This is a genomic window from Deinococcus ficus (assembly GCF_003444775.1).
GTDB classification, from domain to species: Bacteria; Deinococcota; Deinococci; order Deinococcales; family Deinococcaceae; genus Deinococcus; species Deinococcus ficus.
The window spans coordinates 230687-458716 of sequence record NZ_CP021082.1 but is presented as its reverse complement, the minus strand read 5'-3'; the positions used below and the strand labels follow the sequence as shown (position 1 = coordinate 458716).

Below are 228030 nucleotides of genomic sequence, written 5' to 3'. Positions count from 1 at the left end.
ATGGGCCTGAGCACGGCGATGTGGGCGCTGTCGCCCCGGCTGTCCCGGTTGAGGACGATCGGCGATGGGCGGGAGGACCACCGGGCGATCGGCCAGTCGGCCCAGGGGCGCCAGACGCTCAGCACGCATTCCGGCGCGCCGTCCCCGGTGACGTCCGCGTACGCGCTGGACCGCACGTCCCACCCGGTGGGCAGCTTCAGGGTCCGGCATGGACCAGCGTTGGCCTCGCGGCTCCCACCGCCGGCCAGGGCGCCTCCCATCAGCAGCACGGCGCCCATGGCCGTTCCGGTAGACATCCAGCGACGAGAACGGCTCACGACGCAGCCCTCCCGGCCGGGCAGGCCGGCATCCCCAGGCGCGCCAATGCCCGGCCGACCTCCGGGCCGCGCGCGTACTGCACCCGCCCGGCCCGCGTCAGGGTCGGCACGGCGCAGGCCTGCACCTGTTGGCCCTGCACCTGCACGCGCACCACCGCGCCCAGCCAGGCGTCCGGGTACGGCTGGTCGAACAGCAGGTTGCCCAGGCTGTACAGCACCAGTGCCGGCCCGAGGCGTTCGCTGCCCTGCAGGACGTGCGGGCCACTTCCGACGATCAGGGTGGCCCCCGCCTGAACAAGCAGCCGTGCCTGCTGGCGCTGCCGGGCGGTCGTGGACCCGTACTCCGCGCCCCAGTGCGGCATCACGACGACCACCGGCGCCTCCCGCCGGGCGGCCCGCACCTGCGCCAGAGGAAGCGGTGACCCGTCGTCCAGGTACGCCAGCAGCGCCACCCGCACGCCGCGGACCGACCGGTACAGGGGCGCGCGGGTGACCGGGGTGACGCCCTGCTCGCGCAGGAGCCGGCGGTTCTCTGCCTGGCCCGCGGGGCCGCCGTCCAGCGCGTGGTTGTTCTCCACGCTCAGGTGCGTGAACGGCGTCAGCGCACGGACCGCTGCAGGCGAGGCCCGCAGGTCGATGCCGCCGGTCAGCCTGGGCTGGCCGGTCAGGGGCGACTCGAGGTTGGCGAGCACCACGTCGCCCCGCAGGGCCGCCTGCACCTCGGTGAACGCGCCGGCCCAGGCCGGACCGTGCACCTGCTGCGCGCCGCGGGCCAGGTTGAGGTCCCCGGCCAGGGCGAACGTGAGCACCGGCGTGTCCCGGCCGCCGGAGGTCAGGCCCACAAGCAGCAGTCCGGCGACCAGAACGCGGGCCCTCACTTCACCACGATGCCGTCGAGCCAGGGGTGCGCGGGCGGCAACTGATTGCGGCTGAGCTGCGCGCGCCACGCCTCGTCGGTCAGGCGGCCGCTGCTCGGGACCGTGAACTCGTACTGGCTGTACACCCCGCCGTGCGCGACCTGAAGCCGGCCGTTCCAGTCCGGCACCACCGCGTACAGGTCGTGAATGAACCCGGTGCCTTCCTGCAGTGCGGTGTTCTCGGCCGTGGCGACGTCGGCCACGACAGCCGCCATGGCGTTCTCGTCGAATTCGGGGCTGCCGCCTTCCGGGCCGTCAGCGTCGGCGCTGGACATCTTCATCTGCTCCAGCCAGCCGCCGTAGAAGTGCAGCCGGTCGTTCTCGTCGCGGGAGAGCAGCTTGCCTGACAGCTGCGCGCCGGTCGCCTTGCTGAGCAGGGCCAGCATGTCGCGCAGTTCGTCCAGTCGGTACGCGGTGCCCTCGGTCAGCAGCCGCTGCTCGGTCAGAACGCGGCGGGTCAGGCGCTCCAGGTTCGTCAGCCTGGACCACACGGCCGGGTTCGGTTCCACGTACGCGCGCGGGTACTTCGGGGGGTCGCCGCCGGCGCCCATCTCGGCCATGACCTGCTTGGCGTACAGCAGCGTGTCGTGCTTCAGTTCCGTCCAGGAGCCCAGGGCCGTGAGGAGTTCCTTGCGGGTCCAGGCGGGCGTGCGCATGAAGGCGGGGTAGCGGTCGTCGCGCGGGTCGGGTTTGGCGAGGCCCTGCAGGGTGTAGATCCAGCCGCTGTACACGCTGGTGTTCCAGTCGGCGGGCTTGAGGGCGGCGAAGGCGGCGCGGACCAGTTTCATCTGCGCGTCGTAGTTCACGTACCGCGTCTCCCCCTGGGCGCGCAGGATGTTCAGGGCGGCGTCGCTGCCCAGTCCGGCCAGCAGGTCCAGGCCCCGCGGGAACAGCCGCGGCTGGCCGTCGGTGCCCACCTCGCGGTACACCAGGCGCTGCAGGGCCGCGCCGTCCAGCGTGAACCGCTGGCCCATCATGCGGAACCCCAGGGTCTCGCGGTCGCGGACGTCACGGCCCTCGCCGGGCCGGGCCTGCACGAACACGCTGTTCACCTGCGGCGGGGGCAGTTTGGCCAGGGCTGCCTGCAGGGCCTGCAGGGTGACCGGCTCGGCGAGCCGGCGGATCTGCCCGCCCGTCGCCTGGGTGAGTGCGGCGGCGTAATGGCGGTAGTCGAGGTCGTCGCTGCGGCCCACCAGCAGCGCGGTCGGGTCGTACAGCCGCGCCCAGAGCGTGCGCACCTCGGCGTTGTTCGTGATCAGGTGCGTGAGCAGCGCCGCGGTGCGGGTCTCCCCGGCGTTCTGCACGCGCAGGTTCACGCGGCCCAGCCACATCATGCTGCGGAAGTACCGTTTGAAGAGGTCGCTGCGGGTGTAATGTCCGCGGGGCACGTACTGGGAGTAGTCCTCGGTCATCTGGCTGGTGCTGAACACGCTCGACGGGCCCAGACCGGCGTGCGCGTCGATGCTGCGGAGCTCCGCGGCGACCGGGGCCTGCACGGCGGCGGGCACCCGGGCGGCCGGGTCGATGAGCTTCTGCGCGACCGCGAGGTACGCCAGGGTTGTGAGGGCGTCCCGTTCCAGCGGATGGCCTTTGAGGTTGGTGTGAAGCTTCACGGCGTCCGCCATCAGCAGCGCGGTCATCCGCCGCAGGGCCGGCGCGAGCGACTCGCGTTCCAGGTCACGGAGCAGTTTGTCGAACACCAGGTGGTACATGTGCAGCATGCTGTCGGTCGTGACGAACACCGGCTGGTCGGCGTAGCGGTACGCCTCGTACGCCGCGTCGAACTGCCGCCAGGTGGCGGGCGTGATCACGAACCCGTTGCGGCTCAGGGCGGCGCGCTGCGCGGCGTTCAGGCCGGGCCGCTCCAGCGCCTTGTCGGCCTGCAGAATGCCCGGGTTGCTGACGCTGCCCAGGTTGACCGGCAGCGTGTAGGACGCCGCCCCGCCGGTCGTGCAGAGCGCCAGGATCGTCGCCGGAACCAGTCTGTGCATGGTTCATTGATACCACCGGGCGTGCCCGGACCGGGCCGCAGGTGCCGCCTCCGGGGCTACACTCCAGGACACCCCGCCTGACCTGCCCCGTTTCACTGCCTGGAGGACCCCTTGTGAGATCCCTGCTCGTGCTGCTCTCCCTGACCGCGCCGATGCTCGCCGCGCCCCCGCTGGCCGCGGCCCAGACCACGGCGCGCGACGCCCGCTCGGGTGAGGCGCTGCGCGCCGCGATTCTCGACGCGGAACGCCGCTGGCTGGCCACAAACCCCGACCGGTCGTTCCTGAGTGTCGGGAGTGACCTGGGGTACGCGCTGGGCTGGCTGAAGGAAGGCAAGTACACGGAGGCCATGACACCCCTGGGCTTGATCGGGGAGAAGGGAGCTGCCGATCCGTTCGTGCACCTCTTCACCGCCCTCGCGCTGGCCGGGCAGGGCCAGGCCAGCGCCGCGGCAGAGGCCCTGGCCCGTGCCGAGCGGCTGACCCCGGGCCTGCGGGACTTCCGCGCGGTGATCACGGCACCGGCCGCAGCCGCGGCGCCCCGCACGCCCACCTCGCCTCCGGCGCCGGTCAACCCTGCGGTGCCCGCCTCAGGCGGGGCGGCCCTGCGCCTGCCGGCGGCGGCCCGCGTGACCAGCATGACGGCCGCGCTGAACGAAGCGCAGCGCCTCTGGAAGGCCACGCAGCCGGCCACCACGATGTTCAGCGCGAACTGGCACGTCGAGCAGATCCTGTACTCGCTGCGCAGCACCAACGCTGAGGGTGCGCGAGTCCAGCTGAGCGCCGCCCGCGCGGCCCTGCCGAAGACTGGCGCCCGGGCCGTGGACGCGGCGTTCCTCGACCTGCTCGACGGATTCGTGGCGGCGCAACTGGGTCAACGCGCCGCGCTCGACAGGAGCCTGGGCGCCCTGAGGCGCGGGCCATACGCGGCGCCGCTGAGCACCCTGACGGCATTCCTGAGCACGTACCAGCCGCCGAAGGCCGCCGCGCCCCCCGCCCCGGCCCCGGCCACCAGACCCGGGGGGCCGCTGGTGCCCGGCGACTACTCGTGCTGGCTCGAGCGCCCCGGCCTGAACGGCGCGCGCAACGACGTGCCCAGAGGCACCCTGAGCCTGAAGGCGAACGGCACGTACTCGTACATGGGAAAGGCTGGCACGTACCGCTACAACGCCCAGTCGGGCGTGCTCACGTTCACGGGGGGGCCGTTCACCAATCCCACTCCGGAACGCACGACCTTCCTCAAGCACAAAACGACCGCGCAGATCGACCTGCACTGGGCGTATGCGAACGACTGGTCGTGCGGGAAGAATCTGTAAGGATGCCCTCGGCGTCCCTCACGGGGCGGGCGCGACTGCAGGCCGGTGATCGGGTGCCGGTGAAGCGGTGATCCGGAGGGTGCTCAGGACAGCCTCAGCCGCCTCAAACACAGGGGCGTGGAGGGTGTAGACCGTCCATTTCCCGCGTCGCGTGGCATTGACCAGACCCGCCTGGACGAGCAGGCGCATGTGATGGCTGACCGTGGGCTGGGACAGGCCCAGGTGGGTGGTGATGTCGCAGGCGCAGACGCTGCCGGGCGCCGCGCAGGCATTCACGGGCGGGTGGGCGAGGAGGTGCAGCACCCGCAGGCGCTGGGGGTCTCCCAGGGCCTTGAAGATGGCGGCGCTGGTCTCGAGGTCCATGCGCCCATCTTGCCGCTCAGATCGAAGAAGGTCAATGTGTCCGACGCAATCCGGACCACAACGTCAGAAATGCCCAGGCGCCCAGCCCCGTCATCACGGCGAGGGAAGGGACGTAGTTGGCCCCGGCGGCCATGAACACCCACCCGGCCGCCAGCGGTGTCGCGGCCTGAGCGAGATTCACCACGCGGGACAACCGCCCGTTCACCGTGCCGAACACCTCAGGAGGGTAATGCCGCACCAGCAGTTCTGCCCGAATCAGCGTCAGCGCGCCGTTGGTCATGCCCAGCACGGTGAGGGCCGCGGCCACCACCCCCGGGCCGCGCGAGACCAGCAGCAGGGCGGTGCCCAGCGCGAGCAGCCCCACCACCCACAACGAGACCGCCCGCGTCCCGAGCCAGGCGAGCAGGGGCACGCACAGCGCCCGCCCCGGCAACGAACTGAGCCCCAGCAGGCCGGCGTAGCCGGCGGCCACGGCCGGAGGGTACCCGGCCCACAGCAGCAGCGGCACCAGTTGCATCCCCACACCCACCATCACGATGCGCGTGAGCGTGAACACCAGGGTCAGGACACGAAAGGTGCCGTCTGCCGTGAAGGGACTCAGCGGGTACGCCGACCCCTGCGGTGCGCGCGGCGGCACATAACGCCACAGGAGCGCGGCGCAGCCTCCCATCAGGCTGCCCAGCAGGAGCAGGGTGGGCCTCAGTCCGGGGCCCTCCAGGAGCGCGGTTGTCAGCGGCACGAAAATCGTGCTCGCCAGACCGGCCAGCAGCGTGATGGTCAAGGTGGCCTGCGTGCGGGCGGAGCCCCACACCTGCTGCCCCAGCACGGTGAAGGTCGCCTCGTAGAAGGTGAGGGCCATGGCCAGGCCGGCCAGCAGCCACGCCAGGGTGAAGGTGATCACGCTGCTTGACCAGGCCAGCGTGAACAGGGCCGCCGCACCCAGCCCCGCCCCGAGTGACAGCGGACCCCGGCCACCCCGGAGGTCCAGCCGACGGCCGACGACCGGCGCCGCGAAGGCGGTCACGAGCAGGGCCAGCGTGAAGGCCAGGGACGTCTGTGTGCGCGTCCAGCCGTGCGTGCGTTCAAACGTGACGGCCAGGAGCGGCTGGGCGTAGTACAGGGCGCCGTAGGCCACGGTGTTGAGCAGGGCCAGCGTCCACACCAGGGAACGCTGGCCCCGCGCACCTGCCGTCATCAGGCGAGCGGTAGAGGTTCGGCCGACGCTGGGAGCACCCCCAGGGCAACGCCCCTGGGTTCACTGGGGCCGCAGCACTCGCCGGCGCTGCTGGAGGCGCCTGAGGCCTTGCACATCACCCCGGGGCGACGCAGATCGACGATCACGCGCTCCGCCTGCACGTTCACGGCGTTCACGTGAAACTGAAGGGCAGGGGTGCGCACGTTGCCGTACTCGACGCGCACCTCCGCGCCGGCGTGAACGGGCACGCGGGCCGCCACGCGGTCGTAGATGCCCAGGAACTTCTGCGTGGTCATGAAGCCGCGCTCGGCCTCGGCCGCTGTGCCGTCCATCAATTGAATGACCGTTTCACGCCAGGCGTTCGCTCGCCCGCCGCAGTCCATGGACTCGATGCTCACGGCCTTGACCTCGGTCACGTGGTACCCGGCCGGGACGAGCGGCTCCCCGTCCAGACGAAACTCCAGGGGCAGGGCGGGCAGGTCCCGGAGGGCGGCAAGAAAGGGTCCGGTGCGGTGAAGCTCAGGCTGGGCCGTCTGGGTCATGGGAGTCTCCAGGGACAGGTGCATCAGGATGGCCGAAGCAGGACAGGCACCCTGCAGTTCTTCGGAAGCGTGCAGGGCGGCCGGGGCGGCCGAGCGGGGTACGGCGACGAATCCGAAACGCGGAAAGTAGGACTGCGCGGTGGTGGTCAGCAGGTAGAGGTCGGTGAGGTGAAACTGCCGCGCATACCCGATGGCCTGCGTGACGAGTTGCGCGGCGAGGCCACGGGACCGGTAGCGGGGATCGACGGCCACCGAGCGCAGCAGGCCCACGCTCCCGTGCACTTCCAGCCCCGCGAGGCCGATCAGGATGCCGGCGTCCCTGACGAGCAGGTAACCGCTGCGGGATGCGGCGTGCAGTCCTGCGGTGGGCAGGTGCAGGGCCTGCAGGAAGGCCTGCATGGCCGGAAGATCGCGGGGCTCGGCCAGGTGGGTGGAGAGGGTCGTCATGTGGGCTCCTCAGCAGGTGGGGCAGGGCGTGGGGGCGGGGGCGGCCGGGGCGCGCCGCCAGGGCGAACCGGTCAGGCGCTCGGGCTGGGGACGGGTGGCGTGGGCCAGGCGGGCGGCGTCGGCGGCGCGGAGCAGGGCGGCGTGGCGGTCAAGGCCGGTGAAGTGAAGCTGGTGCAGGTTCATGGGGTTCTCCTGTGGTTACTGCGGGGCGCTCGGGGCGGGGGTGCAGCACGTCTCGGTCTGCAGTTCGGCGTCCAGCGCGGCGCGCAGGTGTTCGAGCAGCCGGACGGTCTGGGCGCGGTCCCTGGCGGGCAGGCGGTCCAGAACGCGCTGCGCCTGGGCGTTGAGCTGGGTGTCGAGGGCGTGGGCGGCCTGGGTGCCGGCGTCGGTGAGGTGCAGCAGCAGCGCGCGCCGATCGTTGGGGTGAGGCGCCTTGACGAGCAGGCCGTCCTCGGCCATCTGGTCGGTGGTGCGGCTGAGCCAGGCCTTGTCGAGGTTCAGGCGGCGGGTCAGCGCGGTGAGGGTCTGGTCGCCTTCGCGGGAGAGGGTGGTGAGGATGGTGCACTGCGTGGCGGACTGGACGTCACAGCAGGCGAAGCTGAGCGTCTGGAGTTCGGTGAACAGGCGGGTGATGGTCCGCAGCAGATCGCCGGTCTGAAGCGGCGCGCCGATTTCGTTGTCTTGAGCAACGTTCATGGCAAGAGCGTACAGCGACGCCATATGGTTGTCAATACCAACCATTGTCTCGAGCAACGGTTCGTCTTGGCCTGGCTCAGGGTGACATCGGCACAGAGGGACCTTCCGGACATACATTGCACGCGTGTATCAGGTCTGTTGATCGTCCCCGCCTCCCCCGCACGGAACTTCCGCTTGACTTCTGAGGGAAGGACCGGGCCCTACAGCGGCCGACGGATTGACAGATTAAGATGTATCTATATGATCTGGGCATGCCTGCCCCTCATCCGACCCGGGTCCTGATCCTGTGCACGCACAACAGCGCCCGATCCCAGATGGCCGAAGCCCTTCTCCGCGACGCCGCCCGGCGGCTCGACCTCAAACTCGACGTCCACTCCGCCGGCACCGAAGCCACCCAGGTCAAGGACGGTGCCAGAACCGTCATCGCCGAACTGGGCCTGAACCTCGACCACCACACCAGCAAGACCCTTTGGGACGTCCCGGACGCCCAGAACTTCGACTACGTCATCACCGTCTGCGACAGCGCCGCCGAAGCCTGCCCGGTCTACCCCGGCAGGACGGAACGGCGACACTACCCGTTCCTGGATCCCTCGGGCGGCAGCCTCGACCGCTGGCGCCAGGTCCGTGACCAGCTGCGCGGACAGTTCGACGCCTTCGCGCTGGCCCTCAAAGAAGGCCGCCCCGTGCCCCCCACCTACGAAGACAGCCCCGCGGTCACGGCCCAGTAAATGCTCCTTGCCGCACTGATCTTCCTGCTCACCCTGACCCTGGTCGTCTGGCAACCCAAGCTGAAGTGGCAGCCCGAGGGCCTCGGGATCGGCTGGAGTGCCAGCCTGGGCGCCCTGCTGGCCCTGCTGACCGGTGTGGTGAGCCTCGCGGACGTGCCCGTCGTGTGGGACATCGTCTGGAACGCCACCGTCACCTTCGTCGCCCTGATCATCATCTCCCTGCTGCTCGACGAGGCCGGGTTCTTCCGCTGGGCGGCGCTGCACGTGGCCCGCTGGGGCGATGGGAGCGGCCACCGGCTGTTCGCGCTGGTGGTGCTGCTCGGCGCGGCCGTCAGCGCCCTGTTCGCCAATGACGGCGGGGCGCTGATTCTCACCCCGATCGTTCTGGCGATGCTCGTGGCTCTGGGCTTCTCCCCCGCGACCACGCTGGCGTTCATCATGGCCACCGGGTTCATCGCGGACAGTTCCAGCCTGCCGCTGGTGATCAGCAACCTGGTGAACATCGTCACGGCGGACTTCTTCGACCTGAGCTTCGGAGAGTACGCCAGCGTCATGGTCCCCGTGGACCTCGCGGCCATCCTGGCCAGTTTGGGCGTGCTGTATCTGTACTTCCGCCGGGACCTGCCGCGCGTGTACGAGCAGGCCAGACTGGACGCGCCGGACACCGTCATTCGGGACCGGCGGGTGTTTCAGACCGGCTGGGTGGTCCTCGCGCTGCTGCTGGTCGGTTACTTCGCCGCCGGACCTCTGGGCGTGCCCGTCAGCGCGGTCGCGGTCCTCGGTGCCGCGCTGCTGTATGCCGTCGCTGCCCGCGGGCACGTGATCAGCACCCGCAAGGTGCTGCGCGGCGCGCCGTGGCAGATCGTGATCTTCTCGCTGGGCATGTACCTGGTCGTGTACGGCCTGCGCAACGCCGGGCTGACCGATCTGCTCGCCGGCCTGCTGGACCGCCTCGCCCAGGGCGGCCTGTGGGCGGCGACGCTCGGCACCGGCTTCATCATGGCCCTGATCTCCAGCGTGATGAATAACCTGCCCAGCGTCCTGATCGGCAACATCGCCATCCACGACAGCGCCGCCACCGGTCTGGTGAAGCAGGGCATGATCTACGCCAACGTCGTCGGCAACGATCTGGGGCCGAAGATCACGCCCATCGGCAGTCTGGCCACGCTGCTGTGGCTGCACGTGCTCAGCCTCAAAGGCATCCGGATCGGGTGGGGCCAGTACTTCAAGGTCGGGATCGCGCTGACCCTGCCCGTGCTGCTGGTCACTCTCGCCGCCCTGGCCCTGCGCCTCTCGCTGTAAGCGCGGGAGGTCGCGCCCAGATCCCGGACGGTGAGGAAACACCACCGGGCGCTGGCGTGGCCGGGCATGTCGGCACCGGATCTGCCACAATGGGCGGGTCCATGCCGCTCAGCACCGAGGAGAAGATTCAGGACTGGCTCCGGTTCGTCCAGCGCCTCGGTCAGACGGACCGGCCGCAGGACGTCGCGCACGCCGTCATCCATGAGGGCATCCGGGCCATTGGTGCCGACGGGGGCTTCATGTCCCTGCTCTCCCCGTCCCGCACGGAGCTCACCTTCGCCGGGTCGTATGCCTACGCACCGGAAGCCGTCGCCTTCCTGAAATCCGTGCCCCTCACCGCCCAGTTTCCCTTCGTGATCGCGTTTACCCGCCGGGAGGCGCTGTTCCTCGAAAGCCTGGAGCAGGCCCGCCAGGACTACCCGGACCTCGTGCCGCACATCCAGAACTTTCACGGCAGCGTCGTGGACCTGCCCCTGGTGGTGGGGGACGAGGCGCTGGGCGTGCTGGTCCTGTCGTTCGCGCAGGCCCGCTCGTTCACGGCGTATGAACGCGTGTTCCTGCGGGTGCTGGCCGCGCAGTGCGCGCAGGCCCTGCAGCGCAGCGGGGCGCTGCACCAGGAACGTCGGGCCCGCGAGCAGGCCGAAGCGCTGCAGGAGCAGTTCGCCTTTCTCGCCGCCGCGACCCAGACGCTGACCACCTCACTGGACCTGCAGGCCACCCTGGACGCCCTGACGCGGCTGGCCGTACCCCGACTGGCGGACTGGTGCGCCGTGTTCCTTCCCCGGGGGACGCAGCTGGTGCCGGTGGCCGTGGCGCACGAGGACCCGGCCCGCGTGCCGCTGGTCCGGCAGTTCACGGACCACTACCCGGTCGTGATCGAGGCCTCAGGCGGCCTGGGCGAGGTCTACCGCAGCGGCACGCCGCAACTCGTTCCGGCCGTGACCGAGGAGCTGCTGCGTGCCGCGGGCGCGGACGAAGCGTACCTCCGTTCGGTCCGGGCGCTGCAGATTCACTCCATGCTGCACGTTCCCCTGACCGCCCACGGCCGCACCGCCGGGGTGCTGAGCCTGGCGACCAGCGACGCCACCCGCACGTTCAGCGAGGCGGACCTCGCGGTGGTGCAGGACGTGGCGCGCCGTGCGGCGCTGGCCGTGGAAAACGCCCACCTCTACGCCACCCTGCAGGACGAACTCGCGGAGCGAAGGCGGGCGCAGCAGGCCGTCACGGACCTCAATGCCCAGCTCGAACGCCGCGTCGAGGAGCGCACCCAGGCCCTGGCGATGGCCAACGCCAACATGGAGGCCTTCACGTACACGGCGTCCCATGACCTGCGCACCCCGGTCCGGCATGTGCGCAGCTTCGCCGATCTGCTGCAGCGCCGCCTGGGGGATGCCGATCCCCGCGCCCTGCAGCTGCTCCAGCAGATCCAGGAGGCAGCCAGCCGCATGGACGAGCTGACCCAGGGCCTCCTGGATCTCGCACGGGTCACCAGCATGGACCTGGATTTCCGGCCCGTGGACCTGGGCCCCCTGATGCAGAAGGTGATTGAGGGCCAGGCGCCGGACATCGGGCCGCGGCAGGTACAGTGGATGGTCGGGGCGCTCCCGGTCGTTCAGGGCGACGAACGCCTGATCCGGCAGGTGTTCGAGAACCTGGTCGGAAACGCCGTGAAGTACACCCGGGACCGCGCCGAGGCCCGCATCGAAGTGCAGGCTGAGCAGACCTCCACCGAGGTCGTCGTGAAAGTCGCCGACAACGGCGTGGGCTTCGATCCCCGCTGGGCCGGCAAGCTCTTCGGGGTGTTCCAGCGGCTCAACCCGGCCGACGGGTTCGAGGGCACCGGGGTGGGGCTGGCCACCGTGCAGCGGATCATGCACCGCCACGGCGGCCGGGTCTGGGCCGACGGGGTGCCGGGCGGCGGCGCCACGTTCTGCGTCGCGTTCCCGCGCACGCCGGTCACGGCCGACCCGGCGCCCTGACCAGCCCGCACAGGGCATCGCCGGGGGCCCTCCGCCGAAAGGCGGACGCGGTTGTGACCAGCAGGCTCTACCATGTGCTCACCCCACAACACAGGCTGCCCGAGTGAAGGCGGCCGGGCAGCCCCACCTCAGCCGTGGGGCTTTGAACTGCACTGCGCCCTAGCGCAGCAGCGCCAGCACGCCGCCGTACAGAGCGATGAACTGCTGGTCGTTCAGGGCCCTGGCGTCATTCCAGGTGGCGCTCACGCAGTACGTGCGTCCCGCGCGGGTGGTGACCTGCGTGGTCAGGTTCAGCACGCCGGGTTCACTGCCGCCTTTGTAACTCACCGCCTGGAAGTCCGCGGGGTTCGCCACGCCCGGGTTGATCTGCGTGGCGGGCAGGCCGGCCACCTCCTGCATCAGGCGGCACAGGTTCGAGGCGCTCTCGAACCACTCCACGTCCCGGGCCACCGGCCCGCGCGTGAACAGGGCCGCGCCCGGCAGTGGCGCCGTGGCCGCCCGCGCGAGCACCGCACGGCGGGCCGCGCCGTCCAGGCCGGCGCTGCGGTAGGCGCGCAGCAGGTCCACGTTCGCGGGATTTTTCAGCGCGAACGCCTCGCGGGTACTCGGCATGACGGCCTGTCCCAGCCGGGCCTCCACGCGGGCGCGTCCCACCACCCGCAAGAGCAGGTCCGTGGCGGTGTTGTCGCTGTCCCGGATCATGCGGGTCGCGAGGTCCTGCAGGGCGTAGCGGCTGCCGGCCGGGGCGTCTTGCAGCGTGCCGCTGGGCAGGCTCCGGTCCGCGTCGGTCAGGGTGACCTCGTCGGTCCAGGCGCGCTCGCCCCGGCCGACCTGCGCGCCGAGCTCCGCGAGAATGGCGAGCTTGAACGTCGAGCCGACTGCCAGGAAGCGCTCGGGGCGCAGCGCCGCCACAGCCTGACCGGTGCGGACATCCTGCACCAGCACGCTGACCTGGCCCCGCAGGGCCCCGAAGGCGGTCATGGCCTCGTCCAGGCTCCCGAACGTCACGTCCGGGGCAGCCGGGGCCACCTGCAAGGCGGTGATACGGCCCTGCTCGTCGAGTTGCAGCGCCCCGACGGTGAGCGCGCCGCGCTCGAACACCACCTGGGGCCGCGTGCCGGTCAGGTCGACCCGGACGAACCCACCGAACTGAGCGCGCATCGCGGCCACGTCCGCCTGCAGTTGCGCGGCAGGGACAGCCGCCAGGAAGGAGGGCGCGAAGAGGGCAGCGTCCACCGTGGCCGGCTGGAACACCCGCGTGAGGACCTGCGTGACGGCCTCCACCTCGGCGGCTGGCGCGGCCGGGCCGGTCGCCTGCGGGGCCGGGCCGGGCACCGCGCCGAACGTCGTGAGACGCCCCTGATCATCCACGGCCGCGGTCGTGACGATCAGCGTGCCGCGCTCGTACACCGCCAGCGGGCGGCCCTGCAGGGCGTCCAGCCGGAGGAAAGCGCCGTACGCCTGCCGGATGCCCGTCAGCTGAGCGGCCACCAGGTCGAGGGGCGCCTGCGCGAGGAATTCGGGCGCGAACCACTCCGCGCGGGGTGCGGCGGCCGAGAGCAGACGCGTCAGGGCGGCTTCCGGGGTAAGCGTCTCGGCGGGCTGAGCCACGGCGGCGGAGAGAAGCAGGAGAGGAAGGGCCGTCGTCCAGGGGCGCATACCTGACCCTACCAGGGGGCCCGGCCGCCGCGGGGCGCAGATCGTCCTGGCCTGAGGCAAGGCGGCCGCGGGACCGCCCATCAGGTGAAGGCGGTCCCGCGCAACCCGGAGGGGCCGGCTACTTCACGCTGCTGACATCGAAGACCACGCCGTGCCCGCCCTGCTCCCGCACGGTCAGTTTTCCGAGGCCCACGCCGTCGGGGGCGACGAACACGAGGCGCACGTTGTACTCCTCGCCGGGTTTCACGGCGCGGTTGATGGCCTCCTCAGGGCGGCTGCCCTTGGCGAGCACCCAGAACTCGACCGGTTCGCCGTCCGCGTCCACCAGTTCGGTCCCGAAGGTGTAGTGCGAGGGGCTGTCGGCGTCAAGGCCGGCGTTTTTCATGGTGACGTCCACCAGGACGTAGCGTTTGCCGGCCGGGGCAGCGCGCCCGAGCATCTCGTCCTTGGAGAAGGTGACAGCCTTGAAGGTCATGTCGTACCGGCCCATGGCGTAGGTGCTGCCGAGCTTCGCGGGGGCGTCTGCCAGTGCGGTGGCGCCACTGGCGTCGCGGGGATCGGCGAAGGGCGCCGGGACGGCCTTGGCGACGCCGCGCAGGTCGTAGCGCAGGACCGGACCGTCGCCGCGCTGCACGATGAGTTTGGGAATGACGCCGCTGGCAGGCACCCGGACGACGGACACGATCTCCACCTTCTGCGCGGGCTTCAGGTTCGCCCGGTACTCCTCGGTCGTGCCGGCACGCACGAACGCGCTATAGCTGACGTGGTTGACGTCCTTGGCGTCCACGGCCGTGAGGGTCAGGCCGGACAGGTTGATGTCCTGCTTTGTGGGGTTGTGGGCGGTGAAGCGCAGGACGAGGAGTTTCTCCTCGGCTTTCGGCGTGAGCAGCGTCGTGCCGATCAACACCCGGCCCGTGCTGTAGGAGGCGCTGAGCAGAGTGAAGTTCAGCGGGCTCTGCTTGCCGACGGTGAGGGCCTGCCCGAGCTTGGCGGTCTGCCCGGCCAGCTGGGTGGTGCCCATCACGACGGGCTGGGCGGGCTTGGTGGCCGCGGGACCAGCGAGGGCGGCGGTGGACAGGGCGAGGGTCAGGGCGGACAGGATCACTTGGGTTCGCATGATGGTTCCTCCAGGGGCCAGTTCGGTGCCGGCCTTGATGCCAGAACGGTAGGGGCGGCCGGTGGCTGGAGGATGTTGCCGATCCGCCCCTCACCCCAGAACGCGGGCCAGCGCGCCGGAGCCCCGGCGCTCCTCGCCTGCCCCGGGCGCACCACCTCCAGTCCCGGGGCGCTCCTGGCCGCACCGGCGGGACCGCGGGGGGCCGCGTCATGCTGCGACCATCCTGCTCCGCCTACCCTGCCGGCATGACCTTGAGCGCCCCGCGGAACACCCCCTGCCCTCCCCCCTTCTCCGGCCGCCAGACCGGACCGCAGCCAGACCGGCCGGCCGGTCACGCGCCGGGGGCGGAGTTTCCTTCGCCTGTCCGCAAGTCCGGGGGCGGCTCGGGCCCCTGGCCGCAGGGGCCGGTCCCGTGCGTGTGGCTGCCATGACCGCGCGGCGCCTGGGCCTGACCCTGACGCTGCTGGCAGCCAGTTCGGCCGCCCTGGCCGCCCCGGGCGCCTTCGCGTACCTGAAAGGCGGCGCGGCCTGGGTGGTGCGGCCGCCCGGGTTCACTGCGCGCCCGGTACCGAACGCCCAGGGCGCGGCGCTGCTCAGCTTCTCCCCGGGAGGCACACTGGCGTTCCTGACCGGGCCGGCCGGCGTGAAACTCCACGCGCCGAGCGTGCCCGTTCTGCGGCCCTGGCTGAGTCGGGCGCCCTACACCCGGAGTGAGCCGCTGTCGGCGCTGGTACCCGGCAAAGCCGCCACGGGCCTGCGGGCGCGCTGGCTGCGCTGGAGCGGCGGGCAGACGCTGATCGCAGGCGGTGACGACGGCACCGTGGGCTGGAACCTGGCCACGCGCAGCACCTTCAGCCCCGGCGTGGCCGCCGGGTTTCAGAGCAGTTCCGCGGACGGGGACGTCACCGCGGCCCTGGGGTCCATCCGCTCACCGGACGACGTGGGCGTGCTGCTGTACGGCCCCGGCGCGCGGCCCGGCACCGAGGTGTTCAGCCGCCGCCTCCCGGACAACCTGATACGCGCGCTCAAGGCCGCGCCCCAACCGGAGATCCGCGCCTTCGTGCGGGACCTCGACCCACGCCAGCAGGCCGAAGGCCGGAACTGGACCGTCACCACCCCGCAGGTCACGCGCGGCGGCCAGCGGGGGTTCTTCGCCTCGAACGCCGGGTACGGCGTCGGCAGCGCCGGCCGGACCAGCGCGGTGATCTTCCAGGTGGACGTGGACGAGGTCCGCCTGCAGGCCCTGGGCTGGCTGGGCGTGTTCAGCGGCAGCGTGCAGGAGGTCCTGCCCTCCCCCGACGGGCGGCGGCTGCTGATCCTTCTGCATCGAGGGGAGAGCAGTGCCCGGGTCAGCGTGTCGGTGATGGTGGCAGACCTGGACCGCAAGACCCGGCGGGAGCTCGTCGCCACTGGCGCCCCGACGGGCACCCTCCCCGTGCTTGACAGCGCCTGCTGGCTGGCGGACTCGCGGCACGTCGCCCTGAGCGTGGCGTACCCCCGCCCGGCTGACCTGGGTCCGCAGAACAGCTTCACGCCGCCCGCCGCCGCCCACACCCTGCTGGTGAAGGACGCCACGTCGGGCGCGGCCGTCCACCGCGTACCGGGGGCCACGGGCGTGGCGTGCGGGCCCGCATGACGCCGGGGGCCACCCCATGGGCGCGGCGCGCCCTGACCATGGGCCTGCGCCGGCTGGGGCTGGCCCTCCTCACCGCCGTCCTGATGGCCCTGGGCACGGCCACTCTGCTGGTCGCCGCGTGGCTGGTCCTGGACCGCGCCCAGGCCTGGACGGACGCCCCGTACGCCTGGACGGGCGTGTTCATGGTCACGCTGGCGTTCGGGTCACCGGGCGCCGTGCTGTTCGGGCTTCTGGTCGCGCCCCTGGCCGCCTGGGCGGGCACCGTCCGGCCCGGCCTGCAGTGGCTGGTCGGCGCGCTCGGCGGGGGGGCCCTGGTCTGGAGCACCACGAACCTGCCGTGGTCGGTGCTGGGCGTCCTGGGCGGGCTGCTGTACGTGGCCCTGGAGGCCCGGTTCGCCCGCCGCGCCGCGCGTGCCCCAGAGCTGGGTTGAGCCGGCCTCCAGCCGCCGCCCACGCCCCACAGACATCACCTCACCCCCGCCTCCAGTGCTGAGGCGGGGGTTGGCTTCTCGCGTGCTGGCCCGGTCAGGGCTGCCGGGTCATGGTCAGGGTGCCGCGCCCGAGGTCCTCCCCTTCGTAGTTCGTCCAGCGGACGGTGCCCTGGTAGCGGTCCCCGTCGAAGCGGCCCTGCACCTTGAGCTCCATGGTGTCCCCTCCCAGATCCAGGCCGACGTCCAGGGCGCCGGTCTGGCTGTTGCCGTTGGCGTACTCCACCGGGTCGTCCCCGTACCCCAGGATGCGGGGCGAGTCGTCCTGCAGGTTCAGGCGCACCTGGATGGTCCGGCCGTTCACGGTGATCACCGCGTCCCAGCGTCCCGTCGCCGTCCAGCGGGCAGGGGCCGCGGGCATCACCGGACTGGCGGTGGGCGCGCCAGGACTGCCCGAGGCGGGCGGGGGCGGCGTCACCACGCCGCCGCGGGGCGTCACGGCGCCCTCGGGCTTGCTGCCCAGGGGGCGGTTGAACAGTGTCTGTGCGCCGCTACGGCTGAGGCTGAGCACGCGCTGCCCGTTCGGTTCGGTGCGCACCTGGTACTGCTCGCTGTACGGTTTGACGTGGTTTTTCGCGGTGGACATCTTGCTGGGGCTGCAGGTGTAGCCGGTGGCGGCACTGCTGGACGGGGTGAAGGTCAGGGTGTTGCCGTTCTGGGCGACCTTGCCCTTTTCCTGCACCAGCAGCTTGGACGTGCAGCCGTACGTGGTGACGACCATCAGCCCGGTGCGTTCGTACGTGAAGTTCGGCCCGAACTTCAGGATGACGCTCGTGCCGCTCGCCTCGGCCCATTTGCCCGTGGCAGTGTTGTAGTACTCGATCGGGGAGATGCGGCCGCTGTGCCACTCTCCGCCGAGTTCCGGCGACACCGTGGACGCGGCGGGCGCGGGGGGCGAGGCCGGGGTGCGGCGCACGTAGAGGGCGGCGTCCTTGCCGGCCTTGACCGTGAGTTTCCCGGAGGCAACCGACCAGACGAGGGTGTCGGCGCCGCTTCCGGCCTTGGAGGACCGGGTTCCGGCGTTGCGCTTGCAGCCGTTGTTCAGCCGGTCCGGGGAGTAGGCGCCGACGCGGTCGACCTTGGCTGCCTTGAACGTGATATTGCCGCCCTGCACCGTGAACGTTCCGCGCTCCACGGTGACGTCCATCATCTGACAGGTGATCGGGTACCCGGTCGTGCCGAAAGAGCTGGGGTACTGCGTGGATTCGAATTCGGTGTACACGTACGTGCCGTCCTTGTTCAGCAGCAGGCGGCGGGCGTCGGCGTTCGCCGCGCCGAACTCGGTGGTGTACACGGCCGCGGCGTACTGCGGGCCGCTGAACCACTCGCCGGAGAGGCTGGCCGGTACGGCGGCGGACGCGGGAGCGGACGGGAGGGTCAGCAGCAGGGCGGGCAGCAGGAAACGGGCAGGGTGCGTCATGGTTCAGGTCCTTCCCGGACGCGCGAAACAGGGGCGCGTCCAGTTCCCGGCCACTGTGCCGGAACCAGGATGGCTGGAGAATGGTACGCGGGCCGCCAGGCTCCCCCCGGTCCAGTCAGCTGCCGGGCAGCCGCGCCACGAAGGCGTGCAGCAGGTCGGGGTCCCGCAGGGGCGGGCCGTGCCCGAACAGGACCGTGAGGGGATCCAGGGCCGCGAGGCGCCGGATGGACGTGCGGTTGCGTTCGGGGTCCGCGGTGAACATCCGCGGCGGTTCGCCCAGCGCGGTCAGGGGCGTCGGCAGGCGCACGTTCACGAGCACATCCCCGGCGATCAGCAGCCGGTCCCGCTCCCGCCAGAAGCACAGGTGCCCGGGCGCGTGGCCAGGGGTTTCGAGCACCTCGAAGCCGTACACGTCGTCTCCTTCACGCAGGTGCCGCGCGACCGGGTGCGCGGGGCCGGTCAGCACCTGGTCCTCGGCGGCGACCACCGCGTTGCGGGGCATGGCGCGCCGCAGCGTGCCAGCTTCCATGGCGCCGGCTTCCGCGGCGCTGGTCCACAGCGGCACCTGCCGCGCGGTACACACGGCGTGCGAGGCGCCCTGGTGGTCCGGGTGGGCGTGCGTGAGGGCGTGCGCCGACAGGTGGTGTCCGCGCAGCATGCGCTGGAGCGGCCCTGCGGACTGCCGGATGCCGGCGTCGATGAGCACGTCGCCGATCAGGTAGGCGTTCACCATGGTGCCCAGCAGCGGCAGGAGCGTGACGTCGTTCGTGATCTGAAGCATGCCGTTATCGTGGCGGGCGTGACGCGTGAACCGCCAGCCGCCGATTCACCCTTTGTGCTGCAGGACCCGGCGCAGGCGGCCGTGCTGCTCGACGCCCGGCAGCGCCGCAGTTTCCTGCCGTTCGTGGGGCAGGACGCCGCCGTGACGCAGGCCGCGCGGGCGGCCGGGGAGGACCCGAACACAACGCTGCGCCGGGTGCAGCGCTGGCAGGCGCTGGGCCTGCTGCAGGTCACGGGAGCGCAACGGCACGTGCGCGGCACGCGGGTCCTGTACCGCGCGGTCGCGGACGCCTTTTTCATGCCCCATCACGCGGCCCGCCCGGAGGACCTGCTGGCGCTGGTCGAAGCGGTTCACGCGCCTGACATGGCCCGCCTGCGCCGCGCGTACGCGCAGACCGGGGAGACCCTGGGCGGCGAGTGGGGCATTCACTTCGGCGTGCGTGACGGGCAGTTCGAGCTCACGCCCGCCCGCAGCGCCACCTACCACTGCACCCCTGGCGACGCGGACGCCCCGGTGGGGCTGCTGCACGGCGGGGTGCTGCACCTGGACGAACGCGACGCCCGCGCCCTGCAGGCGGAACTGGCCGCGGTGCTGGACCGGTACCGCGCCCGGCCGGGCCGTCATGCCTACCGCGTCATGGTGGGCCTGGCCGGCGACCCGCACGCGCCGGACCCTCCGGCGGACCCGCGCCCTCAGCGCGGGGGGCGCCTCAGCAATTCCCCGTAGAGATGCTCGATGCAGGCGTCCACGCTCGCGAACGACCGCCGCGCACCGTGGCTGCCCTCGCGCACGGTGGCGTGCCAGGACGCCTCGTCCTCCCGGGTGTCATGCCACACGCGCAGCACGTACACGCGCCCCTCGTCCGGCACCGGCCTGTTGTCGTCCTGTTCCATCCCTTCCCCCTTCACCACGGCTCGGTGGTGCCTGAGGTTAGGTCCGGCACAGTGATTGGGGCATGACGGGTCTTCAGGAGGCCGGAACGGTCCGGGCGGCGAGGTCCTGCAGCGCCTGCGGGCAGGTGGCGGCCATGGCCGCCTCGCCGGTCTGCGTGCAGGCGGCCTCGGCACGGACGTAGAGCTCGCGCGCCTCGGTCAGGCGCAGGCTGTCCGCCGCGGCCTGTGCGGCCCTCAGCAGCCACGGGGCGGCCTGGCGCTGGTCTTCGCCGTCTTCCCAGTGAGCGGCCACGCGGGCCGGGTGGGCGCCGGCCGACGCGAGGACGCGGGCGGCGCTGCGGTGCAGGGCCCGGCGGATGGTGGGGGGCGTTCCGGCCAGGACCGTTTCCAGCACCAGGTCGTGGCTGAACGCCTCGCCGGCGACGACCTGCGCCGCTTCCAGTTCCTCCCAGGCGGTGACGGTGTCCAGCAGGCCGGTGCCGAGGGTCTGCGTGACGAGTTCAAGGGTGAAGTCGCGCCTGAGAACCGCGGCGGCCCGAGCGGCCTGCAGGGCGCCCGGGGAGAGCCGGGGGAGGCGCTCCCCGATCATCTCGGCAATGCCGGATTTCGCCCCGGCGGGTGGCTGGACGTCACCGCCGCGCTCGTACATGGCCTTGACCGTCTCGAGCACGAACTGCACGTTGCCCTGCGTGGCCCGGGCCACCTGACTCACGACCCCGTCGCCGCCCTGCAGGCCGAGTTCCGCGAGCAGCTCGCGCACGGCCGGTTCCTCCAGCGGGGGCAGATGAATGGGCACGACCACCCCGGCCGCGTACATGGAGTCGAGCAGCGCCGCCGAGTAGGGCGGCAGGGCGCCGGTGCGGTGGCAGTACAGGCAGCGCAGCATGGTGTTCGTGTCCCCCCAGAACCGAGATCCCACGTACGCGCCCGCCTCGATGCTCGGTTCGTCCATGAACTGCACGTCGTCCGTGCAGATGATCACCGGGCCGCGCTCCGCCACGAGCCGCACCACCTCGTACTTCGCCTCGTAAAACCGGCGTTTGTCCGCCTCGGTCGTCATGGGCGGCGGCGCCTCGCCGAGTTCGGGCAGCATGCGCGCAAGTTCACGCACCACCCACGCCGGCAGCGGGAGGTCCGGGTTGGCGGCGAGCGTCTGGCGGTAGTTGCGGGCGTGGGTGGCGTACGGCACGTCGGCGTCCCCCGGGCGGCCCTGGAAGTAGAGGATCTGGTGATCGCCCCGGGAGCGCAGGAAGTCCTGCGCCAGGCGCGACTTGCCGGAGCCCGGGTCCCCCTCGATCATGATGCCCAGCCCCTGCGCCCAGGCGTCTTCCATCTGCGCCCACACGGCCGCGCGGCCCACCAGCGTCGGGGGGCGCAGCACGCTCAGGGGAATTCGCGCCTGCGGCCGGGCGGCCGTGCGCTCCAGGGTGCCCTGGTCAATGGCCCGGGCGAGCTGCTGGGTGTCGGGCGAGGGGTCGGCGCCGAGCTCCTGATGCAGGACCTGTTTGCAGCGGTGGTAGGCCCGCAAGGCCGCGGCCCACCATCCGCACGAGCGTGGGAGGCACTCCACGTGTCACGGGCCAGCCACCGCCCGCCTCCTACGCTCCGGACACGCCTCAAGGCACCGGAGACCACCATGAACACCACGATCCGAACCGTGACCGCGCTGATCAGCCTGAACCTCACCCTCGTGGCCCTGGCCGCCCCCGCCGCGCCCCGCACCATCAGCGGAACGGTGACCGCCACAGGCGGGCACTCGCTGAAAGGCACCGTCGTCATCGCCTGCCCCAAAGGCGACTGCGACTCCGACGACGTCCGCGGCGTCGTGATCAGCAGCACCAAATCCAAAGCGGACTTCACCATCAAGGACCTCGGCACCGTTCCCTACGCCATCTACGCCATTCAGGACAACGACGGCGACGAGGACATCAGCCCCGGAGACTGGGTGGACCGCGCCCTCCTGGCCGACCAACCCACCACCTCGGTCAAGGTCGGCACCACCAACGTCAAACTCGAACTCGTGGAGGTCAAGAAGCCCGCCTCCGCGTCCACACCTCCGGCCAAGACCACCAGTTCCGCCCCAGCCAAGCCCAGCACCCCCCCTGCCCCGGCGAAACCGTCCACGTCCGCCACCGCGCAGCGTGGGTACATCACGGGGCGGGTGGTGAACGAGCAGGGCGTGCCGCTCCCCGGCGTCGAGGTCGTCGCCGACAACACCGCCGCCTACGACAGCAACCTCATCACCCACACCGACGCCCAGGGCAACTACCGCATCGACGTGCGCAACGCTCCCGTCACCTTCAACGTCACCGCCACCCTCCCGCTGCGCTACGACGGCTCCACCATCAACGTCTCCCTCCTTCCCGAGGACCCGCAGGTCGTGCCGGGCGGGGTGGGCGGCGTGCGGAACTTCGTCTTCAAACCCAAACCCGTCAGCCGGCAGGATCCGTACGGCAGTCTGGGCTGCGTGTTCGTGGAGCGCGAGGCCGGGAACTTCGACGTGGATCCCGCGCAGGTGGAACTGACCCTGACGCCCGTCGGGAAGCTGGCGGACGGCACGACCGGCTCGGTGATCAAGACGCGCCTGGTGATGAGCGGGTCGGGGTGGGTGGCGGCGAACGTGATGTGGGGGACGTACACCGTGACGGCCAGCATGAACGGTCAGCCGGTGGAGTTGCGCCGGCGGATCGGGGGCATGGAGACGTACGAGTGGGGCATGAGTTACACCGGGGGCTTCACCTGGGATTACCAGGCGGTGCGGCCCAACATGTACCTCGAACTTCGCCTCCCCAAAAACCGCTAGGCCGCGTACTGGGGCGGAATCCGCGCGCTGAACGCTGCGTGCCTTCCCACTGCGCAGTTCATTTCGGCCCGCATCCGATCGGATGCGGGCCCTGGTGTCTGCCACCGGCGTGAGGCGCGCGTGGGCGTTCCTGGTTGAGCGTGCCCGTTACCCTGAGTCAGGAGGCCCCATGAAACTGCTGCTCACATCCGGAGGCGTCACCAATGCCCGCATTCACACGGCCCTGACCGAGCTGCTCGGCAAGCCCATCTCGGAAGCCAGGGCGCTGTGCATTCCTACGGCGGAGTACGGGCACCCGTGGTGCACGCCGGAATCCGCGTGGCGGTTCGTGGCCGGGCAGTCGCCCGCGCCGATGTGTGACCTGGGCTGGGCGTCGCTGGGCCTGCTGGAACTCACGGCGCTACCCAGCATGGACCGGGCGCGGTGGGTGCCGTGGGTGCAGGCGGCGGACGCCCTGCTGGTGGACGGTGGGGACGCCATGTTCCTCGCCCACTGGATGCGGGAGTCGGGGCTGACCGAACTCCTGCCGTCACTGGTGGATACGGTGTGGGTGGGCGTCAGCGCCGGCAGCATGGTGATGACCCCTCGCATCGGCCGTGAGTTCGTATCCTGGCCGGCGTCCGGTGGAGATGACCGCACCCTGGGCCTGGTGGACTTCTCGGTCTTTCCCCATCTGAATCACCCGATGATGCCGGAGAACACCCTGCCGGCCGCGCAGCGGTGGGCCGCGAACCTGACCGGGCCGTGTTACGCCATGGACGACCAGACGGCCATTCGCGTCGAGGGCGGGACGGTCGAGGTCGTGTCCGATGGCGAGTGGGTGCAGCTGACGCCCCCTTGAAGCCGCCGGGGGGCCTCACGTCACGTGCCGTGGGCCGGGTGGTCCTCCTCGCTGCCGCTCATTCAGGAGCGCGATCAGGCCCTTGACCGGAGCGCGCCCAGCACCTGCCTGAGCTCCAGGGCTGCCTCCTGCGGCGACTCTGGCTGCTGTCCAGCCGCCTGGCGCAGGCCAGCCTGGCAGCGACGGGCGCGGGTCCTGAGCCAAGCGGTGGTGTCCGGCCCGTGGAGGACGCGCCCGATCAGGAGGCCAGCCTCCTCGGCCTGTCCTGCCTGCGCGAGCAAAGAGATGAGGACCGGCAGGGCCAGCTGCACCACCATGCCGTTGTGCGTGTCACACGCACGTCCGAGGCCCGCCCAGACGCGCTGCAGGCCAAGACGCAGGTCGCCCCGCCAGGCCTCCAGGCGTCCTTGCAGGACGAGCAGAAGGGCCTGTGCGAACTGCTCCCCGGACGCTTCGGTCACCGGCAGAAACGCCCGACACAGTGCGTCGGCCTGGGACGCGGCTTCCGGTCGAGGAGCTCCATTCAGGCCATCGTCGATCATCACGAGGGCTTTGAGGGCCTGCACAACGGGGATCAGGCCGGGGGTGTTCACGGCCTGCGCCGCACCGATGGCCGCGTTCCATGCACCCAGGGCCTCACCGGGCTGCTCGCGCAACATGGCCAGCAGCCCGTGGTGCGTGTGCAGCCAGACGATGTCCAGTCCAAGGGGCACCTGACCCGTGGTGTGCAGGGTCCGCGCTTCAGCGTGCACGTCCTCTGCCTGGTGGGGCTGGTCGGTCAGGGCCAAAGCGAGCGCGTAATCGTTCAGGGTCCGCAGCAACCGCACCGGGTCGTTCAGGGTCCGGGCCAGCTGCACCGCCCTCGCCAGGGGTTCGACCGCCAGGCCGAACTGCCCGGCCCGGTAGTGCGCCTGGCCGAGACCGTCCAGCGCCCGGTTCAGTTGCAGGGGGTCTCCCTCAGCGGTGTCCACCGCCGCCGTCAGGAGCTCCACGGCACGGTCCAGGTGCCCGATGAACAGGCACAGCAGGCCGTGACTCGCCAGGAACGCCCGGCGGGCCTGCTGCCCCTGTGGATCTCCCACAGGCAGTTCCTGTACCAGGTGCTCAAAGGTGCGCAGCCCCTCTGGCATCCGGCCGTGCAGCGGGTAGAACCACATCAGCGGTTCGGCCAGCGACACGAGTTTCCCAAATTCACCCTGATGCATCAAAAACGCCACCAGGGCGCGCAGGTTGCTCTCCTCGTCACAGACGAACTCGAGGAGGTCCGGGGACGCGGCCCCGCTCGCCGCGGTGTTGCGGGCGTGAATGTGCGCCAGGTAATACCGGGCGTGCGCTCGGCAGGTGGCGTCCGGCTCGCCGGGCACCGCCCTGAGCTTGGCGCGGAGGTACTCGTGCAGCAGGGGATGCAGCCGGTACCGCCCGGCCCGGGGCCCTTCGAGCAGGGACCGGGCCACGAACCGCTGCAGCAGGGCCGGGCCGGCATGCGTGACCGCCAGTGCGGCTTCCGGCGTGAAGCCCCCTTCGAAGACCGACAGGCGCGCGAGCTTGCCCCGGTCCTCGGTATCGAGGTGGAGCCAGGAGTGTTCGAAGGCTGCCTGCACGGACCGGTGGCGGGCCCGCACGTCCTGCCACGGGCTCTCCAGCGTCAAGGCAGCGTGGTGAAGACGAGTGCCGAACCCAGGCAAACCGTGCTGACCGGCGAGACTGGCGAGCAGTTCCACGGCCAGAGGCAGGCCGCCTGTGGACGTGCATACGTGCTGAACGTGTTGGAGATCCAGGTCGTCCTCGGCAATGCGTCCTGCTTGCCTGGCGCGGTCCAGGAACAGCCGGGCCGCTTCGGGCAGGGCGTCTCCGTGGGTGCGCAGGCCGGTGAGGGTGACGAGGTGCTCGGCCTTGAGCTGCAGCGCCTCCCGGGACGTGACCAGCAGGGTCAGGTGCGGGCAGGCCAGCAGCAGCCTCGAGAACAGCGCGGCGCTGCCCACGAACTGCTCGCAGTTGTCGAGAATCAGCAGCCACTTGTTCCTCCCGATGCCCGCTGCGAGGTCCGCCAGCGGGTCGCCCGTACTGTTCAGGGGGAGGCCCGTGACCTGCGCGATCCTGACCGGGATGCGGGCGGGGTCCATGAGATCGTCCAGCGGGACGAAGAACGAGGCGTCGAAGCGGTCAGCGGCGTCCCGGGCGACTTCCAGGGCGAGGCGGGTCTTGCCGACCCCGCCCAGCCCGTGCAGGGTGATCAGGCGCCGGCCGGGCTGGCCGAGCAGGGCGAGGAGGTGCGCCCGCTCCCGCTTCCGACCGACGAAGCTGGTCAGCACCTGAGGCAAATGGTCTTGCCCGGCCGGCGGATCGGCAGGAATGGCGACTGGAGACCACCGCAGATCTGGAGCATCGCCCAGTTCACTTTGATACCGGCGGGTGAAGGCTGTCTCGACCTGACGTGCGAGGTCCGTGCGTCCCGTCTCACGGTGGGCGTACACGAGCAGGGCTGCGGCCTGTTCGGCCAGGGGATCGAGCTTCAGAATGAACTGGGCCAGTCGCTCCGTGAGTGGGAGGTTCCCGCCCGCCAGGGCCTCCCCGGCGAGGGTCAGGGCCCGGTCGGTCGACCCCACCACCAGTTGTGCCTCCCATTGGCTGCCCCATTCCTCGAAAGGCGGGCTGTCACGCACTTGCAAGCCCTGCAGAAAGGATCCGCGCCAGAGATGGCAGAGCTCCCCTGGAGAGCAGACGGAGAGAGCGTGTGCGTCCAACGTGAACGACCCTTCGCGCAGCCATACGGCGTGCCGGTCTGCCTCGAGGACCTGGGCGGCGTCCCCGAGGTCGTGGCGCAGGGCGAGCAGGGCGTTGCGCACGTTGTGCAGTGCCTGGCGCTGCTGGCGTTGCCACAGCAGTGTGGCGAGCGTGCTGCGCAGGGTCGGCCCGTCCAGGGCCAGGACGCACATCAGTGCCAGGGCCTTCTGGGACCGGACCGTAAGCGCCTGGCCGTTCAGGTGCAGGGTGGGCGGTCCCAGCACACGGATTTCGAGGGTCGTCATGCCTTCCCCATGGTTGGCTCCTGATGCTGTGCGCAGTTGATGCACGGCGGGGAACGGCCGTTCCCCTCACCTTGGACGGTGGTTTGACGCTGTTGAGTCTAGTGTGGCCTGGCTTACCGGGTTGACCTCGTAATAATGAGTAAGTGTCATTCAACCCAGGAAACCGTGACGCGTGAGGGAACCCAAATCGCGGCGCCGCCAGATGTCCAGCTGCGGTAGAAGCGCCAGCCATGTGTCCTGAACCGGCATCAAGTCGTACGTTTGTCCCCAATCAGCGACCGAGCAGGGGCCAGCTCTTCCAGGAGTGTGGACACCTGCAAGGGGGCCGGAGGCGACCTCGGGCAGGGACGTCCATCGACTGCCCTGAGCCGGCGTTTCCCCATTGGTGGCAGACAGCGACTGGCAGGAAGGGCGGCTGTCCAAAGGTGACTTCCTCCAGGTCTTGCAGCTGACCGAGCCGTACCTGTACCGCCGGAGCATCTGCGGTATCGATTCGCAAGGGTTGAACAAGCGCTTCCCGGACGTGCCGCGGCGCCTCGACCCATCCATTACGTCGAGAGCGTTCAGGATGCGCTCGACAACCTGAGGACGGACCTGCACTTTTCTCCTCACCTGGAATTGCGGGAGGGGCTGGCCCACCGCGACCTGGACCAGGTCAAGCGCCTCACTGGGTTCATGCTCCTGAAACTGGAAAACCCACCAGAAGGAGCGGATTTCCCTCGGCGGGCTCACCAGCGAGCAGATCCCGCCTCAGACCGGGAACCTTCACTCGGACTGGCTGGCCATGCTGCTGGGTAACATGGGGCCATGACCTCTGTGCTGCCCACGTCCAGCGACGTCGTGACGGTCACCTCGTTGGACGTGGCGCGCTGTTTGGGACAGCTGGAACAGGTGCAGTTGCTTCGCCTGTTCATGAGTCCGGAGGGCAATACCGTCGCGGCCGCCGCACGCCAGCTCAACCTGCCCCTTCAGACCGTCTACCGCCGCGTGAAGGGGCTGCTTCGCCTGCAGCTGCTCTTACCCCTGCGCGAAGTGCGTCGTCCAGGCCGCAGCGTGCAAGTCTACAGGTGTCCGGCGCGGCGCTTTTTCATTCCCCGAACCCTGGTGCCACTTGACGCCTATCTCTGGGAAGGGCTGGAGCCGTTCATGCAGACCTTCCGGACCGAATTCCAGTACGCCCTGGAACATGATCCGCAGCCTGTGGCCGGCATGCTGACGGGAGACCTGCCGGACGGGTTTCTGTTCACCTTCGCCGACCAGAACCGGGAACCCTGGCCCGCCCCGGACCAGCCATTCCCGGCTGTCGTCAGCCTCTTTCAGACCGTGCGGATGGACTACACCCAGGCGCGCGCCTTCAATCAGGAGCTGCAGGCCCTGGTCGAGCGTCACCATCAGGCGGGCGGCGCGGGCACCTACCTGCTGGGGCTTTTCCTGACCCCGACCAGGAGTACTGGTGGCCTGCTGGGCTGATCAGGTTTTGCTCAGCCGCTTCCACAGCAGCGCCGTCATGGGGTTGAACGTCCATCCCTGAACCTCGCTGCGGTAAAAGGCGTAGCCCACCGGCGCCGGCAGAATGATTGAAGGCGCCTGCTCGTAGGCCCGCCGGCCCACCAGGCTGTAGAGCCGGTTGCGCTCGGCGGTGTTCACCGTGGCGCGCGCCGCCTTGAGCCAAAGGTCGATCTGATCATCTTTAAAGTGACTGCTGGGGCTGTAAAAGCCATCACTGGCATAGAAGGTGTACAGGAAGTTGTCGGCGTCCGCGTAGTCGGGAGCCCAACCAATCAGCACCATGGCTTCCTCGCCCCGGGTGGACGTGGCAAACAGTTCGCTCCAGGGCTTGGGCAGAAGGTTGACCCGGAACTTGGGATTCAGCGCTTCCACGTTCTTCTTCAGGAGTTCCATGGCGGCCTGAGCGGCCGGGGTGTCGGCACGGTAATTGGCGGTCAAGGTGAAGCCGTTGTTCCAGACCTGGCCGCCCCAAGCTTTCTTGAAGAAGGCTGTCGCCGCTGCCGCGTCATAGCGGTATTGGCCCACGCCGGCGTCATACCCCGGGAACGATTCTGGAAGCAGCATGGTGCGGTCTATACCCTTGCCGTCCTGCACGTCCCGGATGAACTGCTGGGCATTGAAGGCCGCGTTGAACGCACGGCGGACGTTGACATCACTGAAGAAGTTCGCGGGAATGCCCTTGCCGTCCAGCTTCCCACTGCCCAGCAGGTTCCGGTTTGCAATGTTCTGGTTCATGACGATGGCGGCGGCCCCCACATTGGACAGGTTATCCACCCAGGCCACGCCCGGCTTGCCTTTGACCTGCGCCTCATCCACGCTGCGCCCAGCACCCTCAATGAAGTCCGCGTCGCCCCGGAGGAACGCCTGCTGGCGGGTCGCCAGTTCGGGTACCCTCTGGCGAATCACATGCTGGATGGCAGGCGCCTGGCCCCAGTACTTGCTCCATGCCTCAAACAGGTGGACATTGGCGTCAGCCCGCACCAGCCGGTACGGACCGGTGCCGTTGGGCTTCTTGCTGAGAGTGCTGCCGGTCAGGTCTTTCCCCACCCAGGCTTTCCAGTCCCGCTCGGTGCCGCTCCATTCCCCCAGGCCGGCCGTGTACTTCTTCTCAACGATGGCCTGACCGGAGTAGGCCAGCTTCGCCAGAAAGGCGGGATCGACCTTGGGCAGCGTGAAGATCAGTTGGCCCTTGGCGTTGCATTCAACAGAGCGGTCAATCCTGGCCCAGGTGACGCTTTTGTCGTCATGGGCATTGGCGGCGCCCCCCAGCAGCGCCTCCGACAGGAACCAGTTGCCTGAGGCGCCGCTGTTGGTCACCAGATTGCGTTCGAAGGTGTACTCGGCGTCGGCACAGGTCATGGTGGCGCCGCTGTGGAATATGACGTTCCTGCGCAGGTCGAAGGTGTAGGTCTTGCCGCCGTTACTGACGGCCCACCCGGTCGCCAGCAGGGGCTCCAGGTCCTTGATGCTGGTCCCTCGGTAGGTCAGCAGCGTTTCGTACATCTGGTCGACCAGACCCGAAGAGAACACGTCGTAGGTCGCGCCAGGGTCCAGGGTCGAAATGTCGCCAGCGGACATGAACACCAGGGTGTCCTTCGGAATGGAAGCACTGGCCACAGAAGCAAGAAAAGCACCAAGGACAACAAGTTTTTTCATAGAGGCAGTCTCCTGTCGGCGTCGGCTGAGGGCAGCGTCCGGACGCCGACCCCGCGATGGTGCCGGGCAAGCTACTGACAGAACCAGGGGGGCTCGAAAGTAGGCGTCACAGCGGCCCCAGCACTGCATCTCGCGGGCTTGAATGTGTGAGTCCGGCAGGTCAGGCCCCAATGCCGGCGGCCGCTCCCGCATGACTTCGGCATGGAAGCCCCTGCAGACACCGATGTGGTGCTCAAGCACATCCTTGCCGGTGACGCCGATGAACCCTAACGTCTTCCTTCAAGCCGTCGCCCTCAAGGTTTAGAGTGCCTAACAAAACCGTTGGTGCTGCTTGAACGTGATGAGGCAGCAGGCCAACTGCGTGAACGCCAGGTGGATGTCCGCCCGCACCTCGTACCGCACCCGAAGCCGACGGAAGCGGCTGAACCATGCCAGTGTCCGCTCCACCACCCAGCGGTGCCGTCCCAACCGCTCACTCGACTCTCGACCCCGGCGTGCAATTCGCACTTTGATCCCACGTTTGTGGCATGCCCGGCGGCACCGGGGAATGTCGTACGCCTTGTCCGCATGAAGCCTCTCTGGGCGGGTGCGAGGATGCCCACGCCGCCCATTGTGGATGGGCGGCACCGCGTCCAGCAGCGCTTCGAACAGCATGCTGTCATGCCGATTCGCTGGCGAGATCAGCACCGCCAGCGGCGTCCCGCGGCCATCGACGATCACATGACGTTTGCTGCCTGGCCGGCCGCGATCCGTGGGGTTCGGGCCGGTCTGGGCCCCCCCCGGGCGGCGGGGATGCTCGTGCTGTCCACACACGCCCGTGACCAGTCGAGGTGATCCGCCTGCGCCATCCGGTCAAGGAGCACCTGGTGCAGGCGGGTGAAGACACCCGCCGCGTGCCAGTCCCGCAGCCGTCGCCAGCAGGTCATGCCGCTGCCATACCCGAGCTCACGGGGGAGGTGTTCCCAGCCGATGCCGGTCTTGAGCAAGTAGAGGATGCCTTCCAGTGCGGCTCGGTCAGGCACCCGGGGTCGGCCGCCTCTGGGTCTGGGTGTTTCGGGTGGGAGCAGTGGCTGAATCAGCTGCCACAACTCGTCGCTGACCAGGGAGGTGGCCATGCCTCACCTTGCGCCCCCAACCTGAGGTTTTGATAGGCGCTCTTAATCATCGAACTGCACTTCGAGGAATGCTCGCCAGGACGACGCTGGCGAGCATCTGCGCTGCTGGCTTCAACGCCCGCGATAGGCCGGCCACGTCCCCGTGGAGGCTCGTGGCGCGGTGGTGCACGTGTCGCCTGGCTTTGACGCGCTCGGTGGAACGAGACCGACTGACACGGTTTCGACTGGACCGCTCTATTTCAAGGCGCGGATCGATGGCGGGTCGGTGCACTTTGTTGATAGCACTGTGACGTGGGCGTATCTGCGTCTCCGGCACAGCGGTCCGATTGTTATCTTAAGCACAATGAAGCCCAGACATCTCCCGCTGGCCGGCTTGCTGTTCGGCCTCGCCCTCGCCGCGCCCGTCGCCCACAGTGGCAAGGTGACCGGGTGGACACACGGGACTCAATTGATCGGCCTCGTCACCAGCAATGACGACGTGTTGATCAGCGGGCAGATCACCGCCACAGGGACGTTCACCCTTCAATTAACCGACCAGTCCGCGATGATGCGCCCTTATCTGAAAACCACTGACCGGCTCTATTTCGTAGGAGCCTCGTGCAGCGCCGATCAGTGCGGCGTCAAGATCAGCGACCCGGACGCCCGGTGGAATGTCATCAAAGCGCTGCACGTGCAGGGCAACCCGGAGCTCCGAGGAATCAGCCTCATCAGTGGAGACGACATGGACGCCGAGCTCGACGTTCTGGATCCCGACCCCTGGCGGCCACGCCAGGGCCGGTACTTTGCCTATGCGGAGCGGCCGGTCACGGTGATCGGCAGCGTCATCACGAAGGAGACCCGCGACACCGTGGCCTCTGAACAGCGCTACAACCTGAAGCTCCCGGCAGGCTGGTCGATGGTTGAGAGGTTCGAGGAGTACGTGTTCAACCCCGACCAGAGCATGAAACTCCACCTCATGGGCATGCGCAGTGTGCCGATGACCCCCCAGACGTGGGCTGTGAAGAAGTAGAGCGCTCCAGCATGGGCACCGGTCCCCACTCAGGTCCGGTGGGCGGGCTATTCCGAGTGAGAGGCCGGTCCGGCGGATTTCAAGAATTGCAGCCGCCCCGCCTGAGCAGGCGGACGGCGTTCTTTCCCTGGAGGGCCCGGTCACCCGCAGCATGAACAGACGGCGGCACCTCCAATTCGGACGCCCGCAGGGCACCTTGATCTCACACCTTGGGCGCCGCAGTGGAAAACACCAGACTGAGGAGGCGTCCAGTGATTCATGCTCTTAGAAGCAACGAAGTCACGCTGCAGCTTCCAAAGTCTTCTCGTGCGTTCGCCGGCACAGCCACGGTGTCAGGACCAGGGCCACCCCCAACAGCACCACGACCACCAGCCAGGCCAGGCGCAGCGATGACCCCTGCGCCGCCACCCCGAGGAGGGGTGGACCCGCCACGAACCCGGCGTAAAAGACCCCACCCACCACCGCCATCGCCGCGGGATTCCCAGCGGACCAGTGCCCCGCGGCGCTGAAGGTCAGCGGCGCCAGGACCGACAGACCCAGACCGAACAGCATGAACCCCGCCGTCGAGGCCGCCAGGACCGGCACGCCCACCGCCAGCCCGAGTCCCCCGAGCGCGATGGTCACCCCTCCGGCGCCCACGGGGCCAGGACCAAACCGGGTTGCCAGGCCGTCGCCGGCCAGGCGGCCCAGCAGCATCGTCAGGGAGAATCCGGCGAACGCCAGGGCGGCCACACCGGGAGGGCTGCCGACCGTTTCACGCAGGTACACCCCCGCCCAGTCGCCCACTGCCCCCTCGGCGACCGCGGCCGCGAACGCCAGCAGGCCCAGCATGGCCAGGGGGACGGTGAGTCCACCCCGCCAGGCCGGGGCGGGAGACGCGTCACCGGCGTCGTAGTCGGTCACGGCCGACAATCCCCGGGAACACCCCGCGGCCGCGATCAGGCCCAGCACGCTCAGGGCCGTCAGGTGCTGTGGCCGGTCCCAGCCCCGCGTGATGAGCAGCGCCCCCAGTAGCGCGCCCAGCAGGGCGCCCAGGCTGTACATCCCATGCAGGCGGGAGAGCAGCGACCGGTGCAGCTGCGCTTCCAACCGCACCCCCACCACGTTGAGGGCGACGTCCATCAGGCCGAAGCCGGCTCCGAACGCGACCAGTGAGGCAACCAGCAGCGGCCAGGACGACGCGAAGCCTGTGAGTGCCAGACCGGCGGCCATCACGGCCCCACTGAGGAACGTCACGCCCCCCGGGCGCAGGCGCCGGAGCAACCTAGTGGTGAACGGCAGGCTCAGGACACTGCCCAAAGTCACGCCGGCCAGGGCCACCCCGAGCCTGGCGTCCGACAGGTCCAGCTCTGAACGCACGACCGGGACCTCCGCCACCCAGCTCGCCAGGAGTGCGCCATTGACACCGAACAGGGCCGCCGTTGCTGGAAGCGCAGCCGGGACGACCGACTGGCGCCCGCGTGTCCCGGAGATCCTGAGGTCGTCATACATGTTGCCCTCCGTTGCAGATCCTGTTGGTGAGGTGACTGGCTTCTGTGGGGGCCAGTCAGCCTTCTGGAACGGGAGAAGTCGTCCAGGCTGGTGATGGGGACGACTCCGGCCAGGAGCGGAAAGGCAGATGATTCCCGGCGCCTCCTGGCGGAGAGACCAGGAGGCACGTGAAGGATGACCTTCCCGAAGCGTAGGTGGACGACCGTCTTTCCAGCGTCCACCGAGGCTGAAGCACGCCGACCTGGTCTCCACCAGGGCCGTGATGCGCGAGGAGACGATGTGGATCCGGGCAGACCCTGGTCGTGCCGAATCTCCGGGACAATCCGGTAAAAATCCGCGCCAGGACGGCAAAAAGGGCAAGTGTCCCGGGGACACATAACCCGAGGATTATGCTTACACTGGCCCCAAGTCAGAAGTTGCCCACGCGCAACCACTCGACGTCGACAGGACGACAGGTCAGTCGCGGCCCCCCAGATTCAGCCGCCCGCACAGGTCCTCCTGCCCCCCAAGGAGCACCTCATGAACAAGACCACCAGCCTGATCGCCAGCCTCATCCTCTTCGTCGTGGGGATCGTTCTCGCCATCGCCGGGAACTTCGCGCACGGGTACGTCACCTCGCAGCTCAACCAGGAACGCATCAAGATGCCGGTCGCCGAAGCGACCGCCAGTCTCCCGCAGGCCTCCCAGGATGCGCTGAAGCCCTACCTGGGCACGGACCTGGACACCGGCCCCAAAGCGCAGGTGTATGCGAACAACTACATCTGGGAACACATGATGGCCTCCAGTCAGGGCAAGACGTACACCGAGGTCAGCGGCGCGTTCATGAAAGCGAGCAAGGACCCCACGGCCGACAAGGCGGAAGTCGCCAAGCTGGGTGAACTGCGGCAGACGCTGTTCATGGGCGACAGCCTGCGCAGCATCCTCCTGACCGCCTACGCCTTCTGGCTCATGGGCAGCATCGCCCTCTACGCCGGCTACGCCGTGATCGCCGCCGCCGCCCTGATCGCCGCCCTGAGCTTCCTGCGCCGCCCCATGACGAGCACCATCGTCACGCCTGCCACCTTCGGCACACCCCGTCACGCCTGAACCGGTTATCTGAAAGGGGCGCCCATCCGGGCGCCTCTTCTGCGTGGTCCACTCGAGGCGAGAGACGTACTGACCCCTCACCGGGACCGTGAGGGCAAGGCAATGCGCGATCTCGACGGGCTTTGCCTTACGGTTGAGAACCTGACACCTGGGACGTCACCGAGCCAGCCTTACCCCGTCGGTTGCCAGTGGGACCCGTCGAGCCCAGGTGCCTGGCGAGAGGAGGGTCGCGGCGGTTCTCCTGACCCAGTCGAACCCAAAGGGATCTCCGCACCCAGAGGGTCAAAACCGAATCGAAAGGCCGTAGGTAATCAAGGACGCCCTGGATCCCTCGGGTTGTTTCAGCTGTCACCCATCAGCCTGGAGGACAGAGGTGCCCTTCAGGCCGCCTGCATAACCCATCCATCCTCAGACCGGCGTGGTTTCCCGGACGCCTACACGTGAGCGGGGCCTGACCGTCCACATCCACCCGGCCAGCAGCGTGTTGATGACCACGTTGAAGACCGCGCTCTGCAAGGCGTAGTGACCGACCGCCCACCAGTACAGATTGATGACCACGTTCAGCATCAGCCCGGCGGCGATCACGCCCATCGCCGGCGCGTACCGCTCCGCGTCCGTGGAGAACAGCCAGTACAGCGCGCCGACCCCCAGGAGCACGCCCCCGTACTCGGACGCGATCCCCCAGTTGGTCAGATCCAGCCCGAACACCTGATTCCCGACGGTGGGAAAGAGCAGCAGCACGCCGGCCAGCAGCAGCCAGACGGACGTGACCTTGAACGCCAGACTTCTCGATTTCATCGCAGGCCTCCCCAGCAGCATCGCCTTCGAAAGGGGTGTCCCGGACCCAGCCTGCCGTAGTGGGGTCAGGCCAGGTCCAGTGCGCTCAGTAGACCGTGATGCTTACCGTCGTGACACTGACGTCGAACGTCACCTCCTGCCCGTAGGCGTCCTGCACCTTGATCGTCGTCAGGCCGGCCCGCACCGGCGTCACCGTTAGCGTGCCGCCACTCAGGGAGGCTGTCACGTTGGTATTGCTCGCCTGCACGGTGAACGCCCCGGCGTAGCCCTGCTCACTGACCGCGAAGGTCTTCGGTGCCGCACTCGTGAAGTCGTACTGCGCGACCACCGGATTCACGCCGTCCCGGACGAGCAGCGCGTACGGCGTCACGGCCAGGTTGCCGGTGCCGACCACGCTGCTGCCGACCTTGGCCGTGAAGACCACCGTCGCCGGGGTGGCCGGCGCGGTCACCGGGAAGGTGAAGATGTTGCCGCTCGCCGTCGGCGTGCCGATGACGGCGCCGTCCGTGGCGCTCAGGGTGGGCGTGGTGGTCACCGGGTTGCCGTTGGCGTCCTTCAGGGTCACCGTGACCGCGCTGGTCTGGCCGACCTTCACCGCGTCGGGGCTGACCACGACCGTGGAGGTGGTGTCGTCGGCGGTGCCGGCGGTGGTCGTGAAGCTGGCGTTGGCGGTGACCCCGTCGCTGGACGCCGTGACTGTGCCGGTCGTCACCGAGGCCGGCGCGATCAGGTTCACGGACGCCTGCCCGGTGGCGTCCGTCGTGGCGCTCGCCGCACTCATGCTGCCCGCACTCGTGCTGAAGGCGACGGTCCGGCCAGCAATGTTCAGCACGTTGTCCAGCGCCGTGCGCAGCTGCGCGCTCGTCACCGCACTCGACCCTGCCACCACACTGGCCGGCACGCTCAGCGCCAGGTGGAAGGCCGGCACGGAGACGTTCACGCTCGCCAGGGGGCCCGCCGTCGTCGCGCAGTTCCCGTCGGCCGGGACGTACAGCGTGGCCGACTGCGTCGTCCCGGTGGGCTCCGGCGCCGTCAGCGTCGGCGTCTCGGTCGTCGGATTGGTCAGGCTGAAGCCCGCGTTGCTGCTGCACACCTTGAAGGCCGGCAGGCCCGGGTTGATGATCGTCTGCCCGCTGGCGTCCCGCAGGGCGACCGACAGGCTGAACGCGCCGCCGCGGTCCAGGGTCAGGTTCCCGGCTGGGCCGGTGACCTCATCGGGGCGGCTGGTCACGCCCAGACTGCCCGCCCCGGCCGCTGGTACGCCGGTGAGCAGCACGTTGAAGGCGTTGTTCTGCCCCTTGACGACCGTGACCGACTGCGAAGCGGTGGAGAGCACGTGATTGGCGGCGTCCAGGGCATCCAGGCGGAGGGTCTGCTCGCCCGCCGGGACCGTCAGGGTGAACGTGCAGGTCACACCTCCGGTCACGGCCTCGCAGCCTGCCTGCCCGGCGCCCACCGGGAACGTCTGGTCGAAGGTGCCCAGCCGGACGCGCAGGCCGGTGGTCGTGCCGGGCAGGTACTGCGGCCGCAGGCCCTGCGGGGCCACGTTCGGAATGAAGACGCGGACGGTGGCGGTCCCCGTGGGGTTCTCCGTGACCGGGCTGGCACTGGGGGTGTCACTGGGAAGGCTGGCCTGCTGGGAGCAGGAGGCGAGGAGCAGGGCCGTGAGGAGCAGGGCAGCGTTCGTGCGAGTCATGGCATACCTTCCTTGATGGGTGAAGAGCGAAGAGCTAAGTTCGGCTCCTGACGAGCTAAGGCGAAGGGATGGCTGCGGGAGAACTGGTTGTAATTCCAAGGACTGTGACGGGCGTCAGCCGGTTGGTGCCACTGGTTCCGTCTCCCAGCTGACCGATACTGTTGGCTCCCCAGCCGCGCACAGTGCCGTCCGCCATCAAGGCCAGACTGTAGCCGCCGCCGCCTGCCACCCCGACGACATTGGTGAGGCCGCTGACCTGGACCGGTACTAGCCTTTGATTGCTCGTACCGTCTCCCAACTGGCCGCTGCCGTTATTTCCCCAGGCGCGCACGGTACCATCCGCTCTCAGCGCCAGGCTGTGACTGCCGCCGCCGGCCACCCCGACGACATCGGTGAGCCCGCTGACAGTGACGGGTGTCAGCCGGTCGGTGCCACTGGTTCCGTCTCCCAGCTGACCGATAAGGTTGCTTCCCCAAGCGCGCACGGTGCCATCCACCATCAGGGCCAGGCTGTGGCTGTGGCCGCCTGACACCCCGACGACATTGGTGAGGCCGCTGACCTGGACCGGTATTAGCCTTTGATTGCTCGTACCGTCACCCAACTGGCCGTCGCGGTTGTCGCCCCAGCTGCGGACCGTCCCGCCCGCCATCAGAGCCAGGCTATGAAGGTCACCACCGGCAATTCCTGCACTGCTGACCGTTTTCACTTCCTGAGTCGCTATAACACTCCCTGTACCACAGCTGGAGCCTGTTTTGGCCGTCAGCGTATGGGTACCCGGGAAGGTCAGCATCACTCGGTAGCGGTTGGGGTAGTTCGCATCACTGATGTTCGTAATCGTTACCCACGTATCACCACACAGGATGCTGGGAATGGGGTCGCCGACAGCGTCTTTTGCAAGGATGTCGTAGTACGCGACCAGGCTGCGACCGTTCGCGTAGGGGAAGCGCGTGTAATTCCCGATAACTTTGGTGGCAGGGTCAACCTGCTGCACGGCAGAGCGCAGGACAGGGGAGGTGATCACCGGGTCGAGGGCCAGCTCCAGGGCGTTGTTCTGCCCGAGGATCACGTTCAGACTGCGCGTGCCCTGCGAGATCAGCACACTCGAGGCGCTGTAGGACTTCACGGTGAATGTGTGCGTGCCGGCGGAGACGTAGAGGTTCACGGGGCAGCCGGCGGACGTGCAGGTGAGGTCGGCGAGGTTCAGCGTGGTGAGGGGTCCGTTGTCGACCTGTACGGTCAGCGACGCCGTCTTGGTGGGGTTCAGGTACTGGCCTTGCAGAGGCTTGAGGTGGGGCAGCATCAGCCGGACCACGGCCTCCCCCTGACCGGGGCTGCCGATCTCCGCGGCGTCGGGGGTGATGGGGGAGGGGCTGTTGCACGCGCCCAGCAGGAGCGCGGCGATCAACAGGGACCGTTTCATGGGACGCTCCTTTCAGTAGGGGGTCACGCTGGTCGTGGTGACGGTGATGGGGACGCTGGCCTGCACGACGCCGGACGCGAAGGTCAGGCTGCAACTGCCGGGGCCGTCGGGGCGCACGGTGTAGCTGCTGGTGGTGGACGTGCTGCCCCCCGCGGTCACCGTGGCGACCCCCGCGCAGGTGCCTGTCAGGGTGGGGACGCCCAGGTCCGCGCTGCGGGTGAGGGTCAGCGTCTGCGCGCTGCCGGGCAGGGCGTCCATGAAGTCCAGCCGGTCGGGGGAGGCGCTCAGGGTGCTGGGGACGGTGATCGTCCGGGTGGAGACGAGGAAGAGCCCGTTGAAGGTGCCCGCGTTGGCGACCGCGGCGACCGTGGTCTTGCCGAGGGTACTGGCCTGCACCTGCAAGGCGAGGTAGTCCCCTTTCCTGACGGTGCTGCCGGTGGCGGGCACGGGAACGCCGTTCACGATGGGGGTGCCGCCCAGGACCGTGAGGGGGGTCACGCCGGACAGCCCGGTGAGGCGCACGGCCTGGCTGGTGACGCTGCTGCCGGGGGTCACGTCGGTCACTGGCGGGTAGAGATACGTCGAGGGGGCGGCACTGGTCTTGCACACGAGCACGGCGGGAATCAGGGCCCGCTGCGTGATGTTGGTGGCGTCGACCGTGACGGTGCCCAGGAAGTTCTGCGGCTGGGCCGGGCAGGTGAAGGTGGCTTTCAGCGAGGCGAGGCCTTTCTTGAGGGGGCCGCTGGTGGGGGTAAGCGAGAGCCAGGGGGAAGCCGTCAGGCTGTACGCAGTGCTGCCCGGCGCGTCGAGCACCACGCCGACGGTGGTCGTCTGGCCCGGTTTGCCCGTCAGGACGAAGGACCTCAGGTCCGACAGGCCCTGGGAGGTGACGCTGTCCTCCAGGTGAAGCTGGATCAGGCCTTCCGGCAGCACCTCTGCGGGGCTGGCCGGAGGGGGAGCGGAGCAGGCGGTGAGCAGCAGGCCGAACAGGGCGATGTGGGGTCGGTTCATGAGGGGTCCTCGCGGTGCCCGGGGGGCCGGAGCGTGGCCTGCGGTCGCCCCTTCATTCGGGCGCATTCCGCACACTGAGGGCTTCGGGCCGCCTGTGCCTGACGCCTTTGTCCTGGCGCCACACGACAGTGAACGTGCCCTGTCCGGGCGATGTGCCCCCGTTCGAAGGTCCCCGCTTCAAGGCTCAGACGCTCGCCCGGACTCGGTCCGCGTGGGAGACGCCCTTGTCGTGCCCCGTCTGACAGGCGCCGTGGGCGGGCTTCCTCCCGTGAAGCGTGGGACGCCCCGGGACAACGGGACCATTCCTGGTTCGGGTGAAGACCGATTGCGCAGTTGGGATGCGAGTTGATCGGGGGAGGCGCTGCCTCCCCCGATCTGTGGTCTGGTGATTCAGGCGAACTGTGGTGCGCGGCTCATGGTGCGGAGATTGACCAGGCCGGCCACACAGCCCCAGAACAGGCCGTGTCGCCGGGTGTCGTTTCGGTAGAACTCCCGGCAAACGTGGAACTTCTTCAGCTTACACACGACGTTCTCCACCGTGATCCGCACCTTGGACATCTGATGGTTGAGCTCCCGCTCCTCCGGACTCAGCGTGCCGCCTTTGGGGCGCATCCGGGGAACGATCACCTCGTGGTCGGGGCACAGCTTGTCCAGGCCCGTGTACCCCCGGTCGCCCCACACGCGACTCCCCCGGGGGAGTCGGGGCAACAGTCGCGATTGTTTCAGGACCTTCATGTCATGGGTGCGCCCGCCGGCGGGCGCACTGAGGTGCACGACGAGTCCATCCGGGGTCACCGCCACCTGCGTTTTCAGCGTATGGGTGCCCTTCTTGACGCTGAAATACTTCTTCTGGTCCTTGGGCCGCCCGACGGCCTTCTTTCCGGGACTGCTGCCTTTCTTCTGCTTGGGTTGTCCTCGGGGCTGCTCCGTGCCGTCGATGATGATGTCGGCGATCTCCGGGAAGGCTTCGAGGACGTCTTCGAGCGTGCGCAGCCGACGACGCGGGGCGTCGTCGGGCGTGACCTTGCGGCTGTCCAGCGTCCGGGCGCGGAGGGGAGCAGGCAGCGCCTGCTCCAGGATCGGCAGGAGCGCATGAACGTTCCGACAGACGTTGGCGGCATCCATCTCGAACAGCACGCCCAACAGATGCATCGGGAGATAGTGTCGCAAGTAGATCAGCGTCAGCAGCAGACGGTGGGGAACATCGAGTTTGAACTGCCGGCCGGCCCCGATACGGCGTTGCCGTCCCTCCCGCAGGAGGGACGTCCGGTGCGCCCGAATCCACAGGGGCTCGAGCTGTTCAGCGAGGAGGGTGAATTCGCTGGGGTTCAGGCCACACAGCGACTCGAAGGACCGGGGACGCTGGGCCAGGCGCGGCACCTGAAGCATGCCGTCACTCTGCCCAATTCACCTCAACTGCGCAACGGGTCTTGAAGGTCAGGGGATGGGCGGCTCCCTGAACGGACGCCGTGGAAAGCCGCGCCTGTCCGGTCGGGGTGAGGGCCTGCGGGGGAAGGCGATCGCGTCATGACACCTCCTCTCTGGGTGAGGGCTGGGACGGCACGGGTGCCAGGCACGCGTGCATCACTGGACTTGGGTGAGGGTGCTGTCAGGACGGTAGGGAACCGGGTGTCAAAAAATCGTCCATCCTGAATTTCACCGTCTTCATCGTTGAGGAAACGGGCACAACCGACGCGATCGGTCTGCCATCAGAACTCCCCTGACCTTCGTCTTGCCTGGCTCCTGCTCGTGCATGCCACCGGTCGTCCTGTCGGGGCCCGTTTCTGCAACGCCCGTGGGCTCCCCGTGTCCTGGTCCCGTCGCTGCAAGGGGGGGAGATCAGGGCCTGGGCTTCAGGAAGCAGTGAGCGCAGTGTGCAGGGATCCCGGCCCGGAAAGATGACCGGGTCCTGGTTCGCCGCCGGGTTCAGCGCTTCCTGACGCTCATTTCGTTGAGGGAACCGGTGGTTGCCCTCGTGATCCAGGCCCTGACGCGGGACCGAGGCCCACACCGCCGGCCTCCATGACCCGCGGTGCCATGATCCGCGGAGCTCCTTATGGGAGAGACGCCCCTACGGGCGTCTGTGGTGTGGGCGTGCGGGTTCATGCGCGGGTGAGGGTGCGCCCGGGGCCAGCCGTGTCAGGACGGCTGAAGCTGTCCCAGGTGCCGCTGGTAATGCACCATCGCCAGTTGCATGGTCTCCCTCGCCGTCAACGGCCCGAAGTACTGATGCGGCACGCAGACCTCATCCAAGCGGCCGGCTTGCCGGTACTGCTGCATGGCCTCCTCCAGTGCCGCCGCGGACGCCCGCAACTCTGTGATCAGACTTTCCCGTTCCTTGCCGGGCGTCGGTTCCATCCCGGCGTGAGCCACGACCCGGCCGTCCGGGAAGACCGCGCCGTAGCCCACGTCAGCGAGCGGCTGATCGTCTTGGTGCTCCTGAAGTCGGCGCGTGAACAGCCAGTTGCCTTTGGCGAGGTGGTCGGCGAACTCGGCCGGGCTCCATTTTCCCGGCGCGACCGGCACATGGAATCTCTCAGGCGGGACCTGATCCAGCCACACCAGGAACGTGGCCAGGCCTTCCCGGGCGCCGTCCTGATCCTCCTCGAAGGTTCGGGTGGCGGTGTAGAAGATCTCCTTGGGCAAGTACGACGTCAGGCGGGTGGGTTGTTCCTGCATCATGTCTTTCCTCCCTCCACAGAACGTGCCGTCGGTTCAGATGTGGGCCTCCTCACGGGCGGGACGGTTCGCGGACTTGTCGCGCCCTCCCGACCGAGGTCCGACCAGAGGGCCATGGCTTCGTCCCCGCGGTCCAGGCTCCACTCGCACAGGGCCGACCACCTTGCCGTCAGCTCGGCGGGGCTCGTGCCGAACAGAGTCACGGCCCGCGCCTGCCGCTCCTCACTCGTCCAGAACTCCACCAACCTCGGGGCGACCACCCCGAAGTGCAGTGGCATCCAGGCGGCGTACCCGAGCCGGGCGAGGCGCGCGTCCCCCGGCCAACCGGCCTGACGCAGCCCGGCGACGTACGCTCCGAACACCGCCGAGTCCAGCGCCCCGATCTGCCGGACGTCCCACTCGCCAAACATGCAGGTCGAGCCGATCAGCGCGACGAGGTCGCCCCCCACCGGACCGAGGCCGCACCACGCCCAGTCCAGGGCAATCACGTCGTCCCCCTGCCTCAGCAGGTTCCGGCGGTGGAAGTCGAAGTGGGAGAACACCTGAGGCAGGCGCCGCAACATGTCCAGGAACACCTCCCGTCCCTCCCAGGCACGCTCGATTCGTGCGCTCAGGTCGGGACGGAAGACAGAGCCTTGCGCGGACGGCTTGCCAGAGGCCAGGCCGAACATCGTGGACCACTGGCGTGCCAGGTCCCGCAACAACCAGGGGGCTTCCGGGAGCGGCCGTCCCGTCAGGTAGCCGCCGTTCCACACGCCCAGTTGCTGTGCCGCGTGCGTGTACCCGCCCAGTGTCCACACCCGCCCGGCTGTTTCCTGAACGTGTTCCAGCCACAGCCACACCTGGTCTCCCTGCTCGGTGACAGCGTAGACTCGCGGCGCCCGCAGGTGTGCGGCCAGCGGGGTCAGCAGCCCGGAGCGGTAGGCTTCGACCTCCCGGTGCAGAAACAACAGGTCACTGGGATCCGCATGCGCCTCCGGTCTGGAAAAGCTCTTGACGACCAGGGCCCACGGCTCGCGGGTCTTGCCCGTCCGGGCATGGCCCTGCACCAGAAAGAGGCTGTCCTGGCTGGTGACGCCCTGCTCGCTCAGGACGGCGACCGTGAAGTCGGTGACCTGGAGGGTTCCCTGCCCGGTAGCCTCGCGGACGACCTCTTGGAGTTGATGGGGTTCGAACTGTCGAAGCGTGTGTAGGTTCGTGGAAGGCATGTCGTCCTCGCTGAAGGTCACGAGTGGGCTGCTGCCGCCGGTCGAGGTCAGTGTGCCAGGCCTACAGGCGGAAAGGGGGTGACGCTGACCGGGCCGCAACAGTCAGCGATACGCCCCCAGGCACGTCCGCAGCTCTCCTCCATCGGCTGCCCAGGAAAGCAAGGCCAGGGCAGGGTCAAGGGCGGCTCAGGGCGCAGGGGTTGAGCGGTGAAACCGTTTGGCCAACGCACCAGGGTCGCGGGTTCGGAGTCAGAATCAGCCGGACCGATGGGAACGGCCCCAGGCGTGCGCCGCTGGCTTCCGTCAGGCATAGGAACCTCCGCCTCGTTGTCCAGCGGGAATGAAGGCCAGTCCGTGAAAGGAGCCCGTCAACCATGGAGCGGTTACCTGACGGGTCGTCCGACTCGTCCTTCCGGATCGGGCCGCTCACGTCGCCGGTTCTGCGTCCTGGACCGGAGACGGACTGGAGTTGAAGATGTCGCGGTGAACGCGCCAGTGTCCATTCTCGTGCCGCCAGATGAGCATGTAATGCCCTTCATCAAGCACGGCGCTGTGCGGTCCATGCAGCGTGAACCAGCCGACTTCGAAGGCGTCCGTTCCCATGGCCTGAACTTCGCGCGTGGCCAGGTCGATGCCCGTGACGCCCTGGTTCAGCGCGGTCTGCCAGAACGCCTCGACGGCGTGGCGTCCGCGCACTTCGGGCTGGCCGGCCGGGAGGACGGCGCTGTCCTCGGTGTACAGGGATGCCGCTGTCGGAACGTCGCCGCGGGCAAGGGCGGCCATGAACTGCTGGTTGACGGCCTGAATGGCGGTGTGGATGTCGGCTGACATGGTCTGCGGCATAACGGCCTCCTGGGAAAGGTGAAGAACTCGGGAAAGGGGTTCGGTGAATGCGTCTCGGGATGGGTCGCGGGATCCCTGGCGGCCGGGCGGTGCAGGTCAGGCCCCGCAACGGACCGCGGGTCCGCCCGGCCAGTCCACGATCTGGCCGGTCAGGGCGCCGCGCACGGGCACCGCCAGGGGCGACGTGGAGAAGAGGGCCCGCACCAAGCCTGCACGTCTGCGCTTCATGGTCAGACCTCCGGAAAGCGGTTCAGGCCGCGGATGGGCTGGTTGAAGGGGTTGGTGAGGAGAAGGAGTTCGCTCTGGAGCGGTTCGATTGTGCGGCACCGGCCCGTCCATCGCCTCGAGCTGCCGTGCAGGAACCTGCGGACCGCGGAGTGGGGCTCGTCCTGCCCGGCCGCCGGGGGCGCGCGGCGCTTCGCTTCGGGCAGGACGCCGGCCCACTTGGGTTCAGGCTCGAGCTGGGTGCCATCGCCGAAGACGTAACGAGGGGCGCGCTGGATGTCCTGACTGGCTTCCGTGCGAGGCATGGCGGCCTCCTGGGGCGGGTCTGACTGCGGTCCTTCCGAGGGTGGAAGCGGTCTCGATATTTTGCAGACGAGGCGATTGAGCCGGGGCGCCGACTGGAAGGGAAGTTGGAACAAAGTCGGTCGAGGAAGTGCGTGAAGTGTAATCGAGTGACCGTCTATCCAGCGTCATCTGGGAGCGTCAATCTTCCCCTCCTGAGCGCTTGGTGGACACCGCCGGAAGGCAGGGGTGTCATGCGGGCCGGTTCCCCACTGGTGTTCGGTCCTGGCAACACCAGAAGAAAACCTCGTGGACGACTCTTGGACGGAATCTGGACCTGAAGGTCCGCACACTCACATCACCCTGACGGGAAGGGACGTTTCCACCCTCCGTCCCTTTCCTGAAGGGTAGAGGGAGGACTTCTATGAACATGGCACGCCGTCCCATCCTGACCCTGGGCCTCCTGCTCGCCGCCTGCAGCCCCACCGCCCTGCCCGGCACGCCCGTCACCAGCCTGGCCGACTCCGGGCCGGGCAGTCTCCGGGACACCCTCGCTGGCGCCCGGGACGGGGACACCCTGCGGTTCACCACGACCGGGACCGTCACCCTCACCTCTCCCCTGATGATCGACAAGGACGTGACCGTGATCCTGGACGGTGTGGTGCTGGATGCCGGAGGCACGTCACGCGTCCTCGAGGTCGCCGCGGATGCCGACGCCACCCTTCAGGGCGGCACGCTGACCGGCGGGCAGGGCCGGTTGATCACGTTGGGGACTGGAGCGGGCGTTCACGAACAGGCCACCAGCCTGGCCACGTACGGCGGCGTGATCCTGACGGCCGGCAGCCTCACCCTGACCGGGACCACCGTGACCGGCGGCACGGCGGACAACGGCGGCGGCATCGCCGTCCTCAGCACCGGCAAACTGACCTTGCTCGACGACGCTCTGGTGACCGCCAACACCGCCCCAGGCATCACGGTCACCCAGCCAGGGGAGTACACCGGCACTGGGGGTGGGGTGTTCAACATGGGCCAGTTGATCATCGACGGCGGGCACGTCGATGCCAACGAGGCCCGGCAGTCTGGCGGCGGCATCCAGAGCACCCTCAATACGGTCGTGACCCTGAAGTCCGGCAGCGTGAGCAGCAACGAGGCCACCGAACCACTGTCAGGGGTGACGGGGAATGCCACAGGCAGTGCAGGCGGCGGGATCTACACGACCGGCGCGCTCGACGTGCAGGGCGGGACGATCAGCAACAACACCGCCTCGTACTTCGGAGGGGGTGTTGTGTCCCAAGCCCACTGCGCCGACACTGCGTGCGCCACGACCATCTACCCGACCTTTGCCATGTCGGGCGGGACCGTGGAGGGCAACAAGACCACAGGCAGCTTGGAAACCGGCGGCGGCGGCCTGTGGTTGCGGGCGCAGTCGACCATCACCGGCGGGGTCATCCAGGGCAACAGCAGCATGTACGGCGGCGGCGTGAACACCTGGGGTGCCCTGGACGTGACGGGAGGCACCATTCAGAACAACACGGCCACCCAGAACGGTGGGGGCGTGAGCGTCAACATTCCCCAGGGCGCCGGCTTCAAGCTCACGTTCGGTGGCGCTGCCACCATCAAAAACAACACCGCAGCGAACGCCGGTGGAGGTCTTGTCCTGTCCCGCAACACGACCGCGGACATCACTGGGGGAAGCATCACAGGGAATTCCACCACTGGCCCGACGGATGGAGGGGGCGGCATTCGGGTACTCGCGGGCGCGGTGTTGAATCTGGCTGGTGGAGACATCAGTGGCAACACGTCCACCCGCACCGGGGGCGGCTTGACGGTGAACGGCACCGTCAACATGACGGGCGGCACCATCAGTGGCAACACCGTTCTTCCATCAGCCGCCCAGCAGGGAGGGGGCGGCGTCCGCCTGTACGCAGGATCGAAGATGACCGCCTCTGGCGGCGTTATCCGCGACAACAGGGCGCCGTGGGGCGCGGGCGTGCAGATCGCCGGTGCCTTCCAGGCCAACCCGGCGGCGACGTTCACTCTGTCCGGAGCGACCGTCAGTGGGAACGTCGTCACCGATCCGAGCAACAACGGGGGCGGCTTCTTCAACGATGGCAGCCTGACGATCACCTCCGGCACCGTCACACAGAACACCGCCACTCTGCACGGTGGCGGGATCTTTAACCTCAAGACAGCGTCCTACGCCCAGGCGGGGGGATCAGTCAACGGGAACACGCCGGATAACGTCTACACCGTGCCGTAAGTCCGCCTGCACCGTTCGCTGAATGGAGACACCAAAGGGAGGCCCGGCAAGATGTGCCGGGCCGTTTGCTCATGGCCTGTCTTCGGCCCACGGGCGCGATTGCAGAACCCGGAGCACCTGGGTGATGATGGGCGGCTCACCTGGCGGGTAGACCCTGCCGTCCCCGCTCTCTCCATCAGACAAGGTCTCCTGGGTCCGCCAGGCACGAGTCCTGAGCCAAGCGGTGGTGTCCAGGCCGTGGAGGGCATACCCAATCAGAAGCCCGGCATCCTCGGTGCGGCCGGCCTCGGCAAGCAGCGCCATCAGGAGGGGGAGGGCCAGCTGCACGACCATGCCGTTCTGCGTGTCGAACGCCTGCTTGACGCCCTGCCACCCGCGCCTCAGTCCGGCCTGCACGTCGCCGCGCCAGGCGGCCAGGCGGCCTTGCAGGGTGACGAGGAGGGTGTACGCGAACTGCTCGCCGGACGCCTCGGTCACGGGCAGGGTCGCCGCGCACAGGGCCTCAGAGTCACGTACGTTCTTGTCGTTCCCTTCGTGGACTCCGCGCTCCATCAGCACGAGGGTTTTGAGGGCCTGCACGACGGGGATCAGGCCAGGCGTGTTCACAGCCTGCGCCGCACCGATGGCCTTGTCCCAGGCGCGCAGGGACTCCACGGACTGCTCGCGCAACATGGCCAGGACGCACAGCAAGGCCAGGGCCTTGTGGGACCGGACCGTGCACACCTGGCCGTTCAGGTGCAGGGTGGGCGGTCCCAGCACGCGGATTTCGAGGGTCGTCATGCCTTGCCCATGGTCGGCTCCTGGGGCTGTGCCGGGGTCGGACACAGGGGGAGCAGGGGGCTCTCCTCAGCTTGGACGCTGCTTTGACGCTCCTGATTTTAAGGTGGTGGGGTTCGTCCGCCATTCACCAGCCCCTTAGTCCAGCCTGGTTTCTGACCGTCGGCAGGTCACCCCACGGAGGCCATCGTGCGGCACACCTTGAAATTCGGTGCGTATATCATGGGCTTTCTCGTCTGGTCGGAATACTGGGTGATGGCCTCACGCCTGACTGGCCTGCGGCAGCGGTGGACGGCGCGGTTGCACGGCCCAACGCGCTCCAGGCTCAGCGGCGCGGGCCGCCCCGCGGCGCACGGCTGAGTTCCGCGGTCACGCCCGGGGGGTTGCCGGGACACGTGCGGGGCCAGCCGGATGGACCGGCGCGCAGCTCACGCACAGTGGAGGACGCTGCGGTCATGAGCATCAGAACATCAGGGGCAGTGGTCTCGCCGTGACCACCCACAAGGGCACCGGCGGGCTTCCTGCCCGCCCGAACACCCTGGTGGGCCGCGACGAGGCCCTGCAGGTGGCGTGCCGCCTGCTGGGTGACCGCCGGATCCGGTTGTTGACCCTGCGCGGTCCGGGCGGTGTCGGGAAGACGCGCCTGGCGCTTGACCTCGCGTACCGGCTGGGGCCGACGTTCGACCTGGGGGCCGCGTGGGTGAAGCTCGCGGACCTCCGGTCACCGGCGGAGGTGCTGCCCGCCATCGCCCGGGCGTTGCGGGTGCCAGGGCTCGACCAGGCGGGGCTCGTGGAGCACCTGCAACTCCGCAGCCTGCTCCTCGTGCTCGACAACTTCGAGCACCTCACGCCGGCCGCGGCGGAGGTGGCGGCCCTCGCCGCGGACGCGCCTCGTCTCCGGCTTCTGGTGACGAGCCGCACGGCGCTGCATGTGCGGGGCGAACATGAGCTGCCCCTCCGTCCGCTGGCCCTGCCAGGGCCGTCGGCTGACGGGCGGACGAGTCCGGCGGTGCAGCTGTTCGTCGAGTGTGCCCGCCGGGTGGACCCGGCGTTCGAGCTGACTCCGGCCGCGGAACGGGCCGTGGTCCGCATCTGCGAGCTCCTGGACGGCCTGCCCCTGGCGCTCGAGCTGGCTGCGGCCCGCCTGCGGGCGGTGAGCCCGGAGGGCCTCCTCGCCTGGCTGAGCAGTCCGCTGGAGGTGCTCAGCGGCGGCCCCCGGGACGGACCGCATCATGGGCACTCGCTGCGCAGCACGGTCGGATGGAGCGTCGACCTGCTCACGCCGGAGGAGCGGGAGGTGTTCGCGGCATGCGGCGTGTTCGTCGGCGGGCTGACCCTGCCGGCCCTCGAAACGGTGACCGGGAGCGCGCAGGCCCGCGCCGCGCTGATCGGGCTGGCCGAGCACAGCCTGGTGCATCCGGCAGGGGGGGCCGAACCGCGCTGGACGATGCTGGAACCGGTGCGGGAGTTCGCCGCGGAAGTGCTCGGCGGCCGGTCAGACGCGGAGAAGATCCGCGAGCGGCACGCGCGGTACTACCTGACGCTGGCGGAGCAGGCCCAGCCCCGCGTTCAGGAGGATGAGGAGGAGCGGGCGCGCCTGCGGGCGGACGACGCGAACCTGACAGCCGCGCTGGCCTGGCTGGTGCAGACCGAGCGGACCCCGCTGGCGCTGCGGCTGATGCAGGCCCTGGAGGGCGTATGGGAGCATGACGTCACCCCGAAGCACCATGAGTGGCTGCGCCGGGTGGTCGCGCTGCCCGGCGCGGAGCGCGAGCCGGCGCTGCTCGCCGAGGCCCTGCTTGCCCTGGGGGTCACGAGCCGCAATCTGCAGCGCCTGGATCAGGCGCTGGATGCGCTTCAGGCCGCTGGGGCGCTGTACCGGCAACTGGGTGACGCGGCGGGAGAAGCGGACGTGCTGCTGCTGCTCGCGTCCGCGTACTCCTCTCGGGGCGAGCATGAGCGGGCGCTGCCTCTGTTCCGGCGAGCGCAGGCGTCGTATGAGGCCAGAAACGACCTCCGGCGCATGAACGACGTGGCCAACAACCTGGGCGTGGCCTACCTGCGTGCCGGACAGCCCTGGGACGCGCAGCGCTGCTTCGCGCGGACCGAGGAGCTCAGCGTGGCCCTGGGCAGCGAGCAGGGCCTCGCCTTCGCCCGTGCACTGTTGAGCTGGTCGGCGTACCTGCTGGGCCAGCTGGACACCGCGCGCGCCCTGGCTCCGCTGGCCTGGCAGCACCTGCGGCGGGTGCCGAACCTGCTGCTGCGCTACACGGTGCTCTACCACATGGCCTTCCACGCCCGGGACGCTGGGCAGGTGCGCCTGGCGGCCCGGCTGATCGGATGCAGCGAGACCATGCGGGCCGGCACCGGTGAACCCTGGGACAGCTGCTTCCGGGCGCACGCCGCGGGCCTGGACGCTGAGTTGCGCGCTGCCTGGGGCGCACCGTACCTGGAGTGGCGGGCCGAGGGATGCGCCCTGAGCCTGGACGAGCTCGCGCCGGACGTCGAGGCCCTGCTCGACCACCTGGCGGCGCCCGCGTCGCCCGCCGGCCTGGCACCGCTCACCGCCCGGGAGCGGGACGTGCTGCGGCTGCTGGCGCAGGGCATCCCGGACAAGAAGATCGCCCTGCACCTGCAGATCAGCGCGACCACGGTGAGCAAGCACGTGTCCAGCATGCTGGCCAAGCTGGAGGTCCACAACCGCGTCGAGCTGGCCCGCTGGGCGCTCGGGCAGGGCCTCGTGGAGGGCGGAGAGGACTTCAGACCCGGCTCCTGACGCCTGTGACAGCGCGGCGGCCCTCGTACATGCACGTTCCGTGCATCGCCCCCCAGTTTCTACCGGGTGCCGTTCCAGGACCCCCCAGATTCTGCCGATGCGGGCGACGTGACCGGTCCTCTACCGTGAGGTGTCGGTCGCAGAGGAACCTTGAGGGACGAGTGACACACACCACCGTCCACAGGGAGCGTCTTCCGCTGGGAGTGGCGGTCATGGCGACCGTGCCTTCTTCCTGGTCCTGTCGGGCGTTCGCACGCGATTCGTTAAAGGGGGTTCGCCAACCTGGACCCCCACGCAGGCTCATCCTGCCCCGGAGGAGGAACATGACCACCCGCTACTCCACCCGCCTGATGCTCTTCGGCGCACTTCTGCTCAGCAGCGTGCTCGCCCAGGGCGACGCTTCCCTGAGTGCCCGCATCGCCGCCATGGCCGGCCACCATCTCACCTTCGCCCAGACCCAGGAACGCCTGCAGACCCTCGGCACCATGCTGGACGGCGCGGGCTACGGCCCGGTGCGCACCAGAAACGTGGGAGACGGCACCACCGTCTCCCGCTGGTACCACGCCGGCGGCCGGCACACGGCGCTGGCCTTCGCCGGTCAGGCTGCCGAGGACAACGATGTGGAGGTCGCCGAGCTGGACGGCTTTGTCAGCATGAACGAAATGATCCCCACGCCCTGACCCGCCTGTGCCCTACCAGGGCAGCAGTCAGCGGACCTCGTCTCAGCCAGGACCGGCGTGAGTGGTCCGCTGACCCACGAGGACAACGGATGACAGCGCCTGCACGCACCGCGCTGTCATCCATGTCCGCCACCCAGGGAGGTTCCCGTGAAACTCGTCGTTGGCGCCACCGGCCTGCTCGGCCGTCAGATCACCACGCTGCTCACCCGCGTCTCCACCCCCGTCCGGGCCGTGGTGCGGCCCACCTCGGATCCGGCCGTCGTCCAGGCTCTCCGGGACGCCGGGGCCGAGCTGGTGCAGGCCGACCTCAAGGACCCCGCGTCCCTGCGGCGGGCGTGCGCCGGGGTGGACACGGTCATCTCGACGGCGACCACCACGCTGCGCGACCAGCAGCTCGATCCCCTCGAGGCCGTCGATCACGCCGGGCAGCTCGACCTCGTGGCCGCCGCGCGGGCGGCCGGCGTGCGGCAGTTCGCGTACGTGTCCTACCCGCGCTCCCTGGACGGCCCGCGCCCCTCTCCCCTGTCGGCCGCCAAACGGGCGGTCGAGTCGGCGCTTCAGCGCAGCGGCATGACGGCCACGGTCCTGCACGCGGGCGTGTTCATGGAAGTGTGGCTGAGCCCGGCCCTCGGCTTTGACCCGGTGGCCGGGCGAGCCCGGGTGCTGGGCAGCGGGGAGGCCCCGATCGGATGGGTCAGTGCGGCGGACGTCGCCCGGGCGGTGGTGGCCAGCCTGGACGGCGAGGCGAGTACGGTGCTGCCTTTGGTGGGTGAGCACCTGAGCATGAAGGACGTGATCGGCACGTTCGAGGCCGTGCAGGGCCGCCCGTTCGAGGTGGAGCAGGTGCCCGAGGCGGCCCTGGTCGCGCAGCAGGAGTCGGCGGGCTCGCCGCTGGAGCAGAGCTTCGCGGCCCTGATGCTGAGCCTGGCCCGCGGAGCGCCGGTGCCCACCGACCCGCGGGTGGCGGAGCTGGGCTTCCCGCTGACCACGGTGCGCGACTATGCCCGGCGCGTGTCGGCCCTGCCGGTCGGCGCCGGTTAGGCACACCGGCCCGGGCTCCTCCCCAGGGCGCTGCATTCAAGGTCCATGAGGGCAGCTGCGGGGGCGGGGCTCCTATCCTGCCGGGATCATGACTGGCTTTCCTGGGGATACTGAAAGCGGCTTCGTGCAGGTGCGCGGCGCCCGCGAGCACAACCTGAAGGACGTGTCGGTCCGGATTCCGCGGGACGCGCTGGTGGTGTTCACGGGCGTGTCCGGGTCGGGCAAGTCCTCCCTGGCGTTCGGCACGCTGTACGCCGAGGCGCAGCGCCGGTACCTGGAGTCGGTCTCCCCGTACGCCCGGCGGCTTTTTCATCAGGTGGGCGTGCCGGACGTGGACGCCATCGAGGGTCTACCGCCCGCCGTGGCCCTGCAGCAGCAGCGCGGCACGCCCACGGCGCGCTCGTCGGTGGGCAGCGTCACGACCCTGTCGAACCTGCTGCGCATGCTGTACTCGCGCGCCGGGGACTACCCGGCGGGGCAGGGCATCGTGTACGCCGACGGGTTTTCCCCGAACACCCCGGAGGGCGCCTGCCCGGAGTGTCACGGGCTGGGGCGGGTGTACACGGTGACGGAAGCGTCCATGGTCCCGGATCCGTCCCTGACCATCCGGGAGCGGGCGATCGCGGCGTGGCCGGCGGCATGGGGCGGGCAGAACCAGCGGGACATCCTGGTGACGCTGGGCATCGATGTGGACGTGCCGTGGCGGGATCTGCCGCAGGAAACGCGCGACTGGATTCTCTTCACGGATGAGCAGCCCGTCGTGCCGGTCTACCCGGGCTTCACCCCCGCGGAGACGCGGCGCGCGGTGAAGCGCAAACTGGAACCCGGGTACATGGGTACCTTCAGCAGCGCGCGCCGGCACGTGCTGCACACCTTCGCGAACAGCGAGAGCGCGTCGATGAAACGGCGCGTGCAGGCCTACATGATCGCCGAGGACTGCCCGCTGTGCCACGGCAAGAGGTTGCGCCAGGAGGCCCTCGCCGTGACGTTCACCGGGCTGGACATCACGGAGTTCTCGCGGCTGCCCCTGCGTCAGGTGATGGAGCGGCTGCGCCCGTACGCCGAGGGAAGCGACCCGGGGCACGCCGAGCGGGCGGCGCACCGGCCCGAGCAGGCCATCGCGCTGCAGCGCATGAGCGAGGACCTTGCCCGCCGGCTGGAGGTGCTGCTTGACCTGGGCCTGGGGTACCTGCAGTTGGAGCGGGCCACGCCCACGCTCTCGCCGGGGGAGTTGCAGCGCCTGCGGCTCGCCACGCAGCTGTACTCGAACCTGTTCGGCGTGGTGTACGTGCTGGACGAACCCTCCGCGGGCCTGCATCCGGCGGACACCGAGGCGCTGCTCGCCGCCCTCACCGGCCTGAAACGCGGCGGCAACTCCCTGTTCGTGGTGGAACACGACCTGGACGTCATCCGCCGCGCCGACTGGCTGGTGGACGTGGGGCCCGGTGCCGGGGAGCGGGGCGGGGAGATCGTGTACAGCGGCCCGCCGGAAGGGCTGCGGGCCGTCCATGCCTCAAGCACGGCCCGGTACCTGTTCGCGCAGCCTGGCCCGGAGCAGCAGGCGCCGCGTGACCCTGTCGGGTGGCTGGAACTCAATCACGTTCACCGCAACAACCTGCAAGGCCTCAGCGTGCGCTTCCCGCTGGGCGTGCTGACCAGCGTGACCGGCATTTCCGGGTCCGGCAAGTCCACCCTGGTGAGTCAGGCGCTCGTCGAAGCGCTGGCTGACCACTTCGGGCATCCCGCTCAGCCGGCCGGAGAGGAGGATGAGGACGCCGCGCCCGGCGGCACCGCGCAGCTCGGCGGGGACCTCGCACAGCTGTCCCGGCTGGTGTGGGTGGACCAGAAACCGATTGGCCGCACGCCACGCAGCAACCTGGCGACGTACACGGGCCTGTTCGATCACGTCCGCCGGCTGTTCGCGGGCACGCCTCTGGCCAGGCAGCGCGGGTACAGCGCCGGACGGTTTTCCTTCAACGTGAAGGGGGGACGCTGCGAGCACTGCCAGGGCGAGGGGTGGGTGATGGTGGAACTGCTGTTCCTGCCGAGCGTCTACGCTCCCTGCCCCGTCTGCCATGGGGCGCGCTACAACGCCGAGACGCTCGAGGTGCAGTACCGGGGCCGCAACGTCGCCGAGGTGCTGGGCATGACGGTGGACGCCGCGCACGCGTTCTTCGAGGGGGAGGGGCCGGTGGCCCGCGCGCTGGACACCCTGCAGGAGGTGGGGCTCGGGTACCTGCGGCTGGGTCAGCCGGCCACGGAACTGTCGGGCGGGGAGGCGCAGCGCATCAAGCTCGCCACGGAACTTGGCCGGAGCCTGCGGGGCGGGACGGTCTACGTGCTCGACGAACCCACGACCGGGCTGCACCCCGCGGACGTGGACCGCCTGCAGCGGCAGCTGGCCCGCCTGGTGGACGCCGGGAACACCGTGATCGTGGTGGAGCACCGCATGCAGGTCGTCGCGGCGAGCGACTGGCTGATCGACATGGGCCCCGGCGCCGGTGACGAAGGCGGGCAGGCGGTGGCGCAGGGCCGGCCAGCGGACGTGGCCCGGGTGCCCGGCAGCCGCACGGCGCCCTACCTGCGCCTGGCGCTCGGGCACCCGCCCGTTGAGGGGTAGTCCGCGGCCTGCCCTGCCCTGTCGGGCGTTACTCAGCCTGCAGGGGGCCTCCCGTGCGCGCTTCGTCGGCGGTCAGGCCGCAGGCGTGCTCGATGGCGCTGACCGTCCGCTCCAGTTCCCGGAACAGTGCCCTCAGGCCGGGCCGGGCCTGACCGGCCGGAGCGGCCATGAACGCGTCGGCGAGCAGGCGGTAGTACTGCACGGTCCCGGCCTGTCCCTGACTGAAGCGTTCAAAGAAGGCCGCCCGCTGCGATTCCGGGTGGGTGAGGACCTCGGTGAGGATGGTGCGGGCGTTGTGGAGTTTGTCCGACGCGCTGACCAGCAGCATGGACGTGTCCGCTGCTCGCAGGTGTCTCAGGTAGGCGGCCTTGCGGTCCTGCCAGGGGGCTTTGGCCTGCCCGGCGTCCGGGGCGTCGTCGGTCGCGCCGTCCACCAGCTGCGCCACCCGCTCTCCGAATCTCCGCACGATCTCCAGCCGCAGGTCGCTCGCGTTCCGGCCGGTGTATTCGGGGCCGTCTTCCAGCGCGTCGTGGAGCAGCGCGGCGATGGCCTCGTCCTCGTCCGCCCCGAATTCAAGCGCGACGGACGCGACGCCCAGCAGGTGGGAGATGTAGGGCACCTCCCCTCCCTTGCGCCGCTGGGTGGCGTGCCACGCGTGGGCGAGGTTCAGGGCGTCCGGGAAGCGGTCCGTGAGCAGTGGCAGGGTCATGCCGCACGCTACGCCATGCCGGATCGTCCGCGGCGCCCTTTTCCCCTGCCGGAGGACCGGGGAACGGACCTTGTCTCGGGGGCGTGGGGTCCGCCAGATCACAGCGCCAACCAGGAACATGGACGTCTCTGGCTCCTGAGGCGCTCCCCTGTTTCGTCACAGCGTCGAGGCCCTATCTTCACAGCAGCCCGTGAATGACCTGCATCTCGCCCTGCTGGGCTCCCTCCTTCGGGCCGCGGACCGGCGGCGGCTGCCGCTGTGGATCGGTGGTGGCTGGGCCATCGATGCGCGGCTCGGGCGGATCACCCGGCCCCATGACGACCTTGACCTGACGTTCCCTGGAGAGCGCCGGGCCGAGTTCGAGGAGATGATCACGGAGCTGGGCGGTCAGGTCGGCGAGGAGACGGACTACGGCTTCCTCGCGGAGGTGCGGGGCGTGCTGCTGGACTGCGAACCGGCGTGGTGGACGGGCCACGCGTATGAGGTGACCGGAGCGCCGCGCGGCGCCTGCCCGGAGCAGGCCGAGGGGCAGCTGGGAGACCTGAGGTTGCGGTGCAGCAGCTGGGAGGCGGTCGCCTGGGACTACCTTTACTACGGGGATGAGGTGCCGGTCTCGCAGTGGCCTGCGAAGCACCACCACTCGTATGCCCTGGTGCGCGCCGCGCTGGGGGATGAGGCGATGGAGCGCCTGAGGGTGGCCTTCAGTGCCCACCGTACGCCCTGACTCAAGAAGTCCAGCTTGACAATCGGAATGGATATTGACAATCCAGATTGTCAGAATTAGTGTGGGTCATGTCCGTGCTCACCCTTCGCAGGGATTGGACCGGCACCCTCGACGACCTCGTCGACGCTGCCAACCAGTTCCTCCCCGACATCCTGCCCACCGGCAAGGCCGGCAGAACCAAAGACGACGTCAACGCCCGCCTCGTTCGCCACTACACCACCGAGCGCCTCCTGGACGAGCCCCTGAAACAGGGCCGGGAAGCCCGTTACACCCGCCGTCACCTGCTGCAACTGCTCACCCTGCGGCGCCTGATGGCCGACGGATTCAGCGCCTCCACCCTTCAGGACACCCTGCAGTCCCGCACGGACGACGACCTCGAGGCCCTGCTCGCCGGGCAGACCCAGCTGGCCGTCCAGCCCGGCAATCCCGCCCTGGACTACCTCGCACAGCTGCGCCGCCCCGCCGCAGCCGCTCCAGCACCCGCCGCACCATCCCCGGCACCGGCCGCCTCTACCCCGGTGCAGTACACCCGCCTGCCTCTTGCTCCTGGCCTGGACGTGCACGTCCGGACCGACTTCCGGCTCCCCAGAAGCCGGCTTGAGCAAGAACGCCTTGCCCAGCTGTTCCTCGACGCCCTCGACCACCTCAGGAGGCCCAGATGACCACCCCCCGCATCGAGTTCCGTCCCCTTCGTCCCGCCCTGCTCGCCGGGCACACCACCACCCTGACCCTGCTGATCCGCGTTCACCCGGCGCCCACGTCCGGGCAGACCACCCGGCGTCCACCCCTGAACCTCGCCTTCGTGATCGACCGCAGCGGCTCGATGAGCGGCACGCCGCTCCAGATGGCCCGCCAGGCTGCAGTCGCCGCCGTGCGGCAGATGCGCCCGGACGACCGGGTCAGCGTGGTCGCCTTCGACCAGCAGGTGGACGTCATCGTGCCCAGTCAGCCGGTCACGGACCGGGAGGCGATCATCCGCGCCATCGACGGGATCGACGACCGCGGCTCCACCGACCTGCACAGCGGCTGGCTGGAAGGCGCCACGCAGGTCGCGCAGCACCTCACGCCGGGCGCCCTGAACCGCGTGATTATCCTCAGCGACGGGCAGGCCAACGCCGGTGTCACGGACCGCGGCGAGATTGCGCGGGACGTGCGCGGCCTCACCGAACGGGGCATCAGCACGACCGCCATCGGCCTCGGCGCGCACTACGACGAGGAACTGCTGCTGGCCATCGCCGACGCTGGCGACGGAAATTTCGAGCACGTCGAGGACCCCGCGCGGCTCCCGACCTTCTTCGAGGAGGAGCTTCAGGGCCTGACCCGCACCACCGGCCGGATGGTCAGCCTGGGCCTCGAGCCCAACCCGGAATTCGGCGTCCAGGTCCAGGATGTCCTGACCGCCCTGACCAGGAACACCTACGGCCGGCTGCAACTGCCGAACCTGGTGGACGGACGGGCGGTGGAGGTGGTGGTCACCCTCACGGTGCCCGCGCCGGCGCAACCGGCCGGCAGGACGCTGGGCGTCACCCGGGTGCGCCTGGCGTGGACGGGCACGGACGGGAAACGCCAGACGCGCCGCGCACAGCTGGACCTGCCGCTTCTCGACGCCGCCGCGTACGAGGCCCTCCCGGAAGACCCGGCCGTCCTGGAAGCGCAGGCGCTGCAGCAGGCCGCCCGCCTCAAGCGGGAAGCGGTCTCGGCCATGGACCGAGGGGACCTCTTCGCTGCGCAGGAGCACCTGCGGTCCGTGCAGGGTCTGATCGCGTCGGCCCCCATGTCCGCGGAGGTTCTGCATCATGAACTGCAGGACCTGCAGGCGGTGGCCGGTGCGATGGCCTCCGGGGACGCCGCGCTGTCCCGCAAGCGGGCCCTGAGTCAGGTTGACGCCCGCACGCGCAGCAAACGCCGGCAGTAAGCCGGACTGCCCGGGAGAGCACGCCCTTCGCATGCTCTTCCTGTTTCACGCTGAGTGCTCCCCTTCCTCGCCGCTCATCCGGAGGCCACGTTGAATACCCTCGACCGCCAGAAATTGATTCGCGACGCCCATGACACGGTCGCTGCCCTGCAGGCCCAGGCGTACGACGGCCCGTCCGGCCGGGTGAATCTCGCCCCTCACCTCGCGCGGACGGCCGCCGGCACCCGCCTCCTCACGCCTGCCCAGCTGCTGGTCACCGAGGCCTTCACTCAGCCGGGGACGCAGGACACCCGGATCACGGTCACCCGCGAAACCACCCTGACTGCGGCCCGGCGTCTCCTCTCCGAGGATTCCTCTCCGGTGTCCGTGCTGAACTTCGCGTCGGCCACCTCGCTGGGCGGCGGGTTCCTGACCGGGTCGGCCGCGCAGGAGGAAAGTCTGTGCCGCGCCAGCGCCCTGCCGGCCGCCCTGGGCCTGCACCCGGAGTACTACGAAATGCACCAGCGTAAGGCCGACCGGCTGTACACGGACCACCTGATGTTCGCGCGGAACGTGGCGGTCTTTCGCGACGAGGACGGCCAGTGGCTGTCGCAGCCGCATCACCTCGACGTCCTCACTGCGGCCGCCCCCAACCTGCGGGGGCTTGGGCAGGAGGCATTCACCCGGCTTCTTCCTGAGGCCCAGGCCATCATCGAGCGGCGGGCGTCCCTCCTGCTTTCCCTGTTCCGGGAGGAGCGGTGCAACCGCCTGGTACTGGGAGCGTGGGGGTGTGGGGCGTTCCGCAACGACCCCTTGCATGTCGCGCGAACCTTCCGGTCGCTGCTGACCACCGGGCGCCACCGGGGAGCATTCCAGGAGGTCGTCTTCGCCGTGTTCGCCATGCCGTGGGAGGAAACCAACCTCCGCGCTTTCCAGGACACCTTCCGGTAAGCCCCTTGCCGTGAAAGAAAGACGGCTCTGTCGCCGTTTCCGGTATTCCTGATCCCGCTCCCCGGTGATGCCTGCCCCGATAAGTCCGACTCAACGTGTGCTCCGCCTCCATGCGGAGCACGCGTTCTTTGACCAAATAACGTACAGCTGAGGTCTGCCATCCTTCGCGGTCCACTGTTCAGGTGCCGCTCTGTGGCGGCATGGGCAGCATTCGCGCGCCACCGCTGCCCACCCGAAGGACGCCGTGATCTGCGGCTGAAACGATCAGAAAGCCAGACCTCTCCGGCAGCAGGTCCCAGCAACTGACCGAGATGTCCGAACAGCGGTGGAACTGCAGCCCTCTAGCAGGCCTACGTTGGTCAGAACTGACCGAGATGTCCGAACAGCTGGGGAAGTCAGAGGTCATGACCCGCCCGTTCACCCTGGTTCTAGTCGGAACTGACCGAGATGTCCGACCTTTGATGAAGATGCCAGCACCAGGGGAGCGAAACGAGCATGAGACAGCTGGAGGTTCGGACATCTCGGTCAGTCTTGTTCGGACATCTTGGAGAGTTCATCTGTCACTGTGAATTTTCGCCCAGCAGGACGCCTTTCCCTGTGTAGGGGGAGTTTCTGCCACTGGCCGAGATGTCCGAACAGCAACCAGCAGAAATTTGGCCAAAGTTCGGACATCTCGGTCAGATCTGCTCACGCAAAGCTCGCGGCAGTTCGGACATCTTGGCCAGCACACCCGCGCAGGCACGGACATCTCGGCCAGCACACCCTCGGACATCTCGGCCAATCAAGAGGGGTGACTTCGGACATCTCGGCCAGTTTTGAGAATTGGGTTCGGACATCTCGGTCAGTTCTTGGGTCGGAAGTTCGGACATCTCGGTCAGTTCGGCCGTCCAACAGTCGGCCAGGACGGAGATTTTGCCATTTGTCTGATGATGATCATTCTTTTTATTCATCACTACTCTTTTTTCAATCACATGACTTCAACATCAGCGTTGCCGTGACCTATAGTGGAACCACCGTGAAAGCGAAGCCGTCCGGTTCCACTGCTCCGACCCCGGCCGCTGTGCGAAACCCTCCCCTGCCGGAGCGGCCGGACCGCATCGACGAACTGAACATCGGGCGCCTCGCCCTGATCAGCGTTCAGGAACGAATCCCGGACGATTACACCAGCTGGGAGGTGGCCTTCGAGGTGGACGGTCAGCCGGCCCTCCTCTCCTGTGTCGCCCCCAGTGAATTTGGCGGAGTGCCGCACGGGCTCGATGGCGACATCATGAACGGGCTGCTCACGATCTTCGTGGAGCAGGGCGCGCCGGAAAGCGGAGAAGTGGTCGCCACCCCGCACCAGATCCTGCAGTGTGCCGGTCTGGACACTGGAGGCCGGTACTACCAGATCCTGCGCTCCAGCCTTCACCGGCTCAACAGCGCGAAATTCCTCACCCAGAATGCCTGGCGTGCGCACACCCAGCGCCGCTGGACCACCCAGACCTTCTCGCTGATCGAGGGCCTGGCCTACGACAGCGTGGATCAGATGCTCGGAAAGGGCAGCGTGATCCACGTGCGCCTCCCCAAGGCCCTGGTGCAGAGCGTCCGGGCCCAGTACATCAAACCGCTTGATCCGGTGCTCCTGAACCAGCTGGTGCGTCCACTGGCCCGCAGCGTGTACCGGTTGCTCGACGCCAAACGGTACGACCCCACGGACCCTCAGATCGTCACCATGGAACTCCGGATGACCCTGGCGGACTGGGGCCAAGAATGCAAGCTCAAGGACCTGGTGCCCAGCCGCATCAAACGCACCCTCGAGAAGGCCCACGATGACCTGAAGGCCTGCGGTTACCTCGCGGACGTCGAGTACGAGGGCTCGGGAAGCCGGCAGGAGATCATCTACCGCTTCGGTGACGGTCCGTCCTTCGGCCTGGACCTCGTCACCCGGATTCTGCGGCACGGGATCGGTGAGGCCGTCGCCAACGGCATCGTGCAGAGCGTGCCCCGCGAGGAACTGCTGCACCGCCTCGCCAAGGCCGAATTCCTGCTGCAGAGGGACCGTACGCGCATCAAGAACCGCTCAGGGTACGTCGTGACGATCCTCAAAGATGACGGGTCCCGGTTCCCTGACCCGGAAGGGTTCGTCTCCCCCACAGCGGTCACGCCAGCGACAACCCGGACGATGGTGGTCCCCCCCGTAGAGGATGACGTTGAGACGGTGCGCCGCGCACGTGAGGAGGCGCTGCGGTCGCTGCCCCGTGCGGAACAGGCCGACGCCATTCTCGCCCGGCTCCGCCTCCTGGGTGGTGTTCACGTGGTGAAGCTGGGTGCTGCCCGCTTGAGTGGTGTGCATCAGGCGATCCTGGAGGGCGTGCTGGACGCGTCGGTCGTGGAACGCGAGATGATGGCAGCCGTGTTCGAGGGACGCACCGAGCCCTTCCTGAAAGCCCTGGTCAAGGACGCGGGTGAGCGGCGCCGTCAGGGTCAGGAAGCCCTGCTCGGCGGTTAGAGCACCCTTCCCGAGGGCCCGTCTGCTGGGAGCGTGGTCCATCTTAGCGGCCTCACGGGGAAGGCGGACTGGTGGACATGCGGTGGACAGACTGTCCGAAGTTCAATGAGCCCAAGAAGCTGCTCTCAGTGTGATTTGATTATGGGTTTCAAGCTAGGACAGGATGACATACGTTCCTGTGGCAGGTTCCGCCTCTCCCCTCCCCCTAACCTTCAGATGAACAGATAGGCCGGCTCCTTGGACGGAGCCACTTGCCGCTTCCCTTTTAAGGCTCTGCAACGGTGTCCTGTTGGGCCTCCCAGTCCAGTTCTTTGATCTAAGAACGCCATCATCATTGCCCCTGATGCTCGTCTTGAGGACCAGTGCTGCAGCCCAGGTCCACCCTGACTGCCACTCCCCTTTTGTCAATTTAGACTTGACGTATTCTCGATGTCAACATAGGATTGACATATGACCGGGCAACCCAAAAACTCTCATGGCGGCGCGTACGTCGCTCTCTTTGGAGGTCTCGGCGCGGTCTGCGCTGCACTCTCAGTCAGTAGTGACGGCCCCATCCGGTTCATTCTGCTGGGAGCTGCCTTCGTGTTGCTGATCCTCGCCGGCGTGTATCTCAGTACCGTCCTGGGTTCAGGCCGCAGCCCTCATGACCCTCGATGACCCCCTGAGGGACCGACTGGCGGAAACCATCGCCGCCACCCTCCCAGAGCTGGAGGAGCATCCGGTAGCTGGGCACCTGAACCTTATCCGCGTAACCGCTCAGGCCCAGGAAGACGTGCAGGCTTTGCTTCAGGCAGCAGTGTCGTCGGCCCGCACAGCCGGGCACAGCTGGGAAGCGATCGGACAGGTTCTGGACATGACCCGACAGGCCGCACAGCAGCGGTTTGGGAAAGGGTCAGCCGTTCCCGACTCGGAGCGCCAGGTCAGGCGGGTGACACCCCTGACCGCCTCGACCGAGATCGATACCCTGAACCGGCTCGGCCGGTACGGGTGGCATTCCGTCGGGTTTGGGCCTCTCTACCACGACGTTGAGCATTCGGGAGAACAGTGGGAACACTGCCGCGTCATGGCGTTCGATCCCGCGCGCCGGGCCCTTCAGCGTGAAGGGTGGCGGCCCATCGGCACCCTGTGGTTTCCATGGGCTTACCTGGCCCGCCCTGTGGGCCAGGAAGCCCTCCCGATGCCCTCGGTTGAACCCGACCTGCGCTTGCTTGCGCTCCAGCGCCCTTGATGACCTGACGAGGTCCGGGCGGTCCGCCGGTACCTTGAAATCCTGAAACGCAGAACTGCCCGGTCGGTCGACCGGGCAGTTGTTCTTTGATGAAAGAACGTCTCCCGTTACCCGAGTTGCCGTTTGATCGAGGCCGGGATTTTTGCCAGCCAGGCTTCAAGGTCCTTCTTCTCACTGTCATTCAGCGCGGCCAGCCACCGGGCACTGCCGAGCCGCCGCGCCACGCGCTGAGTGGGGGAGACCTGCGGCTCGTCTTTCAGGGTGCGGATGGCCTGTTTGACTTCGTCCCTCGTGGCCCCGCTCAGGGCCAGGGTGATTAGGGCGTCCTGCTGGGACTCGTCCACCTGGGCGATGAGCTGGGCGAGGGTGTAGGGCAGGCCGCCTCTGACCGCGTCGAGCAGGGGTGCCGGCCAGTTCAGGATCTTGAGCTTGTTCCGGGCGAAAGAAGTCCACTGCTCTCCCAGGGCCTGGAACAGCACTTCAAGGGCCTCGTGATCGGAGCCGTGCGGTTCACGGAGCAGCTGCATGAGGCGGTGGCGAGCCTGTTCCCGGGTAAGGCTGAGCGTCCCGGCGACCAGTTCAAGCTTGGCGTCGACCTCATCGACCGTGTTGAGATCCTCCCTTTGGAGGTTCTCGATCAGGGCGATCTGACGGGCCTCCGGGTCGGTCAGGTCACGGATGACGACCGGCACCTCGGTGAGGCCAGCGAGTTGAGCCGCGCGCCAGCGCCGCTCTCCTGCGACGATCTCGTACCGCTCCCCGGCCGGCCGGACGAGCAGCGGCTGAAGCACGCCGGACGTCTGGATGCTCTGCGCGAGTGAGGAGAGGGCCGCGTCATCGAATTCCCGCCGGGGTTGACCTTTCCCAGCATGCAACTCCGTGACGGGAAGGTGCCGCTGTGCCTGAGCAGGCCGGGTGAGGTCCAGGGCGTCCTGGCCCAGCAGACCCTCGAGGTTGCGTTTGCGTTCGGGACGGGTCCGCCGCGTCATGCTGTGACCTCGTAGCTCATGCCGAGTGCCTGGGCCACGTCGCGGCTCAACCGCTGGATGTCCAGGTGAACCGGGCTTTTCGGTGCGTAAGCCCCGACCGGCGCCCCCTGCGCGGTGGAATCGAGCCAGACTGCCTCACGCTGCGGGACGGGGGAAGCAAGGGGAGAGAGGAAGGCTTCGAGGTCAGCCAGCACATCACGGTCATGCAGTCGGCGGGCGTCGTAGAAGGTCGGCACGTACAAGGCGACCGTGAGATCGGGCCGGACTTCGCGGTACTCCGCGAAGGCGCCCTGGAGTCCAGGCATGGCGTCGAGCCCCTTCTGTCGGGTGGGGACCGGCACGATCATGTGGTCGGCGGCGAGCGCCCCGAGGATCGAGAGCTGACCAAGGCTGGGCGGACTGTCGATCATGACGAGATCGTAGGCGTCCCGAACGTCGTGCAGGGCCCTGCGGAGCCGGACCTGGGCGCCGACGCGGCCCATCATCTGACCTTCGGCGACGGCGAGGCTGACATGCGAGGGAATCAGGGACAGGCCGTGCACCAGCCTGGGCTGCGGCAGGGCACTGCCTTCCACGGCCACGGGGTAGACCGTCTCGTCTCTGGTGACGCCCTCGACGCCCAGCCAGCCGGTCAGATTTGCCTGCGGGTCGAGGTCGATCAACATCACGCGGTGCCCGGCCTGGGCCAGTTCATACCCGACGTCCCTCACGATGCTGGTCTTGCCGGCGCCACCCGCGTGGTTGAACACGGTCACGGTCTTCACGCCCTCAGCTTACCCAGAAGTGAACGGCAAGACGCGAGGGACCCGGGCAGGCGGCTTACGCGTCGCGTTATTTCAGCAAATATCGTGTCGTCAGATCCCAGCGGACTGGACAGCAGGCGGAGGGATGGCCGACGTGCAGGGCAGCATGTTCATTCGAAATCAGCCTCCGATTGAAACACACCCGTGACACGTTCAAGAACACCGGGTGACGTTATTTGCAGCGTCACCCGGTGCCCCGTAATGGTCCGCGGCGAGTCGCTTGCCTTGCAGCGCGGCTCAATCCCGGATATGGCCGCGTTCAGTCGTCGCCGGGCACCACTTCGCCGTGCCGTTCATGCCACAGGTCCCCATAGCCTGCCGGATTGAGGTTGGGGTCGAGCCCTGTATCGCGCTGGGGCCGCAGTCCCTGATTGCTCCGCGCGAGCGTCCGCAGGTCGGCTTTCGGCGTCCGGTCCGGATTGAGCAGCCCATTGCGTTCCTGGAAGGTGTCGGTCAGCTGGGTGAAGCAGAAGCCCGACAGCCCCTTACAGGCGTGCACGGCCGCCATCAGGTACAGGTGCGCGTCGATGAAGGACTCCTCGCTGTCGACCGTGCTGTACCCCCAGGCCGATCCCGCCGGAATTCCTTCCGGGAAATACGCGATCCCCCCGAACTCCGAGAGCATCACGGGATGCTCGGCCGGCTTGAAGCCGGGCAGCAGCACCGCCCGGTCCGCCGGGTCCAGCCCTTCGAGGGTGGTGGCGGTCTGCGCGAGCGTGCCGTACCGGCTTTGCAGGACCTGCGGATCAGCGGCGTAGTCGTGCACCGTGACGATGTCAGTCGCCACATGCTCCCAGCCGTCGTTCCCGATCACCGGGCGGGAGGGGTCGAGCGTTCGCGTGAGGTAGTACAGGCCCTGCACGTAATCCCGGTGCGCGGGGTTGGTCGGCAGGTTGGGCACGCCCCAGGATTCGTTGAGCGGCACCCACGCCACGATGCACGGATGGGAGATGTCACGCTCGATCACCTCCTCCCATTCGCGGCTGAGCCTGCGCACCGCCTCGGGCGTGAAGCGGTACGCGCTGGGCATCTCCTCCCAGACCATCAGGCCGAACACGTCGCACCAGTACAGGTAACGCGGGGACTCGATCTTCTGGTGCTTGCGGGCGCCGTCGAAACCCAATTCGCGGGTGAGCTCCACGTCGCGGCGCAGTTCTTCGTCCGTGGCGGTCATCAGGGAGTCCGGCCAGTACCCCTGGTCGAGCACCATCTTGAGGTACCACGGCCGGCCGTTGAGCATGAATCTCCCGCCGCGCACCCCGACGCTGCGCAGCGCCGTGTAGCTGCGCACCTCGTCGATGACGGCGCCGCTCTCCGAGAGCAGCTGCACGGTCGCGCTGATCAACACCGGATGGTTCGGGCTCCACAGCAGGTCGTTGCGGAAGTCGTCGATGCCCGGGTCGGGCAGCGGCACGACCCGGGCGATGTCCGGGCGCTGCAGTTCGTACCGGTCGCGGGCCAGCACCTGCTCGCCTTTTTTCAGCACGACGCGCAGCTCCATACCCTCCTGCCAGCGGCCCGCAACGTCGGCTTCCAGGGCGACTCTCCAGCCTTCCATGTCACCGGCGAGTTTCAGCCGCCGCAGGTAGCTGACCGGGACGTGCTCCAGCCAGACCGTCTGCCAGATGCCGGTGGTGCGCGGGTACCAGATCGAATGCGGTTCACGCTGCCAGTCCTGCTTGCCGCGCGGTTTGGACAGGTCCTGCGGATCGTCCTCCGCGCGCACGACCAGTCGGACCGGCCGCTGTTCGGCCTGTGCCCGGGAGGCCTGACGGGTGATATCGGCCGTGAATGGTGTGTGGCCGCCCTCGTGCGTGGCCACGAGAGCACCGTCCGCCCAGACGGAGGCGCGCCAGTCCACCGCGCCGAAGTGCACGATCAGACGGCCGTCTGCCCCGTGTGGCGTGACGTGTTCGTCGGCCTGCAGGTGCAGGTCCAGCCGGTACCACACGACCGGGTGGAACCCGGTGTCATGAATGCCGCTGCGAACGCTTTCCGGAGCGTACGGAACCTGAATCACGCGGTCGAACTGGACGTCTTCGGGATGCTGCCAGACGCCGTCGTCGTCAAAGGCGAAGTTCCACTGGCCGTCGAGGCTGCGCCACTTGGCGCGTTCCAGCAGAGGTTCGGGGTGGGTCGACAGGTGCATGGGCGCAGTCTGGCCTCTGACCTCTGGCATCATTGTCACCTGCACCAGACTGGCCGAGGGGCACGTGCGGGGTGCCTACTGGTACGGAGTTTCCTGGTTTCCTGGCACAGGCCGGGTCTGTGGAAAGGTCTCAAAATGCCGGGCAGGAAGTCTGCCCTGTTTCACAATCGCCGGAGTCGCCAGGTTATTCCGTTGATGCAGTTTGATAGCCGCTGGAGCCTGATCACGAACGGGAGCCCTCGAACATGGGTGGCCAAAGCTCCGGCCGGCGCGTGTCGGCGAACATTCGGAGCCAAAGGAAGAATGTGCGCTTCAGGCCACTGACATCGCGGGCGGGTAGGGGAGACGCAGGCATGAACCGGGCGTGGATCGCCGCTCCGGATAAATGTCACTCGTCAGCAAAAACGCTTTACGTTAAAACATTGTCAGACGAAGAGGGCCGCTCCCAGGCCTCCATCGCCTGCCGGACCGTCTGAAAGACGCCGCCCCTGCTCGACTCACGGAGAGTGAACAAATGAACCGCAGTGTCCTCGACCGCCTGATTTCCTACGTTGGTCTCGCCCTCGCCGCTGTCCTTCTGATCGGCGGAGTGCTCCTCACGACCGCCAGCAGCTTCATCAATGCCGAAGTGCACAACCAACTCGCGTCCCAGAAGATCACCATGCCCGCCGGTCCCGCCCTGGAGTCCCTCAAACCGGAAGACAAGGCCGCCCTGGAAGCCTACGCCGGTCAGGAGATGACCACCGGCAAACAGGCCAAAGCCTTCGCCGACCACTACATTGGCGCCCACATGAACGGCATGTCCGGCGGCCGCACCTACGAGGAAGTGTCCGGCGAGTACATCCAGATGACCGACAAGAGCACCCCCAAAGCCCAGAAGCTCGGCGAACTGCGGCAGACGCTGTTCATGGGCAACACCCTGCGTGGCATGCTGCTGAATGCCTATGCGTTCGGCACGATGGCCAGCATCGCCGGCACCGCCAGCATCGTCGCGTACGTCGGCGCCGTGATCCTGGTGCTGCTCTCCCTGCTCGGTTTCCGCCACGCCCGCCAGACCGCCTGAACCCAGAAAGAGCAACAGTGTGCGGCCGGCAAGACTTGCTGGCCGCACACTGTTGCTTTGCCCCAGAGCCCACAGGCCGGGTTGGTCCGGTGCGACGAACAGGATGCCCTGGCCACCGGTTCCCTCGGGACCTCCAGCCAGGGCCGCTGCACTTCAGGAGACCGGCCTGACACCCTCCTCCGGATTTCGCCTGACCGTTGTCCGGCAAACGTGCGCCTGTGAAATGCTGGTCGGAATGAGCGCCGCCGAAGGGCCACCCCTGAGCCTGCCGCAGCAGATCGGCTGCCTGGAGCAGCACTTCGGGGTGAGGTTGGCTCCGCTGTTGTCTGCGACAGGAGGCCGGTTTCACGCGGCGCGCCTGCACGGGGACACCCTGGTCCTGGATGCCGCGCTGAGCCGGTGGGCTCTGCGGCCTGACGTCAGTCCCTTCGCGTTCGAGCCGGCCACGCCCGAGGGGCGGCGCGGCACTGTCCTGGTGGTGGAGGGCGACTCTCGACATCATCCCTTTCCTCCATTCACGGACCTGGATTGGTGGATGCTGGAGGACTGGCCGGACGGTGACTGGTCCGCACTGCCCGCTGCGCCCCAGGGCACGCCTCCCAGCTTGCCGGCGCTGCGGCCACGGCGGCATGTTTTCCAGCTGCAACCGCCTGAGGCTCCGGCGCCTGCACCCCCGGCGTCGGCAACCGAGTGGGCAGCCTTCCTGGTGGCATCCGGGGTGCTGGCCCTGTTGACCGCTTTAGGTATGCGCGCCGTGCTCTGGAGTCTGCCGGGCGGCTGGTTGCTGCTGTGGGCCCTGCCTGGCCTGTTTGTTCTGGCCGTCGGTCTCACCGGCCTGGCCAGGCAGCTTGCGTCCCTGCGCCGACGGCCCTCAGGGCTGGCCCCGGCGCTTGATCAGCTGGCGGTGACCTGTGATGCACAGTTCACGGTCGGTGACCCGTTCGGTGTGACGGTTCAGGCGGCGCGGCTGGGCGATCATCCCCTGCCGCCCATGGTCATGGCGCGGGTGGTGCAGTACACACTCCCCGGACATGAAGGCACCGCCCTGGCTGGCGCGAACGCTGCTCCGGTGTCCGCTGGCCTGCACGTGACGTATGGCGTGACGGTGCATGCCGAGCGTCGCCTTGCCGATCGGGTGGACTGGGACGATGCGGCCCTCTGGGCCCTGGAGCTGGTCGACGGCAGCGAGCCGTATGTCCGTATTCTTCTGCCTTCCCCTCACCCACCATGCCCGCTACCGCTCGTGTACCGCCCGGACCGCGCCACTCAGATCTCCATGCTGCTGGCGGGCTGCGGCGACGAGCTGATCCTGAAGGCTTACAACGGCCCATCCGCCAGCAGCGGACTTGCCCGGCACGGTGAGGCCGTGTACCACGATGACTTCACCAAAGCCGAGTGCCGTGCCGTCTTCACGGTCAGCATTCAAGAGGTGGCGACAGCCGCCTGGGAACGAGGGTGGCTCGCGACCGTCCTTCAGGTCGGACCTGTTGCCAGGGAGGGGACGCGGCATCTCGTGTTTGATGAGGACGTGTACCGCGTGGTGGACACGGAGCGCTTCTGGCAGCCGGTGGTCTACGCGTCCCCCGAGGCGCGGGAGGCGCTGGAAGGCTTTCTGGTGCGTCAGCCCTGGGCACCGTGGCTGGCCGGCACCGAGGGGCTGCTTGACGCACGCACCGCCCCAGGTTTGGTTGACCACCCCCAAGCCCACTGAGTCGTCAGGGGGCCGTGGGTGTGTTCCGCGACACGGGAGCTGTTGACCGGTCTCCAGTTCATTGGCTGTCATACAGCCCCCTGCCCTTTAAACCAGAGGGGGAGGTCCAGAGCGCTCGTTCCAGAAGCGCAGGAGGAAGTCGTTCACGACCGCGGGTTGCTCCATGGTCACAAGGTGACCAGCCCTGGGAATCACCCGCAGCTCGGCATCCGGAAGCCCTGCCTGCAGCCGTCGGGCCTGTCCGTGCGTCACAGGATGCCGCCCGCCGATCAGGATGAGGGTGGGGCAGGTGATCCTGGGCAGGTCAGCCAGCAGCTCGAAGCTCATCATCGCGTCCCAGATGACCCGGTAAGCTTCCGGACGATCCTCGAACGTCAGGATCTGACGAAGCAGCGTCCGCTGCAGCGTCTGGTCGTTCGGGGCGAGCGCGCGGGTCATCAGGGTGGCCTGCCGCCGGATGCCGGTCAGGGCGATGACCGGCCAGGCAAGCTGCGCGGTGACGGCCTGCATGACGGTGGACTGCACGCTGGCCGTGGTGTCGACCAGGACAAGGGAGCGGACGCGGTCGGGGTGCTGCAGGGCCAGGTGCAGGGCCGCCATGCCCCCGAGGGCATGACCGCACACGTGGGCCCGGCGGATGCCGAGGGCGTCCAGCAGACCAGCGAGGTCCTCGGCCACCAGGGGAATGCTGAAGGGCCAGATGCCGGCGCTGGACTCGCCGTGTCCGCGGAGGTCCACGGCGATCACCCGGTGGTGTGCGCTCAGGGCGGTCCACTGCGCTTCCCAGGCCTGTTTGGAGAGGTAGGCGGCGTGCACCAGGAGGACCGGCGTGCCCGGGCCACCCGAGTCGACGTAGGCCAACTGGATGTCGCCCACCGTATGTAGCTGTGTGGCTGGCAAAGCGGTCACCTGAAGTCTTCTCCATGACCGGCCGCAGAATTGGCGGGCAGGTTGATTGGTCTGACCTGAAAGCTGTGCTGCACTCGTCTGGAGGTACTGGCACGGGTCCTGGCACGACCGGCAGGGGAGAGGCAGGGAGTGGCGGCATCGGGTGCGGGCATGGGACGTCCTTGAGCAGTGCCGGAGACGTGGACAGCGGGCGACGGCTCACACGGATAAGGTATCGGGCCGTACGACGTTCCCACAGGCAGGGTGCACCCAGGATACATGGACGCCTGCTCCAGACCGTTCATTCGTCCCGATTGCAGGAAGGGGCCAGAACCCTGGTGCGTAGGGGATGGCTGTCGGGATCCCTTGGGGCGCCGGAACCCACTATGGGCGAAGGGGGTGACACGACCGTTTCGTGTCATCCCTCATGTGCCTTACATGCCGCTCCTCCAGGATCCCCAGCCACTTGAGTCCTTCACCCCAGCGGAACCATGAGGCCGTTGAGGCTCCTCCAGGGCAGAGGCTGAACTGCGGCCCGTGCGGGTCAGTGTGCCCGGGCCTGGACTTGTTTCACGAGGCGCGGAACGACGCTGCGAGGCAGAAGACGTGGAAGGAGGGTCTGGATTGTGTTCATGGGGCCCACCACGCGCACCGCCTGCCCGGCGAACATCGCCTGGAGCCCTTCGCGGGCGACAGTGTCGGCATCCATCATGGGGGCGAGGAGGGGGTTTTTGCCGGCGATCAGGCGGCTGTCCTGCATCTTGGCCCGGTCCTGAAAGCCGGTCTGCACCGGGCCCGGGCACAGGGCGGTGACATGTACGCCGGTGCCGCGGAGTTCCTCGTTCAGGGCCTCGGAGAAGCTCAGGACGTAGGCCTTGCTGGCGTAGTACACCGCCATCAGCGGCCCGGGGAGGAACGCGGCGGTGCTGGCCACGTTGAGCACCCGGCCGCGGCGGCGCTCGACCATGCCGGGCAGAAATCGGTGCGTGAGGTCGGTGAGGGCGGTGATGTTGACCTGGATCAGGTTGAGCTCGTGCTCGCGGGGGAGGGTGTGGAATTCGCCGTAGGAGGCGAACCCGGCATTGTTGATCAGGAAGTCGACGGTGAGCCCCTGGGTCAGGACCTGCGCTTCGATGCGTTCGGCCGCGTCCGGTGCGGTGAGGTCCTGCGCGATGACGGTGGCCTGAATGCCGTGGGCGGCATGGAGTTCGTGGGCGAGTGTCTCGAGTTTGGGCCGGGTGCGGGCCACGAGGATGACGTCGATGTGGTGCGCGGCGATTTGCCGGGCGAGGCTTTCACCGATGCCGCCGCTGGCTCCGGTGATCAGGGCGGTGCGTCGCGGATGGGGGGTGGATGGGGGAATGGTCATCTGGGTCTCCTGGTTCTTGGACAGTGTTGGCAAGGATGGTCATTTCACTGACCGGCGGTCAGTTAACTTTAGCTACCGGCGGTCATTAAGTCAACATCAGTGCGGAAACCTGCGCTCATTGCGTGCTCGATGGTTTGCCCCATAGAATTGACCTATGGTTGCTCAAGTGCGCGCCCGTTCCGATCAAGCCAAAGCCGCCCGCCGCGCACAGATCCTCGCCGAAGCCCACGCGCTCCTCGCCACCACCCGCTACCCCGACCTCACCCTGACCCAGATCGCCGACCGTGTCGGCCTGACCAAGGCGGCACTGTTCTCATACTTTCCCAGCAAAGAAGCACTCTTCCTGGACCTGTACGAGACTCTGCTGGGCGAGTGGCTCACCACCCTGGGAAAGCACCTGCGGCTGGGCGGCACCCACACGCCTGCCACGCTGGCGACCCTTGTGACCGTCATGCTTCAGGACACGCCCGCGCTGCCGCGCCTGATTCCCCTGCTCGCCGGTCTGCTGGAACACAACATCAGTGCCACCCGCGCCACCACCCACAAACGCTGGCTCGCCGGGCAGCTGCACGACCTCACTCCCCTGGTCGAGCAGGCGCTGCCCGGCCTGCCAGCCGGCGGCGGCATCCGCCTGCTCACCTATACGCAGGCGCTGATCGCTGGTCTCCAGCCCATGAGCGAGCCGGCCCCGGCCGTGCGTGAAGCCCTGGCCAGCAGTGAGCTGAGCGCCCTGCACCTCGAACTGCGCGGTGCTCTTCAGGACAGCCTGACTGCGCTCTACCGGGGGCTGAGCAGCGAACAGCCTGCATAGGGTCATCGCCCGGGTTGCCTGACCGTTGGCCCAGGAAAAACTCGCACTACCAAACCTGAAGGCGGCCAAGTGGCCCGGGCAGTCCTCTGTTCCAGGGGAACGCGGACGCTTCCTCGCTCGGCATTCCCGCTTCCCTTGACTAATCCGAGTGGTTTAGTAGGATTAGTCAAGAAGGGCACTGCCCACACATTCCCCACCGCCTGATGGGGCGGTCCGACTGACCCCTGGCCGGGCCGGTGCGGCCAAGGTCAGTCTGGCCTTCAGCCTGCCGGCCCGCCCCAGTGCCACCTCCCCGACCACACCTGGAGACCCAGAGATGAAACGAGTCCTGACCCTGACCGCCCTCCTGCTCGGCACCGCCTCCGCCGCCTGCGGCGGAACCCTCGTCCAGCACGCCATGGGAGAAACCTGCGCGCCCAGGACGCCCAAGCGCATCGTCGCGCTCGAATGGACCTACGCCGAGAACCTGCTCGCCCTCGGCATTCAACCGGTGGGCGTGGCAGACATCAAGGGCTACCAGGAATGGGTGAACGTCACACCCAGGTTCGCCTCGGGCGTCAAGGACGTCGGCACGCGCCAGCAGCCCAGCCTCGAACAGCTCCGCGCCCTTAAACCCGACCTGATCATCACCGCCAAATCCCGGGCCGCGCAGAACTACGCCGCCCTGAGCGCCATCGCCCCCACCGTCGTCTTCGACCCCTACGCCGGGGACAGCCAGTACGCGGAGATGCGCCAGACCTTCCTCACCATGGGCCGCCTGACCGGACGGAAAAACACCGCGCAGCAGGTCCTCAACACCCTCGACATCCGCCTGTCCCGCCTGAAACAGCAGTTCAAGACCGCCGGCCGCACCCGGGAGAAGTTCATCTTCGCGCAGGCCTTCACCGCCCGCGGCGGCACCCCCACCATGCGCCTGTTCACGAAAAACAGCATGCTCAGCCAGCTGATGGAACAGGTGGGCCTCGTCAACGCCTGGACGGCCCCAGCCGGCCAGTACGGCTTCACCGAAGTCAGCCTCGAGCCGCTCGTCACGCTGAACACCACCAGCTTCCTGTACGTCGCGCAGAAGGAGGACAACGTGTTCATCGCACCCAGCGTCCGGCCCCTGTGGGACCGTCTGCCCTTCGTGAAGTCCGGCCGCACCTACGCCCTGAACGAGAAGACCTGGACCTTCGGCGGGCCGCTCAGCGCCCTGACCCTCGCCAACGAGGTCAGCCGCGCCATGCTCGGACAGAAGTGACCGCCCGCCTCAGGACGCCCCTGGCGGGGGAGCACATCCGCCACCTCATCGAGCACGTGAATCAGGACCACACCCAGGACCTGCTCTACTGCCTGCAGGCCTTCACGCCGTCCGACCAGCCCACCGGGGCCACCCTCACCGCCCTCTACGCGGACGGCGCTGACGTGACCGCGCACGCACCGGGCCGCGCGACCACCCACTTCCTGGCCTTTCCCGACGCGGCCAGCCCCCAGGTCGCGCTCCGGGCCCTGGCCAGCGAAGCCCGGAAGAAACTCGGGGTGGACGCCCCCAAACGCCAGGCCACCTGGACCGTCCACGCCAACGAGCCCTGGGCCGGCGCGTACCGGCGCCTCACCTTGGACCTGGGGACGGACCGCTGGGAGACATGGCAGCCCGGCGACTGCGCGCGCTTCATGTTCACCGCCGACGAGGGACGGCCCTACACCCTGCGCCGCCTCACCGGTCAGCGGGCCGTGATCGACGTGTTCACCCACGATGCCACCGCCGGGTCCGTCTGGGCCAGCCGCCTCCAGCCTGGCGACGAAGTCCAGGTGGAGGGTGAGTGGCACGAGCAGTTCCCGGATTTCACGGCGGGCGAGGTGGTGCTGTTCGGCGACGAAACCAGCCTTCCCACCCTGGCGGGGCTGCTGGATCGCGGCGGCTTCACGTCGAGCGTCACAGTGCTGGTGGAACTCACCGACCTGCAACTCGCCACTTACCTGGATGACGTGCCCGCCCGGGAGCAGGTCCAGGTCACCTGGGTGCGCCGTGAGGGTCCGCCCGGCGAGGCCAGCGCCCGGGCGCTCCATCAGCTCGGGGTGACGCCGGCTGCCGTGTGGGGCGTGTCGTCCGTCAGCGGTGCGCGGCTCCTCAAGCGCGAGCTGAAGGCGGAGTACCCGGAGGCCGAGGTCCGCGTGAAGGCCTACTGGCGTGACCCGGAACGTCACGCCGACACGGACGCTTCCAAGGTCTGAAGGCGACTGACAAGCGTAACGACATGCCCTGCCCGTGCGTTCCATGACCTCCTGGCGCTCATTTCTTCTCACCTGGGACGTGGTACACTGCGCTTCCTCTTGGGGACGCCCCGGTTTCGACGGGGATCGCTGAGCGGAACGCCGCGAGTCGAGGATGGTCGTGGGCCTCGTAAATCATCGACCAAGCCTTTAACTGGCAACAACAACAGCACCACCTTCGCCCTCGCTGCTTAAGTGAGGCAGTGACCAGGAAGCCCGGCCATTGGCGTCCTGCGAACTTACAAAAGATGGCTAGCCTGGGCCGACGCCTCTGAGCACAGGTGAAATTTAAGAGGCTGGGCTGGACGGAAGCGTGTTTCTGCGCGTCCCAGAGCCGAGATCCAAATCAGAAACTACACTCGTAGAAGCTACCGTAACGGGTTCTCGGACGAGGGTTCGACTCCCTCCGTCTCCACCAAGAAGCGCCAGGATTTCGATCCTGGCGTTTTTCACTGCCAGTCCGGGTCCAGCGGGGGAGGGGGGAGGCAGACCTGCAGCTACCATGAGGCGTGAACCGTCACATCGTCGGTGGCAACGCACCTCGAAGACCGCCTGGGCACCTGAGTGGGGCGAAGGCGTTGCGCTGTCAAATGCAGCAACGACTCCAGCGTTCTGGCCCACTGGAGCGCGGCTCTGAGCGGGTGTGACGGGCTGAGCCCTGAGGCCCTCCTCCGAGACGTGAAGTTGCTGGAAATCTCCTTCCGGGTTCAGCCCGAGCTCCCCGGGTGGATTCAGCAGGCCGCGCCTTACCGGGAGTGCCCGGCCGGAACCCCGCTGGAGCCTGGCGAGGAAATGGAGTTCGAATTCGAGAATGACGCTGGGGTACTCATGTGGTGGACGGGCCGCCTGACCGGTGCCCGCACTTTCAATCCAGCCATGTACGGTCCCCATCGCCTCCGTCTGGGCGCCTGGGGTTCTGCTGGGGCACGGCGCGCCGCAGAAGACTTCCTGAACGCCGCGTGGTTGCAGGGCAACGCAGAAAGTCCCGATCTGCTGCGTGATCTGGCGCGGCTCACCCCGGGGGACGAGGTGAACCTCCGCGAGGAAGGTCACGCGGTGCGGGAGCGGGAGACTGTCCTGGTGTGGACGGGTCTCAGCGCGTTTCATGGCGGGCCACCTCAGGCCGGGATCCCCTAGGGTGACTGGACGGAAGTGCTGCGCCTGAACCTGAGGTTCCTGGCCGCCCGGGCTGCCATGGAAAGCCACCTGGGCACGGTGCTGGCCGAGGAGGACCTGCCGGGACAGGATGACCTCCCGTCGTACCGCTGGGACATCGGATTTCGGGGAGTTGAACGCTGGCTGGGGTGAGTCCGGCCCGGCGCCCGGGTCAACGGCGGCTTTCCGGGGCGGCCGGTCAGGTAAAGGGGCTGCCCCGGCAAATCAGGCGCGGCCCCACCCGTGGTTATTCCGGGTGGGGCCGCGCCGCGCCACGCGTTACTTGTGGTCTTTCAGGTTTCCCTGGATGGTGTACGGTTTGCCCTGACTGTCCCGGAAGGTCAGGGTGAACGCGCCCGTGCTGGGCATGTTGGGCACGGTGAAGGTGTAGAACACCACGCCCAGGTTGCGCGTTTCGGCGTCGCCGCTGGGCAGCGTGAACGAGTCGCGGTACGGGCCGTCCACGACGGGTTTGGCGGCGTAGGTGCGGTTGCCGATCTTCAGGCTGGCGGTCTTGTAGAAGTCCAGGTAGCTGTTGGCCCGGTCACGGTCGTCCGCGATGTGATCCTTGCGGTAGGCGAGCTGCCACTGCTCCTCCTCGTCCTCGACGGGGTAGGGGCTGTGGGAGTACACCCGGAACTGCAGGGTGCCGTTGGCCTTCTTCGCGAACGCCGTGGCCTGCGCGGCGGTGAGCGGGTGGTTTTCCAGGTGCGCCAGGTAGGCTTCGTATCTCACCTGTTCGTACGGCGTGCTCAGGACGATGCCGTCCACTTCGGGGGAGTTGGCGGCCAGGAACACGTCCTGGTTGTAGGCCTTGAGCAGGTAGCTGCCCAGCACGTACCCGCTCTCGCGGATGTTCATGGCTTCGGCTTCCGTTTTGGCGGCGGTGACCTGCGTGCTGTTCAGCGCGGGGATGACCCCGGTGGCCTGGCCGGTGAGGAGCAGGGCCAGCAGGCAGTGCAGTGTGGTGCGTCGGCTCATTCGTTCACTCCGCTGCTCACGGCAGGCTGTAGATGGCGACGCGGCCCGTGACGTTCTTGGGTCCGCCGACCGCGCCCTTGGAGGAGTTCCCGGCCACGACGGCGAAGTACTGTTTTCCGCCCTGGTTGTAGGTGGCGACGCCACCGCCGATCAGGGCCTTGTCGACGTTGTCCTTCCAGAGGACCTTGCCGGTCCGGGAGTCCAGGGCGTACAGGGTGCCGTCCATGGCGCCGAACATCGTGAGGTTCCCGGCGGTGGTGGTCACGCCGCCCACGATGCGGGTGCCTTTCAGGCTGAAGGTCCACTTCGGCTGTCCGGTGGCGGCGTCGAAGGACCGGACCTGCCCGGTGGCCTTGTCGGCCGGGTCGAGCTGCATGGATCCGCCGAAGAACAGCTGGCCTTTGATCAGGCGCACCTCGCCGAGCTTCACCACGCCGCACCAGTCCACGGCCGGGACGACGAGCTGGGAGTTCACGCCGTCGAAGGACGCCCCGGACCACTGGGAGCCGGCGCTGTAGTTCGGGCAGATCGCCAGGCCCTGGCGGGTGGTGGGTTTCTCCTGGTTGGTGACCTTGATCATGGCCTGTTTGAACACCTGGGCCTTGTCGGCCTCGTTGTACCCGAAGAGCCAGCCGGCCTTGGTGGGCACCGCCATGCGCTTTTCGCCGTTCACTTCGTACAGCGTGGGCGCGGCGGCCGTGTCGTAGTCCTTGTCGTCCGCCGGAATCTGCTGGTAGTGGTTGACGTACTTGCCGGTGTCGGCGTTCAGTTCAAGCACGGAGTTCGTGAAGAGGTTGTCGCCGGGGCGGTACTGCGCGGCGAAGTCGGGCGCGGGGTTGCCCACGGAGATGTAGACGTGGCCGGTGTCCGTGTCGACGGTGTAGCTCGTCCAGGTGCTGCCGCCGCCGGTGACGGTCGAGTCGGCTTTCTTCCAGGTTTCCGCGCCGAATTCCTGACCGGTGGGGATGAGGTTGAAGTCCCAGACTTTCTTGCCGGTTTTCGCGTCGAAGGCGTGCATCTTCGCCTTGATGCCCCAGTCCGCCCCGGCGTCCCCGATGAGGACCTTGCCGTTGTAGTAGACGGGCGCGGCACTGTGGAAGTACCCGACGGTGGAGTCCGCGACTTTGGTGTCCCACAGCTGACGGCCGGTGCCGGCATCGAGGGCGATCAGGTGGGCGTTGGGGGTGCCGCGGTACAGCACGCCGTCCGCGATGGCCAGGCCGCGGTTGGTGGTGAGCACGCTGGAGTCCGGGGTGACGTACTTGTGAATCCAGAGGGCCTTGCAGGTTTTGGCGTCGATGGCGAAGGTGCGGTACATCTGCGTGACGAAGATGACGCCCTTGTACACTTGCGGGGTGGCCTGGAAGCCGCCGTCGTCCTTGGTGTCGAAGGTGCACACGCGTTTGAGTCCGGCGACGTTCCCGGCGTTGACGAGGTCCAGGGCGGAGTGGCGCTGGGCTTTGTAGCCTTTGTTGTACATCAGCCAGGAGTCGGTGGACGCGTCGGCGTTGTTGAGTTCCTCCTGGGTGGGGCCGACCACGGCCAGAGCCGACCCGAGCAGCAGTGCAGTTCCCAGTCCCAGTCGTCGCAGGTGTGCTTTTTTCATACGTGTTCCTCCTGTTGGAGCGTGCGTTCTAGGGGACAGGTTGAGGGCCGCGGCCGCACAGGGGCGGCAGCGTGGTGGGGGCGTGAACGCCGGTGGTCAGGGCCGGTGCGGGCCCAGGGCTTACTTCTTGAAGTGGTAGCCCTTGAGCGCCTTGAGGGTCAGGGCCTTGGTGCCGGGCTTGAAGCTGTTCTGCTGAAGGATGTAGGCCAGCACGTTCAGGGCTTCTTTCTCGGTGAGGCTGCCGGGTTTGGTCTGCGGCATGGTGGTGTGCATGATGAAGTAGAAGTCGTCCAGGGTGGGCGCCGACCACTTCTTCATGAAGTCGGGGCCGGCCAGTTTGGGCGCGCCGCCGTTGTTCAGCTTGGTGCCGTGGCAGGCCGCGCACTGGGCTTTGTAGACTTTCGCGCCGGCGTCCGCCTGCGCCTTGGTGAACACGGGCGTGGTGGCCAGAGCGGCCAGGGCCACGGAGCTGCCGAGCAGCGCGAGCGCGGGAAGGGTGCGTTTCATAGGTCCTCCTGACGGATGAGCGGATAGACGAGCTCGGCAATTTCGCGTGAGGTGGCTTCGACGGACAGCTGACGGGTGTACAGCCGGGCCATGAACAGGCGCCGGGTCAGCGCGGTATAGGCCTGCGCCAGGGTTTCCGCCGGGAGACGCTGCGTGATCAATGCCCGCTGCTGGGCGGTTTCGAAAACCCCGGTGTAGATCTCGATGAAGGGCTCGTAGCGGTCGGGCAGCAGGCGGCTTTCGTACAGCACCATCCGGGTCAGTTCGTGGTCGTGCATCAGCAGCTGGAACAGCCGGTGCACGCCCGAGTAGATGCGGTCCTTGAGAGGCAGGCTGCTGGGACCGTCGAGCACCTGCCGGGCGGCGACGTACCAGGCTTCCCGGGTTTGAGAGACGATTTCGGCGTAGGCGGCTTCCTTGCTGGGCCAGGTGCGGTAGAAGGACGGCTGGGTGAGTCCGGCGGCCGCGACGATGTTGCTGACCTTGGCGCCGCGGAGGCCGTGACTGGCGAACTCACGGATGGCGGCGGCCTCGAGTTTCTCGCGGTTGGCCTGATGCCGGCGGGTTTGGGGGTGAAGTTTGATGGGAACGTCCCTGGGCCAGGTGGGGTGGGCTGTGGTCATGATTCACTCCCTTCCTGGCTTTGGGAATGACGGTTGATGGGAGGACGCAGCCCAGGCGGCTGGATGTGAGTTGTGATTGCCGTGTGTGAATGCTAGTGGGGGGTAGATGTACTCTCAAGTACGTCCTGAGTACCTTTGTCCTGGACACGCGGTGACTGATCTGCAGGTCAGGCGCTGGGAGGAGATCGGTGAACACGAGCAGGGCGCTTCCCGGACCACGCCGGAGAAGCGCCCTGCTGGCCGGTGTTCAGCGGCCGATGGTGAGGAGGCAGGCGGGGTGACCGTCCCGCTGGCAGGCGGGCCGCTCGGCCGGCAGGCCCGTGGCGAGGGTGATGACGCGGGGCACCATGTCGCAGATGGCTTCGAACTGCTGACCGGCGCGGAGGTAGGGGCAGTTGTACGCGCGGAGTTCCCAGCCGGCAGGCGTGACCGTCAGGTCGCTGAGGTTGCCGCCCAGCTTGAGGTGGGTGGCGGTCGCGTGCAGGCGGGCGACTGGGTCCAGCGTCCGGACGTGCGGTTCGATCTGGCCGGCCAGCCGCTGGACGAGGCTGGTGAGCAGGGGTTCGAGCACCGCCTGGGCGTCGGCTTCGGCGAGCAACAGGGCGAGCAGTTCGGCGTAGTGCTTCGGGAAGAGGTGCTCGGCTTTCTCGGTCAGGGCGTACAGGACGGCCGGCCGGCCAGCGCTTTCTGGCGGCACCAGTGAATCCCGGCAGGCGTACCCTTCACGTTCCAGGGCCTGCAGGTGATGCCGCACGGCGTTCTCACTGAGGCTGAGCGTGCGCATCAGGTCCCGGATGCTGGTCGGGCCGTGCCGTTTGAGGTGCTCGATCAGGCGTTGCCGGGGTTCGGCGTCCATGGGCTGCCCCTGTCTCGGGTTGCGGCGGCCGGTCAGGTCCGGCTGGTGCGGATGGGTGCGCACAGCGGAATCACCTGGAGATCGTCACCGTAATGCACGTTGATGTACGCGCCCAGGTTCCCGGCGGTCTTGGCCGGGTCGCTGGTCACGGACACGGTCGCGCGGCCCGCGGCGTCGGCCGTGAAGGACGGGAAGCCCACCGACACGGGGCCGTTCGAGGCGCAGGGATCGGTGGCCGAGTCCGGCCCGAACGCGTGGTAGTGCGCGGCATACGTCTTGCCCGGTGTGAGGCCCGTGAGGTTCAGGGTGGTGGTCAGCATGCCGTCCATGCCGGTGGTGACCACGGCCATGCCCATGGCCTGCGGGTCGGCCGTGACCGGGTTGTGCTTGAAGGTGAGGGTGGTGGGCGGACCCATCATGGTGCAGGCGCTGAGGGCGGCGGCCAGGGGCAGGCTGAGCAGCAGGGGGGTTTTCATGACATCTCCTTTCAATCGGTGACGATGACGGTGCCGGTCATGCCCGCGTGGTACGAGCAGTAGTACGTGAAGGTCCCGGCCTGCGTGAAGGTGTGGCGGTAGGTGTCCCCGCGGCGCAGATCGCTGGAGCGCAGCGTGGGCAGCTCGGCCGAGATCACGTTGTGCAGGGCCGTGTCCTCCTGCTGCCAGACGACGGTGGTGCCTACCTTGACGCGCAGCGTGGCCGGCTCGAAACGGTTGGCGCTCAGGCGCACCACGGCCGCAGCGGCGGGTGGCGTGGTGGCCGGCTTGCGCACGGCCGCACACAGCAGCGGCGTGGCCGGGGCGCTGTCCGCGTGAACGTCGATGGACGCGCCCTTCGTTCCGGTCAGCCGGCTGGCGGGCGCGGTGACCTGCAGCGTGAGGCGGCCCGCAGCGCCGGCCCGGCCGCGGGGGAAGGTGAGGGTGACCTCGCCGCGCGCCTGGCAGGGATCGGCGGCCGGGTCCGCGCCCTGGGCGTGATAGTGCGCGGTGTACGCCTGGCCGGGGGTGAGGCCGTCCAGCGCCAGGACCGTGACGGTCAGGCCGGCCGGCGTGGTGTGCACCTGCGCCTGGCCGGAGGCGTGAGTGCCGGGGGTGATGGCCCGGAAGGGCAGCAGGATGGCCGGGGTCGGCGCCGCAGCGGCAGTGAGGACGCCCGCCAGGAGTGCAGCTGGTCCCCACGTCCATCGGCGGTGCATGGTGATCCTCCTTGCGGCCTCAGGGGTCGCGGGCAGGGTCCGGCAGTTGGCGTGGGCCCGGCCGGGTTCACGTCATGGGGCGCCGGGCGTTCCCTGCCGGTCTGGGGACGGGCGCCGACACGGTGGGTGCAGTCGCGTGGTCCAGGGCAGCCTCCTGAAGACCGGCCCCGGGGCGTGAAGGGTGGGGCCGCTCGCGGTCTCGAGGGCTTCACGGTACGCCCGGGTTCCTGGCGTTTCAATGGTGTCAATGGTGGAAATTCAGTTGCTCAAAGTGTACCCGCCTGGACGGCACGCCGGGTGGAGAACGGCGCGTGCCGGTCCGCAAGCCGGCGGGTCACCGCACCGTCCAGGGACCCCTCACTCTGCAGTGAGGGGCCCTGTTCCCCGGCTCGATCAGTCCGTTTTCGGGCAGGCGAACCAGAACGTGGCGCCCTGGTCGACCTTGCCGTCCCCCCAGGCGCGGCTGCCCATCAGGTCGCACAGCTGCCGGACAGTGGCGAGGTCGATGCCGGCCCCTTCGTACGCGCCGGTCGGGTGCAGCCGCCCGAACAGCTCGAAGGCCTTGTCCTTGAGGCGGTTGTTGAACCCGATCCCGTTGTCCTGCACGCCGATCAGGTACTCACCCTCGTGTTCCTCCACCAGCAGGCGGATCCGAGCGGCCTCCCGCGTGCGCGTGAATTTCAGGGCATTGGACAGGTAGGCGGTCAGGATCATGCGCAGGGCCCGGCTGTCGCCGTACACCGTGGGCAGTGGCCCGGTGCTCCATTCGACGGTCCGGCCGGCGAGGGCGTCCTTGAGGTCACTCCGGACGTCCTGCAGCACCTGGTTGAGGTCGACGTGGCGGGGGCGCAGCCTCAGCTGCCGGGCCTGCACGTACCCGTCCAGGGAGGCCAGCAGGCCCAGGGTGCGGTTCAGAGCGTCCTGCGCGAGCGTCAGGTCGCTGGACGGCCCCGCGTCGCGGACATGGCGTTTCAGGAGGTTCTGCAGTCGGGCGAGGTGCAGGTTCAGCTGCGCCTGGGTGCTGCGGATCACGTCCTGCACCTCGTGTTCCAGCCGGTACTGGCGGGCCATGAGGTGCTGCAGCTGGGCCTGAAGCATGTCCGTCTGATCGAGCAGTTGCGTGTGGATGGCCCGCAGGTCCGTGATGTCCGTCAGACTCAGGTGGCACCAGGCGGGGCTGCCTTCGTCCCCGGGGTCGTGCACCGCGTCGCCACGCACGGTCCGTATGGCGCCGTCCGGGGTGACCATCACCAGTTCGGCGTTCTGGAGTTCGCCCTGGGTAAAGACGCCCCTCAGCAGCGCAGCCAGCGTGGACTGCGAGCCGGTCGCGACGAACTTCTCCAGCCGGCGGCCGGTGAGGCGCTCGGGGCTCAGGCCGAGCAGCTGACCGGCGCGCAGGTTGGCGTCCGCGATCCGTCCGGCCGCGGTGACCAGCAGCATGGGGGTGGGAGCGTGGGTGAACAGGCGCCGCGCCTGCCGGCTGATCGCCTCGGCCGTTTCGGACTGCCCCTGGAGGACCTCGAGGTCCTGCGTGGTCGGCTGGGTGTCCGGCGCCTCTACAGGCGTGTGGCTGACGTCGTCAGGTCGGTTCATGGCTTCCCCGAAATGAAGTGTCGTAGCTGAGGGGGAGCCCGTTGGCGACTTCAGGACCAGGGTCATGCTGAATTTCAGCGTTGAGACCACCGTAGCATGGTCCACGAAGCCCAATTGTGCTGATCTCCGGATGAGCCCAGGATCAAGATGGCTTGATTCGGCGCTCGCGGGTCGCCCGGCGTGGCGGCCAGTGTGACCGGGCCGGGCCAGTCAGGGGACCTTACAGGTAGAGTCTTCGGGTGTTCGGTCGACCCCTGCCTGCCTCCCCACTCCAGAACCCCACCTGTGTCCACCCGGCCGGTTCTCCGCTGCTCTGCCCGGCCCAGGACCGGCAATGAATCCTTGGCTGCTGCTCGACAGCGCCCCCATTCCCGGCACCGATCAGGAACTGCGGCTGTTCCGCCGCAAGGACATGGTGGAGTTCTCCATTCAGATTTCCGGCTACGTCAGTGAGCTGATGAACAGCCGCATGCACGCGTCCGAGGACGCCCTGGCCGACCTGGGCTGCGCCGCGGTGGCCAAGCGCGCCGCGCCCCGCGTGCTCGTCGGCGGCCTGGGCATGGGCTTTACCCTCGCCGCGGCCCTCAAGGCCCTCGGCCCGGACGGCGTGGTCACCGTCGCGGAACTCGTTCCGTCGGTCGTGGAATGGAACCGTGGGCCGCTCGGCGAATGCGCCGGGTACCCCCTGCGCGACCCGCGCGCGCGGGTGCACGTGGGTGACGTGGCCGATCTGCTGAGGCGCGGCAACGGCACGTTCGACGCGGTGCTGCTGGACGTGGACAACGGGCCCGAGGGCATGACGCACCACGGCAACAACTGGCTGTACTCGCCCGCCGGTCTGGCCGCCGCGCAGCGCACCCTGCGGCCCGGTGGGGTGCTGGCCGTCTGGTCCGCCACGCCGGACACGCGCTTTACCAGGCGACTCCGGGACGCCGGATTCCGGGTCGACGTCCATACCGTGCGCGCCCGGCCGGGCAAGGGCGCTCACCACACCATCTGGCTGGCGCACCGCACGCTGAACTCGGCCCCGCTCGCGCCACGCCCGCCGCGCAAGGACCGGACGCGACGCGGCGGGCGCCCCTGACAGGCCCTGGGGCTAAGGGCCGCGCCCCCGGACGGCTTCCCCCACGTCGGCGTTGTACGTGACCTGTTCGGCGGTGAAGACCGCCCAGGGCCGGGCCTGGTTCAGCCAGTGGGCCGCGGCTTTTCCGGGGAGGGTCACGCCCCCGAAATCCGCCCAGCTCAGCGTCAGGTTCAGCCAAAGGGTTTTCGCCTCGTCCGCCGCGTTCTGGTAGCGCATCACTTCCATCATCGCCGGCCGGCCGGTCACCGGGTCGAAGCGCACCACGTACGTTTCCTCCGCCTGCCCGAACGGCACCCGCAGCAGGGCGGTGGTGTCGTCCACCGCCTCCCAGCGCACGCGCGGATCGGTCAGGTACACCGCGGTCATCCACAGCGTCTCCGACCAGAGGCCCAGATTGGCGGCCTGCGCGCCCTTCGGGTCCCCGGTACTGGACGGCAGGGGACGCGGCATCTCCTGGCGGCTCACGCCGTCCAGGTACGCCTCGTTGACGCGCAGGAGGGGCAGGCCGAACCAGGTGGCCTCGATGTAATGCCGGTAGTTCCGCCCGGCCTCGTGAATGAACCGGAACCGGGCAGGGAAGGTCGGGCCGCCCGGGACGGGCCTCAGCGTGGCCCGGCCGGTGATGACCGCGGACGTGATCACCGGGAGGCGTTCACCGTACGTCTGCCGGTAGTAGCGGTCCACCGGTCCGGGAAGCCCGGCCGGCAGCGGCACCGTCCGGGTGACGCCCGGGCCCGGGAAGGCCGGTGGGAAGGGCCGGGGCTGGACCTGCAGGCCCAGCCAGCCCAGGAAGCCCAGCCCGGCCAGCGCGCCCGCTCCCCAGAGGAGGGGACGGCCCCGGAGTCGCCGGGCTGGGTGCGGTGATCGGAACCCCGGTGCGGCGAACCCCTTGATCTGCCTGCTGTACGGTTGGTTTTGCATGGCGATCCCCCCGGGGACGCGCCCTGCGGAGGCCTCACGACATGGCCCCGGCCCAGGGCCAGCCCCTGCGGCTGAATGCTGCCTCCACACCATTACGGAGGAATTACCGTGCTGAACGTGGTCAGCAGGTCATCTCGGTGTCCGTCCAGCGGCTGCGTTTCTAAGCCTTCTTGAGCAGGATGGGGGCCAGGCGTTGAATCGCCCGAATAGGCCTCCAGGTCTGCCTCATGAGTCGTCAGGGATACATGGATTCAGGCCGCTATGCAGCGACGCGGGGCCCGTTCCTACTTCCGGATCCGGGGTTCCCGGGGCCAGGCAAGCCAGAAGGTGGCGCCCTGATCCACCCGGCCTTCACCCCACACGCGCGCCCCGTACGCCGCGGCGACCCGCTGCACGGTGGCGAGGCCCAGCGCGGAGCCCTCGTAGTCGCTGGCGGCGTGCAGGCGCTGGAACAGCCGGAACAGCCGCGCGCGGTGCCGCATGGAAAACCCCACGCCGTTGTCCTCCACGCCGATCAGGTATTCGGTGTCCGTCTCACGCAGCAGGACGTGCAGGCGCGCCGGGTTGCGGGAGCGCGTGAACTTCAGCGCGTTGGACAGGTACTCCTCGAGAATCAGGGTCAGCGCCTGCCGGTCCCCGAGCACTACCGGCAGGGCGTCCTGGGTGACCTGCACGTTCCGGTCGGCGAGCAGGGGCTTCAGGGTCGCGCGGATCTCCTCGATCAGCCCACCCAGCGCGACGGGCCGCAGTCTGGGCCGGAGGCGCCGGGCCTGCATGTAGCGTTCCACCGACTGGATGATGGCCAGCTGCTGCTGGCTGGCCTGCTCGATGGGCAGCAGCTGAGCCTGCACGTCGTCGGCCGCCGGGCCCAGGGCCTGGCGCAGCTGGCCGGTGGCAGCCATCACCCGGCTGGCCGGCAGGTACAGTTCCTGCAGGACGGCGCCGACCACCTGCTCGAGTTCCTCGTTCAGCGCCCTGGACCGGGCGCCGCTGCTCTGCAGCTGCCCCGCGTATGTTTCCTGGCTGTCCAGCAGCGTCTGGTGCGCCTGTTTGAAGGGGGTAAGGTCCGTGACGACGACCTGCACCTGCACCGGCTCACCGTGCGGGCGCACGGCCGCCAGGTCCAGCCGCACCTCCAGGTCCAGGTCCGGACCGGCGCGCACCGGCATCCGGGCTTCCAGGCTCTGCCGTCCTATGTCCAGCACTGCCCGGTCCAGGGCGCTGCGGAAGGCGGCCCTGGACCGGGCGGCGAGCAGCGCCGAGAAGGCCCGGCGCTGCGGAGGTTCCACGGGCAGACCCAGCAGGCCGTGGGCGAGTGAGTTCATCGCGGTGATCCGGCCGTCCAGCGTGAGCAGCAGCGCGGCGACCGGCGCGTCCAGGAACAGGGGAGGCGCCTGCTCCGGCAATGCGGCGCTCTCCGGCGTGGTGTCCGGGACGGGCTCTGGGGTGGTGTCGTGGTGGTCCATGGCAGTCGTGTCGTTCCGCGGAAGGGCGGGGTGAGGTCACGCTACCGCCCGCCGGGGGAGCCGTGGCGGAGTCCTGATGGTTGGTGAAGGTCCCGGTCGCCCGGCCTACCCGTGCACGCGGTTACGGCCGGCCTGCTTGGCGCGGTAGAGATGACGGTCGGCCACCTGCACCGCCCGGTGACGGTCGCCGACCACCGGGGCGAGGCCGCCGGAGCAGGTGATGCGCTCCCCGTGCAGACCGACCCGCGCGGCGAGGTCGTGTTCCACGGCGCGCCTCACCCGGTCGGCCACCTCCTGGGCGTCGTCGAGGGTGCCCTCGTGCAGCAGCACGGCGAATTCCTCCCCGCCCAGGCGGTACAAGCAGTCCGAGGCCCGGGTGCTTTCACGGATCAGGTCGGCCAGGGCCACCAGCACCCGGTCGCCCACGGCGTGCCCGTAGCTGTCGTTGATCCGTTTGAAGTGGTCGAGGTCCAGCATGAGCACGAAGGCCGGCTGCGCCGGATCGAGGGTGCTGAGGTCCAGGTCGAACTGCCGCCGGTTGAGGGCCCCGGTGAGGCTGTCCACAGTGGCAAGTTGGGTGAGGTGGAACGTGTGCGCCAGGTTCTGCAGGCGGTTGTGCTTGATCTCGAAGGCGACGAACAGCCCCACGGCGGACAGGATGACCGACAGCAGGTACGCCGGCAGCGCCTCGGTCCAGGTGGTGCCGAAGGCGGGGAACAGGGTCACGTTCGCCGCGGCGAACAGCGCGAAGGGCCGCCACCAGCGCCAGGTGACGGGCTCGTCCATGAAAGGGGCGTGCAGCCGCCACCAGCCGGTCCCGGTGGCGCCGACCAGGGCGACCACCGTCATCTGCAGGATGCCCAGCCAGGCGCCGACGCCGCTGCCCAGGCCGAGGCGGAAGCCGGCGATGGGGAGGGCCACCAGCAGGGCCGGTCCGGCGCCGTAACGGCGGGCGACGATCGCCACGACCACGGACCGGAAGTCGAAGCGCAGGTCCCCGGGGAAGACGATGCCCTTGAAGGTGAGGTAGATGCCGAGCGTGACGGTCAGGACGTACCGCAGGGCCAGGGCGCCCGGGGTGTCCTGGCGGTGCCCGGCGGGGTAGGTGAAGACAATGGCGGTGACGCCTGCGACCAGGAACGCGAGGTTCTGGATCAGGCCATCCAGCGTCGGCCAGTCGATCACCTTCACAGCATAGGAGGCGGGCCGGTCCTCATCGTGCTCAGGCAGGAAAAGCGGGGCTTTATGAATCGAGCGGCGGGGTGAGGAACAGCGTGGTGCACGGCGGCGGCCGAATTCGTCCTGGACGGCTCCACTGTTGATGAATGCCTGATGAACGTTGCAGGAAGGGTCAGGGCTGTGTATGCTGCCTTCGTTCGTAAAGTTTCTTAACTAGAGGTGGACGTTTTGGGTCAACCAAGGGCGTTACGTCGGCAGAATCGCCGCCAGATCACCGAACTCATCCTCCGCGAGCCCATGACCCGCCCCCAGCTGGCGGACCGCACCGGCCTGTCCAAGGTCACCGTCAACGCCGTCGTACAGGAACTCCAGGATCTGCAGCTCGTCACCCTGACCGGCGGCACCCCCCAGGCCCTGGGCCGCACCCCCCAGCTGGTCACCCTCCATCCCGCCCTCGGTCAGGCGGCCGGACTCGACCTGCAGCCCGGCCGGGTGCGCTACCACCTCGCCACCCTCGGTGGCCAGACCGTCACCCAGGGCGAGGCGGCCGTCACCGGCGATCTCAACGCCGCCCTCGCCGGCCTGCTGGGCCGCCTCTCGGCGCAGGGCCCGCTGTGCAGCGCCGTGTTCGGTGTGCCGGCTCCGGTGGACCACCAGGGCCGCATCGCCGAACCCAATGCCCTGCCTGAACTGCACAGTGACGGGCTGCGCGACGACCTCAGCGCGGCCGGCACCGCCGTGCTCTTCGAGAACGACGCCAACCTCGCGGCCCTGGCCGTCTCCAGCCGCTGCCCCGAGTACCGCTTTCTGGCCGTGCTGCTCGAACGCCAGACCGGCACCGGCCTGGGGCTTCTGCTGGACGGCGACCTGTACCGCGGCGCCGGCGGCCGGGCCGGCGAGGTCGGCCGCAGTCCCTGGCCGGTGCCGGCCGGGCATGACGCGGTCGAGCAGCTGCCCGCCGCACAGCGCAGCGCCGCGACCGCGTTCGCCCTGGCGACCCTGGCGTACAGCCTCGACCTGCAGCACATCGTGATCGGCGGCGCCGCCGCCGGGCCGACCCTGCTGCACCTCACCACGCCGCTCCTGCCGGCCGGCGTGCAGGCCGTGGTGGACCCCACCTGCGGCGACCTGGTGCGGGACGGGGCCGTCATCCGCGCCGTCGAGGCCGGCCGCGCCGCGATTCTCGCCCGGCTGGACGCCGTGGACCGCCGGGAACGGGAGAGCCATGTGGCATGACACGTACCTCAAAGCCGTGCTTCAACCGGATTACACCTACGCCAGCGAGCACCTCCTGCCGCACCTGTTCGACGCACTGACCGCCCACGCCCTGATGCTCGACTCGGTCGGCGTGGAGCACGCCCGGGACGCCGCGCAGCTGCTCCGGGCCTTCCGGCAGGAGCCGTTCCCGCCGTACGACCCCCGGATCGAGGACGTGTTCTTCACCCTCGACCAGAACCTCGCCGCGCAGGATTCCGCCGCGGCCGGCGCGCTGCGCACGGCGCTGTCCCGCAACGACCTGGACATGACCATCTACCGCCTCTCGGCCCGCTCGCGCCTGATGCGCGCCACGCAGCGGGTCCTGACGCTGCGGCGCACGCTGCTGGACTTCGCCGGTCGGGAGATCGACACCGTGATCGTCGCCTACACCCACCACCAGCCGGCGCAGCCCACCACGCTCGCCCATTACCTCACGGCCGTGGAGAACAACCTCGCGCGTGACACCGACCGGCTGTTCGGCGCGCTGAGCCGCGTGAACCTCAGCCCCATGGGCGCCGTCGCCCTGGGCGGCACGAGCTTTCCCATCGACCGGCACGCCACCTCGCAGCTGCTCGCCTTCGACCGGCCCATCGAGAACACCTACGACGCCGTGAGTGCCAGTGACTGGCAGGTCGAGGTCGCCAGCGTGATCACGGTCATCTCCACCACGCTCTCCCGCGTCCTGTACGACCTGCTGCTGTGGGCCTCGCGGGGCCTGCTGATCCTCGAAGACGGGCTGGTGCAGGGCAGCAGCGTGATGCCGCAGAAACGCAACCCGGTGGCCCTCGAGCACGCCCGCACGAAGTTCAGCAAGGCGATCGGCATCACGCAGAGCGTGATCCTGTCCAGCCACAACGTGCCCTTCGGGGACATCAACGATCCCGGCCCGGACATCCAGCCGCCGCTGAGCAGCATGTGGCACGAGTTCCGCGAGGGCGTGGAACTGCTCACCGCCTCGCTCACCAACCCGGTCGTCGACCGCGTCCGGTGGCTGCAGGAAGCGCAGCAGGGCGAGTCTCCCGTCACCGAACTCGCCGACGCCATCACCCGGAAGTCCGGGTGCGGCTTCCGGACCGCGCACGGGCAGGTCAAGCACGTCCTCGAGCACCTGCGGGGGCAGGTCCGGTCGGTGGACTCCCTCACGCTCGAGGACCTGCAGGTCTGCGGCGTGGACCTCAGTCAGGCCGAACTGACCAGCGCACTGAGCCCCCAGGAGTTCATCGCGCGCCGCACCACCCTGGGCGGCCCCGCCCCCAGCGCCATGCGTGAGGAACTCGCCGGCGCCGAGGCGCGCCTGCAGGCCGACGCACACCAGCACGAGGCGTTCGCCCGGCACTTCCTGCAGTCCAGGGCCCACCTCGAGGGCCTCACCCCCGACGCGTCCACGGCCCGGACTCCGGCCGCGGACGACGCCCGGCCATGACCGCCGCCCGCTCACTTCCCGCCCCTGGTGTAAAGGAGTCCACATGAAGCACAGAGTCGCCGCGACCATCCTGACCTCCCTCCTGTGTCTTGCCGCCGCGCAGACCACCCCGGCCCCCGCGCCGCCCGCCACCCCGCCCACCGGGCCTGGCAGTTACGGCGGGACGGTCAGCGGCGTGGACCTGATGGACGTGGACTTCATTTTCATCGGCGCGCACCCGGACGACGACGGCGGGGTGTCCGCCACCTTCGCGCGGTACGCGCTCGACCAGGGGTACAAGGGCACGGTCATCACCCTCACGGGCGGCGAGGGCGGCGGGAACGCCACCGGCACCGAGACCGGGCGCGCCCTGGGCCTCATCCGGGAGGAGGAGGAACGCCGCTCTCTGGCCATGCTGGGCATCGACAGCCCTCACTTCCTGGGCCTGACGGACTTCTACTTCACGCTCTCGGCCGAGGAGACCGAGAAGAAATGGGGCGGTCAGGCGTTCGTGTGTGACGTGATCCGCCTGGTGCGCCTGCGCCGCCCGGAGGTGCTCGTCACCATGTGGCCGGGGCCGGGCACGCACGGGCAGCACCAGATGGCCGCTCGCGCCGCCACCCTGGCGTACAACTACGCCGGGGACAGCACCTACTGCCCGGAGCTGAAAAAAGAAGGCATCGCGCCGTTCACCCCGCTGAAGCTGTACTACTACCCGCCGAGCGCGGACGCGGCCACCCTCGCCGTGCCCACCGACGACGTCTCCCGCACCGCCCGGGTGCGCTACGCGGACCTGAAGAACATCGCGCAGTACAACTACCGCACGCAGGGCTGGGACACCTTCAGCTCCCTGCCCGCCAAGACCGCCAACCCCGAGACGTTCATGCTGGTGGCCTCCCGGGTCGCCACACCGGAGAAGGAAACGTCCCTGCTCGACGGGGTGTTCGTGGCCGGCACCGCGTCCCCCACGGGCTTCCAGTTCTCGGCCCGGCCCAAGGCGTACGAGATCGGCGCGGCGCAGCCTTCGGACGTGACCGTCACGTTCACGAACACCTCGAAGGAGAAGCTCGACGCCCTGCAGCTGCGCCTGACCGGTCCCGCCGGCTGGACCGTGACCGGCCCATCGGCCGCGCGCCCCCTCGCCCCGGGCGAGACCGTCAGCACCACCTTCCGGGTGACCGCACCGGCCGGCACGGCCGCCGACCGGTTCGCCCTGACCGCGTCGTACACCGCGAAGCTTGGTGCGCAGGCGATCAGCGGCCGGACGCTCACATACGTCCGGCCCGTGCCGGCCGTCGTGGCCACCTTCACGCCGACGTTCGACATCGCCGGCTACCAGGCCTTCGCGCGGGAGACCGGCACCGACTGGGTGATCGGCAACCAGGCCACGCGCCTGCCCCTGGTGATCGGCCAGGTCACGCCGGTCAAGGTCACCGTGACCAACCGCGGCAGCGCGCCCGCCTCCGGCCAGGTCAACCTGACCCTCCCGGCCGGCCTCACCGTGCGCGACGCGCCCCGGTACACCCTGAACCCCGGCCAGTCCCAGGAACTCACCGTGAACGTGGAGGTCAGCCCGGCCGCGCTGCCCGCCGGCCGGCAGAGTGCCCTGCTGCCCGTCACCCTCAACACCGGCGATTACAAGGACACTGCCGGCGCGTACCTGCTGCCCAGCCTCACGATTCCGCGCGTGAGCACCCCCCCGAAGATCGACGGGGACCTCAGTGACCTGAGTGCCGGCGCGGGCGGCAGCATCGGGCCGGCCGACCTGTGGTGGCGCACCAAGCCCGACAACGACGCGGACGCCAGCGCCAGCTTCAAACTCGCCTACGACGAGCAGTTCCTGTACGTGGGCCTGAGCGTCAAGGACGAACTCGTCGCCTGCAACATCGCCCCGGACGACGTCAAGGCGCAGTTGCGGTCCGACGCGATCGGCGTGACCGTCGACCCGACCGGCGCGAGCCGCGACACATCCACCACCCTGATGGCCGCCGCGTTCCCCTGCACCACCGCCGGGTTCGGTGCCCGCGGCTTCCGGGACGCCGACGCCAACCAGGGCGTGATGGAGGAGACCGCGCCCGGCATGCAGGTCGCCTCCAGAAAGACCGACGCCGGGTACGACATCGAGTTCCGCCTGCCCTGGGCGGCGATGCCCACCCAGCCGAAAGCGGGGCAGACCATCGGACTGAACCTCGTGATGTACGACGGCGACACCAAAGACGCCCGCCCGGGCGCGAACATCAGCCAGAGCGGCATCGCCTGGGCGGCGTTCTCCTGGGGCGGCAAGCAGGCCCTGCCGTACCTCTGGCCGCGCATTACGCTCGGGCAGTAAGCTCACCTTCCACCCGCCAGTTTCCCTCCCCACAGGAGTTCACCATGAAAAAACTGCTCGCACTGATGGCCGCCCTCACCGTCACCGCCTCGGCCGCCCCGGTCACGCTCACCTACTGGCAGTACGATTTCGCCAGCAAGGTCAGCACCATGAACGACCTGATCAAGAAGTTCGAAGCGCAGAACCCGGACATCAAGATCAAGCAGGAGACCTTCCCCTACGACGCCTACAACCAGAAAGTGGCGTCCAGCGTGCCCGCCGGACAGGGGCCCGACGTCGTGAACCTCTTCTACGGCTGGCTGCCCCAGTACGTGGGCGGCGGCTTCCTGCAGCCCCTGCCGGAAAAGGACTTCCCCACGGCCAGGATCGAGAGCACCTTCGTGCCCATGATCAAGACCAGCAAGATCGGCGGGAAGTACTACGCCCTGCCCACCAGCGTGCGCACCCTGGCACTCTTCTACAACAAGGACATGATGAAGGCCTCCAAGGTGCTGACCGTGCCGCGCACGTGGGAGGACTTCATCACTGCCGCGCAGAAGATGACCAAGGGCACCGCGCCCCGCTACTCGCAGATCGGCTTCGGGATCTCTCCGGACGGCCAGGACTGGCAGATGCTCCGCGAGGTGCTGATCCGGCAGTACGGGGGCACGCCCTACGCCGACGGCGGCAAGAAGGTGAACTACAACACCGAGGCGGGCGTCAGCGCCATGAAGTTCTACACCGAGCTCCTCACCAAGCACAAAATCGGGGCGCAGAACTACTTTCCCGGCAACAACGGCTACCGTGACGCCTTCATCGCCGGGAAGGCCGGCATGATCATCGACGGGTCCTTCGCCATCGCTTCGATCAAGAGCGGCGCGAAATTCAACTGGGGCGTGGTGCCGCTGCCCACCTTCAAGAACAGCAGCGTCCGCGGCAACTTCGGCTCGTACTGGGTGAACGGCATCACCAAGAACGCCAAGGGCGACAAGCTCGCTGCCGCCGTGAAGTTCATCAAGTTCCTCACCACCGAGGAAACCATGAACACCTGGCTGCGCGCGGTGGGTGAGATTCCTGCCAGCAAGAAACTGGTCGGTGACCCCGCCCTGCGCACCGATCCCGTCTACGGCGCCTTCGTGCAGGCCCTGCCGTTCGCCAGTTCCACCCTGTTCGTCGACGAGGCCGGGCAGCGCCAGGCCTGGCTGGACGGCATCAACTCCGTGCTCAAGCAGGGCATGAGCCCGGCCGACGCGATGAAGAAGATCGCCGCGGACGAGCAGAAGATCCTCAACAGCTACTACAAGTAACGCGTGACGGCCGGCTCCACGCCGAGGGGGAAGGGGGACCGGGAGCCGCCGGCTCCTCCCTCTTCCTTTCGTGTCCCCGCCATTCCCGCAGGAGCGCTTCATGACTGACACGCCGCGCGGCACCCTGCCGCGCCCCACCGCCCGCAGCAGCCTGAAACGGCACCAGATCCGCACCGCGTACCTGTTCCTGCTGCTGCCCCTGGCCTTCTTCGTGATCGTGCGCTTCCTGCCCACCTTCCTGGCCCTGCGCATGAGCCTGTTCGACTGGAACATCCTCAAGGAGCAGCAGCCGTTCGTCGGCCTGGACAACTACCGCCAGCTCCTGCAGGACGCGAAGTTCGGGCAGGCCCTGCGCAACACCGCGCTGTACACCGTGCTGGGCGTGCCCCTGCAGATCGCGCTGGGCCTGGTCATCGCCCTGCTGCTCGGGCGCATTCAGGCGCTGCGGGGCCTGTACCGGGCGGTGTACTTCGCGCCGTACGTCACGCCGGTCGTCGCCGCCGCCTGGGTGTGGCAGTGGCTGTTCAGCCCGCAGTTCGGCCCGGTGAACACCCTGCTCGACCTGGCCGGGCTGCCTCCGCAGGAATTCCTGACGTCCCCGCGCCAGGCGCTGCCGACCACGGTCGCGCTGGTCGTGTGGCAGAACCTGGGCTTTCAGGTGGTGCTGTTCCTGGCGGGCCTGGCCGCCATCCCCCGGACCTACTACGAGGCCGCGGAGATCGACGGCGCCACCGGATGGCAGGCGTTCCGGCGCATCACCTGGCCGCTTTTGAACCCCACCATCGTCTTCAGCGTGGTCACCGGCACGATCGCGTACCTGCAACTGTTCACGCAGGTGGTGAACCTGAACTTCACCGACCAGGGCGGCCCGCTCGGCAGCACCCTGACGGTCGCGCTGTACATCTACCAGATGGCGTTCGGCCGCTTTTCCATGGGGTACGCCTCCGCGATCACGGTGGTCCTGTTCGGCATCATCCTGCTGATCACGGTGATCCAGCTCAAATTCCTGACCCGGCGGTACGACGCATGACCGATCCCCTCACCGAGACCCTCCTGCCCCCCCGCACCATGCCGGAGCGCGTGCGCCGCGCCCCGAACCTCAAGACCGCCCTGGCGTACGTCGTGCTCACGCTGGGCGTGTTCGTGACGCTCTTCCCGTTCGCGTGGATGGTCCTGACCAGCCTCAAGGGCGTGCAGGAGATCTTCCAGCTGAACTTCGTCCCGCAGGACCCCACCCTGGCCAACTACACTGAGGTGCTCACCCGCACGAAATTCCTGGTGTGGTTCGGCAACAGCCTCCTGATCGCCGCGGTGACCACCGCCAGCGTGCTGTTCTTCGACTCCCTGGTCGGGTACACCCTCGCGAAGTTCGACTTTCCCGGCAAGAACCTGATCTTCCTGCTGATCCTCTCCACGCTGATGATTCCCACGGAGATGCTCGTCATTCCCTGGTTCGTCGGCATCAGCGACCTGCACCTGACCGCCACCACGCCCGGCGCGTACCTGGCGATCATGTTCCCCGGGCTGATCAGCGCGTTCGGCGTGTTCCTGATGAAGCAGTTCTTCGAGTCGCTGCCCACCGATCTGCTCGAAGCCGCGAGGATCGACGGCATGGGCGAGTTCGGCATCTTCTGGACGATCGCCATGCCCCTCGTGAAACCCGCCCTGGCCAGCCTGGCGATCTTCACCTTCCTGGGCAACTGGAACGCCTTCCTGTGGCCCTTGATCGCCATCCAGAAACCCGAGTTCCGGACGCTGCCGGTCGGCACGGCCCTGTTCAACGGCGAGGCCGGCACCAACTGGGGCCTGATCATGGCCGCCAGCAGCCTCGCCGTGATTCCCGTGCTCCTGGTGTTCGCCTTCTTCCAGAAGCAGATCATCGACGGCATCGTCATGACCGGCCTGAAGGGCTGATGCGCGCTTCCCTGCTGGCGGTCTTCGCCCACCCGGACGACGAGACGCTGCGCTGCGGCGGCACCCTCGCCCACTACGCCGCGCGGGGTGCGGAGGTCACGCTGGTGTGCCTCACGCGAGGAGAAGCGGGCCGCAATACCGACCCCGCCCTGCAGGTCGAGTGCCTGGCCACGCAGCGCGAGCAGGAACTTCAGCACGCCTGCCGGATCCTGGGCGCCCGGCCGCCCATCTTCCTCGACTACCACGACAGCGGGCGCGGTGAGCGGCTGCGGCGGCACGATCCGGACGCCACCATCAACGCCGACCCGCTGGAGATGGAAGCCCGGCTGCTGGCCGTGATCGAGCAGGTGCGGCCGCAGGTCATGCTGACCTTCGACCCGCACGGCATGTACGGCCACCCGGACCACCTCGTCGCGCACCGCGTGGCCACCGCGGCTTTCAGCAGCAGCGGGTTCCGGCGCGTGAAGATCGAGCGGCTCTTCTACACCGTTCAGACGCGCGAGGAGATGCTCGCGCTGCAAAGCGGTCAGGCCCTCGGCGTGCTCGACGGGCTCTCCCCGGAGGTGTTCGCGGTGTGCGACTGCACCATCGCCGCGCGGCTCGACGTGCGCGCGCACGCCGGGCAGAAACGCGCGGCGCTGTTCGCGCACCGCAGCCAGACCGGGCCGGCCAGCACGCTCGGCACGCTCAGCGAGGCTCAGCTGCAGCCCCTGCTGAGCACGGAGACCTACAGCCTCGGCGGGTCGCGCGGGGTGATTCCCGAGTACCCGCTCACGGACCTGTTCGCGGGCCTGCGCGTGGACTTTCCGCTCCCGGGGCCGCCGTCATGACCGGAAGCGCCGATCTGGTGATCCTGGGCAACATCAACGTCGACCTGATTCTCGGGCCGCTGGACCACTGGCCGCAGGAGGGCACCGAGCGACTGGTGGATCAGCTGACCTGGCGTGTCGGCGGCAACGCCGGGAACGCCGTCCTGGCGTGCGCCGCGCTGGGCACCCGCTTCGCGGCCGTCAGCACCGTCGGGGACGACCTCGCCGGGCAGTGGCTGCGGGCGCACACGCCGGCCGGGCCGGTCCACTGGATCGCCTCGCCCGGCCCCACCTCCCTGACGGTCGCCGCCGCGCATCCCAACGGGGAGCGGACGTTCCTGACGCACCTCGGGCACCTGCGCGAGCTGAGCTGGGAGGCCGCCCGGCCCTGGCTGCCGGCTGCCCGCCTGGTCCTGCTGGCCGGCGCCTTCCTGACGCCGCGGCTGAGGCGGGAGTACCCGGCCCTCCTGGCGCATTTCGCGCGGCAGGGCACCCCCGTCGCCCTGGACTTCGGGTGGCCGGACGAGGGATTCACCGCGGACGTCCGCGCGGAGGTGATGGCCTGGCTGCCGCAGGTGCATCACCTGCTGATCAACGAGCTCGAGGCGCAGCAGCTGACCGGCGCAGGCGGGCCGGACGAGGCGCTGGCGCTGCTGACGGACGGCGTGCACCCTCAGGGCACGGTGGTGATCAAGTGCGGCGCGCGGGGCGTGATCGCCGGCACCCGCCAGGGCGTCACGAGACAGGCCGCGCCGGAGGTGGACGTCATCGACTCGGTCGGGGCGGGCGACACCTGGAACGCCGCGTACCTGCACCACCTCCTGCGGGGCGCGGCGCTGCCGGAGGCGCTGTGCCAGGCGGTACAGGTGGCCAGCCGGGCCATCTCCACGCAGCCCCGGGAGTACGGGCCGGGCTGAGCGGTCCACAGATCAGGCAACGCGGCGTCCGGGCGGGCATTAAGGTGAGGGCATGAAACGGGACTGGCTTGAACTCACGTTCAATGTCCTGCTGGGCGTCCTCGGGCTCGGCCTGCTCACGCTGATCGTGCAGACCTTCGGCTGAACTCCGCCGGCCGTGCGGGCACGGTGCGGTTGAGGGTCCAGTAACGGATGAGCGCGTCCACCTGCCCCAGAAACTCGGTGAACGTGGCGGCCTTCACGAGGTACGAGCTGGCGTGCAGGGCGTAGGCCTGCTCGATGTCCGACGGGGCGCTGGACGTCGTGAGGACCACCACGGGCATCAGGCTCAGGCGCGGGTCGGCCTTCAGGGCCTGGAGGACGTCCAGGCCGGTGAGGCCGGGCATGTTCAGGTCGAGCAGCAGCAGGTCGGGCAGCGGCGCGGCGTGCAGGTGGCGCAGCAGGGCCTGTCCGCTGGCGAACGTTTCGGCCACGCAGCCGGGGCAGACCTCGTCGAGGGCTTCGGCGGCGAGGTGGCGGTCCATGGGGTTGTCGTCGACCAGCGCGATTCGCAGCGTCATTCTGCCCACAGCTTAACCCATAAATGAATTCTGGATGTGACGGAATGTGGGTGCCTTGGTGAGAGCGCCGGGCCAGGAGGCGTCAGGCCGCCGTGGCGGGCGCCGCGCCCGCCGGCAGGCGGTCGAGCTGCCGGGACCGCCACACCACCCACGCGCCCAGGCCGCCCAGCATCAGCAGCGCGCTGTGCACGCACAGCAGCGCGGTGATCGGCGCCGCCTGCCCCGCCAGCGTGGCGAGCCCCAGGCCCAGCAGCAACCCCACGCCGGACAGCTGCCCCGCCAGCCCGAACACCCGGCCACGCACCGCGTCGTCCGTGAAGTGCTGCGCCAGCGTCATCCAGCCCGCCCCGGCCGCGCTGGCCGGCACCCCGGCCAGCACCATCAGCGCCAGCGCCGGCCCGACCCCCGGCCACGCCAGCGGGTACAGGAAGATCGCCAGGTCCGCCAGGCCCAGCCCGGCCGCGCCGAACACCCACAGCCGCAGCGGCGCGACGCGCCCGGCGTGCCGGGCGACCAGGGCGCCCCCCACCACCCCGCCGATCGCCTGCGCGCTCAGCACCCAGCCGAACGCGAGGGCGTCCCCGCCGAGCACGTGCGTCACGAACGGCGCGAGCAGCACCCCGAACACCCCCTCGCCGATCGACGTGACCGCCAGGTACAGCACCAGGGTCAGCAGGGCCGGCGACACCCGGACCGCCCGCCAGCCGGCCGTGAGGGCGGCGCGGACCGCCTCGCGCGGTCCGGCCGCAACGGGATGCGGCGTCAGGGAGGCGATGAAGGCGGCCGCCACCAGGTAGGTCACGAGGTCCAGCACGACCACGCTGGACAGGTCGGCCGCCGCGAAGATCAGGCCGCCCAGGGCCGGCCCGACGAGCCGTGCGAGGTTGTTGTTCAGCGCGTTCAGGGCGTTGGCCTGCGCGAGCTGCGCTTCGGGCACCAGCGCCGGCAGCAGCGCCGAGCGCGCCGGGCCGGTCGGGAGCGTCACCAGCGCCTTGAGGACCGCCGAGAGGTACACCACCCACAACCCCTGAGTCCCCACGAACAGCAGCGGCAGCAGACTCAGGGCCGCCAGCAGGTTCGTGACGACCAGCACCGCGCGCCGGTCGAACCGGTCGGCGATCACGCCGGCACTGGAGCCCAGCAGCACGCCCGGCAGCGTGGCGGCCAGCGCCATCGCGCCCGCGGCCGGCACGGACTCCGTGGTCGTGTACACGTAGACGGGCAGGGCCGCGCCTGTCATCCAGGTGCCGATCGCGTTGATCAGGCCCCCCCACCACAACCGCGCGAACTCGCCGCGCCACAGCAGACTGTTCATGCCGGCAGCCTGCCAGTACCCTGAAGACGAATGACACCTCCCGTTCGCACCACCGGTGCGCCGCCCACGGTCGTGACCGACCCGGACGCGGCCCGCCTCGTGCTGGACGCCCGCGTGGCGCGCATGCTGGCCCCCTTCATGGGCGCGGAGGTGTCCCTGGCGGACGCCGCGCGGGAGGCTGGCGTGCCGCTGAACACCATGAAGTACCGCCTTCAGCAGTTCGAGCGCCTGGGCCTCGTCGAGCGGGCCGCCGTGCAGGCCCGCCGGGGCCGGTCCGCGCAGACGTACCGCGCGGCCGCGGCCCTGTTCGTGCCGTTTCACGTCACGCCGCTGGAAGCCGCCGCGTCGCTGTACGACGTGCTGTTCGGCGTGATGCACGGCGCCCTGCTGCGCAGCGTCGGCGCCGCCTGGCAGGCTGCTGCGGGTGACGACCACGAACTGGGACTGCACGTGTACCGCACCGACACCGGCCGCGTGACCAAGGACATCGTGCCGCTCCCGGTCGGCGGGGCCGGCAGCTTCTTCCCGGACCTGCTGCGTGACGACCGGCCGGCCGTGTGGAATTCCGGCGGCGTGATCCGCCTGACCCGCGCGGAAGCCAAGGCCTTCCAGCGGGACCTGGTGGACCTGCTTCGCCGCCACTTTCCCCCAGTGGCCCCGCCCATGGAGGCGTCCTCGGAGTACATCTACCGCTTCGTGCTCGCCCCGCACCTGCCGGCCGAAGAGAGCTAGACCCTGGGCTCAGCGGGCCGCGACGGGCGCCGCGTCCATGGCCGCCAGGGCGGCGCCCGTCACCCCGGCCTGCACGCCCAGGCAGGCGGGCCGCACGTCCGGTCCCGGCCAGGGCTGCAGGGCGTCCCGCAGCGCCCCGCGAACCGGGTCCAGCAGCCGGTCACCGTAGGCCAGGGTGGCCCCGCCGCCGATCACGATCACGTCCGGGTCGAGCGTCAGGCACACCGGGAGCAGCGCCACGCCCAGCGCGTGACCCGCGGCGTGCAGCACCTCCTGGACGCCGGGCTCCCCGGCCGCGGCGAGGGCCGCGAGTTCGGCTGGCGCGGCGCCGGGCCGGTTCAGTCTGACCCGCAAGGCCCGGTTGATCGCGCTGCCGGATGCCACGAGCTCCAGGCAGCCCTGGCGGCCGCAGTGGCAGGGCCCGTGGGCGCCCGGGCTGGGCAGATGCCCGAGCTCCATGGCCTGCCCGTGCGCGCCGCGCAGCGCGCCGCTGCCGCTGACGTACGCGGCGCCGATGCCGGTGGAGACGGTCACGAACACGCTGGCCCGAGCGCCACGGGCACTTCCGGCGCGGTGCTCGGCCAGGGCGGCGGCGTCCGCGTCGTTCACGAGTGTCACAGGCACCCGCAGCGCCGCGTGCAGGGCGTCCCGCAGGGGAAAGCCGACCAGTGAGGGCAGGTTCGCGGCGCGCGTGGTGCCCCGTTCCGGGTCCACCCGCCCGGCGACGCACACGCCCAGCCGCGACAGCGCGGCGCCGCTGCCCTCCAGCGCCGCCTGGATCAGTTCGACGAGGGCCGGGCCGCTGTCCGGAGTGGGCCAGACGCCCAACAGCTGCCCGAGCGTTCCCACGGCGGTTTTCGTGCCGCCGATATCGACGCCCACCACGCCGGTCACGCCCTGACCCCGCTCAGGGCGCGCCCCAGGGCGTTCAGGTTCGCCGGGCGGAAGCCGTGCGTGATCACGGCCGGCAGGGCCAGGTCCACCGCGGCCTGCGCACTCCAGAGGGCGAGGTGCAGCACCGGAGCGCGCCGCCCGCCGAGCAGCGCGGCGGTCCGGCGCGTGTCTTCCGGGACCGCCCAGCGGCCGGTGGTGGCGAGCAGCACCGGCACGTCCGGGTCCCTGAGAGCCTGCCGCACACCGCTTTCGTCGTGCAGGCTGACCCGGTGCAGGCGCGGCAGGTGCGCCCGCAGGGCGGCCGCCAGCGCCTCCCCGCTCAGGGCGTCCCCGTACGGTCCGCCCAGCGGTGCCGTGTCCGGAGCGAGCAGCAGCACCTCCCGGCCCGGGTCGAGCGTCAGTGGCGCGGCCGTCCAGGTGAGGGATGCCTCCGCCATCCAAGCCACGTCCTGCTCGTCGGCGTCCCACTGCCCGGGCAGGTACGGGCGGGGCGTCCCCGGGAAGCGCGCGGCGGCGCGTGACAACCGGGCGAGTGCCTGCGCGACCCGCGCCTCGGTAAGCGCGGCGCGGCTCAGGGCCAGGTCCAGGGCGCGCGCGGCCTGCTCGTGTGCGCCGGGATCCCCGTGCCCGCACACGAGCACGGCGTCCGCGCCGGCCTGCAGGGCCAGCGGCGCAGCGCTGAAGGCCGGGTGGCGGTCCGCGATGGCTCGCATGCCGACGTCGTCGGTCACCACCACCCCGTCGTACCCCCACTGCCCTCTCAGCAGGCCGCTCAGAACCGGGCCGGACAGCGTGGCGGGCGCCTCCGGGTCCAGCGCGGGGTAGAGGATGTGGGCCGTCATCAGGCTGCCCACCCCGGCGCGGACCGCCGCCTGGAAGGGAGGCCACTCGGTGCGTTCCAGCTCAGCGGGCGCCTTGCGCACCACCGGCAGGTCGAGGTGACTGTCCACCCGCGTGTCCCCGTGACCCGGGAAGTGCTTGACGCAGCCCAGCACCCCGGCCGCCTCGCTGCCCTGCGCCCAGGCGGTGCCCAGCGCCGCCACCCGCTCCGGGTCCGTCCCGAAGGACCGCTCGCCGATCACCGGGTTGAGCGGGTCGACGTTCACGTCCAGGCTGGGCGCGAAATTCCAGTTGATGCCCAGTTCGATCAGGCCGCGCGCCGCGATCTGCCCGGCGCGGTGGGCGGCGCGGGGGTCGTCCAGCACGCCCAGCGCCTGCGGGGTGGGCGGCAGCGGCACGTCCAGGCGGCGCAGTACCGCGCCGCCCTCCTGGTCCACGCCGACCAGCGCGTCGTGACCCAGGGCGTCACGCAGGTCGCGGATCAGGCGGGCCGTGCGGTCCGGCGTGGTGACGTTCCGCGCGAAGAGGCAGACGCCTCCGGCACCCAGGCGCTTGAGTTGCCGGGCGTCCTCGGCGCCCAGGTCCGGGCCGGGCAGGTCGACGATCAGGGTGCGGGTGGGGTGCATGGCAGGGGGCAGCTCCTGGCGGGTCAGTGCGGATGGGCGGAGGTGGACGGTGGGCGGGCCGCGTGCGCGATCAGCAGGTGCGCGCCGGCGGCGGAGACGGCCGCGTCGGTCAGGGCGTGGCCGGTGGGCGGCGTGGGCAGGTGCGCGGGCCGGCCGGGCAGGTCGTCTCCGATGAGCAGCAGCGGCGCGCCCTGATCAAGCTGGCCGCGCAGCGTCGCGGCCGTGAAGGGCGCGGTACCGTCCCGCGCCTGAAAGCCCAGCATGAGCGTGCCGGCGTGGGGTTCCGGGTCCGGTGCGCCCACGGCCTGAGCGGGGAGACCGGCTGCGCTTTGCAGCTGCCGGGCCGTGTGCGCCGCCACCCCGGCATGCATGCCCAGGCCGAGCACCTGCGCCCGCACTGCGCGGCTCAGGGCCGTGGCCATGGCCGCCACGGCCGCTTCGTGCCCGGCCACCCGGGCGAGCGCGTCCGGGAGGACCTCGAGCGCGTCGGCGAGGCCGGGGTCGGCCTGCCAGGCCTGCAGCAGCCGCGCACCCAGCGTCAGGGTGGCCAGGTGGCCTTCGCCGGGGCGGTGGGCGGCCCCGAGGGTCAGGAGCAGTTCCGCGCCGCGCGCCACCGGGCTGCCCGCGTCACCGACCAGGGCGCAGGTGAGTGCCCCGGCCCCGCGGGCCTGCCCGACCGTGCCCAGGAGGTCCGGGGCGTCGCCGGACGGGCTGAGGACGAGCACCAGCACACCCCGGGCGTCCCCGCCGGGCGGGGCACTCACCACCGGCAGGCGCAGGTGCGCCTCCAGCGCGTAGCGCAGCGTGGCGGCGGCGCACTCGGCCAGCCCGTCGGCGAGCATGACCACGAAACGGGGCCGGTAGGTGCGCAGCAGCCGGGCGACCTCGTTCACCTCGGCCTGCTGCGCGGCCTGGCGCCGCACCACCGCGGCGGCCTCGCGGGCTTCGTGCAGCGCGCCCGGTGAGGCGGTCACTTCACCGCCCCTTCCATGCCCCGCATGAACTGCCGCTGCGCGGCGAGGAAGATCAGCAGTACCGGCAGCATCATGATCACCGCTCCGGCCGCGATGTTGAACGGGTCGTAGTTGAACTGCCCCTTGAGCTTGAGCACGGCCACGCTCAGGGGCACCTTGTCCGGCGCGGCGGACAGCACCACCATCGGCCAGAAGTAGGCGTTCCAGGTGGTGACCAGCGTGAAGATGCCCAGCGCGGTCAGGCTGGGCCGCGTGAGCGGCAGCATGATGCGGGTGAGGATGGTCAGTTCGCCCGCTCCGTCGATGCGGGCCGCCTCGACCAGTGCGGTGGGGACGCTCAGGAACGCCTGGCGCATCAGGAAGATCCCGAAGGCGCCGGCGACCGTGGGAATCACCACGCCCAGGTGCGTGCCCAGCAGGTTCAGGTGCTTGAGGGTGAGGGTGTTGACGATGAAGTTCGTTTCGGACGGCAGGACCAGCGTGGCCACGATCGCCCCGAAGATCAGGTTCCGGCCTGGGAAGCGGAAGCGGGCCAGCGGGTAGGCGGCCAGCGCGGAGATCACCAGGGTGCCCACCACGGTCATCAGCGTGATCGACACGGAGTTCCACAGGTACTGTCCGAGCTGGAAGGTCTGGTACACCGACACGAAGTTGGCGAAGGTCACGCCCTTGGGCAGCAGGCTGGCCGGGAAGTCGTAGATCGAGCCCCCCCGGGTCTTGTCGGTCAGGGCGATGGCGAGCGTCCACACGAACGGGAACACCGCGAAGCCCAGCACGGCGATCAGCGCCGCGTAGCGCAGGGCGACGCTCACCGCCCGGGCCGGCGCCCAGCGGCGCGTGACCGCCCGCGTCTCCCGGCTGCCCTTGACGGTGACGGCGCTCATTCGGGTCCCCCGGCGTCACTGCGCAGCAGCCGGAAATTCAGGGCGGACAGAAGCAGGCCCACGGCGGCCACCACCAGCCCCGCGGCGCTGGCCAGGCCGTAGTTGAACTCGAAGCCCTGGAAGGCTTTGGCGTACACGTACATCAGGGCGGTGTAGGTGGAGTTCAGCGGCCCGCCGTTCGTGAGGACCAGCACCTCCTCGAGCACCTTCAGGGCGGCGATGGTGGACAGCAGGGCGCACAGCAGGATGGTGGGCCGCATCAGCGGCACCGTGACCTGCCAGAAGCGCTGCCAGGCGTTCGCGCCGTCGAGGATGGCGGCTTCCTCCAGTTCACTGGGAATGTTCTGCAGGCCCGCGAGGTACAGCACCATGTAGTACCCAAAACCCCGCCAGAAGGTCACCAGCATCACGGCAAAAAAAGCCCACTGTTCGCTGTTCAGCCAGCCGAAGGCCTGCTCCTTGGTGGTGAGGTGCAGCGCGGTGAGGATCCAGTTGAGGGTGCCTTCCCTGTGAAAGACCCACTCCCACATCACCGCGGCCAGCGACACCGAGGTGACGACCGGCACGTAGTACGCCGCGCGGAAAAACGCCATGCCCGGCAACTGCTGGTTGACGAGCACCGCCACGCCCAGCGAGGCAACCTGCAAAACCGGCACGACGAGCAGGTACTTCACGCTGTTGACGAGCGACTGCACGAACAGCGGATCATTGGCGAGAGTGCGGAAATTCTCCAGGCCGGTCCACTCCGGGCCCAGGCCGCGGGCGAAGCGCGCGCCGTCGTAGGTGGTGAAGCCCAGGTACGTGCCGTACAGCAGCGGGTAGAACGTGAAGACGGCCAGCAGCAGCAGCGCGGGCGCCAGGAACGCGTACGAGAGCAGGGTGTCAGACCATCGGAGTCGCAGTCGCATCGGTTCGGGGTCCTTTGTGAAAGGGGCGCGGGCGGCGGGGGGGCCAGGCCGCGCGGCCCGGCCCCCTCACCCCGGCCGGCTTACTTCATGTTGGCGTTCCAGTACTTCACGGCGTCGTTCAGCGCGACCTGTGCGGTCTTCTTGCCCCTCAGGGCCGCTTCGATGTTGTCGTTGAAGTTCTTGTACAGGTCGTCGGAGTTCTTCGGCGCGCGGAAGCCGGGGTTGATGAACCGGCCCGAACTGCCGACCAGCGCGGTCGCGCGGGCCACCGGGTCGTTCCCCGTGGTTTTGAACTGCGCCGCGTTGCGTGACCCCAGGGTGGTGGGCACGATCGGCACCACTTTCGCAAAGGCCAGCTGGTTGGCGTTGTTCGTGAAGAACGCAGCGAGCTTCGCGGCTTCCTGCGGGTGCTTGCTGGCCGCCGGCACCACCAGGTCCATGCCGCCGCCCGTCTGCACGTTCGCCTTGCCGAGCGGCGCTTCGGTCACGACGGTCTTGGCGTACAGGCCGGGGTTGGTGTCCTTGAGGCGGGTGAGCGCCTGCGGGCCACCGATGATCATCGCCAGGCGGTTTTGCGCGTACAGTTCCGTGGCGATCTGGAAGGCCTCGCGGCGCACGACGTCCTCGGGCACGTACCCGCCCTTGTACAGGTCCACGAACTTCTGCAGCAGGGCGGCGTGCGCGGCGGTGTTGAAGGCCGCCTTGCCGTCCGCGGCGTAGATGGGGAGGCCCTCGGCGTGGAAGTACCCGAGGAAGGAGGCGGTGTTGGGGTCCTTCATGGCCGGCACCCAGCCGTACGCGCCGGTCTTGTCCTTCACGGTGCGGGCGTACGTGAACATCTCCGTGAGGCTGCGCGGCGCGCGCGTCAGGCCGGCTTTCTGGTACAGGTCCGGGTTGTACAGCAGCACGCCCTCGTTCAGCCAGCCGTACCAGGGGTACCCGTAGGTCTTGCCCTGGTAACTGAAGTTCGTGATGCTCTGCGGGTAGTAGGTGCTGGTGAGGTACGTGCGGCCGCTGAGGTCCGAAGCGGCGCGCAGGAACCCGTTCTGCGCGGCTTTCTGCGTTTCGTCGATGTTCAGGTTGATGACGTCCGGGGCGTTGCCGAGGTTCACGGCGGCCAGGAAGTCCTGCACCATGCTGTCCTGCTTGTCGAACCACTGCACCTTGATGCCGGGGTTGGCCTTCTCGAAGGCGGCGATGGTGGTCTTGATGTAGTCGTCGAACTTGGGGCTGAGGTACCACGTCCAGAAGGTGACGGTGGTCTGCGCCTGGGCGGCGGAGGAGAGCGTGGCGATCCCGAGGGCGGCGGTGAGGGTGGTCAGGGCGCGTCTCATACAATGGTCTCCTTATGCCCGGCAGGGGCTGCCGCGCAGGTGAATAAGGCCAGGCCTGAGGGGCTCAGTATTTCTTGTCCACGACGCTTTCGGCAGTGACCCGCAGCATGGCGCCCGCTTCGGGACGCCGGCCCAGCACGGCGGCGTACAGCATCTCCAGCACGAGCATCTGTGAACTCACGGTGTCGAGCACGGCATCGGTCAGGGGTTCCTCCTGGGTGGACGTGAAGAGCACGGTGCTGGCGTAACGGGTGATGGGCGAACTGGCGCGGTGCGTGACCGCGACGGTGTAGTGGCCGTGGGACTGCGCGAGGCGCAGGTGCTGGACGGTGTCGATGGTGCTGCCCGAACTGCTCAGGCCGATGACGACGCTGCCCTTGGGCAGGGTGGAGGCGCTCACGGCCGCGAGGTGAGGATCGGTGTAGGCCACGGCGGTGATGCCCAGGCGCATCAGGCGGTGGGAGAACAGCTGCGCGATCAGCCCGGAGTTGCCCTGCCCGGCGAGGTCCACCCGCGGCGCCCGGGTGAGGGCGGCGGCGACCCGGTCGATGGTGGCGGCGTCGAGCAGCTGCGCGGTGTCGTCGAGGGTCTGTTTGACCTGGGAGGTGACGCGGGCCGTCTGGTCGGCGAGGTCGCCGGGCGTGTCGGTCGGCCGGGGCTCGCGGCTGGCGACATCAGCGGCCAGGGCGATCTTGAAGGCGTGGAACCCTGCGAAGTCCAGTTTGCGGCACAGGCGGGTAATGGTCGCCTCGCCCACACCGGCGGAGTTGGCGATCTCGGTGATGGTCTGGTGGATGACCGTGTCGGCGTTGCGCAGGATGTGGTTGGACACCTGCTGCAGGGACGGCGAGAGGGAATGCGCCTGCGTGCGAAGGCGGCTGATGGCGCCGGCTGGAACGGCTGTGCGTGCTCTCACCTGACTCATGGGAGTCCCCCGGGGTTGCGATTGATGTACCCGGATCTTAAGAAGGAAAATATTTTTTGTCAAGCGGGGACAGAGTTGAAATTTGTTATCAGGTACCGATGCGCAACCGCTGGGCAGGACCACCGGTCCCCTCCGTCCACGTCAGCCCCGAACTCCACCGGACGGCGCCCCGCTCAGCGCTGTTCAGGACCGTCGAGCCCCTGGCGCGGGCCGGTCCGCGCCGCGCGCACCAGCGCCAGAAACGCCACCACCCACACGGCCAGCCCCCACAGCACGTCCCCGCCGCGGCCCTCCAGCCAGGCGTCCAGGACCATCAGGACACTGACCTGGTTGACGGCCGCGAGCAGCAGGATCAGCAGGGACTGCCCGGGCCCGAGCCTCACCGCGGCCCCGGCGCCTTGTCGGACGCCCAGCGGGACCGCAGGGGACGGCGGACCGGGGGGACCGGCTCCGCCGCGAGCACCCACAGGGACGTGGCACTCACCCCGGCTGGCAGGCTGTACGTGCACTCGCCGTGCGGCAGGGTCAGCAGCGAATGGTCGTAGATGGTGTACAGCTCGTCGTACCCGTGCCCGAACCGCGCGCTGTAATGCCGGGCCAGGCCGCGGCCACCCCTGGACGACAGGCGAAAGTAGGTCATCTGCTCGCCGGTGTCCCGCGCGCCCCGCATGAATTCCGTGGTGGGCGGCAGCGGCACGCGGTACGGCCCGGGCGTGGTGTGGATCTCGACCACCCGCAGCCGGCTGGTGGGTCCCAGTCCGGGGAAGCCCAGCAGTTCGTGGTACCAGCGGCCGGCCGCCGCGCCGCTGCTCGGGTAGGTCGGCAGGTCCGCCGGGTGGATCTCGTAGGGGGCGGTGTCCAGGTCGGACGCGGCGCTGGGCAGCGCCGCCTCGAACGCCGTGCGGGCCGTGACCGAGTACGCCGAGGCGCGCGGGAGGTACAGGCCGTGCGGGGTACCGGCGAACACCGTGCTGCGCTGGCCCACGCGGGGATAGGCGTGCCCGTTCACGGTGACGTCCGCCTCGCCGGACAGCGCCAGCAGCAGGACCTCGCGCGCTCCCGTCTCTCCCTGGTGCGTCTGACCGGGCGCGAGCACGAGTTTGGCGAAGTCCAGGGTGGGGCAGGCGTGCGGCTGACTGGCCTGAAAGCCGGAACGGGAGGGCATCACCTGGTGGTGGGGCGGGGGAATCGTCGAATGCATGGGGAACTCCTGAGGTCGCCGGCGCCCCTGCAGACGAGGGCCGGCGTGAATGGGGATGGCCCGGGCCGTCCCTGGCGGTGAGCCGGGGAATGCCCAGGAAGGGAGAGAGATGCTCAGCGGGCGCGGCAGGCGGAAGGGCACGGCGCTGCGGGCGGCGGGCTGAGCAGGAAGTCCGGGATGCGCATACCACCTCCTGAGGCCCAACCACGACAAACAGGTTCTCGCGCGAGCCACCAAAGTATTGCCAGATTTCCGCGTCAGGCTCCGCAAACGTACCAGAATCCAGGCTGAAGGCGCAACAGAAGAGTGCGGTATCTCGAATGGACAGCGGAGGAAGGAAATCTCAGCTGCCCACGGCGGACGCCCAGGTGGACATGCCTGGCGGTCCGGGTGCCCCCGCGGCCCAACGCGTCACCTGCATCATGCGGAAAGCCGCCCGGAGGCGGCTTTGAAGGACAGTGGCGGAGGGGCGCAGGTCAGGAATGCATGCCCGGGCTCAGGGCCGGGTGCTCGGCGGCCATTTCGCCGTGCGCTTCACCGGACTGCGGCGCCCGGCGCAGGAACAGCGCCAGCCCCACCGCCACGGCCGCGATGATCCCGGACGCCGTGAAGGCCAGGTGCAGGCCGTCCACCTGCGCGTCCACCGCCGGCACACCCTGGGCGGCGCGGGTGCTGGCCCGGCCGGCCATCAGGGTGACCAGCAGCGCCGTGCCGGCCGCGCCCGCCACCTGCTGCAGGGTGCTCAGCAGCGCGCTGCCGTGCGAGTACAGCGCGGGAGGCAGCGGTCCCAGGGCGCTCGTGAACACCGGCGTGAACAGCAGCGCCAGTCCGCCGCTCAGGGCGAGGTGCAGCGCCAGCAGAACCCAGACGGGCGTGGACGTGCCGATCTGCCCGAAGGCGAACAGGACCAGCGTCATCACCACCGTGCCCGGCAGCACCAGCGGGCGCGGCCCGAGCTGGTCGTACCAGCGGCCGACGGTGGGCGCGACCAGGCCCATCAGCAGCCCGCCCGGCAGCAGCAGCAGGCCGGTCTGCAGGGTGCTCAGGCCGCGGAGATTCTGCAGGTACAGGGGCAGCAGGATCGCCCCGCCGAACAGCGCCATCATCGCGATCACCATCAGCCCCACCCCGAGCGTGAACATGGGGAAGCGGAAGGCCCGCAGGTCCAGCAGGGGTTCCCCCCGGCGGCCCAGCATCACCTGGCGCCACAGGAAGGCCGTGAGTGACGCGGCTCCCACCAGCAGAGGCACGCTGACGGCCGGGTTGGCCAGCCCGCCCGGGGTCTCCCCGAAGCGGCTCAGGGCGTACACCAGCCCGCCGAAGCCCACGGCCGACAGCGGCACGGAAAGCAGGTCCAGCGTGAGCCGGCGCGGGGTGCCGACGTTGCCGAGCATGCGCGCCCCATACGCCAGCGCGGCCAGGGCGATGGGCAGCACGAACAGGAACATGAAGCGCCACGACAGCGCCTGGAGGATCAGGCCGGAAATGGTCGGGCCGAGGGCCGGGGCGACGGAGATGACGATGCTGATCTGCCCCATCACCGCGCCCCGGCCCTGTTCGGGGACCAGGGTCAGCACGGTCGTCATCAGCAGGGGGAGCATGATGGCGGTGCCGCACGCCTGCACGATGCGCGCGATCAGCAGCACCCCGAACCCGGGGGCGAGGGCGGCCAGCAGGGTGCCCAGGCAGAACAGGATCATTGCGGTGAGGAACACCGTGCGGGTGCTGAGGCGCTGCAGCAGGTAGCCGGTGACGGGAATCACCACGGCCATCGTGAGCATGAACGCGGTGGAGAGCCACTGCGCGGTGCTCGCCCCGATGCGCAGGTCGGTCATCAGGCGGGGCAGGGCGACGTTCATGATCGTCTCGTTGAGGATGACCACGAACGTGGCGATCAGCAGGATCAGGATGACCGCGCGGTCGCGCGGGGCCACGGGAGCGGCAGCAGACATGGGAGACCTCCTTCAGGCGGGGAGCGGGAACGTCAGGCGCCGTGCAGGGCGGCACTCAGCCAGTCCCTGACGTCGTCGTCGACCTGGGCGGGACCGGTGAGCTTCACGCGGTGGGTGACCATGCTGTTCCAGGAACCGGCCGCTTCGAAACGCGCGGTGGTCTCGGCGCCCGGCCGTTTGAGCCCGAGGTCGAGCCGGGACGCGCCGGGCTGGATAACCGCGAATTTGCGGCCGCGGCAGGTCAGGCTGACGTAGGTGTCGGTGGGGGAGACCTGCACGCCTTCCCCGAGCGACTGCGCCAGGCTCACGAGGTGCTCGTACAGGGGCGTCCACTGGGCTTTGTTGCCGGTGAAGAGCGCCTGGATGCGGGTCTCGGCCGGGGCGTCGAAGCGTTCAGGGTTGAGCAGGGTGGTGGCGACGGCCGTGGCGTGCCCGTGGCCCAGTTTGAAGTCCTCCTTGAGCCAGGCCACGACTTCGCCGTGCCGGCTCAGGCCCTTCTCGCCGGCGAGGGTTCTGAAGTCGTCGATGGTCTTCCCGGTTTTGGCCTGGGCGGCGGTCAGGTACGCTTGAAAGGACATGCGGCTCCTTCGGGAATGTGAGTGGCGTGGGCGCGCAACGCCCCGGCCGGCCATCCGCGAAGAGCGGTGCCGGGGAATGGGCGGTGACCGGAAGGGCTGGACTGAGCCCCTGATTCGTAATTCTCCTCTCCATTTAGTCTACAACATAATGGTAGGAATTGCACCTGCCACCCAGGTTCCCAGCGCTTGCCCTTGCTGCCATGGCAACGCCCACACTGCACGGGTGGGTCTTTCCGCTCCAGCCCCCTTCACCTTCGGAGAAAGGGCCCGAGCCCATGGCACGGAGGCGACACGGCGCCCCCGGGCTCGTGACGCCCACCACGGCAGGTGCCCCGCGCCCGGCTGATCAGCGTGCTCCGGCGACTCGACATGCCACTCGAACTGATCCGCGAGCGCGGGCCGCCTGCCGCCGCGGCCCGGGGTGATTGAATGGCGCGAGCTGCAGGAGGCCGCCCGGTTCGGCCAAGCGCATTGGGACCGAAAGCGTCGGCCTGGTCCGGTATCACCGCCCGGCCCTGACGGCCCCGGCCGCTTCATGCCGCTGCCCGTCAGAGCGCCGTGACGACCCGCCTGCTGTGATGGGGTCCAGGCGGACCCAACCATTCCGGGCCCCCGGACTTCCAGATGCCCCCGATCCCGCACCCCACCCACCTCCTCGCCTTCCTGGCCGCCAGCGTCTGCGGAACGGTGCTGCTGGTCTCCAGCCTGACGCTGCTGGTCGCCTGGTGGCGCCCGTCGTACCCGGGCTGGCGGGGCTGGGCCGCGGGCCACACCCTGCTGGTGCTGGGCATGCTGATCGGCACGTACCGGCCCCCGGAACTCGTGACGCTTTCGGTCCTGCTGGGCAACGCCCTGGTGATCGTCGGCGCCGCCCTGTTCGTCGAGGCGTTTCACCGCTTCGCCGGGCAGGGCGGCGCTCAGGGCCTGCGCCGGGTGTACCGGGGGAGCGTCCCGCTCGTGATCGCGGCGTTGTTCCTGCTCACCGTCGTCAGCGACCAGATCATGGCGCGCACCCTGCTCATCAACGCCTTCGTGGCCCTGACCACGGTGAGCTTCGTCGGCCTGATCCTGTCGCAGATGCGCCGCCAGCCGGAATTGAGGGCCGGGTACCGCCTCAACCTCGGCCTGCTGCTGCTGGTGGTCACCCTGACCCTGCCCCGCCTGTTCACCTTCCGGCCCGGCGTGCAGGCCGCGGAGGTGTTCGCCTTCACGCTGCCCAACATCCTGATGTTCGTGGCGGTGCTGCTGCTCTCGGTGGGCGGCACGTTCACGTTCTGGCTGCTGCACGACGACCGGCGCCGCGTGGAGATGCGGCGCCTGCATGACGAACTGAACACCCTCGCGCACACGGACGCCCTGACGTCCACCCTGAACCGCCGCGGAATGGAGCAGGCCTTCACCCGGTGGGCGGCCCGGGCCCAGCCCGGCGCCGGGCGGCTGCTGGTGCTGGACATCGACGAGTTCAAGACGATCAATGACCGGTTCGGGCACACCGCCGGCGACGACCACCTCGTCTCCCTGAGCCGGCTGCTCGAACAGGTGGCCCACCCGGGAGACCTGGTGGGCCGCACCGGCGGTGACGAGTTCACCATGCTGCTGACCGGCGCGCCCACGCAGATCTCGCAGCAGCTCGAGCAGCTCACGGCAGCCCTCAGTGAGCGGACCGGGCGGCTGGGGTTCGGCGTGAGCTTCGGGTGGACCCGCGTCGGGCCAGCCGACCTGCTTGCGGCCGCCCTCGCCCGGGCGGACGCGGCGATGTACCACAACAAGGCCCAGGGGCGCGGCTCCGCCGGCGATTAGGGAAGCTGACCGGTTCCTGCGTGCGCGGGGTGATTCGCGTTCTGGGGCGGCGGCCGGGTCGACAGCACACCCGTGGCGCCCAGGACCGCCGCGAGGAGCAGCGCCTCGCGCGCGAGCGCGCCGCGTGGGGGAACGCGGCGCGCGAAGGCCCGGCGGACGAACACTGCTGCGCCCAGGGTGAGGGCCACCAGCGTCAGCTTGACCAGCAGGGTCTGCCCGTAGCCGCTGCCCGTCCACTGCGCCACGGTCGTGAGGTGCTGCCCGGACATCAGCAGGCCCGTGGCCGCCAGGACCGCCACGCTGCCCAGCGCCGCCGGCGTGAACCGGCGGGCGTGTTCCGGGGTCAGGGGCCGGGTGCAGATCAGGGCCAGCACCCCGCCGGTCCAGACGGCCATGGCGCCCACATGAGCGGCGTGCAGGCCACGCACCCACAGCCCGTGACCGGCGCCGTGCCCGACCCCGGCCACGCCCCAGGCGGTGACCAGCGCCGCCGCCAGGTTCAGCCCCCACGGCCAGCGGGACAGGGTACCCGCCAGCAGCACCAGGCCGCCCATCACGCCGGTGAGCATGGCCCGGCCGGTGCCGGTGGCCGTCAGGTACGCCAGGACGTCCCCTGGCGCGGTCAACCCCAGGGCACTCAGGGTCAGGGTCACCTGACCGCCCCAGCCGAGAACGAGCAGCGTCAGGCCCACGCCGGGCAGCCACACCGGCGGGGTGCCGGGCGTCAGCCAGCGCCGCGTGAGCGCGCCGCCCAGCAGCAGCGTCAGGCCCAGGAAGCTCAGGCCCGCCAGGGCGGCGGTCATGCGGCCCGGCTCACTTCACCCGGAAGGTGCTGTGACCGGTGACCGGGTGGCCGTCCTCGGAGAGCAGTGTCCAGGCGACGACGTACCGGCCGGCCTTGAGGCTGGCTTTGAGCGGCACGCTCACCTGGGCGGCGAGCGCCGGGGCGTTCAGGGGCAGGCTGGCGAGTTTCGGCGAATCCGCCTTCTCGGCCAGGGCCACCTTCGCGGCCGCGTCCACCGCCTGACCGGCTGGCATGGCCATCACGCGGAAGGTGCTGAACCGCACCTCGATGGGCTCGCTGAACTTGAGCACGACGGCTTTCGGGGCGGTCACCGTGGCGTTCAGGGCCGGGCTGATGGAGGACACGGCCGTGTGGGCGAGGGTGGTGGAGAGCACCAGGGCCGTCAGGAGGGCAAGGAACTTGTTCATGGTGGACCTCGGGCGGGACGGGCGCGCGCCCGTCCCGCAGGGTGTTACTTGATGGTGGTTTTGCTGGCGGGACCCTGCTCGGGGTTGGTGTCGTCCCAGGCGACGACGCTGCCGTCACTGTAGGTCTGGTACACCTTCCAGCTGAGTTCGCCGGGCGCCGCGGGGTTGCGCGCCTGGAAGAAGAACCGGGCGTATTCCATCGGCGCGACCTTGCCCTTCCAGATCACCTCGGTGACCAGGCCGTCGGCGTTTTTCTTCACGGTGCGCGTGAAGCCCGGCGTGACCTGGAAGCGGGTGAGGGCGACGCCCGCCGGGATGACCAGCCGGATCTCGGTGGTGTTCAGGTCCTTCTCGGTGGGGACGTTCAGGCGGTAGGTCTCGGTGATGCCGGCCCTGCTCTCGCTCAGGCCCGTCTCGGTCCGGACGGTGGCGTGGGCGGCGGCGACGGAGAGCAGAAGAGCGGCAGACAGGGACAGCAGGGATTTCAGGGACGGCATGTTGAACTCCAGGCGATTGAAACGGGGGCTCGGCCCGCCGCCGGGGCGTCCAGCGGCATTGGCCAGGGACCGCTCGCCGTTCCTGCGCTCGGGCAGGGCGGGGAGGGCGCTTCAGTGCTGGAGTGGAGGTGGCGCGCGGGCGTCCGCATGTCGCACGGCGGCGAGCGCCGGCGTCCGGGCGAGGCTGGAGGGGCGGGGCAGCCCCGACGCCCGCAGCGGGACAGGGCTGAGCGCCTGCGCGGCCAGCGCGAAGGCCCCCGTGAGGCAGAACGGGCAGTGCAGGCCCGTGTGGTGCTCGTCCTCAGGCGGCGCGTTCGGTGCGGCGTCGGTGAGGTGCGGCGTGCCGGGATCCGCCAGTCCCTGGTGATGGGCGTGGGCGGTGCCCGGCATGCCGGGGCGGGTGGCTGGCAGGGCCGCCCCTTCCTGATCGTGATCGGCTGGCGCGGGGTGGGCGGTGTGGCCGCGTCCCTGGAGCGGGGCCCAGCCGGCCAGTCCCAGCCCGCCCACCTGAGCGCTGCGGGTGAGGTGGGCGAGGGAAGCCAGGACGGTCAGGGCCACCAGCAGCCACCGCCAGACCACGGGCCGGCGGGTGGGCACACGGGCAGGAGGCGGCCGCATCTGGCCGGAGCATACCCCCGGCCCCTGAGCGGCGTGTCCCGTACCCTGTGAGGTGCTGATGCGCAAGATCGTGCACGTGGACGCCGACGCTTTCTTTGCCAGCGTGGAACTGCGGGACAACCCCAGCCTGCGCGGCAAGGCGGTCGCCGTCGCCTACCACGGGCCGCGCAGCGTCGTCACGACCGCCACCTACGAAGCGAGGCAGTACGGCGTGCGCAGCGCGCTCCCGCTGCGTACGGCCCTGGCCCGCTGCCCGCACCTGATCGTCATCGAGCCCCGCATGGACGCCTACCGCGAGGCCAGCCGCCTCATCCACGGGGTGTTCACCGAGTTCACCGACCTGATCGAGCCGCTCAGCCTCGACGAGGCGTACCTCGACGTCACGCGGCCGAAGCGCGGTCCGGGCAGTGCCACGCGGATCGCACAGGAGATCCGCCGGCTGGTCCGGGAGCGCACCGGGGGCCTGACCGTCTCGGCGGGCGTGTCGTTCAACAAGATGCTCGCCAAGCTCGGCAGCGGAATGAACAAACCCGACGGCCTGACCGTGATCCTCCCGCAGGATGCCGACGCCCTGATCGCCCGGCTGCCGGTGGGTGAGTTCTACGGGATCGGTCCTGTCACCGCCGCGAAGCTCGAGCGCCTGGGCATCCGCACGGGCGCGGACCTGCGGGCCCGGTCCCTGACCGAGCTCACCGCCGCGTTCGGCCGGCACGGCGCGCACATGTACGCCATCGCCCGCGGCATCGACGACCGCCCCGTGGACCCCAGCGATGACCGCAAGAGCGTCGGAACCGAGGACACGTACGACACGGACCTGCGCACCCTGGCGGACATGCACGCGAAACTTCCCGGGCTGAGTGAACGCACCGCCCGCCGCCTGGCCCGGCATGGGCTGGCGGGCCGGGTGGTGACCGTCAAGGTGAAGTTCAGCAACTTCGAGGTGATCAGCCGGCAGCAGAGCCTCCCGGTGCCCGTGCAGACTGCCGAGGAGATTGGCCGTGTGGCGCGCCGGCTGCTGGGCGCGGATCTGGTTGGCACCCGGGCGGTGCGGCTGCTGGGCGTGACAGTCAGTCACCTCGTGGACCCGCAGGGACGGGACGTGGTGCCGCCCCTGTTTCCGCTGGTCTGACCGGCGGAAGGCCCGGCCGCCAGGGGCCGGGCCTCCAGGGGTGGCGTCAGAACTTCGGGAAGCGCGTCAATCGGAACGGCGTTTCCGGGGTGCCGCCCTGCAGTTTGTCCAGCTGGGCCTGCGTGACGACGAGGTCGTTCCCGATCCGGGTCAGGGTGGCGGGGAAGCGCAGGCCGGTGAGCGGCTCGTTGAGGACCAGCTGACCGCTGGCGTAATCGGCGCTGAGGGTGACCTTGCTGACCACCTGGTCCTTGTTCCGGGCGACGTACAGGGTGCGCCCGTCGAGCAGCAGCCCGTCACCGTTGACCAGACCCGTCATGACGCGGTGCACCGCGCGGCTGCGCAGGTCGATGCGCCACAGTTCGCCGGTGTTCAGCTGTATGGCCAGCAGGTACCGGCCGTCAGGGGTGGCGGCGATGCCGTTGAGGTTCACGCCAGGACCGTACTTGAGGGGCGTGCCGGCCAGGTCAAGCCACGCGTCCAGAGTCAGGTCCGGTGTGACGCGGTAGATCACGGGGCGGCTGCTGTCGGTCACGTACACGTTCCCGTCGGGGGCGGGCGTCAGGTCATTGATGTATGGCCGAGGGGAGGGAGGGGTTTCCAGAACCTTCAGGGTCACGCCGTCCGGTGAGAGGACACTTACAGTGCCCTGGGCGCCCCCGGCGACCCACAGCCGGCCCTGGGCGTCCACCTTCAGGCCCAGGGCCACCTGACGGCCGAGTGCCCCGCCCTCCTGGAAGACCGAGACCGCGCCGGTCGCGGCATTCACGGCCCAAATGGTGCCATTGGCGGCGCTGCCGGTGTACAGCAGGCCCTTGCGGGCGTCGTACGCCACCCCTTCCGGGTAGGTCTGCACGCCCGGGAGCGCATAGTCGCGCGCCGTGAAGCGGTCCCGGACGATCACGCCGCAGCGTTCCCGCGCGCCGCTCATGCCGGCCGGGTCGCTGCGGTAGTCGTCCGGCCGGGCGTGAATCACGATCGAGCGGTTCAGGACGCCGTCCGCGCCGCTCAAGCGAATCTTGCTGGACTGGAAGGTGACCTGCCCGGTCCCGTCCGGCCCGACCGTGAGCATGGGCAGGTCACCGCCGTGCCCGTACAGATTCGCGGCCTGCGGGTCATCGTGGTTGCGGCTCATGCCCGGGTCGAAGTGCCCGCCGGCTCCGCCGAACGGCACGACCGTGTTGGTGGCCGGGTCTACGCCTGGCGTGCAGCGGCCGTACTCGTGCACGTGCATGCCATGCTGCCCCGGGGCGAGGCCGCGGACACTGACCGTGACCTCTACCGGGCCGTTCCCGGACCCGAGCGGGCGGAAGCGGGCGGTGCCGAGCACCTGCCCGGCCGGGTCGCGGAGGGTGGCCGTGGCGCTGAGCGCCGGCGAAGGTGCAGGTGCGGCCATATCGCTGCCACCCGCGGCTCCTACCCCCAGGGCCGCCATGGCACCCAGGGTCAGCAGGCCGCTCAGGGCGGCGAGGCGAGGCGGACGTGAACGCTGTACTGGCATCTCAGTTGCCTCCCGTGTAGCGCACGCGGTAGATCACGCCGCTCTGGTCGTCGGTGAACAGCAGGCTGCCATCGGTGTACACGGCCACGCCCGCCACCCGCCCGAACTGCTTCCACTCGCCGCCTTCCTGGTACACGAACCCCGTGATGAAGGGCTCGATGCCCGTCGGTTGATTCGCGCCGTCGAACACCACGCGCGCGATCTCGTACCCGCTGGGCTCGGTGCGGTTCCACGACCCGCGGAAGGCGACGAACGCATCGTTCCGGAACTCCGCCGGGAACTGCGTGCCGGTGTAGAACGCCATCCCGATCGCGGCGGCGTGCGCGGTGTAGTTCAGGGTGCTCCCTGTGGTCATGGCGCAGTACTCGGCTTTGGTGATCTTGCCGGGGATGTTCGCGGTGGTCGTGTAAGGGTCCGGGTTCTTCGCACCGTAGCAGAAGGGCCAGCCGTAATTACCGGTGCGCTTGAGGACATTGAGTTCCTCAGGTGGAATGTTGTCGCCGTGCCAGTCGCTGCCCTGGTCCATGCCGTACAGGACCTTCGTGACCGGATGCCAGCCGAAGCCGATGGTGTGCCGCAGGCCCCGCGCGTAGACCTCGCGCCACTGCCCGTCGGGCCGCAGGCGCAGCAGGGTGGCCTCCTCAGGGTTCTGGGTGGGCGTGTCGTTGTTGGTGCTGCCGAAGCTCGCGTACAGGTAGCCGTCCGGGCCCCATTTCAGGCCCCGGGCCGGGTGCTGCCCGGCGTCCGGGAAGCCGTCCGCGAACACGCGGGGCACGGAGAGCGTGCCGTCCCGGGCAATGTCCATCACCCAGATGGTCTTTTCTCCCACCGCATAGAGTTTGCCGGCCTTGACGTCCAAGCCGTGCACGAGTTTGAGGTTGGTGGCCACCTGTCGCCGCTCAGTGCCCTCGAACTTCCCGTCACGGTTGACGTCCCGGAGGTACCAGATGTCGCCCTGGGCCCGGCGGGTGAGGTACACCCCGCCGTCCGGCATGACGTGCATCATGCGGGCGTTTCCGAGGTCGGTCGCCATGACCGTCAGCTGGAAGCCGGCCGGGACCTTCAGGCGGGCGAGCTTGTCAGGCGTGAAGGCCTGCGCGGTCGGTTCGTTCTTCGTGGCGGTCACCGTGGCGGGCGGTTCCGGGGCGGGGAGGGGACGTGGGGTGGGCGCTGCGGTCTGTGCGGCGGCCAGAGTCAGGCCGCCGGTCAGACCGAGGGCGAGGAGAGAACGGATCGGCATCGTGAAACTCCTTGTGGGCGCGAAGGGCAGGGCCAGCATGACCGGGAAGCGCGGGAGGGCCGCTGGGTCACGGAGGCAGCGTGCTTTCCGGCAGCCGGTCTACGTGAAAGCGGGCCTGTTCAGAGAAGGAGGCCGACCCGGAAGCAGGGGCCCGGGCCAGCCAGATTGGAACTCCTGCTACCTTCCCACGCCCGTCTGAGGGCGGATTGCGGGACGGGCCACCAAATGAACGCAGCGTCATCGTTTCGTGAGGTGCGGCCCCTGCGTCAGGCATCGTCCTCGTCGTCGACAGGCACCAGAGTGAGGCGCAGGACATAGGTCTTCTGGCCCTCCTCGCCCTCGAGAGCCTGATATCGGGCGTGCAGGTCATGGAGTTCCCGCTGCAGCGCCTTGGCGTGAGTGAGGGACAGGCGAACAGGAGCGGTGTTGTCCCACACGGCAGGCACGTTCGTCTGAAGCAGCCACGACAGCGACCCGGCCTCCGGGGACACCGGCGAGGCCGGCGGCGCGGGCAGCAGGGCGTGACTTTTCAGGCCGTGCTCGTCGCCGTAGGTGTACAGCCCGAACCAGCGGGGATCGTCGGCCAGATCCGTCCAGGCCTGCGTCAGCAGGGACAGCAGGGAGCGGCGGGTGTTGTCGAGGGAGGACTCGTACAGCGCGTGGATGGATTCGGCGGACGTCGCGGAGAACGGCACGAAGTACCCGGGGGACGACGAGCGGTAGTAGCGCACGGCCCGCCCGTGCCTGGGCTCGGTGCGGGTGACGGTCAGCAGCCCCAGGCGCAGGAGTTTGTTCACCTGGTACAGCAGGGCCTGCTTCGAGACGCCCAGCTCGCGGGCGACGTCCGTGACCCGCCGCTCGCGCCAGATGAACGGCTCCAGGTACTGCCGGGCCTGCGCGTCGGCCAGCACCCGGGCCGCTGCAGGGTCATCCAGCCGCTGCCAGAGCCTGGGCAAATCACCTTGTTTCATTTTGACCAGCGTACTGTGCACGCTGCCCCCATGAGGCCGACATGCTGAGCACCCTGACGCTTCCCGACTTCCGCAAGCTGTGGCTGGGGGAGGTGATCTCCCTGATCGGCGACCGGGCGCTGCTGCTCGCCCTGCCGTACTTCCTGTACCAGGAGACCGGCTCCACGCTCGCCACTGCCCTGCTCGCGCTGTCGTACTACCTGCCGGGCCTGCTGTTCAGTTCCTTCGCCGGCGTGCTCGCTGACCGCTGGGACCGCCGGCGCGTGCTGGTCACCACCCACCTCCTTCAGGCCGCGCTGATCGGCCTGCTGGCCCTCGCTCCACTTCCCGGCCTGATGTGGGTCGCTTACGCCGTGACCTTCGCGGAACTCACCATCAGCACCCTCTCCGCCCCGGTGGCCGGCGCTCTGCTGCCCACCCTGGTGCCCGGGCCGCAACTCGTGCAGGCCAACTCCGCGCTGTCCTTCGGCATGACGTCCGCCCGCCTGCTCGGTCCCGTGATCGGCGGGGTCCTGATCGCCGCGGCCGGCATCCCCGGCGTGGTTCTCTTCGACGCCGCGTCCTTCCTGATTGCGGCCCTCAGCTTTTTCCGCCTGCGTGTCGTGCCTCTGGTCGCCCGACCTGGTGATCTGCCCTCTCCCACCCTCTTCGGCACCTGGCGCAGCATGGGGCAGGAGTGGCGCAGCGGTCTGCGCGTCGTGCGCCAGCGCCCGGTCATCCTCACCCTGATGGCCGTCCTGAGCATCACCAGCCTCGGCGGCACCCTGATCGACCCCTTCTACATGCCGTTCCTGATGTCCATCATCCATGCCGACGCCGAAACCATCGGGCGGCTCAGCGCCCTCGGCGGCCTCGGCGCCGTGCTCGGCAGCGCCACGGCATCCTGGCTGGGCAGCCGCGTCTCCACGCGGACCCTCACCGGGCTCGGCACGCTGCTGGTGGGCCTGCTGATGCTCCGCATCTACACGCTGACCACCCTGCCGCCCCTGTACGTGCTGGTGCCCCTGCTGGGCATCCCCATGATCGTCTCGAACGTCGCCATGTCCACCATGATCCAGCGCGCCACGCCCGAAGCCTTCCGCGGCCGGGTGTACGGCACGCTCGGCACCACCAACGCGTTCGTGGGCGTCCTTGCCACGGCCGCGGCCGGCGTGATCGGCCCCATCGCCGGGATCGTCCCCATGCTCGTCACCGCCGCCAGCCTCACGATCCTCGGGGGCTGCGTCGCCCTCGCGTTCCTGCCTGCTGAGGCGGACGAAGACGAGGCCTGCACTCAGGCGGCCTCCGCCCGGACCTGACCCGGGAAGCGGCGTGGCCTGACGCGCCGCCCCGGCCCGCCGGTCAGGGCGGCGCCTGCTGCCTCTGGCGGGCTCGTTTCTGCTGGTACATCCGTTCGTCCGCCCTGTGCAACAGGGCGCCCGCTGAGGGTCCATCGTCCGGCCAGCTGGCCAGGCCAGCACTCGCCTGGAAGGTCCGCAGCTCGGGATGAAGCCGCACCTGGTCGGCGGCCCGGTCCACCAGGGTGAGGGTCGCCACCGTGGGGTCTGGCGGGCACCCCTGCAGCAGCACCACGTACTCGTCACCCCCCAGGCGGTAGACCCGGTCTTCCTTCTGGACACTGGTCTTCAGGCCGCGCCCGAACTCCCGGAGCATCACGTCACCCCATTCGTGCCCGAGGGTGTCGTTGACCTGTTTCAGGCCGTCCAGGTCGATGGTGATCAGCGCAAACGGAGCGTCCCCGTGTTCGGTCAGGGCGGCCAGGGCCCGGTCCAGGGCGCGGCGATTCCCCAGCCCGGTGAGGGGATCGGTCAGGGACGCCTGCTCGATGACGCGGAGATGCTCCTGGCGTTCAAACGCCACACGGACGGTCCGGGCTGCCGCCGTGAGCAGGTCCCGGTCGCGGGGCGACCAGGACTCGCCGCCGTGTAGCCGCGCAACGACGTAGATGTACTGGGCGTCGTGCGAGGCCGTGAGTGGAATCCACGCGGCACTTTTCAGGCCGCCGGGGAGGTCCGGCGCCTCGTGCCGCGTCCCGGAATCGGCATCGACGTAGACGGGAAGACCAGACGTCATTGCCCGCTGGATCTGTGCACGGTGCACCTCCCCATGCAGCTCCACCTCCAGCCCATTGCGGCTCCAGGCGGTCAGCGACTCGGTCATGTCGCCCCGGACGACCAGCACGCTGCCCCAGTCGATGTCCACAGCGGGCGCCAGGAGTTCAAGCGCCTGCTGGGCCATCACGGCGGGTTCGAGGGCACGTTCGACCAGGGCAGAGACCGCCAGCAGGGTCTGTGCGTAGTCGGCCGCCTCCTGCGCCTGGTGGTGCAGTTCCGCCCGCTCCAGGGCCGCCGCCATGGAGCGGGTGGCCGCTTCCAGCAGGACGCGTTCCTGACCGGACCAGGGCCGGGCCTCGCCACCCCGGTAGGCGCACAGCACCTGGGTCACGCCGTCCGCGGCGGGCAGTGGAACCAGCGCGACGCTGCGGACCCCCAGCGCGACGTAGGCCTCAATTCTGGATTCCTGCAGGTACACCGCCTCGGCGCCGAGTGTCTCCCAGATGGCCCCTTCCCCCCGGGACACGCCCAGGGCCACCTGGTCACGCAAGCCGGGCGGCATGGTGCCGGAAATTGCGCGCGGGACGAAGCGGTCTCCTTCCAGACGGCTGAGGTTGAGCCACGCCAGGTCCATGGCCTGTGACAGCACGTCCAGGGCCCGCTCAGCCACGCCTTCAGGGGTCTGCTCCCGCTCCAGGCTGTGTGAGAGGACGGCGAGGGTGCGCAGCGTCTGCTCGTGCTGTTTGCGCTCGGTCAGGTCCGTGATGGAGGCGATGGTCCCGGTCCTCCCGCCCTCGGTGAGCCGCGGCGCTCCCGTCACGAGGACAGGGACGGCCGCGCCGTCCGCGCGTCTCAGGCGGGTCTCGTAGGTGCTGGTCTCGCCGACCTCCCGCCGCGCTTTCGCGGCAGCGAGCGCCGCGTGGTCCTCCTCGAAGGTGATGTCGAAGGGCGTGCGGCCCAGGAGACTCTCAGGGGTGACGTTCAGCAGCCGGGCGTAGGCGGGATTCACGTACTCGAACCGTCCTTCAGGGTCCGTCACCGAGAGGCCCTGCGCGACCGTGGACATGATCTGCCGCGCGAAGTCCCGCTCGCGGATGAGCTCAGCCTGGGCCTGCCGGATCCGCCGCTCCAGGGGGTGGATGAGCAGCGACGCGATGACCAGCATGGTCAGGAGGCTGCCGAGGCGGATCCACGCGAAGGTGTTGACGCGGCGAATGTGCGCGGCGCCGGAGCGCTGCATCAGCGCGCTCGCCTCGCTGAGGACGGCCGTCAGCGGCCCGGCGGCCTGACGATCCAGCTGACGCAGGTCCGCACTCCCGGCGGTCAGCCGGGCCTGCGGCGTCAGCAGAATGCGGGTGGCGGCGGCCAGGTAGCCTTCCACCTCCGCATGCATCCGGGCCGCAAGGGGCGCGGCCCCGGCAGCGCCCGCGGCCCGCCGGAACTCGGGGGCTCCCACCAGGGTGCGGTGGTCTTCCCGCAACTCGGCTACGCGGCGGCGAAGCTGGTCACGCGCCCGCTGCCGGTCGCCTGCAGAGGGGGCGGTCGAGAGCTGCCAGGCGAGCCGGCCGATTTGTTCGGCGACCACCTGCTGCCGCCCGGTCGCGGCGGCCAGGGTCTGCTCGCGCTGGATCTGACGGGTCTGCTGTGCCAGCAGCCCGTTGGACACGACGATGAACGTGGCGGTCAGTGCCAGGACGCCGTACAGCACAGCGCGCAGGTTCAGCGTTCGCGGGCCGCGGGACATGCGTCATGGTACGCAGCGCCCTCTGACAGCAACCCGACGCGGACCCTGGAGTCGCCCGCCGGGGCGTACACTCCTGCACGTGCTGCCTGACTTGAGCGTCGTTCTCAGCCTGCTGTGCCTGCTGCTGGGATCCGTCCTCTTCCGGCAGGCCCATCGTCTCCAGAACCCACGCAACCTGCTGGACCGGCCCTCAGCGGCCTGGAGCACAGCCCGGGAACGGCAGCAGCGCCGGACCACCCGGCAGGTCCTGCGTGCGCTGGCGCTCGTGGCCATGCTGGCTGGCCTGGGGCTGCTCGGCCTGGAAGCCGTCCTGCTGGCGGGACAGTAACGCGCCGCGGCTCCGGTTTCACCGCCGGTGGACGGAACACGCCTGCCCCTCAGGCCGCGGGTCTCAGGCTCCGGCTGACCGCGAAGGCCCCTCCTCAACCCCCTGGCCGGCCCGTCTGCTCCGCAGCCGGCCGTTGCGTGCGCCGGGTGCCGGATCGGCCGCTCACCTATAGTCGGTGGCGTGAAGCTTGCGCCCCACGTCCCATCAGGACGTTCCCTGCTCGCCCGGACCCCGGCAACGGCTGGGGCGGGCGTTGCCTGCAGCGCATGGGAGGTCATGGCGTATGGCTGAAGGCCACAGTCACAGCCATGGCCGGGACGCCAACGCCCGGCAGCTTGGCATCGCGCTTGCCCTGACCGGCACGCTCATGATTGTCGAAGTCGTGTACGGCCTGCTGTCCGGCAGTCTCGCGCTGCTCTCGGACGCCGGTCACATGCTCACCGACGTCGCCGCGCTCGCGCTGTCCCTGTTCGCCATCCGGATGGGCCGGCGCCCCGCGGACCGCAAACGCACCTTCGGGTACCGCCGCACCGAGATCCTCGCCGCGGCCCTGAACGCCGGGGCGCTGTTTGCCATCGGGGTCTACATCCTCTTCGAAGCGTACCGGCGCCTGAACGAACCCGTGGACGTGCAGACCACGCCCATGCTGATTGTCGCCACCCTGGGCCTCATCGTGAACTTGATCAGCGCCCGGGTGCTCGTCGGCGGCAGCGAAGGCAGCCTGAACATGAAGTCCGCTTACCTGGAAGTCATGGGCGACCTGCTCGGATCCGTCGCGGTCATCATCGGCGCCCTCCTGATCCGCTTCACCGGCCTGACCTGGATCGACCCGGTGCTCGGCGCCGCCATCGGCCTGTGGGTACTGCCCCGCACCTGGACGCTCCTGAAAGCCAGCGTCAACGTGTTGATGGAAGGCGTCCCGGACGGCCTTGACCTGGACGCCCTTCGGGCCGCGATTGCGGGCCTGCCGGGCGTGGTGGAGGTGCACGACCTGCACGTGTGGAGTGTCACCAGTGGCGAACACAGCCTCACCGTGCATGCCGTCAGTGCCGCGCCGCTCCCGGCCCTGAACGCGCAGGTCACCGGGATCGCCGAGGCGTTCGGCGTCGAGCATGTCACCGTGCAGCTTGAGGCACCAGGCTTTCACGCGGGTCAGCACGGTGAAGTTCATCCGTAACCCCGACCGGTTTCCTGCGCGACCGGCCGCCCTTGAGGGCGCGGCGAACAGGAAGAGGCGGTCTTCATGGGGTTTGACGTCAGGTCCGGGGACCCGTTCCTCAGCCGGCCCTGCGGTCAGAACGCTGATCACTGACTTCCAGGGCGGAACTTCGCGTGTACAGGGGCCTCACGTCCCCACGGAACGGGTCCGCCAGCGGCCGTCCGGGGTGCCCGGCGTGACGATTGTCACGCCCAGGGCCTGACAGCGGGGACTACGCCGGAACCCGCCCAGATGCCACGCTGGGCACATGAATGTTGTCGAGATGGAGGCCGTCCACCGCGCGTACGGACCGGTCACGGCCCTCAAGGACCTGACCCTGCAGGTTCGCTCGGGTGAACTCACGGCCCTGCTTGGCCCGAACGGGGCGGGCAAGACAACCGCCATCAGCCTGATGCTGGGTCTGTCCCGGCCGACCTCAGGCGCCGTGCGCGTCCTCGGGGGTGATCCCCGGCAACGCGCCGTTCGCGCGCGCGTGGGCGCCATGCCGCAGGAAAGCGCCCTGCCCGGCGCGCTGACCGTGCGGGAATCTCTTGGTCTCTTTGCCAGTTTTCACTCGGCTCCGCTGCAGGTGGGGCAGGCCCTGGCCCTGGCCGGGTTGGACGCCCTGGCCGGGCGCCGCGCAGCGCGGCTCTCGGGTGGGGAGCGCCGCCGCCTCGCGTTCGCCCTGGCCGTGATCGGCAATCCGGAACTGCTCCTGATCGACGAACCCACCACCGGGATGGACGCCGCCAGCCGCCACGCGTTCTGGGCGGCTTTGCAGGAATTGAAAAGCCAGGGCCGCAGCATTCTGCTCACCACCCATTACCTGGAGGAGGCCGAACGTACCGCGGACCGCGTGCTGGTGCTGCACGCCGGACACCTCCTGGCTGACGGCACGCCGGAAGCGTTGAGGGCGCAGGTGGGCGGCGCGCGGGTGCGGTTCCGTGCCGGGTTGACGCTGTGCGAGGTGCAGGCGCTGCCCGGCGTTCAGGCGGCGCAGGTGAGCATGAAGGGTCAGACCGACCTGCATACGCGGACTCCGGAACTTCTCCTGGAGGCCCTGGTGGCCCAGGGAGCGGCCTTCAGCGACCTGGAGGTGCACCGGGCCACTCTGGAAGACGCCTTCTTGACCCTGACCCGGCCAGCCCAGTCTCACCCTTCCCCCCAGCACGCTCCGGCGTCCGCCCCCACCCTGCCCAGAGGAGTCTGACCATGACCATTCCGGCCATTCCCGCCCCGTCTTCCCGCCCGCCGTCGGCGCGCTTGGGGGCAGCGCTGCGCCAGCTGACCCTGGCCGAAAGCCGCCGCCTGACCCGTGAGCCGATGTTCCTGATGGGCACGGTGGGCTTCCCGGTGCTGTTCTACGCCCTGTTCGGCCTGCCCCGTGAAGGCCTGCCCGCGGAGGCCAGTCAGGTGACGCTGCTCAATATGGCGGCGTTCTCGCTGGTGTCGCTCTCGCTGTTCTCGTTTGGAGCGAACGTTGCCGCCGAACGCACCGGCGGGTGGCTGCGTCTGATGCGCGCCTCGCCGATGCCGCTGCCGGCCTACGTCGCGGCCAAGGTGCTGGCCGCCTGGGCCTACGGGACCGTGTCACTCACCCTGCTGTTCTCGTTCGCGGGGCTGGCCGGCGGCGTGTGGTTGGGCCTGGCGGGTCTCCTGGCCGCGCTGAAGCTGCTGCTGGGCATGTCGTCCCTGGTGGCCTTGGGCCTGGCGCTGGGGTTCCTGGTGCGCCCGGCGGCGGCCACGGTGGCGGCCAACGTCGCGAGCCTGCTGCTGGTGTTCGCCTCCGGGCTGGCGATGCCGCTCGAGATGCTCCCGGCCGGCCTGGCCCGGGTCGCTCCGATGCTGCCCACCTACCACCTGGGCGTCGTGGGCCGCTCCCCGCTGCTCGGTGCGGAGCATGAACTGCGCAGCTGGGGGATCCTGCTGGGCTACACCCTGGCACTGGGCGTGGTCGCGGCCTGGGCGGCCCGGCGCGACGAGGCCCGGGAGTAGGCGAGCGGAGACCTAGACTGTGTTCATGCGTTCCGTCCGCCGCTCCGCCCGTGACTGGATGCCGCTCGGCTGGCTGATTTTCCTGGCCTACCCGGTCGCTGGGTTCGTCCTTCAGCCGCGCGGTCCAGGCGAAGCGGCCTTGTTCTGGGGCGTGCTGCTGGCCTTTGTCGTGCTGTACGTGGCCGCGCAGTGGCGCCGGGGCGGGGACGATACCGTGTGGGCGCTGGGCGGGTACGCCGGTTCGCTCGTGGCATTTCTCCTGATGGTCCCGCTGGTGGGCGCGGCGGCGTGCAGCTTCCTGGTGTACGGGAGTTTCATGGCCGGCCATCAACCCAGCAGGGCGTGGGCACTGACGCTCACGGGGTTCTCCACGCTGCTGCTCCTGGGCCTGATGGTCTGGCAGCGTCACCTGTGGGCCGGTTACAGCTGGTCCTGGGCAGTGCCCGCCGGGTGGGCGCTGACGTCCGGGTACATGCTGTTCGGCGCGTTTGGCGCTCACCTCGGCTGGCAGGCCCGGGAAGCCCGGCGTGAACTCCGGCTCGCCCAGGTCGAGAACGAGCGCCTGGCTGCCGATGCGGAGCGCGAACGGATCGCCCGTGACCTGCATGACCTGCTTGGGCATACCCTGTCGGTCATCGTGCTCAAGAGCGAACTGGCCAGCCGGTTGACGGAACGGGATCCCGCCCGTGCCGCGGTGGAAATCCGGGAGGTGGAGCGCATCAGCCGCGAGGCCCTGTCGGAGGTCCGCGCCGCCGTGCGCGGGTACCGGGGCGGCGGCCTGGCGGCCGAGCTGGCCCGCGCCCGGGTCGCGCTGGACGCCGCGGGCGTGCGTCTGACCGTGCTGGGGACCGTCCCGGTCTTGCCGCCGGCGACCGAGGCGAGCGCCGCGATGTTGCTGCGAGAGGCCGTCACGAACGTCGTGAGGCACGCCCGGGCGGGCGCCGTGCAGGTGAGCCTGGTGTCCATTCCCGGGGGGCATACGCTGACCATTCAGGACGACGGCGTCGGCGGGCACGCCCCGGAAGGCACCGGCCTGAACTCCATGCGGGAGCGGCTGCGGGCCGCCGGGGGCACCCTGGAACGCGACGGCCGTCAAGGAACCCGCCTGGTGGCTCACTTTCCAACGGGAGCGGGCGATGAGCTTCCTGCCCTCGCCCCCGGGAGGGTGGTGTTGTGATCCGCGTCGTGCTGGCCGAGGATCAGGCCCTCGTCCTGGGTGCCCTCTCGGCGCTGCTCTCGCTGGAAAGCGACCTGGAGGTGGTGGGGACGGCCGCGGACGGCGCTGCGGCGCTGGAACAGGTGCGGCTGCACCAGCCGGACGTGCTCGTGACCGACATTGAAATGCCGCGTCTGAGTGGGCTGGACCTGGCGGCACAGGTGCGGGCCGGTTGGCCGGGTGTGCGGGTGGTGATCGTGACCACCTTCGGCCGGGCCGGGTACCTGCGCCGGGCGCTGGAGGTGGGGGCCGCCGGCTACCTCCTCAAGGACGCCCCGGCCGCCGGGCTCGCCGGCGCCATTCGCCAGGTGCACGCCGGGGGCCGGGCCATCGACCCCACGCTGGCCGCGGAAGCGTGGGGTGAATCCGATCCACTCACCGACCGGGAGCGTCAGGTGCTGCGTGCGGCTGAGACTGGTCAGGGCACCGCGGCGATCGCCGCGGCTCTGGGCCTCTCTGAAGGCACCGTACGCAACTACCTCTCGGAAGCCATCGGCAAGGTGGGCGCCGGGAACCGCGCCGAGGCGGCGCGGCGGGCGCGGGAGAAAGGCTGGCTGTGACGTGCGCCCGCGGCCACGCGGCCAGTGCGTGGCAGGCGATGGCCGGGAGCAGAGGGCGGCGGGGAGGCTCTCCTGGTGTCTTGTTCGGCCCTCGTTACTCACTGAGTTTTCGCAGGAGTGGCGTGAGGCGGAGCAGTTCCGTCCGTTCCTGGGCGGTCAGTCGCGTCTCGAGCGCGTCGGCAATCCAGGCGGTCCGCCGCAGGCGGTCTGTCGCCAGGAGCTGTCGACCGGGTTCTGTGAGCTCGACCAACAGGCGGCGACGGTCTTCCGGATCGGGGTGTACCTGAATCAGTCCGCGCTGATCCAGATGCTTCACCATCCGGGCCATGGACTGGTGACGGACGCCTTCCAGCCGGGCCAGGTCTGTGATGGAGGTCCCGCCCCTCCGGGCCAGGTGGCCGAGCACGGCGGCGGTGGTCGCTCCGATGGTATCGACCCGGCGTGCACGGCGGACGAAGGCGCCGATCGCCACCCGCAGGTCTTCAGCCAACTCAGGCGTCGAGGTCATCTTGACGAAGATACAGCATGGCTGTATATCTGGAACGTACAGCATGACTGTACTTCTGCTGTCACCGACCTCCAAGATAACCCCGCAGAAGGAGCTGCAGCCATGACGTCAACGCAGAACCACAACAAGGCAGTCGTCCGGCGCTTCAATCACGAGGTGATCGAACAGGGCGACGCCATCAGCTTTCAGACCCTGATGGACGCAGATTTTGTCAACCATGCTGCGCCTCCAGGTGCAGATCAGGGCGCGGACGGCATGTGGCATACCTTCCAGAATGTCCTGCGCCCCGCCTTGCCCGACCTCGCCGTCGTGATTTATGAGCAGGTGGCGGAAGGAGACCTCGTGACAACCCGGAAAGCAGTCACCGGGACCCACACTGGCCCACTCCTCGGCGTAGCGCCCACTGGTCGGAGGGTGACCATCGACGTGATCGACATCGTCCGCATTCGCGACGGCAGATATCTGGAGCACTGGGGGATCACCACCTTGCCCGCTGTCCTCCAGCAGCTGTCGACGCGCTGAGCATGAGACGCGTCCAGCGCGTTCGCATTGGGCTTGGGGTCACCAGACGCTTCAAGGTCCTTGACGGTTAAACCTTGCGGGTTTGGGCGCCTCTGAACTCAGGCCTGCCGCGCTTGGGCTGGTGGGCTCTTCGCAGGTCCCTGCCCTGGGCCCCACCCGTCGCCGGGCCAGAGCACCGGTTCACAGCCCCCCGTTAATAGTTGAAATAACCCTCGGTCCTGCCATTCGCCCGGCCACTTTCCAGGACGTGCGGGGACCCATCAGCCTGGCGTGCCGGACGCCTCCTTGGCCCCGGCAATCCACTGGTGCACCCCTGCGGCCAGCTCAGGCTGGCCGGCGGCTTCGTAGGCGAGTGCCGCAGCCTCGCCATACGCCAGCGCTTCGGCCGTGCGGAAGTTGGAACGCGCGTCCTGCGCCGCCCGCTCGAACCACGGGGCGGCTTCCCGGGCGTCGCCGCCCGCCTCCCAGTGCCGGGCCACCCGGCCGGGCGCGGCCGAGCCGCTGGCCAGCGTGCGGGCGGCCGTGCGGTGCAGGAGGCGCCGCACGGCGCCGCTGAGGCTGTTGAGGAGAACCTCCGCCACCAGGTCATGCTCGAATTGCGAGCCGCGCATCACCTGCGCCGCTTCAAGTTCCTCCCAGGCGCCGGCGGTTTCCAAGAGCGGCATCCCCAACACCTGGGCCACCAGTTCAAGGTCGAAATCGCTGCCCAGGATGGCGGCGGCCCTCGCCACCTGCAGTGCGGCGGGCGAGAGCCGCGCCAGTCGGCCAGCGGTCACCTGGGCGGCCGACTCCGGCAGGGGCAGCGCGCCGCTCACGGGCGGAAGATCGCCGGCCTCGCGCAGGCTGCGGGCGGCTTCCAGCAGCAACAGGGGATTTCCCCCCGTGTACCGGGCCAGATCGGATGCCAGGCCGGATCGGGGCGGCAGCTGAAGTTGCTCGACCAGCAGCGTGGTGGCGGCCTCATCCAGCGGCCCGACCTCGATCAGGTCCACCAGGCCAGCGGCGGTCATGGCGTCCAGCAGGCCCTGCTGAAAGAGGCTGAGTTCCCCCTGGCGGAAGATGTGAATCGTGCGGTACGGGGCGGCGGGGTCGCCCCAGCCCAGCTGGGCGAACACGAATCCACCGGCCTCGATGCTGGCGTCGTCCATGTACTGCACGTCGTCAAACACCATATGGCGCAGGCCCTGGGCGATGGCCGCCTGCAGGGTCTGGACCTTGGCTTGCCAGAAGCGGAGCTTCCCGTCCTCGTCGCGGATCGGGGCGGGCGGCGTTCCCAGGTAAGGCAGGATCCGGGCCAGTTCCTGAACGTGCCGGCCGTCCAGATTCAGGTCCGGATAGGCTTCCAGCACCTGGCGGTAGGTGCGGGCGTGGGTGGCGTACGGCAGGCCGGCGTCGCCCAGGCGCCCCTGGAACCGCATCCCGCCCCCGTGGGCGTCCAGGAATTCCAGGGCGAGCCGGGTTTTGCCGACCCCCGGCGGGCCGCTGAGCACGATGCCCCGGCCCGCGGCCCAGGCCGCGTGCATGCGCGCCCATTCGCCGTCCCGGCCCACCAGGGCCGGGTTCATGAGCGGTGCCCTGACAGCCCCGCCGGGGCGCGCGGCGGGAAGGGTGGTGCCGCGCTCGATGTCCCTGGCCAGCGCCTGCGTTTCCGGCATTGGCGCGGTCCGGAACTGGGTGCGCAACCGCCCGGCACCTTCATGGTAGAGGGCCAGCGCCTCAGCGGGGCGGCCCAGCAGGTAGTGCAGCCGCATGCGGCGGCGCAGCGTGTCCTCGGACGCCGGGTTCAGGTGGTAGAGCCGCTCCGTGACGTGCAGGGCGTCATCAAGCTGACCCGCGTCCATCAGGGTCTGCGCCTGCGCCCGCCAGCGTGCCGTCCGGCTGGCATTCAGCCGCTCGCGCTGCACCAGCAGCCAGTCGTGCAGTTCAGGCTGCGCGCTCCAGTCCACGCCGCTCAGCAGTTCGCCTTCACCCTCGCTGTGCAGGTCGGTGGTGACGACCGGCGCGAGGCGAAGCACGTCCCCGGCCAGCACGAGGGCGGCGCCCCACTGGGCTTCCGCGCGGCGCAGCAGGTGCACGAGGTTGTTGCGGGCTCCCCCTTCCGGCGTGTCGGGCCAGAGCAGCCCCGCCAGTTGCGTGCGGGTCGCCTGCCCCTCCAGGGCCAGGAAGGACAGTGAGGCCAGCAGTTTGCCGTCACACCGCCGGGGCTGCCCGTCCGGACCGAGCAGCTGTGGAGGGCCGAGCACCGTCAGGTGCCAGGAAGGATTGGACGGGGACACGGTTCAGAGTATCAACGGGTGGGCCGCCCGTGAACCGCCGGCTACCGGGGAGGCGTCCCGAGACCGGCGCGGGCCTCAAGAGCGCGGCGTTCCCCCTCTGCATCGCCCGACGCGCGGTACGCGGCGGCGGCCTCGTCGCAGTACGCCCCCGCTTCCTCGGGGCGCAGGGTCTGCAGCGCGTCCTCGGCAGCCCGCATGAACCACGGCGCTGCCTGAGCCGCCTCCCCGGCCTCCGCCCAGTGGCGGGCCACCCGGGCCGGATGGACGGGCGCTCCGGACAGCACGCGGGCACTCGCGCGGTGCAGGAGGGACCGCACCGGCGCGGGCAGGCTGGCCAGGACCGCTTCGCGGACGGTGTCGTGACTGAAGCGCTCGCCCGTGACGACCTGGGCGGCCTCCAGTTCCTCCCACGCGGCCGTGAGGTCCAGCAGGCCCAGGCGCAGCACGTCCGAGAGGCGCTCCAGCGTGAAGGCGTCCCCCAGGACGGCCGCCCCGCGGGCGCCCTGCAGGGCGCGGGGGGACAGACGGGCCAGGCGTTCAGCGACCAGGGGAGTGACGGTCCGGGCCCGTTCCCGCAGGGCCGCGTCCACGCTGTACTCGCCGCTCTGGTGCATATGGCGCACCGCTTCAAGCAGGTGCTGCGGGTTGCCTCCGGTCCACTCGTGCAGGTCCCGCGCGAGGGCCGGAGACGGCCCGGTCACCTTCAGCTCATCCAGCAGGGCACTGACGCTGTGACCGTCCAGGCCGTCCAGGTCGATGCGCACCGCCGCGCCGGCCTGGACCAGGGCGTCGATGCGCTGCTGCGTGAGGGGCGGCAGGGCACCCTGCCGGTACAGGATGATGTGGCGCGGCACGTCCCCCCGCTGGCCCAGCGGCAGGCTCTGCGTGAGAAAAAACGCGCCGAGCTCCACCGTGGCCGGGTCGTAATGCTGCACGTCGTCGGAGATGACCGCCGCGACACCCTGGCCGGTCAGGCGCACCACTTCCAGGTGGGCCAGGAAGTAGTTCAATCTGTCCGCTTCCGAGTGAATCGGCTGGGCCGCCTCGCCTGCCCGGAGTTCCGGCAGGACACGGGAGATTTCCCGCCGTACCCACTCGGGCAGCGTGACGTCCGGAGCGGCGGCCAGCCGGGCCCGGGCATTGTGGGCCGCCGCCGCGTAGGGCACCTGTTCGGCCCCCGGGTGGCCCGGCAGGTACAGCGCCCGGCCCTTGCTGGCCACGAAATCCTGGGCCAGGCGGGTCTTCCCCACGCCGGGCGCCCCGGTGATGTACACGGTCTGGCCCGCGGCCCAGGCCGCCTCCAGCTGGGCCCAGGCGGCCTCGCGGCCGATCAGGACCGGGGGGCGCAGCATCGAGAGGGGCAGCTCCCGCGGTCCGCGGGGCGGCGGTCCCGGGAGCCGCTCGCCCTGGTCGATGCGCCGGGCGAGCGCCACGGTCTCGGGTTCCGGGTCGCAGCCCAGTTCGCGCCGCAGCAGGTCGCGGCAGCGGTGGTACGTCGACAGCGCCGCCGGGCGGTCCCCCGCCAGGTAATGCAGCCGGATCGCCCGGCGCCAGTGCTCCTCGGACAGGGGGTCACGTTCCAGCAGCAAGGCCGCGGCACTCAGCGCCGCCGGCCAGTCCCCACGCTGTTCGGCGGCGGCGGCCTGCTGGGCCAGGGCGCGCAGTTCCCTGGCTTCCAGGCGCTCCTGCCAGGCCAGCAGCCACTCCGCGAAATCCGGCAGTTCGTCGAACTCCACGCCCTGCAGCAGCGGGCCCGGGGGCAGCTGGCCTGGCCCCTCGGGGACGCGGGTGTCCACGTCGATCTGCGCCGAGAGGGCCAGCGTCTCCTGTCCGTCGACCAGGGCCGCGCCGGTCAGGCGGTGCAGGCGGCGCAGGAGGTGCACGAGGTTGTTGCGGGCCGCTCCCTCGGGCGTGTCCGGCCACAGCAGCCGCACCAGGGCCAGCCGGGTGGCCTCCCCCTCGAGGGCCAGGTAGGTGAGCAGCGCCAGCGTCTTGCGCTCCGGACGCCAGGTGGCCCCGCCAGGCCCATGCAGGCCGGGAGGTCCACGAATCACGAGTTGGTAGGGTTGGGGTTCAGCCATCACTCCTGCCAGGGCAGTTCAGGACCTGCGCGGTGGTCGCCCCGACGGGGGCGCCAGCCGGCCGCACACTGCCACTCCGATTATGCCCGCTGATGATCCCCGGACTGGCGTTCACTCGGCGCGCCGCCCTGCGCCATTGGCCAGCCATGCTGGGCCGCCTACCTTGCGTCCACCGAGGACGTGACCCGGAGGAGGACCCCCAGGCACAAGCCCCCGGCGCCGAGTTGAACGCCGGCCCGTTCCGCGAGGGTTCGGCCCTGTCTGACGACCCTCACCTTCCTTCCCGTTGCGGTCCACCTGGACTGCCGCTCGTCCCGGGCGCGCCGCCCTCACGGCGCCAAAGGAGATCCCCATGAATGTCCGCACTCTTGGCCTGCTTACCATGCTGTTCGCCCCCACCATGCTGATCGACGGGTACCGCCACGGGATGCAGCGCACGCTGAACGGCGAGAACGACCTGACGGGCGACCTGCTCACCCTCGCCTTCGCGGTCGGCTGGTGGTGCGCGGTGCTGGGCCTCAAACGCCTGCAGGCCACGGGCCCCGGCCTGCTGGGACGAATCATCGTGACCGTTCCGCTCGTGACCATCGCCTTCGCAGTCCTGCAGGAGGTCCTGGACATGCTGCACTTCAACATGCAGCACCCGCTGTACGTGATGTCCGACCTCGCCTGGCCGCTGAGCATGCTGCTGACGTTTGTCGTGAGCATGGCCGTGCTGTTCGCCCGGGTGCTGCCCATGCCGCACCGCCTCGCGCCGCTGGTCTGTGGGATCTCCCTCCCTGTCGGCATCGGCTACATGGTGTTCGCCCGTCTCGAAGACATGCCTCTCGCTGAATTCGGCTGGCACACCGCCATCGGGTGGTTCCTGCTCGGGCTTGCCCTGGTGACTGCCGAGTCCCGTCAGGGCCACTGCAGGGCGCTGGCCCCGGCCTGAACACGGACTGCTCAGAGATCGCGGGGCGTCCACATCAGGGTGCCCCGCTCGTCACGCCTGTCCCGTGTCCTGCCGCGTCAGCTGCCCTTGTCCGCCTGCCGGGAACCGGTCAGTCCCCCGTGCCTCCCCTGTGCCATCGGCCGGCCACGTCCACCTTCGTACGGTGGCGTCGGCTCCCCCTTCAGAGGGCCGGCAAAGGAGAATCCCCATGAAGACCCGTATGCTCAGCCTTCTCGCCCTGGCGCTGTTCCTGCCGCAGAACGTCTCGGCGGGCGGTCCGGAAAAGGCCACCCCGTGGATCATGACCGGCGTGGTCCGTAACGCGGCGGGACAGCCGCTGGAAGGCGTGGAAGTCTCCGCCCGCAACACCGTGTACTACAACATGAACGTCCTGGCCCGCACGGACCGCCAGGGCCGCTACCGGATCGCGCTGCCGCATGAGATGGGCACCTGGGCGCCTTACGCGACCATTCGTCGGCCCTGGGGAGACCAGGTCCTTCAGTTCGCCGTCTTCCCGGGCAGTGCGGCGCCGTTCGCGGCCAGGGACGGCGCCGTTCGCGACTTCACCTGGCGCATTCAGGGGCCGTATGACGGCGGCGTGCTGGGACAGAAGGTCAACGTGTACTTCGGCGGGGGAGAGGTGGACGACGCCACCTGCACCCTCACGTACACCCCGGTCGGCCTCTTGATTGACGGCAGCGCAGGCAAGGCGTTTCAGCGCGGCTGCGAGTCCCTGACGGACGTGCCCGTGGGCCGCTACCGCATCACGGGCACACATGCCCCGGGGGGCGTCCGGCAGCCGCTGGACGTGCGCGCGGAAGGCCAGGACGGTTACGCGACGGCCACCACCGGCACCTTCCGCGAGACCGCGTACGGCATCCGGATGGAGCTCACCTACCGCGCCCCCGGGCCGTGAGGCGCCTTCGAGGGGTACAGGAGGACACTGGTTTCCGGCTGGCCTGGACATCTCTGGCCTGCGGAAGGTGTTCTCATGTTTCTTCAGATGCCGCGTGCCGGGGGTGACCAGTCACCGCGGCGGCTGGTGCGCCTGCCCGCTGCCTAGGCCTACACATCCCCTTGCATCACTCCAGCAGAAATGCTCATACTTCCTTAATGCCCAAAATTCATTTCCGTGAGGCGCGTGGCGCCCTCGCTCTCTCCGTCCTTCTGCTGTGCTCCGCCCAGGCCGCCACCCTCCGCATCGCCGCGGTGGGCCCCATGACCGGCGACCTCGCCGGCTTCGGCACGGAAATCAAACGCGGCGCCGAACTCGCCATTCAGGACCAGGTGAAGGCCTTCAAAGCCCTGGGCCATGACCTGGTGCTGGTCTCCTACGACGACCAGGCGTCCGCGCAGGCGGCCGGTCCCGTCGCCAAGACCATCGCCGCCGACAAGTCCATCCTGGGCGTCATCGGGGCGTACAACTCCAGCGTGTCCAACGTCCTCGGGCAGACGTTTGCCGCCACCAAACTGGCCATGGTTTCCCCCGGCAGCACCAACGACCTGCTCTCCACGCACGGCTGGACCCACTTCAACCGCGTGGTGTCCCCGGACGGCGCACAGGGGGTGGCCGCCGCGACGTACATCGCCGAGCAGCTCAAGGCGAAGTCGGTGTTCGTGGTGTCGGACAACACCGCCTACGGCAACGGCCTGAGCCGCATCCTGATGGACAACCTCAAGGAGCGGAAGATCGCGGTTCCCGGGTACGTGGGCGTGTCCAATGCCGCCCAGCTGGCCAGTGCCGTGGCCCGCATCCGCGCCGCCAATCCCAGCGTCGTGTACTTCGGCGGGACGTACGACGTCGGCGCGGACCTCGTCAAGGCCCTGCGCGCCGCGGGCGTCCGGGCGACGTTCATGGGCGGCGACGGCCTGGACTCCAGCGAATTCGTGAAACGCACCGGCATCGAAGGGGCCGGCGTGGTGTACACCACCGTGCTCGGCCCGGTGAGCGTGTTCTCGAACGCGGCGCTGTTCGCGAAGAAGTACCAGGACGTGTACAAGACCAAGCCCGACGGCCTGGCCGTCTACGCGTACGACGCCACGAACGTCATGCTCGAGGCGCTGCGCAGCACCCTGACCAAAGGCGGCGCCGTTCCCACCCGCCCCCAGGTCAGTGACGCGGTGCGCAAGCTGAACCTGCCTGCCTGCTTCAGCATGGACAACAGCCGCTGCCTGACGGTGACCGGCGCCATCGCCTTCACGCCGTCAGGTGAGCGGCAGAAGTCCCGTCTGCTGATCATGAAGTTCAACGACGTGCTGGCCCCTGAGCTCGTGACCGTCCAGAACGTGAACGCCCTGACCACGAAACCCTGACGCCTGGGGCGCAGGCCGCCCGGTGCGTTCCGCGTGCGTGTCACACGCCGCAGGCCGCTCGCCGGGCGGTCCTCTTTTCTGCCTTCAGGCCGGGGGAGCCGCGAGGCGCTCGAGCAGGGCCACCCCGAACGCCACGCCCCGCGCGAAGTGGCCACGCAGGATGTTCTCGTTCGGGGCGTGCACGCGCCCGCCCGCGTTCCCGATCCCGGCCGCCACGCACGGCACGCCGAGGGCCGCCTGGAAGGGATACATCGGGCCGCTCGCGCCACTTGAGGGCTGCACGACCGGTTCCGTGCCGTGGGCTTCGCGGGCCGCGGCGACGCAGGCCTGCACGAAAGGGTGCGCGGCGTCCGTTCGTGCAGGCCGCTGGTGGGCTTCGAGCTCGACGATTTCGATGTCGTCCAGGCCCTGGGCGTCGAGGTGGGCGCGCAGCAGTTCCAACACGTGCGCCGGATCCTGGTCGGGCACCAGCCGGAAGTCCAGTTTCACGAAGCCCTCGGCGGGCAGCACGGTCTTGCTGCCCTCGCCCTGGTATCCGCCGCCCCAGCCGTTGACGTTCACGACCGGCATCAGGCCCAGCCGGTCGTGGTACCCGGCTCCGGCCGCCAGGGGCCGGGTCACGCCGTACGTGTCCCGCATGGCCTGCCCGTCACCGGGAATCTGCGCGACCGCCGCCCGGTCCGCGCCGGAGGAAGCCCGGACGTCATCGAGTACCCCGGGGATGGTCAGGCGTCCTGCCTCGTCGCGCAGGGAGGTCACGGCGCGGGCGAGGCGGTACAGCGGGTTATCCACCACCGCGCCCAGGCTGCTGTGCAGGTCGCTTGCCGCCACCCGGCACCGCAGTTCCAGGCACATGACGCCCTTGAGGCCGAGGGACAGCACGGGGCGGCCCTCCGGGTCGATCGCCCCGAACTCCCACCAGCAGCCGTCGGCGTGGAGGTGCTCGGCCTGTTCCCGGACCACGCGGTCCAGGCTGGGGCTGCCCACCTCCTCCTCCCCCTCGATCAACCACCGCACCCTCAGCGGCAGCCGCCCCCCATGCCGGGCCTTGACCGCCCGCACCGCCGCCAGCCGCGAGGCGAACTCGCCCTTGTCGTCACTGGCCCCGCGGCCGTACAGCCGCCCGTCGCGCTCGGTCAGCTCGAACGGCGGGCTGTCCCACAGGGCCAGGGGGTCTTCGGGCTGGACGTCGTAGTGGTTGTAGATCAAGAGCGTCGCGGGCCCTTCGCCGGCCTCGGCGATGAGGACGGGGGCGACGTCCCCAGGGACCTCGTGGACAGTGAAGCCTTCGGCTTCGAGGAGGGTGCGGACGGCGGCGGCGGTTTCGGGGAGCATGCGGCCCTGGGCGGAGACGCTCGGCAGCGTCACGAGGTCGCGCAGGTCCGATAGCCCGCGCTCGATATGCACGGTAAGGTCAGTGGGGGTCATGGGCAAGGGTTCCATTGAGGGGGGGCAGGAGGTTCAGATGGGGACGGGCGGGACGGGCCAGGTCAGCGCGTCAGGACGTAGGCGGGATGCTCGCCCCGGCGGAAGTCCGTGACCTGGTACCCGGCGCTGAACAGGGCGTGAAAGGCTTCACGGGTCTGCTCACGCCAGTGCAGGGCCTGGGCCGGCGCGTGCGTGAGCACACCCGTCAGGTCAGGCGGCACGTGCAGCGCCACCCCGCTCTCCAGAGGGAAGGACTTGAGAAGGCTGCCGGTGAACGGATCATTCACGGCGGGCAGGCTTGCCGGGTCCGGGTGCCGGGCGGGCAGGACGGCGGGCGTCCAGGCGGCCACCAGGCGGTCCGACGGCAGTCCGGCGTTGATGCCGCCCATCTCGCCGTAGAAGTCGTCCAGGTAGGTGTGGGCTGCGGCGCCCAGCCGGTGGATGTTGAAGTGGGCGTTCAGGGCCCGCAGGGGATCGTAGGTCCACTCGATGCGGGTCACGCCGCGCGCGGCGCACCAGTCGCGCTGGTGCACCTTGAGCTGCAGGGCCAGGCCGCTGCCGCGCCAGTCGGGGTGGACGGCCAGCAGGTGCGAGTGCTGCACGTGCGGCTGCGCGGTGGGAAGCCCCACGACCAGCCCCACCAGCTGCGTGCCGTGCAGGGCGCCGGCGACGAGTCCGCCGATGTGCTCCAGGGCCCGCAGGGCGTCGCGGGGGAACACGTCGCGTTCCGAGCCGCCCCACACCAGGAACTGCAGGTCCTCAGCCTGCGTGAGTTCCGCGGGGCCGTGCAGTTCCCGCAGGGTCAGCGCGGGGGTGCGGGGGGTCACGGGCACCGGATGTCCTGCCCGAACCACTTCTGGCTGAGCTTGGCGTAGGTGCCGTCGGCCTGCAGCTTCTTCATGGCGGCGTTCAGGGCGTCGCGCAGTTCCGTGTTGCCCTTGGCGACCGCGCCGGCGTTGCGTTCCTGGGAGATGGCCTCCCCGATCACGATCTTGCCGCTCAGGCCGGTCTGCTTGAGCATGTACGCCACGACCGGGCCGTTGCTCGTCCAGGCGTCCAGGCGCCCGGCCTGCAGCGCCGTGAGGATGGTCTGGTCGTTCGGGTAGGTGCGCACGCTCTTGATGCCGGGAATCGCCTGAAGCACGGGAATCTGCGCGGTGCCGATCTGCGTGCCGACCACCTTCCCAACCAGGGCCGTGCGGGTGAGCGGCCCGCCTTTTTTCGCGACGATGTTCACCGCGGAGCAGTAGTGCGGATTGAGGAACGCCACCGCCTTCTGCCGTTCCGGGGTGATGGCGTGCGAGGCGAGCACGACGTCGTACCGGTTCTGGTTCAGGCCGATCAGCAGGCCGTCGAAGGGCTGCGCGGTCCACTCGACTTTCAGGTTCAGGCTTTTGGCCACGGCGTTGCCGAGGTCCACCTCGAAGCCGCGCAGCTGCTTGCCCTCGTAGTAGTTGAAGGGCGGAAAGGCCCCCTCGGTCGCGATCTTCAGCGTGCCGGACGCCTTGATCTGCGCCAGGGTGCGGGCCTCGGCGTTCGCGCCGAGCGAGGTGAGGACCAGGGCGGCAGACAGCAGGAACAGGGCTCGGTTCATGAGATTCCTCCGGTGGAACGATCTGGGGCGTGGCGGGCGGCTCAGTACACTTCGTCGGGGGGCGGCTGATCGGGGCGGTCATCCACATGCGGGACGGCGCCGGCCTGCACGGTGAGGCGGTGGCGGGTGACGCGGTCGAGCACGGCGGGGTTGAGGGTCACGCCGATCCCGGGGCCTTCGGGGACCGGCATCAGGCCGCCCTGCACTTCGAGGGGTTCGTGGATGATGTCGTGGTCCCAGTAGCGGCTGGCGCTGCTGGTGTCGCCCGGCAGGCAGAAGTTCGGCAGGGTGGAGAGGTGGATGTTGTGCGCGCGGCCCACGCCCGTTTCGACCATGCCGCCGCACCACATCGGCACGCCGAACGCGAGCGTGAGGTCGTGGATGTGCCGCGCCTCGAGGTGACCGCCGACCCGGGCGACCTTGAGGTTGATGACGCGCGCCGCCCCGAGCGTCAGGGCCTTGCGGGCGTCGTGGACGCTGGTGATGCTCTCGTCCAGGCACAGCGGCGTGCGCAGCAGCGGTTGCAGCGCGGCGTGGTCCACGAGGTCGTCGAAGGCCAGGGGCTGTTCGATGTAGCGCAGGCGGTAGGCGTCCAGCGCCTGCAGGGCGGCCGTGTCAGCCAGCGTGTAGGCGCTGTTGGCGTCCACGGTCAGCTGTAGGTCCGGCAGGGCCGCGCGCACTGCCGCGACGGGCACCTCGTCCCAGCCGGGTTTGATCTTCAGCTTGATGCGCTGGTAGCCCTGCTCGGCGTGCGCGGTGGCGAGCTCGGCGGTCGCCTCGGCGCTGCGCTGAATGCCGAGGCTCACGCCGACGGGCACCGCCGGGCGCACGCCGCCGAGCAGCTGCCACAGGGGCAGGTCCAGGTGCTTGGCCCACAGGTCCCAGAAGGCCATTTCCACCATGGCCCGCGCCATGCGGTTGCCGCGGTAGGGGGCGAGCAGCTGCGCGAGCGCTTCCGGGTTCGCCAGGGACCGCCCGAGCACGCGGGGCAGCAACTGGCCTTCGAGGAAGGCCACGGCGCCGGGCACGGTCTCCTCGCGGTAGAGCGGCAGGTGGTCCATGACGCCCTCGGCGTGCCCTTCGAGCCCGCCGGCCCGCAGGGTCAGCAGCGGCACGTAGCGGCGGCGCATCACGCCGAAACTCGTCTCGAACGCGAAGCGGATGGGCATGTCGAGGACGCGCAGTTCGGCGCTGTCGAGGGTCAGGCCGGCGCCGCGGGGCAGCGCGGGCCGGGTGAGGGCATCAGCAGGTGAGGACATCGAGATCTCCGAGTTCCTGCTCGGCGGCGTTCAGGCGGTCGGCGCCGAGCAGGCTGACGAGCTTCGAGGCGAGCAGGGCACTCGCACTGGCCGGCAGGGCGAGCGGCACGAACCGCCCGTCCGCGCCGCCGGCGCCGTCCTGCCCGGGGGTGGGCAGGACGAGCAGCCGGGCGGCCTGCCGGGCGTGCGGGGCGACCGGGCTGTCGGTCACGAGGGCCAGCGGCACGCCCCGGCCAAGGAACCGGCCGGCGAGGGCCGTGGTGCTCTGGGCGTAGCGGCGCACGGTGAAGGCGACCAGCAGGTCCGCCGGGCCGGCGTCCAGCCAGGCTTCCGGGTGCGCGAGGACCGGCCCGGTCAGCAGGTGCACGTCGGGACGCACGGCGTGCCACAGGTGGGCGGCGTATGACGCGGCGGCCGCCGAGCCGCGCGCGCCGGTCACGTACACCCGCCTGGCCTGTGCGAGGTGGCGGGCCAGGTCGTCGAGCGCCGATTCGGGCTGGCGCATGACCGCCTGGAATGCGTCAATCTCGCGTTGCCAGTGGGCGGCGGCGTGGGATTCGGCAGGCAGGGGCCGGGGGGCGTGCCGGGCGCGCAGTTCGGCCCGCACGGCGCGTTGCAGGTCGGGATACCCGCGGTAGCCCAGGGTCTGTGCGAAGCGGGTGACGCTGGACGGGTTGACGCCCACTTCCTGGGCGAGCTCGGCGGCGCTGGTCAGGGGCAGGTCCTGCCAGTGCAGGTGCAGGTGGTCGGCGAGGCGCCGTTCGGTGGTCGTGAGCGTGGCGGCCGCGCCGCGCAGCAGGTCAAGCAGGGTCGGGGTCTGGGGAAGCTCTACCGCGGGGGTTATGGTCCTCACCTCTTTGCAATTTGTCGTGCAAGAAATTTAAGTGATTGCAAGAAAAATTGCAAGACCCGGCCGGATGGCAGGCAGGGCCCGCAGGGGGGGCCTGCCTGCGGAGGATGATCTCAGCCGGTAAAGGAGGTGTTTCCGGCCCGGTCAGCGGGTGAGGCCCCCGATGTCCCTGCGCTCCGCGGACTGCACCCGGGCCCTGTCCGCCCGGGGGTAACTGCGGCACTTCGAGTGGAACGAGACCGGCCAGCCCCGGTACGCGCGGTGGTACGTGAGGGTGAGCAGGACATCGTCACGCTCCACGCTGACCTTGCCCTCGACCTGGGTCACGTCGGTGAACCCGGCCCTCACCAGCGCCGTCCGGACCGCTTCAAGCTGGCGGGCGACGTCGCCCTCACGGGCCTGCATGGTTCCCCCGCCGACATACTCGTACCCCACGCCGCCCAGGCAGCTCGCCCAGCGGGCGTCGGCCTTCAGGTCGGTGCCGCCGATGGCGCGGGCCGCCGCGAGCATGGCCTCACGGGCGGCGGCCGTCACCGCCTCCTCCGTGGCGGCCGCCGGGCGCGCGTCCCGTCCCGTCGTGCAGGCCGGCACCAGCGCCAGAATGGCCAGCGTGGCCGGGAGGAGGAAGGGGGGCCGCATGCCCGCATCATAGGGGCCGGGCCAGGCCGCCCGGCACGCTAGCCTGTTGCGGCTGGGGAGGGACGGGTGAGCCGGAGGCAGAGCGTAAGGAACTGGTGGCGTCTGGGACCGCCGGCGCGCGATCACCTGCCGGCCGCGCGCATCGCCGCGGGTGTCGCCGCGCCGCTGCTCACGCTGCTATGGCTGGGCCGACTGGACCTGGCGGTCTTCGCCACCTTCGCGGCCTTCACCGGCATCTACGCCCGGCATGAGCCGCCCGGAGCGCGGCTGCGTCATCAGGCCCAGAGTGCGCTGCTGCTCCTGACCTGCCTGGCGCTGGGGCTGATGCTGTCGCGGGCCGGCGCGTCCCTGTGGGCGGTCACCCTGACGGGGGCCGTGACCGCCGGAGCGGGCGCCCTGCTGGCGGCCGTGTGGGGGCTGCGTCCGGCCGGCGCGTTGTTCTTCGTGTTCGCCCTGACCACCGCCGGGACGCTGCCCGCCCCGCCATCGCCAGCTGAGGCGATGGGGACGGCCGCCGTCACCGCCGCGTTCTGCCTGATGCTGGGTCACCTGGGCGCACGCTACTCAGCGCGGGTTCGTCCGGCGGAACTGGCGTCACCCCCAGGGCCCGTGCCCGGGCCAGACGTCCGGTGGCACGGCCTGCGGCACCTCATCGCCGCCCTGCTCGGCGGCGTGGTGGGCATGGCCCCGGGGGTGGGGCACACCGCCTGGGCCATGGTCGCGGCGGTTGCCCCGATCTCCGCGCAGGACCACCAGGGCCGCGTGAAAAGGGCCGTGCAGCGCGTGACCGGCACGCTGGGCGGCCTGCTCATCAGTGCCGCGCTGCTGGCCGTGCCCTGGCAGCCGTGGCTGCTGGTGGTGTGGGTGATCGCCCTGCAGTTTCTCGCGGAGCTGTACGTGGTGCGCAACTACAGCGTCGCGCTGCTGTTCGTGACGCCGCTGGCGCTGCTGATGGCGCACCTCGGCCACCCGGACGCCGCCTCCACGCTGCTGTGGGCTCGGGCCGTGGAGACGGTGCTGGGCGCCCTGGCCGGCCTGGTCGTGGTGCTGCTGGTGCGCTCACCGGCCGAACGCCGTGCGCCGCGTTCAGGCACTCCGCGCGGGACCGGGTGAAGGCGCCCGGACGAGGGGCTAGGCTGGGGGGGCCGGTCCGCGTGCGCGGCACGTTCCGGTCATTGGAGCGGACCCGCGTGACGCCGGGGAGGTGCCGGGCATGGCCCATTTCATGTTTGCGACCGGGATCGAGAACAGCAATCCCACCCTGCAGGGCGGCCGGGTGCGGGTCGACCAGATGCGCGACTGCGGGCACGACAACCACTACGAGCTCGACTTCGACCTCGCCGTGGACCTCGGGGTCAATACCCTGAGGTACGGCGCGCCGCTGCACCGCACCTTCACCGGGCCCGGTCAGTACGACTGGACGTTCGCGGACGCCACCTTCGGGGCGCTGCGCCGCCGTCCGCTGCTGGTCATCGCCGACCTGTGCCATTTCGGCGCTCCGGACTGGCTGGGAGATTTTCAGAACCCGGACTTCCCGGAGCAGTTCGCGGCGTACGCGGGGGCGTTCGCCCGCCGGTACCCGTGGGTGCAGCTCTACACCCCGGTCAACGAGATGTACGTCTGCGCGCTGTTCAGCGGAAAGTACGGCTGGTGGAACGAGGCCCTCACCACCGACCGCGGGTTCGTCACGGCGCTCAAGCACCTGGTGCGCGCCAACGTCCTGGCCATGCACGCCATCCTGGAGGGGCGTCCCGACGCCCTGTTCATCCAGAGCGAGTCCACCGAGCAGTACCACGCCCGCGTGCCGGGGGTGCTGGACGTGGCAGCCTTCCTGAACGAGACGCGCTTCCTGTCTCTGGACTTGAACTACGGGCGGGACGTGAGCGCGCGGATGCTGGAGTACCTGCTCGACAACGGCCTGACCCGTGAGGAGTACGCGTTCTTCCTGGGCCACCGGCTCAAGCCGCACTGCGTGATGGGCAACGACTACTACGTCACCAACGAGCACTGCGTGTACCCGGACGGACATCTCGAACCCTCCGGGGACGTGTTCGGGTACGCCATGATCACCCGCGAGTACTTCGACCGTTACCGCCTGCCGGTGATGCACAGTGAAACGAACGCCCCCGAAGGGCCGCTCGGGCGGGAGGCCGTGGACTGGCTCATCAAGGTCTGGGCCAACGTCATCAGAATCCGGAACGATGGGGTGCCGGTCATGGGCTTCACCTGGTATTCGCTGACCGACCAGGTGGACTGGGACACCGGCCTGCGCGAACGCCACCTGCGCCCCTACCCGGTCGGGCTGTTCGACCTGGAGCGGCGCGTGCGTCCGGTCGGCACCGCGTACCGGGACCTGATCCGCGCGTGGCAGGACGTGCTGCCGACGCAGAGTGTCGCCCTCACCCTGCCGCTCGCCCCGGCCGCGCCCGTCACCCCGCGGAGCAGTGCCGGCCCACTGCCCCGCCAGGAACAGGCGGAGGACATGGGCCGGGAAGAACGTGGGAGGGTCAGCGCAGGCCGTGCCGGCGTCCCCAGGCGATGACCGCGGCGTTGAATGCCTCTGCACGCTCGAAGTTCACGGCGTGCGCCGCGCCCGGGATCATCACGAGCTGACTGCCGGGGATGTTCTGGTGCATCTTCAGGCTGAACTCCGGCGGGTAGACGGTGTCCTCGACGCCCCCGACGATCAAGGTCGGCACCCGGATCGTCCTGAGCATGGGTACCGAGTCGGGCCGGGTGGCCAGGGTGGACGCGCCGGCCACGTCTCCGGCCACGGACGCCTGGCTGACGATGGCGGTGAGGATCTTCGCGTCGTTCATCCGGTGGGTGCGGGTGTCGCCCGTGAGCATGTCCTTGAGCAGTTCAGGCGCGAGGGACTGCGGGCCGAAGGTGCTGGCCTTCTGCGCCATGCCCTTCCAGATGTGCTGCTCGACGATCCCGGCCGGGTTGGCGAGGGTGGCGATCAGGATCATGCCCAGGAACCGCTCCGGGGCGCGGCGGTACATCTCGAAGGTGATCGGGCCGCCCATGCTCATGCCGCCGATGACCGCCTTGGGAACGCCGAGCTTGTCCAGAACGCCGAGTGCGTCGCTGGCGTAGGTTTCCAGGCTCCCGGGGTTGTTGGCCGGTGCGGTGCTCCGGCCGTACCCGCGGTGGTCGATGGTGATCACGCGGTAGCCGGCGCCGGCGAGCGCGTCGCGGTTGCGGGCGAACAGTTCCCCGCTCAGGGGGTAGCCGTGCAGCAGCAGCAGGGGGGTGCCGGCGCCCTGGGAGACGTAGTGGATCTGCGCCCCGTTGATGTCGAGCAGCCCTTCCTGCCGCGCGGCGGGTGCGCTGCCGGCCTGGGCGGCTCCGGTCAGAAGGGCGAAGCCGAGGGCCAGTGTCATGGTGCGTTTCATGGTGTCTCCCCTGGTCCGGTCGTGTAGTCCCGGCCATTCAGTCAGTGTTCTGACTTATTCTGGGGGAAGCCCGGACCCTGTTCCTGAACCGGGCTTCATGGCATGTTGGGAGAGTGACTGCCCGGCCCACGCAAGGAAAACGCGAGGAGATCATCCGCGCCGCCCTGCGCGAGTACCGGCGAAACGCCATCAGCGGCACCACCCTCAAGGACGTCGCCCGGGCCGCCGAGATGCCCCTGGGCAACCTCTACTACTACGTCAAAACGCGCGAGGAACTCATCCTGGCCGTGCTTGACGAATGCGCCCACGACCTCCAGGCCCTGCTCGACCGGCTCTCCCCTCTGGACGACCGCGCCTGGCTGGCCGCGTACCTCGACTGGCTGCTCGAGGACCCCGCGGAAGCCAGCCAGCTCGGCTGTCCCTTCGGCGCCCTGGCCACCGAACTGCGCGCCCTGGGTGACCCGGCCGCGGACCGCGCCGCGGAGATCGTCGAGCACTACCGTCAGGCGGTCGCCCAGCGGACCCAGGCCCTGACCGGCGGTGACCCTGACCGGGTGTTCCTCGTCGTGCAGGGCGCCTACACGGTGGCCAAGGTCCTGAACGACCCCGTGCTGTACCAGCGCAGCATCGGGCAGCTCCGGGCCCTGCTCCACCCGACTTCGTCGCGGTGAGGATCGCCTGCTTCCCCCCACGGCCACTTCAGGGGGTGGGATGGCGCAGCCGCAGGTCCTGCCGCCCTTTCACGCCGGTCAGGAACGTCTCGGGATGCCCGGCGAAGGATGCGCGGAAAAATGACCGCAGCGCCCCGTCGACCGACCGCTGGCCCGCTTCCAATCGGTAGCCGCGCGGGGAGAGCAGCGGGGAGAGGCGAGGCGTGAGGGTGAACGACAGGTGATTGCTGTTCGGCAGTTCCAGCCACACCGGGTGATCCGAACTGAGCGCCATCAGCTGCCGCCAGTGCTGCATGGCCTGCGGCAGGGCCGCGCTGGCCTGAGCGCTGATCAGCAGCAGCGGCTTCGGACTGCCGTGAGGCGGCATGCCCCGGGCCCACCCGCCGTCCAGGTTCGCGGCCGCCCGGCACCGCGGCTCGACCCGGCACACCTCCACCGCCGTCACGCCCCCGAAGGAGTGACCGAACGACGCCACCCGGCCCAGGTCAAGGTGCCCCCCGAGCAGCGCGTCCGACGCGTTCCAGGAGGCCAGCGCGTCATACGCCGCCCGTTGATCGTTCATCCAGTGGGGCAGCAGCAGCTCCGTGGACCGCTCGGTCTGGTCCGGCCGGATTCCGAAGCGGGCCAGGTTGAACGGGCGGACCTCGCCGTCCGGGAAGACCGTCACGGCGGCCGCGTCCGTGTGGTCCAGCGCCACGACCACGAACCCGTGGCTGGCAAGGTCCTGGAAGGTCTCGCTGCTCTGCAGGCGCAGGCCCGTCAGTCCCGGGGAGAACACCAGGACGGGGAAGGTCCGCGCCGCAGGGGGCGCGTCCGCGGAGGCGGTCACCTTGACGTACCGCAGGTGCTGCAGGAAGGGCGCGGCTGCCGGAACGCCGAACGCCTGACCCAGTCCGGTGGCGATCTGAGTGGGTTCGCGCGTCAGGGGCGCGGGGGCTGAGCGCGCCGACGCCGGGTACCAGACCGTGGTCATCAGCCGACGACCGGGCCGGACCGCCACTTCCCGCTCGGTCACGCCGACGAGATACGCTCCCGTGGGCCGGCCCAGCTGGAAGACCGGCAGCGCCCACGCCGGAAGCAGGGCGGCACCAGCGACCAGCACGCCGAAGACCGTGGGCAGCCCGCGGCCCGGCCGCCGCTTGAGGAACTGGCCCTGCAGGAACAGGGCGCTCACCGCCAGCAGGTACAGCGGAATCATCTGCGTGCGCCCCCCCTCCAGCGCCAGCTGCAGCAGGCTGCACAGGGCCGGCAGGGCCCCGGGAAGCCAGGCGGCCACGCCTCCCCGCGGGCGCTGGGGAACGAACAGCTGGAGGACAAACGGCAAGAAGGCGAGCAGGACGAGCCATTCCAGTGGACGCATGCCCGGAGCCTAGGGGCCGGCACGCACAGCGGAATCCGTCAAAAGTCGGCGTGGCAACAGAGCGGGGCGCAGGCTGCCTGCACAGCGCCCCGGTGCGTCACCCTGCCTGCTGGCGTTGCATTCCCAGGGCCCGCCCGGCAAGATCAGCAGCACATGGTCATCACGCGAACGCTGTCGGCGCCAGGCGGGCGAACCCTGCAGGTGTACGACTCGGGCTCGCCGGACCCCTCGGCCCTGACCGTCTTCTGGCACCACGGCACCCCCAACGTCGGCGCGCCCCCTGAACCGCTGCTGGGCTGGCCGGTCCGCTGGCTCGGTTATGACCGCCCGGGGTACGGCGGGTCCAGTCGACTGCCAGGCCGGAACGTCGCCCAGGTCGCGCGGGACGTCGCCTGGATCGCTGGGCACCTGCAGCTCGACCGCTTCGCGGTGATGGGTCACTCCGGCGGGGGACCGCACGCGCTGGCCTGCGCCGCCCTGCTGCCCGGCCAGGTCGTGGCGGCGGTCAGCGTCGCCGGTCTGGCGCCCCACGGCGCGCCCGGGCTGGCGTACTTCGAGGGCATGTACCCCGGCGGGCGCGCGGAACTCGAGGCCGCCACCCGGGGCGAGGCGGCCCTGGCCGGGGTGCTCGCAGGCGGCGGGTACGATCCGGAGATGTTCACCCCACGGGACCACCAGGCGCTCGGGACCTCCTGGCAGTGGCTGCATTCGGTCGTCGGACCTGCCCTCGAACACGGCCCGGGCGGCATGATCGACGACGACCTGGCGTACGTCCGCCCCTGGGGCTTTGCCCCCGGCCAGATCCAGGCCCCCGTGCTGCTGCTTCACGGGGAAGCCGACCGGATCGTGCCGGTCCGCCACGCCGCCTGGCTGGCGGCGGCCCTGCCCCGGGCCGAACTCCACACCAGCCCGGACGACGGACACATCTCGATTCTCGACCTGGGCGGGGACGCCCTGGACTGGCTGATTCAAGGAGCGTCATGACCACGGACCCGACCTGGACCGACCACATCTTCGCCATCACCCTCTTCGCCGAGGACCTCCCTGCCGCCCGCGCCTTCTACCAGCGCGTTTTCGGCCTGCCGGTGCATTTCGAGGGCGAAACCTCCGCGGTCTTCCGGTTCGGCGGGACCCTCATCAACATCCTCGCGATCGGACAGGCCGACGAACTCATCACGCCAGCCCGGGCCGCCGACCCCGGCGCCGGGGTCCGGGCGGTGTACACGCTGCAGGTCGACGACGTGGACGCCTGGTGCGCGGAACTGAGCGCCCGGGGCGTCACGCTGCTGAACGGACCGATGGACCGGCCCTGGGGCATCCGGACCGCGAGCTTCCAGGACCCGATGGGCACCGTCTGGGAGATTGCCCGGGACCTGTAACCCGCCGCAAGGACCAGCAGTTAACGCTCCAGGTACCGCCCGAGGAGGGCGTGCGGGAAGGTCTCCCAGAGGCTCCGGCCCAGCAGTTCGGTGGCGGGCCGGTCCAGGAGGGCTTCGGCTCGGGCATTCAGGTACGTGACGCGCCAGTCCCGGTCCAGTGCGAAGAACGCCTCCTGGATGTTGTCGATGATCTGCGCCGTCGCCTGCGCCTCCCGGTCGGCGACGTCCTCGAGCGTCACGAGAACGTGGGGCTGGTGCGGCAGCCGCGTCGCGCTGAGCTCCGTGCGGTGCCCTGGGTCACCCAGTGTCTGAACAAAGGTGTCCATGTCCCCGGCCAGCACCTGACGAAGCCCCGAGGCGGCCTGCCCGGCCGCGTGGTCCAGATGGGCCTCACACCACTGCACGAAGTCGCCGCCCGGCCGGCAGCCCGCCAGGGCCGGACTCGGGTCGTCCGCGGCCAGCAGCCAGGCCTCGTTCGCGGCGATGACGTGTCCCTGATGGTCGAGCACGGCCAGCCGCGAGCGGGTGGGACCGGAAGACGGAGGGCGGCTGGCGTCCATGGGCCATTCTGCCCGACGCTGACGAAAGCCATGGCTGAGATTGCCCGGGGCTCCCTTCAGGAACGGCAGGGGAGAGGGCGGGAAGTCCCAGGCAGCCGCGTCGACGCCCGTGTGTCCTCAGGTCGGGGCATGGGCTCAGCAGTCGTCGAGGAGCCGGCGCCGGGCAGCTGTCACGGCCGCGCATGACGTCGGTCCGGCTGCCTGGAGACGGATTGAAAATCCATGGCGGCGGTGGACGAACCCCCGGGGCTTTCCAGAGTGCCCCACCACATGCCCTTGACGGTCACCGCCCGGTCACTGTTCGGTCAGGCAACGGGGCCCTTCCGTCGGTTCGGCCACAAAGGGTAATTGCACGCCGCAATAACATGAGACGCAGACAGTCTCCGGAGATGTCAGAGACCAGGGCGCATGTGCGCCTGCTGAGGTCCAGGAACCTTGGGTCTCCCGGCCAGACCCCCCTCAAGGAGGACCCCCATGACCGAACCCCGTGCCCCCGGCTGCCCCATGAGCGGCGCCACCGACTCCCTGACCCTCCGCCCGGAACGGCTCACCGACAGCTGGTCCCTGACACCGCGCGGCGCGCTCATGCAGGCCCAGCGGTACGAGGACGGCCGCGCCCTCCTGAAAGACCCGGCCCTGGCGCAGGCGGGCTTCCTGGCAAAGGTGGCCGGCAACGTCCAGGGCGCCGCCCACCCACCGGTGCTGTACATGCAGGGCGAGGAACACGTCGAGATGCGCCGCGCCACCGCCCGGTACTTCACGCCGGCCGCCGTGAACGGCTACGGACCGATGATCGCCCGGCTCGCCGACGACCTGATCGCCGAACTCCTGCGCAAGGGAGAGATGAACGTCGACGACCTCAGCCTGCGGCTGGCCGTGCAGGTCGCGTCCAACGTGGTCGGCCTGACCAGCAGCCGCCTGCCGGGCCTGGAGCGGCGCATCGAGGCGTTCGTTTCCGGCGGACTGGACAGCGCCCCGGACGCGCACAACCGGCTCTCCCCGCTGCGTGACACCCTGATGGGCGGCGCCGTGAGCCTTTTTTTCATGCTGGACGTCAAACCAGCGATCGAAGCGCGCCGCCGGGAACGGCAGGACGACCTGATCAGCTACCTGCTGGACCGGGACTACAGCGACCAGGACATCCTGACCGAGTGCATCACCTACGCCACCGCCGGGATGATCACCACCCGCGAGTTCATTACCCTGGCCGCCTACCAGATGCTCCAGCGCCCCGACCTGCGTGCCGAGTACGTGCACAGTACGGAACCCGCGCGCCACGCCATCCTGCACGAACTGCTGCGCCTCGACCCGGTCGTGGCGATGCTCTACCGCCGCGCGGAGCAGGACACCGTGGTGAACGGGCAGCCCCTCGCGGCCGGCACGACCTTCGCCATCAACGTGCAGGCCGCCAACGCCGATCCTGACGTCATGGGCGCCGACGCCGGCAGCCTCTGCCCCCACCGGACGCTGCCCCGCGGCGTGCCTCCGCAGGGCCTGGCTTTCGGGGACGGTCCTCACCGCTGCCCCGGCGCGTTCCTGGCCATCAAGGAATCGGACATGTTCCTGCGCCGCCTGCTGCTGTGGAACGACCTCACCCTGGTGCGTCACCCCAGTGTCGGGTACAACGAGATCGTCAAGGGCTACGAACTGCGGGGCCTCAGGGTACGCCTGGGTTCACCCACCGCCCAAGCCTGACACCCGGCGGCCAGGGCTGCGGACCGGTCAGCCCTGGACTCCCTGGGCGGGAGGGACGCTCTGCTGCCGTCGCTGGGTTGGAGGCGGCAGCGGGTGACTTGGCTGTAGATGGGACGACTGTTCTTCCGAGCGTGGAGGCAGGGGAGAGGCCCTCCACGACAGCAAGAGCCGTGGCAGGTCCCGACTGTGATGCATCTCCTGGGCGCGCCCTGCATACGGCGGTATCCTGTTCACCATCAAGCCGCCCACGGGCGGCTTTCTCCTGTTCTCCCTTTTCGGGCGGCGCATCATCCTCCTGCCATGCCCTCCCGGGCAGGGTGAAGGCATGACCAGATTCCCTGCCATCGCGGTCTCACTGAGCCTGTTCGCCTCCTCGGCCCTGGCGGGCGGCACCTGGCACGCCTGGAGTGACCAGACCACCCTGCCCGCCATCGGCGACCACCGCAAGCAGGTGGCCGAGCGGCGGAGCGCGGCGTGCACCCCCCGGGTGCGTGACCCGGGCACGCCCGGCCTGGCCCTCGGCGGGGGCCGCGACATCGACGAGATGATCAGGTCCCTGGAGACCCTGCTCGCCACGATGAAACCCGGCGATCAAGGGTACGCGGGCGTCAAACAGAGCATCGAGAGCCTCAAGGAGCAGAAGAAGAAGGGCAGCCCTCCCCTGCCTGTCGGGAGCGCCCCCGGCGCCCTGAGCTTCCAGAAGGCCCTGGCGAACGTCGAGAAGGTCCTGGGCGCGGAGGCCAGCAGGGCCAAGGCGCTGGCCGGCAGTGACGACGTGATCGCCTCGCTCGCGGGCCGGAACCCCAAACTCGCCCTGGCCATGCTGCTCGCGTCGCACCGCGCGCAACCCAGGAACGCCTGGAACCTCGTGAACGCTGCCGGGCTGCTCTCGATGACCGGCTTTCCCCATGAAGCGGTCGCGTTCCTTGACGAGGCCGCGCGCCTGGGCGGCGCCCTGCCCGCTCCCGCCGGCGTGCCCGGGCAGGCGATCGCGCTTTCGAACCGTGGGCACGCCCTGCTCGGCCTGGGCCGCTGGAAGGAAGCGGAAGTGCCCCTGCGCGCCGCCCTCCGGCTCGCCCCGGACCTGGCGGAGGCGCACACGAACCTGTCCCAGGCCCTGCTGTGCCTGGGACAGGTGGACGCCGCGACCGGGGAACTTCGCCTGGGCCTGCGCCGGACGCCCGACCCGCAGGCCAGTCGGGATTACGCGCTGGAGGAAACGGTCCCCGGCCGGCACGGGGCCGGAGTCAAACCTGTGGAGGACACGGCCCGTCGCCGCCCCGCGAAGGACCTGTTCGACCTGACCCGCGGCGTCTCCTACGAACTGCCCCAGCTCAAACTGCCCCGGACACGCATGGAAGCCATCGCACTGCACGACCAGTACGAGGCGCTTCAACGCCGGGGAAGTCAGGAGTCCGACGCGCTGAACGACCGGGCGACGCAACTGTCGAACTGGAGCCGGTTCGACGCCGGTGAGCAGCGCTGGATGCGGCTGGTCCGTGACGCCAGCATTCATGCGCACTTCGAGCCGGAGCTGTGGGGCGCGTACAAAGCCGCGTGGGACGCGCACTACGCGTTTCTGGAGGCCGTGCCGCGGTTCGCGAAGATCCGCAACGACATCGCCGACCGGGCCGAGGGCAGATGTGAGCAGCGCGCAGGCGTGTATGACGAGGCCGCCCGAGCGTACATGGAAGGACTCCGGCCCTTCGTGCGTGGTCAGGAGCAGGCCATGGCGCGCTGGGTATCCCTCCGGACCAAACACGAGACGGCCCTGGCCGCCAACGTCGCCGACCCCACCGAACGCCTCGCCCTCCGGCTCGGCACCGAGGCGCGCGCCAAGGCGCTGTTCTACGGCCCGGTCGTGGACGCCGCGTGGATCATGTCCGAGGTCCCCGACGAGGTGTGTGACGGCCAGGTGCCCCAGGGCTCGCTGGACCTCGCCTCACTGCCGGACCTGTCGGCCGACCCCTGTGGTGGGCTGCCCACCGGCGGCAAGCTGAAATCGAAAGCAGGCAGCGTGGCGGTCCCGAACATCAACGGCGGACCGGTGGCCCACCAGTTCGGCCTGAGTTTCGGGGTGAGCTGCAAGGGCCTGGACATCGAACTCGCACCCAGTTTCAAGACCGCGTTCAACGTCGGCCCGTTCGCGCAGCTCAACCTGCGCTGGGACGGCACTGCCACGGTGTTCGCCGGGGTCAAGGCGGAACTCAAGCAGCCGAAGAACACGCCGCTCGCCGAGTACAACAAGTCCGGCCTGAGCGTCAAGGAAGGCCTGTACCTGAAATTCGACAAGGACGGCATTGCGGACGCCGGCATGCGGGTGGAGGCAAAAGCAGCGATCGGTGGCGGGCCGGACAAGGCCGCGACCCTGTGGGAAGGCAAGATCGAGCAGGACTTCGGGATTGCCGCGGCCGCCGCGTACTGGTTGGACCGGTAACGGGGGAGGCACGACACACGTCGGAGGGGCCGCCCTGACACAGCGACCCCTCCGTTCCGGGTCAGGTGCGCCGGCGAGGGGAACCAGGGCGAAGCGCTGCGGAGCCAGGTCAGCCTGAGCTGAACCCGCTTCGCCTGCGCCCCCTGCCCTGTACGCGTGTCAGAAGCCGCTCTTGCTCTGGTTGATCAGCAGGTAGTCGATGACCACGTTCCGGTCCATGCCCGGCCCGCCGTACTCGTCGTTCAGGAACGTGAGGGTCAGCGTGGCGCCCGGCCGCAAGGTGGCCCGGCCGAACGTGCGCTTGTCGTAGGCCGTGTTGTCCAGGGTCACGGTGCCCAGCGGGCCTCCCTCACTGCTCAGGGACACGACGGGGGCACCCAGGTAGAGTTCGCCGCGCCCGACCACCGACACGGTGTACTCTCCGGCCTTGAGGTTGCGGGGCAGCTCGAAGCTCACCACGTCGGCGGTGCCGAGCAGGGCGACGGCGCTGCCGTCACTGGCAGCTGGGTCCTGAATCACCCACCCACCTGTCAAGGGGGCACTCACCTTCTGTGGAGTCACCGGCGTGCGCAGGCCCGCCTGGCCGGCCTCGAGCTGCAGGTCAGGGCTCGCGGGCGTGGCCCCGGGTGCACCGCAGCCCGCCAGGACGGACATGGTGAGGAGGCCGAGGAGAGCGTGGGGCAGGCGGACCGTCGTGTGGGGGTGCGTCATACCGGACTCCTTGGTTCGTGGTGCTCAGGCCAGCCCGCCGAGGCCATTCCAGGCGCCGGTGAACTGTGGTCGAAGTTGCTGTGAACCCCAGTATCAGGGCGAAGCCACATCAGGCCAAACGTCGCGCGGCTGCGCAGCGGTCGCTCAGGTGAAAAGGAAAAAGCCGTGCCAGGACAGGCGCCGGAAAACCTGGCCTTCACCGTCGGCCCTGCACCGGCCCCAGCGCGACCACAAGCGCCCCCCAGACCTCAATCCGCCACAGCGGCGCACGGCCTGGCCCGCCCTTGAACGGGCCGGCGCGCCAGCGCCATCATCGAGGCCGCCCTGGCCCGCCCGGCACGGTCCGCGGGACGCGGGTCCCGGAGGATCATGCCTGACTTTCTCGGTCTCAACCTGCCTGTTCCTGTCCTCCTGGCCCCGCTGGGGGGCGGTCCCGGCACCCCGGCTCTGGCGGCCGCCGTCAGCAGGAGCGGTGGTCTGGGTACCGTCGGCAGCGCGTACTTCACGCCTGAACAGCTGCTCGCGGCCGCCGGGGACACGCGGGCGCGCACGGACCGCCCCTTCGCCATGAACCTGTTCGTTCCCGCACTCACCCCCACCTTCACGCCCGAGGAGGAGCGCGCCGCGCGGGCGGAACTGCACGCCTGGCAGGCCGAGCTCAACGTCGAGCCCGTTCATCTGCAGGCCCCGTATCTCGAGGACTTTGACGCCCAGTTCCAGGCGGTGCTCGCCGCCCGGCCGGCGGTCCTGTCGTTCACGTTCGGGCAGCTCGGGGCGGCGCAGCTGCAGGCCCTGCGCGCCCGCGGCATCCGGACGCTGGGCACGGCCACCGGACTCCGGGAAGCCCTGGCGCTTGAAGCCAGTGGCGTGGACGCCCTGATCCTGCAGGGCGGCGGCGCCGGAGGTCACCGCGGCAGCTGGCTCGACGACGAGCGGCTGGGCACCACCGACCTCGTCCGCCGGGTGCGCCCGCACGTCAAGCTGCCCCTGGTCGCCGCCGGGGGCTTGATGACCCGGCAGGACGTCCAGGCGGCCCTGTCGGCGGGCGCGAGTCTGGCGGCGCTGGGCACGGCCTTCCTGCTGGCGGACGAAGCCGGGACGCACCCCACCTACCGCCAGGCCCTGGAGGGCGGCGGCGAGACCGGTTTGACGCGCGCGTTCACCGGACGCTGGGCGCGGGGCCTGGTGAACCGGGCGTTTCACGAGATCCGTCACCCGCTGCCCACCCCGGCGCAGCACGCCCTGACCCGCCCGCTGCGGCAGGCGGCCGCTGCCGCGGGGCGCAGTGAATTGATGAGCCTCTGGGCCGGCACGGGCGTGAATGGCGCGCGTCGGGGACTGGCCGGGTCGATCCTCGCGCAACTGACGTGACCCCGGCACCTGTACGGGGCGCCGTTCCGGGCGGGACAACGGTAATCCGGGCTCCTGCGGCGCTCCGGGCCGCTTGCTACGCTGGGTGTGGACCTTCACCCCCTGAGCGCGTGGCCCCCCGGCGGGACCGGTGGCGAACGCCGTTCCGCCGTCGGCGCGTTCAGACCGCCCTGGCCCCCTGCGCGTCCCCAGTCCGGCCCGAGGCCTGCTCCGTTCATTCGGCCCCACCAGCGGAGGAACCCGTATGACCTATGAACTCGTTCAGATCGCCCACGAACATGGCGCTGAGCTCGGACGCGTCACGAGATCAGAGTGCGCCACCCTCGACGAGGGAAGCTGGGTGCGGATCGTGCCCACGGGACCGTCACCGGACGGTCTGGAGTCCTTCCAGTTGCACGATCAGCTCACCGGCATGGCGTACCACGCCGAACGGAATACCGACCGTGACGAGTACGACGGCACCTTCACCTACGCTGTCCAGTGCCGCGAATAACGAGCGGCCCTGAAGACGCGCGCCTGACCCTTACAGGTCCGTCCCCCTCCGGGTGCTGCCTGGAGGGGGACGGACGGTGCTGCCGGCTTCCTGGCCGTCAACACAGGGTGACGCCGTTGGTCAGAGGGGGCTGAAGACGAAGGTGTCGCTGCTGCCGCCCCGCAGAACGCTCTCGGTCTGCTCGCCGAGGTAGGTGCGGCCGGTGATGGCCTCCAGGGCGCCCCAGACGGCGCCGAGCGTGAACGTGCACTTCCGGCTGCTGCCCGCAGGTTCCCCGGCGGAGCACACGGTGTCCTGCGTTTCGATGATGACGTTCTCGCCCTGGGTGTAGGAGCGCGTCACGGCCGCCAGGCGGGTGCCGTCCTGTCCGATGGCCGCGTTGAGGAATCCGGCCAGTTCCTCGATGGGCACGTTCGAGCCGGTCAGGCCGAGTTCGGCGACCAGGTTGTGGCCGCGGACCTTGCCGGCGCGGGTGAACACGACGGCGGCGCCGTCCTCGCCGAGGGTGTCCTCGACGCCGACGATCACGGCTTTGAAGCAGATGACGGAACTGAAGTCCCCGAGGTGGGGGCGCAGGGAATCGGTGGTGGTCATGGGTTCTCCTGGAAGGTGGGGGCCTCGCGGAAGCAAAGCGGGACGGACAATCAGAGGATTTCGGCGATGGACTGCGCGGTGTCGCGCGCTTCCATGTGCAGCAGGCCCAGGTTCATGCCGCTGGGCGTGACGACCGCCAGCACGCCTTTGTGCCCGGCGGCGTAGATGTACACCTGGCCGCCCAGGCCGCTGACGCTCATGTCCGTCAGGTCGCCGGAGCCGAGGGTGTCGTTGATGCGCTTGCCCAGGCCCAGGGCGGTGGCGGCCATGGCGGCCACACGGTTGGCGTCGGTGCCGTCACCCATGGACTTGGCGATGGGCAGGCCGTCCACAGTGGCGACCAGCACGCCGCGCAGTTCGGGCAGGGCGGCGCGGAGGGTGGTGAGGGTGGCATTCAGGCGGTCTTGTTTGCTGAGGGTGGCAGTCATGGCAACGTCCTTTCAGGGAGGGGGGCGCTGGCGTGGAGGCTGAGCTCCAGCAGCTGGGCGAGCAGGTCACGGGCCTCGTCGGCGTTCGTGGCGTTCAGGCCGGCCACCTGTACGGCCGGCAGGTCGAAGTACAGGGCGACGTCGGCCGGCGCCCAGGCGCGCGGCTGATCCTGGCGGGTCACGCCGACCAGGAACGGCACCGGGAGGCGGCTGGTGATGAACTCGAGAATGTTGCGGGCGTGCAGGAAATCCTGGGGCCGGTCACCGGCGACCAGCAGGATCAGGCCGAGCGCGCCCTCGCACAGCACCTCCCACATGAAGCTGAAGCGGTCCTGGCCGGGCGTGCCGTACAGGTGCACGTCATGCCCCCCCAGGTGGAGGGTGCCGAAGTCGAACGCCACGGTGGTGTTCGACTTCCCGATGTCCTCGCTGGCCTCGGCCTCGGTGGCGATCACGGGCGTCTGTGAGAGGGTCTGGACGAGGGTGGTTTTTCCCGCCCCGACCGGGCCGGAAATCACGAGTTTCAGGGGCGCGCTGTGCATGTCAGGCCCTCCTTCCAAGCCGGCGCAGGGCGCCCAGCAGCCGCTGCACGAGGGGCGGAGCCGCCGGCCCGGCCTGGGCCGGTGTGGCCGCGGAAGGCGGAGCCGCCCGGTGCGGGACGATCAGCCCGGCGGCGCGCAGATGGTGCAGGGTGCGTTGCAGGTCCGGCACAGTCCGGCCAGTCAGCGGGGACAGTTCGGCGGCGCTGCGGCCTTGCTGGACGTGAGGGCCGAGCACCTGCCAGTCGCCGCGCAGGCCCTCGGGGACCGGCCCGGACGCTGCGCTCGCCCGGAACCGCGTGTCCGGATGGGGGAGCTGCTCGGCGGGCACGGCCTGCGCCGGGCTTGCCATCAGGGCCTGGAGGTTCACGGTGTAAAAGCCCGGGTCGGGGGCCCCGGCGGCCTGTTTCTGAAATTCAAAGGCGCCGCGGGCGGGCAGCTGGCTGAGGACCGTTCGCGCTTCGCGTTCGTCACGGACCGGAAACCCGTCGATGTACAGCGCCCGGAGGCTGCCGGCCGTGAGGGTGAGTTCGAGGGTGCGGCCCTGGTAGGCCTGGTGGAAGTACAGGGTGCCGTTCTGGGCTTTGAGGACCTTGAGCAGGTCAGCGATGGCGTGGTGCTGAAGGTCACCAAAGAGCGTCATTTCAACTCCTTTCTGGGGCAGCGGGATTGGATGGGCGGTCGCCAGGACGGGGCGGCGATCCGGCCTCACCGGGGCCTCACCGGTTGTACGCGCCCTTCCCTGTCACGGAGGTCACGTGCGTCCAGCAGGCCGGCCCGGCCCACGACCGGTGCGAGAGAGGCCGGAAGGCCGCTGGGCTCGGTGATTTCTGGCTGGTGGGCTGAACGGGCGGCCGCCGGAAGCGTGGCGTACGTTACATAGATTTCCGGGTTGGCCAACCCTTCATGAGGCCGCCGCGATCACTCGCTGACCTCGCACGCCCACCCCAGACTCGCCATGCAGGACGGCAGGTGTCTTTTCAGACGCCTGCCCCTGGATTCCCGTGTCCCGTCACCGCTGCCCGCCCACTTCTCCCGACCGGATCGACGGGCACACGTGTCACAGCGGGCGCGAGTGGACTTCTGCCCGGTGGTTCTTCAGCTCTCAGTGCAGCCCAAGTGTGGCTCAATCATTCCCGACCGCCAGCGAGGCGGGTGCAGGGTTATTCAGGCGCAGGACGTACCCATGGCGCGGCACGGTGTGCACGACCATCCCCCGCGTCAGCCGGGCCAGTTTCTGCCGGAGGTGACTGATGTGCACGTTGACCAGCGCTTCCGGATTCGCGCCGGGGCTCTCCAGTGCCGCCATCAGGTCGGTGCGGGGCACGGTGCGTTCCGGCTGGGCGATCAGCAGGCCCAGCAGAAGCGCCTCGGGCCGGGTGAGCTGCACGCTCACGGCGCCCCTGGACACCCGCCGGCGCTCCGGGTCGAACGCCACGTCCCCGACAGCCGGGCGCGGAGTGTCCCGGTCCGTGTCTGCACGTGTGACCGCGGCGGGAGCCACGCCTGATCCCTGAATGTGGCCTGGCCCGGCCCGCAGGCCCTGCGGTTCAAACCCGGCTGAGCGGACCACCGCGGCCGCCCGCGTCATCACTGCCCCCAAGTCTTCAGGGACGGTGTCACCCGGCAGGACGAACGCCACGCGCAGCCCGCCCGGCCAGTAGGGGCCCGCAGCGCGGCCCAGACTGATCCGCAGCGCTTCTCCGAGCACCCGCAGGGGCCCGTCGGGGTCCGTGACGGCGGGTGCCCCGGGCCGCGCCGTGAAGCCCTGCACCTCGAACTCCATGACACTCACACCGGCGCCCGCGGTCCGGCTGGACCGCACGGCGCCGTCCAGAGCGGCGCGGCCCGCAGGCGCCGGGAGCCGCGCCGGCAACTCGTGGCCCTGCCGGCGCGCGAACACCACCTGTACACTCTGCGCGGCCGCTTCCAGCAGCGCGTGCTCCTGCGGGGTGAAGGTGCCCGGGATGGCCCGCAGCACACTCAGGTGCCGTGCGGCGCCGCCGGGGGTTCCAAGGGACAGGCGGACGTCCGCCGCTTCAGGATCGGCGCTGTTCGCCCTGTGCCGCGGCCCGTCCCGGACCCATGCGGCGCCTCGCTCGCCGTCCACGCGCAGGGCCGCGAGGCCCAGGTCCCGTTCCAGCAGCGCCCCCAGGGCTTGCATGTGATCGGTGAGGTCCAGTGGGCAGGCCGCCAGGGCGGTGACCGCCTCGAACAGCTGCGCCCGCCCCGACAGGCGCTTGAGTTCCGCGAGCATCTGCGCGTTGGCGCGGAGCTCCGTGCTCAGACGCAACCGGTCGAGCCGCCACTCCAGCTCGTCCATCACCAGGGCCGCCAGGTCCGTCAGCAGTGCCGCGTCCTCCTCGGAGAATGACGCGCGGGGTTCGGGGCTGATGATGCACAGCGACCCGAGTCCGAAGCCGTCCCGCGTGATCAGCGGCGCGCCAGCATAAAACCGGATGCCGGGATGCTCGGTCACGAGGGGGTTCTCCCGGAACCGCGCGTCGCGGGTGGCGTCGGGCACGACCATCACCTGGGGCCGCTGCATGGTGTGCGCGCAGAACGACTGGTTGCGCGGCGTCTCCTGAAAATCCAGCCCGAAGCAGGACTTGAACCACTGGCTTTCCTGATCCACGAAGGTGACCAGCGCGGTCGGCGTGCCGAAGAGCCGGGCGGCCAGGCGGGTCAGGCGGTCGAACGCCTCCTCCGGCAACGTGTCCAGGATGGCGTACCGGCCCAGCACCTGGAGGCGCGCCACTTCATCCGACGGCAGAGGTTCGATCACCGGGGCACGGTAGAGGACGGTTCATTACAATTTCCACTCCCCCCCCGTTGCCGCACTGGACCGCCGGCCTGACGTCCATCACCGAAGGCAGAGCACCACGACTCAGGCTCGCTCGGGTGCCATTCCCTCGCGCCCGGCTGGACGGACTCCTTCGCTGCGCCCCAGGCCACCAACTCCTTTCGCCAGGCCACCCGGTCAATCAGGAATGGTTTAAGGTCGGTGCAGTTTTCCTGTTGAGCTCGTATGCTGCTGCGGTGCCCCTCCCCTTGACAGTTCTGAGCCGCCGGCTCCAGGACATCACCGAAACGCTGGCCTCCGCCACCACTGAAGAGGCCGTGTTCGACGTCGTGCTGTACCCCGCCATGACCGCCCTGAATGCCACTGCGGCCACGGTGCTGCTCCGGTCGGGGAACGATCAGGAACTGCATGTGGTGGCCTCCGTCGGATACGACCGCGGCCAGCCGTCCATCTGGCAGAGCGCGCTCACCGAGGATGACGGACCGGCCGCGGATGCCCTGCGCCGGAAGGAACCCCTGTTCTTCGAGCGGGACCGTGACCTGGCCCAGGCGTACCCGAACGTGGAGCGCCGCACGGGGGCCGTCTCGCCCGTGGCCGCCACGGCCGTCCTGCCCATGTTTCTCGATGACCGGCCGTTGGGCGTGCTGGTGGTGGACTTTCAGGAGCCGTACACGTTCACCGATGACGAGCGCTGGTTCCTGAACGTGCTCGCGGCGCAGTGCGCCATCGCGTTCGGCCGGGCCCGGCTGCTGCGCAGCCTGGAAGCGCAGGTGGCGGCCCGCACCGACTCGTACCTCAAGGAGCAGGACAAGCTGCAGCTCGCGAACGACGATCTGGAAGCCTTTTCGTACAGCGTGTCGCACGACCTGCGCACGCCGGTGCGGCACATCAGCGCCTTTTCCCAGCTGCTGCGCAAGTCGTCGTCCGAGTGCCTGGACGAACCGTCGCGCCGGTACCTGCAGCTCATCGAGGACAGCGCCACGCGGATGAACACGCTGATCGACGCGATGCTGGACCTCTCCCGCACGTCCGTGCTGCCTCTGAGGTCGGAGTCGGTGGACCTGGGCGCCCTGGTGAACCGCGCGCGGCGGGACCTGGAGCTGGACACGGAAGACCGGACTGTGCAGTGGAACGTCGGGGCACTGCCCGTGGTGCGGGGCGACCCGGAGACCCTGCAGCAGGTGATGACGAACCTGCTGTCCAATGCGGTGAAGTACACCCGCAACGAGGCGGTCACGCACGTGCGCGTCTGGGCCGAGGACCAGGGCGAGATGTGGCTGATCTCCGTCCAGGACAACGGCGTGGGCTTCGACGCGCGCTACGCCGACAAGCTGTTCGGGGTGTTCAAGCGCCTGCACCGTCCCGAGGATTTCGAGGGCACCGGCGTGGGCCTGGCGAACGTGCAGCGCATCGTGCGCCGGCACGGGGGCGAGGTGTGGGCACAGGGCAGCGTCGGTTCGGGCGCGACCTTCCAGTTCACCCTGCCCAAAACCCCCTGACCCGCGGACAGGACCGGGGACCGGTCGTTGACCGCCGCGCCCGTGGACTGGCCGTCCCTCTGCATCTGGTGAAGGGAGCGCCCGCGAGCGGACGTGGCAGAGTGGGCGTCATATGTTGACTGAGCTCGAAGCCCTCGGCTGGGGGACCGATTTCGAACGCGACTACCAGGCGTACCTGGGCGCGCTGACGCCGGAGGAGCAGGCCCTGGTGCAGCCGGTGCGGGTCACCGGCACCGGGCGCCAGAGCGTGCAGGTCCGCGGCGCGCAGGGGGAAGAGGAAGTCCAGCTGGCCGGCGCGCTCCGGCAGGCGCAGGTCACCCCGGCCATCGGCGACTGGGCGGTGCGGCAGGACACGGGCGCCGGACCGGGCCGGCTCGTGCACGTGCTGCCTCGCCGCACCACCTTTTCCCGCGCCGTGGGCGCCGACGACGGGCGCCGCGCCCAGGCGGCGCGCCAGCAGATCATCGCCGCGAACGTCGACGTGGTCCTGATCGTCACCACCCCGGACGCCGACTTCGACGCGGAGCGGCTGACGCGGTACGTGCAGGCGGTCGAGGTCAGCGGGGCGCGGCCGGTGCTGGTGCTCAACAAGGCCGACCTGCACGCGGACGTCACCTGGTACCTGGAACAGCTGCGCGCCGTGGGGCCGGACCTGGAGCTGCACGCGGTGTCCGCCGCGGCCGGTGCGGGCCTGGAGGGCCTGCGGGCCCTGCTGACCGGCGGGGTGACCCTGGCCCTGATCGGGTCCTCGGGCGTCGGCAAGTCCACCCTGACCAACGCCCTGCTCGAGGGTGACGTGGCGTTGACCGGGGCGGTCCGCTCCACGGACGGGCAGGGCCGGCACACGACCACCACCCGCACGCTGTACCGCGTTCCGGGCGGCGGCCTCCTGATCGACAACCCGGGCCTGCGCGACATCGCAGTGTGGGACTCGGCCTCCGTTCACTTCGACGACCTCGAGGAACTGGCCACGCAGTGCCGTTTCCGCAAGTGCACCCACACCACGGAACCCGGCTGCGCCGTGCAGGCGGCCGTGCGGGCCGGAGAGATTCCCACCTCCCGCCTGGCGGCCTTCCAGGCCCAGGCGCGCAAGCGGCGCTGAGGGCCTCTGCCTGCCCGGTTGCGGCGACCGCGGCGTTAGAGGCACTCCACGGCCCAGGCGCGCACGAGCAGATCGTCCTGCCGGAAGGTGCGCCGCAGTTCCTCCCGGTACTCCGCCCACCACGCGCGGTCCAGGGTCTCCACGAGCACCTCGATCACGACCACGTCGTCCGTCACGGTCTCGCCCTGCGCCTCGTCCTTCCACTGGCCCACGGCGGGCGCGCGGGTGTGGGCCGTGACCCCGCCAAAGCGGCCCGTGAGGGTGTCGCGCACCCGGGCGAACGTCGCCGGTGGGAACGGCCGCCGTTCGTTGTCGTAAAGCGGCAAGAAGAGCTGCACGGCATGCACGATGGCCGCACTGTACCCATTCCCCGCGGACGCAGGAGAGGAAAGGCACGGCAAGAGGGCCGTTGACGGCCTGCCCGTTTGGGGGCAGGGGGCATGCGCGGCGCGGGGCGGCGTGGCATGCTGGGCCTCACCACCGGGGTGGAATGGGGCAGCGGGCTCCGTTGTCCCGGCCGGCAAGGAACACCACCATGACGTTTCAGGAGCATCACCGCCTTCAGCAGCTGCGTCAGTTCGCCCGGTCGGGTCTGGGGAACACGCCGGCGCGTGACTTCCTGCTCCTGACCGCCCCCTCCGCCCTGCAGGACCTGGACGACCGCAGCGTGCAGCGCCTGCTGGTGCTGCGGCTCACCTTGCAGCGCCAGCATTTCGCTTTCGCTGAGGCGCTGGAGACCATCGGAGCCCTGGAGGAGCAGGCGGACCTCGCGGTGGACGACGCGTTCATGTTCGCCTGTGAATCGGTGCGCGTGTTCCTGGGACTGAACCGTGACGGGGACGCCATCGCCTCCCTACTGCACGCCGCGGCGCTGCACCCGGACGTCAGCGGGGAACTGCAGGATTACCTGCTGGTCACGCAGTCGGTGCTGTGCAGTTTCCTGGGGGATCACGAGCAGCGGCTTCAGGTCAGCCTGCGGGTTCAGCGCACACCGCCCCCCGGGCACCCGTACCACCTGAACCTGAACCCTGGCCTGGTGCAGGGCAACGTCACCTGGGCGCGGGTGGTCACGGGAGACCTGGAGGCGGCGCTGCCAGGCGCCCTGACGGCCCTCGCGGACATCCGGACGCGCTTCCCGGGGGGCGGCACGCACGCGCAGTTCGAGGTGAACACCCTGCACCTGCGCGCCATGCTCGGCCAGACCCCCGACCCGGCCGAGTTCACGCAGGTGCGCGACCTGCTGCGCGCCCAGGGCAACACGGGGCTCAGCAGCAGCCTGCTCACCGCTGAGGCCCTCGCCGCCGGGAACGCCGGCCGGACCGAGGAAGCGCACGCGCTGTTCGGACAGGTGCTGGACCTCCTGCGCGCGCAGGAACAGGCCAGCCGCGTGCCGCTGCTGCTGTACGACCAGGCGCTCGCGTTCTACCGCGCCCGCGGCAACCCCGAGGAACTCGTGCCCGTGCTCGAAGGCCGCATGCGGGTGGTGGAGGCCATGCAGCGCCAGTCGCACGGCATGTTCCTGGAACTGGAACGGCAGGCGTTCGAACTCAACCGCATCCGCGGAGACCTGGTGCTCAGCCAGGCGGACCTGATCACCCGCCTCAGCGCCATCGGGGAGCGCCGGGACGACGCGACCGGCCAGCACCTGCGGCGCGTCGCGACCCTGGTGCTGCACCTCGCCCGGGCCCTGGACCTGCCCGACGCGGACCTCATCGCGGAAGCCGCGCGGCTGCATGACCTGGGGAAGGTGAGCCTGCCGGACAGCATTCTGCTCAAGGCCGGACCGCTCACACCCGGGGAGCGGGAGGTGATGCAGCAGCACACCACGCACGGCGCGGAACTGCTCGCCGGCGGAACCTCGCGCGTCCTGATGCTCGCGCAGAGCATCGCGCTGCACCACCACGAACGGTGGGACGGTACCGGCTACCCCCACCAGCTGCGCGGGGAGGCGATTCCCCTCCCGGCCCGGCTGGTCGCGGTGGCCGACGTGTTCGACGCGCTGCTCAGCGAACGCCCGTACAAGCGGGCGTGGCCGCTGACTGAAGCGCTCGGGGAGATGCGGCGCCTGTCGGGTACGCACTTCGAACCGCGCATCGTGCAGGCGCTGGAGCGCGTGCTGGACACCGTGCCGCAGGCCGCCGACGCCTGACCGGGCCCTCTGAGCGGGCATGGCGGAGCGGGCCGCCGCCAGGAGGCCGCCAGGTCGCAGGCAGCCTCCTCCAAGGACTGCTGCGACCGGGACTCCTGCACCAGGGCCGTCAGGCGCCTCTTGAAGGCGCTTGCCTGCTCCAGGCTGAGTCTCAGGGGGCTGCACACCGAGGTCAGGGGCGCCTGAGCCAGCCGGCGCGACAGGGTGAATGGCCGGTCGCGGCTGGTCGTCATGAGCCCGTTTCCCAGGCGGCGTGATCGGCGTTCAGCGCGCCGCGCGACACAGCGCGACGGGCAGGGCCACGTCCTGCCTCGGGAAAAGCGGCGACCCGATCCGCACGAGCATCACCTGACCCTGAGGATCCCGGAAGAACTGGGCGACGTGCCCGTCAGCCGGTCCTCCCGCCATCACGGCGGCGTCCGGCTGGAACCGCAGGACTGCCGGCGCGGCGTCCTCCTTCCCGGACACGCGCAGGGTCAGGTTGCCCCCCGGTCACCTCGAAGTGCAGGGAGGGCGCGTCAGCCGGTCGTTTCGTGGACGCCTTGAACGGCCCAGCGTGGACGTAGAGGGCAGGGACGGCGTGGCTGGCGACCGGCAGGGTCCACATGGGCAGGCCCAGCACCAGGGTTTTCAGGACCTGTTCCAGCGCGGCATTGAACGCCCCGCCCGAGGGGCTGTTCAAGTGCGCGATCATGGCCACCTGGCGGCTGGGGAAGACCAGGAAAGCTGTCACGCGCGCCCCCATGCCGGATCTGGTCAGGTTCAAGCCACCAGGCCAGGCCCATCCGGGCCGGCGTGAGCCCCTCCATGAAGCCGGTGGTGAGCTGCGGGCTGAACAGACTCTTGCGGTCAAACCGCGCGAGGGGTGGGTCCGCCTGCACGCCCTCGCCGGTCATCAGGCACCGCGCGTAGCGCGCCATGTTCCTCACGCGGCAACTCAGGGTGCTGCCGGCCAGCGCGGCGGAACGCATCAGCTGCCAGTCCGGCAGCACCTGCACTTCGCTGGACACGGTCCGGTGCGCCGCCGCGTTCCTCGTTCGGCACGGGACTGCCCGCAGCACTACGAGCTGGCGAACCTGCTCGCACAGCAGGCGATGCGCCGCGGCTACACGGCAGCTGGATGGCTGTGTGCCGCAACATTTGACCGTTGGATGCTCAGTCTGGGCCGGCCACAGAAGTACGGCACGCAATTCGTGACCGAAGTGGAAGGCTGTGTGATGAAGCTGGCGCCGTATGACCCGGCGGTCACCGACCCGGTCTGGTGCGCCGACGCTGGCCGTGGCGCTCCGGCAGGCGGAGAAGCTCAGTGCCCTCTGGAATGCCAGGCGATCACAAGCGCCGTGGCTCCGATGGAGACTGAACGATGCAACCGAGGCTGAAAGTGATCCTGTCGAGCGTGACCTGAGGCAACGAGTACCATCTGAGGGGCGTGGGCACCCACACCCCTGTGCCCGCCGGAAAAGGAGTGTCTGCCATGACCCAGCCTTCCTCTGCCCCCACTCCGTCCCCCATGCCGCAGCGCCGCCTGCGGAACCTGACCGTGTCCGCGCTGGGCCTGGGCTGCATGGGCATGAGCGCCTTCTACGGCGCCACCGACGAAACCGAGAACATGGCCACCCTGGACCGCGCGCTCGAACGCGGCGTCACGTTCTACGACACGGCCGACATGTACGGCCCTCACCTGAACGAGGAACTGCTGGGCCGCTGGCTGCGCGGAAAGCGGGAGCAGGTGGTGCTGGCCACGAAGTTCGGCATCGTCTTCGACCCGGCAAACCCCATGCAGCGCGGCATCAACGGCCGCCCGGAGTACGTGCGCCAGGCCATCGAGGGCAGCCTCACGCGCCTGGGCACGGAGTACGTGGACCTGTACTACCTGCACCGCGTGGACCCGGACACGCCCATCGAGGACACCGTGGGCGCCATGGCCGAACTCGTGAAGGAAGGCAAGGTGCGGGCCATCGGCCTGTCGGAGGTGAGTCCGGACACGCTGCGGCGCGCGAACGCCGTTCACCCGGTCACGGCGGTGCAGAGCGAGTACTCCCTGTGGACCCGCGACCCGGAGGAGGGCATCCTGGCCGCCTGTCGCGACCTGGGCGTGGGCTTCGTGCCGTACAGCCCGCTGGGCCGAGGCTTCCTGACCGGGCAGATTCGGAGCCCGGACGACATCGCGGACGACGATTTCCGCAAGCACAATCCTCGCTTCCAGGGACAGCACTTTCAGAAGAACCTGGATCTCGTGCGGGAAGTGCAGGCCATCGCCGCCGAGAAGGGGTGCACGGCATCGCAACTTGCGCTGGCGTGGGTGCTGGCGCAGGGAGACGACGTCGTGCCGATTCCCGGCACGCGCCGCGTAAAGTACCTGGAGGAAAACCTCGGCGCCCTGGAGGTGCACCTGACTGAAGTGGACCTGGCGCGCATGGACGCCGCCTTCCCCCGGGGCGCGGCCGCCGGGGACCGGTACCCGAGCAGCGCCATGGCCAGCCTGAACCGGTAGCTGTACATTGGGGGAATTCAGGGTCCGCTGAATAAGGCCGTGCAGCACGAGCAATACAGTCGCAGACGTTGAGATCGCCGAGGAGATACCCCGGCGATCTCCCTTCTGATGGCGGGGACAGATTCGCCAAAAAAGCCGTCCAACTGGGACAGGCGGATCCACTGGAGGAACAGCAGGGCGACCAGACACAGGACCGCATGGTGGTGCAGGCCCTGCCAGGTCCGCCCTTCAAAGTGATCCAGCCCCACCTCCTGCTTGAGTTCCCGGTGACCCAACTCACACGCCCACCGCTGCTTCGTCACCCGAACCAGATGGTCAAACGACGTCTCCGGCGGCAAATTGCACAGGTAATACTTTCGTTCTCCACGAGCACGCTGCTCCCCGATCACCCAGGCACCTTCCCCTGGAAGGTGCTGGCCACGAGCATTCGCGTTGCCATCCGCCAGACGGACGTACTTCGCGGCGAATGTCCCTGTCAGCGGTCCTTTCGTGCCTTGGCGCCACATCACGCGACGCCAGGGTTCCCGGACCAGGACGGCCTCAATGGTTTCGGTGTCCTCGGAGGGGGTTGGGTGCTTCTGGGGTCGTCCCCGAGAGCGTTTGGGGAGAGGGATCAAGTGGACCTGTGCGGGGTACACCCGTTGGGTGCGGACCGTGCCGACCGACCACCGCAGGCCACGGGCAGTGAGGGCGCGTCGAAACTTCGCATTCACGCCGTACCCCGCATCCGCCAGGACCATCCCGAACTGCACGCTCCCTGTCAGATCGTCGATCTCCCGCAGGGCGATTTCCCATTTGGTGGATCCCAGCGGGTGTTCCTGTGGAACACCCGCCTGCAGGCACCTGGCTGGGTCGGTGGACCATTCTGAGGGGAGAAACAGCCTCAGGCGCAGGGGAATAGGAATCTCATCCCGGGCCAGTGTGACGGACACCAAACACTGGCAGTTGGTGATCTTTCCCGCCTGCCCGGAGGACTGCCGTCCCACCCCAACCGAGTGAGATCCGAACTTGCTGAGACAGGTGTCGTCGATGATGAGCACGGCATTCCGGCCCCCCAGAAGGTGCTGTGCCCGGTCGGCGACGATTTGCTCTCGCCCTTCGGTCTTCCAGGGGCTGTCGGTGATGAAGTGCTGCAGGTGATCCTGCTTGCCGGGGGCCACCTGGTCAGCCAGGGGTTGCATACTTTTCCTGTGCGCAGGACTGCACAGACCCTGCACGTAGACCGGGGCCCATTGCTGCTGGGCCTGATGGCGGAAACACGTGTGGAACGGGGAGAACCAGATCGGGAAGTGGCGGGTCCACCGCGGGCGTCGAGAACGCTTCAACAAGAAGGCCAGCATCGCAGATGCTGGCCACGACGACGCCGATGAATATTCCCCGAAGTACAGTTACCTGACGTCTGACAGTGTCTGACTTGACGATGTATTGGGAAGGTCGGTTTGATTTACCTGACCGTAACCACACGCCGGAGCCCCTGTTACTCCCCGGCCGGCTCTCCGTACCCGCGGGCGCGCACCTGCGCCCAGGTGTCCGGGCCGCCCAGCACGAACGGCTCGCGCTGCACGTGCGTGGTGACCTCCGGCCCGGCCGGGGAGAGGAACACGTCGATCTCCGTGCGGATCCCGAAGCCCCGGTGCGCCGGGTACGTGCCGGGTTCGATGGTCACGCACAGCCCGGGCGTGAGGGTGCGGGTGTCGCGCGTCTCGTAATCGTCCAGGTTCGCGCCGGACCCGTGAATCTGCACGCCCAGGTCATGCCCGGTGCGGTGCAGGAAGTACGGCTCCCACGCCTCGCCCATGGCGTCCCGGGCAGCGCGGTCCAGTTCCCAGCCCTGCACCCGGCCCCAGCCCTCGGCCTCGAAGCGGTCCTGCACCAGGCTCAGCGCGGCGTCCCGGGCGGCGCGGGTGGCCTGCCACGCCTCGGCGTACTCCGGGCCCGGCTCGCCCGCATGCGCCACCCAGGTCACGTCCGCGAACGGCCGGCCCGGCTCCTGCGCCCACAGGTCGATCAGCACGCACTGCCCGGGCTGCAGCGTGGCGTTCTGCGCCTCGCCGGGCTCGTAGTGGCTGTCGGCGGCGTTCACGCCGAAACTCACGTTCACGTCATGCCCGGCCTGCATGCCTGCCGCGCGGATCTGGTCCATGATCAGCGCCTGCACCTCCAGTTCCGTGACCGCCTGCCCGGACTGCAGCCGCTCGTGAATCAGGCGGAAGGCGTCGTCCTTGGCGCGCATCAGGACGCTCGCGGCGTGGTCGTGCGCGGCGCGGTCCTCCGGCGACCACACCAGGAATGCCTGCAGCAGGTCCGCGCTGCTCTCGATCCCGGCGGCCCCGGCGGCCCGCACGCGCTCCACGGTGCCGGCGTCCACGCGGCTCACGTACGGCACCGCGCCCAGGGGGCTGTACTCCATCGCCACGCGCTGCCCGGCCACGACCGCTTTCAGGGCCGCGTCCAGTTCGGCGTGCGACCCGAAGGGCCGCAGGTCGGCGTCCCAGGCCCGGGTGATGTTCCGCCAGTTGCCGCCCTCGATGTGGTTGTGCAGCACCACCGCGCGGCCCTCGCGGGGCACCCACACGAAAAACCGCCGCGTCAGGAAGACGCTGGCGGGAATGTCCAGCACGCGCCGGGCATGGGGGTTCAGGCCCTGGAAGTCGTACATCAGCCAGCCGTCCAGGGCGGTGGACTGCAGGGCGGCCTGCATGCGCTGGACGGGCGTTGCGGCGGGAGTGGTCATGCCCGGCAGCCTACTGTGCTGCACAGATCCAACCTAGGAAAAACAGCTGACCCGGTGGGTCATTCCGCATAGGCTCGACGACATGCTGGGCCAGTTCCTCACCTTCTGAACCGGTCACCACACCACGCCCCAGCTGGTGTGGCGGGTCTCCAGTGAAGGGACACTGAAGAGCACCCGCATGATCAGTGACGCGCGGCAGGGGATCAGCCCGTACGGTAAGGCATGCGATCTCTCTCCCTCCTCACAGCGTTGCTCCTGTCGGTCGCACCTGCCCAGCCCGCCCCCAAAGCGCCCATTTCCATTCCGAGACCGAGTGCCGAGCGCCTCTTGCTCGAACGGATTCTCACCTCGAATGGGAACGGGGCCTCCGTGGACATCTTCCTCGGTGAACTGCCGGCGCGCTTTCCCATCACGCTGCCGGAGGGCAGCCGGGTCATCGGAAGCGTCGTGACCGTCCGGCCGGGCACGACGGCCTCTCCAACCACCGCGGTGTATTGGAACAGTCCAGTGAACCCGCTCTCCACACAGCAGACCCTGGTGCGCACCCTCGAGCAAGGTGGATGGCGCCGCCTGACAGTGCCGTTCGGACCGGACCTCACCATGGGCGGGTTCCAGCCGGCGAACCAGGTGACGGGCGGAACGTGGTACCGGCGTTCCCCAGACCAGATCCTGATCTTCCGCGTCCAGCAGGCAGGCGAGGGCTCCCAGGCGACCCTGACCCTGAGCGGCGCAGAGTCCCTTGACCAGCAACTCCGGGCTGCAGGTGCGGTCACCCCCGGAACGGGGACAGGACTGCCCGTCCTGCGGCCCCCGCTCGGCGCGGAAGTGCATGTCGAATCGCAGGGATCGGTAGGGGACGATCTCAATCAGGCCGCGCGGATCGTCACGAACTTAAGCCCGGCGGCCCTGACCAGCCACTACGCGGGGCAGCTCAAGCAAGCGGGATGGCGCCTTCTGAACGAAGCGGAGGTCGACGGCTTGAGGACCAGCATCTGGTCGTTTGCGCAGGGCACAAGGCGAAATCTGGGCATTTTCACGGTGCAGACGGTGGGCAAGGGGGAGTACCGGGCGCAGGTGAGCACCGTCACCGGCCGGTGACGGGCAAGCCTTGCGACGTGGTGCCGAGTGGACGGGGCCCACCAACTCAGAGCACGCGAGGCAGACGCCGCATCCCGCCACTCAGCCTTGACAGAGCCTCAGACCACTGGGGGCTCCCGGGAAGACCATGACCTCAACCCCAGTTGACGCCACCGCTCCCCTCTCGGTGACCGTGCCCCTTGCGCCACTCCATGCGTCCGTAATGGCGGACCTCGCACAGGACGCTGGCATTTCCCTGCCCGCCTTCTGCGCCTTCGTGCTCGAACGGCACGCCCTGCATGACCGCCCGCCCGAGATACGCCCCACCCGGACCTGGAGCGCCTCATTGCCACGCAACTCACGCATGTCACCGAGCACCTGGGGAAGCTTTTGAATCGGATCAGTCGGGAGATCGATGGGCTCCGCGCTCAAATGGATCCTCTCACCTGTCAGGCACGCGGCCCGGATCTCCGAGCAGAAAGTGGCCGGAAGGCACGGTCCCTGGGGTCCTGAGCCCGCACACTCCGTGACTCGTTGCCTGACGTCCGGCTATGGTACCGGGCGTGAAGAAATCACGTCACACACACCAACGACCATTCGCGATCAGCCGGCGACCGCATCACAGTTTTGACACTGAGTTGTGCGGAGGCGCACCGAACACCCGGACGCGCCATTCACCACAGGACCAGCGCCCGTGCAGCCTGACAAAGCTCCGGCTGCCCCTGCACAGCCGGGGCGTGCCTCCACCCTCTCGTGAACAGGCCCGACGTGCCCACCCTTGCCCGCCGCCCGACCACCTGGCCCAGCCACAACCCCCGCACCGCCCCGCAGGACCGGTCCGCCGGTCCTGCCGCCATTCCCTGCCTCTGGTCTCCAGGTCACTCCCACTGAAGGGAGGCCCGGCATGAGCGTGCAGCTCCTGATCGCCCAGCTGCTCCTCCTGATCCTGGGCCTCATCGGCGTCGCCACCGCCGCCCCCGAGAAGATCCTCGACCACGGCGGCAAGGCCCTCCTCGCCCTGTGCGTCACGTTCCTCGCCGCCCAGGTCCGCCCCCGCACCTACCTGAAACTCGCCCCGTACGCCTGGGGCGTCACCCTGCTGCTCCTCGTCCTGACCCTGTTCGCGGGCAAGGGCGCCGCGGAAAGCGGCGGGGTCAAACGCTGGCTGGAATTCGGCCCGGTCCGCTTCCAGCCCAGCGAACTCGCCAAGCTCGGCCTGGTCCTGCAACTCGCGTCGTTCTTCTCCCGGCGGGGCGTGCAGAACAAACTGATCAGCGTCACCGCCATGATCCTCCTCACCACCGGCCTGGTCCTTCTGGAACCCGACCTGGGCACCAGCGTGCTCACCTTCGGGCTGGGCGTCGTGGTGATGTTCGCCGCGGGCGTCCGGTTCTCGAACATCGGCGGGTTCCTCCTCGCCCTGACCCTCCTGGCCCTGCCGCTCGCCGACCGGTACCTCAGTGCCCATCCGTACATCCTCGCGCGCGTGTTCGGACATCTCGGCCGGGACGAGCAGGTCGCCGTGGGCCTCGACCAGATCGGCATGGCCCACCGCGACCTGCAACTCGGCGGCCTGTGGGGTCAGGGGCCCGACGCGCCCCGCTGGACGTACTTCGCGGCGCACACGGACCTGATCGTGGCATCCGTGGGCTTCGCCACGGGCCTGCTGGGCGTGACCATGCTGCTGTTCGCGTACTGGCTGATCGTCTCCACAGCTTTGCAGGTCGCCCAGCTGGCCACCCGCGTGCGCCCGATGCGGCCGGAAATTCACGGGGCGTCCATCCTGGCCAGCGGCGCGATGTTCATGATTGTCGGGCAGGCCCTGGTGAACCTGGCCGTGGCCGCCGGGCTGTTCCCCGTGACGGGCGTGCCGCTGCCCATGGTCAGTTACGGCTTCTCGTCCATGCTCACGATGGGCCTGGCCATGGGCATCATTCACAGCGCCATGCGCGAGGTGTACCGAGCCCAACCTGCACTCGCGGATGGTCTATGAGGCGCATGCTGATGCGCCAGGACCGGCCCAACCCCTGCTGGTATCGTCCTGACATGGCCCGAGCACTCTCCAGTGGCCTGACCACGGGTCCAGGTGCCTCCGGATAAGCGTCCCGGGCGATCCGGGCTTCCAGCCGCTGGACTGGTCGCGGCTGCTGTTCGGTGAGGACTTCTCAGTTCCCCTCCTGCTGGAGATACTGCTGCGGACCGGGGTGGTGTTTCTGTGGCTGGTGTTCCTGCTGCGCATGACCGGCAAGCGCGGCCTGTCCCAGCTCAGCCCCCTGGAACTTGCCATCGTGATCGCCCTGGGCTCCGCGGCGGGCGATCCCATGCTGTACACGGAAGTCCCGGTCCTGCTGGCGGTGCTCGTCCTCACCGCCGTGGTCGCCCTGCAGCGCGGCGTGTCGTGGTGGATGATCCGCTCCCGGCGGCTGGAAACCTTCGTGGACGGCGTCCCGGTGGAACTGGTGCGCGACGGGGTGATCGTGGACGGCAGTCTGCGGCGTGCCCGGCTGAGTCGGTAGGACCTGTTCGAGCGCCTGCGCCCCGAAGGCGTGGCACAACTCGGGCAGGTCCGGCGGGTGTACCTGGAGCAGTCCGGGGAACTGTCGGTGTTCCTGCTGCCGCCCGCTCTGGTGCGCCCGGGGTTGCCGATCGCACCGCCGTGGGACGTGGAGCCGCCCCAGATAACGGAGCCTTCCGGATTGGTGGCCTGCCAGGCCTGCGGACGGGTGCGGGCAGGGACGACAGCGCCCTGCGCCTGTGGTGAGCGTGAGGTTCACCCGGCCACCACCGACCCCTGGCCACCAAGCGCGAACGGGAGGCCTGTAATCTCTGCCACCTCGCCATGAATGCACAGTGGAGGTCCCCCTGCGATCCAGGCTCTTCCACGCACCGGCTACCTCTTGACGCGTGGCACTGTGGCGCCCGCTCACTGCCCTCGTGTGCGCTGAAGCAGAAAGGCGTCGGATTTCCTATTCAGGCCGAAGTAGGCTCAGGCATGCCCACCCGCCCCTGGGAGCGCCCCAACGTTCGAGGAGCCGCCCTGCTCGCACTCTGCGCCCTGAACTCCGGCCCGGCTCTTTCCAGGCAGTCGGTTCCGCTGCCCAGACCGGCCCCCTTGACCCTCCGGTTCCTGACGGCCGACTCGGGGGACGCGGTGGTCGTGACCGCCCCCACAGGCGAGGTCCTCCTGTACCTCGCCTCCCCGCAGAGACGCCGTGTCGACGAGCTGAAGCGCCTCTACACCCTCGACCGGATCGATGCGGTGGTTCCCGGCAACTCTGGCTCCCTGACGACGACCTGGTTCAGGGCTCACGGCGCGGCTTTCCCACCCCCACCAGGTTCAGGCTGGCTGAAAGGCGCGGAGGCCCGTCGGCCCCTGTCAGCTCAAGGCGAGGTCACCGATTTCAACGTCGGTGAGGTTCGCCTCATGATCCTCCCGTCGCCTGACGGCGGGGTCTCGGTGAACGTTCCCCCTGCCCTGCGGATCGACTACGGGGGGTTCAGTGCGCTGTTGACCGGCCATACGCTCGTTGCCCAGACGGCCGGCTGGCTCCGCACATTCCCTGGACAACCCCTCGGTCCGGTGGACGTGTACGGGACCGTGATCCGGGCAGGGGGAACGGGGGACACGGCGGACTGGCTGCGCTCCGTCCGGCCCCGCCAGGTGATCGCCCGGGTGTCGCCGGATGGGGGGCTGCCGGCAGCCGTGCTGGGGGCGTACCAGCAGGCGGGCGCAGCCGTGTGGCGCACGGACCGGCAGGGCACCATCACGGTGAGCGTGTGGCAGAACGGCTGGTACCAGGTCAAGGCTGAGCGCGGGCTGACCTCGGGGGTTCTGCCTCCAGCCGGTCAGGTTGTGCCAGCGGTGCCACCCAGCCTGGACCGTCTGCCTCCCACATCCATTCCGGATGGGTACTGACCGAGCACTCAACCTCCCACAGGGACCGATCACCTGCGACCGGGAACCCAAAAGGAAAAAGCCGCACTCGGCGGCTTGATGGTGAACAAAATAGCGCCCTATACACCAGGTGCCCAGGACATGCACCACAGTTCAGGGCGGCACGTGATGCGGGTCCTGAGTGGCGGTCACGGTCACGCTGGCCTTCGCCCCGTTCACATTCGCGTGCGCATGGGCCCGAATTCTGCAGCCACGAGGGGCTCGTCCACAGGGTCATAGACACGCGATGAGCGGATGCAGGCGCCGGGACTGGGTTTTCCCCTGTCAAGGCCGTGACGCGGTGCCAATAGTGCAGCTCTGAACTACCTGCTGTGGCTCAGTCTGGAGTTGCTGCGCCAGGCGCTCCACCTCCTCGAGGAGTCCGGACACCCCTGAGCGCACATGGGGACGCCCCCATTCAAGAAACCGGAGGGCCTGTTCGGGTTGCCCGTACGCCGCGCAGATCCGCGCGAACAGCAGGAAGTGGTGCCTGGAACGGGAGCACGCCTCAGACGCTGACGCCAGCTCATCTGAAAGGCGGACGAGGTTTCCTCCGGCCATGCCTACGCTCTGCGCCATGGGGCTCACACGTCTTCCCTCGGTTCACAAACCGCTCGTCTTCCTCTCGTTGACCTTCACCCTCAGTGGGCTCTGCTACTTCATGCTTCAACAAGACGCCGACGAGCTGTACGGTCTCGGCCTCATCGCGAGCCCTGCGCTGTCGGCACTGTTCACCCAGCTGCTCTTTGAGCGCACCCTCCGGGGGCTGGGCTGGACGCTGCGGGCCCCACGGTGGACGGTGCTCGGCTACGTCCTTCCCCTGCTCTATGGACTCGTGGTCTACCTCACCGTCTGGCTGACGGGCCTGGGCGACGTGTCTGTCGCCGCCCTGGCCGCCCAGGTGGCCGACCCGGGCGCCGGCTCAGCAGGGTTTCTGGGCAGCTACGCCTTCAAGACCGCCACGCTGGGGGTGCTGTTCGCCGGCATCACCGCCTTCGGGGAGGAACTCGGCTGGCGCGGCCTGCTGGTGCCTGAGCTGGCCAGGCGGCTGTCCTTCACCAGCACGGCCCTGGTCAGCGGCGCCCTCTGGACGCTGTGGCACACCCCGGCCATCGTGCTGTTCGAATACAACAACGCAGGCGCGCCTCTGCTCTACGGACTGGCGTGTTTCAGTGTGATGGCGGTCAGTCTGAGTGTCGTCCTCGCCTGGCTCCGCCTCCGGTCAGGAAGTGTCTGGCCGGCCGTGGTCCTACACGCCAGCCACAACGCCTTCATCCAAACCCTCCTGAATCCCCTGACCGTCCCGAACGCGGTGACGCCGTACGTGACCGGGGAGTTCGGTCTGGGCCTGGCCGTCGTCACCGCCCTCCTGGCCTGGCTGGCCTGGTCCGATCGTAAAAATCTGCCACCCCTGCGGGAGACCAGCAGCGCTCCTGGCGAGGTGGGCTTGCCCCGATAGTGCGGAGCGGAAGGGAAGCGGAGGTCGCTTGCCGTTCGCGCTCGGGGGCCATCAAGTCTCCCAGGGGGAATGGCGACACAGCATTCAGAACGCGGGTGGCCTCCTGGACGCCGAGTACGCCGGGAACGTCACGCTCAGATGAGCACGTGCGCACTGCCACCTGGCGCCCTGCCGGTACGCTGGATCAGCCATGTCCAACCGTCCCCACGTCGCCCTGAAGTGCAGAGGTTCACGCCACAACCCGCGCCTCGTCGTGCACTTCATCCGGGGTCGAGATCAACTCTGCTGCTGGACCGGAGCCACCTTCCGTTAGGCTCTTCACGATGGCCAATGACCCACCAGTTCTGATGTTCCTGATGATCCTGATCTTCATTGGGTTCGGGGCGCTCCTTTACCTCTTATTCAGAGCATTGTTTGGATCAAAAAACTGGCGCGTGGCAGATGGCGTGGTCTTGAGAACAAAGACTTCTTCCAGCGACTCGGTGGGGAGTCTGCCTGCCTACAACGCGCATATCGTCTGGAGTTATGTGGCTGGGCAGCAAACATATCCTGGGGAGATGGCCATCGCCTACTTTTCCGCGCGAACGGCCCAGCAGGTGATTGAGACGTATCAAGCCGGCACGGCCGTGAAGGTGTATTTCAACCCCAGGAAGCCCTCTCAAAGCACGCTTCGTATCAAGAGTCCTGGCACCTGGATCCTCTGGATCGTGACTGTGCTGAGTACGTTTGGTTTCTTTTGCATCGTCATGGCTGCTGGCTACCTGGTGTTCGATTGAATCGCGGACATCGGCCCACTGCGAAACAGCGGCCGTCTTGCGAGACACGCATTCTGTCGGCTAGTCATCGGTGTAGATGGGTTCGTGCCAGCCGTCCACCGGAGGGAAGTCACTCCTTGGTCTGGTGGAATTTATCGACGATGGCGTTCATTTCGACGCGTGCCTCGGACTCGCTCCCAAATTCCTTGGAGATGTCGTAGGTTTCACCCGAGCTCATGCGGCAGACGACCTTCCAGGCATTGTCGACAGCCGTCACGACCTTGATGTGCTCGATCTCTGCGGAGTTGACCCAACTTCCTTTCTGAGCAGCCACGTACATGAAACGCATACCGCATCCTATGCGCCAACGGATAGGTCTGTTCCGGCGCGCCCCGCCGCCCGTTGTAAACGGTCAGTACCGCGTCCAGAAGCGGCTCAAACAGTGCCGTTGGTCGGCGGGAGCAACATCGCCAGCGGCACCCCGCAGCCATCGACGATCATAAGCGGCCGGGGATGTTTCTTCCTTGGTGACGACCAGAGACGCGGAAGGCCACGTACGCTGAACCTCAACCCGGCCTGCCAGGGTGCCGACCGTGACGGGTGAGCCGGTCGTTCACTCCCCCTTTCCGGAGCCTCCATGACGCAAGCCCTGCCCACGGCCACCGACTTCCACACCCTTTCTCCCTGCGCTCTGGCGGACGTCCTTACCCAGGAGCACGTCATGGACTATGGTCTGCGCCCCCTTTGGACGTCCCCGCCCCGTGTGGCCGGACCTGCTTACCCCGTGCAGTGCGCTCCAGGCGACAACCTGATGCTGCACGCCGCCATCCACCGCGCCCCGCCCGGCGCCGTGATCGTCGTCGAGGCTGGAGACACCACCTTTGCGGTCGCGGGCGGGAACGTCTGCGCGGTCGCGCAACGGCGCGGCATCGCGGCCTTCATCGTGGACGGCGTGATCCGCGACCTCGCGGAGATGCGGGCAATCGGCTTCCCGGTCTTCGCGCGGGGGCTGAGCCCGATTCCCGGCCGGAAGTCCGGCCCTGGCCGGCTGAATGCCCCCGTGAGGTGCGGCGGAATTCAGGTCAGCCCAGGGGACATGATCGTCGCCGACGAAGAAGGGATCGTCGCCGTGCCGGGTGAGCGCTTGAGCGAGGTGTGGGCGGCCGCGCGGAAGAAAGCGGACCGGGACGCGGCCACCCCCCTGGACGTCTGGGAGGCCGAGCACCGGGCACGGATCGAGCAGCTCCTGCAGCCAGGGTTCTCTTCAGGTGAGGCGTGAGCGATGACCTGTTCGATCAGCTGAAGACCCAGTGGCGGGCGTGGAACCGCGAGACGTACGGCACGCCCATCGGACGCCTGTGGGGACGAATGAAGTCCTACGGCGCTCAGGCGGGCTGGTCGGATCCCGTGCCCGTCCCAGAGGATTTCGACGCGCTGGGGCAGCCACAGCGGACGGACCTGTGCGAGTTCCGGGTGGTGCTGGGCCGGGAGGAGCTGGCCTCGGGCGTCCTGGGCACGCGTGATTCACTCCAGGTGATCAGCGCGTGCCTGATCGAGGCGGGGCGGAAGATGAAAGCGCAGGACTACTGGATCGAGGTCGAGGGCCTCGGACCGGACTTCGCGCCAGACCCGGACGCCGATCCGGAGGTCACCCGCCGGACGCTGCGCGAGCGGCGCCGGGCGGCGCTGGCCCGGCAGCGGGCTGGAGAAGCGTGACGGTGGGGCCTCAGATGTGCAGGCCTTCTACCGCGCAGGTGAGGTCGGCCAGGTCCTGACCGGAGAAGTCGATCCCGAGGGCGTGCAGGACGCTGCTGAAGTCGTCCGGTCAGCAGCGCAGACATGCCGTGATTGTCCCAACGTGCTGGGGGGAGATCAACCGAATTCATCGCCGGGATGTTTGGCGCGGCGTGAACAAGAACGTACGCTGAAGCTTGACCCGGACTACCCGTGATTGCATGCCGGCCGCTTCTTCCACTTCCCAGGGCCTCCATGAGGCCTCCCTGCCCACGGCCGCCGACTTCCACGCCCTTTCGCCCTGCGCCCTGGCGGACGTGTTCACCCTGGAGCACGTCATGGACGCTCGCCTGTATGCCCTCTGGACGCCCGGGCCCCGCGTGGCTGGGCCCGCCTTCGACGCAGGACCACGGCGCCGGAAGTTCAGGCGCCCAATCCCTGAGGATCCCCCCGTGACCCCCATGCGATCCGCCTTCCGCTCTGTCCAGCCCCTGGCTGCCGTGTCCCTGATCACCCTGCTGCTGCTGAGCGGCTGCCGGGAGGGCGCAGCATCTACCCAGGCAGACCCCCGCGCCGCCTCCACCGCCACCCCCAGCTGGCCGGCCCTGAAGGGCACCGTGCGCCTGGCACAGGACCCCCAGAGCGAGGCGCCAGGGCAGCACCAAGACACCGACGCGGCCGGACTCACGCTCGCGGTGGTGGTCGACATCACCAGCGAGTCCACCCCCATCCCCGAGCCCCCGACCCTCCCCGAGGGGATCCTGGCACAGACCAAGGTGGCACAGGACCTGAGCTGGCGCCTGGCATTGCCGCCGGTGCCTGAGGGCTACCTCACGCCCCTGATCGCCATGGACAACATGGGCGAAGCCTGCACGGTCAAGGAGAACCGCGTCTCCCCGGCCGGGGTGGGCATCGCCCCGGCCTACCTCGCGCTCCAGACCGCCCATACTGAACCTGACCCCTATCTGGATGAGGCGCCCACCGGCTTCGAGCGCTTGTACGCGCCGGGACGGCCCCTGAATGAAGAGGAGCTGGCGGTGGCCATGCTGATGCACGGCCTGAATGGCAACCGCCGCACCTTCGAGCTGCGCTACGTCGAGCGCGACGTCGAGGCTCGTCTCCTGGCCGACTGCCGCCTGGGCGGAGCGCGGCTGAGCCGCATCGACCAAAAGCTCCGTCTCAAACAGGGGTGGAACCTGATCGAATACGAGGTGCTGGAATTCTTCGAGAACCAGACCCTGGTGGAACGGCAGGCCGCGCGGATCGCGCCTCCCGGCACGCCGCTGCCCCTGCGTTCCAGGCATTGAGGTTCGTCGACACGGCCCCGCCCCAGACGTCCTCAACTTCAGTCCCGGCCATGGCCGGGCCGCCCTACCATGGCAATGACGATGACCACTTCTTCTCGACCCCGCCTGGCGCTGAACCTGCTCTGCTGCTGGCCACCCTGCTGGTCGGCTGCGTGCGCTCGCCCCAGGCCCAGACCAGCCCGTCGCCGGCGACCGGACGAGACGGTGCCTGGACGGGGCCGATCCCCGACGCCCCCCGGCCGCTGCCTGAAGGGATGCAGGGCGGCCTGGTCGGTGGAAGCGTGCGGCTGCTGCGCGATCTCAGCGACGTCGGGGGTGATCTGTTCTTCCCTGGAGTCCACACCAACGAGGAAGCCGCCGGGCGCGACGTGGCGCTGCTGCTCGAGCCCGAGATTCCGGAATTTGACCGGCCCATCGACCCCGACGACGCCCCCGAAGCTAAGATCCTGGCACTGGGCAGCGTCACCGACCAGCTCGCCTGGATGCTGACCCTGCCCGGGGTGGAGCGCACCGATCTGCGGCCCATGAGGCACTCCCAGACGGTGCCGGGCTGCGCGATGAAGGTCAACGAGTACGACCCCGAGGCCCGCTACGCCTTCGCCCGCCTGGCGATCCGGATCTCGCACACACATGCCGATGATGAGCCCGAAGCCAACCTGCCTAATCCGCCGGATGGCTTCGAACTGCTTGACCCCAGCTGGCCGCTGCCGGACCAGACCTCCGGCTGGAAGGGACGCGGCCTGATGTACGTCGACCGCGACGTCAAGGCGCGCACCGTGATCACCTGCCCGGACAGCGGATCGGTGCATGACACCCAGCTCGACCTCAAGGCCGGCTGGAACCAACTGGAGGTGCGCGAGAGCGTCAGCGAGACCGGCGCCATCCACAGCGTGCAGCGGGTGATTCCCCTGCAGACCCTGATGCCCCTCCGAGGCGTGCACTGACGCCGTCGCAGGCGTGGCCTTCGGGGCGGGAGCTAGAGGTGCTATGGGCGGTGGCGAATGTGGTCATCGGTGGGTCTCCGCGGTGGCCGGAATCCGCCCGGGGGAGGATGAGGGGCGCCTCTCCTTGGTGCCTCTCCTGCATCGCCACTGCACTTGACCACCCGCCCAAGGGCATCTTGCGTTTCACGTCATGCACGCGCAATCCTGACGCAGGAGACGGCCATGACCCATCTGCTCCGCGACCTGCTCACCGACCTTGAACTCCTCTAGCACACCCTGGAACCCCGCCCCACCATCGAACGTGAAACGCAGGAATGGTGCCCGGAGTGCGAGCAGTACGTCCCGGAGCTGATGTACGGCTACTGCCTGCCCTGTCTCGAAGGCCAGGACCCCGACGACCCCGACTCGCCTTGACCGCTCCGCGCCGCACATGCGGTGCGCACGCCCCACCATCCGCGCCATGATCGGAGGCGATGCACGAGGCTGAACACCGCGGCTCACCTGCCGCCGACCCGGCCCCCCATCTGGGCGGGGCAGGCACGCTGGAGGAAGGGCACCTGCGCGCCGCTCTGTCCCTGTTCGACAGCGCCGGGCGCCAGGAAGGACACCGGGGACACCGGGGGGCCGCGTCATGAACCTCCACCCGTTTCATTACCGTTAGGTGGCCCGCAAGGACTTCAGCCGGGACGCCTACGGCCGGCTGATCTCTTTCGAGCGCACCTTCCACGATCTCGGCGTCCGGCCCGGCACTACGTTCCCACTGGTCTGGCACGCCGGTCGCCCATCAAACTGACCGGCGGCGCACATCTTCGCGACCGACAGGGCCGGGCCCCGTATGCTGCCCTGCGTCATGGCCCGTCTTTCTTCCATCCAGCGCAAAGGCCTGCTCTTCATCGCCGGAGCCTTCGTCATCAACCTCGTCTTCGCCGCCCTCACCGGCCACCCACTCGGCGTGGAACGACCCCGGGACACCAAGGACGCCGCCTGACCTGACGCTGGAACACGAATTCACCGCACTCTCCGCGCTGTTCACGAGTCATGCCGTCATCCCGGTCAGGTCTGGCAGGGCATCAGACGCGCAGGCGAGACACTGAGGCATGCCCACAGATGACCGCCTGCGCCCCACCCCAGGATTCACGCCTGAGATCGGCACACTCGTGAGCATGCTCGCCTACACCCGTCACACCACCCTCACCGCCGTCCAGGGGCTGACCCCCGACCAGCTGGACTGGTCCGCGGGCCCGCGGGGCAACAGCATCGGCGCCCTCCTGGCCCACATGGCCGCTGTGGAGTGGGCGTACGGCGTGGCCACCTTTGAAGACCGGGAGCCCACCGCGCAGGAGAAGACCGAGTGGGGCCCGGCCCTCCGGTTGGGGGCCGCCGCCCGGGACCGGTACACGGGCTGGACTCTGGAGCAGTACGAAGCCCTGCTCGCACAGGTGCGCCAGATGAGCCTGCGCCGCCTCGAACCGTGTCAGGACAGCTGGCTCGACCGGGAATTCACCCTGATTGACGGCACGAGGGTGAACTTCCGCTGGGCGTGGTTCCACGTCTTTGAGGACGAACTGAGCCACCGGGGACAGATCCTGCTGATCCGCAACCACCTGCTCCCAGTGCCCATGGCCGCGGCACCCCACTGAAGACCAGGGGGCGGAAGGGCGGCCCTGATCCCCCGTCGCCCACCCGGACTTCCTTTTCGCCCAGGTCCGCGGACGACTGAGCTGTTGACACAGGGAAGTCCCGTTGCCATGGTGCGGCATGTCCCGCATCTGGGTCGACTTCAATCCCAGTCCCAGCGCGCTCTATGCCCGGTTGCGCCTGGACACGCCCAGGTCCACCGAGGACCTTCACCGCCTCCCCAGCCTGCACGAGGGCATGAGTCTCAAGATTTACGACGACGAGAACGAAGCCGACGCCGTCCTCCGCCTCCGGGACGGCGTCTGGGTGGCCGAGAATCTGACGAACCACCGGACAGTGTGGCGAACGACCGCCACCGACGTGGTCGGCGTGTTCCGGGACGCCCTGATCGCCCTGCTTCCCAGTCTGGAGCGCGCCCGCATCCCCTGGCGGGACGGCGAGGCGTCCGACGACTTCGACCGCCTCGCCCAGGCCGCCTACGACACCTACGTCCTGAGCGCCTTCCGCTTTGGCCTGACGACCGACGAGGAGGCCATTCACGTGCCGCCGTGGGACCTGCACGTCACGACGTACGCGGAGTCGGACTGGATCGAGGTGGTCTCCAATGACGTGGCGGAGCGTCCGCTGGCCCTGGTGGGCTTCAAGACGCGCGACACCCCCTTCGACACGGTCACGGCGCAGCCCGTGACCGCCGCTGGGGCGTGCCAGGGAGCGCCGGTGCACCACTCCTTCGAATACGCCCGCTTCCGGTTCCAGTGGCGCCAGGACCCCTTCACGTGGACGCCCGTCGAGCACCTGAACGTCCACATCTGAACCCACCCTGAACCGTTCCCGGAGGGACCCATGGACCGCGCCAGCCTGACCGCTGCACAGCTGGAGCAGCGACAATTCCTCCTCGATCTCCTCCAGGCGGACGGCTGGACCCTCAGGCACCTGGACGCCTTCGACCAGGACCTCTGGCTGCCCGCCGAGGTCACCGCCCGCAAACGCACCCCGGCCAGTCTGATGGAACTCACTTACAGTTTCGAGGACGGGTACGTCGGATTCAACGTCGCTCAAAGGCCCCTGCGCCGTGCCGAGTACGTCTCCTACTTCCCGGACTGGCCCACCTCGCTCGACATCGTTCAGCAGATCCTGGCCCGGTCCGGGCACCTGACCGTCGACGATGCCGCGCAGCTCGCTGCTGACTTGGCCGGCCAGTTCCCCGGCGACATCTTTCTCTTCACGGGCACCGAAAAGATTGAACTCACCGCCGAGCCTGCCCCGGGCGAACTTGGGGGGTGACCTCCACGCCGATCGCTTGCGGTGGTCAATTCCCTGTCCACGCCCGGATCAGGGCTTCGGCCTTCTCCACCGTGGGCACTTCACCGCTCGCCTGGAACTGCCGACTCACCTCGAAGCCATAGTCCACGGTGGTGCCCGTCATCACGTACGCCCCCAGGGCCGCGGCCCGGGCAAACGGGAGCTCGGCATCCATCTCAGGGTTCCCGGTCTCCTGCAACGTGATGGTCCGGCGCAGCACCTCGTTGGGATACGGGGCCAGCATCCCCAAAGTGCTGGCGGCCGACCCGAACACCCCACCCAGGACCCCATACCGCTCCGGGTGGGTCAGGATCTGTTCGAGCCAGGCAATGGCCATGTTCCGGTCACAGGCTGACTGCGCATACTTGATGCTGTAATTGACCCAGAAGGCATCGGACTCGTCGTCGAAGTCATCCACAATCTGGCGAAAGAACGTATCCCACTCCAGGGTGGGGCGAGCGATCGCGTCCCTCAGGGTGGCTTTCAGCTCTGCCGTTGGGCACGACTCAAACGGCATCCACGTCTCGTAAATGGTCTTGATGGCCCTCATGGCGTCAGGGGAGCTGCGGGTAGTCACGGAGATCCGGCACAGCTCCTCCGAACCGGGCGTACCCGCGCAGGATGTACTGCCGTCCCACGACCACCTCGAAGCCCAGGTTCAGATGCTCTGGCTCCACCGGTTTCCAGGACGGGTATTGAAAGTCCATGACGTTCAACACGGCGACGAACGCCTGCTCCACATGACCTTCCACCTGTCCAGGGGCACGGCGGGACGCGTCCATGCGGGCCGGGTCGGCCAGCCCGAGGAAGATCTCACTCGAGGACCGCAGGAGGGTCCGGGCCGACTCCCGCAACTTGGCATCGCCAGGAAAAGCTTCAAAAGACTCTTCTTCCGGTTCACCAGGGACGGTACTGAGCGCGTCAGCGGCCTGCAGGAGGGCCGCCACGTCGGCCAGCGCGGCCTCGGTCAGAGTGGGGAGGCGCGCCTGCAGGCGCTGAAGGGTCTGGTGCACCGAATCGAATGGTGGCATGGTGGTCACGAGTGATCCTCCTGAAGTTGAGCACGGGTGTCCATGGCCGTCTGCGGCGACGTCAGGGTTCCGAGAAGCGGCCTACTCGCAGGCGCGGCCATCGCCATCCCGGTCCAGCCCCGCCCGGTAGCCCGGCTGGCCCCGCAGGAGAGGTGACTTCCCGGCGGCCCGGACCGCATCGCAGTTCGCGTAGTACACGTCCAGGGAGGGGGTCGGGGTGACGGTTGGGGGATTGGGCGTGATCGGCGTGGTGATCGGCGCCTTGCCTGGCCTTGAGAGGGGTGGGCGCTGGGGACCGACCGTGCCGAACTCCGTGCTCACCTGATAGCGTCCGTCACTCTGTACCGTCACGGTGACCGTGCCCTGCAGGTCCGTGCGCCAGGTGGTTGCGCCCGTGCTTCGGTAGAGATCCAGCGCACTCTGCGTCGGGTGCCCGTAGTTGTTCGGTCCAACACTGATCACCACGTTCTGTGGGCGCACCGCCGCCAGCCAGCTCCGCGTGTCCCCGTTCGCGGCCCCGTGGTGGATGCTCTTGTACACGTCCACCGGCCCGAACGCCTGCCCCCCGAATTGCTTGAGCCAGGCGTTCGTCTGGGGTGCCTCACTGTCCCCGGTCATCAGCGCCTTGAAGCCGCCGTACTCGACCATCAGGCCGATGCTGTTGACGTTCTGCTCGTTGACCGGCATGCCCGCGGGCGGGGCCAGGACCCGCACTTTCACCGTGCCGAGATTGAGGGTTTGCCCGGTGGCCTTCATGCCCTGGGTCTTGGCCAGGGCGGTCACGTTCAGCAGCTTCTGGAAGATCTGCGTGGTCGCGGCAATGCCGTTGTTCAGGAAGTACTTCGGCTTGAACAAGGCCACCGCTGGGACCAGACCCGTGATGTGGTCGGCATCCATGTGACTGGCGGCAACCAGGTCCACGCGGGTGATGTTGAACTGCCGGACCAGTTCCCGCATTTTGGCCTCACTGCGCCCACCGTCGTAGAGGATCGTCTCGCCGGTGGGGGCGGTGATTAGCACGGCGTCCCCCTGGCCGACATCCAGGAAGCGGATCACCAGTGGGGGAGAGGACGGTTTGGGCGCAGTCTGCGCAACGGCAGAGCCCAGCAGGGCCGTGGCGAGCATGATTCCCTTCACAGCGTGATCTCCCCGTCGGGTGCCGCCTGGTTCAGCGTATCGAGCCGCGCCTGAGCGCCCTGACGACGTCTGCGTGTTTCCTCGTGGTCGATCTCCAGGTCCAGATCCCCGTCCGTGACCTCCAGCCGGATGACGTCGCCTTCCTTGACACCCTTCGGCAAACTGGACAGTGCCCAGTCCTCGGTCGTGCCGTCCGGCAGTTCCACCCTCGCCCACTGGCCCTCGATGCCATCGACGACTACCGTGCCGCCGAGTGCCTGCGTGTCGTCCGTCATGCGGTCAACCTAGCGCGCAAGGCTGACTGGGGCCTGCGAGGATGGGGCATGAAACGCTTCCTGATGCTCGCCGTGCTCCTGTCCACCGCCGCTCAGGCTGCCACCGGCGTGATGACGAGCAACGTCAACCTCCGCCGCACCGCCAGCGCCTCTGGCATAGTCCTGACTGTGATCCCCAAGGGCACGAGCCTCACTGTGGCGTGCACGGGGAGCTGGTGCCGGACGACGTACAAGGGCCAGAGCGGGTACGTCGCCAAGAGCCTGGTCCGGATGCAGACGGCCACCACCAGCCTGAGTACGCCCCCCCAGCCGGCCCAGCGGGCGGAAGTGGTGTACGCCAACTGCACGGCGGCCAAAGCTGCGGGCGCGGCGCCAATCATGCGCGGCCAACCGGGCTACCGCCCCAAACTCGACCGGGACAACGACGGCGTGGCCTGTGAATGACCGGGATGCGGTCCTCGCCGCCCTCCATGCCCAGCTGCCGGTGATCTGGCGTCTCCTTCCGGAAGGCCTGACGCTTACCCCAACGGACGATTCGGTGACGCTTCGCGGGAACGACTCCGGGCTCCTGGTGCAGAAAACCATCGTCACCGGCCTGGGACCCAGGCACTTCCTGACCAGCCTCCTCGACGAAATCCAGGTGGTCGCCGCGGATCTGCTCTCCGAGTACTGGCCGCGGATCGGCACCTGCCACCTCGACTACGACGTTCAGGAGGTCGATGGGCAGTTCACGCTGGTGTTCTGGCCCGCGTCCCTGGAAGCGCAGGAAGGCCTGTGGCGAAGGGTGCCCACAGCGGGGCAATAAAAAGAGCCGCACTGGGCGGCTTTGATGGAGACCAAGGTAGCGCCCTATGCAGGATCCGCCCAGGACATGCACCACAGTTCACCGTGTTGACCTGGAATCACGGGTGGCACGGCGTCCACAATCTGGGCAGCGGACCGCGCACCGCCCACCGTCCCCTCAGGCATGACCGAGCTCTGCCATTCCGTGGCGCCCCCGGCAGCCCACCGCGCCTGGGTGTGGCTCCTTCCCCTGACCCTGGTCACCACCCTCGTGCTGGCCCTCGCGGTGTTGTCCGTGCTGTTCGGGAACGCCGTGACCCTGATGGCAGGTGGCGGATTCCTCAGCCGGCAGGACACCATTGCGGTCCTCCTGCCCCTCCCCGGGACCGTCCTCACCTGGATCGGCCTGCCGCTCGCCCTGCTGCGCCCCCAGGCCAGGACCGGGGCCGTGGTAACGCTCACAGGAGGGCTCGCCGTGGCACTCGCCGCCGTGTTCATGGGCGCTGGCGTGCTCACTCTTCCCTTGTGGGCTACGGTCCTGCTGGGGCTTCTTGCACTGCGGACCCCTCCGCAAATGCCGCCAGAGGCAGGTACCGCCTGATTTCCGTGCCTCTTGAGGCACACTGGCCCGGATGCCCACCCTCACCCTGCGCCCCCGCCTTCCTGACGACCTCCCGGTCCTCTGGCAGTGGACCCGCGCCACCCCCAGCCCGGAATGGCAACAGTGGGACGGCCCGTACTTCACGAACAAACCCGGTCCCGTCCCCTTCGACGACTACGTGCAGGACATGCAGGCCCGTCCCCCGCAACCTCACAGCCGCATCATTGCCCTGGACGACGTGTGCATCGGGCAGGTCACGCGCTTCGAGGAAGCCCCCGCCGGGGGCGGGTGGTGGGAGCTCGGCATCGTCATCTACAACCCGGCGCACTGGGGCGGCGGCCTCGGCCGTGAAGCCCTCCGACAGTGGACCGACGTGACCTTTGTGGAAACGGACGCCCACGTGGTTACGCTCACCACCTGGAGTGGCAATGAGCGCATGGTCCGCGCTGCGGCGCGGGTGGGATACCGGGAGTGCGGCCGCGTCCCCGAAGCCCGCAATTGGCAGGGCCAGCGCCATGACAGCGTCCGCCTCGCCCGGCTCCGTCACGGGAAGCCGTGAGCGGATTGGTGGCCGGCCAGTCCCCACACGCCCCTCTGAGTGTCCGGCCGGCCACGTCAGCGGACGCTGCGATGATCGCACTGCATCGGTATCCCGATCTCCACGCCCACCATGAGGCCGTCACCTCGTACGCCGCCTGGGTGACGCGGGCGATGGAGCGGGACCTGTACCTGGGGTGGGTGGCGGAGTCGGCAGGCGAAGTGGTCGGTGGGTGCGGGTTGGTGATGCTCGAATGGGGCCCGACCCGTGAGGATCCGAGCCCCTGGCGGGGACGGATCGTCAACGTCTACACGGCCTCGGCCGTCCGGCAGCAGGGTGTCGCCCGCCTGTTACTGGGACACGCGCTGCAGGAGGCCCGGCAGCGCGGGCTGCACACCCTGAGCCTGGGGACGACCGAGATGGCCCGCGGCCTGTACGAGCAGGCGGGCTTCCGGCCATCTGGAAGTGAACTGGTGCGGCGTTCTGTGCCCCCTCCGCAGGATTGATGGAAGCGGCACTCGGCGGTCTGGGATGGTCAGGACGGGCCGGGACGGTGCGGACCGACGTACCCTGTCTCGGGGGAGGGCTGCTCCATCTCCGCCATGGCCCGGGTGATGCGGTCCTGCCTCCGAGCAAAGGCGAAGCCGATCAGCAGAACCGCGCCGAACACGCCGAGCAACATCCAGAACATGGGTGGCCTCCTGAAGGCAGGGGACGCCAGGATGGTCACGCGCAGGTCAGCACGTGCGGCGGGACACTCTGAGGCCTGCGACTACCCTGGAGGGGCCATGTCCCACCGCCTCCACGTCGCCCTGATCTCCTTCCGGCAGGTGCACTTCACCTCCGACAAGTGGGGCGCCCTCGACCTGGTCCGCCTGCTGGCCTCCGGCCCCATCACCTTCCGTGCCTGGTTTGACCGGGAGTTGGGCACCGCTCTCGGCGTGCGGGTGCCGCCAAGCGTCAAGGTCGGCAAACTGACCATCCAGGACTTCGTCCTGCCGGATGAGATGAAGCACCGGCAATTCCACCGCCTGCAGAGCATCTGGAGTGGCCTGAGATGAAACGCACCCCCCTGATCCCCCTGGCCCTCCTGGCCGTTCTTTCCGCATGTCGACAGGAGCCGAAAGTGAACACCGTGCAGGACTTCTATCAGCAGGTCGTTACGGATCTGCAGGGCGTGGAGGACGTGCAGTTTGACCGGAACCTCTGCGCGGATTCCTACGAGGCGGACGGCGGATGCTTCGTGTCCAAAGTGAACGCGGCCGACCTCGCCGTGCGCCTGGCGCAGCGCCTCCAGGAACGCGGTTATGACACGCGTGTCCGGTTGCAGCAGAACCACCTGATCTGGTCGACCACCGTCGTCCGTGACGGGTACGGGGTGGTCGTGCACGTGGACCCCCTCGACCGCCCGAATGATGACCCCCGCCGAGTGCAGTACGTCAAGGACGGCTTCCGCAGCCACGTTGCCCTGGCAGCTGCTCCCGACGACCAGGCTCCGTGAGCGGTGCAGACCGACCTCACCTGCGGACCAGGGCTCTCAGTCGAGATCCTGCCTGACACCGCCGAAGGTCAATGCGAGACGAACCGATCCGCGCTGGAAGTCGGCATGCGGCGCAGCCAGGAAATGCGTGTTATCGGCCGTCTCGGTCCTGGCCGGTGCGGGTTTACGTTGGGGCCAGGTGAAGACGGTGCTGAGCATGCGGTTGAAGGTGGCAGTGATTGCCTTGGCAAACAATTTGAAGTTCATTGACCTCAGCCGGTAATGCCGCTCTGGCTCTTCGCAGTGAAGGCCTGTTCAGCATTCAAGCCGGCCTCTAGGACCGTTGTGGCCATCCTGGTCTGGCCCCATGCCAGCACCTGCGAGAACTCCACTGTGGTGACACACCGTCGGAACCGGGTCTCGAACCGCAGTTCAAACGTCAGGAGGTCAACGCGAGCCCAATACCGTAACTGGGAGGTCGCCCCGGCTGTGAGTGGCACCGCCGCTTGGTTCTCGCCTCGAACGATGCCCTGCTCTCTTGTTCCCCAGCCGGACCTGAACCCGACCCGTCCAGTCCACCGCCCACGTCGGCCCCAAAGGAGGCGAGTCCCGTCAGAAGCTTGGGGTACGCTGGCGCGCGTGCCGATGATCGTCAACACGTTCGAACAGCTCAGCGAGAAGGTCAACCTCCGGGATGTCTTCTACGTACCGTCCTACCTCGACGATTACTTCTTCCGCCCCACGAGCCAGCTCCTGATCTGCGAGGGCGACCTGGTCCTCGACGGTGACCTGCGGCTCGACTGGGGCGAACTGAACGCACTGGCACCGGAAGGGACCTGGGACCTGAACGTCCTGGTCGTCTTCGGCGACCTGATCCTGGACGGCGGCCTGCTGAACACCGACATGGACGGGGGCCCGGTGCTCCTCGTGCAGGGCAACGTGAAGGCCCGCAACCTCATCTCGGGCGGCTCGGACATCATCGTGATGGGCAACGCCGACATCAGCGACGTCGTGTTCGCGAACTACAACCACGGGTACCTGGAGGTTAAAGGGCAGCTCAGTGCCGGACTGCTCGTCATGGTCGACCACAGTTACGACCTTGAAGACCTGAACGTCCCCGTGCAGATCTTCGAGGAAGATGACGGGGATGAGGACGGCGGCCTACCCGCCCACCTCGTGCAGATCAACGGCCTCCTCAAACGGCCGGTCTCCGATCTGGACGACCTCAAAACCCAGATCATCGAGGACGGTGATGTGCTGAACGACGACGCAAAGTACCCCGCGTGGAGCACATCACGCTCCGACGATTAACGCGGCTCACCCAACGCGTGCCCCAGATGAACAGAAAAAGCCGCACTCGGCGGCTTTGATAGGGAGAACGATAGCGTCTTATTCACGAGTGGCCCAGGACATGCATCACGTTCTGGACTGGTTGACCCACGGCGCGCCGGTTTACACGACCTGCCCGGCGACTGATCGTCAGGACCGCCCCGTGAAATAGCAGCCGTGGCTCCTCCATGGCGTGACGGCGTGGGGGCCGGAACCGCCACTATTGGACGACGCGTCCTTCGCAGGCGTCCCCTAGGGTGACCACATGTCCCCCTCCACTCTGCCTGCTGGGCACCCTGCCTTGACCCTGCCTCTCGCGGCCCTGGTCGGGGCGGGCGTGGGCCTGTTGACTGGCCTCGCCACCGACCATCAATGGATGATCACGGCGCCAGCCGTGACCGGCGGCGGCCTGGTGGCGGCCTGGACCGCCGGTCTGGGCGTGGTGTTCCTCGAGTCCGCCCGGCAACGGTGGGGGGCGGCTGGTCTCGCTTTGCTGCTGGGCATTCTCGGTGCGGGCCAGGGTGACCTGCAGTCGGGAATCGGCGACCCCTTGAATCCGAGTGGCTGGTTCCTGCTGGCCGTTTTTGGGGGCTCAGGCCTGCTGCTGCTCTCCGGGTGGACCGACCATCGCCGGTGGACGCCGCGGCCCGTGCCGCCGTTCGCTGTTCATTCCCTCCTCAGTGGCGTGATCGCCGGGATCCTCGGGACGCTGTTCTACGCCCTGCTGCTGCTTGCCGGGCAGCTGCTCGAGGCGGTGGGCTGGCGAGGCCTGCAACAACTGCTTGGTGAGGCGGAGGTCGCCGCTCCACTCGTGCTGGGCGCCTCAGCGTTCTTCGTGGCGGCCATTCGCGCGCAGCCGTGGGGGCTGGCCCTGACCCGCACCCTGGCGAACGTCCTCGGGTTCCTGCTTCCGGTTGCCGCGGTGATCCTGCTGCTCTTCGCGGCCGTCCTGCCGGTCGCGGCGCTACAGGACCCCAGAGCGCTGTACCGCGGGCTGCTCAGTTCGCCGCTGTACCTCACGCTCAGTGGCGTGTTCGTCCTGCTGACCCTGGCGGCCTTCTCCGCGCGTCCACCGGCCCTGCCTGTGGCTGTTCAGGCCCTGACTCGGGTGGGTGCCTTCCTGCTTCCCCTATTCCCGGCGCTGGCGCTGTACGGGCTGGGCGTCCGCATCGGGCAGTACGGGCTGACCGAGGAGCGGCTGATCGGGCTGGTCGGGGCGGTCTGGCTGCTGGTCACCAGCCTGGCCCTCGCGTTCACGCGGCGCTCTCCGGCGTTCGCGGGCCTCTCCCGCGCCACGGGCCTGAGTCTGGGCATCCTGGGGGCCCTCACCCTGCTGCTCAGCGTGCCGGCCCTGCGGCCCATGGATTGGTCCGCCCGGTCCCAGGCGGCGCGACTGACCCGCCCGGACCTCACCCGGAGACAGGCCGCAGAGATCGTCGACCAACTCGCGTACTCCAGTGGCCCGCTCGGAAAGCGTCTCCTCAGCGCCATCCCAGCAGCAGAGCTTTCACCGGCCGGCCGGAACCTCCGGCGCCGCAGTCAGGCGCTCAGTGCGCAGTCCTTCCGCGAGCAGGAGGTCTGGCGATCCCAGCGGCCCGGCACCGCCGAGATCGTCCTCTCCCCGGGCAGTCTGCCCGTTTCGGATGTCCAGCAGGCCGCGCTGCGCCGTCTTGTTGACGAGCGCCGGAACGTTCTGCGCCTGTCATTGCCTTACTTCGTGCATGCCTTCCCGTCCGGGAGTGGAACCAGGGTGATGGTCAACAGCCGCAACAACTGGTTCAACGGACTCTGGGTGGACTTTGACGCGGCCGCCCGGGTCGTGCGCAGCGGAACCTTCTCGCCCCTCCACCCCGAAAAGGGTGAAGGGGTGGATTGGAACGCCAACCCGTTCGACCGGTCGGCGCAGACCGGGACGATCACACTGCCCGTCGTGAAGGCCGGCGGTGCCGTGCTCATCCTCGACGAGGACGAATGACCACCCCGTCACGGGAACGGATGACTGCGCGGGCCGGATTGACCAGAGGACAGGGGATGAGTCCGGACTTGGTCGGTAGGATGCCCATGCCGTGGCGGTCACGTCGTTCACGTGCAGGAGGTGATAAGCAATCATGACCCGAACCCCATCCATTCTGATTGTCGAGGACGACCCCACCATCGCCAAGCTGCTCGCGGATGAACTCAGCCGCTCAGGCTGCCGGGCGATGACTGCGGCCGACCTGCAGGACGTCCTGGGTGAGTTCCGCCGTTACCGCCCGGACCTCGTCGTCATGGACGTGGGCCTGCCGGGTCGGAGCGGGTACGAATGGTGTGAACGGATCCGGGCCGAGTCGGCCGTGCCTGTGGTCTTTCTGTCCTCAAGGGCGGAGAGTGCCGACATCCTCTCGGCCCTGACGCGCGGCGCGGACGATTACATCACCAAGCCGTTCACGATGGCGGTCGCGGTGGCCAAAATCCACGCGCTGCTGCGCCGGACGTATGGATTCGGTGCGGGCGAGACCCAGAACCTGCAGGCCGGTCCGGCCGTCCTCGACCCGGAGCGGATGACCGTGTCCGGCCCGGACGGGCAGGCCTCCCTCACCCACACGGAGCTCCGCATCCTCCGCATCCTGTTTCGGAGTGCCGGCCGGTACGTCCGGCGGGACACGCTGTGCGAACTCTTGTGGAACGAGGACGCCTACATCGACGACAACACCCTGTCGGTGAACGTCACGCGCCTGCGGCGGAAACTCGATCAGGTGGGCGCAGGCGGGCTGATCTCCACGAAAAAAGGGTACGGGTACGGGGCGGCCATCACCTCCGAGGGATCCGGGGGGCAACGTGCCTGAACTGAGGACGTTCCTGCGCGCCCAGTGGCCTCAGTGGCTCTTCTGGGGGCTGGTGAGCGGGTTGTTCCTCGGCGTGGGGGGCCTGGCGGGATTGCCGGCCGGGTTCATGCTGTACGCGGCGCTGCTGAGCCTGGCCATGCTGGTGGTCTTCCAGGGCGTCCTGTTCCTGCGCTGGCGCAGGCAGGCGGCCTGGCTCGCGGCGCTCTCCATGGACGATCCTGCTCACCTGGCGGCGTACCGGGCGCAGTACCCGCTCGACCTGGCGGGCGTGACCCTGGCCCGCTTCGCGGCAACGTACCGGGACGCGGCCGGGGCTCAGGTCGCCAGGGAGAAGGAACGTGAGGCGTACTTCTCCCTGTGGCTGCACCAGATCAAAACGCCCTTGTCGGCGATGGCGCTGCTGCTTGATCCCGCGCCTGAAGAGGAGCTGGCCCTCACGGACCTGCGGCGTGAACGCCTGCGCATCGAGCAGTACGTGCACCTGGCGCTGGCGTTCCTGAAATTCGAGCGGCCCGGCGCGGACCTCGACATCCGCCCGGTGGACGTGGATGACGTGATCCGCAGGGCACTGCGCCGGCAGAGGACGCTGTTTATCGGAAGCCGCACCACGCTCAAGTACACCCCGACCGGGCTGAGCGTGATCAGTGACGCTGCCTGGCTGGATATCGTGATTGAGCAGGTGCTGTCCAACGCCCTGAAGTACGCGGCGGGCGGCACCATCTGGATTCATGTCCATCCGGACCAACCGACCACCCTGGTGATCGCCGACAACGGCCCCGGGATTCGTGCCGAGGATCTGCCGCGGCTGTTCGAGCGGGGCTACGCGGGCCTCGCGGGTCAAGGTCGGGGCGGGTCCAGCGGCCTGGGCCTGCCGCTGTCCCGCCAGATCTGCGAGCGGCTTGGCCATCACCTGCGCCTCGAGTCGGTGCCCGGCCAGGGCACCCAGGCGTTGCTGGACCTCGGCGAGAGAGGAGCGCAGGTTCAGGCGCCCTGTCTTACACGTTCGTAAGACTGGGCGCGGCCTGTAAGGTGCCGCAAATGCAGGAGAACGTGCGACCCGCTTAGCCTGACGCCACCCGGCCCAGTGGGCCCTCAGGAGGTCGCGAACATGTCCATGCTCACCGTCAGGAACTTACGCAAGGTCTACACCACCCGGTTCTCCGGCCACCAGACGGTGGCGCTCGAGGACGTCACGTTCACCGTGCAACAGGGTGAATACGTCGCCATCATGGGCGAGTCCGGGTCCGGCAAGACCACGCTTCTGAACATCCTGGCCACCCTTGACCGGCCCAGTACCGGTGAAGTGTGGCTGGATGAACGGGCCCTCACCTCAATTCCTGAACGGGACCTGGCCCGCTTTCGGCATGAACACCTGGGCTTCGTCTTTCAGGACTTCAACCTCCTGGACAACTTCTCGGTCCGGGACAACATTTTGCTTCCCCTCGTGCTGGCGATGACGCCGGAGGGCGAGCTGGAGCAGCGCCTGCTGCCAGTGGCCGAGGAACTCGGCATCGCCGCGCAGCTCGGCAAGTTCCCGTACGAGCTGTCCGGCGGGCAGCGGCAGCGGGTCGCGGTCGCCCGCGCCCTGATTACCCGCCCCCGCCTGATCCTGGCGGACGAACCGACCGGGGCGCTGGACTCCAAGGCCACCGGGCAACTGCTCGACGCCTTCGGCCGCATTCACTCGGGCGGGCAGACCATCCTGATGGTGACGCACAGCGTGACGGCGGCCAGCGCCGCCGGGCGCGTGCTGTTCATCCGTGATGGCCGGGTGTTCCACGAGCTGTACCGGGGTGGGCAGCCCCGAATGCTGTTCCAGGAAGCGGTCCTGAACGCCCTGACGCTGCTGGGACGGGAGCCGGTCCATGCGGACTGACCGCCTGTTTCGTCAGCTGGCTTGGCGAGGCCTGCGGGCCAACCGTGACGTGATCGTCCCGTACGTCCTGGCGAGTATCCTCACGATCGCCCTGTTCAACGTGTTCGCGTCACTGGTCAACAACGGGTTCGTCCGCTCCCGTTCCCCGGCGCTGGGTACCCTGATCTCCCTCGGTGCGGGCGTGACGGCCGTGTTCTCGGCCGTCTTCCTGGTGTATGCCCGCGGCTTCCTCGACAAACGGCGCCGCAGGGAAATGGCGCTGTACCGCGTCCTGGGCCTGGAACAGCGGCAGGTGGCCCGGGTTTTGTTGTGGGAGACTGTGCTGATCGCGTTCGCCGCACTGGCCGGCGGCCTGCTGACCGCGGCGCTCTTCGGGAACCTGGCCTTCATGGGTCTCAATGCCCTGATGCGCCTGCCGGCGCAGATGGGGTACACCCTGTCCTGGCCCGTGACCCTGCTGACCACTGCCCTGTTCGGAACGCTGTTCCTCGTGTCGTTGGGGTGGCAGGTCGCGGGCCTGGCCCGCTGCACGCCCGCCCAGCAGCTCGCCACCCAGGATGCCGGCGAACGGGAACCGAAGGTGAACGTGCTGGTCCTGCTGGCCGCCTTGGCCGCCCTGGCTGCCGGGTATGGCCTGTCCCTGACCACCAAGCAGCCCCTCGCCGCCCTTCAAAACATCTTCGTGGCCATCCTGCTGGTGATCGCAGGCACCTACGGACTGTTCACCAGCGGCTCGATTTTCGTGCTCAAGGCGCTGCGCGCGAACCGGCGCTTCTACTACCGCCCTCAGGCGTTCATCGCGACGTCCGGGATGCTCTACCGCATGCGGCAGAACGCCACTGGCCTGGCGAACATCGCCGTGCTGCTCACCATGACCGTGGTGACGCTGGCCACCACACTCACCATCTTCACAGGCTCCGAAGCGGCCCTCCAGGAGCGGTACCCGCATCAGAACGAGTTGACACTGACCGCTGCCCCAGGCTCTGCCAGGCCGGTGGCTGGCCTCGCCCAGCGTCAGATGGTCATTCAGTCGGCCGAAGGGCGGATTCGGCGCCACACAGCGCAGGCCGGCCGGCGCATGACCTGGACGGCCATGACCCGCAAGGTGTCCGTGATGGGTACTTTTGCTGCGAACGGGCGGTTCGAGCCGGCCCGGGCAGTGCGCATGCAGGGAAAGCTGCCCGACCACCTGATGCTGCTGACCGCCGATTCCTTCAAGGCCCTGACCGGCATGACCGTGCGGGTGCCCGCCGGGCGCGCCCTGGCCGCCGGGCACCCGCAGCCTGTCTCCCTGTCGGCGCTCAGAATCGGGGCCGTCCAGGTCCCCCTGCGTCCCCTTCAGGGGCCCAGCGCGGACGGGTGGCGGGGGTTGACCGATCCACTGGTCTCGAATGTCGTGGTCGTGGTGGACAGCGACGCGGCACTGGACCGCCTCCTAAGGGCCACCGTGGCGGCCGGCGCCGGGCCCCGCGCGGCCACGGACCTGCTCTCCTTCAGCTGGGAGACGGACGCCTCTGGGCCCAGCGACCTGCTCACCTACGCCAGAGCGGTCCGCACCGCAGCCGTCCCCGATCCGGTGAACGTACCAGCCGGAATGGACTTGTCATATCAATCCCGGGCCCTCAGCGCTCAGGAGTTCTACACCCTGAACGGCGGCTTCCTGTTCGTGGGCGCCTTCCTTGGGCTCGTGTTCTCCACCGGGACGGTGTTGATCACGTACTTCAAGCAGGTGTCCGAAGGACACAGCGACCGTCGCCGCTTCCGGATCATGGCGCAGGTTGGGTTGGACCAGGACACCATCCGCCGGGCCACGCACGTGCAGCTGGTCTGGATGTTCTTCCTGCCCCTCGGGGTGGCGGTCGTCCACACTCTGCTCGCGTATCCGATCATCAGCCGACTGTTGGTCCTGTTCGGCATCGTCGACTCCAGACCCTTCTTCTCGTCCATGCTCGGGGTTGTGCTGGCAGTGGCCCTGCTGTACTACGGGGTGTATCGCCTGACATCGGGTCTCTATCTCGGCATTCTTCAGGGGGCCGCTGGAGAGCACCCTGACTCCGGGTTGTTGGGGGGTGAAGCCAGCTAAGCGCGCCCCCTGCTGAGGGTATTGGCATGTCTTCTGGGCATTGACGACCCTGTCGTCGAGTGCACCGATGGATGTGCTGTGCGCCAACGCTCACAAGCTACGCGTTTTCCACAAGACGTCCTCGTCTGTGTTCGGTAGCGTTCGTTCATCACCTTCAACAAGGCTGAACGACTCCTCCGTGCCCTATGCGCTCTCCGTTCAGTCTCAAAACCTGACCTCCGGTTTGCATGCTCCGCCCATCGTCCTCCACACGCCCTGAGATCCATCCGACTCGGCTGCGCTGTTCTCTTCCAGGAGTTCCTGTGCCCAATCCCAAGGTGGCTGGCCGGCAGTTCCTTCAGATGCTCCTGAATGCGAACCGAGCGCTGTACGATGACGGATCGATCTGGGATGAGGGTCACTTCCTCACTCACTTTCCCGGAGCGGTGCCCTTCCCGCACTCACCCGTGCGTGAAGCAGTTTCATGCGCTCCCCCAAGCCCTGACGCCCGCAAGGTCACCAAGTAGGGCGACGCGGCAGCTGACCGGCATGCGAACGAAAGAGGTGGGAGCACTGTGCTCCCCCCTCTTTCGCCCTTGGTGTCCTTCAGGGTCCGGGCGTAAGCCCCTTGTTCGTCCACTCGCCGTCCACCTGACGCCACAGGTGCAGCGGGTTGGCGTCCTGCAGTGCCGCAGGCAGCGCCGCGTCTGGAAGATTCTGGTAGGCCATGAGGCGCGTGAAGCGGTGCATGGCGTGACTGCCGACGCTGGTGGTCACGCCATCGGTGGTGGCCGGGTAGGGGCCGCCATGCACCATCGCCGCGCCCACTTCGACGCCGGTCGGGTAGCCGTTGAACACGAACCGCCCGGCCCGGTCGATGAGGGCCTGGCACAGGGCGGTCAGGTCCGGCAGTTCGTCAGGGTCCGCGTGAAGGGTGGCGGTCAGCTGACCTTCCAGCCTGGTGATGACCTCCGGCAGGTCATCCACGTGGCGGTACCGGACCGCCACGCTGCTCGGTCCGAAGTTCTCCTGGCTCAGGGCTGGATGCCGCTGGAAGTCCTCAAGGGTCACTTCGATCACGGCGGGCGTGGCCTGTGCCGGCCCTCCCGCCGCGGCATGCACATGCACGCCCGGCAGCGTGGTCACCCTTTGGATGCCCTGCAGGTACGCGTCCTGAATGGCCGGGGTCAGCAGGGCGCAGGGCTCGGCGTGCCGGACCTGTTCTGCCACTGCGCCCAGGAGCGCGTCACCGTCAGCACCGGCTGGGATGAACACCAGGCCAGGTTGGGTGCACAGCTGCCCGCCGGACCCGGTGATGCTGGCGGCCAGCCCACGCGGGAGACCCTCTCGCCGGGCGGCGCGGGAGGTGATGACGACCGGGTTGACGCTGCTCATCTCCGCGTACACCGGGATGGGCACGGGCCGGGCCCGCGCGACCTGTTCGAGCGCGAGCCCACCGGCCCGGGAGCCGGTGAAGCCCACAGCGCGCACGGCCGGGTGCTTCACGAGCTCCTGGCCGAGGTGGGGGCCTTCTCCGAACACGATGCCGAACGTGCCTTCAGGCATGCCCGTCTCGTGCGCGGCGTGCTCCAGGGCTTCAGCGGCGAGCAGGGCCGTCTCCGGGTGGGCCGGGTGCGCCTTGACGACCACCGGGCAGCCGGCAGCCAGGGCGGAGGCGGTATCCCCGCCGGCGGTGCTGAACGCCAGCGGGAAGTTGCTCGCGCCGAACACCGCCACCACACCCAGCGGCACCCGCATGCTCCGCACGTCGGGTTTCGGGACGGGCGTCCGGTCCGGCCGGGCCCGGTCGATGCGGGCGTCCACCCAGGAGCCCTCCAGCACCGTCCGCGCGAAGAACTCGAGCTGACTGGCCGTCCGCTCCACCTCGCCGGTCAGGCGCGCTTCGTTGAGCCCGGTTTCCCGCATGGCAGCGCTGACCAGAGCACTCCCGGCCTGCCGCACCGCGCGGGCCGCCGCCTGCAGGAATTCACTCCGCCGCTGCGAACTGACGGCGGCGTAGGGGCGCGCGGCCTGGTCTGCCCGGTCCAGGGTCTGCCGGAACTCCTCCGGGGTGGTCACCAGGAAGGCGCGGGGGAGGGCCGTCCCCATGCCGCCGTTCCCGGAGTGCGGTGCCCGGGTCACAGGGCCGCGGTCCTCAGCGTCGGGGCCGGACCAGCCACCTGGAGCACGCGGCGCACCTCCGCCTGCTCCGCACCCGTCAGCGCCAGGCGCGGCGCGCGAACCCGGGCGGACCCGTGCCCGGTTTCCTCCTGCACGAACTTGATCAGCTGCACGAACTTCACCACGGTGTCCAGGCGCAGCAGCGGCAGGAACCAGCGGTAGAGGGTCATCGCGTCCTCCCAGCGGCCGGCGCGGCACAGGTCGAACAGCTCCACGGACTCCGCAGGGTGCGAGTTCACCAGTCCGGCAATCCACCCGGTGGCGCCCGCGGCCATGCCTTCGAGGAGGGCGTCGTCCACCCCGACGAGCAGTTCGACGTGCGGCGGAAGAATGGCTGCGAGCGCCGTGACGCGGCGGACGTCCGTGCTGGATTCCTTCACGCCGCGCACGTTGCTGTACTTCAGGGCCAGTTCCAGGATCTGCTCCGGCAGGAAATCGGTGCGGTACGCGACGGGGTTGTTGTAGAGGATCACCGGCAGCGGCGTCGCTTCGATCAAGGCGCTGAGGTGCGCTTTCATCTCCTCCCAGTCACTGGTGTACACGTAAGGGGGCAGCACCATCAGGCCCTGGCAGCCCGCCTTGTGCGCGGCCTGGGCGAGGCGCACCGCTTCCTGCGTGCTGAGGCTGCCGATGCCGGGAATGACCGGCGCGCCGTCCAGGGCGTCCACGAGAGTCCGGAGGACGGCAACTTTCTCGTCGAAGCTGAGCGTGTTGCCCTCCCCGAGGGAACCGAGCGGCACGATGCCGCGGCACCCGGCCTGCATCATCCACCGGGCGTGGTCGCGCAGGAACGCGTGGTTTACCTGCCCGTCTTCCTGAAAGGGGGTGGTGATGGCGGGAAAGACTCCTTCGAACATTTTCTGGGTCATGGAAAGCCTCCTGGGGCGGAACGTGGCGGAAGTACAGGGACGGTCGGAGGGACTGGACTACGACATCAGGTCCTCCAGAGGGGTGGGCAGGAGCGGGGGTCGGGGGGCCGGAGGGGACCATCCGTACAGGGCGGCGGTGATCGGGGCGCAGGTGCGGCCCTGGCACGCCCCCATCCCGCACCGGGTGTGGAGTTTGGCTTCCTCCCAGTGCGCTTTGCGGCGGAGCTCACCGTGCGTGACGTCCTCGCACCGGCAGACCACAGTGTCGGCAGCCGGCAGGGCCCGCACCTCGTCCCGGAGGGCAAACGCGGAGTCCAGCAGCGCCGCGAACGCGGCGTGGCGGGCCGCCTCGGCCGCATGTCCGTGCGGTGGGGACTGGCCCACCGCACTCAGGCCGGCGATCAGGCCTTCGAAGCGGGCCTGGTCGGCACCGCCGATGCCCGTGACCTCCCCGGCGGCGTACACGCCCGTCACGCTCGTCCGCTGGGACGCGTCCACCTGAACGGCGCCGCCCGCCACGGCGCAGCCCAGCATCCGGGCCACGCGGACTTCTGGCACGAGGCCGAACCCGACGGCCAGCCAGTCGCACGGCAGGGTGGTGTCGCGCCCGCCACGGCGCAGCGTGACCGCCTCCACGCGTTCCGTTCCGGTCGCGTGGATGGGGTAGGTGTCCGGCCAGACCGGCACGCCCAGCAGCCCGAGCATCATCCGGGCGGCCTGAACACCTTTGCCGGGCTGGGTGGCCGCGTGCGCCCCCATTCGAACCAGAGAACGCCAGGGGGCCTGCTCGGCGACGCCGAGTACGCGGGCGCCTTTCTGCCTCAAACTTTGGGCGACGGCGAGCAGGAGGGGCCCGGTGCCGGCCACCACCACGCGCTGCCCGGTCACGTCCAGACCGCTTTTGGTCAGGGCCTGCAGGCCGCCGGCGCCCACCACCCCCGGCAGCGTCCAGCCGGGAAACGGCATGTACCGCTCCGTGGCCCCCGTGGCGAGAATGATCGCTCCGGCCTTAACGCGCCTGAGGCCCTGGGAGGTGCTCAGCACCACGGTCCGGTCCGGTTCCGTCCAGCGCACCGAGGCGCCAGCGAGAACCTCCACGCGGGGCTCGGTGGCCAGCGCCTTCAGGACAGCTCCAGCTTCCCCGGGGGACTGCGCGGTGGCGCCCCTCCAGATCTGCCCGCCGGCGGACGGCAGCGCGTCCGCGACAAGGACCGCAGCCCCAGCCCGCGCAGCGGTCAGGGCTGCCGAAAGCCCGGCCGGGCCGGCCCCGATCACCAGGACGTCGGTCCGCAACACCTCACTCACTGGACACCTCCACGCGCTGGCCGTCCCGGGCGGGCGTCAGGCACGTCCGGACGAGGTGCCCGTCCACCCGGGCCCGGCATTCGAAGCAGCTGCCCATGCCGCACAGGGCGCTGCGGGGTTCACCGGTGAGGCTGCGCCGCAGCGCCCCATGGTGGACGAGCAGGGCGGCGAGCACGCTTGCGCCCTCCGGCACGTTGACGCGTTGGTGTCCGATCCAGAGTTCAGGCATGCGCGTGCTCCCGGGGCCCGGTCAGGCGGGCTGTGGTGAAGTCGTGCGCGGCCAGGGGCGTCACCCGGCCGGTCAGGTGGTGCAGCAGGAGTTCTGCCGTGCCCAGGGCCGTGGTGATCCCCAGGCCTTCATGGCCCACGGCCAGCAGCAGGTCCGGGCGGTCCGGGAGGGGACCGATCAAGGGCAGGTGATCGGGCGTGGCGCAGCGCTGACCGGTCCACACGCGCAGCGCGCTGGCTTTGGTCAGGGCGGGCAGGAACGCCGCGGCCCGCCTCAACATCCGCTGAAGCAGCGGCCACTCCACGTCCGGTCCCGTCTGCCCGAACTGCCGGCTGGACCCGATCAGCAGCTGCCCAGTCGGGCGGGGCTGCACGTTGAACGCCACGCTGTCTTCCTCACTGCCGTGGGCACTGCGGAGGTACCCCAGTTCGACGAGTTGATGGCGCACCTGCGGCGCACCCCGTTCCGTGATCAGCAGGTGCCCTTTACGGGCCCGCAGGGGCAGATCGGGCAGGAGCGCCAGGGCGCCCATGCCGGCGGCCAGGACCGTGAAGTCCGCCGGGAGAGTCCCACCGGACGCGAGCCTGACCTTTCCCGGATCCACGGCCACCACGGCGTCGCGGACGACGGTGACGCCGGCCCGCTCGAGCAGGAACTGCGCGGCGACCGGGGCGTACACCACTGCGTCATCCGGCACGAGGAGCCCACCAGCCAGGCCAGGCCGCAGGGCGGGCTCGGTGCGCCCCAGTTCCGGCCCGTCCACGGCCGTCGCGCGGCGGCCCACGGCCTGGTACGCGGCCTGCTTGGCCGTCACGGCCGCCGCGTCCGCGTCGTCGCTGGCGACCCAGGCGGTGCCGCAGCGGCGGTACTCGGCCCGGACCGGCAGCTCACTGGCAAGCTCCGCCCAGAGCTCCAGGCTGCGGCTGGTCAGCGCCAATTGCGCCGGGCTGTCATCCATCACCACCAGGTGACCCATGCCGGCGGCCGTGGCGCCGGCGCCGACGCACCGCTCCTCCACGACGGTCACCCGCGCACCGGCGCGCGCCAGAGCGTCCGCGCAGGCCGCGCCGACCATGCCGCCGCCCACCACGACGGCCACTGCCCCGCGCGTCACGCGCCCGACCCGGCCCCCGCAGCCGGAATGCCCCACGGGAACGGATCTTCAGGGTCGGCGATCAACTCCCCTTCCACGGTCACGAAGGCCTGGCCGGTGATCGTCGGGAGAATGCCCGTGCGGTCGCGTGCGGGGACGTACGCGCCCTGGAACTCACTGCCGATGACGCTCTGCTGCCGCCACACCACACCGGGCGCGAGGTGACCGTCCGCGGCGAGGCATGCCAGTTTTGCGCTCGTGCCGGTCCCGCAGGGGCTGCGGTCATACGCCTTGCCGGGACAGAGGACGAAATTCCGGGCCACGTCCCCCATCTCCATCAACTCGATGTGATCGATGACCTCACCGCCCTGGCCGGTGACGCCCTGCGCGTGCAGCGCCTCGCGAATCCGCCAGGCGTGGTCGGTGAGGCGCTCGACGTTGCCGAGGCAGATAGACGCGGGAACGGACGACGTGAGGAAAAACCAGTTCCCGCCGTACGCCACGTCCCCCTCCACGACTCCGGCGCCTGGGACGTTCACCGTGACCCGGGCCCGGTGGCGGTAGGAGCGGACGTTCGCGACACTGACCCGCCCGTCCCCGTGCAGGGTGGCGGTGACCACGCCCGCTGGCGTGTCGATGCGGTGCTGACCTGGCTGCAGCTGGCCGAGGTAGGCGAGCGTGGCGACCACGCCCATCGTCCCGTGACCGCACATGCCCAGCACGCCGACGTTGTTGAAGAAGATGACGCCTGCGGCACAGTCAGGCGCTTTCGGCGGGACCAGCAGGGCACTGACGAGCACGTCACTCCCGCGCGGCTCGTTGTTCACCAGGGTGCGCCAGTCCCCGAACGCCCCGGCCAGGGCGAGACGCTGCTCCGCCAGCGTCTCCCCAGGAAGCGCGGGAAAGCCCGACAGGACCGTCCGGGTCGGCTCGCCGGCCGTGTGGGAGTCGATGAAGCGAATGCGGCCAGGCGTGGCCAGGCTCGGTTGTGTCATGCCTGAAACGCTAGAGGTTCGCCCCGGGCCCTGTCTTGAGGCCCGGGGACCCCTCAGCTGCCGATTCCTGCATACTTTTCCCGTGCGTCTCCCGCCTGTGACTGACCTTCCCCTCGCCGGGTACGCCACACTGCTCGAACTCGCCGACTACCTCCCCGACTGCGTCGTCTTCCTCAAAGACGCGCAGGCGCGGTACATCTACGCCAACCAGACGCTGCTGCAGCGCCTGCACGTCCGGGACGCGGCCGACCTGGTCGGCCGGACCTCCAGCGACCTGTTCCCAGGCAACCTCGGGGAAAGCTTCACGCACCAGGACCGCCGGGTCCTGGCCGGGCAGCCCCTGACGGAACACCTCGAACTGCACCTTTACCCGAACGGCCGCACCGGGTGGTGCCTCACCACCAAGCGAGCCCTGCACGACGGGAAGGCCGTTGTCGGACTGCTCGGGCTGTCCCGCGACCTCGGCGCCGGGCGCAGTGACCTGCCGCAACTCAACCGCGCGGTCCAGCACCTGCACGACCACCATGACCGTCCCCTGGACGTCGGCACCCTCGCCGCGATCGCCGGGATGAGCGTCTCCAGTTTCGAACGCCAGGTCAAACGCGTGTACGGCCTGACCCCGACTCAGCTGCTGATCCGTTCGCGCCTCGAAGCGGCCACCCGGCAGCTGACCACCACCGACGACTCCATCGCCCAGGTCGCCTTCGAGTGCGGGTATGCCGATCACAGCGCGTTCACCCGCGCCTTCCGGCAGACCACGGGCCTGACCCCCCGCCAGTTCCGGCAGATCACCCGCCCCGGGCACTGAACCCGCAGCCGCCCACTTCCCCTGCCCGGTATGCCGCATGGGTCACGCCGGGCAGGCGTTCGTACAAGACGGCAGGTGGAGGCCTCCCCTACGGTAGAGGTGCTCACGCACAACCTGCCTCTCAGCCGGCGCGCTGCCCAAGGCCACCGGCCACACCCCATCCCCTCACTCCTGGAGGTCTCACATGCACCACGCCTTCGCCCCGGCCCTGCTGGCCGGCCTGCTCCTGGGTTCACCTGCACTGGCGGCTTCATCCAAGGACACCCTCGTGATCCAGGCGTCCGCGGACGTGCCGACCCTCGACCCGGCCATCGCGTACGACACCACTTCCCTGGGGCTGATCGCCCAGATGTACGACACGCTCCTGACCTACCAAGGCACCAGTCTCAGCCGCCTCAAACCCATGCTCGCGACCCGCTGGGCAGCGACGGACGGCGGCCGGCGCTTCACGTTCACGCTCCGCCCGAACGTCAAATTCCATAGTGGCGCTCCATTCACCTGCGCGGACGCCGAGTACACCTTCCGCCGCAACCTCGTCACCAACTCCAGCGAAAGCAGCAACTGGTTCCTCGCCGAGAGCCTCCTCGGCACCAGCCGCAACGCCAACGACGACAAGACCATCACCTGGGCCCGCATTCAAAAGGCCGTCCAGTGCACCAACGGCCAGCTCGTGTTCACCCTGCCGAAAGCCGACCCGGCCTTCCTGTCCAAACTCGTGTACACCGGCCAGGTCATCGTGAACCGGGCGTACAGCGCGTCCATCGGCGAATGGGACGGCACCGAGAAGACGTGGAAAGCCTGGGTGGGCAAACTCACCCCAGGCAGCGCCCTGTCCAGGAAACCCAACGGCACCGGGCCCTACCAGCTCGTCCGTGCCGACGCCACCACGCACCTGTTCACCGCCTTCAGCGGGTACTGGGGCAACCCGCCCGCGATCAAGCAGGTGCTGCGCCAGCGCGTGGCTGAACCCGCCACACGCCAGCAGGCCTTCCTGCGCGGCGACGCCGACCTGATCGAAGGCAGCGGCCGCGCCGCGGATGAAGCGCAGATGCGCGGCCGGCCCGGAGTCGGCTGGACGGACGGCCTGCCGAGCACGCAGGCCTGGGCGATCCTGATGAACCAGCAGATCAAACCCGGCGCGCTCGGCAGCGGGAAACTGGACGGCAAGGGCGTTCCCCCTGACTTCTTCAAAGACGCCGCCCTCCGCCAGGCGTTCACCGCTGCCTTCAACTACGGGCAGTACATCCGAGATCAGCTCAAAGGCCAGGGATTCCAGCGCACCATGCTGCTGCCCGAGACGTTCCCCGGGTACGACCCCAGCGCCCCGAAAGCCACCTACGACCCGAAACGGGCCACGGAGTTGTTCCGCAAGGCCTGGGGCGGCAAAGTCTGGACGTCCGGGTTCACGCTCACCGCGCACTACCGCGCCGGCAGCGCCGCTCAGCAGACCGCACTTGAGGTGCTCAAAAGCAGCATCGAGTCCATCAACCCGAAGTTCCGCATCAACGTCCAGCCCAAACCCTGGAGTGACCTGCTCTCCAGTGACAACCGCGGCCGTGAACCCCTCGTGATGATGGGCTGGTCCCCGGACTACGCCGACGCCGACAATTTCGTGTACACCTTCTACCACAGCAAGGGGTACTACGGAGACTGGCTCAACTGGAACGACGCGACCGCCGACCGCCTCATCGACCAGGCACGAAGCACCGTCACGCCAGCTCAGCGCAACGGGCTCTACCGGCAGCTGGCCAGGCGGGCGTACACCCAGGCCCCGTTCATCCTGATCCCCGCCGAGCGGGAGTACCGCTTCTACCGCAGTGAGGTGACCGGCTGGGTCTTCAACCCCGTCCTGCCCGTCGCCTGGAAAGACCTGGTGAAGCGGTAATCCCGGCACGCCCCGACAACGCCGGGCCTGCCGTGAACATGGACGCCCTGATCAAGCTGGCGGTGAGCTGTGAACGGGGCTGTGTTCGGGTGCGAGGATGCCTGCTGGCCGGCTCTGGCTCTCCTGAATCCCGGATTGAGGAGGCGAGCCGGAGCGGCCGGCACGATGGGGGTCGGGGCCTCGGCGAACCAGGCTGCGGGCCTGTGCGCCTCCCCTGTGGAGTCAGGTAGGACTCGATTCTCTCCTGCCCTTCATCGGATTGAGACGTGCGTGATTGTGCAGGAATCGGCAATTTTCGGTGCGTTACCAGTCAAGACATTGGCGATGCACAATACTACGCTGATACCATGGCGTCCTTCACTCCAGTTGTGCTGGACACGGCGTGTCATGCCTTCCTCGTCAGGCTTTCACGGCCCACTCGGGAGCGGCGGCTGGTCCGCTCCCGGTTCGATCAAGTCACCGAATGCCGTGCTGTTCATCGCCCGGACGCTCCAGCCACGGAGCAGCTCCTTGATGTCGCGCGCCCTGAACAGAAACACGCCCGGCTGAGGGGGCTTTCCGCGTGGTTTCGGTGTGATGTCCCTGCTGGGGACCAGTGGCGGCAGAACCGGGGCAGCCAATGCCCGCAGATCATGCCTGCTGGGGCCCCTGTGAAGGGGGAGAGTCAGGGTTTCAAGCGTGGCAGTGCTGTCCTCGAGAGGCGCTCCCTTGCCCTGCGGCTCCCCCCCCGACGTCAAGGCGGCCACCAGTAATGCACTTTCCTCTTCCCTCCACGCCCACCGAGTGGCACCAGTTCGCCGGTACCCTGTTCGGCGTTTTCGATTACGTTCCCGATACCGTCTTTTTCATCAAGGATGCGGATCGGAGGTACCTGCATGCCAACACCACCCTGTTGGAGCGGCTGCACTGCCCGGATCTGGCCGCCCTGGTCGGCAAGCGTGTCGAGGAAGTGTTCCCGGGCGCCTTGAGCCTTTCCTACGCCGTTCAGGACAGCACCGTGCTGCAGGGAGGGCGCCTCGTCGAGCACCTGGAGCTTCACCTCTACCCCTCTGGAGCCCAGGGCTGGTGTCTCACGACGAAGCAGCCCCTCCGGGACGAGGGCGGTCGTATTCGCGCGTTGCTCGGGATTTCGCGGGATGTGTCCCTGCCTGCTGGTGAGGCAGGGTACGCGCGTGCCCTGCGTCTGATTCAGGAGGAGTACGCCCGGCCTCTGTCCGTGCTCGAGATCGCGCGGGCCGCGGGCGTCAGTCGCGCCACCCTGCAGCGCCAGGTCAAGAGGGCGTGTCAGCTTTCCCCGAAACAACTCCTGACCCGCGTGCGGCTCGACGCGGGCCTGCGCCTGCTTCAGACCACCGATCACACGGTCGGGCAGATTGCCCTGGAGTGCGGCTACTACGATCACAGCGCGTTCACGCGCGCTTTTCATGCCGCGCTGGGGCTCACACCCGCGGAGTACCGCGCGCTCCTGCAGGGCCGCGAGAGTGGACCGGACGCGCACCCGGAAGACGCCCCTGCCCGTCCCTGAGAGGAAGGTTTGGCATTCACGGATAGCGCATTGACCCTCTCCAGCGACCGGTCTGAGCTGATACTCCCGTGGCTTTTCGAAGGTCGGTTTGGGCAGCGGTCTCGTGTGCTGGTCTGATCGCCTGAGGTGAGCTTCGATCGTTATGCACCTGGAAATGGCATTGACAGGTCTGCCCTGGCCCCCTAGGCTTCATCTACCGACCGACCGGTAGATGAAGCTGACTGGAGGCTCCGATGAAAGGCAACCCCGATACGCTGCGAAAAATCCTCACCCACACCTACGACCTGATCGCCGAGGAAGGCATCGACCGGACCGCCCTCTCCGCCCTCGCCCAGCGCGTCGGTATCGCCAAACCCACCCTCTACTACTACTTCCCCACCAAAGACGACCTGATCGCCGCCCTGTTCGAAGAAGTCAGAGTCATCGCCTCCTACGACTCCAGCTTCAAACGTCGTCCCGCCCCGGACGAACCCTTCGAAGCGCAACTGATCCGGGACGGCGTTCAGTCACTCGAAGCGCTCGCCCAGAACCCCAGCTTCTCCCGCGTGCTCCACGAGTACTTCGCCCTCGGGCTGCGGGAAGGCCGCTACCATGACGGGCTCCAGCAGATCACCCTCAGTTACCCGCAGGGCTTCGAAACGCTTCTCTCGCAGGCCGTCGAGAGCGGGCACCTCCGGGCCCCCCGAACCTCCATTCCGCTCACCGCTACCCTGCTCGCCCTGACCTTCGACGGCCTCAGCAACCAACTGATCCTCGGGCTCGATGTCCCATTCGCGGACCTCTGGGCCACTCAAGTACACCTGCTGCTGGGTGACCCCGCATGACTGGCGCCGACCGGCTCCACGTGATCGACGCCCTGCGCGGGCTTGCCCTCCTGGGCATCCTGCTGGTCAACATTCTGGTGTTCGCCACCCCCTACTACGCCACCGGCCTGCCCGACCCGGCCGTGCGCGGCCCCCTCGACCAGGCGCTCTATGCCCTCATCACCCTGCTGTTCGAAACGAAGTTCTACCTGCTGTTCTCCTTTCTCTTCGGTTACAGCTTCACCCTGCAGATGACGGCCGCCACTCGCGCCGGCGCCTCCTTTCGGCCCCGCATGCTGCGCCGGCTGCTGGGCCTGGCGGTCATCGGCGTCCTGCACGCCCTGCTGCTGTACCACGGAGACATCCTGACCATCTACGCCCTGCTTGGTGTGATTCTCGTCCTGGCCGAGCACTGGGACGCCCGCCGGGCCACCCGCGTGGCCCTGATCCTCCTGGGCGTCAATGCCCTGGTGTGGTTCGTGCTCTCCGGTCTGGCGTTCGCTGAGCCCACGGCCTTCGCCACGGACGCCGCGGCCGAGCTCAGACATGTGCGGCAAGCCCTCACGGGGTTCACCGGGTTACCCGGTGAGGTCGTTGCCGAGCATGCGCGACAGTACCGGTCCACCTGGCCGGTCCTCATGGCGCTGCAGGGGGTCAGTGCCCTGGCTGCCTTCCTGCTGGGCTTCGCCGCCGGCAAGCTGGACGTCTTCCAATCGCTTGAGCGTGCCCAGCCCGTCCTCGGGAAGATGCTCCGCCTCGGGCTGCCGGTCGGCGTCCTGGGGGCCATGGTGTACACCGGGACGGTGCACCTGAACGTCTCCGAACCTGTCAAGGTCCTGGGCTTCGCGCTGGACACCTTCACCGCCCCGTTTCTCACGGCGGCCTACGTGGCCCTGTTCACCCTGACCTGGCCGCGCCATGCAGGGAAACTCTACTGGTTGGTGCCCGCGGGGCGGCTGGCCCTCAGCAACTACCTCGGGCAGTCCCTGATGTGCAGCCTGATCTTTCACGGCTACGGGCTGAAGCTGATGGGCCAGGTGAGCCTCTTGGAAATCGCCGGGATCGCTCTGGCCCTGTTCGCCGTTCAGGTCTGGTTCAGCCACAGGTGGTTGTCCCGCTTTCAGTACGGCCCAGCGGAATGGGTGCTCAGGGGAGTTACCACCCTGAGCGTCCCAAGACTCAAGTGCACCGAAGTCCTGAGCCCCAGGAAGCCAGGTCGCGCGGCATAGGACCACTGAAGGCCGCCGTGGCCCTTCCAGGTGTTGCGAACCTGACTACCCTTCAAAACGCACAGTAGGCAGCAGAAAGTCAGCTCCTATACGGTGTTCCTGCGATGAGAACCCCTAGGACCCGACCACCTCACGACACCCTGCAGACCGCCTTGCGGTCTGCTTTCCCTCTGGACGCTCGCCGCCTCGTCGTCTTCACGGCACTGATCCTGGCGGTCATTCAGGCGCGTACCGTCGTCCTGTACAGCTTAAAGACGCACGTCGCCCTCCCAGGCTCGTTAACGACTCGGTATCAGCGGCTCTGCCGGTTCGTCCAGTTTCCGTTTCCTGAGGCACTGTTCCCCCGATTCGCCTTGTCCTTTCTCCCGCCCGGCCCAATCGACCTCATTCTTGACCGCACCAACTGGAAACTTGGACAGCAGGACGTCAATATTCTCCTGCTCTCTGCTGTGTGGAACGGGTTCAGTTTACCGCTGATGTGGACACTGCTCCCGCACGGTGGGGCCAGTCGTTCCTGTGTCCGGGAAGCGCTCGTGGAGCGCTTCCTGAAGCTCTGCCCAGATCGGGAGATCCGGTGCCTGCTCGCGGATCGTGAATTCATTGGGCAGCACTGGTTTCGATTCCTCGACCAGCACGGGGTTGCACCCTGCATTCGTCTCCCAGCTCGCGCCACGATCGGCGCGCACAGCATGCCGGTCTGGGCAGTCTTCAAGAACCTTGAGGTGGGTGAAGTCAGGGTCTGGCATCGCCGGACCCGCATCTACGGCATGAATCTGCGGGTGGCGGCCACAAAAAACGCAGCCGGTGACATGTTGTACCTGGCGTATCGGGGGCACGCCCTGCCGAACATGCGCCGGTATGCCCTGCGCTGGCAAGCAGAAAATCTGCACGCCGCATTGAAAACCAGAGGGGTCAACCTGGAAGATACGGGTCTGACGCGCGCCGAACGAGTGTCTTCTCTCCTGACGGTCGTCAGTGTTGCCTTCATCTGGGCATGTGTGACGGGCGAGATCGCGGCACGTCGAACGGTCACCACAGTGAAGAAACACGGACCTCCAGGATCTTCTACTACATCCATCTCGTAGGTCCTGGCATAGCTTGGCCGCCCTGATGACCGCGCTGAGCTCAGATTGTCCTTCAACTCGTCAGCGTCACGCGTCCGTTGACGGTACTGACCAATTGGTAGCCTCAGCCCAAATGAACGCACCGGCCATCAGGGTATCGAAGACCGGATCCTTGATGGCATAGTACGCCGCCTGATCTGCCGGGAAGTATCCGGCGAGTTGACGCTTGATCTCCGCGTACGCGTCCCGTGCCATGGGGTTTGCTCGGAGATAGTCTCGGCATAGCAAGGCGTACCGCTGGTTGTAACGTCCGTCCTGTCTCACGTGAAGATGTACGCGTGGCTCTGGCCGAAAGTAATAACGTTTCTCCAAGTCGTCTGGGCGGATGGTCTGACCAGGAGGGCAGTGATCTCGAACCACCGTTTCCCTGTAAATGAAGCCCAGGTTCTCCAGGGGGACACGAATTGGGACATCAAGCCGCGTAACGGTGAGCTGTACATCAAGGACATCCTTGGCATCAAGCCCAGGGACACTCGTGGAGCCAATGTGGTGGATCGCCAGTGCGTGCGGCCCAAGTGTGGCTCGCAGGGCGCTTCCCAGACTGGCAAATTGGGCAGGCCAGAGTGGGTTATACGGATGAATGACGATTTCCTTCACCAGTGCAGTGTAGAGGAGACCTGTACTCATAGCCTCATCTAGATTGCTGATATTGAGCAAGAAAAAGCGAATCTCCATCCGTATGCTTCTTGTCGATAGTGGTGGGCCTACACTCTGTTTTGAAGGGTAGTCAAGACGTTGATTTCTCGCACACTGATCATTAAGGCCTCCATGTATCCGTGTTGGTTTTGGATAGGGTGTTTCGAACCCTCTTCTGTGCCAATTGTTTTCAATTGGCAGTCTTTGTTACACTCATATCCGAAAGATATTGAGCCCCTTCCCTGTTGTTGACGACTGTCGGCGAGGGTAGAGATGGACAGGCACTTGGGCCTGACCTCAACCATGACCCATTGTTCCATTCCTCCTCATCCCCGCCCGGCAAAGTTTGCCAAGCCTCACGCCCAGTTTTGAGGAGTAGTCAGGTTGCGAACACGATTTACGCGCGAGTTCTGACCAGCAACAGAAACAGGAAAGGAGGCTCTGGGGCCTCCTTTCCTGTGGTGTCTGCATGTCCCGCGTCAGCTGGCCTACCAGTTCGTCTGGATGGTGACGTTGCTGTAGGGCGCGGTGGCCCCGATCGTGAAGTAGTGCAGGCCAGCGGCCGGCTGATTGATGGTGATGGTCTCGGTGTTCGCCGCCCCCGTGGACTTCTGCGTGTAGGTGGAGCTGGTGGCCCAGCTGGAGCGGTTGTAGTACAGGTCAGCGTTCCCGGTGCCGCCGGAGAGCGTCACCTTCACCGACGGCGTACCGGCGGGAATGTCCACGTAGAAGTACTTGAAGTCGTACGTGGAGCTCAGGCCGCTGCGCTTGCAGTTCTTCCCGAGGAGGTTCGCGTCCGTGGTGGGGCACTCCGTCACGCCTGGTGTGGGTTCCGTGGGCGTGGTCGCACCGCTTGTCGTGGACGACACGGACACGCCGGAGAACGCACTCTGGCCGTACAGCGAGAAGTAGTGGTACCCGGGCGCCGGGTTCTGAATCACGAGACGCTCCTCATTTCCTGCGGTGGTGGAACGCTGTGTGCTGTTGCCCTGCGTCGCCCAGCTGGACGGCGAGTAGTACAGGTGCGCGTCGCCCGTACCACCACTGACCCGGATGTCCAGTGTCTTCGCGCCAGACGGCACCAGGGCGTAGAAGTAACGGTAGTCGCCGGCCGGCCCGGACACGTTCGCCCGCTGGCATTCGGTGATGTTCTCCGTGCTCGTGCACGGCCCGAGGCCCGGGGTGGGTGTGGGATCGGGATCGGGGTTGGGGTTGTTCTTCAGGTTCAGCGCCCAATCACGGAATTCTCCGTCGTACGCCGATCCGATGGAGGTGCGCATGAAGCTCGCGTACCCGGTGTAATCCTTGCTCCGCATGCGCGAGAGGATGGTCTTCACTTCATTGGGGTGACGCTCGAACATGAACCGCGCGGCCAGGTAACCCCAGTTGTACACGCGGGTCTGACCGCTGTTGTAGTCGTTCTGGAAGATGGTGCTCAGGGCGTACGTCGCCTTCGCCGCTTCGTTCAGGGCGGCGGTGTAGGGGAGGCCGCGGTAGGAGTAAGCGATGTACTCCGCCGTGCCTTCGATCCACCACACGGTCTTCTCGCTGATGGAGTCCGTGAAGTCACCCGCCATGTTGAAGCGGCCGTCGAGGTAGTGGGCGTACTCGTGGTTCAGGTTCCAGATTTCGAAGGTGGGCTGCCAGTCGGCCCGGTAGGCGATGAACCGCGCCTGGTTGCCCTGAACGCTCGGGTCACCTTCGAGGTACATCCCGCCGTTGTTCGTGTCGATGCCGTACAGCACGCCAGCGTACGTCTCGTAATCGCTGCTGCTGTTGAACACGACCAGTTCAAGCTTGTCGTTGAAGTCGTTGGCGACCGGTTGACGGTTCGTGGCGAGTTTCGTGTGGAAGTACGTTTCCTCGTTGATCACGGACGTGCAGGTCGCCTGGATCTGTGCGCTGGTCATCGACTGGGCTTTGAGCGTCAGCGTGGGGCTGCAGTTGTACGTCGTGCCGAGCACGGTCTGCGCCAGCCTGGTCTTGAAGCCGCACAGACCGTACGGGGTGCAGTCGTCGTAGTAGTCGACCATCTCGGCGATGCCCACCCAGAGTTTGGCCGTGGGGCCGGTCATGCTGCTGCGGTTCAGGAGGGCCGTGAGTTCCGGGCGGAGAACCGGCCGGAGTTCGGTGTACTGCAGGAACCGCGCCGCTTCACGCCCGGCGTTGGCGACCAGGTAGTCGTCACTGCCACCCAGCAGGCTGAAGTGCTTGTTCGCAAAGGCGGTCAGTTCCTTCGTGATGCTCGGGTCCTGCTTCACGGCCGTCTGGAATTCCGGCACGTAGTGGCCGCGGAACAGGACGGTGAACGCGGCGTTCGTGCCGGCTTTCATCCCGCGGGAGGTGTGAATGGCCGGATCGAACTGACGCAGCACGCGCTTGACGATCGGAAGGCCGTACGCGTTCTCGGACGAGCTGTCGATGAGCGTCATGTACTCGGAGAGGATCTGCCCGTGCGCGTCAGAGTTCGCGGTGAACGACGCGTTGTTCGCGAACGCATCCAGGGCGGAACGGATCGCGGTTTTCAGCGGGGCGCCGTACGAGCCGATGACGGTCGGATTGTAGTACTGCACGTAGTAGCCGGCACGGAGGAACAGCAGCAGCTGCTCGATGCCGTTGTTGCTGCCGGCGTAACTCAGGGCGCGGGTTTTCATGCCGTTCGCCGCGGAGACCATCTGGCCTTCGCTGAACGTGCGAGCGCCTTGGGAGGCACTGAGGCTGAAGAGCTCGTTGATGCACTCGGGGGTCGAGTTGACGATCTGCTGCACGAGGCTGTCCCCCGTGCTGGTGAACGCGGACGTGTTGCATCCGGCGAGCGCCTGGCTGCTGAGCTCCGTGCCGTGGTTGTAGTCCCTTCTGAAGATGCTGCGGTCGGAGGTGTGCGGGGTGCGGATGGAAGGCTCGACTGCCTGCCGCTGAGTGTGAACGGGCTCGCTCTGAATGCGCAGGCTTCCTCCGACGGGCGGGGGCCGGGTGTCGGATCCGCCCGTGACCGGGGTCTGGGGGAACGGGGTGGGCGTTGCCGTTCCAGTGTCGGGGGTTGCCGGTCCGTTGGAACAGGAGGCGAGAAGCAGCAAACTACATAAGACGAGCCATCTGGGTGTGGACATGGGAACTCCAAGGGCAAAGGCGGCGTGCTCCCGCAGCGGAGCCGCGGAACGGGAAAGAAGACGACCCAGGGGGTCAAACGCAGGAACAAGAGCCGGCCTGAAGGCCCGGCGCCTGGTAAAGCACCTCCTAGGTGATTTTCCGGCTGTCCCCAGGTCAGGCCAGCACACGGGCAGTGCCGTGCAGCATGGCCTGAACGCATTGAGGAGTCGGTAAGGCTAAGGGTAGGCCGTCAGGATTCCGCCGTCTTGGTGAACTCATCCATCCCATGAATCAAACTGCACACCTGGTCTGCTCCCCGAAAACTGGACGGTCAGGGCTAGACACTGAGGCTCGCCCCCAGCCCTAGGCTGGAAAGCGAGGCCACATCCATGAAAACCCGCCAATTCAGCGAAGACCAGATCATCAAGCTGCTCCAGGACGCCAAAAAGGGTGAGAAGCCCGTCGAAGAGCTCTGCCGCGACCTGGGATGCAGCACCGCGTCCTTCTACGCCTGGAAGAAGAAATACGGCGACACCAGCCCTGACGAAGCCAAACGGCTTCGTCAGCTCGAGAAGGACAATGCCCGTCTCCTGCGGATCGTCGGCCAGCAGCGCCTCGAGATCGACGCGATGAGGGACGTGATTCAGAAAAAGCGGTGACGCCCACCGAGAAGCGTGCCGTGGCGAGGGAACTCGTCACGGCACGGGTCAAGCCCGAACGGGCTTGTTTCCTGGTGGGCCTGCCCAAATCCACCTGGTATTACCAGAACAAACCGCGCCAGGACGATGAACTTCGGCAGCGCATCTGTGAGCTGGCCCTGCTCCATCCACGGCGGGGCTACCGGTTCATTCATGCCCTGCTCCTGCAGGAAGGGCATCACCTCAACCGGAAGAAAGTCCGGCGCCTCTGGCGTGAGGAGGCGCTGACGGTCAAGGCCAAGGTTCGCAGAAAAATCCGAACAGGCACGTCCATTCCTATGCAGGCCGAATTCCCCGCCCACGTGTGGACCTACGACTTCATCTTTGATCAAACCCTGGAGGGAAGCACGCTGAAAATCCTGACCCTCACCGATGAATTCACCCGTCAGTCCCTGGCCCTGCGGGTGGCCGAGTCCTTCACATCCATGGATGTGAAGGACGTCCTGCACGAGGTCATCGCCCCGCGCGGTGCGCCTGGATTCATCCGCAGCGACAACGGCCCGGAGTTCATTGCCCGTGATCTGGGGATCTGGTTGGCGGTCCAAGAGATCGGCACCCGGTTCATTCAGCCCGGAAAACCGTGGCAGAACGGCTTTGCCGAGAGTTTTCACTCTCGGCTGCGGGAGGAGTTTCTGAACCAGGAGGTGTTCTACTCGGCCCGTCACGCTCAGGTGGTCCTGGATGGCTACCGCGAGTTTTTCAACGCCAGGAGGCCACATTCTTCACTGGGTTACCGGACGCCCGACCAGTTTGCTGAGCAGGCCAGGGGGCGGCCTGACGCCCCCCTTTGCGGACAGGACACCGCAAATGTGGTCGTGAGGCCGTCCCCTGGTCGAGAAAGAAGCGTCCGTGCGGTACCCTGCTCCTGAGCCGAGTCTCTACTCGAAACCGTCCAAACTTTGGGGCCAGCCCATGTTCAGGGCCGGTCGAACACCTGGTGGAAGCGCTGGCGGGGATACTCGCCCACGCCGTGCACGAACACGCTCTGACTGGTCACCTCGCTGATCTGCACCAGCCGCCCGCTTTGGCGTCCCTTCCAGGTCTCCCCGGCCTGCACGGCGGGAAAGGCCGCCTGGGCGCGGCGGTCGGCGGCCGTGAGGTACGCCCCGCCGTGCGCCACGGGAGAGGCGGCCTGGGTGGGGGCCGGGCCGTGCGGGTCGGGGGCGCTGATCAGGCGGTCCAGGGCCTGAATCGCCAGGGTGCGCCAGGGCCGGCCGGTGGTTTCGGCGGCGTCCTGCGCGGCGTGCCGGGCGCTGAGGACCTCGGCTTCGGTGAGTTTCAGCCAGTCTGCGCGGGGGCGTCCGGTACCGGGCGTGCATTCGTTGAGGATCCCGGCGTTCACGGCGCGCAGGCCGCCGACCAGGGCGATCAGGAGGCGCGCGCCGGGATCGCCGGGCCGCTGGCGCACGCGGCGGCGCAGGTCGTCGGCGGGAATGGGGGTCAGGGCGGCGGTGGCGGGGGGGTCTTCGATCACGGGAGGCCTCAGGGTACGGCCTGGAGCGTAGCGCAGCCGGCCCGGCAGAGGCGGTGCCGGTGTCAGGCACCGGCGCTCCACACAGAAGAGGCGCCCGCAAGGGCGCCACTGACAGGTTGCAGGGTCAGGCGTGGGTGAGCTTGCGGACGAGCATGAAGTTGGCCTTGCCGGCGACGCTCTTCTGGTTGAGCACCCGGTTGTACAACGTCTTCCATTGCCCCTGTGTCCCCGGGCCGAGCGTCAGGGTGGATTTGGCATACGTGGTTCCGTTCTGTCCAGGCGTGCATTCCAGCTGAAGGGTGTTCTTGCCCTTCTTGACGAAGGGAGTGACATCCAGTGAGCCGTCGGCGTTGTGGTGAAGTGCAATGGCCTTCCCGTTCAGAGTGGCCTTCAGCGTGGCGGGTTGATACGTGTCGAATTTTGTGGTGATCACGTACTGCTCAGCCTGCACGGACGCACCCGCCAGAACCAGGAGGCCTGGAAAGGGCACTTTTCGCTTGATTGTATCCTGCCGGCGTTCCGGGCAACCTGGGTGAAGGGCGGAGGGTGGAACTTACGGGTTCCTTCGGGAACAGGCCCAGGGCCGAGGCCGTAGTCCCCCAGGTAGAGTGAGGGTCAGCATCCCCCGCCCTGGAGGTGAACCGTGTTCCGACGAATTCTGGTGCCCCTCAACCGGCCCGCTCCGGATCACCCGCTGCTCCTCGCCACCCGGGCGTGGTTCCCGGGAGCGCAACTGCACCTGTTGCACGTGCTCGTGCCGTTCGACGGGACGGTCACCGAGGCCCTGCGGTACGCGGCCATGCCGGAAACCGATCACGCGCAGGCGCAGTTGCGCCAGGTCCAGCGTGAACTGGAGGCGACCGGGCCGGGAGACGTGGTCGTGTCCGCGCAGCCGGCGGTGGAACTCCTGCGACGCGCGCGCCGTGACCGGTTCGATCTGGTCGTGCTGGGCACCTCCACGTAATCGTTCATGGAAAAACGGGTGCTGGGCTCCGTGGCCGCCGCGGCGGTCCGCCATTCAGCGGTGCCGGTGCTCACCCTGGGTCACGGCGCGCCCGTTCCGGCCCCGCCCAGGAGGATTCTGGCGCTGCAGGACTTTTCCGACGAGGCGCAGCGCGCCGTGCATCTGGCCCGCACCCAGTTTCCGGAGGCAGAAGTGGAACAGCTGCACGTCCTGCCTCACGGCACGGCCACCGGGTTCAGGTCGCCCCGGTCCGCGCCGTACAGCCTGCTGCCCCTGCGGCGTCAGCGCCGCCTGATGGAAAGCCGGCGGCGGCTCGAGGCCCTGGGCGGCGGCGTGCTGCTCGAAGGGGATCCGGCCGGGGTGGCCTTGGCACGCGCTGCGGCGATGCGGGCCGACCTGATCGTGATGGGCCGCTCCGCCAAGGGGATCTGGGAGGGCCTGTTCTTCGGGTCGGTTGCAGGTCGGATGGTCACCTTGTCGCCGATTCCGGTCCTGTCCACCCGACGCCGCTGAGTGTTTCGCCTTACGTCCAGCCACGCCTGACCAGGGTGCCCCTCAACGGGGGAGGGCGGTGCCGGGTTTGTGGACCTCGATGCTGCCGGAGCCCTGCGTGACGGTCACGTTCACCTTTCTCGCGGCGGAAGCGTAGTTGCTGGTCTGGTAGGTGCCCGCCTGGTCGGTGCCGGAGGCGACGTCGACGCCTTCCATGGTGACGCTGCCGACGCCGAGCCGGGTGACGGTGAGTTTCAGGCCGGTGCCGGCCGGCACGTACAGGCTGAGCGCGCCGACGTCCTTGCGGATGGTGGCGGTGGTGCTGCTGCCGAACGCGACGTTCGTCTCGCCGTTCTGATGGTTGACGTTCAGGCGGGGGACGGTGAGGCCCGCGAGCAGCAGGTTCACGGCGCCCGTGTCGTGTTTGACGTTCAGGGTGACGGGCAGCTTGGGACTCAGCCCGACCGCCCAGGCGCCCACGTCATGGCGAGCGGAGACGTAAGCCACGCCGTTGCGGACAGCGGGCTGGTTCACACCGAGGGTGGGGGAGACCCGGGTGTTGAGGCTGACGGTGAGTTCGCCCGCGTTCTGGGTGAGGCTGACATCCACGCTGGAGTACGCGGCGGCGAGGGCCGTGACGCTCAGGCCGAGAACGAGAGGAAGGAAGGAAAGGGTCCGCATGCGTGCTACCTCCTGCAGGTCGGGCCGGGACGCTCCCGCCGCACGGGGAAGGTGCACGTCCGCGCCGGCGGTTGACTCCTGCCGGGCCCGCTGTTCTGAGACAAGCGCGAAGTGCGGTGAAAAAGGTGAGCCCTGACACGCTGATGCCCACATGCAAACGCGGGCAGGGTTACCCTCCGCCTGCCCGCTTCTGGAGAAGCTTATTGCACCTTGAGTTCCAGGGCGTACAGGTTGCCCTTGCTGTTCGTGAAGGACCCGGTGTACGGCTGCTCGCCGCTCGTGGCGTTGAGGTGGCTGTACGTGCCGGCCTGCAGGTAGAACGTTCCGTCGCTGGGCAACGTGACGCTCAGGACGTTCGTGGTGATGTTGGGTTTGAGGGCCTTGCCGAGGCCGTCCTTGAGGGTCACGCCGTTCGCGTCACGGATGTACACGACGGCCCAGACGTTCCCGATGGGCTGGGTGGGGTGGTACTTGTCGAACAGCGTGACGTTCAGTTTCTGCCCGGCTTTGCCTTCGAAGCGGTAGAAGTCCACGTCGCCGGCCGCGGGCGTGCAGGTGCTCGCGCAGGTGTCCTTGTAGATCAGGGCCGTCTTCGTGCGCTCCCCGAGCGCGATGGGCGCGGCCGTCGCGAGCGTGTCGTTGGGCTCGTAGGTGTCCACCACCGGCTCGACGTAGCCCTTGTCCAGCGTGATGGTGACGGGCTGGGCGGTGGTGGGCGTGGTGCCGGACGTCACCGTGACCTTCCCGGTGTACGTGCCGCGGACGGTGGCGGACGGGTCGGCCGCGAGGTCCGGGCCGCCCACGCGCACGGTGTACGTGCCGGGCGCCATCGCCAGGAACTGCGCGGCGCCGCGGCTGTCGGTCTGCGCGCCGTAGATGGCGCCGTGCTCGCCGTCTTTCTCGATGATCACGTCCGAAGGCTGGGTCAGGACGGTGGTCGTGCCGTCCGGTTTGAGGTACTGCACCACGACCTTCAGCGTGCCGCCCTGCTCGGGCATGACGCCCGACTGGAGGCGCCGGGTCAGGGCGCCGAGGTCGATGCGGCCGTACCCGGTGCCCTTGTCGAAGCCGTCCGGGTTCTCCCCGACGCGGCCGTCCGCGGTGTCCTCCATCAGGCGGCGCACCTGGTACGGATCGAGGTCGGGACGCGCGCCGAGGATCAGCGCGGCCGTGCCGGAGGTGTACGGCCCGGAGAAGGACGTGCCGCTCATCAGGACGTACCCGCTGCCCCCTTCGGGGGTCGCGCCGCTCTTGCGGCTGCCGTCGCTGTTGATCCACAGGGGCGCGGTCATCAGGACGTCGCTGCCGGGCGCGGCGACGCTGATGTGCCGGCCGAACGACGAGAACGTCGCCCGGGTGTTGTTGATGGCCAGGGCCGCGGAGGGAATCACGCCGGCGAACAGCGCTGGCCGCTGGTAGTACTCGCGCGAATCATTGCCGGCGGAGACGACCACGGTGACGTTGCGGGCCAGGGCGTAGTCCAGGGCCAGCTTGATCAGTGGGTCGTACCCGGCGCCGCCCCAGGAGTTGTTGATGACCCGGGCGCCGTTGTCGGTCATCCAGATGATCGCCTTGGCGACGCCGGCCGAACCGACGCTGCCCGGCTGGAACATCGCGGCCGTGAAGTACCGGGCGTCAGGGGCCACCCCGACGAGGCCCGTGCCGTTGCGGGCCGCGGCGATGGTGGACACGACGGCGGTGCCGTGTTCGAGGCTGGTGTCCACGCGCTGGTCCACCGGCTGGGGCGCGGCGCCGAAGGTGTCCACGGCGTCCAGCCAGGCCTGCGCGGTGGTGTAGGTCCGGTCGGTTTTGGGATCGTAGGCCTTTCCGCCCCAGTTGGCGCTCAGGTCCGGGTGCGAGACGTCCACGGGATCGTCGATCACGCCGACGGTGACGCCCTGGCCGGTGAACCCGGCGTCCCAGGCGGCCTGGGCGTTCAGGTGCTCGCTGTCCAGCGCGTACTGCGGCAGCCCGTCGAACACCTGATTCACGGCCAGGGCGCCCAGGTCAGGACGGGCGCTCTGCCGGGTGTAGGGCTCGGGCTGCCACACCTGCTGCGGCGAGGCGAACTGCACCAGGCCCTGCTCGCCCAGCTCCCGGGCGGCTTCCAGCGAGTCGCGCTCCAGGAGGCGCAGCACCACGACGTCCAGTTGCGGCAGGCGGTCGATGATCACGCCGCCGACCTGCCGGGCCACGGCCTCGGCTGCTGCGCCGCCCAGGCCGACGACCAGATGGTCGGTGACGTACCGCTGACCGGTGCGGGCGTCCTCGGCGACGCGGTCCGGGGCGATGTCCGGCGTGGGCTGCGCACCCACCACGGCGGGCGGGGCGGGCGGCGAAGTCACGGCGGGCTGCTGGCAGGCGGAAAGCAGCGCGGTCAGGCTCAGCGCCGCGAGGGTCACTCGGGTCATGGGAACTCCTTCAGGGGCGGGTGATGAAGTGATGGACGGCGCTGACGCTCTGCGTGACGCCGCCAGGCACGACCTTGGTGGTGTCCGGATCGCTGTACACCGCGTACGCCACGACGGGGTTCGTGGCCGATTCCGGCTGGGTGGGATCTTGCAGGCGGTAGGCGTAGGCGCGGTGCAGCAGCCAGCTGTACCGGCGGTTGGCCTGCAGGGCGACGGGTGTCAGCCCGGAGCGCACCCGCGTGAGGTCATGCGGGACTTTCAGGGTGTCGGTGGCCGCGTCGTACGTCACCCACCGGCTGTAGTCGCGGGTGTCCGTGCCGACCCCGGTGACGCTGAACGTGCCGTTCTGCCGGAGCACGCGCAGGGGGGGCGCGTCACTGTTCACGGCGGCCGTGAAGGTGTCACTCACGCGCAGGTCCACGCGCAGGCCGGTGGCGCCGCCCGCGAAGGCGTTCGTCTTGAAGGCGTAGGTGGGCAGCAGGTCCACGTCCGTCTGGTCCGGTCCAGGCGTGAGCAGCTGCGGCGCGAAGGGCGGCAGCAGGTGCGTGCTCGGACGGTCCGGCGCGGCACTTACGGCCTCGTCCGTGCCGAGGGCCTTCACCCGGTAGTAGTAGTCCTGGCCGACTTCCAGCGTGGCGGTGTTGTCGCTGGCGGTGCAGCGCCGCGTGGCCGCGCTGCACTGCGCTGTCCCCGCGAATGCCACCTCCACGTAGGGGCCTTCTTTGGCCGTGGCGCGCAGAACGCGGAACCCGGTCAGCCCGTCCGTGCTGGCCGGCTGGTCCCAGGACACGCTGACCCAGCTGTTCGAGTCCGGCCGGGCGCCCTGCGGCGTCAGGTCTGTGCCCGGCGCGCGGTAGATGTAGTTCAGGCGCTCACTGAGCGTGTACCCGACGGCACTCACGCCGGTGGGGGCGCTGACCGTCCCCGGCGTCCCGGCCCGCTCGAGGCGGACGGGCACCAGGTACGCCGAGCGGTTGTTGTTGAAGTCCAGCGCGGAGACCTGCACGAACACGTCGCCACTCAGCCCGGCCGGGTCGAGGGTCACCTGCCCGCTGTCCTGGCTGTCCGGGCCGGGCGTGACGTGCCCGGGGTCGATGGACGTCAGCGCCCCGCGCAGTTCTGCCATCTGCCCGGAGGCGTCGAAGGACACCAGGGAGAACATCAGGTACTTGAGCAGCAGGGGCGCGGTGTTCGCGGCCGTGGTGTAGGCGCGCAGCTGCGCGGCGCCGTTCATCACGGTGCCGGGCGTGAGCGCCTTCCAGTCCGCGGCGCGGCCCTGGCTGTCGAGCGCGGTGGGCGTCAGGAGGGCCAGCTGGGGAACGGCCGTGTCCGCCGTGGGGTTCTGCGCGTCGAACTGCGCGACCTTCAGGCGGCGGGGCTGGCCGGCCGTGGCGACCGCGCCGAGCACTTCCGATCCGGCCGCGCCGGCCTTGCTGAACACCAGGTCGTAGGTTCCTTCGGGAATTGCGCTGAACTGCACGGCGCCGGACATGTCGGTCTGCGCTTCGGCCAGCACGCGGCTGCGGTCCCCGCTGCGGTACAGCCGGACGCTGGAGCCGGTCACCGCCTCCCCGCGGTTCGAGCGCACGAGGTCCGCCGTGAGCGTGGCCGGGCCGCTGCCCAGGAACGGTGGGGCGATGGCGACGGTCAAGGTCGTCCGGCCCTCGCCGGCGTTTCCGCTGGGGTCGGTGGCGACCGCGCGGATCCGGCGCTCGCCGTTGTCGGCGGCTGTGTAGGCGGCTGTCCACTCGAAGGGCGCTTCCCGGTCGGTGCCGAGCAGGACCTCGCCGTCGTAGAAGTCGACCTTCGTCACGCCCTGGTCGTCGCTGGCGTCGGCCTGCAGCGTCACAGTCCCGGCGGCCGTCAGCGTGGCCGGCGTCGCCTGAACCTGCACGGTGGGGGCCGCTGAGTCCCCGCCCTGCAGCGCGGGGTCGTCGATCACCGCGAACACCAGCCGGAACCGGAACGGATCCTGACTGGCGGCGGCCGCCATGGGAATCCGGGTGGCGAACGTGACGATCTGCTCCCCGCCGGCCGCCACGGACCGGCCCTGCCAGCCTTCTTCGAAGACGCGGGTCACGGTCGTGCCCGCAGGCGCCGTGACGACGAGGCCGCGGGTGTCCAGGCCGCGCACCAGGGGCGTGGCGTCCGGGTCGACTTCGGGCGTGCCGGTCAGGCTGTTGAGGCGGTGGGGCGTGTCGAGTGTGAGGCGCGCGGCGTGCCCGCTGGCGTCACTGCCGTCGAAGTACTGGACGCCCTTGAAGGGCGTGGTCCCGGTCGTGGCGTCCTGACCGTCGGTGTCCACCGGCACGAACACGGGGCGGGTCAGGGCCTGGCCGCTGCCGTTCGTGACCCGGAACGACGCGCGAAGGTACCGGACGCGGGCCGTTTCGTCGGTGTAGGTCCCGAAGGACATGGGCGTGAACTGCAGGCCCTGCACTTCCGCCGCCTGGCCCCGCAGTCCGGCGCGGACGATCACGCCGGCCGGTGAGGGGCCGTTCAGGCCGGTGAGGCTCAGTTCGTACAGGCCCAGCGGGCGCGGTTCCGTGACGGGCGCCGTCACGGGAGGTTGGGGCGGAGTGACCGGGCCGGGACCGCAGGCGGCGAGCGCCAGCAGGCCCAGCAGGACCAGAACTCGGGGGGATGTCATGGGCGGCTCCTGGGACAGGCAAAGGGAGAGGACCGGGCCGCGTGACGGGCCCGGGAAGCGGCGCGCTTCAAAGGGGACGGGTGACGGGAGGGCCGCCCGGGCCGATCGGCACGGAGTAGGCGAGCGTTACCGCCTGCCAGGGCCCGAGGGACCGGACCGTGGGCGGCTGGTAGCTGGGGCGGGCAGGAGCGGGGGCAGCAGACGGAGGAGAGAAGAAGGACAAGACGGAGCTCCCTGCCTGACGGAACAGGCACGTTGAAGGCCGGGCGGCCCAGGAGCGCACCCCGGCAAAGTGATCCCTCACGCGAAAACGTGAGGATTGTGGCAAATTGATCTGGCCTTAAGCATCATAAAGACGCCCCCGGAACGGCGCAAGCCGGGGTGTCCAGCGATTCGGACGCGGTATTCCACAAGCCGGGCCCGGGAAGGCGTACAGGTTCCACGT

At 69.0% G+C, this 228030-nt stretch carries 210 protein-coding genes, 1 other RNA gene and 2 pseudogenes (1 of these 213 running past the window's edge); 105 read left to right on the top strand and 108 right to left on the bottom strand.

Features of this window, described 5'->3' with window-relative positions; genetic code table 11:
* The 3 genes in view from DFI_RS15685 to DFI_RS15675 are tightly spaced (at most 17 nt apart) and all read right to left on the bottom strand, a layout consistent with a single transcriptional unit that may run on beyond the window.
* Positions 1-296 carry the 5' portion of a hypothetical protein gene (locus DFI_RS15685; RefSeq protein WP_027464244.1) on the bottom strand. It extends 247 nt beyond the left edge of the window, so the window shows 296 of its 543 coding nt (coding positions 1-296); it begins with the start codon at positions 294-296; its stop codon lies beyond the left edge, outside the window.
* A gap of 17 nt (positions 297-313) precedes the next feature.
* Positions 314-1195, bottom strand: a complete 882-nt coding sequence (locus tag DFI_RS15680; RefSeq protein ID WP_043779647.1) for a CapA family protein — start codon at positions 1193-1195, stop codon at positions 314-316.
* On the bottom strand, positions 1192-3225 hold the full coding sequence (locus DFI_RS15675; protein WP_027464246.1) for a DUF3160 domain-containing protein: 2034 nt from the start codon (positions 3223-3225) through the stop codon (positions 1192-1194). Before DFI_RS15675 ends, DFI_RS15680 begins: the two co-directional genes overlap by 4 nt.
* Before the next feature lie 113 nt (positions 3226-3338).
* Here DFI_RS15675 and DFI_RS15670 point away from each other — a divergent pair, with 113 nt between their 5' ends.
* Entirely contained in the window at positions 3339-4538 is a 1200-nt protein-coding gene (locus DFI_RS15670) for a hypothetical protein (protein WP_118375998.1), read from the top strand.
* 18 nt (positions 4539-4556) lie between these two features.
* Here the strand turns inward: DFI_RS15670 and DFI_RS15665 are convergent, their stop codons facing one another.
* The 5 genes from DFI_RS15665 to DFI_RS15650 are packed head-to-tail and all read right to left on the bottom strand — an operon-like array spanning position 4557 to position 7781.
* Positions 4557-4901, bottom strand: coding sequence for an ArsR/SmtB family transcription factor (locus DFI_RS15665; protein WP_027464248.1), 345 nt, complete (start codon positions 4899-4901; stop codon positions 4557-4559).
* Between the two features lie 31 nt (positions 4902-4932).
* Positions 4933-6096, bottom strand: a complete 1164-nt coding sequence (locus tag DFI_RS15660) for an MFS transporter (RefSeq protein WP_027464249.1) — start codon at positions 6094-6096, stop codon at positions 4933-4935.
* Positions 6096-7085 (bottom strand): arsenic resistance N-acetyltransferase ArsN2, encoded by a 990-nt coding sequence (gene arsN2, locus DFI_RS15655; RefSeq protein ID WP_118375997.1) that lies wholly within the window; start codon positions 7083-7085, stop codon positions 6096-6098. The genes DFI_RS15660 and arsN2 overlap by 1 nt, the downstream gene beginning before the upstream one ends.
* A gap of 9 nt (positions 7086-7094) precedes the next feature.
* Complete coding sequence (locus DFI_RS20320) at positions 7095-7268, bottom strand: hypothetical protein (protein ID WP_155864609.1); 174 nt, start codon at positions 7266-7268, stop codon at positions 7095-7097.
* Positions 7269-7283: 15 nt separating this feature from the next.
* A complete protein-coding gene (locus DFI_RS15650; protein WP_051308307.1) occupies positions 7284-7781 on the bottom strand; it encodes a MarR family winged helix-turn-helix transcriptional regulator in 498 nt (165 codons plus the stop codon).
* A 251-nt stretch (positions 7782-8032) separates the two neighbouring features.
* Here DFI_RS15650 and DFI_RS15645 point away from each other — a divergent pair, with 251 nt between their 5' ends.
* From DFI_RS15645 to DFI_RS15635, 3 genes are all read left to right on the top strand, one after another.
* Complete coding sequence (locus tag DFI_RS15645; RefSeq protein ID WP_043779650.1) at positions 8033-8509, top strand: arsenate reductase ArsC; 477 nt, start codon at positions 8033-8035, stop codon at positions 8507-8509.
* Positions 8510-9811, top strand: a complete 1302-nt coding sequence (locus DFI_RS15640) for an arsenic transporter (protein ID WP_027464251.1) — start codon at positions 8510-8512, stop codon at positions 9809-9811. It abuts the gene before it with no gap.
* Between the two features lie 101 nt (positions 9812-9912).
* Positions 9913-11790 carry a GAF domain-containing protein gene (locus DFI_RS15635; RefSeq protein ID WP_051308309.1) on the top strand — a complete coding sequence of 626 codons (1878 nt, stop codon included), beginning with the start codon at positions 9913-9915 and terminating at the stop codon, positions 11788-11790.
* Positions 11791-11949: 159 nt separating this feature from the next.
* Here DFI_RS15635 and DFI_RS15630 read toward each other — a convergent pair whose 3' ends face one another.
* Together DFI_RS15630 and DFI_RS20980 are read right to left on the bottom strand one after the other, a co-directional pair.
* Positions 11950-13449: a serine hydrolase gene (locus DFI_RS15630; RefSeq protein ID WP_027464252.1), complete on the bottom strand. Its 1500-nt coding sequence runs from the start codon at positions 13447-13449 to the stop codon at positions 11950-11952.
* A 118-nt stretch (positions 13450-13567) separates the two neighbouring features.
* Positions 13568-14566 carry a DUF4352 domain-containing protein gene (locus DFI_RS20980; protein ID WP_027464253.1) on the bottom strand — a complete coding sequence of 333 codons (999 nt, stop codon included), beginning with the start codon at positions 14564-14566 and terminating at the stop codon, positions 13568-13570.
* Between the two features lie 427 nt (positions 14567-14993).
* Between DFI_RS20980 and DFI_RS15620 the strand changes: the two genes are divergently transcribed.
* Both DFI_RS15620 and DFI_RS15615 read left to right on the top strand, forming a co-directional pair.
* Positions 14994-16202 (top strand): hypothetical protein, encoded by a 1209-nt coding sequence (locus DFI_RS15620; protein WP_027464254.1) that lies wholly within the window; start codon positions 14994-14996, stop codon positions 16200-16202.
* Positions 16199-16633, top strand: a complete 435-nt coding sequence (locus DFI_RS15615) for a hypothetical protein (protein WP_155864610.1) — start codon at positions 16199-16201, stop codon at positions 16631-16633. The genes DFI_RS15620 and DFI_RS15615 overlap by 4 nt, the downstream gene beginning before the upstream one ends.
* 94 nt (positions 16634-16727) lie before the next feature.
* On the opposite strand, the gene DFI_RS15610 is transcribed toward DFI_RS15615, so the two are convergent.
* Positions 16728-18110, bottom strand: coding sequence for a hypothetical protein (locus DFI_RS15610; protein WP_051308313.1), 1383 nt, complete (start codon positions 18108-18110; stop codon positions 16728-16730).
* Positions 18111-18225: 115 nt separating this feature from the next.
* Positions 18226-18891: an MBL fold metallo-hydrolase gene (locus tag DFI_RS15605; protein ID WP_027464256.1), complete on the bottom strand. Its 666-nt coding sequence runs from the start codon at positions 18889-18891 to the stop codon at positions 18226-18228.
* Positions 18892-18909: 18 nt separating this feature from the next.
* On the opposite strand from DFI_RS15605, the gene DFI_RS15600 reads away from it, so the two are divergent.
* Positions 18910-19617, top strand: coding sequence for a hypothetical protein (locus DFI_RS15600; protein WP_155864611.1), 708 nt, complete (start codon positions 18910-18912; stop codon positions 19615-19617).
* Here the strand turns inward: DFI_RS15600 and DFI_RS15595 are convergent.
* Positions 19584-19784: a hypothetical protein gene (locus DFI_RS15595; protein ID WP_081426026.1), complete on the bottom strand. Its 201-nt coding sequence runs from the start codon at positions 19782-19784 to the stop codon at positions 19584-19586. The two genes, DFI_RS15600 and DFI_RS15595, sit on opposite strands and share 34 nt — an antisense overlap.
* Before the next feature lie 73 nt (positions 19785-19857).
* A complete protein-coding gene (locus DFI_RS15590; protein WP_081426025.1) occupies positions 19858-21354 on the bottom strand; it encodes an ATP-binding protein in 1497 nt (498 codons plus the stop codon).
* Between the two features lie 66 nt (positions 21355-21420).
* On the opposite strand from DFI_RS15590, the gene DFI_RS15585 reads away from it, so the two are divergent.
* Positions 21421-22587, top strand: coding sequence for a carboxypeptidase-like regulatory domain-containing protein (locus tag DFI_RS15585; RefSeq protein WP_027464258.1), 1167 nt, complete (start codon positions 21421-21423; stop codon positions 22585-22587).
* A gap of 169 nt (positions 22588-22756) precedes the next feature.
* Positions 22757-23428: a Type 1 glutamine amidotransferase-like domain-containing protein gene (locus DFI_RS15580; protein WP_027464259.1), complete on the top strand. Its 672-nt coding sequence runs from the start codon at positions 22757-22759 to the stop codon at positions 23426-23428.
* Positions 23429-23502: 74 nt separating this feature from the next.
* Here the strand turns inward: DFI_RS15580 and DFI_RS15575 are convergent, their stop codons facing one another.
* A complete protein-coding gene (locus DFI_RS15575; protein ID WP_027464260.1) occupies positions 23503-26457 on the bottom strand; it encodes an ATP-binding protein in 2955 nt (984 codons plus the stop codon).
* A gap of 807 nt (positions 26458-27264) precedes the next feature.
* On the opposite strand from DFI_RS15575, the gene DFI_RS15565 reads away from it, so the two are divergent.
* Positions 27265-27927: a helix-turn-helix transcriptional regulator gene (locus DFI_RS15565; protein WP_051308317.1), complete on the top strand. Its 663-nt coding sequence runs from the start codon at positions 27265-27267 to the stop codon at positions 27925-27927.
* Here DFI_RS15565 and DFI_RS15560 read toward each other — a convergent pair whose 3' ends face one another.
* Both DFI_RS15560 and DFI_RS15555 read right to left on the bottom strand, forming a co-directional pair.
* Complete coding sequence (locus DFI_RS15560; RefSeq protein ID WP_027464262.1) at positions 27928-29622, bottom strand: ABC transporter substrate-binding protein; 1695 nt, start codon at positions 29620-29622, stop codon at positions 27928-27930.
* A 309-nt stretch (positions 29623-29931) separates the two neighbouring features.
* A protein-coding gene (locus DFI_RS15555) for an IS5 family transposase (protein WP_118375838.1) occupies positions 29932-30737 on the bottom strand; the annotation gives its coding sequence in 2 pieces (ribosomal slippage) (positions 29932-30395 and positions 30395-30737; 807 coding nt in all).
* A gap of 343 nt (positions 30738-31080) precedes the next feature.
* Between DFI_RS15555 and DFI_RS15550 the strand changes: the two genes are divergently transcribed.
* The gene (locus tag DFI_RS15550; RefSeq protein ID WP_027464332.1) at positions 31081-31746 is read left to right on the top strand and encodes a hypothetical protein; all 666 of its coding nucleotides are present in this window, start codon (positions 31081-31083) and stop codon (positions 31744-31746) included.
* Between the two features lie 279 nt (positions 31747-32025).
* On the opposite strand, the gene DFI_RS15545 is transcribed toward DFI_RS15550, so the two are convergent.
* Positions 32026-33105 carry an MFS transporter gene (locus DFI_RS15545; RefSeq protein ID WP_155864623.1) on the bottom strand — a complete coding sequence of 360 codons (1080 nt, stop codon included), beginning with the start codon at positions 33103-33105 and terminating at the stop codon, positions 32026-32028.
* A 651-nt stretch (positions 33106-33756) separates the two neighbouring features.
* Between DFI_RS15545 and DFI_RS15540 the strand changes: the two genes are divergently transcribed.
* On the top strand, positions 33757-34323 hold the full coding sequence (locus DFI_RS15540; protein ID WP_051308368.1) for a hypothetical protein: 567 nt from the start codon (positions 33757-33759) through the stop codon (positions 34321-34323).
* Positions 34324-34731: 408 nt separating this feature from the next.
* On the opposite strand, the gene DFI_RS15535 is transcribed toward DFI_RS15540, so the two are convergent.
* The 9 genes from DFI_RS15535 to DFI_RS15495 form a co-directional block, all read right to left on the bottom strand.
* A complete protein-coding gene (locus DFI_RS15535; RefSeq protein WP_027464331.1) occupies positions 34732-35121 on the bottom strand; it encodes a hypothetical protein in 390 nt (129 codons plus the stop codon).
* 85 nt (positions 35122-35206) lie between these two features.
* Positions 35207-36817: a hypothetical protein gene (locus DFI_RS15530; RefSeq protein ID WP_051308366.1), complete on the bottom strand. Its 1611-nt coding sequence runs from the start codon at positions 36815-36817 to the stop codon at positions 35207-35209.
* A 55-nt stretch (positions 36818-36872) separates the two neighbouring features.
* On the bottom strand, positions 36873-38237 hold the full coding sequence (locus tag DFI_RS21045; RefSeq protein WP_051308364.1) for an RCC1 domain-containing protein: 1365 nt from the start codon (positions 38235-38237) through the stop codon (positions 36873-36875).
* A 12-nt stretch (positions 38238-38249) separates the two neighbouring features.
* Positions 38250-39248: a hypothetical protein gene (locus DFI_RS15520; RefSeq protein ID WP_027464330.1), complete on the bottom strand. Its 999-nt coding sequence runs from the start codon at positions 39246-39248 to the stop codon at positions 38250-38252.
* A 390-nt stretch (positions 39249-39638) separates the two neighbouring features.
* On the bottom strand, positions 39639-40637 hold the full coding sequence (locus DFI_RS15515) for a transposase family protein (protein WP_118375969.1): 999 nt from the start codon (positions 40635-40637) through the stop codon (positions 39639-39641).
* Between the two features lie 750 nt (positions 40638-41387).
* Positions 41388-41930: a DinB family protein gene (locus tag DFI_RS15510; protein WP_027463686.1), complete on the bottom strand. Its 543-nt coding sequence runs from the start codon at positions 41928-41930 to the stop codon at positions 41388-41390.
* Positions 41927-43135 carry a phosphotransferase gene (locus tag DFI_RS15505; RefSeq protein ID WP_155864574.1) on the bottom strand — a complete coding sequence of 403 codons (1209 nt, stop codon included), beginning with the start codon at positions 43133-43135 and terminating at the stop codon, positions 41927-41929. Before DFI_RS15505 ends, DFI_RS15510 begins: the two co-directional genes overlap by 4 nt.
* A 426-nt stretch (positions 43136-43561) precedes the next feature.
* Positions 43562-43978 (bottom strand): YybH family protein, encoded by a 417-nt coding sequence (locus DFI_RS15500; RefSeq protein WP_027463688.1) that lies wholly within the window; start codon positions 43976-43978, stop codon positions 43562-43564.
* A 230-nt stretch (positions 43979-44208) separates the two neighbouring features.
* Complete coding sequence (locus DFI_RS15495; RefSeq protein ID WP_027463689.1) at positions 44209-44508, bottom strand: hypothetical protein; 300 nt, start codon at positions 44506-44508, stop codon at positions 44209-44211.
* 407 nt (positions 44509-44915) lie between these two features.
* Here DFI_RS15495 and DFI_RS15490 point away from each other — a divergent pair, with 407 nt between their 5' ends.
* Complete coding sequence (locus tag DFI_RS15490; protein WP_155864575.1) at positions 44916-46745, top strand: beta strand repeat-containing protein; 1830 nt, start codon at positions 44916-44918, stop codon at positions 46743-46745.
* 69 nt (positions 46746-46814) lie between these two features.
* Here DFI_RS15490 and DFI_RS15485 read toward each other — a convergent pair whose 3' ends face one another.
* Positions 46815-47525: a hypothetical protein gene (locus DFI_RS15485; RefSeq protein ID WP_027463691.1), complete on the bottom strand. Its 711-nt coding sequence runs from the start codon at positions 47523-47525 to the stop codon at positions 46815-46817.
* 487 nt (positions 47526-48012) lie between these two features.
* Between DFI_RS15485 and DFI_RS20975 the strand changes: the two genes are divergently transcribed.
* The 4 genes from DFI_RS20975 to DFI_RS15465 all read left to right on the top strand — a co-directional run bounded on the left by DFI_RS20975 (position 48013) and on the right by DFI_RS15465 (position 54639).
* Positions 48013-50298: a LuxR C-terminal-related transcriptional regulator gene (locus DFI_RS20975; RefSeq protein WP_027463692.1), complete on the top strand. Its 2286-nt coding sequence runs from the start codon at positions 48013-48015 to the stop codon at positions 50296-50298.
* 323 nt (positions 50299-50621) lie between these two features.
* Complete coding sequence (locus DFI_RS15475; RefSeq protein WP_027463693.1) at positions 50622-50978, top strand: hypothetical protein; 357 nt, start codon at positions 50622-50624, stop codon at positions 50976-50978.
* A gap of 147 nt (positions 50979-51125) precedes the next feature.
* A complete protein-coding gene (locus DFI_RS15470) occupies positions 51126-52019 on the top strand; it encodes an SDR family oxidoreductase (protein ID WP_027463694.1) in 894 nt (297 codons plus the stop codon).
* 88 nt (positions 52020-52107) lie between these two features.
* Positions 52108-54639: an excinuclease ABC subunit UvrA gene (locus DFI_RS15465; protein WP_027463695.1), complete on the top strand. Its 2532-nt coding sequence runs from the start codon at positions 52108-52110 to the stop codon at positions 54637-54639.
* A gap of 28 nt (positions 54640-54667) precedes the next feature.
* Here the strand turns inward: DFI_RS15465 and DFI_RS15460 are convergent, their stop codons facing one another.
* Entirely contained in the window at positions 54668-55348 is a 681-nt protein-coding gene (locus tag DFI_RS15460) for an HD domain-containing protein (protein ID WP_022802597.1), read from the bottom strand.
* Between the two features lie 190 nt (positions 55349-55538).
* Here DFI_RS15460 and DFI_RS15455 point away from each other — a divergent pair, with 190 nt between their 5' ends.
* The 4 genes from DFI_RS15455 (at position 55539) to DFI_RS15440 (ending at position 58917) form a co-directional block, all read left to right on the top strand.
* Entirely contained in the window at positions 55539-56072 is a 534-nt protein-coding gene (locus DFI_RS15455) for a nucleotidyltransferase domain-containing protein (RefSeq protein ID WP_027463697.1), read from the top strand.
* Positions 56073-56140: 68 nt separating this feature from the next.
* Positions 56141-56734 carry a MerR family transcriptional regulator gene (locus DFI_RS15450; RefSeq protein ID WP_027463698.1) on the top strand — a complete coding sequence of 198 codons (594 nt, stop codon included), beginning with the start codon at positions 56141-56143 and terminating at the stop codon, positions 56732-56734.
* The gene (locus DFI_RS15445; protein WP_027463699.1) at positions 56731-57987 is read left to right on the top strand and encodes a vWA domain-containing protein; all 1257 of its coding nucleotides are present in this window, start codon (positions 56731-56733) and stop codon (positions 57985-57987) included. The genes DFI_RS15450 and DFI_RS15445 overlap by 4 nt, the downstream gene beginning before the upstream one ends.
* A 90-nt stretch (positions 57988-58077) precedes the next feature.
* Positions 58078-58917 (top strand): TIGR02452 family protein, encoded by an 840-nt coding sequence (locus DFI_RS15440; RefSeq protein WP_162145431.1) that lies wholly within the window; start codon positions 58078-58080, stop codon positions 58915-58917.
* A gap of 677 nt (positions 58918-59594) precedes the next feature.
* Here the strand turns inward: DFI_RS15440 and DFI_RS20315 are convergent.
* Entirely contained in the window at positions 59595-59867 is a 273-nt protein-coding gene (locus DFI_RS20315; RefSeq protein ID WP_162145432.1) for a hypothetical protein, read from the bottom strand.
* Between the two features lie 110 nt (positions 59868-59977).
* Between DFI_RS20315 and DFI_RS15435 the strand changes: the two genes are divergently transcribed.
* Both DFI_RS15435 and DFI_RS15430 read left to right on the top strand, forming a co-directional pair.
* A complete protein-coding gene (locus DFI_RS15435) occupies positions 59978-61405 on the top strand; it encodes a replication initiator protein A (protein WP_051308077.1) in 1428 nt (475 codons plus the stop codon).
* 643 nt (positions 61406-62048) lie between these two features.
* Positions 62049-62633 (top strand): hypothetical protein, encoded by a 585-nt coding sequence (locus DFI_RS15430; RefSeq protein ID WP_027463701.1) that lies wholly within the window; start codon positions 62049-62051, stop codon positions 62631-62633.
* Between the two features lie 107 nt (positions 62634-62740).
* On the opposite strand, the gene DFI_RS15425 is transcribed toward DFI_RS15430, so the two are convergent.
* From DFI_RS15425 to DFI_RS15415, 3 genes are all read right to left on the bottom strand, one after another.
* On the bottom strand, positions 62741-63622 hold the full coding sequence (locus tag DFI_RS15425; RefSeq protein WP_027463702.1) for a ParB/RepB/Spo0J family partition protein: 882 nt from the start codon (positions 63620-63622) through the stop codon (positions 62741-62743).
* Positions 63619-64386 (bottom strand): ParA family protein, encoded by a 768-nt coding sequence (locus tag DFI_RS15420; RefSeq protein WP_027463703.1) that lies wholly within the window; start codon positions 64384-64386, stop codon positions 63619-63621. The genes DFI_RS15425 and DFI_RS15420 overlap by 4 nt, the downstream gene beginning before the upstream one ends.
* Before the next feature lie 298 nt (positions 64387-64684).
* Positions 64685-66574: a glycoside hydrolase family 2 protein gene (locus DFI_RS15415; protein WP_027463704.1), complete on the bottom strand. Its 1890-nt coding sequence runs from the start codon at positions 66572-66574 to the stop codon at positions 64685-64687.
* A 514-nt stretch (positions 66575-67088) separates the two neighbouring features.
* On the opposite strand from DFI_RS15415, the gene DFI_RS15410 reads away from it, so the two are divergent.
* Both DFI_RS15410 and DFI_RS15405 read left to right on the top strand, forming a co-directional pair.
* Positions 67089-67637 (top strand): hypothetical protein, encoded by a 549-nt coding sequence (locus DFI_RS15410; protein ID WP_027463705.1) that lies wholly within the window; start codon positions 67089-67091, stop codon positions 67635-67637.
* A gap of 235 nt (positions 67638-67872) precedes the next feature.
* Complete coding sequence (locus DFI_RS15405) at positions 67873-69348, top strand: hypothetical protein (protein WP_027463706.1); 1476 nt, start codon at positions 67873-67875, stop codon at positions 69346-69348.
* Positions 69349-69435: 87 nt separating this feature from the next.
* On the opposite strand, the gene DFI_RS15400 is transcribed toward DFI_RS15405, so the two are convergent.
* Entirely contained in the window at positions 69436-70257 is an 822-nt protein-coding gene (locus DFI_RS15400) for an alpha/beta fold hydrolase (RefSeq protein ID WP_162145433.1), read from the bottom strand.
* A 523-nt stretch (positions 70258-70780) separates the two neighbouring features.
* Positions 70781-71605: an SDR family NAD(P)-dependent oxidoreductase gene (locus DFI_RS15395; RefSeq protein ID WP_051308079.1), complete on the bottom strand. Its 825-nt coding sequence runs from the start codon at positions 71603-71605 to the stop codon at positions 70781-70783.
* Positions 71606-71759: 154 nt separating this feature from the next.
* Between DFI_RS15395 and DFI_RS15390 the strand changes: the two genes are divergently transcribed.
* From DFI_RS15390 to DFI_RS20310, 6 genes are all read left to right on the top strand, one after another.
* Complete coding sequence (locus DFI_RS15390) at positions 71760-72416, top strand: TetR/AcrR family transcriptional regulator (RefSeq protein WP_027463709.1); 657 nt, start codon at positions 71760-71762, stop codon at positions 72414-72416.
* A gap of 316 nt (positions 72417-72732) precedes the next feature.
* Positions 72733-73656, top strand: coding sequence for an ABC transporter substrate-binding protein (locus tag DFI_RS15385; protein WP_027463710.1), 924 nt, complete (start codon positions 72733-72735; stop codon positions 73654-73656).
* A complete protein-coding gene (locus DFI_RS15380) occupies positions 73653-74630 on the top strand; it encodes an SIP domain-containing protein (protein ID WP_043778961.1) in 978 nt (325 codons plus the stop codon). The genes DFI_RS15385 and DFI_RS15380 overlap by 4 nt, the downstream gene beginning before the upstream one ends.
* Positions 74631-74731: 101 nt before the next feature.
* Positions 74732-75087: a transfer-messenger RNA gene (gene ssrA, locus DFI_RS15375) on the top strand.
* A gap of 260 nt (positions 75088-75347) precedes the next feature.
* Entirely contained in the window at positions 75348-75806 is a 459-nt protein-coding gene (locus DFI_RS15370; RefSeq protein ID WP_027463711.1) for a hypothetical protein, read from the top strand.
* Between the two features lie 15 nt (positions 75807-75821).
* A complete protein-coding gene (locus DFI_RS20310) occupies positions 75822-75977 on the top strand; it encodes a hypothetical protein (RefSeq protein WP_155864576.1) in 156 nt (51 codons plus the stop codon).
* 126 nt (positions 75978-76103) lie between these two features.
* Here the strand turns inward: DFI_RS20310 and DFI_RS15365 are convergent, their stop codons facing one another.
* From DFI_RS15365 to DFI_RS15330, 8 genes are all read right to left on the bottom strand, one after another.
* Positions 76104-76805 carry a hypothetical protein gene (locus DFI_RS15365; RefSeq protein WP_027463712.1) on the bottom strand — a complete coding sequence of 234 codons (702 nt, stop codon included), beginning with the start codon at positions 76803-76805 and terminating at the stop codon, positions 76104-76106.
* A gap of 16 nt (positions 76806-76821) precedes the next feature.
* Positions 76822-78411: a pyrroloquinoline quinone-dependent dehydrogenase gene (locus DFI_RS15360; RefSeq protein ID WP_081425926.1), complete on the bottom strand. Its 1590-nt coding sequence runs from the start codon at positions 78409-78411 to the stop codon at positions 76822-76824.
* Between the two features lie 120 nt (positions 78412-78531).
* The gene (locus tag DFI_RS15355; RefSeq protein WP_022802618.1) at positions 78532-78918 is read right to left on the bottom strand and encodes a c-type cytochrome; all 387 of its coding nucleotides are present in this window, start codon (positions 78916-78918) and stop codon (positions 78532-78534) included.
* The gene (locus tag DFI_RS15350) at positions 78915-79541 is read right to left on the bottom strand and encodes a TetR/AcrR family transcriptional regulator (RefSeq protein ID WP_027463713.1); all 627 of its coding nucleotides are present in this window, start codon (positions 79539-79541) and stop codon (positions 78915-78917) included. Before DFI_RS15350 ends, DFI_RS15355 begins: the two co-directional genes overlap by 4 nt.
* Before the next feature lie 247 nt (positions 79542-79788).
* A complete protein-coding gene (locus tag DFI_RS15345; protein WP_027463714.1) occupies positions 79789-80460 on the bottom strand; it encodes a helix-turn-helix transcriptional regulator in 672 nt (223 codons plus the stop codon).
* Positions 80430-80873: a CHRD domain-containing protein gene (locus DFI_RS15340; protein ID WP_043778963.1), complete on the bottom strand. Its 444-nt coding sequence runs from the start codon at positions 80871-80873 to the stop codon at positions 80430-80432. The genes DFI_RS15345 and DFI_RS15340 overlap by 31 nt, the downstream gene beginning before the upstream one ends.
* A gap of 11 nt (positions 80874-80884) precedes the next feature.
* A complete protein-coding gene (locus tag DFI_RS15335; RefSeq protein ID WP_051308083.1) occupies positions 80885-81592 on the bottom strand; it encodes a cupredoxin domain-containing protein in 708 nt (235 codons plus the stop codon).
* A gap of 393 nt (positions 81593-81985) precedes the next feature.
* Positions 81986-83185 (bottom strand): sensor histidine kinase, encoded by a 1200-nt coding sequence (locus DFI_RS15330; RefSeq protein WP_051308085.1) that lies wholly within the window; start codon positions 83183-83185, stop codon positions 81986-81988.
* A 334-nt stretch (positions 83186-83519) separates the two neighbouring features.
* On the opposite strand from DFI_RS15330, the gene DFI_RS15325 reads away from it, so the two are divergent.
* Positions 83520-84269, top strand: a complete 750-nt coding sequence (locus DFI_RS15325) for a spermidine synthase (protein ID WP_022802625.1) — start codon at positions 83520-83522, stop codon at positions 84267-84269.
* Positions 84270-84281: 12 nt separating this feature from the next.
* Here the strand turns inward: DFI_RS15325 and DFI_RS15320 are convergent, their stop codons facing one another.
* From DFI_RS15320 to DFI_RS15310, 3 genes are all read right to left on the bottom strand, one after another.
* A complete protein-coding gene (locus DFI_RS15320) occupies positions 84282-85190 on the bottom strand; it encodes a DUF6544 family protein (protein WP_211235363.1) in 909 nt (302 codons plus the stop codon).
* A 284-nt stretch (positions 85191-85474) separates the two neighbouring features.
* On the bottom strand, positions 85475-86656 hold the full coding sequence (locus tag DFI_RS15315; protein WP_051308086.1) for a sensor histidine kinase: 1182 nt from the start codon (positions 86654-86656) through the stop codon (positions 85475-85477).
* Between the two features lie 105 nt (positions 86657-86761).
* Positions 86762-87841 (bottom strand): GGDEF domain-containing protein, encoded by a 1080-nt coding sequence (locus tag DFI_RS15310; RefSeq protein WP_051308088.1) that lies wholly within the window; start codon positions 87839-87841, stop codon positions 86762-86764.
* A gap of 291 nt (positions 87842-88132) precedes the next feature.
* On the opposite strand from DFI_RS15310, the gene DFI_RS15305 reads away from it, so the two are divergent.
* The 8 genes from DFI_RS15305 to DFI_RS15270 all read left to right on the top strand — a co-directional run bounded on the left by DFI_RS15305 (position 88133) and on the right by DFI_RS15270 (position 97749).
* Complete coding sequence (locus DFI_RS15305; protein ID WP_027463719.1) at positions 88133-89071, top strand: ROK family transcriptional regulator; 939 nt, start codon at positions 88133-88135, stop codon at positions 89069-89071.
* The gene (locus tag DFI_RS15300; protein ID WP_051308090.1) at positions 89061-90515 is read left to right on the top strand and encodes a lyase family protein; all 1455 of its coding nucleotides are present in this window, start codon (positions 89061-89063) and stop codon (positions 90513-90515) included. The genes DFI_RS15305 and DFI_RS15300 overlap by 11 nt, the downstream gene beginning before the upstream one ends.
* Positions 90516-90558: 43 nt before the next feature.
* Complete coding sequence (locus DFI_RS15295; RefSeq protein ID WP_027463720.1) at positions 90559-92823, top strand: NEW3 domain-containing protein; 2265 nt, start codon at positions 90559-90561, stop codon at positions 92821-92823.
* A 44-nt stretch (positions 92824-92867) separates the two neighbouring features.
* Positions 92868-94109 carry an extracellular solute-binding protein gene (locus DFI_RS15290; RefSeq protein ID WP_022802632.1) on the top strand — a complete coding sequence of 414 codons (1242 nt, stop codon included), beginning with the start codon at positions 92868-92870 and terminating at the stop codon, positions 94107-94109.
* Positions 94110-94209: 100 nt separating this feature from the next.
* Positions 94210-95139, top strand: coding sequence for a carbohydrate ABC transporter permease (locus DFI_RS15285; RefSeq protein WP_081425928.1), 930 nt, complete (start codon positions 94210-94212; stop codon positions 95137-95139).
* 38 nt (positions 95140-95177) lie between these two features.
* A complete protein-coding gene (locus tag DFI_RS15280) occupies positions 95178-96023 on the top strand; it encodes a carbohydrate ABC transporter permease (RefSeq protein ID WP_043779005.1) in 846 nt (281 codons plus the stop codon).
* Positions 96023-96853 carry a PIG-L family deacetylase gene (locus tag DFI_RS15275; RefSeq protein WP_043778964.1) on the top strand — a complete coding sequence of 277 codons (831 nt, stop codon included), beginning with the start codon at positions 96023-96025 and terminating at the stop codon, positions 96851-96853. The genes DFI_RS15280 and DFI_RS15275 overlap by 1 nt, the downstream gene beginning before the upstream one ends.
* Positions 96850-97749: a carbohydrate kinase family protein gene (locus tag DFI_RS15270; protein ID WP_027463723.1), complete on the top strand. Its 900-nt coding sequence runs from the start codon at positions 96850-96852 to the stop codon at positions 97747-97749. Before DFI_RS15275 ends, DFI_RS15270 begins: the two co-directional genes overlap by 4 nt.
* Before the next feature lie 116 nt (positions 97750-97865).
* Here the strand turns inward: DFI_RS15270 and DFI_RS15265 are convergent, their stop codons facing one another.
* Positions 97866-98309: a response regulator gene (locus DFI_RS15265; RefSeq protein ID WP_027463724.1), complete on the bottom strand. Its 444-nt coding sequence runs from the start codon at positions 98307-98309 to the stop codon at positions 97866-97868.
* A gap of 82 nt (positions 98310-98391) precedes the next feature.
* A complete protein-coding gene (locus DFI_RS15260; RefSeq protein WP_043778966.1) occupies positions 98392-99624 on the bottom strand; it encodes an MFS transporter in 1233 nt (410 codons plus the stop codon).
* 30 nt (positions 99625-99654) lie between these two features.
* Here DFI_RS15260 and DFI_RS15255 point away from each other — a divergent pair, with 30 nt between their 5' ends.
* The gene (locus tag DFI_RS15255; RefSeq protein ID WP_022802640.1) at positions 99655-100356 is read left to right on the top strand and encodes a helix-turn-helix domain-containing protein; all 702 of its coding nucleotides are present in this window, start codon (positions 99655-99657) and stop codon (positions 100354-100356) included.
* A 9-nt stretch (positions 100357-100365) separates the two neighbouring features.
* Here DFI_RS15255 and DFI_RS15250 read toward each other — a convergent pair whose 3' ends face one another.
* The 11 genes from DFI_RS15250 to DFI_RS15200 all read right to left on the bottom strand — a co-directional run bounded on the left by DFI_RS15250 (position 100366) and on the right by DFI_RS15200 (position 111472).
* Entirely contained in the window at positions 100366-101250 is an 885-nt protein-coding gene (locus DFI_RS15250) for an ROK family protein (RefSeq protein WP_027463725.1), read from the bottom strand.
* A complete protein-coding gene (gene nagZ / locus DFI_RS15245) occupies positions 101247-102716 on the bottom strand; it encodes a beta-N-acetylhexosaminidase (protein WP_022802642.1) in 1470 nt (489 codons plus the stop codon). The genes DFI_RS15250 and nagZ overlap by 4 nt, the downstream gene beginning before the upstream one ends.
* 23 nt (positions 102717-102739) lie before the next feature.
* A complete protein-coding gene (locus DFI_RS15240) occupies positions 102740-103690 on the bottom strand; it encodes an SIS domain-containing protein (RefSeq protein ID WP_027463726.1) in 951 nt (316 codons plus the stop codon).
* Entirely contained in the window at positions 103687-104574 is an 888-nt protein-coding gene (locus DFI_RS15235) for a carbohydrate ABC transporter permease (RefSeq protein WP_022802644.1), read from the bottom strand. The genes DFI_RS15240 and DFI_RS15235 overlap by 4 nt, the downstream gene beginning before the upstream one ends.
* Positions 104571-105482, bottom strand: coding sequence for a carbohydrate ABC transporter permease (locus DFI_RS15230; RefSeq protein ID WP_043778971.1), 912 nt, complete (start codon positions 105480-105482; stop codon positions 104571-104573). The genes DFI_RS15235 and DFI_RS15230 overlap by 4 nt, the downstream gene beginning before the upstream one ends.
* A gap of 80 nt (positions 105483-105562) precedes the next feature.
* Complete coding sequence (locus tag DFI_RS15225; protein WP_027463728.1) at positions 105563-106816, bottom strand: ABC transporter substrate-binding protein; 1254 nt, start codon at positions 106814-106816, stop codon at positions 105563-105565.
* A gap of 64 nt (positions 106817-106880) precedes the next feature.
* A complete protein-coding gene (locus DFI_RS15220) occupies positions 106881-107741 on the bottom strand; it encodes a MurR/RpiR family transcriptional regulator (protein WP_022802647.1) in 861 nt (286 codons plus the stop codon).
* A 173-nt stretch (positions 107742-107914) separates the two neighbouring features.
* Positions 107915-108124, bottom strand: a complete 210-nt coding sequence (locus DFI_RS15215; protein WP_027463729.1) for a hypothetical protein — start codon at positions 108122-108124, stop codon at positions 107915-107917.
* On the bottom strand, positions 108121-108942 hold the full coding sequence (locus DFI_RS15210; RefSeq protein ID WP_081425930.1) for a 5-deoxy-glucuronate isomerase: 822 nt from the start codon (positions 108940-108942) through the stop codon (positions 108121-108123). The genes DFI_RS15215 and DFI_RS15210 overlap by 4 nt, the downstream gene beginning before the upstream one ends.
* Positions 108943-109418: 476 nt before the next feature.
* Positions 109419-110894, bottom strand: a complete 1476-nt coding sequence (locus DFI_RS15205; protein WP_027463730.1) for an MDR family MFS transporter — start codon at positions 110892-110894, stop codon at positions 109419-109421.
* Positions 110895-110926: 32 nt separating this feature from the next.
* Positions 110927-111472 carry a DUF4287 domain-containing protein gene (locus DFI_RS15200; RefSeq protein ID WP_051308092.1) on the bottom strand — a complete coding sequence of 182 codons (546 nt, stop codon included), beginning with the start codon at positions 111470-111472 and terminating at the stop codon, positions 110927-110929.
* A 624-nt stretch (positions 111473-112096) separates the two neighbouring features.
* Between DFI_RS15200 and DFI_RS15195 the strand changes: the two genes are divergently transcribed.
* Positions 112097-113272, top strand: a complete 1176-nt coding sequence (locus tag DFI_RS15195; protein WP_051308095.1) for a GGDEF domain-containing protein — start codon at positions 112097-112099, stop codon at positions 113270-113272.
* Here DFI_RS15195 and DFI_RS15190 read toward each other — a convergent pair.
* The 4 genes from DFI_RS15190 to DFI_RS15175 all read right to left on the bottom strand — a co-directional run bounded on the left by DFI_RS15190 (position 113269) and on the right by DFI_RS15175 (position 115599).
* The gene (locus DFI_RS15190) at positions 113269-114075 is read right to left on the bottom strand and encodes a CopD family protein (protein ID WP_027463732.1); all 807 of its coding nucleotides are present in this window, start codon (positions 114073-114075) and stop codon (positions 113269-113271) included. The two genes, DFI_RS15195 and DFI_RS15190, sit on opposite strands and share 4 nt — an antisense overlap.
* Positions 114076-114085: 10 nt before the next feature.
* A complete protein-coding gene (locus tag DFI_RS15185; protein WP_022802654.1) occupies positions 114086-114484 on the bottom strand; it encodes a copper resistance CopC family protein in 399 nt (132 codons plus the stop codon).
* A gap of 44 nt (positions 114485-114528) precedes the next feature.
* Positions 114529-114981 carry a DUF1775 domain-containing protein gene (locus DFI_RS15180; protein WP_022802655.1) on the bottom strand — a complete coding sequence of 151 codons (453 nt, stop codon included), beginning with the start codon at positions 114979-114981 and terminating at the stop codon, positions 114529-114531.
* 111 nt (positions 114982-115092) lie between these two features.
* The gene (locus DFI_RS15175; RefSeq protein ID WP_081425932.1) at positions 115093-115599 is read right to left on the bottom strand and encodes a hypothetical protein; all 507 of its coding nucleotides are present in this window, start codon (positions 115597-115599) and stop codon (positions 115093-115095) included.
* A gap of 58 nt (positions 115600-115657) precedes the next feature.
* On the opposite strand from DFI_RS15175, the gene dinB reads away from it, so the two are divergent.
* Positions 115658-116728, top strand: a complete 1071-nt coding sequence (gene dinB, locus DFI_RS15170) for a DNA polymerase IV (RefSeq protein WP_043779022.1) — start codon at positions 115658-115660, stop codon at positions 116726-116728.
* Between the two features lie 46 nt (positions 116729-116774).
* On the opposite strand, the gene DFI_RS15165 is transcribed toward dinB, so the two are convergent.
* From DFI_RS15165 to DFI_RS15155, 3 genes are all read right to left on the bottom strand, one after another.
* Positions 116775-118229: a superoxide dismutase family protein gene (locus tag DFI_RS15165; protein WP_051308097.1), complete on the bottom strand. Its 1455-nt coding sequence runs from the start codon at positions 118227-118229 to the stop codon at positions 116775-116777.
* Between the two features lies 1 nt (position 118230).
* Positions 118231-119469 carry a PQQ-dependent sugar dehydrogenase gene (locus DFI_RS15160; protein ID WP_022802659.1) on the bottom strand — a complete coding sequence of 413 codons (1239 nt, stop codon included), beginning with the start codon at positions 119467-119469 and terminating at the stop codon, positions 118231-118233.
* Between the two features lie 266 nt (positions 119470-119735).
* A complete protein-coding gene (locus tag DFI_RS15155; protein ID WP_027463736.1) occupies positions 119736-120440 on the bottom strand; it encodes an ArsR/SmtB family transcription factor in 705 nt (234 codons plus the stop codon).
* Positions 120441-120481: 41 nt separating this feature from the next.
* Here DFI_RS15155 and DFI_RS15150 point away from each other — a divergent pair, with 41 nt between their 5' ends.
* Positions 120482-121738, top strand: coding sequence for an MFS transporter (locus tag DFI_RS15150; RefSeq protein ID WP_027463737.1), 1257 nt, complete (start codon positions 120482-120484; stop codon positions 121736-121738).
* Between the two features lie 43 nt (positions 121739-121781).
* Here the strand turns inward: DFI_RS15150 and DFI_RS15145 are convergent, their stop codons facing one another.
* On the bottom strand, positions 121782-124238 hold the full coding sequence (locus tag DFI_RS15145) for a sensor domain-containing diguanylate cyclase (protein WP_027463738.1): 2457 nt from the start codon (positions 124236-124238) through the stop codon (positions 121782-121784).
* 79 nt (positions 124239-124317) lie between these two features.
* Here DFI_RS15145 and DFI_RS15140 point away from each other — a divergent pair, with 79 nt between their 5' ends.
* From DFI_RS15140 to DFI_RS15115, 6 genes are all read left to right on the top strand, one after another.
* Positions 124318-124566 (top strand): hypothetical protein, encoded by a 249-nt coding sequence (locus tag DFI_RS15140; RefSeq protein ID WP_027463739.1) that lies wholly within the window; start codon positions 124318-124320, stop codon positions 124564-124566.
* Between the two features lie 283 nt (positions 124567-124849).
* Positions 124850-125743 carry a cation diffusion facilitator family transporter gene (locus tag DFI_RS15135; RefSeq protein ID WP_027463740.1) on the top strand — a complete coding sequence of 298 codons (894 nt, stop codon included), beginning with the start codon at positions 124850-124852 and terminating at the stop codon, positions 125741-125743.
* A gap of 289 nt (positions 125744-126032) precedes the next feature.
* Positions 126033-126974: an ABC transporter ATP-binding protein gene (locus DFI_RS15130; RefSeq protein ID WP_043778976.1), complete on the top strand. Its 942-nt coding sequence runs from the start codon at positions 126033-126035 to the stop codon at positions 126972-126974.
* A gap of 2 nt (positions 126975-126976) precedes the next feature.
* The gene (locus DFI_RS15125; RefSeq protein ID WP_027463741.1) at positions 126977-127759 is read left to right on the top strand and encodes an ABC transporter permease; all 783 of its coding nucleotides are present in this window, start codon (positions 126977-126979) and stop codon (positions 127757-127759) included.
* A 25-nt stretch (positions 127760-127784) separates the two neighbouring features.
* Positions 127785-128936, top strand: coding sequence for a sensor histidine kinase (locus DFI_RS15120; RefSeq protein WP_027463742.1), 1152 nt, complete (start codon positions 127785-127787; stop codon positions 128934-128936).
* Positions 128933-129535 carry a response regulator transcription factor gene (locus DFI_RS15115; protein ID WP_027463743.1) on the top strand — a complete coding sequence of 201 codons (603 nt, stop codon included), beginning with the start codon at positions 128933-128935 and terminating at the stop codon, positions 129533-129535. Before DFI_RS15120 ends, DFI_RS15115 begins: the two co-directional genes overlap by 4 nt.
* 94 nt (positions 129536-129629) lie before the next feature.
* On the opposite strand, the gene DFI_RS15110 is transcribed toward DFI_RS15115, so the two are convergent.
* Positions 129630-130043 carry a MarR family winged helix-turn-helix transcriptional regulator gene (locus tag DFI_RS15110; protein WP_043778978.1) on the bottom strand — a complete coding sequence of 138 codons (414 nt, stop codon included), beginning with the start codon at positions 130041-130043 and terminating at the stop codon, positions 129630-129632.
* 102 nt (positions 130044-130145) lie between these two features.
* Here DFI_RS15110 and DFI_RS15105 point away from each other — a divergent pair, with 102 nt between their 5' ends.
* The gene (locus tag DFI_RS15105) at positions 130146-130565 is read left to right on the top strand and encodes an ester cyclase (RefSeq protein ID WP_027463745.1); all 420 of its coding nucleotides are present in this window, start codon (positions 130146-130148) and stop codon (positions 130563-130565) included.
* A 260-nt stretch (positions 130566-130825) separates the two neighbouring features.
* Here DFI_RS15105 and DFI_RS15100 read toward each other — a convergent pair whose 3' ends face one another.
* Together DFI_RS15100 and DFI_RS15095 are read right to left on the bottom strand one after the other, a co-directional pair.
* Complete coding sequence (locus DFI_RS15100) at positions 130826-132841, bottom strand: AAA family ATPase (RefSeq protein ID WP_051308099.1); 2016 nt, start codon at positions 132839-132841, stop codon at positions 130826-130828.
* Between the two features lie 41 nt (positions 132842-132882).
* Positions 132883-134922, bottom strand: coding sequence for a BTAD domain-containing putative transcriptional regulator (locus tag DFI_RS15095; RefSeq protein ID WP_118375992.1), 2040 nt, complete (start codon positions 134920-134922; stop codon positions 132883-132885).
* 352 nt (positions 134923-135274) lie between these two features.
* On the opposite strand from DFI_RS15095, the gene DFI_RS15090 reads away from it, so the two are divergent.
* The 3 genes from DFI_RS15090 (at position 135275) to DFI_RS15080 (ending at position 138169) form a co-directional block, all read left to right on the top strand.
* Positions 135275-135856 (top strand): hypothetical protein, encoded by a 582-nt coding sequence (locus tag DFI_RS15090; protein WP_155864578.1) that lies wholly within the window; start codon positions 135275-135277, stop codon positions 135854-135856.
* 208 nt (positions 135857-136064) lie between these two features.
* Entirely contained in the window at positions 136065-136772 is a 708-nt protein-coding gene (locus DFI_RS15085) for a carboxypeptidase-like regulatory domain-containing protein (protein ID WP_155864579.1), read from the top strand.
* Between the two features lie 197 nt (positions 136773-136969).
* On the top strand, positions 136970-138169 hold the full coding sequence (locus DFI_RS15080; RefSeq protein WP_043778979.1) for a branched-chain amino acid ABC transporter substrate-binding protein: 1200 nt from the start codon (positions 136970-136972) through the stop codon (positions 138167-138169).
* Between the two features lie 84 nt (positions 138170-138253).
* Here DFI_RS15080 and DFI_RS15075 read toward each other — a convergent pair whose 3' ends face one another.
* From DFI_RS15075 to DFI_RS15050, 6 genes are all read right to left on the bottom strand, one after another.
* Positions 138254-139597 carry a M20/M25/M40 family metallo-hydrolase gene (locus tag DFI_RS15075; protein WP_027463748.1) on the bottom strand — a complete coding sequence of 448 codons (1344 nt, stop codon included), beginning with the start codon at positions 139595-139597 and terminating at the stop codon, positions 138254-138256.
* A gap of 62 nt (positions 139598-139659) precedes the next feature.
* Positions 139660-140424 (bottom strand): GNAT family N-acetyltransferase, encoded by a 765-nt coding sequence (locus DFI_RS15070; protein WP_051308109.1) that lies wholly within the window; start codon positions 140422-140424, stop codon positions 139660-139662.
* Positions 140421-141191 carry an ABC transporter substrate-binding protein gene (locus tag DFI_RS15065; protein WP_027463750.1) on the bottom strand — a complete coding sequence of 257 codons (771 nt, stop codon included), beginning with the start codon at positions 141189-141191 and terminating at the stop codon, positions 140421-140423. Before DFI_RS15065 ends, DFI_RS15070 begins: the two co-directional genes overlap by 4 nt.
* Before the next feature lie 41 nt (positions 141192-141232).
* The gene (gene menC / locus DFI_RS15060; protein WP_022802673.1) at positions 141233-142450 is read right to left on the bottom strand and encodes an o-succinylbenzoate synthase; all 1218 of its coding nucleotides are present in this window, start codon (positions 142448-142450) and stop codon (positions 141233-141235) included.
* Positions 142434-143303, bottom strand: a complete 870-nt coding sequence (locus tag DFI_RS15055) for a MurR/RpiR family transcriptional regulator (protein WP_027463752.1) — start codon at positions 143301-143303, stop codon at positions 142434-142436. Before DFI_RS15055 ends, menC begins: the two co-directional genes overlap by 17 nt.
* Before the next feature lie 141 nt (positions 143304-143444).
* Positions 143445-143939: a hypothetical protein gene (locus DFI_RS15050; RefSeq protein WP_022802675.1), complete on the bottom strand. Its 495-nt coding sequence runs from the start codon at positions 143937-143939 to the stop codon at positions 143445-143447.
* Between the two features lie 66 nt (positions 143940-144005).
* On the opposite strand from DFI_RS15050, the gene DFI_RS15045 reads away from it, so the two are divergent.
* Complete coding sequence (locus DFI_RS15045; RefSeq protein ID WP_051308104.1) at positions 144006-145052, top strand: FUSC family protein; 1047 nt, start codon at positions 144006-144008, stop codon at positions 145050-145052.
* A gap of 100 nt (positions 145053-145152) precedes the next feature.
* Positions 145153-146481 (top strand): glycoside hydrolase family 1 protein, encoded by a 1329-nt coding sequence (locus DFI_RS15040; protein ID WP_051308111.1) that lies wholly within the window; start codon positions 145153-145155, stop codon positions 146479-146481.
* On the opposite strand, the gene DFI_RS15035 is transcribed toward DFI_RS15040, so the two are convergent.
* Positions 146447-147337, bottom strand: coding sequence for an alpha/beta fold hydrolase (locus tag DFI_RS15035; RefSeq protein ID WP_027463753.1), 891 nt, complete (start codon positions 147335-147337; stop codon positions 146447-146449). The two genes, DFI_RS15040 and DFI_RS15035, sit on opposite strands and share 35 nt — an antisense overlap.
* Positions 147338-147450: 113 nt before the next feature.
* On the opposite strand from DFI_RS15035, the gene DFI_RS15030 reads away from it, so the two are divergent.
* Complete coding sequence (locus DFI_RS15030; RefSeq protein WP_027463754.1) at positions 147451-148008, top strand: TetR/AcrR family transcriptional regulator; 558 nt, start codon at positions 147451-147453, stop codon at positions 148006-148008.
* Positions 148009-148036: 28 nt separating this feature from the next.
* Here the strand turns inward: DFI_RS15030 and DFI_RS15025 are convergent, their stop codons facing one another.
* Positions 148037-149368 carry an alpha/beta hydrolase family protein gene (locus DFI_RS15025; RefSeq protein ID WP_027463755.1) on the bottom strand — a complete coding sequence of 444 codons (1332 nt, stop codon included), beginning with the start codon at positions 149366-149368 and terminating at the stop codon, positions 148037-148039.
* A gap of 153 nt (positions 149369-149521) precedes the next feature.
* Between DFI_RS15025 and DFI_RS15020 the strand changes: the two genes are divergently transcribed.
* Entirely contained in the window at positions 149522-150352 is an 831-nt protein-coding gene (locus DFI_RS15020; protein WP_027463756.1) for an alpha/beta fold hydrolase, read from the top strand.
* A complete protein-coding gene (locus DFI_RS15015) occupies positions 150349-150747 on the top strand; it encodes a VOC family protein (protein WP_022802681.1) in 399 nt (132 codons plus the stop codon). Before DFI_RS15020 ends, DFI_RS15015 begins: the two co-directional genes overlap by 4 nt.
* 20 nt (positions 150748-150767) lie before the next feature.
* On the opposite strand, the gene DFI_RS15010 is transcribed toward DFI_RS15015, so the two are convergent.
* On the bottom strand, positions 150768-151307 hold the full coding sequence (locus DFI_RS15010) for a PAS domain-containing protein (protein ID WP_027463757.1): 540 nt from the start codon (positions 151305-151307) through the stop codon (positions 150768-150770).
* 474 nt (positions 151308-151781) lie between these two features.
* Here DFI_RS15010 and DFI_RS15005 point away from each other — a divergent pair, with 474 nt between their 5' ends.
* Together DFI_RS15005 and DFI_RS15000 are read left to right on the top strand one after the other, a co-directional pair.
* Positions 151782-153002 carry a cytochrome P450 gene (locus DFI_RS15005; protein WP_027463758.1) on the top strand — a complete coding sequence of 407 codons (1221 nt, stop codon included), beginning with the start codon at positions 151782-151784 and terminating at the stop codon, positions 153000-153002.
* A 325-nt stretch (positions 153003-153327) separates the two neighbouring features.
* Positions 153328-155439 carry a tetratricopeptide repeat protein gene (locus tag DFI_RS15000; protein WP_027463759.1) on the top strand — a complete coding sequence of 704 codons (2112 nt, stop codon included), beginning with the start codon at positions 153328-153330 and terminating at the stop codon, positions 155437-155439.
* A 159-nt stretch (positions 155440-155598) separates the two neighbouring features.
* On the opposite strand, the gene DFI_RS14995 is transcribed toward DFI_RS15000, so the two are convergent.
* Positions 155599-156150: a carbohydrate-binding domain-containing protein gene (locus tag DFI_RS14995; RefSeq protein ID WP_022802685.1), complete on the bottom strand. Its 552-nt coding sequence runs from the start codon at positions 156148-156150 to the stop codon at positions 155599-155601.
* 369 nt (positions 156151-156519) lie between these two features.
* Here DFI_RS14995 and DFI_RS14990 point away from each other — a divergent pair, with 369 nt between their 5' ends.
* Together DFI_RS14990 and DFI_RS14985 are read left to right on the top strand one after the other, a co-directional pair.
* Positions 156520-157521: an NAD(P)H-dependent flavin oxidoreductase gene (locus DFI_RS14990; protein WP_043778980.1), complete on the top strand. Its 1002-nt coding sequence runs from the start codon at positions 156520-156522 to the stop codon at positions 157519-157521.
* Positions 157522-157765: 244 nt separating this feature from the next.
* Positions 157766-158014, top strand: a complete 249-nt coding sequence (locus tag DFI_RS14985; protein WP_022802687.1) for a hypothetical protein — start codon at positions 157766-157768, stop codon at positions 158012-158014.
* A 120-nt stretch (positions 158015-158134) separates the two neighbouring features.
* Here the strand turns inward: DFI_RS14985 and DFI_RS14980 are convergent, their stop codons facing one another.
* The 5 genes from DFI_RS14980 to DFI_RS14960 form a co-directional block, all read right to left on the bottom strand.
* Positions 158135-158608, bottom strand: coding sequence for a hypothetical protein (locus DFI_RS14980; RefSeq protein WP_027463761.1), 474 nt, complete (start codon positions 158606-158608; stop codon positions 158135-158137).
* A gap of 50 nt (positions 158609-158658) precedes the next feature.
* Positions 158659-159036 carry a roadblock/LC7 domain-containing protein gene (locus DFI_RS14975; RefSeq protein ID WP_022802689.1) on the bottom strand — a complete coding sequence of 126 codons (378 nt, stop codon included), beginning with the start codon at positions 159034-159036 and terminating at the stop codon, positions 158659-158661.
* Positions 159033-159578, bottom strand: coding sequence for a GTP-binding protein (locus DFI_RS14970; RefSeq protein WP_027463762.1), 546 nt, complete (start codon positions 159576-159578; stop codon positions 159033-159035). The genes DFI_RS14975 and DFI_RS14970 overlap by 4 nt, the downstream gene beginning before the upstream one ends.
* A 1-nt stretch (position 159579) precedes the next feature.
* Positions 159580-160218, bottom strand: coding sequence for a hypothetical protein (locus DFI_RS14965; RefSeq protein ID WP_027463763.1), 639 nt, complete (start codon positions 160216-160218; stop codon positions 159580-159582).
* Between the two features lie 483 nt (positions 160219-160701).
* Complete coding sequence (locus DFI_RS14960) at positions 160702-162360, bottom strand: GAF domain-containing protein (RefSeq protein ID WP_051308106.1); 1659 nt, start codon at positions 162358-162360, stop codon at positions 160702-160704.
* A 254-nt stretch (positions 162361-162614) separates the two neighbouring features.
* Between DFI_RS14960 and DFI_RS14955 the strand changes: the two genes are divergently transcribed.
* Both DFI_RS14955 and rsgA read left to right on the top strand, forming a co-directional pair.
* On the top strand, positions 162615-163877 hold the full coding sequence (locus DFI_RS14955; protein WP_022802693.1) for a sensor histidine kinase: 1263 nt from the start codon (positions 162615-162617) through the stop codon (positions 163875-163877).
* A 112-nt stretch (positions 163878-163989) separates the two neighbouring features.
* A complete protein-coding gene (gene rsgA / locus DFI_RS14950) occupies positions 163990-164979 on the top strand; it encodes a ribosome small subunit-dependent GTPase A (RefSeq protein WP_027463764.1) in 990 nt (329 codons plus the stop codon).
* A gap of 35 nt (positions 164980-165014) precedes the next feature.
* On the opposite strand, the gene DFI_RS14945 is transcribed toward rsgA, so the two are convergent.
* On the bottom strand, positions 165015-165326 hold the full coding sequence (locus tag DFI_RS14945) for a hypothetical protein (RefSeq protein ID WP_022802695.1): 312 nt from the start codon (positions 165324-165326) through the stop codon (positions 165015-165017).
* A gap of 188 nt (positions 165327-165514) precedes the next feature.
* Here DFI_RS14945 and DFI_RS14940 point away from each other — a divergent pair, with 188 nt between their 5' ends.
* Complete coding sequence (locus DFI_RS14940) at positions 165515-167128, top strand: HD-GYP domain-containing protein (protein ID WP_051308107.1); 1614 nt, start codon at positions 165515-165517, stop codon at positions 167126-167128.
* A gap of 264 nt (positions 167129-167392) precedes the next feature.
* On the opposite strand, the gene DFI_RS14935 is transcribed toward DFI_RS14940, so the two are convergent.
* The gene (locus DFI_RS14935) at positions 167393-167596 is read right to left on the bottom strand and encodes a hypothetical protein (protein WP_027463765.1); all 204 of its coding nucleotides are present in this window, start codon (positions 167594-167596) and stop codon (positions 167393-167395) included.
* 1042 nt (positions 167597-168638) lie between these two features.
* On the opposite strand from DFI_RS14935, the gene DFI_RS14930 reads away from it, so the two are divergent.
* Positions 168639-169622, top strand: coding sequence for an aldo/keto reductase (locus tag DFI_RS14930; protein ID WP_027463766.1), 984 nt, complete (start codon positions 168639-168641; stop codon positions 169620-169622).
* Positions 169623-169639: 17 nt separating this feature from the next.
* Here the strand turns inward: DFI_RS14930 and DFI_RS14925 are convergent, their stop codons facing one another.
* Both DFI_RS14925 and DFI_RS14920 read right to left on the bottom strand, forming a co-directional pair.
* Entirely contained in the window at positions 169640-170962 is a 1323-nt protein-coding gene (locus DFI_RS14925; protein ID WP_081425935.1) for an IS701 family transposase, read from the bottom strand.
* Between the two features lie 137 nt (positions 170963-171099).
* Positions 171100-172356, bottom strand: a complete 1257-nt coding sequence (locus DFI_RS14920; protein WP_244940397.1) for a M24 family metallopeptidase — start codon at positions 172354-172356, stop codon at positions 171100-171102.
* A gap of 369 nt (positions 172357-172725) precedes the next feature.
* Here DFI_RS14920 and DFI_RS14915 point away from each other — a divergent pair, with 369 nt between their 5' ends.
* The 6 genes from DFI_RS14915 to DFI_RS14890 all read left to right on the top strand — a co-directional run bounded on the left by DFI_RS14915 (position 172726) and on the right by DFI_RS14890 (position 179602).
* On the top strand, positions 172726-173454 hold the full coding sequence (locus DFI_RS14915) for a hypothetical protein (protein WP_118375990.1): 729 nt from the start codon (positions 172726-172728) through the stop codon (positions 173452-173454).
* An 883-nt stretch (positions 173455-174337) separates the two neighbouring features.
* Positions 174338-175426 carry an FtsW/RodA/SpoVE family cell cycle protein gene (locus DFI_RS14910; RefSeq protein WP_027463961.1) on the top strand — a complete coding sequence of 363 codons (1089 nt, stop codon included), beginning with the start codon at positions 174338-174340 and terminating at the stop codon, positions 175424-175426.
* Positions 175427-175640: 214 nt separating this feature from the next.
* Positions 175641-175949, top strand: a complete 309-nt coding sequence (locus DFI_RS20820) for a DUF421 domain-containing protein (RefSeq protein WP_244940396.1) — start codon at positions 175641-175643, stop codon at positions 175947-175949.
* Positions 175950-176425: 476 nt separating this feature from the next.
* Positions 176426-177349, top strand: coding sequence for a ComEC/Rec2 family competence protein (locus DFI_RS14900; RefSeq protein WP_027463962.1), 924 nt, complete (start codon positions 176426-176428; stop codon positions 177347-177349).
* Positions 177350-178028: 679 nt separating this feature from the next.
* The gene (locus DFI_RS14895; RefSeq protein ID WP_162145438.1) at positions 178029-178826 is read left to right on the top strand and encodes a CPBP family intramembrane glutamic endopeptidase; all 798 of its coding nucleotides are present in this window, start codon (positions 178029-178031) and stop codon (positions 178824-178826) included.
* A gap of 323 nt (positions 178827-179149) precedes the next feature.
* The gene (locus DFI_RS14890) at positions 179150-179602 is read left to right on the top strand and encodes a DUF3592 domain-containing protein (RefSeq protein ID WP_081425978.1); all 453 of its coding nucleotides are present in this window, start codon (positions 179150-179152) and stop codon (positions 179600-179602) included.
* A 109-nt stretch (positions 179603-179711) separates the two neighbouring features.
* Here the strand turns inward: DFI_RS14890 and DFI_RS14885 are convergent, their stop codons facing one another.
* A complete protein-coding gene (locus tag DFI_RS14885) occupies positions 179712-179930 on the bottom strand; it encodes a hypothetical protein (RefSeq protein ID WP_027463964.1) in 219 nt (72 codons plus the stop codon).
* A 288-nt stretch (positions 179931-180218) separates the two neighbouring features.
* Between DFI_RS14885 and DFI_RS14880 the strand changes: the two genes are divergently transcribed.
* The 8 genes from DFI_RS14880 to DFI_RS14845 all read left to right on the top strand — a co-directional run bounded on the left by DFI_RS14880 (position 180219) and on the right by DFI_RS14845 (position 186488).
* Positions 180219-180860 carry an RraA family protein gene (locus DFI_RS14880; RefSeq protein ID WP_051308201.1) on the top strand — a complete coding sequence of 214 codons (642 nt, stop codon included), beginning with the start codon at positions 180219-180221 and terminating at the stop codon, positions 180858-180860.
* A complete protein-coding gene (locus DFI_RS14875; RefSeq protein ID WP_027463966.1) occupies positions 180857-181297 on the top strand; it encodes a hypothetical protein in 441 nt (146 codons plus the stop codon). The genes DFI_RS14880 and DFI_RS14875 overlap by 4 nt, the downstream gene beginning before the upstream one ends.
* Positions 181298-181767: 470 nt before the next feature.
* Positions 181768-182622: a hypothetical protein gene (locus tag DFI_RS14870; RefSeq protein ID WP_027463967.1), complete on the top strand. Its 855-nt coding sequence runs from the start codon at positions 181768-181770 to the stop codon at positions 182620-182622.
* A gap of 254 nt (positions 182623-182876) precedes the next feature.
* Positions 182877-183566 carry a hypothetical protein gene (locus DFI_RS14865; RefSeq protein WP_118375987.1) on the top strand — a complete coding sequence of 230 codons (690 nt, stop codon included), beginning with the start codon at positions 182877-182879 and terminating at the stop codon, positions 183564-183566.
* An 850-nt stretch (positions 183567-184416) separates the two neighbouring features.
* Positions 184417-184554 carry a hypothetical protein gene (locus DFI_RS20305; RefSeq protein WP_155864594.1) on the top strand — a complete coding sequence of 46 codons (138 nt, stop codon included), beginning with the start codon at positions 184417-184419 and terminating at the stop codon, positions 184552-184554.
* Between the two features lie 109 nt (positions 184555-184663).
* Positions 184664-185206, top strand: a complete 543-nt coding sequence (locus DFI_RS14855; protein WP_051308204.1) for a DinB family protein — start codon at positions 184664-184666, stop codon at positions 185204-185206.
* A gap of 118 nt (positions 185207-185324) precedes the next feature.
* Positions 185325-186017 carry a hypothetical protein gene (locus DFI_RS14850; protein WP_027463970.1) on the top strand — a complete coding sequence of 231 codons (693 nt, stop codon included), beginning with the start codon at positions 185325-185327 and terminating at the stop codon, positions 186015-186017.
* Positions 186018-186047: 30 nt separating this feature from the next.
* Positions 186048-186488, top strand: coding sequence for a hypothetical protein (locus DFI_RS14845; protein WP_027463971.1), 441 nt, complete (start codon positions 186048-186050; stop codon positions 186486-186488).
* Between the two features lie 25 nt (positions 186489-186513).
* On the opposite strand, the gene DFI_RS14840 is transcribed toward DFI_RS14845, so the two are convergent.
* From DFI_RS14840 to DFI_RS14825, 4 genes are all read right to left on the bottom strand, one after another.
* Positions 186514-187056: a hypothetical protein gene (locus tag DFI_RS14840; protein ID WP_027463972.1), complete on the bottom strand. Its 543-nt coding sequence runs from the start codon at positions 187054-187056 to the stop codon at positions 186514-186516.
* A gap of 4 nt (positions 187057-187060) precedes the next feature.
* Positions 187061-187546 (bottom strand): hypothetical protein, encoded by a 486-nt coding sequence (locus DFI_RS14835; RefSeq protein WP_118375986.1) that lies wholly within the window; start codon positions 187544-187546, stop codon positions 187061-187063.
* A gap of 72 nt (positions 187547-187618) precedes the next feature.
* A complete protein-coding gene (locus DFI_RS14830) occupies positions 187619-188662 on the bottom strand; it encodes an excalibur calcium-binding domain-containing protein (RefSeq protein ID WP_043779363.1) in 1044 nt (347 codons plus the stop codon).
* Positions 188663-188670: 8 nt separating this feature from the next.
* Positions 188671-188949, bottom strand: coding sequence for a DUF3006 domain-containing protein (locus DFI_RS14825; RefSeq protein WP_027463974.1), 279 nt, complete (start codon positions 188947-188949; stop codon positions 188671-188673).
* Between the two features lie 48 nt (positions 188950-188997).
* Here DFI_RS14825 and DFI_RS14820 point away from each other — a divergent pair, with 48 nt between their 5' ends.
* The 5 genes from DFI_RS14820 to DFI_RS14800 all read left to right on the top strand — a co-directional run bounded on the left by DFI_RS14820 (position 188998) and on the right by DFI_RS14800 (position 191377).
* Complete coding sequence (locus DFI_RS14820) at positions 188998-189393, top strand: excalibur calcium-binding domain-containing protein (RefSeq protein ID WP_027463975.1); 396 nt, start codon at positions 188998-189000, stop codon at positions 189391-189393.
* The gene (locus tag DFI_RS14815; RefSeq protein ID WP_027463976.1) at positions 189386-189754 is read left to right on the top strand and encodes a hypothetical protein; all 369 of its coding nucleotides are present in this window, start codon (positions 189386-189388) and stop codon (positions 189752-189754) included. The genes DFI_RS14820 and DFI_RS14815 overlap by 8 nt, the downstream gene beginning before the upstream one ends.
* 162 nt (positions 189755-189916) lie before the next feature.
* Positions 189917-190333 carry a hypothetical protein gene (locus tag DFI_RS14810; protein ID WP_027463977.1) on the top strand — a complete coding sequence of 139 codons (417 nt, stop codon included), beginning with the start codon at positions 189917-189919 and terminating at the stop codon, positions 190331-190333.
* A gap of 31 nt (positions 190334-190364) precedes the next feature.
* Positions 190365-190892: a GNAT family N-acetyltransferase gene (locus DFI_RS14805; RefSeq protein WP_043779327.1), complete on the top strand. Its 528-nt coding sequence runs from the start codon at positions 190365-190367 to the stop codon at positions 190890-190892.
* A 71-nt stretch (positions 190893-190963) separates the two neighbouring features.
* Entirely contained in the window at positions 190964-191377 is a 414-nt protein-coding gene (locus DFI_RS14800; protein WP_081425979.1) for a GNAT family N-acetyltransferase, read from the top strand.
* A gap of 29 nt (positions 191378-191406) precedes the next feature.
* Here DFI_RS14800 and DFI_RS20300 read toward each other — a convergent pair whose 3' ends face one another.
* Positions 191407-191562: a hypothetical protein gene (locus DFI_RS20300; RefSeq protein ID WP_162899087.1), complete on the bottom strand. Its 156-nt coding sequence runs from the start codon at positions 191560-191562 to the stop codon at positions 191407-191409.
* Positions 191563-191659: 97 nt separating this feature from the next.
* On the opposite strand from DFI_RS20300, the gene DFI_RS14795 reads away from it, so the two are divergent.
* The 9 genes and pseudogenes from DFI_RS14795 (at position 191660) to DFI_RS14755 (ending at position 200464) form a co-directional block, all read left to right on the top strand.
* The gene (locus DFI_RS14795; protein WP_027463980.1) at positions 191660-191932 is read left to right on the top strand and encodes a hypothetical protein; all 273 of its coding nucleotides are present in this window, start codon (positions 191660-191662) and stop codon (positions 191930-191932) included.
* On the top strand, positions 191929-192372 hold the full coding sequence (locus tag DFI_RS14790; protein WP_027463981.1) for a hypothetical protein: 444 nt from the start codon (positions 191929-191931) through the stop codon (positions 192370-192372). Before DFI_RS14795 ends, DFI_RS14790 begins: the two co-directional genes overlap by 4 nt.
* Before the next feature lie 25 nt (positions 192373-192397).
* Positions 192398-192634 (top strand): annotated as a pseudogene (locus DFI_RS20815) (IS982 family transposase); the annotation flags it as partial.
* 356 nt (positions 192635-192990) lie between these two features.
* Positions 192991-193662, top strand: coding sequence for a hypothetical protein (locus DFI_RS14780; RefSeq protein ID WP_027463983.1), 672 nt, complete (start codon positions 192991-192993; stop codon positions 193660-193662).
* 319 nt (positions 193663-193981) lie between these two features.
* Positions 193982-195655 (top strand): DUF4153 domain-containing protein, encoded by a 1674-nt coding sequence (locus tag DFI_RS14775; RefSeq protein WP_162145439.1) that lies wholly within the window; start codon positions 193982-193984, stop codon positions 195653-195655.
* 133 nt (positions 195656-195788) lie between these two features.
* Positions 195789-196505 carry a response regulator transcription factor gene (locus tag DFI_RS14770; protein ID WP_081425980.1) on the top strand — a complete coding sequence of 239 codons (717 nt, stop codon included), beginning with the start codon at positions 195789-195791 and terminating at the stop codon, positions 196503-196505.
* On the top strand, positions 196498-197514 hold the full coding sequence (locus DFI_RS14765; RefSeq protein ID WP_051308210.1) for a sensor histidine kinase: 1017 nt from the start codon (positions 196498-196500) through the stop codon (positions 197512-197514). The genes DFI_RS14770 and DFI_RS14765 overlap by 8 nt, the downstream gene beginning before the upstream one ends.
* A gap of 99 nt (positions 197515-197613) precedes the next feature.
* Positions 197614-198381, top strand: coding sequence for an ABC transporter ATP-binding protein (locus DFI_RS14760; RefSeq protein WP_027463985.1), 768 nt, complete (start codon positions 197614-197616; stop codon positions 198379-198381).
* Positions 198371-200464 (top strand): FtsX-like permease family protein, encoded by a 2094-nt coding sequence (locus DFI_RS14755; RefSeq protein WP_027463986.1) that lies wholly within the window; start codon positions 198371-198373, stop codon positions 200462-200464. The genes DFI_RS14760 and DFI_RS14755 overlap by 11 nt, the downstream gene beginning before the upstream one ends.
* Positions 200465-201049: 585 nt before the next feature.
* Here DFI_RS14755 and DFI_RS14750 read toward each other — a convergent pair.
* The 6 genes from DFI_RS14750 to DFI_RS14725 are packed head-to-tail and all read right to left on the bottom strand — an operon-like array spanning position 201050 to position 207115.
* Positions 201050-202585: an aldehyde dehydrogenase (NADP(+)) gene (locus DFI_RS14750; RefSeq protein ID WP_051308212.1), complete on the bottom strand. Its 1536-nt coding sequence runs from the start codon at positions 202583-202585 to the stop codon at positions 201050-201052.
* Positions 202582-203493 carry a dihydrodipicolinate synthase family protein gene (locus DFI_RS14745; RefSeq protein ID WP_027463987.1) on the bottom strand — a complete coding sequence of 304 codons (912 nt, stop codon included), beginning with the start codon at positions 203491-203493 and terminating at the stop codon, positions 202582-202584. The genes DFI_RS14750 and DFI_RS14745 overlap by 4 nt, the downstream gene beginning before the upstream one ends.
* A gap of 57 nt (positions 203494-203550) precedes the next feature.
* Entirely contained in the window at positions 203551-204798 is a 1248-nt protein-coding gene (locus DFI_RS20970) for an FAD/NAD(P)-dependent oxidoreductase (protein WP_211235366.1), read from the bottom strand.
* Positions 204791-205027, bottom strand: a complete 237-nt coding sequence (locus tag DFI_RS14735; protein ID WP_027463989.1) for a 2Fe-2S iron-sulfur cluster-binding protein — start codon at positions 205025-205027, stop codon at positions 204791-204793. The genes DFI_RS20970 and DFI_RS14735 overlap by 8 nt, the downstream gene beginning before the upstream one ends.
* Positions 205020-206141 (bottom strand): NAD(P)/FAD-dependent oxidoreductase, encoded by a 1122-nt coding sequence (locus tag DFI_RS14730; protein ID WP_027463990.1) that lies wholly within the window; start codon positions 206139-206141, stop codon positions 205020-205022. Before DFI_RS14730 ends, DFI_RS14735 begins: the two co-directional genes overlap by 8 nt.
* Positions 206138-207115, bottom strand: a complete 978-nt coding sequence (locus DFI_RS14725) for a proline racemase family protein (protein WP_027463991.1) — start codon at positions 207113-207115, stop codon at positions 206138-206140. The genes DFI_RS14730 and DFI_RS14725 overlap by 4 nt, the downstream gene beginning before the upstream one ends.
* Before the next feature lie 82 nt (positions 207116-207197).
* Between DFI_RS14725 and DFI_RS14720 the strand changes: the two genes are divergently transcribed.
* The 6 genes and pseudogenes from DFI_RS14720 to DFI_RS14695 form a co-directional block, all read left to right on the top strand.
* A complete protein-coding gene (locus DFI_RS14720; RefSeq protein WP_043779333.1) occupies positions 207198-207923 on the top strand; it encodes an AraC family transcriptional regulator in 726 nt (241 codons plus the stop codon).
* Between the two features lie 184 nt (positions 207924-208107).
* Positions 208108-209808 (top strand): ABC transporter substrate-binding protein, encoded by a 1701-nt coding sequence (locus DFI_RS14715; RefSeq protein ID WP_027463993.1) that lies wholly within the window; start codon positions 208108-208110, stop codon positions 209806-209808.
* A gap of 751 nt (positions 209809-210559) precedes the next feature.
* On the top strand, positions 210560-211333 hold the full coding sequence (locus DFI_RS14710) for an AraC family transcriptional regulator (protein WP_051308217.1): 774 nt from the start codon (positions 210560-210562) through the stop codon (positions 211331-211333).
* Positions 211334-211566: 233 nt separating this feature from the next.
* A complete protein-coding gene (locus tag DFI_RS14705) occupies positions 211567-212157 on the top strand; it encodes a TetR/AcrR family transcriptional regulator (RefSeq protein ID WP_027463994.1) in 591 nt (196 codons plus the stop codon).
* Positions 212154-213365, top strand: coding sequence for a DUF418 domain-containing protein (locus DFI_RS14700; RefSeq protein ID WP_043779341.1), 1212 nt, complete (start codon positions 212154-212156; stop codon positions 213363-213365). Before DFI_RS14705 ends, DFI_RS14700 begins: the two co-directional genes overlap by 4 nt.
* Before the next feature lie 104 nt (positions 213366-213469).
* A pseudogene (locus DFI_RS14695) lies at positions 213470-214493 on the top strand (IS4 family transposase); the annotation flags it as partial.
* Positions 214494-214516: 23 nt separating this feature from the next.
* Here the strand turns inward: DFI_RS14695 and DFI_RS14690 are convergent.
* Positions 214517-215086, bottom strand: coding sequence for a GrpB family protein (locus tag DFI_RS14690; protein WP_244940395.1), 570 nt, complete (start codon positions 215084-215086; stop codon positions 214517-214519).
* Between the two features lie 527 nt (positions 215087-215613).
* The gene (locus DFI_RS14685) at positions 215614-218235 is read right to left on the bottom strand and encodes a M9 family metallopeptidase (RefSeq protein WP_081425982.1); all 2622 of its coding nucleotides are present in this window, start codon (positions 218233-218235) and stop codon (positions 215614-215616) included.
* Between the two features lie 369 nt (positions 218236-218604).
* Here DFI_RS14685 and DFI_RS14680 point away from each other — a divergent pair, with 369 nt between their 5' ends.
* The gene (locus DFI_RS14680; protein WP_027463995.1) at positions 218605-218874 is read left to right on the top strand and encodes a transposase; all 270 of its coding nucleotides are present in this window, start codon (positions 218605-218607) and stop codon (positions 218872-218874) included.
* Complete coding sequence (locus tag DFI_RS14675) at positions 218871-219782, top strand: IS3 family transposase (RefSeq protein WP_027463996.1); 912 nt, start codon at positions 218871-218873, stop codon at positions 219780-219782. Before DFI_RS14680 ends, DFI_RS14675 begins: the two co-directional genes overlap by 4 nt.
* A gap of 47 nt (positions 219783-219829) precedes the next feature.
* Here DFI_RS14675 and DFI_RS14670 read toward each other — a convergent pair whose 3' ends face one another.
* Entirely contained in the window at positions 219830-220387 is a 558-nt protein-coding gene (locus DFI_RS14670; protein WP_027463997.1) for a hypothetical protein, read from the bottom strand.
* Positions 220388-220511: 124 nt separating this feature from the next.
* The gene (locus DFI_RS14665; protein WP_027463998.1) at positions 220512-220877 is read right to left on the bottom strand and encodes a hypothetical protein; all 366 of its coding nucleotides are present in this window, start codon (positions 220875-220877) and stop codon (positions 220512-220514) included.
* Between the two features lie 153 nt (positions 220878-221030).
* Here DFI_RS14665 and DFI_RS14660 point away from each other — a divergent pair, with 153 nt between their 5' ends.
* On the top strand, positions 221031-221351 hold the full coding sequence (locus tag DFI_RS14660) for a universal stress protein (RefSeq protein ID WP_027463999.1): 321 nt from the start codon (positions 221031-221033) through the stop codon (positions 221349-221351).
* Positions 221352-221357: 6 nt separating this feature from the next.
* On the top strand, positions 221358-221864 hold the full coding sequence (locus DFI_RS14655; protein WP_051308220.1) for a universal stress protein: 507 nt from the start codon (positions 221358-221360) through the stop codon (positions 221862-221864).
* 42 nt (positions 221865-221906) lie between these two features.
* On the opposite strand, the gene DFI_RS14650 is transcribed toward DFI_RS14655, so the two are convergent.
* The 3 genes from DFI_RS14650 to DFI_RS14640 form a co-directional block, all read right to left on the bottom strand.
* Positions 221907-222524: a LiaF domain-containing protein gene (locus tag DFI_RS14650; protein ID WP_027464001.1), complete on the bottom strand. Its 618-nt coding sequence runs from the start codon at positions 222522-222524 to the stop codon at positions 221907-221909.
* 200 nt (positions 222525-222724) lie between these two features.
* Positions 222725-224935 (bottom strand): S8 family serine peptidase, encoded by a 2211-nt coding sequence (locus DFI_RS14645; RefSeq protein WP_027464002.1) that lies wholly within the window; start codon positions 224933-224935, stop codon positions 222725-222727.
* A 10-nt stretch (positions 224936-224945) separates the two neighbouring features.
* Complete coding sequence (locus DFI_RS14640; protein ID WP_081425983.1) at positions 224946-227585, bottom strand: Ig-like domain-containing protein; 2640 nt, start codon at positions 227583-227585, stop codon at positions 224946-224948.
* Positions 227586-228030 lie beyond the last annotated feature (445 nt).

Coding starts and splice junctions, on each gene's coding strand:
- DFI_RS15675 (WP_027464246.1), bottom strand. CDS start 3,225: ATGCACAGACTGGTTCCGGCGACGATCCTGGCGCTCTGCACGACCGGC.
- DFI_RS15665 (WP_027464248.1), bottom strand. CDS start 4,901: ATGGACCTCGAGACCAGCGCCGCCATCTTCAAGGCCCTGGGAGACCCC.
- DFI_RS15660 (WP_027464249.1), bottom strand. CDS start 6,096: ATGACGGCAGGTGCGCGGGGCCAGCGTTCCCTGGTGTGGACGCTGGCC.
- arsN2 (WP_118375997.1), bottom strand. CDS start 7,085: ATGACGACCCTCTCCACCCACCTGGCCGAGCCCCGCGATCTTCCGGCC.
- DFI_RS20320 (WP_155864609.1), bottom strand. CDS start 7,268: ATGAACCTGCACCAGCTTCACTTCACCGGCCTTGACCGCCACGCCGCC.
- DFI_RS15650 (WP_051308307.1), bottom strand. CDS start 7,781: ATGAACGTTGCTCAAGACAACGAAATCGGCGCGCCGCTTCAGACCGGC.
- DFI_RS15645 (WP_043779650.1), top strand. CDS start 8,033: ATGCCTGCCCCTCATCCGACCCGGGTCCTGATCCTGTGCACGCACAAC.
- DFI_RS15640 (WP_027464251.1), top strand. CDS start 8,510: ATGCTCCTTGCCGCACTGATCTTCCTGCTCACCCTGACCCTGGTCGTC.
- DFI_RS15635 (WP_051308309.1), top strand. CDS start 9,913: ATGCCGCTCAGCACCGAGGAGAAGATTCAGGACTGGCTCCGGTTCGTC.
- DFI_RS15630 (WP_027464252.1), bottom strand. CDS start 13,449: ATGCGCCCCTGGACGACGGCCCTTCCTCTCCTGCTTCTCTCCGCCGCC.
- DFI_RS20980 (WP_027464253.1), bottom strand. CDS start 14,566: ATGCGAACCCAAGTGATCCTGTCCGCCCTGACCCTCGCCCTGTCCACC.
- DFI_RS15620 (WP_027464254.1), top strand. CDS start 14,994: ATGACCGCGCGGCGCCTGGGCCTGACCCTGACGCTGCTGGCAGCCAGT.
- DFI_RS15615 (WP_155864610.1), top strand. CDS start 16,199: ATGACGCCGGGGGCCACCCCATGGGCGCGGCGCGCCCTGACCATGGGC.
- DFI_RS15610 (WP_051308313.1), bottom strand. CDS start 18,110: ATGACGCACCCTGCCCGTTTCCTGCTGCCCGCCCTGCTGCTGACCCTC.
- DFI_RS15605 (WP_027464256.1), bottom strand. CDS start 18,891: ATGCTTCAGATCACGAACGACGTCACGCTCCTGCCGCTGCTGGGCACC.
- DFI_RS15595 (WP_081426026.1), bottom strand. CDS start 19,784: ATGGAACAGGACGACAACAGGCCGGTGCCGGACGAGGGGCGCGTGTAC.
- DFI_RS15585 (WP_027464258.1), top strand. CDS start 21,421: ATGAACACCACGATCCGAACCGTGACCGCGCTGATCAGCCTGAACCTC.
- DFI_RS15580 (WP_027464259.1), top strand. CDS start 22,757: ATGAAACTGCTGCTCACATCCGGAGGCGTCACCAATGCCCGCATTCAC.
- DFI_RS15575 (WP_027464260.1), bottom strand. CDS start 26,457: ATGACGACCCTCGAAATCCGTGTGCTGGGACCGCCCACCCTGCACCTG.
- DFI_RS15565 (WP_051308317.1), top strand. CDS start 27,265: ATGACCTCTGTGCTGCCCACGTCCAGCGACGTCGTGACGGTCACCTCG.
- DFI_RS15560 (WP_027464262.1), bottom strand. CDS start 29,622: ATGAAAAAACTTGTTGTCCTTGGTGCTTTTCTTGCTTCTGTGGCCAGT.
- DFI_RS15550 (WP_027464332.1), top strand. CDS start 31,081: ATGAAGCCCAGACATCTCCCGCTGGCCGGCTTGCTGTTCGGCCTCGCC.
- DFI_RS15540 (WP_051308368.1), top strand. CDS start 33,757: ATGAACAAGACCACCAGCCTGATCGCCAGCCTCATCCTCTTCGTCGTG.
- DFI_RS15535 (WP_027464331.1), bottom strand. CDS start 35,121: ATGAAATCGAGAAGTCTGGCGTTCAAGGTCACGTCCGTCTGGCTGCTG.
- DFI_RS15530 (WP_051308366.1), bottom strand. CDS start 36,817: ATGACTCGCACGAACGCTGCCCTGCTCCTCACGGCCCTGCTCCTCGCC.
- DFI_RS21045 (WP_051308364.1), bottom strand. CDS start 38,237: ATGAAACGGTCCCTGTTGATCGCCGCGCTCCTGCTGGGCGCGTGCAAC.
- DFI_RS15520 (WP_027464330.1), bottom strand. CDS start 39,248: ATGAACCGACCCCACATCGCCCTGTTCGGCCTGCTGCTCACCGCCTGC.
- DFI_RS15515 (WP_118375969.1), bottom strand. CDS start 40,637: ATGCTTCAGGTGCCGCGCCTGGCCCAGCGTCCCCGGTCCTTCGAGTCG.
- DFI_RS15510 (WP_027463686.1), bottom strand. CDS start 41,930: ATGATGCAGGAACAACCCACCCGCCTGACGTCGTACTTGCCCAAGGAG.
- DFI_RS15505 (WP_155864574.1), bottom strand. CDS start 43,135: ATGCCTTCCACGAACCTACACACGCTTCGACAGTTCGAACCCCATCAA.
- DFI_RS15500 (WP_027463688.1), bottom strand. CDS start 43,978: ATGCCGCAGACCATGTCAGCCGACATCCACACCGCCATTCAGGCCGTC.
- DFI_RS15495 (WP_027463689.1), bottom strand. CDS start 44,508: ATGCCTCGCACGGAAGCCAGTCAGGACATCCAGCGCGCCCCTCGTTAC.
- DFI_RS15490 (WP_155864575.1), top strand. CDS start 44,916: ATGGCACGCCGTCCCATCCTGACCCTGGGCCTCCTGCTCGCCGCCTGC.
- DFI_RS15485 (WP_027463691.1), bottom strand. CDS start 47,525: ATGACGACCCTCGAAATCCGCGTGCTGGGACCGCCCACCCTGCACCTG.
- DFI_RS15475 (WP_027463693.1), top strand. CDS start 50,622: ATGACCACCCGCTACTCCACCCGCCTGATGCTCTTCGGCGCACTTCTG.
- DFI_RS15465 (WP_027463695.1), top strand. CDS start 52,108: ATGACTGGCTTTCCTGGGGATACTGAAAGCGGCTTCGTGCAGGTGCGC.
- DFI_RS15460 (WP_022802597.1), bottom strand. CDS start 55,348: ATGACCCTGCCACTGCTCACGGACCGCTTCCCGGACGCCCTGAACCTC.
- DFI_RS15450 (WP_027463698.1), top strand. CDS start 56,141: ATGTCCGTGCTCACCCTTCGCAGGGATTGGACCGGCACCCTCGACGAC.
- DFI_RS15445 (WP_027463699.1), top strand. CDS start 56,731: ATGACCACCCCCCGCATCGAGTTCCGTCCCCTTCGTCCCGCCCTGCTC.
- DFI_RS20315 (WP_162145432.1), bottom strand. CDS start 59,867: ATGAATAAAAAGAATGATCATCATCAGACAAATGGCAAAATCTCCGTC.
- DFI_RS15430 (WP_027463701.1), top strand. CDS start 62,049: ATGACCCTCGATGACCCCCTGAGGGACCGACTGGCGGAAACCATCGCC.
- DFI_RS15425 (WP_027463702.1), bottom strand. CDS start 63,622: ATGACGCGGCGGACCCGTCCCGAACGCAAACGCAACCTCGAGGGTCTG.
- DFI_RS15415 (WP_027463704.1), bottom strand. CDS start 66,574: ATGCACCTGTCGACCCACCCCGAACCTCTGCTGGAACGCGCCAAGTGG.
- DFI_RS15410 (WP_027463705.1), top strand. CDS start 67,089: ATGAACCGCAGTGTCCTCGACCGCCTGATTTCCTACGTTGGTCTCGCC.
- DFI_RS15405 (WP_027463706.1), top strand. CDS start 67,873: ATGAGCGCCGCCGAAGGGCCACCCCTGAGCCTGCCGCAGCAGATCGGC.
- DFI_RS15395 (WP_051308079.1), bottom strand. CDS start 71,605: ATGACCATTCCCCCATCCACCCCCCATCCGCGACGCACCGCCCTGATC.
- DFI_RS15390 (WP_027463709.1), top strand. CDS start 71,760: ATGGTTGCTCAAGTGCGCGCCCGTTCCGATCAAGCCAAAGCCGCCCGC.
- DFI_RS15385 (WP_027463710.1), top strand. CDS start 72,733: ATGAAACGAGTCCTGACCCTGACCGCCCTCCTGCTCGGCACCGCCTCC.
- DFI_RS15365 (WP_027463712.1), bottom strand. CDS start 76,805: ATGAGCCGACGCACCACACTGCACTGCCTGCTGGCCCTGCTCCTCACC.
- DFI_RS15360 (WP_081425926.1), bottom strand. CDS start 78,411: ATGAAAAAAGCACACCTGCGACGACTGGGACTGGGAACTGCACTGCTG.
- DFI_RS15355 (WP_022802618.1), bottom strand. CDS start 78,918: ATGAAACGCACCCTTCCCGCGCTCGCGCTGCTCGGCAGCTCCGTGGCC.
- DFI_RS15350 (WP_027463713.1), bottom strand. CDS start 79,541: ATGACCACAGCCCACCCCACCTGGCCCAGGGACGTTCCCATCAAACTT.
- DFI_RS15340 (WP_043778963.1), bottom strand. CDS start 80,873: ATGAAAACCCCCCTGCTGCTCAGCCTGCCCCTGGCCGCCGCCCTCAGC.
- DFI_RS15335 (WP_051308083.1), bottom strand. CDS start 81,592: ATGCACCGCCGATGGACGTGGGGACCAGCTGCACTCCTGGCGGGCGTC.
- DFI_RS15330 (WP_051308085.1), bottom strand. CDS start 83,185: ATGAACCGACCTGACGACGTCAGCCACACGCCTGTAGAGGCGCCGGAC.
- DFI_RS15325 (WP_022802625.1), top strand. CDS start 83,520: ATGAATCCTTGGCTGCTGCTCGACAGCGCCCCCATTCCCGGCACCGAT.
- DFI_RS15320 (WP_211235363.1), bottom strand. CDS start 85,190: ATGCAAAACCAACCGTACAGCAGGCAGATCAAGGGGTTCGCCGCACCG.
- DFI_RS15315 (WP_051308086.1), bottom strand. CDS start 86,656: ATGGACCACCACGACACCACCCCAGAGCCCGTCCCGGACACCACGCCG.
- DFI_RS15305 (WP_027463719.1), top strand. CDS start 88,133: ATGACCCGCCCCCAGCTGGCGGACCGCACCGGCCTGTCCAAGGTCACC.
- DFI_RS15300 (WP_051308090.1), top strand. CDS start 89,061: ATGTGGCATGACACGTACCTCAAAGCCGTGCTTCAACCGGATTACACC.
- DFI_RS15295 (WP_027463720.1), top strand. CDS start 90,559: ATGAAGCACAGAGTCGCCGCGACCATCCTGACCTCCCTCCTGTGTCTT.
- DFI_RS15290 (WP_022802632.1), top strand. CDS start 92,868: ATGAAAAAACTGCTCGCACTGATGGCCGCCCTCACCGTCACCGCCTCG.
- DFI_RS15285 (WP_081425928.1), top strand. CDS start 94,210: ATGACTGACACGCCGCGCGGCACCCTGCCGCGCCCCACCGCCCGCAGC.
- DFI_RS15280 (WP_043779005.1), top strand. CDS start 95,178: ATGCCGGAGCGCGTGCGCCGCGCCCCGAACCTCAAGACCGCCCTGGCG.
- DFI_RS15275 (WP_043778964.1), top strand. CDS start 96,023: ATGCGCGCTTCCCTGCTGGCGGTCTTCGCCCACCCGGACGACGAGACG.
- DFI_RS15270 (WP_027463723.1), top strand. CDS start 96,850: ATGACCGGAAGCGCCGATCTGGTGATCCTGGGCAACATCAACGTCGAC.
- DFI_RS15265 (WP_027463724.1), bottom strand. CDS start 98,309: ATGACGCTGCGAATCGCGCTGGTCGACGACAACCCCATGGACCGCCAC.
- DFI_RS15260 (WP_043778966.1), bottom strand. CDS start 99,624: ATGAACAGTCTGCTGTGGCGCGGCGAGTTCGCGCGGTTGTGGTGGGGG.
- DFI_RS15255 (WP_022802640.1), top strand. CDS start 99,655: ATGACACCTCCCGTTCGCACCACCGGTGCGCCGCCCACGGTCGTGACC.
- nagZ (WP_022802642.1), bottom strand. CDS start 102,716: ATGCACCCCACCCGCACCCTGATCGTCGACCTGCCCGGCCCGGACCTG.
- DFI_RS15235 (WP_022802644.1), bottom strand. CDS start 104,574: ATGAGCGCCGTCACCGTCAAGGGCAGCCGGGAGACGCGGGCGGTCACG.
- DFI_RS15230 (WP_043778971.1), bottom strand. CDS start 105,482: ATGCGACTGCGACTCCGATGGTCTGACACCCTGCTCTCGTACGCGTTC.
- DFI_RS15225 (WP_027463728.1), bottom strand. CDS start 106,816: ATGAGACGCGCCCTGACCACCCTCACCGCCGCCCTCGGGATCGCCACG.
- DFI_RS15220 (WP_022802647.1), bottom strand. CDS start 107,741: ATGAGTCAGGTGAGAGCACGCACAGCCGTTCCAGCCGGCGCCATCAGC.
- DFI_RS15210 (WP_081425930.1), bottom strand. CDS start 108,942: ATGCATTCGACGATTCCCCCGCCCCACCACCAGGTGATGCCCTCCCGT.
- DFI_RS15205 (WP_027463730.1), bottom strand. CDS start 110,894: ATGTCTGCTGCCGCTCCCGTGGCCCCGCGCGACCGCGCGGTCATCCTG.
- DFI_RS15200 (WP_051308092.1), bottom strand. CDS start 111,472: ATGTCCTTTCAAGCGTACCTGACCGCCGCCCAGGCCAAAACCGGGAAG.
- DFI_RS15195 (WP_051308095.1), top strand. CDS start 112,097: ATGCCCCCGATCCCGCACCCCACCCACCTCCTCGCCTTCCTGGCCGCC.
- DFI_RS15190 (WP_027463732.1), bottom strand. CDS start 114,075: ATGACCGCCGCCCTGGCGGGCCTGAGCTTCCTGGGCCTGACGCTGCTG.
- DFI_RS15185 (WP_022802654.1), bottom strand. CDS start 114,484: ATGAACAAGTTCCTTGCCCTCCTGACGGCCCTGGTGCTCTCCACCACC.
- DFI_RS15180 (WP_022802655.1), bottom strand. CDS start 114,981: ATGCCGTCCCTGAAATCCCTGCTGTCCCTGTCTGCCGCTCTTCTGCTC.
- DFI_RS15175 (WP_081425932.1), bottom strand. CDS start 115,599: ATGCGGCCGCCTCCTGCCCGTGTGCCCACCCGCCGGCCCGTGGTCTGG.
- dinB (WP_043779022.1), top strand. CDS start 115,658: ATGCGCAAGATCGTGCACGTGGACGCCGACGCTTTCTTTGCCAGCGTG.
- DFI_RS15165 (WP_051308097.1), bottom strand. CDS start 118,229: ATGCCAGTACAGCGTTCACGTCCGCCTCGCCTCGCCGCCCTGAGCGGC.
- DFI_RS15160 (WP_022802659.1), bottom strand. CDS start 119,469: ATGCCGATCCGTTCTCTCCTCGCCCTCGGTCTGACCGGCGGCCTGACT.
- DFI_RS15155 (WP_027463736.1), bottom strand. CDS start 120,440: ATGAAACAAGGTGATTTGCCCAGGCTCTGGCAGCGGCTGGATGACCCT.
- DFI_RS15150 (WP_027463737.1), top strand. CDS start 120,482: ATGCTGAGCACCCTGACGCTTCCCGACTTCCGCAAGCTGTGGCTGGGG.
- DFI_RS15145 (WP_027463738.1), bottom strand. CDS start 124,238: ATGTCCCGCGGCCCGCGAACGCTGAACCTGCGCGCTGTGCTGTACGGC.
- DFI_RS15135 (WP_027463740.1), top strand. CDS start 124,850: ATGGCTGAAGGCCACAGTCACAGCCATGGCCGGGACGCCAACGCCCGG.
- DFI_RS15130 (WP_043778976.1), top strand. CDS start 126,033: ATGAATGTTGTCGAGATGGAGGCCGTCCACCGCGCGTACGGACCGGTC.
- DFI_RS15125 (WP_027463741.1), top strand. CDS start 126,977: ATGACCATTCCGGCCATTCCCGCCCCGTCTTCCCGCCCGCCGTCGGCG.
- DFI_RS15120 (WP_027463742.1), top strand. CDS start 127,785: ATGCGTTCCGTCCGCCGCTCCGCCCGTGACTGGATGCCGCTCGGCTGG.
- DFI_RS15110 (WP_043778978.1), bottom strand. CDS start 130,043: ATGACCTCGACGCCTGAGTTGGCTGAAGACCTGCGGGTGGCGATCGGC.
- DFI_RS15105 (WP_027463745.1), top strand. CDS start 130,146: ATGACGTCAACGCAGAACCACAACAAGGCAGTCGTCCGGCGCTTCAAT.
- DFI_RS15095 (WP_118375992.1), bottom strand. CDS start 134,922: ATGGCTGAACCCCAACCCTACCAACTCGTGATTCGTGGACCTCCCGGC.
- DFI_RS15090 (WP_155864578.1), top strand. CDS start 135,275: ATGAATGTCCGCACTCTTGGCCTGCTTACCATGCTGTTCGCCCCCACC.
- DFI_RS15085 (WP_155864579.1), top strand. CDS start 136,065: ATGAAGACCCGTATGCTCAGCCTTCTCGCCCTGGCGCTGTTCCTGCCG.
- DFI_RS15080 (WP_043778979.1), top strand. CDS start 136,970: ATGCCCAAAATTCATTTCCGTGAGGCGCGTGGCGCCCTCGCTCTCTCC.
- DFI_RS15075 (WP_027463748.1), bottom strand. CDS start 139,597: ATGACCCCCACTGACCTTACCGTGCATATCGAGCGCGGGCTATCGGAC.
- DFI_RS15065 (WP_027463750.1), bottom strand. CDS start 141,191: ATGAACCGAGCCCTGTTCCTGCTGTCTGCCGCCCTGGTCCTCACCTCG.
- menC (WP_022802673.1), bottom strand. CDS start 142,450: ATGTCCTCACCTGCTGATGCCCTCACCCGGCCCGCGCTGCCCCGCGGC.
- DFI_RS15050 (WP_022802675.1), bottom strand. CDS start 143,939: ATGCGGCCCCCCTTCCTCCTCCCGGCCACGCTGGCCATTCTGGCGCTG.
- DFI_RS15040 (WP_051308111.1), top strand. CDS start 145,153: ATGGCCCATTTCATGTTTGCGACCGGGATCGAGAACAGCAATCCCACC.
- DFI_RS15035 (WP_027463753.1), bottom strand. CDS start 147,337: ATGAAACGCACCATGACACTGGCCCTCGGCTTCGCCCTTCTGACCGGA.
- DFI_RS15025 (WP_027463755.1), bottom strand. CDS start 149,368: ATGCGTCCACTGGAATGGCTCGTCCTGCTCGCCTTCTTGCCGTTTGTC.
- DFI_RS15020 (WP_027463756.1), top strand. CDS start 149,522: ATGGTCATCACGCGAACGCTGTCGGCGCCAGGCGGGCGAACCCTGCAG.
- DFI_RS15015 (WP_022802681.1), top strand. CDS start 150,349: ATGACCACGGACCCGACCTGGACCGACCACATCTTCGCCATCACCCTC.
- DFI_RS15010 (WP_027463757.1), bottom strand. CDS start 151,307: ATGGACGCCAGCCGCCCTCCGTCTTCCGGTCCCACCCGCTCGCGGCTG.
- DFI_RS15005 (WP_027463758.1), top strand. CDS start 151,782: ATGACCGAACCCCGTGCCCCCGGCTGCCCCATGAGCGGCGCCACCGAC.
- DFI_RS15000 (WP_027463759.1), top strand. CDS start 153,328: ATGACCAGATTCCCTGCCATCGCGGTCTCACTGAGCCTGTTCGCCTCC.
- DFI_RS14995 (WP_022802685.1), bottom strand. CDS start 156,150: ATGACGCACCCCCACACGACGGTCCGCCTGCCCCACGCTCTCCTCGGC.
- DFI_RS14990 (WP_043778980.1), top strand. CDS start 156,520: ATGCCTGACTTTCTCGGTCTCAACCTGCCTGTTCCTGTCCTCCTGGCC.
- DFI_RS14985 (WP_022802687.1), top strand. CDS start 157,766: ATGACCTATGAACTCGTTCAGATCGCCCACGAACATGGCGCTGAGCTC.
- DFI_RS14980 (WP_027463761.1), bottom strand. CDS start 158,608: ATGACCACCACCGATTCCCTGCGCCCCCACCTCGGGGACTTCAGTTCC.
- DFI_RS14975 (WP_022802689.1), bottom strand. CDS start 159,036: ATGACTGCCACCCTCAGCAAACAAGACCGCCTGAATGCCACCCTCACC.
- DFI_RS14970 (WP_027463762.1), bottom strand. CDS start 159,578: ATGCACAGCGCGCCCCTGAAACTCGTGATTTCCGGCCCGGTCGGGGCG.
- DFI_RS14965 (WP_027463763.1), bottom strand. CDS start 160,218: ATGACGCTCTTTGGTGACCTTCAGCACCACGCCATCGCTGACCTGCTC.
- rsgA (WP_027463764.1), top strand. CDS start 163,990: ATGTTGACTGAGCTCGAAGCCCTCGGCTGGGGGACCGATTTCGAACGC.
- DFI_RS14940 (WP_051308107.1), top strand. CDS start 165,515: ATGACGTTTCAGGAGCATCACCGCCTTCAGCAGCTGCGTCAGTTCGCC.
- DFI_RS14930 (WP_027463766.1), top strand. CDS start 168,639: ATGCCGCAGCGCCGCCTGCGGAACCTGACCGTGTCCGCGCTGGGCCTG.
- DFI_RS14925 (WP_081425935.1), bottom strand. CDS start 170,962: ATGCTGGCCTTCTTGTTGAAGCGTTCTCGACGCCCGCGGTGGACCCGC.
- DFI_RS14920 (WP_244940397.1), bottom strand. CDS start 172,356: ATGACCACTCCCGCCGCAACGCCCGTCCAGCGCATGCAGGCCGCCCTG.
- DFI_RS14910 (WP_027463961.1), top strand. CDS start 174,338: ATGAGCGTGCAGCTCCTGATCGCCCAGCTGCTCCTCCTGATCCTGGGC.
- DFI_RS14900 (WP_027463962.1), top strand. CDS start 176,426: ATGCCCACCCGCCCCTGGGAGCGCCCCAACGTTCGAGGAGCCGCCCTG.
- DFI_RS14895 (WP_162145438.1), top strand. CDS start 178,029: ATGCTTCAACAAGACGCCGACGAGCTGTACGGTCTCGGCCTCATCGCG.
- DFI_RS14890 (WP_081425978.1), top strand. CDS start 179,150: ATGGCCAATGACCCACCAGTTCTGATGTTCCTGATGATCCTGATCTTC.
- DFI_RS14885 (WP_027463964.1), bottom strand. CDS start 179,930: ATGCGTTTCATGTACGTGGCTGCTCAGAAAGGAAGTTGGGTCAACTCC.
- DFI_RS14880 (WP_051308201.1), top strand. CDS start 180,219: ATGACGCAAGCCCTGCCCACGGCCACCGACTTCCACACCCTTTCTCCC.
- DFI_RS14865 (WP_118375987.1), top strand. CDS start 182,877: ATGCAGGGCGGCCTGGTCGGTGGAAGCGTGCGGCTGCTGCGCGATCTC.
- DFI_RS20305 (WP_155864594.1), top strand. CDS start 184,417: ATGGCCCGTCTTTCTTCCATCCAGCGCAAAGGCCTGCTCTTCATCGCC.
- DFI_RS14855 (WP_051308204.1), top strand. CDS start 184,664: ATGCCCACAGATGACCGCCTGCGCCCCACCCCAGGATTCACGCCTGAG.
- DFI_RS14850 (WP_027463970.1), top strand. CDS start 185,325: ATGTCCCGCATCTGGGTCGACTTCAATCCCAGTCCCAGCGCGCTCTAT.
- DFI_RS14845 (WP_027463971.1), top strand. CDS start 186,048: ATGGACCGCGCCAGCCTGACCGCTGCACAGCTGGAGCAGCGACAATTC.
- DFI_RS14840 (WP_027463972.1), bottom strand. CDS start 187,056: ATGAGGGCCATCAAGACCATTTACGAGACGTGGATGCCGTTTGAGTCG.
- DFI_RS14830 (WP_043779363.1), bottom strand. CDS start 188,662: ATGCTCGCCACGGCCCTGCTGGGCTCTGCCGTTGCGCAGACTGCGCCC.
- DFI_RS14825 (WP_027463974.1), bottom strand. CDS start 188,949: ATGACGGACGACACGCAGGCACTCGGCGGCACGGTAGTCGTCGATGGC.
- DFI_RS14820 (WP_027463975.1), top strand. CDS start 188,998: ATGAAACGCTTCCTGATGCTCGCCGTGCTCCTGTCCACCGCCGCTCAG.
- DFI_RS14810 (WP_027463977.1), top strand. CDS start 189,917: ATGACCGAGCTCTGCCATTCCGTGGCGCCCCCGGCAGCCCACCGCGCC.
- DFI_RS14805 (WP_043779327.1), top strand. CDS start 190,365: ATGCCCACCCTCACCCTGCGCCCCCGCCTTCCTGACGACCTCCCGGTC.
- DFI_RS14800 (WP_081425979.1), top strand. CDS start 190,964: ATGATCGCACTGCATCGGTATCCCGATCTCCACGCCCACCATGAGGCC.
- DFI_RS20300 (WP_162899087.1), bottom strand. CDS start 191,562: ATGTTCTGGATGTTGCTCGGCGTGTTCGGCGCGGTTCTGCTGATCGGC.
- DFI_RS14795 (WP_027463980.1), top strand. CDS start 191,660: ATGTCCCACCGCCTCCACGTCGCCCTGATCTCCTTCCGGCAGGTGCAC.
- DFI_RS14790 (WP_027463981.1), top strand. CDS start 191,929: ATGAAACGCACCCCCCTGATCCCCCTGGCCCTCCTGGCCGTTCTTTCC.
- DFI_RS14770 (WP_081425980.1), top strand. CDS start 195,789: ATGACCCGAACCCCATCCATTCTGATTGTCGAGGACGACCCCACCATC.
- DFI_RS14760 (WP_027463985.1), top strand. CDS start 197,614: ATGTCCATGCTCACCGTCAGGAACTTACGCAAGGTCTACACCACCCGG.
- DFI_RS14755 (WP_027463986.1), top strand. CDS start 198,371: ATGCGGACTGACCGCCTGTTTCGTCAGCTGGCTTGGCGAGGCCTGCGG.
- DFI_RS14745 (WP_027463987.1), bottom strand. CDS start 203,493: ATGACCCAGAAAATGTTCGAAGGAGTCTTTCCCGCCATCACCACCCCC.
- DFI_RS14735 (WP_027463989.1), bottom strand. CDS start 205,027: ATGCCTGAACTCTGGATCGGACACCAACGCGTCAACGTGCCGGAGGGC.
- DFI_RS14725 (WP_027463991.1), bottom strand. CDS start 207,115: ATGACACAACCGAGCCTGGCCACGCCTGGCCGCATTCGCTTCATCGAC.
- DFI_RS14715 (WP_027463993.1), top strand. CDS start 208,108: ATGCACCACGCCTTCGCCCCGGCCCTGCTGGCCGGCCTGCTCCTGGGT.
- DFI_RS14710 (WP_051308217.1), top strand. CDS start 210,560: ATGCACTTTCCTCTTCCCTCCACGCCCACCGAGTGGCACCAGTTCGCC.
- DFI_RS14705 (WP_027463994.1), top strand. CDS start 211,567: ATGAAAGGCAACCCCGATACGCTGCGAAAAATCCTCACCCACACCTAC.
- DFI_RS14700 (WP_043779341.1), top strand. CDS start 212,154: ATGACTGGCGCCGACCGGCTCCACGTGATCGACGCCCTGCGCGGGCTT.
- DFI_RS14685 (WP_081425982.1), bottom strand. CDS start 218,235: ATGTCCACACCCAGATGGCTCGTCTTATGTAGTTTGCTGCTTCTCGCC.
- DFI_RS14680 (WP_027463995.1), top strand. CDS start 218,605: ATGAAAACCCGCCAATTCAGCGAAGACCAGATCATCAAGCTGCTCCAG.
- DFI_RS14655 (WP_051308220.1), top strand. CDS start 221,358: ATGGAAAAACGGGTGCTGGGCTCCGTGGCCGCCGCGGCGGTCCGCCAT.
- DFI_RS14650 (WP_027464001.1), bottom strand. CDS start 222,524: ATGCGGACCCTTTCCTTCCTTCCTCTCGTTCTCGGCCTGAGCGTCACG.
- DFI_RS14645 (WP_027464002.1), bottom strand. CDS start 224,935: ATGACCCGAGTGACCCTCGCGGCGCTGAGCCTGACCGCGCTGCTTTCC.
- DFI_RS14640 (WP_081425983.1), bottom strand. CDS start 227,585: ATGACATCCCCCCGAGTTCTGGTCCTGCTGGGCCTGCTGGCGCTCGCC.